At 36.7% G+C, this 230,686-nt stretch carries 170 protein-coding genes, 4 tRNA genes and 3 pseudogenes (2 of these 177 only partly in view); 53 read left to right on the top strand and 124 right to left on the bottom strand.

Going from position 1 to position 230,686, the window contains the following annotated elements:
* From M2265_RS18620 to nagA, 21 genes are all read right to left on the bottom strand, one after another.
* On the bottom strand, window positions 1-2,748 hold the 5' portion of the coding sequence (locus M2265_RS18620; protein ID WP_132769368.1) for a M16 family metallopeptidase. 186 nt of this gene lie to the left of the window's left edge; 2,748 of the gene's 2,934 nt are visible here — the first part of the coding sequence; it begins with the start codon at window positions 2,746-2,748; its stop codon lies beyond the left edge, outside the window.
* A gap of 271 nt (window positions 2,749-3,019) precedes the next feature.
* Window positions 3,020-3,265 (bottom strand): GIY-YIG nuclease family protein, encoded by a 246-nt coding sequence (locus M2265_RS18615; RefSeq protein ID WP_132769370.1) that lies wholly within the window; start codon window positions 3,263-3,265, stop codon window positions 3,020-3,022.
* 46 nt (window positions 3,266-3,311) lie between these two features.
* Window positions 3,312-3,386, bottom strand: a tRNA-Val gene (locus M2265_RS18610).
* A gap of 114 nt (window positions 3,387-3,500) precedes the next feature.
* Window positions 3,501-3,575 (bottom strand) — tRNA-Val (locus tag M2265_RS18605).
* A 30-nt stretch (window positions 3,576-3,605) separates the two neighbouring features.
* Window positions 3,606-3,680, bottom strand: a tRNA-Val gene (locus M2265_RS18600).
* A 186-nt stretch (window positions 3,681-3,866) separates the two neighbouring features.
* Window positions 3,867-5,855: a putative porin gene (locus tag M2265_RS18595; protein ID WP_132769372.1), complete on the bottom strand. Its 1,989-nt coding sequence runs from the start codon at window positions 5,853-5,855 to the stop codon at window positions 3,867-3,869.
* A gap of 28 nt (window positions 5,856-5,883) precedes the next feature.
* Window positions 5,884-6,699 carry a purine-nucleoside phosphorylase gene (locus M2265_RS18590; RefSeq protein WP_132769374.1) on the bottom strand — a complete coding sequence of 272 codons (816 nt, stop codon included), beginning with the start codon at window positions 6,697-6,699 and terminating at the stop codon, window positions 5,884-5,886.
* Between the two features lie 69 nt (window positions 6,700-6,768).
* Window positions 6,769-8,259 (bottom strand): sodium:solute symporter, encoded by a 1,491-nt coding sequence (locus tag M2265_RS18585; protein WP_132769376.1) that lies wholly within the window; start codon window positions 8,257-8,259, stop codon window positions 6,769-6,771.
* 30 nt (window positions 8,260-8,289) lie between these two features.
* Complete coding sequence (murQ, locus tag M2265_RS18580) at window positions 8,290-9,102, bottom strand: N-acetylmuramic acid 6-phosphate etherase (RefSeq protein WP_132769378.1); 813 nt, start codon at window positions 9,100-9,102, stop codon at window positions 8,290-8,292.
* A 25-nt stretch (window positions 9,103-9,127) separates the two neighbouring features.
* The gene (locus M2265_RS18575) at window positions 9,128-9,784 is read right to left on the bottom strand and encodes a polysaccharide deacetylase family protein (RefSeq protein ID WP_237682825.1); all 657 of its coding nucleotides are present in this window, start codon (window positions 9,782-9,784) and stop codon (window positions 9,128-9,130) included.
* Between the two features lie 38 nt (window positions 9,785-9,822).
* Complete coding sequence (locus M2265_RS18570; protein WP_237682826.1) at window positions 9,823-11,649, bottom strand: glycoside hydrolase family 9 protein; 1,827 nt, start codon at window positions 11,647-11,649, stop codon at window positions 9,823-9,825.
* A 20-nt stretch (window positions 11,650-11,669) separates the two neighbouring features.
* Window positions 11,670-13,523: a PQQ-binding-like beta-propeller repeat protein gene (locus M2265_RS18565; protein WP_132769380.1), complete on the bottom strand. Its 1,854-nt coding sequence runs from the start codon at window positions 13,521-13,523 to the stop codon at window positions 11,670-11,672.
* Window positions 13,524-13,693: 170 nt separating this feature from the next.
* A complete protein-coding gene (locus M2265_RS18560; RefSeq protein ID WP_132769382.1) occupies window positions 13,694-15,550 on the bottom strand; it encodes a RagB/SusD family nutrient uptake outer membrane protein in 1,857 nt (618 codons plus the stop codon).
* Between the two features lie 11 nt (window positions 15,551-15,561).
* A complete protein-coding gene (locus M2265_RS18555; protein WP_132769384.1) occupies window positions 15,562-19,020 on the bottom strand; it encodes a SusC/RagA family TonB-linked outer membrane protein in 3,459 nt (1,152 codons plus the stop codon).
* A 57-nt stretch (window positions 19,021-19,077) separates the two neighbouring features.
* Entirely contained in the window at window positions 19,078-20,295 is a 1,218-nt protein-coding gene (locus tag M2265_RS18550) for an exo-beta-N-acetylmuramidase NamZ domain-containing protein (protein ID WP_132769386.1), read from the bottom strand.
* Between the two features lie 483 nt (window positions 20,296-20,778).
* The gene (locus M2265_RS18545; protein ID WP_132769388.1) at window positions 20,779-21,420 is read right to left on the bottom strand and encodes an N-acetylmuramoyl-L-alanine amidase; all 642 of its coding nucleotides are present in this window, start codon (window positions 21,418-21,420) and stop codon (window positions 20,779-20,781) included.
* A gap of 51 nt (window positions 21,421-21,471) precedes the next feature.
* Window positions 21,472-23,103: a SusD/RagB family nutrient-binding outer membrane lipoprotein gene (locus M2265_RS18540; protein WP_021191952.1), complete on the bottom strand. Its 1,632-nt coding sequence runs from the start codon at window positions 23,101-23,103 to the stop codon at window positions 21,472-21,474.
* 4 nt (window positions 23,104-23,107) lie between these two features.
* Complete coding sequence (locus tag M2265_RS18535; protein ID WP_132769390.1) at window positions 23,108-26,191, bottom strand: SusC/RagA family TonB-linked outer membrane protein; 3,084 nt, start codon at window positions 26,189-26,191, stop codon at window positions 23,108-23,110.
* 243 nt (window positions 26,192-26,434) lie between these two features.
* On the bottom strand, window positions 26,435-26,983 hold the full coding sequence (locus tag M2265_RS18530) for an acyl-CoA thioesterase (RefSeq protein WP_132769392.1): 549 nt from the start codon (window positions 26,981-26,983) through the stop codon (window positions 26,435-26,437).
* A 165-nt stretch (window positions 26,984-27,148) separates the two neighbouring features.
* Window positions 27,149-28,756 (bottom strand): glycoside hydrolase family 10 protein, encoded by a 1,608-nt coding sequence (locus tag M2265_RS18525; RefSeq protein WP_132769394.1) that lies wholly within the window; start codon window positions 28,754-28,756, stop codon window positions 27,149-27,151.
* Window positions 28,757-28,825: 69 nt separating this feature from the next.
* Complete coding sequence (gene nagA, locus M2265_RS18520; RefSeq protein ID WP_132769395.1) at window positions 28,826-29,938, bottom strand: N-acetylglucosamine-6-phosphate deacetylase; 1,113 nt, start codon at window positions 29,936-29,938, stop codon at window positions 28,826-28,828.
* 68 nt (window positions 29,939-30,006) lie between these two features.
* Here nagA and M2265_RS26895 point away from each other — a divergent pair, with 68 nt between their 5' ends.
* The 10 genes from M2265_RS26895 to lipB all read left to right on the top strand — a co-directional run bounded on the left by M2265_RS26895 (window position 30,007) and on the right by lipB (window position 42,679).
* Window positions 30,007-30,138: a DUF6728 family protein gene (locus tag M2265_RS26895; RefSeq protein ID WP_317126530.1), complete on the top strand. Its 132-nt coding sequence runs from the start codon at window positions 30,007-30,009 to the stop codon at window positions 30,136-30,138.
* A gap of 10 nt (window positions 30,139-30,148) precedes the next feature.
* A complete protein-coding gene (locus tag M2265_RS18515; protein ID WP_021191956.1) occupies window positions 30,149-30,535 on the top strand; it encodes a RidA family protein in 387 nt (128 codons plus the stop codon).
* Window positions 30,535-31,461, top strand: coding sequence for an EamA family transporter (locus M2265_RS18510; RefSeq protein WP_021191957.1), 927 nt, complete (start codon window positions 30,535-30,537; stop codon window positions 31,459-31,461). The genes M2265_RS18515 and M2265_RS18510 overlap by 1 nt, the downstream gene beginning before the upstream one ends.
* A 65-nt stretch (window positions 31,462-31,526) precedes the next feature.
* Entirely contained in the window at window positions 31,527-32,231 is a 705-nt protein-coding gene (locus M2265_RS18505) for a hypothetical protein (protein ID WP_132769397.1), read from the top strand.
* A gap of 18 nt (window positions 32,232-32,249) precedes the next feature.
* Window positions 32,250-32,771: a hypothetical protein gene (locus M2265_RS18500; RefSeq protein ID WP_132769398.1), complete on the top strand. Its 522-nt coding sequence runs from the start codon at window positions 32,250-32,252 to the stop codon at window positions 32,769-32,771.
* A 642-nt stretch (window positions 32,772-33,413) separates the two neighbouring features.
* Window positions 33,414-36,473, top strand: coding sequence for a SusC/RagA family TonB-linked outer membrane protein (locus M2265_RS18495; RefSeq protein WP_021191960.1), 3,060 nt, complete (start codon window positions 33,414-33,416; stop codon window positions 36,471-36,473).
* Window positions 36,474-36,483: 10 nt separating this feature from the next.
* The gene (locus M2265_RS18490; protein ID WP_132769400.1) at window positions 36,484-38,151 is read left to right on the top strand and encodes a RagB/SusD family nutrient uptake outer membrane protein; all 1,668 of its coding nucleotides are present in this window, start codon (window positions 36,484-36,486) and stop codon (window positions 38,149-38,151) included.
* Window positions 38,152-38,348: 197 nt separating this feature from the next.
* Entirely contained in the window at window positions 38,349-40,454 is a 2,106-nt protein-coding gene (gene recG, locus M2265_RS18485) for an ATP-dependent DNA helicase RecG (RefSeq protein ID WP_132769402.1), read from the top strand.
* Between the two features lie 226 nt (window positions 40,455-40,680).
* Window positions 40,681-41,868: a GTPase HflX gene (gene hflX / locus M2265_RS18480; RefSeq protein ID WP_021191965.1), complete on the top strand. Its 1,188-nt coding sequence runs from the start codon at window positions 40,681-40,683 to the stop codon at window positions 41,866-41,868.
* A gap of 112 nt (window positions 41,869-41,980) precedes the next feature.
* Entirely contained in the window at window positions 41,981-42,679 is a 699-nt protein-coding gene (gene lipB / locus M2265_RS18475; protein WP_021191966.1) for a lipoyl(octanoyl) transferase LipB, read from the top strand.
* A gap of 60 nt (window positions 42,680-42,739) precedes the next feature.
* On the opposite strand, the gene M2265_RS18470 is transcribed toward lipB, so the two are convergent.
* The 3 genes from M2265_RS18470 to M2265_RS18460 all read right to left on the bottom strand — a co-directional run bounded on the left by M2265_RS18470 (window position 42,740) and on the right by M2265_RS18460 (window position 45,127).
* Entirely contained in the window at window positions 42,740-43,960 is a 1,221-nt protein-coding gene (locus tag M2265_RS18470) for a hypothetical protein (RefSeq protein ID WP_132769404.1), read from the bottom strand.
* Between the two features lie 218 nt (window positions 43,961-44,178).
* Window positions 44,179-44,571 carry a hypothetical protein gene (locus tag M2265_RS18465; RefSeq protein WP_021191970.1) on the bottom strand — a complete coding sequence of 131 codons (393 nt, stop codon included), beginning with the start codon at window positions 44,569-44,571 and terminating at the stop codon, window positions 44,179-44,181.
* Window positions 44,572-44,710: 139 nt separating this feature from the next.
* The gene (locus M2265_RS18460; RefSeq protein ID WP_132769405.1) at window positions 44,711-45,127 is read right to left on the bottom strand and encodes a hypothetical protein; all 417 of its coding nucleotides are present in this window, start codon (window positions 45,125-45,127) and stop codon (window positions 44,711-44,713) included.
* 101 nt (window positions 45,128-45,228) lie between these two features.
* On the opposite strand from M2265_RS18460, the gene M2265_RS18455 reads away from it, so the two are divergent.
* Together M2265_RS18455 and M2265_RS18450 are read left to right on the top strand one after the other, a co-directional pair.
* The gene (locus tag M2265_RS18455; protein WP_021191972.1) at window positions 45,229-45,951 is read left to right on the top strand and encodes a hypothetical protein; all 723 of its coding nucleotides are present in this window, start codon (window positions 45,229-45,231) and stop codon (window positions 45,949-45,951) included.
* 497 nt (window positions 45,952-46,448) lie between these two features.
* Window positions 46,449-46,865 carry a hypothetical protein gene (locus M2265_RS18450; protein ID WP_165905863.1) on the top strand — a complete coding sequence of 139 codons (417 nt, stop codon included), beginning with the start codon at window positions 46,449-46,451 and terminating at the stop codon, window positions 46,863-46,865.
* Window positions 46,866-46,957: 92 nt separating this feature from the next.
* On the opposite strand, the gene M2265_RS18445 is transcribed toward M2265_RS18450, so the two are convergent.
* The 9 genes from M2265_RS18445 to M2265_RS18405 all read right to left on the bottom strand — a co-directional run bounded on the left by M2265_RS18445 (window position 46,958) and on the right by M2265_RS18405 (window position 60,498).
* Window positions 46,958-48,508: a sulfatase gene (locus tag M2265_RS18445; RefSeq protein ID WP_132769408.1), complete on the bottom strand. Its 1,551-nt coding sequence runs from the start codon at window positions 48,506-48,508 to the stop codon at window positions 46,958-46,960.
* Between the two features lie 279 nt (window positions 48,509-48,787).
* Window positions 48,788-49,570: a hypothetical protein gene (locus M2265_RS18440; RefSeq protein ID WP_132769416.1), complete on the bottom strand. Its 783-nt coding sequence runs from the start codon at window positions 49,568-49,570 to the stop codon at window positions 48,788-48,790.
* Window positions 49,571-50,007: 437 nt separating this feature from the next.
* Window positions 50,008-51,186, bottom strand: coding sequence for a DUF1343 domain-containing protein (locus M2265_RS18435; RefSeq protein WP_243655409.1), 1,179 nt, complete (start codon window positions 51,184-51,186; stop codon window positions 50,008-50,010).
* 174 nt (window positions 51,187-51,360) lie between these two features.
* Entirely contained in the window at window positions 51,361-52,353 is a 993-nt protein-coding gene (locus tag M2265_RS18430; RefSeq protein ID WP_132769418.1) for a DUF5007 domain-containing protein, read from the bottom strand.
* A gap of 5 nt (window positions 52,354-52,358) precedes the next feature.
* Window positions 52,359-53,045 carry a hypothetical protein gene (locus M2265_RS18425; protein WP_132769420.1) on the bottom strand — a complete coding sequence of 229 codons (687 nt, stop codon included), beginning with the start codon at window positions 53,043-53,045 and terminating at the stop codon, window positions 52,359-52,361.
* Between the two features lie 11 nt (window positions 53,046-53,056).
* Window positions 53,057-54,511 (bottom strand): RagB/SusD family nutrient uptake outer membrane protein, encoded by a 1,455-nt coding sequence (locus M2265_RS18420; RefSeq protein WP_132769422.1) that lies wholly within the window; start codon window positions 54,509-54,511, stop codon window positions 53,057-53,059.
* An 11-nt stretch (window positions 54,512-54,522) separates the two neighbouring features.
* Window positions 54,523-57,675 (bottom strand): SusC/RagA family TonB-linked outer membrane protein, encoded by a 3,153-nt coding sequence (locus tag M2265_RS18415; protein WP_132769424.1) that lies wholly within the window; start codon window positions 57,673-57,675, stop codon window positions 54,523-54,525.
* 497 nt (window positions 57,676-58,172) lie between these two features.
* Entirely contained in the window at window positions 58,173-58,976 is an 804-nt protein-coding gene (locus tag M2265_RS18410) for an MBL fold metallo-hydrolase (protein WP_132769426.1), read from the bottom strand.
* A gap of 94 nt (window positions 58,977-59,070) precedes the next feature.
* The gene (locus M2265_RS18405; RefSeq protein ID WP_021191985.1) at window positions 59,071-60,498 is read right to left on the bottom strand and encodes an L-serine ammonia-lyase; all 1,428 of its coding nucleotides are present in this window, start codon (window positions 60,496-60,498) and stop codon (window positions 59,071-59,073) included.
* A gap of 152 nt (window positions 60,499-60,650) precedes the next feature.
* On the opposite strand from M2265_RS18405, the gene M2265_RS18400 reads away from it, so the two are divergent.
* The gene (locus M2265_RS18400; protein WP_132769428.1) at window positions 60,651-62,237 is read left to right on the top strand and encodes a glycoside hydrolase family 10 protein; all 1,587 of its coding nucleotides are present in this window, start codon (window positions 60,651-60,653) and stop codon (window positions 62,235-62,237) included.
* 69 nt (window positions 62,238-62,306) lie between these two features.
* Here M2265_RS18400 and M2265_RS18395 read toward each other — a convergent pair whose 3' ends face one another.
* From M2265_RS18395 to M2265_RS18375, 5 genes are all read right to left on the bottom strand, one after another.
* Window positions 62,307-62,750, bottom strand: coding sequence for a hypothetical protein (locus M2265_RS18395; protein ID WP_132769430.1), 444 nt, complete (start codon window positions 62,748-62,750; stop codon window positions 62,307-62,309).
* A 72-nt stretch (window positions 62,751-62,822) separates the two neighbouring features.
* Entirely contained in the window at window positions 62,823-63,953 is a 1,131-nt protein-coding gene (locus M2265_RS18390; RefSeq protein ID WP_132769432.1) for a TlpA disulfide reductase family protein, read from the bottom strand.
* Window positions 63,954-63,997: 44 nt separating this feature from the next.
* Window positions 63,998-64,762, bottom strand: a complete 765-nt coding sequence (locus M2265_RS18385; protein ID WP_132770060.1) for a TPM domain-containing protein — start codon at window positions 64,760-64,762, stop codon at window positions 63,998-64,000.
* A gap of 69 nt (window positions 64,763-64,831) precedes the next feature.
* Entirely contained in the window at window positions 64,832-65,263 is a 432-nt protein-coding gene (locus tag M2265_RS18380) for a TPM domain-containing protein (RefSeq protein ID WP_021188861.1), read from the bottom strand.
* Between the two features lie 89 nt (window positions 65,264-65,352).
* Window positions 65,353-65,931 (bottom strand): LemA family protein, encoded by a 579-nt coding sequence (locus M2265_RS18375; protein ID WP_021188860.1) that lies wholly within the window; start codon window positions 65,929-65,931, stop codon window positions 65,353-65,355.
* 176 nt (window positions 65,932-66,107) lie between these two features.
* On the opposite strand from M2265_RS18375, the gene M2265_RS18370 reads away from it, so the two are divergent.
* Both M2265_RS18370 and M2265_RS18365 read left to right on the top strand, forming a co-directional pair.
* Window positions 66,108-67,646 carry an NAD(P)/FAD-dependent oxidoreductase gene (locus tag M2265_RS18370; RefSeq protein WP_021188859.1) on the top strand — a complete coding sequence of 513 codons (1,539 nt, stop codon included), beginning with the start codon at window positions 66,108-66,110 and terminating at the stop codon, window positions 67,644-67,646.
* 64 nt (window positions 67,647-67,710) lie between these two features.
* A tRNA-Gly gene (locus M2265_RS18365) sits at window positions 67,711-67,783 on the top strand.
* Window positions 67,784-67,823: 40 nt separating this feature from the next.
* On the opposite strand, the gene M2265_RS18360 is transcribed toward M2265_RS18365, so the two are convergent.
* Window positions 67,824-69,059, bottom strand: coding sequence for an MFS transporter (locus M2265_RS18360; protein ID WP_132769434.1), 1,236 nt, complete (start codon window positions 69,057-69,059; stop codon window positions 67,824-67,826).
* Between the two features lie 182 nt (window positions 69,060-69,241).
* On the opposite strand from M2265_RS18360, the gene M2265_RS18355 reads away from it, so the two are divergent.
* Window positions 69,242-69,676 (top strand): PH domain-containing protein, encoded by a 435-nt coding sequence (locus M2265_RS18355; RefSeq protein ID WP_132769436.1) that lies wholly within the window; start codon window positions 69,242-69,244, stop codon window positions 69,674-69,676.
* Here the strand turns inward: M2265_RS18355 and M2265_RS18350 are convergent, their stop codons facing one another.
* From M2265_RS18350 to M2265_RS18330, 5 genes are all read right to left on the bottom strand, one after another.
* Window positions 69,677-70,402 carry a LytR/AlgR family response regulator transcription factor gene (locus M2265_RS18350; protein ID WP_132769438.1) on the bottom strand — a complete coding sequence of 242 codons (726 nt, stop codon included), beginning with the start codon at window positions 70,400-70,402 and terminating at the stop codon, window positions 69,677-69,679.
* A 70-nt stretch (window positions 70,403-70,472) separates the two neighbouring features.
* Entirely contained in the window at window positions 70,473-71,792 is a 1,320-nt protein-coding gene (locus M2265_RS18345; protein WP_132769440.1) for a RagB/SusD family nutrient uptake outer membrane protein, read from the bottom strand.
* Window positions 71,793-71,803: 11 nt separating this feature from the next.
* On the bottom strand, window positions 71,804-75,148 hold the full coding sequence (locus M2265_RS18340; RefSeq protein WP_132769441.1) for a SusC/RagA family TonB-linked outer membrane protein: 3,345 nt from the start codon (window positions 75,146-75,148) through the stop codon (window positions 71,804-71,806).
* Window positions 75,149-75,171: 23 nt separating this feature from the next.
* The gene (locus tag M2265_RS18335; protein WP_132769443.1) at window positions 75,172-77,787 is read right to left on the bottom strand and encodes a zinc-dependent metalloprotease; all 2,616 of its coding nucleotides are present in this window, start codon (window positions 77,785-77,787) and stop codon (window positions 75,172-75,174) included.
* Window positions 77,788-77,946: 159 nt separating this feature from the next.
* The gene (locus M2265_RS18330; RefSeq protein ID WP_165905864.1) at window positions 77,947-79,284 is read right to left on the bottom strand and encodes a sensor histidine kinase; all 1,338 of its coding nucleotides are present in this window, start codon (window positions 79,282-79,284) and stop codon (window positions 77,947-77,949) included.
* A gap of 275 nt (window positions 79,285-79,559) precedes the next feature.
* On the opposite strand from M2265_RS18330, the gene M2265_RS18325 reads away from it, so the two are divergent.
* Window positions 79,560-79,976: a PH domain-containing protein gene (locus tag M2265_RS18325; RefSeq protein WP_165905865.1), complete on the top strand. Its 417-nt coding sequence runs from the start codon at window positions 79,560-79,562 to the stop codon at window positions 79,974-79,976.
* A gap of 78 nt (window positions 79,977-80,054) precedes the next feature.
* Here the strand turns inward: M2265_RS18325 and sufD are convergent, their stop codons facing one another.
* From sufD to sufB, 3 genes are all read right to left on the bottom strand, one after another.
* A complete protein-coding gene (gene sufD, locus M2265_RS18320) occupies window positions 80,055-81,356 on the bottom strand; it encodes a Fe-S cluster assembly protein SufD (RefSeq protein WP_021192428.1) in 1,302 nt (433 codons plus the stop codon).
* Window positions 81,357-81,414: 58 nt separating this feature from the next.
* Window positions 81,415-82,173: a Fe-S cluster assembly ATPase SufC gene (gene sufC, locus M2265_RS18315; protein WP_021192429.1), complete on the bottom strand. Its 759-nt coding sequence runs from the start codon at window positions 82,171-82,173 to the stop codon at window positions 81,415-81,417.
* A 70-nt stretch (window positions 82,174-82,243) separates the two neighbouring features.
* Complete coding sequence (gene sufB / locus M2265_RS18310; protein WP_021192430.1) at window positions 82,244-83,695, bottom strand: Fe-S cluster assembly protein SufB; 1,452 nt, start codon at window positions 83,693-83,695, stop codon at window positions 82,244-82,246.
* Between the two features lie 342 nt (window positions 83,696-84,037).
* Between sufB and M2265_RS18305 the strand changes: the two genes are divergently transcribed.
* Both M2265_RS18305 and M2265_RS18300 read left to right on the top strand, forming a co-directional pair.
* Window positions 84,038-84,508 carry an Lrp/AsnC family transcriptional regulator gene (locus tag M2265_RS18305; RefSeq protein WP_021192431.1) on the top strand — a complete coding sequence of 157 codons (471 nt, stop codon included), beginning with the start codon at window positions 84,038-84,040 and terminating at the stop codon, window positions 84,506-84,508.
* A gap of 384 nt (window positions 84,509-84,892) precedes the next feature.
* Window positions 84,893-85,972 carry a DUF6695 family protein gene (locus M2265_RS18300; RefSeq protein ID WP_132769449.1) on the top strand — a complete coding sequence of 360 codons (1,080 nt, stop codon included), beginning with the start codon at window positions 84,893-84,895 and terminating at the stop codon, window positions 85,970-85,972.
* 9 nt (window positions 85,973-85,981) lie between these two features.
* Here M2265_RS18300 and ung read toward each other — a convergent pair whose 3' ends face one another.
* A complete protein-coding gene (ung, locus tag M2265_RS18295; protein WP_132769451.1) occupies window positions 85,982-86,656 on the bottom strand; it encodes a uracil-DNA glycosylase in 675 nt (224 codons plus the stop codon).
* 113 nt (window positions 86,657-86,769) lie between these two features.
* On the opposite strand from ung, the gene M2265_RS18290 reads away from it, so the two are divergent.
* Complete coding sequence (locus tag M2265_RS18290) at window positions 86,770-87,309, top strand: tetratricopeptide repeat protein (RefSeq protein ID WP_132769453.1); 540 nt, start codon at window positions 86,770-86,772, stop codon at window positions 87,307-87,309.
* Between the two features lie 32 nt (window positions 87,310-87,341).
* Here the strand turns inward: M2265_RS18290 and M2265_RS18285 are convergent, their stop codons facing one another.
* Window positions 87,342-87,809 (bottom strand): hypothetical protein, encoded by a 468-nt coding sequence (locus tag M2265_RS18285; RefSeq protein WP_021190064.1) that lies wholly within the window; start codon window positions 87,807-87,809, stop codon window positions 87,342-87,344.
* A gap of 152 nt (window positions 87,810-87,961) precedes the next feature.
* Entirely contained in the window at window positions 87,962-88,441 is a 480-nt protein-coding gene (locus tag M2265_RS18280; RefSeq protein ID WP_021190063.1) for a DUF4293 domain-containing protein, read from the bottom strand.
* Between the two features lie 267 nt (window positions 88,442-88,708).
* Between M2265_RS18280 and M2265_RS18275 the strand changes: the two genes are divergently transcribed.
* The gene (locus tag M2265_RS18275; RefSeq protein WP_021190062.1) at window positions 88,709-89,239 is read left to right on the top strand and encodes a hypothetical protein; all 531 of its coding nucleotides are present in this window, start codon (window positions 88,709-88,711) and stop codon (window positions 89,237-89,239) included.
* Window positions 89,240-89,336: 97 nt separating this feature from the next.
* Here the strand turns inward: M2265_RS18275 and M2265_RS18270 are convergent, their stop codons facing one another.
* Together M2265_RS18270 and truA are read right to left on the bottom strand one after the other, a co-directional pair.
* A complete protein-coding gene (locus tag M2265_RS18270; protein WP_132769454.1) occupies window positions 89,337-91,100 on the bottom strand; it encodes an ABC transporter ATP-binding protein in 1,764 nt (587 codons plus the stop codon).
* Window positions 91,101-91,105: 5 nt separating this feature from the next.
* Entirely contained in the window at window positions 91,106-91,867 is a 762-nt protein-coding gene (gene truA, locus M2265_RS18265; protein ID WP_207902398.1) for a tRNA pseudouridine(38-40) synthase TruA, read from the bottom strand.
* A gap of 220 nt (window positions 91,868-92,087) precedes the next feature.
* Here truA and M2265_RS18260 point away from each other — a divergent pair, with 220 nt between their 5' ends.
* Window positions 92,088-92,612, top strand: coding sequence for a hypothetical protein (locus M2265_RS18260; protein WP_021190060.1), 525 nt, complete (start codon window positions 92,088-92,090; stop codon window positions 92,610-92,612).
* A gap of 209 nt (window positions 92,613-92,821) precedes the next feature.
* On the opposite strand, the gene M2265_RS18255 is transcribed toward M2265_RS18260, so the two are convergent.
* From M2265_RS18255 to M2265_RS18185, 15 genes are all read right to left on the bottom strand, one after another.
* On the bottom strand, window positions 92,822-93,190 hold the full coding sequence (locus tag M2265_RS18255; protein WP_132769458.1) for a hypothetical protein: 369 nt from the start codon (window positions 93,188-93,190) through the stop codon (window positions 92,822-92,824).
* Between the two features lie 433 nt (window positions 93,191-93,623).
* The gene (locus M2265_RS18250; protein ID WP_132769460.1) at window positions 93,624-94,961 is read right to left on the bottom strand and encodes a DUF5125 domain-containing protein; all 1,338 of its coding nucleotides are present in this window, start codon (window positions 94,959-94,961) and stop codon (window positions 93,624-93,626) included.
* A gap of 12 nt (window positions 94,962-94,973) precedes the next feature.
* Window positions 94,974-96,446 (bottom strand): glycoside hydrolase family 30 protein, encoded by a 1,473-nt coding sequence (locus M2265_RS18245; protein WP_132769461.1) that lies wholly within the window; start codon window positions 96,444-96,446, stop codon window positions 94,974-94,976.
* A 39-nt stretch (window positions 96,447-96,485) separates the two neighbouring features.
* Window positions 96,486-98,009, bottom strand: coding sequence for a RagB/SusD family nutrient uptake outer membrane protein (locus M2265_RS18240; RefSeq protein ID WP_132769463.1), 1,524 nt, complete (start codon window positions 98,007-98,009; stop codon window positions 96,486-96,488).
* Between the two features lie 10 nt (window positions 98,010-98,019).
* The gene (locus M2265_RS18235; protein ID WP_243655398.1) at window positions 98,020-100,965 is read right to left on the bottom strand and encodes a SusC/RagA family TonB-linked outer membrane protein; all 2,946 of its coding nucleotides are present in this window, start codon (window positions 100,963-100,965) and stop codon (window positions 98,020-98,022) included.
* Window positions 100,966-101,207: 242 nt separating this feature from the next.
* On the bottom strand, window positions 101,208-102,728 hold the full coding sequence (locus tag M2265_RS18230) for a DUF6377 domain-containing protein (RefSeq protein WP_243655399.1): 1,521 nt from the start codon (window positions 102,726-102,728) through the stop codon (window positions 101,208-101,210).
* A 281-nt stretch (window positions 102,729-103,009) separates the two neighbouring features.
* Complete coding sequence (locus tag M2265_RS18225) at window positions 103,010-105,295, bottom strand: GH92 family glycosyl hydrolase (RefSeq protein WP_132769468.1); 2,286 nt, start codon at window positions 105,293-105,295, stop codon at window positions 103,010-103,012.
* A 190-nt stretch (window positions 105,296-105,485) separates the two neighbouring features.
* Window positions 105,486-107,297 (bottom strand): RagB/SusD family nutrient uptake outer membrane protein, encoded by a 1,812-nt coding sequence (locus tag M2265_RS18220; RefSeq protein ID WP_243655400.1) that lies wholly within the window; start codon window positions 107,295-107,297, stop codon window positions 105,486-105,488.
* Window positions 107,298-107,314: 17 nt separating this feature from the next.
* Window positions 107,315-110,407, bottom strand: a complete 3,093-nt coding sequence (locus tag M2265_RS18215; protein ID WP_132769470.1) for a SusC/RagA family TonB-linked outer membrane protein — start codon at window positions 110,405-110,407, stop codon at window positions 107,315-107,317.
* Between the two features lie 12 nt (window positions 110,408-110,419).
* Complete coding sequence (locus M2265_RS18210) at window positions 110,420-110,995, bottom strand: discoidin domain-containing protein (protein WP_132769472.1); 576 nt, start codon at window positions 110,993-110,995, stop codon at window positions 110,420-110,422.
* A gap of 100 nt (window positions 110,996-111,095) precedes the next feature.
* A complete protein-coding gene (locus tag M2265_RS18205; RefSeq protein WP_132769474.1) occupies window positions 111,096-111,779 on the bottom strand; it encodes a response regulator transcription factor in 684 nt (227 codons plus the stop codon).
* 3 nt (window positions 111,780-111,782) lie between these two features.
* Entirely contained in the window at window positions 111,783-113,183 is a 1,401-nt protein-coding gene (locus tag M2265_RS18200; RefSeq protein WP_165905866.1) for a sensor histidine kinase, read from the bottom strand.
* A 102-nt stretch (window positions 113,184-113,285) separates the two neighbouring features.
* On the bottom strand, window positions 113,286-115,577 hold the full coding sequence (locus M2265_RS18195; RefSeq protein WP_132769478.1) for a GH92 family glycosyl hydrolase: 2,292 nt from the start codon (window positions 115,575-115,577) through the stop codon (window positions 113,286-113,288).
* A 12-nt stretch (window positions 115,578-115,589) separates the two neighbouring features.
* Window positions 115,590-116,303, bottom strand: a complete 714-nt coding sequence (locus tag M2265_RS18190) for a basic secretory protein-like protein (protein ID WP_132769480.1) — start codon at window positions 116,301-116,303, stop codon at window positions 115,590-115,592.
* Window positions 116,304-116,309: 6 nt separating this feature from the next.
* Window positions 116,310-118,640 carry a GH92 family glycosyl hydrolase gene (locus M2265_RS18185; protein ID WP_132769482.1) on the bottom strand — a complete coding sequence of 777 codons (2,331 nt, stop codon included), beginning with the start codon at window positions 118,638-118,640 and terminating at the stop codon, window positions 116,310-116,312.
* 256 nt (window positions 118,641-118,896) lie between these two features.
* Here M2265_RS18185 and M2265_RS18180 point away from each other — a divergent pair, with 256 nt between their 5' ends.
* A complete protein-coding gene (locus tag M2265_RS18180) occupies window positions 118,897-119,088 on the top strand; it encodes a cold-shock protein (protein WP_021190047.1) in 192 nt (63 codons plus the stop codon).
* Window positions 119,089-119,319: 231 nt separating this feature from the next.
* On the opposite strand, the gene M2265_RS18175 is transcribed toward M2265_RS18180, so the two are convergent.
* From M2265_RS18175 to M2265_RS18160, 4 genes are all read right to left on the bottom strand, one after another.
* On the bottom strand, window positions 119,320-120,567 hold the full coding sequence (locus tag M2265_RS18175; protein ID WP_207902400.1) for a glycoside hydrolase family 88 protein: 1,248 nt from the start codon (window positions 120,565-120,567) through the stop codon (window positions 119,320-119,322).
* Window positions 120,568-120,683: 116 nt separating this feature from the next.
* Window positions 120,684-122,591, bottom strand: a complete 1,908-nt coding sequence (locus tag M2265_RS18170; protein WP_132769484.1) for a heparinase II/III family protein — start codon at window positions 122,589-122,591, stop codon at window positions 120,684-120,686.
* Between the two features lie 497 nt (window positions 122,592-123,088).
* Window positions 123,089-124,294: an NO-inducible flavohemoprotein gene (gene hmpA / locus M2265_RS18165; protein WP_132769486.1), complete on the bottom strand. Its 1,206-nt coding sequence runs from the start codon at window positions 124,292-124,294 to the stop codon at window positions 123,089-123,091.
* Between the two features lie 223 nt (window positions 124,295-124,517).
* Window positions 124,518-125,783 carry a chloride channel protein gene (locus M2265_RS18160; protein ID WP_132769487.1) on the bottom strand — a complete coding sequence of 422 codons (1,266 nt, stop codon included), beginning with the start codon at window positions 125,781-125,783 and terminating at the stop codon, window positions 124,518-124,520.
* 634 nt (window positions 125,784-126,417) lie between these two features.
* On the opposite strand from M2265_RS18160, the gene M2265_RS18155 reads away from it, so the two are divergent.
* The 3 genes from M2265_RS18155 (at window position 126,418) to gmd (ending at window position 130,851) form a co-directional block, all read left to right on the top strand.
* On the top strand, window positions 126,418-128,364 hold the full coding sequence (locus M2265_RS18155; RefSeq protein ID WP_132769489.1) for a polysaccharide biosynthesis protein: 1,947 nt from the start codon (window positions 126,418-126,420) through the stop codon (window positions 128,362-128,364).
* Window positions 128,365-128,769: 405 nt separating this feature from the next.
* The gene (locus M2265_RS18150; protein ID WP_132769491.1) at window positions 128,770-129,717 is read left to right on the top strand and encodes a GDP-L-fucose synthase family protein; all 948 of its coding nucleotides are present in this window, start codon (window positions 128,770-128,772) and stop codon (window positions 129,715-129,717) included.
* Window positions 129,718-129,753: 36 nt separating this feature from the next.
* A complete protein-coding gene (gene gmd / locus M2265_RS18145) occupies window positions 129,754-130,851 on the top strand; it encodes a GDP-mannose 4,6-dehydratase (RefSeq protein WP_021190041.1) in 1,098 nt (365 codons plus the stop codon).
* Window positions 130,852-130,975: 124 nt separating this feature from the next.
* Here the strand turns inward: gmd and M2265_RS18140 are convergent, their stop codons facing one another.
* From M2265_RS18140 to M2265_RS18110, 7 genes are all read right to left on the bottom strand, one after another.
* Complete coding sequence (locus M2265_RS18140) at window positions 130,976-133,306, bottom strand: hypothetical protein (protein ID WP_132769493.1); 2,331 nt, start codon at window positions 133,304-133,306, stop codon at window positions 130,976-130,978.
* 376 nt (window positions 133,307-133,682) lie between these two features.
* Window positions 133,683-135,416, bottom strand: a complete 1,734-nt coding sequence (locus M2265_RS18135) for a RagB/SusD family nutrient uptake outer membrane protein (RefSeq protein WP_132769495.1) — start codon at window positions 135,414-135,416, stop codon at window positions 133,683-133,685.
* Window positions 135,417-135,430: 14 nt separating this feature from the next.
* On the bottom strand, window positions 135,431-138,649 hold the full coding sequence (locus M2265_RS18130) for a SusC/RagA family TonB-linked outer membrane protein (RefSeq protein WP_132769497.1): 3,219 nt from the start codon (window positions 138,647-138,649) through the stop codon (window positions 135,431-135,433).
* A gap of 397 nt (window positions 138,650-139,046) precedes the next feature.
* The gene (gene idi / locus M2265_RS18125) at window positions 139,047-139,559 is read right to left on the bottom strand and encodes an isopentenyl-diphosphate Delta-isomerase (protein WP_132769499.1); all 513 of its coding nucleotides are present in this window, start codon (window positions 139,557-139,559) and stop codon (window positions 139,047-139,049) included.
* A gap of 20 nt (window positions 139,560-139,579) precedes the next feature.
* The gene (locus M2265_RS18120) at window positions 139,580-140,869 is read right to left on the bottom strand and encodes a cryptochrome/photolyase family protein (RefSeq protein ID WP_132769501.1); all 1,290 of its coding nucleotides are present in this window, start codon (window positions 140,867-140,869) and stop codon (window positions 139,580-139,582) included.
* 672 nt (window positions 140,870-141,541) lie between these two features.
* A complete protein-coding gene (locus M2265_RS18115) occupies window positions 141,542-142,210 on the bottom strand; it encodes a MarR family winged helix-turn-helix transcriptional regulator (protein ID WP_132769502.1) in 669 nt (222 codons plus the stop codon).
* Between the two features lie 400 nt (window positions 142,211-142,610).
* Window positions 142,611-143,081: a fasciclin domain-containing protein gene (locus M2265_RS18110; protein ID WP_132769504.1), complete on the bottom strand. Its 471-nt coding sequence runs from the start codon at window positions 143,079-143,081 to the stop codon at window positions 142,611-142,613.
* 409 nt (window positions 143,082-143,490) lie between these two features.
* Here M2265_RS18110 and M2265_RS18105 point away from each other — a divergent pair, with 409 nt between their 5' ends.
* Window positions 143,491-144,051 (top strand): RNA polymerase sigma factor, encoded by a 561-nt coding sequence (locus tag M2265_RS18105; protein WP_132769506.1) that lies wholly within the window; start codon window positions 143,491-143,493, stop codon window positions 144,049-144,051.
* A complete protein-coding gene (locus tag M2265_RS18100; protein ID WP_132769508.1) occupies window positions 144,051-144,863 on the top strand; it encodes an anti-sigma factor domain-containing protein in 813 nt (270 codons plus the stop codon). The genes M2265_RS18105 and M2265_RS18100 overlap by 1 nt, the downstream gene beginning before the upstream one ends.
* A gap of 57 nt (window positions 144,864-144,920) precedes the next feature.
* On the opposite strand, the gene M2265_RS18095 is transcribed toward M2265_RS18100, so the two are convergent.
* Both M2265_RS18095 and M2265_RS18090 read right to left on the bottom strand, forming a co-directional pair.
* Window positions 144,921-147,059 (bottom strand): hybrid sensor histidine kinase/response regulator, encoded by a 2,139-nt coding sequence (locus M2265_RS18095; protein WP_132769510.1) that lies wholly within the window; start codon window positions 147,057-147,059, stop codon window positions 144,921-144,923.
* 271 nt (window positions 147,060-147,330) lie between these two features.
* The gene (locus tag M2265_RS18090; RefSeq protein WP_132769512.1) at window positions 147,331-149,322 is read right to left on the bottom strand and encodes a nucleoside-diphosphate sugar epimerase/dehydratase; all 1,992 of its coding nucleotides are present in this window, start codon (window positions 149,320-149,322) and stop codon (window positions 147,331-147,333) included.
* A 443-nt stretch (window positions 149,323-149,765) separates the two neighbouring features.
* On the opposite strand from M2265_RS18090, the gene M2265_RS18085 reads away from it, so the two are divergent.
* Window positions 149,766-150,641: a tyrosine-protein phosphatase gene (locus M2265_RS18085; RefSeq protein ID WP_243655401.1), complete on the top strand. Its 876-nt coding sequence runs from the start codon at window positions 149,766-149,768 to the stop codon at window positions 150,639-150,641.
* A 77-nt stretch (window positions 150,642-150,718) separates the two neighbouring features.
* Here the strand turns inward: M2265_RS18085 and M2265_RS27030 are convergent.
* The 6 genes and pseudogenes from M2265_RS27030 to M2265_RS18050 form a co-directional block, all read right to left on the bottom strand.
* Window positions 150,719-152,137: pseudogene (locus M2265_RS27030) on the bottom strand (acyltransferase family protein); the annotation flags it as partial.
* A 552-nt stretch (window positions 152,138-152,689) separates the two neighbouring features.
* Entirely contained in the window at window positions 152,690-154,255 is a 1,566-nt protein-coding gene (locus M2265_RS18070; protein WP_132769515.1) for a hypothetical protein, read from the bottom strand.
* Window positions 154,256-154,287: 32 nt separating this feature from the next.
* Window positions 154,288-154,446, bottom strand: coding sequence for a hypothetical protein (locus M2265_RS18065; RefSeq protein ID WP_165905867.1), 159 nt, complete (start codon window positions 154,444-154,446; stop codon window positions 154,288-154,290).
* Between the two features lie 496 nt (window positions 154,447-154,942).
* Complete coding sequence (locus tag M2265_RS18060) at window positions 154,943-155,254, bottom strand: hypothetical protein (RefSeq protein WP_132769517.1); 312 nt, start codon at window positions 155,252-155,254, stop codon at window positions 154,943-154,945.
* 47 nt (window positions 155,255-155,301) lie between these two features.
* Window positions 155,302-155,535, bottom strand: coding sequence for a hypothetical protein (locus tag M2265_RS18055; protein WP_132769518.1), 234 nt, complete (start codon window positions 155,533-155,535; stop codon window positions 155,302-155,304).
* Between the two features lie 113 nt (window positions 155,536-155,648).
* On the bottom strand, window positions 155,649-155,915 hold the full coding sequence (locus tag M2265_RS18050; protein ID WP_132769520.1) for a hypothetical protein: 267 nt from the start codon (window positions 155,913-155,915) through the stop codon (window positions 155,649-155,651).
* 1,178 nt (window positions 155,916-157,093) lie between these two features.
* Here M2265_RS18050 and M2265_RS18045 point away from each other — a divergent pair.
* From M2265_RS18045 to M2265_RS18030, 4 genes are all read left to right on the top strand, one after another.
* Entirely contained in the window at window positions 157,094-157,261 is a 168-nt protein-coding gene (locus tag M2265_RS18045) for a hypothetical protein (RefSeq protein WP_165905868.1), read from the top strand.
* A 39-nt stretch (window positions 157,262-157,300) separates the two neighbouring features.
* Entirely contained in the window at window positions 157,301-159,190 is a 1,890-nt protein-coding gene (locus M2265_RS18040) for a hypothetical protein (RefSeq protein ID WP_132769521.1), read from the top strand.
* 185 nt (window positions 159,191-159,375) lie between these two features.
* Window positions 159,376-160,503: an acyltransferase family protein gene (locus tag M2265_RS18035; protein WP_207902401.1), complete on the top strand. Its 1,128-nt coding sequence runs from the start codon at window positions 159,376-159,378 to the stop codon at window positions 160,501-160,503.
* Between the two features lie 10 nt (window positions 160,504-160,513).
* Window positions 160,514-161,698 (top strand): C1 family peptidase, encoded by a 1,185-nt coding sequence (locus M2265_RS18030; protein ID WP_207902402.1) that lies wholly within the window; start codon window positions 160,514-160,516, stop codon window positions 161,696-161,698.
* Window positions 161,699-162,338: 640 nt separating this feature from the next.
* On the opposite strand, the gene M2265_RS18025 is transcribed toward M2265_RS18030, so the two are convergent.
* The 5 genes from M2265_RS18025 to M2265_RS18005 all read right to left on the bottom strand — a co-directional run bounded on the left by M2265_RS18025 (window position 162,339) and on the right by M2265_RS18005 (window position 172,162).
* Window positions 162,339-163,415: a phytase gene (locus M2265_RS18025; RefSeq protein ID WP_132769525.1), complete on the bottom strand. Its 1,077-nt coding sequence runs from the start codon at window positions 163,413-163,415 to the stop codon at window positions 162,339-162,341.
* Between the two features lie 9 nt (window positions 163,416-163,424).
* Window positions 163,425-164,687 carry a right-handed parallel beta-helix repeat-containing protein gene (locus tag M2265_RS18020; protein WP_132769527.1) on the bottom strand — a complete coding sequence of 421 codons (1,263 nt, stop codon included), beginning with the start codon at window positions 164,685-164,687 and terminating at the stop codon, window positions 163,425-163,427.
* Between the two features lie 88 nt (window positions 164,688-164,775).
* Window positions 164,776-167,562: a TonB-dependent receptor gene (locus M2265_RS18015; RefSeq protein ID WP_132769529.1), complete on the bottom strand. Its 2,787-nt coding sequence runs from the start codon at window positions 167,560-167,562 to the stop codon at window positions 164,776-164,778.
* A gap of 206 nt (window positions 167,563-167,768) precedes the next feature.
* Entirely contained in the window at window positions 167,769-169,391 is a 1,623-nt protein-coding gene (locus M2265_RS18010; RefSeq protein WP_132769531.1) for a tetratricopeptide repeat protein, read from the bottom strand.
* A 338-nt stretch (window positions 169,392-169,729) separates the two neighbouring features.
* Entirely contained in the window at window positions 169,730-172,162 is a 2,433-nt protein-coding gene (locus M2265_RS18005; RefSeq protein WP_132769533.1) for a TonB-dependent receptor, read from the bottom strand.
* A gap of 470 nt (window positions 172,163-172,632) precedes the next feature.
* Between M2265_RS18005 and M2265_RS18000 the strand changes: the two genes are divergently transcribed.
* Window positions 172,633-173,883, top strand: coding sequence for a site-specific integrase (locus M2265_RS18000; protein ID WP_132769535.1), 1,251 nt, complete (start codon window positions 172,633-172,635; stop codon window positions 173,881-173,883).
* A 107-nt stretch (window positions 173,884-173,990) separates the two neighbouring features.
* Here M2265_RS18000 and M2265_RS17995 read toward each other — a convergent pair whose 3' ends face one another.
* The 6 genes from M2265_RS17995 to M2265_RS17970 form a co-directional block, all read right to left on the bottom strand.
* The gene (locus M2265_RS17995; RefSeq protein WP_021191501.1) at window positions 173,991-174,272 is read right to left on the bottom strand and encodes a helix-turn-helix domain-containing protein; all 282 of its coding nucleotides are present in this window, start codon (window positions 174,270-174,272) and stop codon (window positions 173,991-173,993) included.
* Window positions 174,269-174,565, bottom strand: coding sequence for a helix-turn-helix domain-containing protein (locus M2265_RS17990; RefSeq protein WP_031504736.1), 297 nt, complete (start codon window positions 174,563-174,565; stop codon window positions 174,269-174,271). Before M2265_RS17990 ends, M2265_RS17995 begins: the two co-directional genes overlap by 4 nt.
* A gap of 100 nt (window positions 174,566-174,665) precedes the next feature.
* Entirely contained in the window at window positions 174,666-175,046 is a 381-nt protein-coding gene (locus M2265_RS17985; RefSeq protein WP_132769537.1) for a hypothetical protein, read from the bottom strand.
* Window positions 175,047-175,728: 682 nt separating this feature from the next.
* Complete coding sequence (locus tag M2265_RS17980) at window positions 175,729-176,046, bottom strand: DUF6922 domain-containing protein (RefSeq protein WP_132769539.1); 318 nt, start codon at window positions 176,044-176,046, stop codon at window positions 175,729-175,731.
* 39 nt (window positions 176,047-176,085) lie between these two features.
* Window positions 176,086-176,760, bottom strand: a complete 675-nt coding sequence (locus tag M2265_RS17975; RefSeq protein ID WP_132769541.1) for a nucleotidyl transferase AbiEii/AbiGii toxin family protein — start codon at window positions 176,758-176,760, stop codon at window positions 176,086-176,088.
* A 143-nt stretch (window positions 176,761-176,903) separates the two neighbouring features.
* Window positions 176,904-177,362 carry a DUF3408 domain-containing protein gene (locus M2265_RS17970; RefSeq protein ID WP_132769543.1) on the bottom strand — a complete coding sequence of 153 codons (459 nt, stop codon included), beginning with the start codon at window positions 177,360-177,362 and terminating at the stop codon, window positions 176,904-176,906.
* Window positions 177,363-177,909: 547 nt separating this feature from the next.
* On the opposite strand from M2265_RS17970, the pseudogene mobA reads away from it, so the two are divergent.
* Together mobA and mobB are read left to right on the top strand one after the other, a co-directional pair.
* Window positions 177,910-178,341: pseudogene (gene mobA, locus M2265_RS17965) on the top strand (conjugal transfer protein MobA); the annotation flags it as partial.
* A gap of 7 nt (window positions 178,342-178,348) precedes the next feature.
* Window positions 178,349-179,605: a conjugal transfer protein MobB gene (mobB, locus tag M2265_RS17960; RefSeq protein ID WP_132769545.1), complete on the top strand. Its 1,257-nt coding sequence runs from the start codon at window positions 178,349-178,351 to the stop codon at window positions 179,603-179,605.
* Here the strand turns inward: mobB and M2265_RS17955 are convergent.
* The gene (locus M2265_RS17955) at window positions 179,600-180,337 is read right to left on the bottom strand and encodes a response regulator transcription factor (RefSeq protein ID WP_207902404.1); all 738 of its coding nucleotides are present in this window, start codon (window positions 180,335-180,337) and stop codon (window positions 179,600-179,602) included. The two genes, mobB and M2265_RS17955, sit on opposite strands and share 6 nt — an antisense overlap.
* 180 nt (window positions 180,338-180,517) lie before the next feature.
* Here M2265_RS17955 and M2265_RS17950 point away from each other — a divergent pair, with 180 nt between their 5' ends.
* The 4 genes from M2265_RS17950 (at window position 180,518) to M2265_RS17935 (ending at window position 184,969) form a co-directional block, all read left to right on the top strand.
* Window positions 180,518-181,894, top strand: coding sequence for a hypothetical protein (locus tag M2265_RS17950; protein ID WP_132769547.1), 1,377 nt, complete (start codon window positions 180,518-180,520; stop codon window positions 181,892-181,894).
* 112 nt (window positions 181,895-182,006) lie between these two features.
* Window positions 182,007-183,263 carry a hypothetical protein gene (locus M2265_RS17945; RefSeq protein WP_132769549.1) on the top strand — a complete coding sequence of 419 codons (1,257 nt, stop codon included), beginning with the start codon at window positions 182,007-182,009 and terminating at the stop codon, window positions 183,261-183,263.
* A 16-nt stretch (window positions 183,264-183,279) separates the two neighbouring features.
* On the top strand, window positions 183,280-184,134 hold the full coding sequence (locus tag M2265_RS17940) for a hypothetical protein (RefSeq protein ID WP_132769551.1): 855 nt from the start codon (window positions 183,280-183,282) through the stop codon (window positions 184,132-184,134).
* Window positions 184,135-184,471: 337 nt separating this feature from the next.
* On the top strand, window positions 184,472-184,969 hold the full coding sequence (locus tag M2265_RS17935; protein WP_132769552.1) for a hypothetical protein: 498 nt from the start codon (window positions 184,472-184,474) through the stop codon (window positions 184,967-184,969).
* A gap of 373 nt (window positions 184,970-185,342) precedes the next feature.
* Here M2265_RS17935 and M2265_RS17930 read toward each other — a convergent pair whose 3' ends face one another.
* Window positions 185,343-186,440, bottom strand: a complete 1,098-nt coding sequence (locus M2265_RS17930) for a mechanosensitive ion channel family protein (protein WP_232789385.1) — start codon at window positions 186,438-186,440, stop codon at window positions 185,343-185,345.
* Between the two features lie 243 nt (window positions 186,441-186,683).
* Window positions 186,684-187,064: a DoxX family protein gene (locus M2265_RS17925; protein WP_132769554.1), complete on the bottom strand. Its 381-nt coding sequence runs from the start codon at window positions 187,062-187,064 to the stop codon at window positions 186,684-186,686.
* A 211-nt stretch (window positions 187,065-187,275) separates the two neighbouring features.
* Between M2265_RS17925 and M2265_RS17920 the strand changes: the two genes are divergently transcribed.
* From M2265_RS17920 to M2265_RS17910, 3 genes are all read left to right on the top strand, one after another.
* Entirely contained in the window at window positions 187,276-188,328 is a 1,053-nt protein-coding gene (locus M2265_RS17920) for a hypothetical protein (protein ID WP_132769556.1), read from the top strand.
* Between the two features lie 338 nt (window positions 188,329-188,666).
* The gene (locus M2265_RS17915) at window positions 188,667-189,218 is read left to right on the top strand and encodes an outer membrane beta-barrel protein (protein WP_165905869.1); all 552 of its coding nucleotides are present in this window, start codon (window positions 188,667-188,669) and stop codon (window positions 189,216-189,218) included.
* A 163-nt stretch (window positions 189,219-189,381) separates the two neighbouring features.
* On the top strand, window positions 189,382-190,125 hold the full coding sequence (locus M2265_RS17910) for a DUF2490 domain-containing protein (protein WP_132769560.1): 744 nt from the start codon (window positions 189,382-189,384) through the stop codon (window positions 190,123-190,125).
* Window positions 190,126-190,195: 70 nt separating this feature from the next.
* Here the strand turns inward: M2265_RS17910 and M2265_RS17905 are convergent, their stop codons facing one another.
* Window positions 190,196-191,179, bottom strand: coding sequence for a DUF6268 family outer membrane beta-barrel protein (locus M2265_RS17905; protein ID WP_132769562.1), 984 nt, complete (start codon window positions 191,177-191,179; stop codon window positions 190,196-190,198).
* 361 nt (window positions 191,180-191,540) lie between these two features.
* Here M2265_RS17905 and M2265_RS17900 point away from each other — a divergent pair, with 361 nt between their 5' ends.
* Together M2265_RS17900 and M2265_RS17895 are read left to right on the top strand one after the other, a co-directional pair.
* Window positions 191,541-192,491: a sensor histidine kinase gene (locus M2265_RS17900; RefSeq protein ID WP_207898447.1), complete on the top strand. Its 951-nt coding sequence runs from the start codon at window positions 191,541-191,543 to the stop codon at window positions 192,489-192,491.
* Window positions 192,488-193,201 carry a LytR/AlgR family response regulator transcription factor gene (locus M2265_RS17895; protein ID WP_132769566.1) on the top strand — a complete coding sequence of 238 codons (714 nt, stop codon included), beginning with the start codon at window positions 192,488-192,490 and terminating at the stop codon, window positions 193,199-193,201. Before M2265_RS17900 ends, M2265_RS17895 begins: the two co-directional genes overlap by 4 nt.
* Before the next feature lie 12 nt (window positions 193,202-193,213).
* On the opposite strand, the gene M2265_RS17890 is transcribed toward M2265_RS17895, so the two are convergent.
* Complete coding sequence (locus M2265_RS17890; protein ID WP_165902355.1) at window positions 193,214-193,387, bottom strand: hypothetical protein; 174 nt, start codon at window positions 193,385-193,387, stop codon at window positions 193,214-193,216.
* Window positions 193,388-193,820: 433 nt separating this feature from the next.
* A complete protein-coding gene (locus M2265_RS17885) occupies window positions 193,821-196,076 on the bottom strand; it encodes a GH92 family glycosyl hydrolase (protein ID WP_132769568.1) in 2,256 nt (751 codons plus the stop codon).
* Window positions 196,077-196,503: 427 nt separating this feature from the next.
* Here M2265_RS17885 and M2265_RS17880 point away from each other — a divergent pair, with 427 nt between their 5' ends.
* From M2265_RS17880 to M2265_RS17870, 3 genes are all read left to right on the top strand, one after another.
* Complete coding sequence (locus tag M2265_RS17880) at window positions 196,504-197,079, top strand: Crp/Fnr family transcriptional regulator (RefSeq protein ID WP_132769570.1); 576 nt, start codon at window positions 196,504-196,506, stop codon at window positions 197,077-197,079.
* 73 nt (window positions 197,080-197,152) lie between these two features.
* Complete coding sequence (locus M2265_RS17875; RefSeq protein WP_132769572.1) at window positions 197,153-197,605, top strand: carboxymuconolactone decarboxylase family protein; 453 nt, start codon at window positions 197,153-197,155, stop codon at window positions 197,603-197,605.
* Between the two features lie 1,283 nt (window positions 197,606-198,888).
* Window positions 198,889-199,524: a TetR/AcrR family transcriptional regulator gene (locus M2265_RS17870; RefSeq protein WP_132769574.1), complete on the top strand. Its 636-nt coding sequence runs from the start codon at window positions 198,889-198,891 to the stop codon at window positions 199,522-199,524.
* Here the strand turns inward: M2265_RS17870 and M2265_RS17865 are convergent.
* Window positions 199,498-199,653 (bottom strand): hypothetical protein, encoded by a 156-nt coding sequence (locus tag M2265_RS17865; RefSeq protein ID WP_165905870.1) that lies wholly within the window; start codon window positions 199,651-199,653, stop codon window positions 199,498-199,500. The two genes, M2265_RS17870 and M2265_RS17865, sit on opposite strands and share 27 nt — an antisense overlap.
* 47 nt (window positions 199,654-199,700) lie before the next feature.
* Here M2265_RS17865 and M2265_RS17860 point away from each other — a divergent pair, with 47 nt between their 5' ends.
* The 3 genes from M2265_RS17860 to M2265_RS17850 are packed head-to-tail and all read left to right on the top strand — an operon-like array spanning window position 199,701 to window position 202,455.
* Window positions 199,701-200,243 (top strand): hypothetical protein, encoded by a 543-nt coding sequence (locus M2265_RS17860; protein ID WP_132769576.1) that lies wholly within the window; start codon window positions 199,701-199,703, stop codon window positions 200,241-200,243.
* A gap of 30 nt (window positions 200,244-200,273) precedes the next feature.
* Window positions 200,274-201,071, top strand: a complete 798-nt coding sequence (locus M2265_RS17855; protein WP_264599359.1) for a hypothetical protein — start codon at window positions 200,274-200,276, stop codon at window positions 201,069-201,071.
* Window positions 201,046-202,455 carry a hypothetical protein gene (locus tag M2265_RS17850; RefSeq protein WP_132769580.1) on the top strand — a complete coding sequence of 470 codons (1,410 nt, stop codon included), beginning with the start codon at window positions 201,046-201,048 and terminating at the stop codon, window positions 202,453-202,455. Before M2265_RS17855 ends, M2265_RS17850 begins: the two co-directional genes overlap by 26 nt.
* On the opposite strand, the gene M2265_RS17845 is transcribed toward M2265_RS17850, so the two are convergent.
* The 19 genes and pseudogenes from M2265_RS17845 to M2265_RS17755 all read right to left on the bottom strand — a co-directional run bounded on the left by M2265_RS17845 (window position 202,452) and on the right by M2265_RS17755 (window position 224,689).
* On the bottom strand, window positions 202,452-205,274 hold the full coding sequence (locus M2265_RS17845; RefSeq protein ID WP_132769581.1) for a collagen binding domain-containing protein: 2,823 nt from the start codon (window positions 205,272-205,274) through the stop codon (window positions 202,452-202,454). The genes M2265_RS17850 and M2265_RS17845 overlap by 4 nt on opposite strands.
* Before the next feature lie 89 nt (window positions 205,275-205,363).
* Entirely contained in the window at window positions 205,364-205,981 is a 618-nt protein-coding gene (locus tag M2265_RS17840) for a LuxR C-terminal-related transcriptional regulator (protein WP_132769583.1), read from the bottom strand.
* A gap of 390 nt (window positions 205,982-206,371) precedes the next feature.
* A complete protein-coding gene (locus M2265_RS17835) occupies window positions 206,372-206,830 on the bottom strand; it encodes an urease accessory protein UreE (RefSeq protein WP_132769585.1) in 459 nt (152 codons plus the stop codon).
* Window positions 206,831-206,911: 81 nt separating this feature from the next.
* Window positions 206,912-207,265, bottom strand: coding sequence for a hydrogenase maturation nickel metallochaperone HypA (locus tag M2265_RS17830; protein WP_132769587.1), 354 nt, complete (start codon window positions 207,263-207,265; stop codon window positions 206,912-206,914).
* Complete coding sequence (locus M2265_RS17825) at window positions 207,258-208,211, bottom strand: urease accessory protein UreD (protein WP_132769589.1); 954 nt, start codon at window positions 208,209-208,211, stop codon at window positions 207,258-207,260. The genes M2265_RS17830 and M2265_RS17825 overlap by 8 nt, the downstream gene beginning before the upstream one ends.
* Before the next feature lie 7 nt (window positions 208,212-208,218).
* On the bottom strand, window positions 208,219-208,833 hold the full coding sequence (ureG, locus tag M2265_RS17820) for an urease accessory protein UreG (protein WP_132769591.1): 615 nt from the start codon (window positions 208,831-208,833) through the stop codon (window positions 208,219-208,221).
* Between the two features lie 4 nt (window positions 208,834-208,837).
* Window positions 208,838-209,524: an urease accessory protein UreF gene (locus M2265_RS17815; RefSeq protein WP_132769593.1), complete on the bottom strand. Its 687-nt coding sequence runs from the start codon at window positions 209,522-209,524 to the stop codon at window positions 208,838-208,840.
* A gap of 7 nt (window positions 209,525-209,531) precedes the next feature.
* Window positions 209,532-210,017, bottom strand: a complete 486-nt coding sequence (locus tag M2265_RS17810; RefSeq protein WP_132769595.1) for an urease accessory protein UreE — start codon at window positions 210,015-210,017, stop codon at window positions 209,532-209,534.
* A gap of 14 nt (window positions 210,018-210,031) precedes the next feature.
* The gene (ureC, locus tag M2265_RS17805; protein WP_132769597.1) at window positions 210,032-211,882 is read right to left on the bottom strand and encodes an urease subunit alpha; all 1,851 of its coding nucleotides are present in this window, start codon (window positions 211,880-211,882) and stop codon (window positions 210,032-210,034) included.
* A gap of 77 nt (window positions 211,883-211,959) precedes the next feature.
* A pseudogene (gene ureB, locus M2265_RS17800) lies at window positions 211,960-212,256 on the bottom strand (urease subunit beta); the annotation flags it as partial.
* An 18-nt stretch (window positions 212,257-212,274) separates the two neighbouring features.
* A complete protein-coding gene (gene ureA, locus M2265_RS17795; RefSeq protein WP_132769601.1) occupies window positions 212,275-212,577 on the bottom strand; it encodes an urease subunit gamma in 303 nt (100 codons plus the stop codon).
* A gap of 115 nt (window positions 212,578-212,692) precedes the next feature.
* A complete protein-coding gene (locus tag M2265_RS17790; RefSeq protein ID WP_132769603.1) occupies window positions 212,693-213,895 on the bottom strand; it encodes a porin in 1,203 nt (400 codons plus the stop codon).
* A 337-nt stretch (window positions 213,896-214,232) separates the two neighbouring features.
* Entirely contained in the window at window positions 214,233-215,195 is a 963-nt protein-coding gene (locus tag M2265_RS17785) for a glycoside hydrolase family 43 protein (protein ID WP_132769605.1), read from the bottom strand.
* Window positions 215,196-215,390: 195 nt separating this feature from the next.
* The gene (locus tag M2265_RS17780; protein WP_132769607.1) at window positions 215,391-216,347 is read right to left on the bottom strand and encodes an ornithine cyclodeaminase family protein; all 957 of its coding nucleotides are present in this window, start codon (window positions 216,345-216,347) and stop codon (window positions 215,391-215,393) included.
* A 226-nt stretch (window positions 216,348-216,573) separates the two neighbouring features.
* Window positions 216,574-217,941 carry a DUF6055 domain-containing protein gene (locus M2265_RS17775; RefSeq protein ID WP_132769609.1) on the bottom strand — a complete coding sequence of 456 codons (1,368 nt, stop codon included), beginning with the start codon at window positions 217,939-217,941 and terminating at the stop codon, window positions 216,574-216,576.
* Between the two features lie 85 nt (window positions 217,942-218,026).
* Window positions 218,027-219,052 carry a DUF5007 domain-containing protein gene (locus M2265_RS17770; protein ID WP_132769611.1) on the bottom strand — a complete coding sequence of 342 codons (1,026 nt, stop codon included), beginning with the start codon at window positions 219,050-219,052 and terminating at the stop codon, window positions 218,027-218,029.
* A gap of 130 nt (window positions 219,053-219,182) precedes the next feature.
* Window positions 219,183-219,890: a hypothetical protein gene (locus M2265_RS17765; protein WP_132769613.1), complete on the bottom strand. Its 708-nt coding sequence runs from the start codon at window positions 219,888-219,890 to the stop codon at window positions 219,183-219,185.
* A gap of 28 nt (window positions 219,891-219,918) precedes the next feature.
* Entirely contained in the window at window positions 219,919-221,541 is a 1,623-nt protein-coding gene (locus M2265_RS17760; RefSeq protein ID WP_132769615.1) for a RagB/SusD family nutrient uptake outer membrane protein, read from the bottom strand.
* A 10-nt stretch (window positions 221,542-221,551) separates the two neighbouring features.
* Window positions 221,552-224,689 carry a SusC/RagA family TonB-linked outer membrane protein gene (locus tag M2265_RS17755; protein WP_132769617.1) on the bottom strand — a complete coding sequence of 1,046 codons (3,138 nt, stop codon included), beginning with the start codon at window positions 224,687-224,689 and terminating at the stop codon, window positions 221,552-221,554.
* 538 nt (window positions 224,690-225,227) lie between these two features.
* On the opposite strand from M2265_RS17755, the gene M2265_RS17750 reads away from it, so the two are divergent.
* Together M2265_RS17750 and M2265_RS17745 are read left to right on the top strand one after the other, a co-directional pair.
* On the top strand, window positions 225,228-228,284 hold the full coding sequence (locus M2265_RS17750; protein WP_132769619.1) for a SusC/RagA family TonB-linked outer membrane protein: 3,057 nt from the start codon (window positions 225,228-225,230) through the stop codon (window positions 228,282-228,284).
* 57 nt (window positions 228,285-228,341) lie between these two features.
* Entirely contained in the window at window positions 228,342-229,985 is a 1,644-nt protein-coding gene (locus tag M2265_RS17745; protein ID WP_132769621.1) for a RagB/SusD family nutrient uptake outer membrane protein, read from the top strand.
* Window positions 229,986-230,064: 79 nt separating this feature from the next.
* On the opposite strand, the gene M2265_RS17740 is transcribed toward M2265_RS17745, so the two are convergent.
* Window positions 230,065-230,686, bottom strand: partial view of a family 43 glycosylhydrolase gene (locus M2265_RS17740; RefSeq protein ID WP_132769623.1) — the final stretch only. 2,774 nt of this gene lie beyond the right edge of the window; only the last 622 of its 3,396 coding nucleotides appear in the window; the start codon falls outside the window, past its right edge; the stop codon is at window positions 230,065-230,067.

Raw genomic sequence — 230,686 nt, 5'->3', positions numbered from 1 at the left:
ACGGATATCTGAAGTAAGTCCCAACCGCTGTGCACTTAGATAATTTGATAAAATATTTGCATTTGTAATTCGGTCACTAGCCAATGATTTTACTAAACTAACTTTAGCAATATCCAAAGCTTTTGGAGCATCAGGTAAATCATTTAATAGTTCATTCATACCGACAACAGCTTCATTAAATTTATCGGCCTGTGTACCGACATATGCGCCTACCGAATAATGATTTTCCTTTTTAACAGGAGAAGCAAAATTAGCATAAGTAGAATAAGCTAAAGCTTTAGATTCTCGAATCGTTTGAAATACGATACTTCCCATACCTCCACCAAAATACATATTAAATAATGCGACAGTAGGACTATATTTTGAATTATACACTTCAGAATTTCTAAACCAGAATACTTCCGCCTGCTTCATATCAAAATTAGTAAACAACACTTGATTTTTAGGGGTAGGCAATTCTTCAAAAGTATTTGCTTTCTGAACTGTAGCAAAATTGGTATTTGAATTTAAAGGTTTAAGAGTAGCAACCAATTGACTGGTGGTCTTAGGCCCGTAATATAATATTTGATGTTTTGTATTTGCCAGCTCGTGTAAAATAGCAACTAAGTCCGATGCTTTGATCGCATCCAACTCTTGATCTGTCAAAACATTATTAAAAGGATTTTTAGCTCCATATTTTGCATATGACCTCAATCCTTCCATGATCAAGTTCTTATTTTCTTTAGCATTTGTTCTTGATTTCTTCAAACGACCGATATAAGCTTCCAATGCTTCTTGATCACCAACACTATTTTTTAATAAATCTTGAATCAGCTCAACTGTTTGTTCAAAATTTTCATTTAATCCTGAAATATTAATACGTGTTTCTTCATTACCTGAAGACACTGAAAAATCTGAGGCCAACTTATAAAACGCCTTGCTGAAATCTTCACTGGTTTTTTCTTTAGTACCTAAGAATTCTAAATAATCTGCGGCAATACTTAATAACTTATTATTCCATTTCCCCATCTCGTAACGATAAGTTAAACTAAACAATGCGTTATCTTTATTTTGCACTGCGATCACATCAAGACCTTTTAAGGTAGTCTTTTGTACATCTTTAGTATAATCTAACCAGACAGGTGCAATTTTGCTTTCAGGCATTGCAGCAATAGTTTTTAGAAAAAGTGATTGATCGTCACGATTTACAACTACAGGCGTAATAGGAGGTTTCTCTACTTTTACAATGCTATCGTCAATGCCCTTACGTTTATAGACCACTACATAATTATTATCATTCAGATATTTTGTAGCAAAATCCATAATATCTTTCTTCGTGATTTTAGTTAAGTTATCTGAATAACTCAATTCTGTCGACCAATCAACTCCAGAAGTAAAGGCATCCATTAACTCCTCAGCACGATTACTATAGCTTTCATTTCGTGAAATTTCTGATTTCTTTTCGTTATTTACAATGGAAGTAATCAGGTCGTCAGAAAAATCACCTTTACGCAGCTTATCCAATTCTCCTAAAATCAAAGATTTCACATCATCTAAAGATTGACCTTGACTTGGATTAGCCTGCATGATCAACATCGAATAATCTTTTAATACATATGGAAAAGCCCCTGCTCCCAATAACTTTTGAGATTTCACTAAATCTAAATCAATTAATCCAGCTGAACCATTTGTAAGCATATTTCCGAGCAAATTTAACATTTGAGCATCTTTTGTAGATGCACCGGGGAAACGGAAACCTAAAAATAGAAATTCCGATTCTGGACCTTTAACCTCTCTTACAATTGGTTGTTTGATGTCTTTTTCAGCATCAAAAGTATAGGCTGGAATTTCTTTCGGTTTCATATAACTGAACGCCTGATCGATTTTCTTTACTACTTCATTTGGATCAAAGTCACCAGACATAATTACCCCCATATTATTAGGGACATAATACGTATTAAAATATTCACGAATCGCTTTCAAAGACGGGTTCTTCAAATGTTCAACCGTACCGATAGTTGTCTGTTTTCCATAATTATTATTTGGAAACATCGCCTCAAACATGGCTTCTACAGATTTACGTCCATCATTATCCAAACCTCTATTCTTCTCTTCGTAAACAGCTTCTAATTCTGTATGAAACAATCTTAATATAGGATTACGAAAACGCTCTGCTTGTACAGCCAGAAACTTATCGATGACATTATTGGGAATATCCTCAGTATAGACAGTCTGTTCAAAAGAAGTGAAGGCATTTGTCCCTTCAGCCCCCATCTCACTCATCAATTTATCGTATTCATTAGCAATAGCATATTTTGCTGCCTCGCCAGAAACCTGATCGATCTGCTTATAAATTTCTTTACGCTTGGCTTCATCCTTAGTGGAGTTATACTGTTCATATAAACCATCGATCTGATCCAGTAATGGTTTTTCCTTTGCCCAATCTTTTGATCCAAACTTATCAGTCCCTTTAAAAAGCATGTGCTCTAAATAATGTGCTAAGCCTGTGTGATCTGAAGGATCAGTTTTACTACCTGCTTTCGTTGCAATATAGGCCTGAATACGAGGTACCTTTTTAGAAGGGCTCAAAATAACTGTAAGACCGTTTTTTAATGTATAAAAACGCGAATTTGTAGGATCATTGGTTACGTAACGATACGTATACCCACCCTCGTTTGCTTCTTTCCAATCATACTTTTTCACCTGTGCAAAAATTGTTACGTGTGATAAGAACACAAAAGCTATTACCGAAATAGATTTTAAATTCATTTCTAATAAGTTTATATAATACAATCAAATATATAAATGTTTATATGAAAACTCATCGTGTTTGAACATCTTTAAAATGACAACACTACTATGAGGTAAATTTCAATTGCGAAAGCAATCAGCTAGATCAATTTAGCTTCGATAAAATATAAAGGAAACATAAAAAGGAGTAAATAAAAAAAGCATCGATAAATCGATGCTTTGATGTGCAGAATACTGGGTTCGAACCAGTGACCACTCCCGATGTATCGGGATGATCTGAACCAGCGTACTAGACACGAATCAATTCTTCGATTTTTAAACGGCTTTTCCAAGATTTAATAAGCGTTTCCCTAATCAAAGCATCATGCTTAGAGCCATATTCTTCCTGGTATACAACCTCCCAATCCTGAGCTCTACCGGTAAAACCTTTTTTATAAACAGCGTTATGCCTGCGAAGTCGCCCCTCAACATCTGAAGAAACACCGATATAATACCGGTCACAGCTTAACGAATATAAAATATATAGGAAATACATAAAAAGGGGTAAATAAAAAAAGCATCGATAAATCGATGCTTTGATGTGGAGAATACTGGGTTCGAACCAGTGACCCTCTGCTTGTAAGGCAGATGCTCTGAACCAGCTGAGCTAATTCTCCTTTTTTCTTTCAATGAACCATCTCATTTGTCAGTGACCACTCCCGATATATAGGGATGCTCTGAACCAGCTGAGCCAATTCACATTTAAGTATTTTGAAACACTTCTGTTTGTGTGGAGAATACTGGGTTCGAACCAGTGACCCTCTGCTTGTAAGGCAGATGCTCTGAACCAGCTGAGCTAATTCTCCATTAAGTATTTTGAAACACTTCTGTTTGTGTGGAGAATACTGGGTTCGAACCAGTGACCCTCTGCTTGTAAGGCAGATGCTCTGAACCAGCTGAGCTAATTCTCCATTTTTTTTCAGACTTTCAATAAATTAGCTGAGCTAATTCTCCGCTTTAGTTCTTGGTATATAATACCTTTCCCTAATTGCGTATGCAAATGTACTGCAAAATTTCGACTCTCAAAATTATTTCAAAAGTTTTTTACGCTTAAAAACGCAATCCACTAGAAGCCACGCATATAATTTTCAATATTTTTAGTCATAGAATTTCCAAGAAACACCAAATCTTATATTCGCATCATTCATCGGATAACGACGAACAGTATAATAGCCTTTTGGCATGCCCAAATATTGGTTTACAAAATTACAACTGATAAAAAGTGTCACGCGTTGTATGTTTGCTGTAGCCCACGCATCAAATATAGGATAAGTCGAAAATTTAATCCCTGCATTATCATTATAAAACTGACTTGCATTAATTGAATAAGATGGTGTTGTAAACGGAGTGTTGAAACGTGCATCAACTCCAATGTTGAAATCAACCACCTTATAAAGCACATTGCTGTAATACAAACTATGCCAGGTATATATTTCAGGAGTTGCAAGTGTTTCCTGCTGATCTGTTTTTTGATATACAATTAAGTTATCCAAGGTAAATTTACTAAACTTGAACTTTTGTCCTACTGAAACCTTTAATAGATTAACAGATCCTAATTGCGCCGGTTCAATTAATTTAGCCAGACGTGGATCATTTTGCGGATTATCAATCTCTTTAAAATAAAGATAGTTATCCATTAAAAAGTATTCAACCTTTCCATTGAACCCAATTTTTGGATTGCTATACTGAAAAGCTAGATTTTGTGTTTTTGTTTTATTAAGATCCCGCTCCCATTGATGGTACGTATAATTCATTCGATTAAACACCATTTCTGGTGATTTATTCTGCGAATAAGCCGAAAGCGTAATTTTACCAACATTAGAACTTAATAAAAAGTCGGCTTTTGCTTCATAAAGATAATCACCAAAATTATGACCCATCACTATCTGATTGACTTTACCTGTCAGATTGACTCGATCTGAGAACTTATACCCCAGCTCCCCCTTTAGCATACCATTTTGATAAAATCTGTTATTGACACCACTATCGGAATACCAATACATATCATGTTGAAAAGCAACATTTAATTTCGCTTCATTTTTAAAAATAGATTTTCCCCTCAAGTAAAAGCTATATTCAAATTCATTTGAAATAGAAGTAATTTCCGTTGTATCCTGCGTTAATCTGGAAGAGCCATAGGGGAAAGCACCATTAGCATCGGTTTCATTTTTAAAAAAATTATATTTCTGAATCCGTACAGAACTATTATGTGCAACACTATTTGTAGGGTAAATCTGCATCGTAGACTTACCTGCATCAACGGTATCAAGATGACCAAGAAACATCGATTGACGAAGGAAGAATGAATTATCACGCCATTCATTTCGAGGTCTATTGTCTCCTTGCCCCTGTAATCTTACGGGGTAACGATCGGACGATTGTTTTTCTTTATCTTTGAATATATTATCTGATAAAATCGAACCATTCTCTGAAGCATCAAGTTTATTAAACACTAAATTTGTCAACAAATTATAGCGGTGATTTTCGGACTCGTACCAAGCAAATAAAGCCGATTTGATATCGGAATACTTCTGATTGGTATAATATCCATCTGCTCTTGTTGCATGAAATTCTCCACCTATATTAAGTCTTGGATTTATATTTTGTGCAAGTCTAGCACGAAACACTTGATCATCAAAGAAAAAACCTACAGCATAAAGTTCCGAAAATCTAGCACGGGCCCTAAAATATTGAATAGAATCCGGTCTGTATAAGGTCCGCTCCAAGCTATGAAATCCACTTTGAAAACCTATCGTTTTACTAGGTTGAAATAATAGGTCACGCGTTGCCAAACCGTAGGAGCCTAAATTGATACTCGGATTCCCTGGTAAATTCTGTTTATTGTAATATTGAAAATTACGATGTGATGTATCTATTTGAACGGTGTAGGTTCCTTTTTTCATCATATCCAATGTTGTATATCGAATATATTTAGCAGACAAAATAACAGAATCCTGTTTTGCATCCTCTTTTGCCCTAGCAGAATCTAAAGCACTACTCCATTCATCATTACTTTGTGCTTGAACTTGATTTACAAAACCAAGAATACAACAAAAAATCGCTAATAAGCGCAGGGTCACCTTCATTAATATTTGAACTAGTATTGTTTAAAAACTATTGCAAAGCTATTAATTCTTTCAAAATTAACGTCATCTTTGGTTCAGCTTTTGCTGCTATATCTACGATATCCTGCAAAGAAACAGGTTGCAGATGATCATGAAAACCCTCATCAGTAATCACAGAGATCGCAAAAACAGGTATATCCATATGATTAGCGACAATAACTTCAGGCACAGTACTCATCCCTACAATATCACCACCAATCAATCTCATGTAACGATACTCGGCTTTAGTTTCCAAATTTGGTCCCGGGGCGGCTACATATACAACCTCATGCGCCCTAATTTCTTTGTGGACAGCAATGTCTAAACCTTGCTTTACCATTTCACGGTTATAGGGTTGACTCATATCAGGAAAACGTGGACCGAATGCGGCTAAGTTTGAACCACGTAGCGGATTATCTGGCAACAAATTAATGTGATCGGAAATAATACCCAAATCACCTTTAAGAATATTAGGGTTTAAAGATCCTGAGGCATTTGAAACAAAGAGCTTCTGAATGCCCAAGACTTTCATGATACGGATTGGAAATGTAATTTCTTTCATATTGTAGCCTTCATAATAATGAAGTCTACCCTGCATCGCTACAACCCTACGACCATTCAGCGTACCGAATATCAATTTACCGGAATGAAATTCAACTGTAGAAATGGGAAAGTTGGGGATATTGGAATACATCAATGAATACTGGACGTCGATCTCATCGACCAACTTACCCAATCCAGTACCTAGTATTATTCCAAATTCAGGCTGAAAATCGCCTATTTTCTTGCGGATAAATCCAGCGGTTTCTTCTATCAATTGATACATACGTGCAAAAAAACTAATTTAATCAAACTTAACTTAATTTTTTTGCACGTACAAATCACTTAACTTTTTTTAATTATGTGAAAGCGCTCTATCGGAGGCTTTACCCGGAGAAGTTAAAATCAACAATAAGAATGTTATAAAACCATTGATAATGATCAAGTCTAAACCGATTACATACGGCGTATAAACTTCTATTACATAAGTTTTCAAAATATACAAAATAGCTGGTGATATAACACAAATGAAAGGCACTAGTTTGTCTTTAACTGCGTATTTTGTAGCAATACCTACAACAAAGAGTCCCAACAATGGACCATATGTGTAACTTGCAGCTGTAAAGATTGCGTTTACGACCGAATCATCATTGATTAATTTGAATACTAAAATCACCAATAACATAACAATAGAAAAGCCAAAATGTACATAATTGCGTTGCTTAACCAATACAGGATCATTTGGATTCTCTTTTTTATTGAAATTTAGGAAATCAATACAATACGAAGTCGTCAAAGCAGTTAATGCTGAGTCAGTAGTTGCAAATGTAGCTGCCGTCAATCCCATCATAAAAATTATTGCCGGAAGAATAGCCAAATGATTTAAAGCAATTTCAGGATATAAATAATCACGAGTAGCGAGCTGACTGATATCAATTCCATTTTTCTCTGCATAGATATAGAGCAGTGCTCCAACTGCTAAAAAGAAAATATTGATCACCACAAATACACTGGTAAAGGTAATCATATTCTTTTGAGCCTCTTTGATTGTTCCCATGGAGAGGTTCTTCTGCATCAGATCCTGGTCTAATCCTGTCATGGCAATGGTTACAAAAATCCCCCCTAGAAATTGTTTCCAAAAATTAGCTTTGCTACCAACAAAATCATCCAAAAAGAATATTTTAGAATAGCTACTTTCTTTAACTGCTTCGAAAGTATCAACAATTCCAAAGTTTAGTCCTTTAGCCATAAAGTAGATGGAAAGAATAACCGCTGTTATCAAAAATGTTGTTTGCAGTGTATCTGTAACAATAATTGTCTTCAACCCGCCTTTATTTGTATAAAGCCAAATTAACAACAGACAGATGACAACTGTAACTACAAAAGGAATATTCCAAGCGTCAAAAATAAAATGTTGCAATACAATAGCAACCAAGTAAAGACGAAAGGCAGAACCAATCGTTCTTGAAATTAAAAAAATAGCTGCTCCTGTTTTATAGGTTGTATGACCAAAACGTTCTTCTAAATAGGTGTAAATAGAAGTTAGGTTCATCCTATAATATAGCGGTAACAAGACATATGCGATGATAATAAAACCAACGGCATTTCCGAGTACAAACTGAAAGTAGCTAAATTCTGAAGCACCAACTGCTCCCGGTACTGAAATAAAAGTCACTCCTGACAATGCAGTACCAATCATTCCAAAGGCAACCATATACCATTTCGAATTGCGATTAGCCACAAAAAAAGTGGAGTTATCTGATGATCCCTTTGAAGTAAAATGCGCTACGGCAAGTAAAACAGCAAAGTAGACCACCAAAAATGATAATAAAATTATTGGTGACATAAGTTTGTTTTATAATAGGTGATTTAGTGTTTAGTGTGTTTCTTGATATGCCTCTATTGCTTGGCGCACATGACCAAATTTTTCCAATAATTCTGTCGCTTCAGCTTCCGTTGCATTCGTTTCATCCATAATAATACGGACCCCGCGAGCCACTAATTTATGATTAGATAATTGCATGTCGACCATTTTATTTCCCTGCACACGTCCCAATTGGATCATAATGGAGGTACTTAGCATATTCAGTACTAATTTTTGAGCAGTCCCTGCTTTCATACGTGTAGAACCTGTAACAAACTCAGGTCCAACCACAACTTCCACAGGTAATTGCGCTTCTTTTGCTATAGGAGAACCACTATTACAAACGATACAGCCTGTTGCTAATCCCGCGGCATTGGCAGCTTGTAAACCTCCAACTACATAAGGAGTCGTTCCTGATGCGGCAATACCGATAACAACATCCGTTTTATTGATACTATATTCAGTCAAGTCCTTCCAGGCCTGTTCTGTATCATCTTCGGCAAATTCAACTGCTTTTCGGATAGCCGTATCTCCTCCTGCAATCATTCCGATAATCCAATCAAATGGAACACCATAAGTTGGAGGACATTCTGATGCATCCAAAACACCTAGTCGTCCACTTGTACCAGCACCGATATAAAAAACACGTCCCCCATTTTTCATCTTAGCCACACACTCATTAACCAACGCCTCTATCTGCGGAATAGCTTTTTCAACAGCCATCGGAACGGTCTTATCTTCGTTATTAATATTCGTCAACAACTCCAAAACAGTCATTTTTTCTAAATCCTGGTAATGCGATTCTTTTTCGGTTGTATTTATCATCCTATCTTCTATATTATCCTTTATTCTATTGTAATAACTCACGAATATCGACAAATTGATATTCCTCTTTCTTTAACTTATCTATTATTTTACCTAAACGGTGATAAAATTTATCTTTTCGACGTGAGTCTGTGCCCATATGTATGAGTATGATAAATCCATTTAATCCGTTTAGCTTTTTATTTTGTTCCCATAGCCCCTTTTCAATATCATCGGAAGATAAATATCGTTTACCCATTTCAGGATAACTATAATCGGCGGCAGTTCGTAATCCAGGAGTATAATTAATGGGAACATATCCCATTTGCTCACTCCAAGTTACAATCTCCTGATTGTACCATTCATACGAAGGAATAAAATATTTGTTATCGGTTCGAAAACCTAATTTTTCTAATTCCCTGAAATTCATCTCCAAATCTTGGATAAATGAATCCTTTGTTACTAATAAACCTTGTCTATTGCCCCAGTCACTAAACAATAAGTGTTTATCAGAATGAGCAGAAAGATAATTTTTATTCCTTTTAATCTCCTTTACAACAGAACGAAATTTGGATGTTCTCAAAAAGTCTCCTGTTAGAAAGAAAGAACCCTTTACATCCTTTTCTTTCAATATTTTTAGCACCGTCAATCCACCATCAGCTAAATCATGTCCTGTAAAAACCAGCGCTAATTGCTTTTGCAAGCTATCTCCTCTCACGATAGCTCCAAAAGAATCTTTGACTACTTTTTTATTTGAGGCTCCTCTAAGGCCTTTTGTTCTTGAGAAGCTAACAAATAGATCAATGAAGCAGTACCATCCATTGTAGGTTCATTTGTACTATAGTCACCATAATCATCATGATAAACAACAAGATCACTTTGAAATGCCGCATACGGATCCTCATTGAGCAATTTAATTCCGATCAGATTACGATATGTCGAAGTCATTATGGGACCATCAACTAACCCACCATCAATTGGAAAATTCTTTAAATGAGTAAAAGCAGAATGCGGATTAACCGGTGTATCGCCCCACGAAGGCAGGCCATAAACCATGCTTGTACCCCAAGGATTTGTACCGAAGATCCAATCTATATTTGCTTGTGCCAATTCATCATATTGTGTATCCTGTGTCAATTCTTTATACCATAAACATTGAATAGCGAAGGATACAGTCAAATTATTACTGCACCAAATAAAAGGAACACCCCTATAAAAGGCATTTGTTTTTGCCCGTTCAAAAACCGACGCTATTCCAGACTTATAATATGAGACAATCTCCTCGCGATCATTGCCTTTTAGCTGTTTTCCCAGTTCATAATGCCCTAGATTAATAAATGGATACCATTGATAATGTGCTGCGGTATCTGTTTCCATCCACGGCGTAATTTTCTCCTGCCGCGCATAAACTATCGATTCATTTAAAAACCGCTTCTTATTTGTTGCTCCATAAAACATTGCTCCAGCAAGTTCCATGTCATCAACCCAATTATCCTCGGCATAAATATAAGGAGACTTCACTGATACTGTTTGTGTTACCCCAGGTTTTATTAATGCAAAGTTATATGCTGTTTTGGCTTTTTTAGCCAAAGTTTTAGCATATTTAATATCATCATTTCGAAACAAAGAACTACCCAGATGAAAAGCACTCGAAAATTTGGCTGCCGTTGAACTTGTACCAGTTGTATTATTCATAAACTTACCTCTTTGTTGCGGTTCTCCATTTATAAAATAAACAGGTCTTTCAAAACCTCTTCCATAAAAAGGATCTTCACCTGGCATTCTCATATTCGTATGATCACGGTCATCTGCAATCTGGTTAAACATTAAGTTTGGCGCAGGATGCATCTTCAGCAACCAATCCAATCCCCATTTTGCTTCGTCCAGCACATCAGCGCGACCATTCTGGCCATCCAATCCATTTGCCTGCTTTTGATCACCAAATACTTTTGGAAAATCTCTATAAGCCGCTAACAAATGATAAGTAGCATTTGCCGAAGTCGTTGAATATTGCAAATAATCGGAAGCATCATGCCAGCCTCCTCCTGCATCAATACGTGAGCTATCTGCAATACCTACCTTATTAGCATGCAATACAAAACCATCGTGTGTATGACAGCTATCTTTCAGATACGGGTTAAAAAGTGTTCTTTGTTGCCGCATATAACGAAGTGCAAAATCAGCAGCTCCTTTATATACATCCTTTCCAATTTTAAAAACTGGTGATTTCACTTTTCCAACTCTTAAATAATAAGAACCCGTATCGCGATATGCTGAAAAATCAAACCTAAAGCTTTGCACAAATGGTCCATAAGTTCCAAAATCTTTACCGATTAGATTCGAAAATACACTTTTCTGCGTTTTCACATCAATCAGTTCAAACCGAGTATAATCAGCCTTTTCCTTTGCTCCAAATACCGCAACTTTAATTCCTGCAGGTGTATACCCTAATTGGTTCACTCTTATCCATGCCTGTTCTTGCGCTTTCGCAAAGTTAAAAACAAAACATGCAAAAACAAGCATAAAAACTCGCTGTAAATGTAATAAGTTTTGTGTAGTTAATTTCATAATTTAGAACTTTTATAAAGTTAAAATTTTAGTTTAACAATTTTACCGTCCATTGTGCTGCAAACTAACCCTTTATTACCCATAATCAATGGCGGATTGACCATACCATTTGATATTTTATATTGCCACATTACAGCTCCTGATGAGGCATTAACAGCTGACAGCAAACCTGAATGACTTGGTACAAAAACAATTTTACTGTTAGCGGTTATCGCTGACGGGGTTAGTTCATATGGAAGTTTCAAATCTGATTTCCATGAGACTTCCATTTTATCAGCTTTGGTGGAAATACCAAGTAAATCACCATCCATTGTTTTCACATAAACATATTTATGATCAGTTGATAAACCCATTGACTCTCTAACTCGTATCGTATCCTTCTTCTCTCGCCAGATAACCGTTCCATCTTTTGCATTTAATGCTGTCATAAACCGATCTGGAGCTACTACATAAATGGCGTTATTCACCGCAACGGGATAACAAGCAGCAGCTGAAAACATCCGATTTGCATGCCCATTATTCCATTCCCACTCTAATTTACCTGACTGCGCATTTAAGGCATAAAAACCATTACCCCATGAACCAAAAATAATTAGATTTTGATAATAAGTTGGAAGCGTAGAAACATACCCCTTTACACCCTTAAAATTCCACCTTTCCTTTCCAGTCAATACATCCAATGCTCTAAAAACTCCATCCGAACCACCGATGTATGCAGTGCCACTCTGAATCAAAGGTGATCCCAAAACAGCTTTTCCTGTTTTTACTTTCCATTTTAACAGTCCACTTTCTGCATCCAATCCATAGATATAATGATCTGAAGAACCGACGATAACAACCCCCTTCCAAGCAGCTGGTGTTGAATAAACTTTACCACCAGTTTTAAATGACCATTTTTTCTGTCCCGTATTATTATCCAAAGCAAAAACATCACCTGAAGTATTTGCTGTAATGATCAAATCTTTATAAAGTGCCATTCCAGAACCGATATCACTCTCATCTTGAAAAACCCAATCCACAGCAACTTTAGAGGCAAATTTTTCATTAACTGCGTAATTTGGTCTTGGATATTTCTTTTTATCTAGTTCAAAATGATGATTTTCTAGCGGGATCACTGCCCAAGGATCCAAGTAAGTTCCATCAACTGTACGTTCTTGACAAGTAGCCTTACCCTGGTCAATCGTCACAATATTATAACCACCATACTCATTCTTGGCGCGCAAATTTGACCTCCCCATGATCCCGGGTATACCCTCCCAGTCGTACACTTTATTTATATGACCATGTCCACAAAAAGCCAATTGCACATTCCTAGATTTCACACGATCCAACGCTTCAAACCAATTATTTAAAGAAGAATCTTGCGGATAATGATTGATATATATGAGAGGGGTATTACGATCAGGATGAGCAATAAACACAGAATCCATCCACACTAGGTTTTCCCTCGGAATCTGACCGGGACTCATCCGCATGTTAGGACCAGAGTTTGTTCCCAAAAATATAAATCCTTTATGTTTAAAGAAGAAGGTTTCACCTCCAAACACACTACGAAATGTATTAGCCCCATTTTCAGACCAGTTACCATCATGATTTCCAGGTATTACATACCAGGGTAATGACAAGCTATCCAGTATCTGCTTGGCCAATTTCAATTCATGATCCGCACCAAACTCTGTAATATCACCCGATAAAATAACAAAATCAATATCTTTTAATGTATTCAGATCTTTTACGGTTCGACGTAAATCTTCTTCTCCAGTTGCACCGCCAACATGCGTATCTGTTACATGAGCAAATTTGAAAGTTTGCGCATGCAAGAAATTGAAGGCAAAAATCATTATGCAAATAAAACTATAGGTTCTTTTTATCATTATAGGAATCAGTTATTAAAGTAAATATACTTAAAAAAATGCACAAACATGCATGTTTGTGCAATAACATAAAATAATAACGCAAACAAAGAATTTTATATATTGATCAATGGAAACAAATAAAAAGAGCCACTTAAATTAAGTGGCTCTAATAACCCAGTAGTCAAAGACTACCAGCCTGCTGTTTGTGTTAATGTATATCCTCTGTCTTTATACTCGTTAACCTGAGCCTGACCAACTGGAGCCATATAAGAGCGATCTGTGAAAGGTTCTCTATGTTGCGCATTTTCAACCATATAAAAACCAACCAATTGATCAGCATTGCTACCATTATATGTAATTGTCGCACCGGTTGCATTCACAACTTTCAATTTACCTTCATTACTCTTATTTAGTAAACTAGGCATATCTGTTTTCACATCTAACCACGGGCCTAAGAAATAGTCTTGATTTTTACTATAATCCATGTAATTAAGTTTTTTCCAGCGCTTAATATCCAACAATCTAAAACCTTCGTACACAAATTCCATTCGGCGTTCACGACGAATTTCCCACATCAAAGGAGAAACATCACCATCACGAGAAGGATCTACCGCAATAGCTCCAAGAATTAAAGGCGCAGTTTTTTTAACTCCTTTTGAAGTTGCAATAGCATCAATTGGACGGTTTCTGATCGCATTAACCGACTTATCCAGATCCGACTGCGTAACTGCAGCTCCACCAAAACCTTCAGCTAAAATCTGTTTCGTCTCGACCCAGTTCAATACAACTTCAGCTAGACGAATGACAGGCGCATCAGTAATATTTGTATTACTAGCCCAAGCCGCAGGATATGTTTTGCCTAAATAAGTAAGAGCCTCACGAGAAGCAAATTTAAAAGCATACAATAAAGTCGCAGAAGAACTTAATGGTTTTTCATAAAATGAAGCCTCAAATCTAGGATCACGCGACACTGCCAAATCTTTTATCTTGAAACTACTTGCATTTGTTGCAGTAGAATTTTGCCAAGGCTTACCATCGTTACAAATAAACGATTTCATCAATACTAAATTGGCTGCTGAATTTTGTCCTTCAGTTCCGTTACTATAAGATCCTACACTATGCGTAACACTTTTACCATTATCGTAGGCTCTATACATGATCACCTCTTTATTGGCGCTTAGATCATCTGAAGAAAACAAACTTTTAAAATCACTCGTAAATGAATACGCGTTCGAATTGATAACAATTTCAGAAGCTTGTTGTGCTAATTCAAGATATTTCTTAGCCCTATTTTTATCCAGGTTATGATAATATTGAAATGATCCTTCAAACAACATTAATCTAGAAATAAAAGATGCGGCAATATATCTATTCAAATACTGTTTACCGTCATTGATTCTCATATTCTCCAAGGCATATTTAAAGTCTTCGTAAACCTTATCCATTACCTCACCGCGTTTATCACGGTCTTTATACATTAATTGGGTATCATTATCCGCGAGTTCACGATCAAAATAAGGAACATCACCAAAAACCTCCACTAAGCGACTATATTCAAACCCTCTAAAAAAGCGCGCAACTGCAGTCCAATGATTATAGGCTTCAGTGGTAATATTTGGTTTAGTTTTAGTATCGATTCTATTGATAAAAATATTTGCCTTTCTTACCCAAGCAAAATTCCATGTTGGGCCAGAATACTGCGTCAACATAGATGGAGCCTCCATAGCAGTAATCGTGCTACCAGAACCTACACGAGATGCAGGAACAGCATTTTCAAAATTTGTCTGAACGTTTCTATTTGTCAAATCATCTGAGAACGTATAACCAGTAACCGGAGCATAATCTGTCCCCCAAGCACTATTATACCCCACAAAGTAATTTTGATAAAACCCATTCGCATATAACCGAAGTCCCAATTCATTTCCCCAACTATTTTCATCTTCCAACTGTGTCAATTGATTTCTATCTAACACTTCCTTATTACATGATGAAAACAAAGCCATTGCCCCAAAAGCAACGTATGCTATTTTCTTTGAATATTTCATTTTCATTGTTATTAAAAATTAACTTGAACACCAAACGATACCGACTTAAAAGTAGGCGTACCAATCCCTGTTCTTCCCGAGTTATAATTCGTGTCATTAAACATTGAATAACCATTTATCACTTCAGGATCGATAGGCAATCCATTTACATGATCTTTTGTAAAGAAATTCTCTAATGACGTATAGACACGTGCTGATTTAATATAAACTTTATTCAGCATCGTAGTTGGCAACGAATAACCCAACGTTATATTTTTAACACGCAGGTATGATAAGTCCAACAGGTATCTCGATTGGATTTGCATATTATTATTCAGATTGTTACCACCATTATTATAAGCTCTAGGATAAAATGCTTCAAGATTATCGGCAGACCAAAAATTATCGGCAATAGTTGAAGGCATTGCACCGTCAGAGGATTGATAGCCAGCAATCGCTAACGAACCATTACCCCACATTTCACGTTTCCCAATACCTTGAACAAACGCAGAAAAATCAAACCCCTTAAAATCAAGACCTAAACGGAAACCATATTCATATCTAGGCGTCTCATTCCCCAAGATTGCTAAATCCCCATGATCATTAACGGTCTTACTTCCATCATTGATAACTCCATCACCGTTTAAATCAGCAAATTTTACATCACCAGGCCCGAAAATAAAGTCACTGCTATTCTGCAAATATCCTTGGTAAGCGCCTTTAGGGTCAGATAATTTATTTACTATTTTACCTTTATCTGTTGTTTTAACTAATGCTCCAGCGGCATCATATTCAAAATCTGAAGCTTGGTACAATCTATCAGTTTTATACCCCCAGATTTCTCCTACTTTTTTACCCACATAATAACTGCTGATCAACTGCGTATCTGTATATTTTAAGATAGTTGATTGTGCATCAGCTAATGTTCCACGCATGTTTAAACCTAAACCATTGCTAAATCTATGATTAAAGTCTACCGCAAACTCCCATCCTTGAGTCTTCATATCACCATAATTCCCTTGTGGTGCTGGCGCTCCAAATGTTGCACTCACATTTCCACTAGGAACAATCATATTTCTCGTATTTCTTCTATACCAATCAAATACAAAACCCAACTTATTATTAAGCACTCTTAAATCAGCTCCTAAATTCAAAGTTTCAATATTTTGCCACGATATATCCGATCGCACAGAAGTTGGTGTACCGATCGCATAAACCCTACTACCATCTGCAGCCAACCAACTCACCTCTCCAACAGTCATAGTTGACGTATATAAACTTGGCTTAATCGTTTGATCACCAATAGAGCCCCATGAACCTCTAAATTTCAATTGGTTCACAACAGGCTTAGACCATTCCATAAAACCTTCTTCCGAAGCAACCCAACCAGCTGAAAAAGATGGAAACCATTTCCATTTCAAGTCTGTCGGAAATTTAGAAGAACCATCATATCTAATGTTACCCTCAAAAAGATACTTATTCTTGTAGGCATAGTTCACACGTCCAAAGTACCCCAACTGAGCTTCCCATTTTGCATCACCCGTAGCTTGTTGTGATGCAGTATTAATTCCAAATCCTAACTGAGGATTATTTAAATCTATTAGATTAAATGTTTGCGAAGAATTTTCAGAATAATCTAATGTTACACGGTTCAATCCTGCAATAAATTTAAAATCGTGATCATCATTTACCCTTAAATTGTAAGTTGTCAATGCATTGATCGTATTATTTCGTTCGTTACCAGCTGTCCTTTTATAATGATCAGGATTACCACCATTAGGCGTATACTGATAATAATTTAGATCGTATGCACGCATGGCACCAGAAACATCTGAAGCTACTAAAGCACCTGTATTATCAACATAAACAGGAACGCCATTTGCATCATTTCTAGCCACACCAGCAACCCATGAATCTGCCCCTGTAAATCGTGTTCCTGGATAAGTATTGATCATCTCATTATTTGCAAATGTGTAATCAATATCAAACTTCCAGTTATCATTAATTTTTACTGTCGCTCCTAGATTTAGATTTAAATAATTATTTTGTAGACTGGCTGTATTTGCCGCAGATGTTTCACTCCAAGGACTTCTGATCGCTCTATCATTTTCATCCAAGCCCATTGGATACAGCGAACTCCATCTATACAAATATAACCAAGGATCTGCAGTTGTTGAGTTAGTCGTATACGGATACTGTTTATTTCTTCTAGAGACCATCGCTCCTGCTCTCACAGTCAAATATTTGTTAAGCTCGGTAGAAATCCGCAACGAAGCATTATAACGCTTAAACTTATCGTTGTCAGTAGTTTTCATCATTCCAGCCTGACTGAGAGTAGCCATACTTAAATTGTAATCTGTTTTTCCTGCAGATCCAGAAAATGAAAGATTATGTTGTGACGAAGGAGCAACATCACGAATCATATAATCTTGAGGATCATAAGTTCGTACACCATATTTTTTTGTTGGTTCAGCTGGATTCACATACCAATCTCTTCCATATACAGTTGGATCATTAACACCTAATTTTCCACCATATAGCTTCTCCCATTCTAAAGCACGGTTATAACTTTCACGATTTACTTTATAAAAAGCCCCAGCTTCGGTTCCTCCAACACGCTCTACAGCTTCCAAAGTATATTTCAAAGCATTTACCCCAGCCATATTATAATCGATTGCCGAGCTTTGAAACGAAAAGTTATTTGAATAATTGATATTTACTTTTTCACCTGATCCACCTTTTTTTGTCGTAATCAAAACAACACCAAAGGCTGCTTTTGCACCATAAATTGATGATGCGGCAGCATCTTTCAATACAGTAATCGATTCCACATCAGCAGGATTAACCAACTGAATACTTGGTATTTCAACATTATCCAACAAAATAAGTGGGTTAGATGTTCCTGCAATAGAACCTATCTGCCCACGTATTTTCATAACCGGATCAGACCCGACCTCGCCACTTGGAATAACCACGGTCAAACCTGGAGTAGTTCCCTGAATACCTCTTCCAACATCAGCAATAGCTCTGCCTTGTAAATTATCTTTTACAGAAATTGACGAAACAGCACCTGTCAAATTTCCTTTTTTCTGCGTACCATAACCAACCACAACGACTTCTTCCAAAGCTTGATTGCTAGATTCTATGGTTACATTAACTGTATTAGAAGTTACTGTCACCTCTTTTGTTGCATAACCCACAGAAGTAAATCTTAATTTACTTCCAATTGGAGCAGCAATTTTGAAATGACCTTGGCTATCAGTTTTTGTAGATGCCGTCCCTCCAACAACTACTACGCTTACCTCAGATATGGGCCCATCTGGTCCAGTCACTACCCCCTGAACTGCATTTTGAAGTACAGATTTGGATGAAGCTAAAAGTGACTGTGTTACTTTAGGATTATTTAGAATACTCTCTTTGCTCACATTACTGAAAGACTTAGAAGGCACACTTAATCCCACTGCAACAGAAAATAGTATAAATTTTCTCATTGTATTGTAGCGTTTTAAAATAAATGATTGCTTATATTGATATTTAGTTTGTTTGTTTTATTTAAAATCTGGGTAGATCAAATATTTTTTACGCATCAATTTATATGCGTCTAAATCCTTAGCCCATGATGCTCTAATTTCTTCTTCCGATTTACCCGCAAGAATCTGCAGTCTTAATTGATCTGTTCCCGCTAGCTTGTCAAAAAAGGCAGGTCGAGCAAAGAAAGTTGACTTATCAGGAGTTTTATTGTAAAAATCCAAGAGATATTTCAGGGTAAACTTGTGCTCTGAAGGAATTATATTTCGCAGATCAACACCATAATTAACAGCGCCTTTACCTTCCACATGTTTTGTCATACCATGGCGATCACCTGGAGTAAAAGTAAATGAACCGTAAACTGGATTGGTATAACCAATAATTTGAAATGGCCAGTCCGTTCCACGTCCCACGGAAATATCAGTCCCCTCAAAAAGACATAATGATAAATACAGCCGAACCGATAACGCATTTGGAAGACTTGGTGAGGGAATAACCGGCAGTTCATACATCATCTTATGATCATATCCTTTTACAGGGACAACCGTAACATCACATTGCTTTCCATTTTCTAACCATTTTTCACCATTAACCATTTTCGCCAATTCACCAATTGTCAACCCGTGAATCATCGCTATTTTGTGCCATGAAACATCAGATTTAAATTTATCATCATGTCTTACTGGACCGTCTACTTGATCTACATTTGGATTAGGTCGATCCAAAACAATCAATTTCTTATTATGTTTTGCACATAATTCCATGACACGATGCAACGAAGTGATATAAGTATAAAATCGAGCACCTACATCCTGAAGATCGAAAATCATAACATCGATAGTGTTTATGATTGAATCCTGTTTCTGATTACCGCCATATAAAGTATATAAAGGCAATCCTGTTTTTGAGTCAACATCATTTCCAAATTTCTCCCCCCTTTCTACATCACCTCTAAATCCATGCTCAGGAGCAAAAGCGAATTTTAAATCCACTTTCTCCCGAAATAATAGATCAACCAAATGTTCCTTTGATCGTCCAACAACAGAAGTTTGATTCCCCATTATCCCAACCTTCTTACCTTTTAGCATTGGTAAATAAATTGCAAGTTGATCTGCTCCAGGTAAGATTTCTGAATTATTAATAACAGAAGAAGTCTTGCTTACAATTGCTGATTTACTAGCACACGAATTGAAAGTAAGAAAACTTGTCAATGCAAGGAATGCAAATAGTCTTTTCATAGTTAAATTAAAATTGATGACAGCATATCTACCATACTGCCAAATAGTTGATAATTCGTCAATAAATGTAAGTAGATGTTTTCGTTTTTTAAATTAAATAACTCATAAAAACGCAAAACAAAGTAAGTGATCACTTTTATTTTATCCATATTCAATTGCTATTTATTTAACATTTTTTAACAGAAAAAATCACTTCAATAACGCAACTAATTAAATAACAACATATTAAACAAAATTTAAAGATGTAAAAGTGGTTCAAATAGTGTAACAGATACACCTTAATGTAACATTACTGATACATATTCAGAATGTAGCATAAAACAGCAAACAACACTTTCTTAAGAAAAAGATAAGAGAAATATCTTTCGGGGATCAAAAGCGACAAAAAAACTCCTCAAATGCAATGAAATCCTCAAAAAAAAATAAATAACAAAAAAAGGAACCCATACGAGCTCCTTTTATTTCATTGATCGATTCGATCTATTATAAAGATAAAAGTTTCAAATCAGTCAGATTTCCCCTCAGCTTTAACATAAAGGCATCCCCTGGATCTGATTTAGACGTAAAATAATCAGGATCAGTCTCTTTCCAATATTTAGTCTTTCGAAAAGCTCTATATTCATGATGGCCAATTACAAAATCAATCGGATACTTACTTTTCAAGTATCTAATCAGCTTCTCATTTGCTTTTAACTGCTTTTCGGTAAGTGGATACTTATCTCCTCCAATATTTTCAATACCGATAGCACAATAGTTTAAACCAATAGTGTGTCTCGCAAACACTGTATCGGGTAAAAACTGATAAATTGTTCCATCTCTGTCAATAACATATTGGGAAGAAACATTTAAAGCACTTGCTTTTCTGAGTTCAGGCCTTCCGGGCAATAGCACTGGATTGAATGTATTAAATGTTGCCTGAACACTGTTATTCGCGGTCCAGTGCACTACTACCATTGTTGGCTTAATAATGGCTTTTTGCTGTACAATACCATGCCTTTTTTTCAAATAATCTAAAGACAATTGCTCACGCTCAGCATTCCAAATAATTGGTTTTTGAATAATTTCAGATGTCTGCGCAAATGAACGAATGGCAAAAAATAAAAATAGAAAATAAAAATATCTCATTTCACTAATATATAAAAGGGTTTACAAAAAAATGTAAACCCTAATTATTTTTTATTTATCCCACCAAATACGTTGATTTTGATATGTTGGCAAATCCGCTTCCGCATTAGCCGCTTTTACTTGAGTTAGGTTATAATTAATTTCATAAGATGGAATTGCAAACCGTCTAGGCCATTCAATTTGCGACGGATAAGCAGTGGCAAATACATGGGACGGCCTTTTAAATCCTTTATAAATACCCGTTGATTCATTGTAATTCCCTGATGCATCCGTACAATAATTCATTCTTCTCAAGTCAGACCATTGCTCAGGGGAGTACGAAAGAGCGATATATTTTTGAATCATGATATGACTTAAAGTTAATTTTCCAGCTTCCTGCACTATGGAAGAACTTGCCATATATGCTGCTACATCAGAAGCCTTAACACCCATTATTTCCATATGCGCCTTGATACCGGCTTGATAAGCGGTTAGCGCAGCTCCCAATTCTCCTTTTTTAAAGCGAACTTCTGCTTCAATGAACTTCATTTCAGAATTAGTTAATAATAATCCTTTACCTCCTTTTTCAGTATACCAAGTTCCTGTTGAAAGTACTCGTCCATTTGCTGCAACCTCCTTACGCATTGAAATATAAACAGAATCTTTATTTGAAAATTTATTTGTCGCGCTGGCATAAACATAAGAAGCAGGGCCTGTTTTTGGCAAATCCGAAGTCATATCTACAAATAAGGTTTGACGATAACTGCCATCTGGATTCTGAGAACTTGGAACTAATAAGTTTAATCGCGGATCAATAACATTAGCATTACCAGAGGGGGCGCCATGATAATTATTGGTAATATAATTATAATATAATTGCGTAATACGGGCTGAAGTCCCAGTATTCCCCCACTGCAAAGAAGCTTTACTCTGATCACTTGTCGTAGCTGTCTCATCGATATATTGTATAATTGTACTCTCATCATTTAAAATTGGAGCTTTCGCCAAAGCGTCTAATACAGCTTGTGAGTTATATGTAGGTAATTTACTATAATGATTTAAAAATCTAGCTTTTAATCCATAAGCTAATTTCAACCAATTCTGTACGTTTCCCTTATTATAAATGTCTCCGGCAGATAATGGAGCTGCTCCAGAAGCTTGTTCTTTAGACAAATCTAAGATAGCCTCATCAATTAAAGCTAAAATTTTGGTGTACACATATTCTCCATCATCAAACTTAGGTGTGAGATTATTAACTTTATCAAACTCGTCATACGGCAACATTCCATATAAATCAGCCATATAACCAAAGCCCCAAGCTTTAATCAGTTTTGCTACTCCAATATAGTGGTAAGCTCCAACTTTAGTTGCACTCTCAATTAATGGATCAATATTTACCGCAGTATTCACATACCATGATTGCCAAGGCCAGCCTGTTGAAGAAGCTGTTGAATTCCACCTGGTTAAATTCCAGTTGTTGTTGTTAGCATTTACAACTGCCAATTGTTGACCTAAAAATGAAGTACGTGTACCTGCAGACTCATATCCATCGATAAACTGAGCCAACATTGATGGCAGTCGTTGTTGAGGTGTAGGTACTGTTGAATTCGCAGAATTAGGATTTTCATTGACATCTAACCATTTACTGCAAGAATTGAGTAGCAATAGTATAGAAGTTGTGGCTATATAAAATATTTTTTTCATTACGTTAGAATTTTAAATTAACACCAAATGTAAATCCAGCAGTTGCAGGAACGCCTGCATAATCAATACCTACCGAACCTGATCCGATAACACCCGCCCCCGCTGCACTTGTCTCCGGATCCATCCCTGAATAATTTGTAAGCAACCACAAGTTTGTTCCGGTTACATTAAAAGAAGCACCTTTGAAAACTTTGGATCTTTTTAAGATAGATGATGGTAAACTATAAGTCAATGAAACCGAGCGTAAACGCAACCAATTAACTTTTTCAACAAAAAAAGGAGTGTTATTTGCATAAATATCTCGATAATATTTTTCTGTAGCAATAACTTCACGCGTTACTGTCTCGTATTCTTTTGTAACTGGATTTAAAGATTTCCCTGTAAAGGTAAGTGTCTGGCCTCTATTTTCTGTTTCTTTACTAAGCCCATAAGTTGTCATCAGATATTCTGTCCCATTCAAGATATCTCCACCTTTACGAAAATCAAATAAGAATGAAAAATCCCAATTTTTATACGTGAAATTATTAGTTAATCCTCCAATAAAATCTGGTTCACGATTGCCAATTGGTGTAGTAGTCAATGTGGATGTCAAAGGATTTCCTGTTTCCCAATCTAATAAAAGATTTCCGTCTGCATCCTTCTGCCATGTTGATCCCGACAGGCCCATAAAATTCCCATTACCAAAAGAAGCAGCTTTACCGTTTCCCACCTGCACATCAGTAACATATAATATTGGGAGTGCCGCAGGAAGCGATTTAACAACACCTTTATTATGTGAAAAATTCAACATCATATCCCAAGTGAAATGATCTCGTTTTATTGGAGTTGCATTTAACGAAATCTCAAAACCTTTATTTTCAATTTCACCCGTATTTACATAACTTAAGATATAACCTGTAGCGTTTGAAACACGAGGTTGTAAGATTTGATCTTTCGAATTATTTTGATAGTATGTAAAATCTAGCCCCAATCTATTTTTTAGGAATTTCAATTCCGTACCAAATTCCATAGAGGTTGTTGTCTCAGGTTTTAATTGATCATTACCTCGTGTCCAGGCATTTCTATAACCTCCACCTATCGTTAATTCAGGACCAAACAAATAAGTATTGGTTTGATATGCCGGAGCATCTTTTCCCACTTGAGCATACGATGCTCGTAATTTTCCAAATGATAACATATCATTCTTTTCCATTAGCTCAGTGAAAATTAAACTTCCTGAAACAGATGGGTAGAAAAATGAACGGTTTTGGATTGGCAAAGTTGAAGACCAATCATTTCTTCCAGTAACACTAAAGAACGCCAAATTTTTATATCCCGCTCTAAATTCACCATAAACACCTAATAAGCGCTTATCCGTGATTACTTGATTTAAATATTTATCTCCATTTTCGGCATTATTGATACTTTGAAAATTTGGAATAGAAAAATTTTCTGCACGTAAAGAATTTGCCTGTATGTGAGTATCTTCAGCAGAAGTCCCTAATAACAAATTTAAATCCCAGTCTTCAGCAATTACTTTATGGAAATTTAACATGAAATTTGAATTCAAATAGGAGTATTGTCTTTTTCCTTCAGAAAGCATACCATTCTGCCAGGCCAATTTGACTGCAGATCCAGGAGAAATTAATGTACTAAAATCCGTAGTATAATTATCGATACCTAGACGATATGTAGCATCTAACCAACTCGTAATTTTAGCAGAGGCATAAGCAGTACCTAAAAAACGATCTGTTTTATCATTTTGTGGATTCTTATTAATCGTCCAATATGGATTATCCGCATTATCTAACAATGGAATATTTGGCAATAATAAATGCTGTGAACCATCAGGATTTATCCAATCTCGCATATTTGAATTTCTCGGCCAAGCAATTATAGATTCCATATAGCCCGAACCAGAACCACCCCATAAACCAGATCCAGTTAAAGTTTTACGAGTTGAGGAACGTGCAAAAGAAGCATTAGCACCAAAGGTAAAGATATCTGTTTTCTGCTCTGCATTAAATCGAAATGTAGTCCGGTCGAAATCTGTTGTTGGCACAACACCGCTCTGTTTAATATTTGAACCCGATAGATAGAAGTTCCCTTTTGCAGATCCGCCAGAAACATTAAATGAATTATCATATGTAGTTGCGGTTTGATAGAAATCTTCCATATTATTATAGATTTTCTCCCCATCTTTAAAAGCATCACCCCAGGATAAGCTAGTTTCAGGAATAAATAAACCATTGTAATATGATCCTTGTTTAAACTTATCCTGTTGCTTTGGCAGACGATTAACCCAATTAGTACCGATACGCGAATTAATACCAATAGAAGTTGCACCTTCTTTACCCTTCTTTGTGGTAATAACCACAGCCCCGGCCGCTGCCCTCAAACCATAAAGCGCAGCAGCAGCCGGGCCTTTTAATACTGAAATAGACTCAATATCTTCGGGATTAATATCTAATGCTCGATTACCATTTGTCGTTGAAATATTTGTATTTCCGTCAAATGCTGAATTATCACCTTGACCAGTCGAATTATCCATGGGCATACCATCAATAACAAACAAAGGTTGATTATCTCTTTCTAAAGATGTGCCACCACGAATAACAATAGATGCCGAACCTCCGGGGGAACCTCCAGAGTTGGTTACATTCACACCTGCAATCTTACCATTCAGAGAATTGATCACATTAGGATTTTTATTCTTCATCAGCTCGTCGGCCTTAATATCCTGAACAGCATAACCTAAAGCTTTTTTCTCCTTCTTTATCCCCATAGCAGTTACAACTACCTCGGTCAATGCTTCTTCACTGTTGGAAAGGGCAATATTGACGGTAGAGCTTGAGCCAACAGTCTGTTGCAATGGTTTGGAACCAATAGTGCTAAAAATAAGCACATCTCCAGGATCTGCTTTAATGGTAAAACTTCCATCTGGATTGGTCTGCGTACTTACTGCTTTGCCTTTGATGCTTACAGTCACATTCGACATTGATGTCCCATCAGATGCATTGGTCACTTTTCCCGAAATAGTTTTCGTTTGTGCCCACAAACTGGTAGATAACATCACTCCCGAACAGAATAAGAGTAATTTTTTATTCATGATAATAATTTAGTTAGTAGCAATTGTTTATATCGGATGTTTCGATCCCGACAGGTTTATACGAATTACTTTACAATAGTATAAAAAGGTTCTAAGCTTTGCAAGATTATGCGTAATTATTTTCAAAAAATGCCATAAAACACACTTGAAAATCATTAAGTTATCATACAATCGATTGATAAACCTTAAAAACAAAAAATACAATATGCAAAAGACCGCACCACTAAATTATTATCACCATCATCACAAATTTATTTTCACATCGTAATGTTGTCTGATATATTCCTGTTGTTCTTGAGAGTCAAATTCCAAATCGAGGGTAGCCCGCTCTCTCTCCTTCTCAATTTCGATTTTAATCACACTTTTATAAAACCGAAAGATCTCCTTTTCACTTTCCAATATAAGTCGCGGAACACGAACAGATTTGCCTTCAGCATTTTTCGCAATCATTGTAAAATATGATGAATTGCAGTGTTTTGTCTCACCAGATTGAATATTCATCGATTCAACACGAATTCCAACTTCCATCGAACTATTTCCTACATAATTGACCGAAGCGATAAGTGTTACCAACTCCCCTACTTCAATAGGCTTTAGAAAGTCCACTTTTCCAACGGACGCTGTCACACAATAATTTCCGGAAAACTTGGAGGCAACTGCAAAAGCAATTTGATCCATCAATGACAAAATATAGCCGCCATGAATCTTTCCGCCAAAGTTGGCGTTAGAGGGTAACATCAACTGAGATATCCGTATAACAGATTCACCAGCTTTTTTATAAGTATCTTCCATATCTAAATATACTTCAGATAAATACGAACTCCAAATCGCTTGTTATCAAGCAATGTAATTAAGACACCGAGACTATAATGTACGCTACCACATCAAAACACGAATTCGCAGAACAAAAAAAAGGGATACCTTTTTGGATATCCCTTTTAATAGATTTATTTTAAATTACTTAATCTTTTCCGCCATATATGGACTCTCATTACTCAGACGGTCCACTGCTTTTACTGCCACATACTGTAACTTTTTACCATTCTTACTTTTTGCAAGTTGCTTGGCAGTAACCGAAGGATCAAAAATCTCATATGACCACTCACCACCATAGTTGCAGTAAAGTATCCAGTGATAAACTTGATCTACTTGTTTATGTTGCCACTTTGCAAAAACAAAATCTTTTTCTGCTGTCAACAACAAAGTTGGCTTCAGCATCGGATTTGCATTCAACCAAGGCGTTCTAGGTATCAATACTTTATTTTGGTAAGGACCTTCAAAAATTGCTCTTGTCATCGTAGGGTTTTTAATTAAACCGGCTAAGCTCCAATGAACAATACCTTTGCTATCTGGCACGATATTACGCATCGCAGCAATTTGATTTACAATTTCAGTTGAATATTCTGCTGTACGTTTCCCGACAGTATTGATACCTGGCCAAAGATGTCTGTGCATTGTATTTTCACTCTCCCACCATTTCAATAAAGTTGTGAAACTTTGCTTAGCAGGCTGTATAGGCCAATACAATTGTGGCGTATAATAATCGACCCAGCCTTTATTAAGCCATAGCTTTGCATCTGCATACAATTGATCATATTGACTAGATCCTTGAATACCTGCCGGATAACCTGGTTTCCAGATCCCAAAAGGACTAATACCAAATTTCACAAAATTCTTTTCAGCTTTTATTTCTTTATAGATCCGTTCAATGAATGTGTTTACACTATTTCTACGCCAATCTGCACGAGCCAATGTACCACCATTCTTTTTGTAATCATTCCAACTGTCATTATCCGGAAAATCCTGCCCTCCATTATATTCCGCATAAGGATAAAAATAATCATCAAAATGTACCCCGTCAATGTTATAACGTTTTACAATATCCATTACTACACGGGCAGCATGGTCTTGAGTAGATTGTTTTGATGGATCAAACCAATACCATCCCTGCTTCAAACGGACAACGGAATTGGGCATCTTTTTAGCCATAGATGCCTCTGTCAACTTACCGCCAGAAGTATGGTGAGCACGATAAGGATTTAACCAAACATGTAATTCAATCCCCCGCTTATGTGCCTCTTCAACCCAAAATTCCAAAGGATCATAATATGGAAAAGGAGCTTTCCCTTGTTCTCCTGTTAAAAAATATGACCAAGGCTCGAGATCACTCTTATACATCGCATCCGACGAGGGGCGAACCTGAAAAATAGCTGCATTGAAATTATTTGCTTTCAAAAATTCTAAAATCTGGATCGCTTCCTGTTTTTGTTCATCCGTAGATAAAAAGTTTTTACTTGGCCAATTTATATTTGCGACAGATGCGATCCATGCAGCACGAAATTCACGTTGCACTTCAGGAAGCTCCACAGCGATTTCTTTTGGTGCTTCAATCTTTTTCTCTTGTATATTAATGTTAACCTTTTCACGTTGCGGTTTATCCTTTTTATCCGGATGCTGTACAATTACAGCAGGTGTGGCTTTTACCTCTTCTGTTTTTCTATTCTTTTTGGAAGAGCATGAAAATAAGAATAAAGCAACTGAAAGTATTAATAAGTGATGTTTCATTAAAAAATGTTAAGGAATTATTTCAAAATAAGTTACAAATGTACGGATTATGGATTTGTATCAAGAGCACTAGCGCGATATTAACTTTCCTTTAACCAGAACATCTTGAAGTTCAAAATTAGAAGTAAAAATGATCACATTAGCTATACTTCCTATATTCAGGTTTCCAATATCTGTACGCTTTAGCAGTCTTGCTGGATAAGTAGTTCCCATCCGTATCGCCTCGTCCAATGGAACACCAACCTGTTGCACTATATTTCTAACCGATTCAAATAAAGAAATGGCTCCTCCCGAAATCGTCCCGTCGGGCAGTGAATAATAACCGTCATTCAACACATGTTGATAGATTCCTTTTGCACAAGCAGCAACTGCATCTGATATCAAAAACAATCGTTCGCCCATTTGTTTTTTAGCCACTTTAACGGCCTCGAAACTGACGTGATGTCCATCTGTAATTATACTCGAACATGCTGTTGGATGATTGAAAATAGCTCCTACCATACCAACCTCCCGATGATGTAAAGAAGACATCGCATTAAATAGGTGGGTACTTGTGGGAATCCCCAAATCAAAACCTTTAGTGCCTTCCTTAAATGTTGCATCACTATGCCCTGCACTTAATAAAAGTTCATACGATTTTAGGTACTCAAGAACATCATCGTCCATACATTCCGGAGCAATGGTCATCATTTTCACAACAGTATTGTGCTCGCCAAGCAAATCCTTAATATTTTCTTTTGTTGCTTTTACAATGAGATCAGCCGGGTGAGCCCCTCTCTTCTTTGCATTCAAGAATGGCCCTTCAAGGTGCAAGCCCAATAATGCATCATGTTTAAAATTGTCAGCAACCTGAATCGCTTCTTGAAAAACTTTAAACGTATTTGTCGCTAAAGTCATCATATATGAAGTCGTTCCTTTTCGAACCAAACGATCAGAAATGCGCTGTAAAGATGCTGAAGTCAAATGCGCCGAAAATAAATCATCACCGTCGCCATATAACTGTAAATCAATGAGACCCGCACAAATATTAGCTCCATTAACAACAATCTGTTCAAAATCAGCTGGAACTTGATTAGGCTCTACTATTGCAGTAATCTTTCCATTTTCAATAAGCAATGTTTTATCTTCAATAAGATTATAATCTGAAAAAATTCTTCCACCAACTAAAGCGAGTTTATTCATTATCTTTTATTTTTGATTGTTTAAAGATAATCATTGCGATTATCAATTTACTAGCGTAACTTAGTTCCATGTACTTTTTTAGAAAAAAAGACCCCAATCGCCCAACGAACGGCAATCTAAAAGCTATGCATATTATTAATGCTATAGCCATCATCGTTTTCATTCTGGCGCTGATTTACAAGTTTTTCTTTGCACCCTAAATACCAGCATATGTCTCAAAAAATTATTTTAAATACCGAAAAAGCACCAGCCGCAATTGGTCCTTACAACCAAGCTATAAAAGCTGACAAAACATTATACGTTTCCGGACAAATTCCTTTAATTCCTGAAACTATGGAATTAATCACAACAGGAGCTGCAGATGAAGCACATCAAGTGTTAAAGAATGTTGATGCCATCTTAAAAAACGCAGGCTATGGATTTGAAGATGTTGTTAAAGCATCTATTTTCTTAAGTAGTATGGATGACTTTGCTACAGTAAATGAAGTCTACGCACAATACTTCACTACAGCACAGCCTGCACGTGAATGTGTTGCTGTAAAGACTCTTCCAAAAAATGTAAATGTAGAAATCTCCGTGATTGCTTGGAAAGATTAATGGCAAACATAGAACAAGATACTGAAGGCCGCGGAAAGTATTTCTTAGCGGCTTTTTTAGGTCCTTTAATCTGGGGGTTTATGGCTGTCCCTATACGCTTATTAAAAAATTGGTCAGCAGAAGATATCCTCCATTACCGCATCATATTAGCCGTTTCACTTCTTTGGCTCTTCAATATCGTTTTCAGAAAGGCCGACATTAGAGCTGATTATAATTATTTTAGGCAACTGCCCAAGAATAACAGAACTAAGATTACCTATCTTACCCTTATTTCGGCTATACTTTTATTTGCAAACTGGTATACGTATATCTACTGCATTAATAGCATCAGTGTACAGGCCGGTGCCTTTGCTTACATCTTATGTCCATTAATCACGACTGCAGCAGGCTATTTAATTTTAAAAGAAAACTTAAATATAGCCCAAAAGGTATCTTTACTTATTGCTATTACTGGTGTATGCATGTTGGCAACCGGATCACTTACAGAAGTATTATGGTCTTTAACCATTGGCTCACTATATGCCTTTTATTTGGTATTACAGCGTATTATACAAGGGTTTGACAAGCTCAATATGCTGGCAATCCAACTTGCCATCTGTACATTATTCATTATACCTCAAATGCTCGTTGATCAAAGTCCAATACCTCAAGACAGCACATTTTGGACTGTTACTTTAACCATAGCACTATTGTTCACAATCATACCGCTCTTCTCGAGCATGTATGCTTTAAAGAGAATATCTTCTTCGACACTGGGGATCATGTTATATATTAATCCCATCATTGCATTCGCACTCGCTGTTACATACTTTCGGGAACAGGTAGATCCTTATAAGTTCTGGGCATATGGCCTTATTTTCATTGCCATTATTATCTTCAATTCTGATAAAATAAAATTTCTCTTTAAAAGGAAAAAACACATGTAGCACAACCTGTTTTAGTTACGTTTACATGGTTAATAAACTAATATTAACCATGTAACCTTAATGCAATGAAAATCTATCGATTTTTTACACTTTCTTTTTTAGTGCTCACGATACTATCGTGTAAAAAAGATCACCTTTCTTATGATGAGCTTTATAAAAAAGCATCAGAGAAATATCAAGAAATGCAATTGTTGACACAAAGTATTTCATGCGGAGACATCAGCAAGTGGTACGTCGATACCTTATTGTTAGATCCAAATACTCGAGGTTACTTACCCGTTTCTCCCACAATAAAAAACAAATATGATCTTCTAAAAAAAGAACATACTAATTTATTAACAAAAGCCATGGACGCTGATGATCGGCCATATCCAAACTTTGTATCTCTACATATGCCTGTACATTTCGGAATCATATGCCAGAATGGATTTGCAAAGGTAAAAACTGTCGAAGATTTCAATACCGAACAGACACGAAAGGCTCTAAACGAAAGAAGTGAAACACTGCAGCATTACTTTAAAGATAAACCATGTACCGCGGCGAATGATTGGATAGTTACTGGCATAAAAAAAGATTGTTCCCAAATATGGATTCCAACCATTGCTAATCAAACATATCGTAATGGATTTTATACAATTCTTACAGAATATAATACCTTATATTTCCATCTAACACAATTAGATAAAGAACTACAAAATTGTACTCCGAATAGTGGCCCCGCCCCCAAATCCGTACGATGTGAAAATAATAAACCGATTTTAGTCTTTTAGACTTTATACTTACTCGATATGAAATTTATAAAACTAGTCAGCTATTTGTTTCTATTTATGTTACTTTTTAGTGCTTGCAAAAAAGACGATTTTACTTCTGAACAATGGTCTGCTAAAGCTGAAGAAAAGAAAGCCGAAATTGATAAACTCATTGCTTCAGAAAAATGTGAAAATTTGAACGACTGGAACATTGAAAAAGTCAGCAACTTTTGGTGTGGGCATGTTTATTTCCCTGTGCATAAACGTTTCAAATCACAATTCAACAAACTATGGGAGGAATATCTAGCACTTAGATCCAACGAAGTCAATGCCGGTATCAAAGAAGGAATTATTTACGAACCCTGTGAGGAGTATATTTTGTTTAATAGTGAACCCACTCAACTTTCCTGCGTAAATGGAAAAGCCAAATTGCTGTACATAAAAGATTTAAGCTTATCAGAAAGTAAAATACGTATTGCCCCTTTAAAAATAAAGATCGACAAATACCTGAATAATCTTACTTGTAGCGGAACCGAAACTGGGGTACGACAATACTCTTAAAAAACTGTGGAGTTGAACATATAGCTTATATTAGAACAGCAGAACGTCCGGAAATCATGAAAGATATTGCACTTTACAATTCCTTAAAAAAGAATATCATAGAACGTGAAAAGCCGAATTGTTCGACAGGAAAATATACATATCCCAAAGGAGTAAAATGCGTCAATAACAAACCCGTTGTTGAGCTCTCAGAATAATAAAACAAACAGCAGTATTTTTAAAATCGGCTAAGCTCTTAAAGTATTGGCCGATTTTTTTTGATCTCCCCCTGTACGTCTGAACATATATTTTATGAGATTAAAACAAATTATGATACAAAACATAATTTCCCTGTAAAAAACATTGAAATAAAACAACCTGATAAATAGCTATTTACAGGAAAAAAATGTTAAAATGTATCACATATGTTATAAAACTCTTTTAAATTTTATAGAACAGTAGTACATTAGATTCCTAGAATAAGAATCCTTCTTATTTTTACCTTGTATTGATATTTATTCACATTTGCGAAATTACGTATCCTACCTATCTTCAATATGAGACATCTACTGACCAATGTGCTAAATTGAATTAGCCATTTACAATAAATCTATTCTTATGAAATGTGTAAAGACATAATTAGATCATAACACATATTACTGAATGAATAGTAAATTACAAACTACATTAAAGATACTGGGTATTGTTCCGACAATGCTTTTTTCAGCATCTTTACTCCATGCCCAAAATAATCAAGTAAAGGGTACTATTGTGGACAGCCAATCTAAAGCCGCAATAGCTGGAGCAACCATTAAAGTTCTAGGTACTTCTAAAGCTAGTTCTACGGATGCTAATGGTGTTTTTCAAATTAACGTTGACGATAAGAATCGTATTTTGAGCATTAGTGTGATTGGTTACGAAACCAAAACTGTTACATTAGGGCCAAATGAGACTACTATCAACGTGAGTCTTGTACCGCAGACACAACAATTAGAAAGTGTAGTCGTTACAGCACTAGGAATTAGCCGTTCTCAAAAATCCTTAACTTATTCGACCCAACAACTCAAAGGTGATGAACTGAATCGCGTAAAAAGCACCAACTTAGCCAATAATCTAAATGGTAAAGTTGCAGGTGTCAATATTGCTTCCAGTTCATCGGGCCCCGGCGGTTCTGCTAAAGTTGTGCTTAGAGGTAATAAATCTGCATCAGGCAACAATCAGGTATTATATGTTGTTGATGGTGTACCTATCAATAATCAGACATTAGGAACACAACCTGATAACGTATTTGGTGGCCAACGCGATCCCGGAGATCCAATTGCTATGATCAATCCAGAAGATGTTGAAAATATCTCTGTACTAAAAGGAGCATCTGCTGCGGCTTTATATGGTAGCCAAGCGGCAAACGGTGTTATTCTGATTACAACAAAGTCTGGAAAAGGAGGACGTACAACCGTCAATTTCTCTTCCAGTGCACAAATCGAACAAGCAACATCTTTACCCGAATTTCAAAATCAATATGGACAAGGATCGGGTGGAAAATCTAGTGCGACAAGTGTATCCAGTTGGGGAGAGAAAAGCGATCAAGCTAATTTTAATAATGTTGACAAGTTCTTAAGAACAGGGAGTAATTTTACAAATTCATTGACATTATCAGGCGGAAACGAGAAAAATCAAACTTATTTTTCTTACGCGAACACCTTAGCAAAAGGAATCACGCCAAATAATGACATGACCCGTCACAATTTCAATCTGAAAGAAAGTGCTAAATTCTTTGATGACAAATTAACGGTTGAAGGAAGTGCCAATTATATTACCCAAAAATTGGATAATGCACCAACATCTGGTTTTTATTATAATCCTCTAGTAGGACTTTATTTATTGCCTCGTAGTATTGATATTTCACCTTACAAAGATTTTGAGAAATTTAATCCAAGCCGTAATCTTTATGATCAGAACTGGTTTACTTTATCCGATGATCCTACAACCCAACAAAACCCATGGTGGATCGTAAACAGAAACCAGAACAGTTCTAAAAGAAACCGTTTATTATTAAATGGAAGTGCCAAATATCAAATTGCACCATGGATTAATGTTCAAGCACGTGGAAGTGTAGATCGTACAAGTGAAGTTTGGGATCGAAAAATATATGCAGGTACTCAAAATATTTTAGCTAGACCAAATGGCGGCTATAATTACACGAATACAACCATCACACAACAATATGGTGATCTAATCGCCAATATGAACTTCAATGTGAACGATAAGCTTCAGATTACCGGTGTCGTGGGAACAAGTATTACAGACTGGAAGACTGAAGGAGTAGATTACACCAGTGGAACAGCAGGTCTGCAATATCCAAATCAGTTTATCATTCAGAATTCGACTACACCTACTCCGACAGGTTTATCAAATAACAGAAGACAACTGCAATCTGTTTTTGCCAGTGCTAATCTATCATACGATCAATGGTTATATCTTGATTTAACTGCTCGTAATGATTGGTCAAGTACACTTGCTTTCACAGAATCAAATTCATTCTTTTATCCATCAGTAGGTTTAGGTGTTGTCTTAAACGACAAATTGAATATGCCTGATTTTGTCAACATGGCCAAAATTAGGGGTTCATATGCTATCGTTGGTAATGATTTACCTCCTTACACCACCTTATTAACCAATAATCTGAATGCTTATGGTGTTATCAACCTCAATGATATTGCTTTTCTTAAGGGTCTTAAACCAGAGAAAACACATTCATTAGAGATTGGTACTGAATGGCGTATGTGGAACAACCGTTTAAACGTAGATGTAACCTACTATAAGACAAATACGAAGAATCAGTTCTTCAAAATTGCTGCCAGTCAAGCATCATTGTATGATCAATATGCCATCAATGCTGGAGATATCCAAAATCAAGGGGTTGAAGCATTAGTGTCATTAGATGCCATTAAGAATGACAATTTTACCTGGACAACAAGTTTAAACTTCACTTATAACAAAAATAAGATTATCAAATTAGATGATCGCATTAAAGAATTTGCATTAACCGGAGATGGACGTAACAATTACGCTTCCAAATTTGAAGTAGGCGGTTCTTTTGGTGACATTTATGGTCAAGATTTTGCTCGTGATGATCAAGGCCGTATTCTAGTCTCGGCAGACGGTACTCCCCAAAAGAATTCCAATTATACCAAATTAGGAAATTCAAATCCTATTTGGCAAATGGGATTGAACAATAGCTTTAGTTACAAAAACTTCAACTTAAGTTTCTTGATCGACGGTAAGTTTGATTACGAAGTGATGTCCATAACACAAGCGCTTCTTGACGGTTATGGTGTTTCAAAAGCAAGTGGAGATGCCCGCGCTAATGGAGGTGTAACAATCAATGGCATTACAGCTGCTGGTGCTGAAGTAACAAATGTTGCAGCAGAGAAATGGTATACAACCGTTGGTGGTATGGGACCTGTAAGCAGTCAATATATTTATGACGGAACAGTTGTTCGACTACGTGAATTAGTGCTAGGCTATGACTTTAATCTTAATGATAGTTTCTTTAAAAAGCTCCGCGTTTCGGCAGTCGGCAGAAATCTATTCTACTTTACTAAGAAAGCACCTTTTGACCCGGAAGTGACCATGTCTACCGGCAATACATTAAGTGGAGTCGATATCTTCATGATGCCTCCAACTCGTAATTATGGTCTTACTTTGAATGCAACTTTTTAATAAAACAACGATGAAATACAATTTCAAAAATATAAGTAAGTTGATGTTAGCTTTTGTGGTACTTGGAAGTGCCATGAGCAGCTGTACAAAAAACTTCGAAGAATATAACAAAAACAACAACGGCCTGACAGATGAAGACCTGGCTGCCGATGGAAAAGATTTAGTACTATTCTTCAAAACAGCACAGATGGCCATCTACAATTTTTCTGGAGGTGGTGATCCAAATTCATATCAACTTCAACAAAATTTGAATGCCGACGTATTCTCTGGTTATTTCATGTCCCCTACACCTTTCAATAGCGGTCAAAATAACCTGAATTACGCTATGGTAAATGGCTGGAATGGTGAACCCTTTAAAGTGCTTTACCTTGATGTGATCAAATCTATTGATAAACTACAAAAAAATGGATTGGATAAAAACTATCCAGCACTTGGCGGAGCCGCAAAAGTAATTAAGGTAGCTGCTGCTAATCGTGTAACTGATATTTACGGACCTATTCCATATAGCAAAGTAGGCACATCTGGAGATATTCCTTATGATAAGCAAGCTGATCTTTACACTGCTTTTTTCAAAGAATTAGATGAAGCGACGGAGGCTTTAAAGTCATTTAATGCCCAAAGTCCAATGACCGACAAAATTGAAGAGATCGATTTAGTATATCCGAATTTGGATAACCAAACACGTTTTAAGAACTGGTTAAAATTAGCTAACTCACTTCGCTTGCGTTTTGCTGTGCGTATTGTAAAAGTTGAACCTCAACTAGCAAAAGCACAAGCAGAGAAAGCGTTAGATCCAGCAAATGGTGGCGTTATTGAAGCGAATAGTGAAAACTTCAAAGTAAAAGTTCCTACAGACGGTACATTCAGCAATCCCCTTTGGTTTATTTCAAAGAATTGGGCAGATACCCGTATGAATGCTTCTTTACAGTCATACATGACAGGTTACGGCGATCCACGTATTTCCAAATATATGGAGCCAGTACCAGTTGACAAACAGACAACCGGCTTCGCGGGCAAATACATTGGTATCCGTACAGGTGCAGCAGGTATTGAAAAAGACAAATACCAGATGTTATCAGCGCTTAATACGGGAGGAAGTACGCCGTCATTCACAGCAACCACTGCCCCAATTTTAATGACTGCTGCTGAAGTCTATTTTTTACGTGCTGAAGGCGCATTGAGAGGTTGGGCAAATGTTGGTGGAACAGCAAAATCACTTTACGAAAAAGGTGTTGAAACCTCTTTTGCACAATGGGGCGTAAGCGGTTTATCGGCCTATTTACAAGACAATACGAGTAAAGCTGCTGCTTACGTTGATCCATTCAATGCAAGCAATAATGCAGCTGCACCAACTAACTTAACTATTCAATGGAATGATGCAGCCTCTAATGAAGAAAAGTTGGAACGTATTATTACACAAAAATGGTTAGCGATCTTCCCAGAAGGACAAGAAGCCTGGAGTGAGTTCCGTAGAACCGGATATCCAAAATTATTCCCTGTTGCGGTGAATAATAGCGCTGGTCTTATTGACACTAAGATTCAGATCCGTCGTTTACCATTTCCACAAAATGAGTACAACACGAATGCAGCTGAGGTACAGAATGCCATTTCATTACTTGGCGGTGCTGATAACGGCGGTACACGTCTATGGTGGGATGTGAATAAAGGAAATTTTTAATCAACATCTTATCCTATTTAAAGGCTGCCTCTTCAATAAAGGGGCAGCCTTTTTTATTAATATGCGAAAAAAATATCTGATACCACATCACCGGACTAAATACTCCTTTTTAATTAACATATACAACAACTTTAGCAATCATCTATACTATTTTGCTAAATTTTTAAGTAAAATCCTTAAATTAGCAAAGTAGAAGAATGGCTGATTTATCTTTAATAACCCCAATAGAATATCTGAAAGGCGTAGGCCCTCAGAAAGCTGATGTAATTAAAAAAGAATTGCAAATTTTCACCATTGGTGATCTGCTTAGTTATTACCCTTTTCGCTATATTGACCGTACCGTATTTCATAAAATAAGACAACTGGATGCCGATATGTATTCGGCCCAAGTATTAGGGAGACTTATTGGGCTTAAAGAAGTTGGTGAAAAAAGAGCAAAACGTTTGGTTGGACAATTCAAAGATGAAACAGGGAGCATCGAACTGGTGTGGTTCCAATCGATCACCTGGTTACAGAAATCATTAAAAGTAGGTTCGGCCTATGTGCTCTATGGCAAACCATCTGTATTTAACGGACAGATATCGATCACACATCCCGAAATGGAACCTTATCAAGCTCAAGTAAAAAACCTGGGTAATATGACTTTGCAACCTGTCTACTCCTCCACTGAGAAACTGAAGAAGTTCAACTTGGACAGTAAAGGGATTCAAAAATTACAGCAGACTGCTTTAGAAACCGTATTTCGTCAACTCACTGAACAGCTACCAGCTTATTTATTGGCCAAGCATCAATTGATGGACCAAGTCAGAGCCACTGTTGCGATTCATTTTCCACAGAGTCAAGAGGAACTGACGCAGGCCATAAAACGTATCAAATTTGAAGAATTATTCTATATTCAGCTCAAATTACTAAAAAATAAACAGCTCAATACTAAAAAATTCAGGGGACAGATTTTCTCTAAAGTCGGCGACAAATTCAATACCTTTTTCAAAGAACGGATTCCTTTTCCGTTGACCAACGCACAGAAACGTGTCGTCAAAGAGATCAGACAGGATACTGTTACCGGCGCACAAATGAATCGTTTGGTGCAGGGCGATGTGGGATCTGGGAAAACAGTGGTTGCACTTTTAACTATGCTTTTGGCCATAGACAACGGTTTTCAAGCTTGCATGATGGCACCAACAGAAATATTAGCAACCCAACATTATACGGGGCTAAAAGAGTTACTGGGAGAGGATATCTGCAATATTAAATTGTTAACAGGCTCTACGAGTACTAAGCAACGCCGTATCATACATGAAGAATTGGAAAATGGTTCGTTGGATATCCTGATAGGAACCCATGCCTTAATTGAAGACAAAGTCAAATTTAAGAATTTAGGTTTTGTTGTTATTGACGAACAACACCGGTTTGGAGTTGAACAGCGCGCTAAACTTTGGCGTAAAAATAGCATTCCACCACATATGCTCGTGATGACCGCTACCCCTATTCCGCGTACTTTGGCAATGACTATGTATGGCGATTTGGACATTTCGGTTATCGACGAACTCCCTGCGGGAAGAAAACCGATTAAGACAGTTCATTTTTTCGAGAGCTCCAGATTGCGCATGTTTGGTCTTATCCGTGAAGAAATAGCAAAGGGGAGACAGGTGTATGTTGTATTTCCACTGATCAAGGAAAGTGAGAAACTAGACTTATTATACTTAGAAGCAGGTCTGGAAAATATCCAACGTGAATTTCCGCTTCCTGAATTTAAGATCAGTATTGTCCATGGCAAGATGCCTGTCAAAGATAAGGATTTTGAGATGCAACGTTTTGTGAAACATGAAACCCAGATTATGGTTGCAACAACCGTAATTGAAGTCGGTGTTAATGTTCCCAATGCTTCTGTCATGATTATTGAAAACTCGGAACGATTTGGTTTATCTCAGCTCCATCAGTTGAGAGGACGGGTTGGCCGTGGTGCAGAGCAATCGTTCTGTATCTTAATGTCAAGTAATAAGTTGAGCAAGGAAGGGAAGTTGCGATTGAATACAATGGTACGAACAAATGATGGATTCGAAATCGCAGAAGTTGATTTAGAACTTCGTGGTCCGGGCGATATTTCAGGTACGCAACAATCTGGTGTACTGGAATTAAAATTGGCCAACCTTGCAACAGACCAACAGCTTCTGTCAGAAGCCCGAAATTCTGTTATTGATATCTTCAAGGAAGATCCAGAAATGACAGAAGAACGTCATGCATCACTCAGACAATACCTCGCTAGAAAAACGGACGGTATTGCATGGGATAAGATCTCATAAAGTACTTATCTCCCTCCTATTCCATTATGCATTAGTCTATAAGCTTCTTTAATAAAATTATAGGATCCGCTTTTGGCATAAAACAATTAAACTAAAAACGATTATCTTTGTATTATTATTGAGTCATCGTGCTATGACGTCACATCATTTTCACGTCTTTTTGCAGTGCCCCTGGGCCTACTCATGCAAAATCTTAATAAGCAATACAAAATTAGAATAGAAAACAATGGCAAAAATCAAAATATACGACACCGCAGTAAGACCCGAAACAGCTTTACTCGTGAGTGTAATTCCTCAGGGATTAAGCGAGGAAAAAGCACACGAGTATCTTGAAGAATTAGAATTTTTAGTTCAAACTGCAGGCGGGATAACAAAAGGTATTATCACGCAAAAATTAACTTATCCAGATCGCTCTACCTATGTAGGGGCAGGAAAATTGGAAGATATTAAAGCTTTTGTTATCGCAGAAGAAATTGATATGGTCGTTTTTGATGATGAATTATCTCCTTCTCAATTACGTAATATCGAACGTGAGCTTCAAGTTAAAATATTAGACAGATCAAATTTAATTTTAGATATTTTTGCAAGCCACGCTAAAAGTGCGCAAGCAAAAACACAAGTTGAATTAGCACAATTACAGTATTTATTACCCAGGTTGACAAGATTATGGACCCACTTGGAACGCCAACGTGGTGGTATTGGTATGCGTGGTCCTGGTGAAAGTCAGATTGAAACTGATAGACGTATTATTTTAAATAAAATAACTGTTTTAAAAGAACGTCTTGATCTGATTGACAAACAGAATGAAACACAACGTAAAAATCGGGGTGAAATGATACGTGTTGCTTTAGTCGGCTATACCAATGTCGGGAAATCAACCATCATGAACATGATTTCAAAATCGGATGTTTTGATTGAAAACAAATTATTTGCAACATTAGATACAACCGTTCGTAAAGTAGTGATTGATAATTTACCATTCTTATTATCCGATACTGTAGGTTTTATCCGTAAACTTCCCCATCATTTAGTTGAATGTTTTAAATCAACATTAGACGAAGTTCGCGAAGCGGATGTATTGATTCATGCGGTTGATATTTCACACCCAAATTTTGAAGATCATATTATCGCTGTTAATGAGACATTGAAAGATATTGGAGCTTTAGATAAACCAATCATTACGGTATTCAATAAAATTGATGCTTATGTACCGACAGTTGAAGAGGGTGAAGAAGGTGAAAAAACAGTAACATTGGAAGATTTTGAAAACAGCTGGATGGCCAAGAATGCTGATCCAGCAATCTTCATTTCAGCTACAAATAAAACAAACTTAGAGGAATTTAAACAAAAATTATACGATATCATTGTGGAAATTCACCGTGAAAGATATCCTTATAATAATTTGCTTTACTAATCCGAATTTATAAGTACTTAAAGTACGCTTGAAAAACAGGTTATATCCAATGTAAAATCAAGCGTGCTTTAATCATTTCAAACTGGGCTAAAACGCATATAGCCACATCACTATGCAAAATAAAAAAGTAACCTTTATCGATTGGGGCTTGGTTGACTATCAAGAAGCCTGGGATAGACAAGAAGAGATTTTTAATAAAACCTTAGCTGTAAAACATGAAAACCGGGTTAACAGCACAGAACTTCCAACGGAAAACTTTTTAATTTTCAACGAGCACCCTCATGTATATACCTTAGGGAAATCTGGGAAACCTGAACATCTTTTATTGGATGAAAAAGCGCTCGAAGAGAAAGAAGCAACCTACTATAAGATCAACCGTGGCGGTGATATTACCTATCATGGTCCTGGTCAGATTGTTGGATACCCAATTCTGGATTTAGATAATTTCTTTACCGATATTCATCTTTATCTACGCACGTTAGAAGAGGCGATCATCCTAACCCTAAATGATTATGGAATTCAGGCAGGAAGATACCCCAGTTTTACAGGTGTATGGATCGATGGGGACAACGAAAAGGCACGGAAAATCTGCGCGATGGGTGTCCGCGCAAGCCGATGGGTAACCATGCATGGATTTGCATTCAATGTAAATGCCGATCTAAGCTATTTTGGAAATATTGTACCCTGTGGTATAGACGACAAAGACGTTACCTCTATGGAGCGAGAACTGGGCTATAAACCCAATATTAACGAGGTAAAAGATAAGCTAAAAGGGCATATCGCCAATCTCTTCGCTATGGAATTGGTTTAAAATAAAAAAGGACTTACAAAAGCTTCAGGTCCTTTTTTATTTTATCTTTAATTGACTTTTCTAACAATAAAACATACATTCATAACGGACGGCTTTTCCATTTTCAAAAGTGATCATAAATAGGCCTGCGTCACCATCGGGGATTCGATAAACATGCGGGGCACCGATCCAGTCGGTCGAAACCAGATGTCCAAAATGTTTCACAAATTCCTTTTCATCATAATTCATATCGATTCGCTCCTCTCCCATCCACAAGGCTAGCTCATTGCTGAGGGTAACCTGATATACGGACCCAAAAACTTTTCCCTTGACATTTTCTTCAAATGCCACGATATTATTATCAGATCGATAATAATATACAGGTTCCCAACCGCATTCGGGCATATCCGGAATAACCGATACTTTTTGCATCTGAAGTTGCTTCATCTGACTTTCTGTTATCTTCCCATCATAAAGAAGCAACCCCTTCCAATCGAAATGCATCCGTAAAGATGTCACCTGCTTCTCCACCACATCGAATGCCGGACGAACTTGAAACCAATCTGCCAGATACAATTCAAAATCAATATCAACTTTCGGGTCCTGTAATCCAGCATTTTCGAATGACTCTTTCCAAAATGTCAATGCCTGTTTTAATTTTTTATCATCGGTCCAGGCAATTTCCCGGAGTCTTCCTACCCATAAAATTTCCTGTTTTTGATCCTTACCTTTTACTTTGAGATATTCTTTTAACACTTTATCATAGGTCAATTCCGCACCTAGAAATTTTGCCTGAATGAATTCTGGTCTCTCATGAAAGTGATCACCCACATATACCCAACCGTCCGTGTAGAGCGGAAAGTAATCGATACAGACCAGCTCATTGAGTCTTGCTCTTCTTACTGCAGTGCTTGAAACATCTGGAGCTTTACGCACCCGTAATTCCGATACCTGAACAAAAAAATGAGGGCACTGGCTTCCTTGTGTACCCCGATAGAAATATTGCGCAGGTTCACCCGCTGATCGCTTACCAAACATTGCCCGTTGGAGAGGTTGCTTCATTATAAACCCAATATCCCCATTACTCACCTGCACCTTATATTGTGTTTTTGTAGAGTCCAAAACATATACAGGAGCTTCCGTCGGAAATATCCCCAGCAGATCCATTTTGTTATTTTCGGTTCGATAGAGATGCCCCCATTCTGAAGTGTAAACAGGACGATCACCGGCCGATTGAGCAACAGTATCAAGTGTTGTAAAACAAAGTAACACAGCAAACAAACGATATAGTCTTCCCAACATAAATATGGTATTATTAATTATTAAAAGATCTTAGCAATAATAATTCTTATATTCGACAGTTCACCTCCATGAGACAAAAATAAACGAAAACCACGGCAATAAAATCACTTGAATCCGTTATTTTTTTAAAATTATAATAACGAAATATTGTACTATACAAATTTTCTTGAGTCAATATTGGCCTAATTTATAGAAATCAGGTGCAATGATACCCGACCCTATTCTTTTTCCAAGAAACCAATTTGCTTTTCAAGGGCAAGAATTGTCTTCTCTTGTGTTCTTATCGTCTGTTCCAAAGCATTGATCACTTTATTCATTGCCTCGTCCATCTTAATTGCATTATCATCTGGGCGCTGCTTGGAATGTTCAAGAGAAACCCTTTCATCACCGTTACTGTTCCTATACATTTCACCTGTACCCATCAGTAACCAGGTTGGACATATATCATTATATTTAGTTAAGATCGCTATCATTGCATCCGAACTAAGTGCTGAAAATTTTTGAACGCCTTTAAAATTAGCATAAGAAAATCCCAAGCCTTCAAAAAAAATAGCTTTGCTTATCCCCTTACTTTCTGCAATTAATAACACACGTTCTTTAACTCCCGACATGATTTCTCTTTTTTAACCTATACTTTATGATGCAACACAGCGCTCTCATCATTATAACCTCTTAACTCGCAATTTCTGCGTGTTATTTTACGCTATTTCAATATTACTTTATCCCTACTTAAATATCACCCCGTATGGGTTACTCCTTTTTTGACGATGTATTTTCCTGTTCGTAAACTGATAATTGTCGCTCCATGAAGGAAATTATCTTTTCCTGGGATTTAATTGTTGCATTTTGAGATGCTATTACTTGATGTAAGGCATTAATTACAGCATTACTAATGCCTTCCTGTTCGGCTGTTAAGTAGGTCTCATTAAATTCTTTAACGATTGATTTAGCACATAACATAGCTCCTTCACCTCTTAGTAACCATTCTGCTGAATAATCGGGATAATTTTCTAACAAGCTGATTAGCCACTTTGATTGAATATCTGTCCCGTTGTTCAGGGCTCTTGTAAAAACGCCTTTACTGGCCCCAATAGTAGCTTCTAAAGCAGAAACACTCATACCTTCCCGATCAGCAACAAGCTTAATTCTCTTCAAATAATCACTCATATGTGCAAATTTAATCTTAAAATAATTTGTTTTGACTTAAAATAATCCCTAAATTAGTTTTATGAAGATAATTAAAACCATTTTAAACCAAAATTTCCATTATGAAAAATACGCAAAAGAAACTAAAAGCGAAACATTTTCGCTATTTAAGTAAAAAGAATATCAAAAATCCCATGATCTACATCCGTGATTTTTTCCAACAGCAAACTGATATCATTAACTGGCAAAAGGATATCAATCTCTTTGTAACAACTGGAGCTTATCCAGCGATGTCGACCGGTGGTTATCCCGAAAATGGCTACAATTGCCATCAAATGATTAAGCAGATGGAAATAGCTTATGTTATTTTTAAACAATGTGGACTACCCAAACATAAGAATCCCTTAACATTATTTGACACAAGAAAAGATTACTTCAATTATTCGTATGGACCTGAATTCACTTGTAATAATAAAAAAAGCCCCTACGATTTGATTCGTAAGTTTTTCTCTTATCAGCCCTTACAAAAATGGTATAAAACCATGGATGGCCTGATGGAACAGCTAACTTTAAAAAGATCTATCGGCGATGAACATTTCGGTGATAAAATTGTCGTTATTCGCGAGTTTCTCATTCGTTTGGCGTACGCACTTTATTATATCTATGAGCATGGGGGTATCACTATTCCTCTACCTCCCTATGTTCATATGGAATCAAGGAAACCACGTGAAGAAGCGGAATCAAATAATGAATCATTAGACGATCCTCATGATATACGAGATGAAGAAAAAATGTCGGAAATAAACTCGACAAAACTGGAAACAGAGAATAAGGCGCAAATATAAAAGAAGGAGCTACACAGAAAATAACAGGACTATATATGGAAGCAACAGATCATCTTGACCCGGTAAACACTTTAAAAGAGAACATGACCTGTATTCAGCCAACCTTACAATCTCTATAATCTTAAAAAAACAGAGCATTTAACGAAAAAAATATGTTATAAAACAAATAAATAATAAGGCGTCTGAATACAATGTTACATTTCATCTCCATTCTCACCAAAAAGATGTGACAAGAAATAACACAAACTAAAATGTAGCAAATGAACACAACATACCCCCCTTGATATAGCCTTTCAGACAGCCTATTTAATGCTACCCAACAGCATAATAATCCAATATTACAATCATGAAAAAAAAAACTAAAATGGAAAGAGTTTAGGTATTTACCTAAATATACCTTTAAGAATTATTCAAACTCTTTAGAGAAATTTGCAAAAAGCAATACGGACTGGAGTAAAAATTTCAACCACCTTGTTAATATTTCTGTCAGTAGCAGGATGCGCTGCCAAGATTTCAACTATGGTTACATTTATATGAATATCGGTTATGCAATCGACCTCGCGTGGTTGATTTTCATCCAATCAGACCTACAAAAATGTAAGAAAAAAGATTTATTCTTAAATCATAAACACGAGATAGCTTGTTCGTGCAATAATAACTTAGGAATCTATCCTCCTGATTTCTTAGCTCGAATGTTTCGTTTCAAAACTCATAGAGAATGGTACGAAATCATGGATGAATTAATAGAAAGTTTTTCCATTACCTCATTAAAAGATTCTTTCATACAAAGTGCGGACAGTATAATTCCCATTGCACAATTTCTCACTAATCTTCCCATTGCTCTGCAGACGATACATGCTGTGGGAGGAATAGAAAAATGTTTGGAGCATAAATTAAACTCAGGAATAAATTAGATAGCTAAAAAAAGTAAAAGCCCTCTAAAATATTATAGAGGGCTTTGTTTTGTTATTTTCATATATCATTTACCAAAATTTATTACGAAGTACTACCGATCAGAAACTACGTCTGGATAAGGAACAGAAGCTTTAGTATTTTTAATAATTGGCATCTGAGCATCTACATGTCTTAAATAGCCTCCCAGCTTATGTGATAACCTTTTTACAATTTTGGGATTATTCATCGCAAGATCTTGCTCTTCTCCGATATCGTTCTTGATATTAAACAGTTCTTTTTTCTGCGTTTTATGCCAATAGATCAGTTTCCAGTCACCGTCTCTCACTGTACTTGTTGCACCTATTCCGGGTCCAGTCTCGCCCCAGCTATTTGGAAAGTGCCAATATATGGCCGATTTACGATTTACCTGCTTATTCGCTTTCAGTACAGAAATAAAATTTTCTCCGTCTATATGTTGCACAGTTTTTGTTTTTTTAACTCCTGCCATGTTCAATACTGTCGGAAATATATCCTCTATTATAACGGGATATTCCGTTACCGAATTTTCTTTAACAACAGCGGGCCACTTAACCAGCATGGGTACTCTTATCCCACCTTCATATGCCGATCCTTTGCCACTTTTTAAAGGTTCATTCCATCTGTGTTTTTTACATGTTCTGCCACGATCCTGTATCGCATAACCACCATTGTCAGAAATAAAGAGGATGATCGTATTATCAGTCAAATGTTTACTTTCCAAAAAATCCATCATATCGCCGAGGCTCTTATCCATACCTTCTACCATTGAAGCATATTGTGCTTCAACATGAGTGGCTCCTTTATCAATATATTTCTGATAGAACCGTTTATCTGCATTAAAAGGTACGTGCACTGCATAATGTGACATATACAAAAAGAAAGGTTTTTGATTTGACAATGAGTCATTCAAAACTTTTAGTGCTTTTTGCGTCAATGCTTCTGTCAAGAATATATCCTGACCGTAATATTCTTCCAAACCCGGTACTCCCCAAGGACTTTTGGGCGTTCCATCTTTATTATTCCCAAAATTTTCTGTTCCCAGAAAGCTACCAGGACCACCCGCTGCATGACCGGCAATATTCACATCAAACCCCAAATTTATAGGATCAGCTCCAGGTGTTCCCACAGCTCCAAAGTGAGCCTTTCCTGCATGAACGGTTAAATATCCGTTTTCCTTTAATAGTTGAGGCAAGGAATTGACAAATACAGATCGCTCTATGGTATCAACGGGTTGCATACCATTTACGTTCCACAAAGGAAAATCCAACTCATCATCTTTAGCATCTACGGAAGCATTTCTGTTTAATGTCCAATTGGTCACCCGATGTCGTGCGGCATTCATGCCACTCATTAAACTTACCCGGCTTGGAGAACAAACACTACTGGCATAAGCCTGTGTAAATTTCATACCTTGGTTCGCCAGACGTTCCATATTCGGTGTCTGATAAAAATTGTTTAACGGAGTTTTTTCTTTCCAAAAAGGAACCGAAGTATCTTCCCATCCCATATCATCTACGATAAATACGATAATATTCGGTCGTTCTTTCGTTTGGGCATGAACTTCGCCACTTCCGAGTGCACAAGAAAATAATAACAGGAAGAAGGTTGATTTTTTAAATAGCATGTTTAGATTTATATGTCCTAATTTACAAAGTATTATTCTTTAATCAAATTTGATTCATAAATTCAAAAGCCCTCTGAGCAGATCAGAGGGCTTCCTGTTACTATTAATTTCCCCTAGTAATGGATATATCTTTTAAAAAATTATTATTTAGCAAAAGCTTCATTTACGGCCTTTCCTCTCCAGGTCGGAGGCTGCTCAAGCTCTAAGAACGATAAATTAAAATGATTCTACGGAAGCACAAGCTCACAAAATATTACTTTATTAAAATTTCAAAACTTATTACACCCAATCTAGTTCTTCATCTGAATCTGGAAATTCCGAAGGACGGTTTTCTTTATTTGTTTCCTCTTCAAACTTGCAGATCTGACCGTTACGAATCAATATGGCATCAAATATTTCTGCAGTCATATATTTTGTGTTTAGGGTCAGAAATTCCTCTTTACGATCTGTAGATAATAGCCACATCCGTACGGTGGCCACACATAATAATAGCACATTGGGTTTATCTTTAATGGAAAAAATGACCGATCGTGATTCGACATCATCACCCTTAACTATAACCAACTCTTTACTTGAACTTATATCAACTGTATTTTCATCATCTATGGACACTTTAATGATATGCATCTTCAGAATAACTTTTCTTACTCTTTCAGGAAGTGTATCTAGTTCACGGGCTAAAATCGGTGGAGTACTTATACATAATTCTTCTTTCTCCGCGTCAAAATTTGTTGTGGGATAATTCATAAAGAAAGTTTGCCAACTGGTCTTTGGTGAAAAACGGAAGTTCTTTAGCGGATTTATGTTCCCGTATCCTAATTTCAATTGTCCTAGATCATGTTGACGATCATTTCGAATGACCATGTAAAGCTTCTTTTTGAGACGTAAGAAGGATTCGTACTTAGCGGAATCATCTTGTATGATTTTCATCTGCTTATAAATCCTGCTGGCTAATGTATTGGAGTATGCGAAATCTGCTCCTGCTAATTTGCTGTTCTCTGACAAATTATAATCTTTTCCTTTTTTTCGATATGGATTCTTAGGTTTTTCGAAATCGAACATGATTTATGCTATACTGGTTTTACTAAAAATAGTTTATTTATTGGATAAATACAATTATTAGCTTTATGAATCAACTAGCTCATATCTCTACATTCAGTAAATTTAAGTGCGTAAAAGTCCATGTAAGTCCGTAGAAGTCCGTGAAAGTCCATACTTTACTCGGGATTGAGTCGGTAGTGCCTTGACATTCATAGGAAACACCTTCGGGACTGGTTCGACTCTCCTTCGCCTATTGTTCGGGAGGGGTTCGGCAAGGAGGCAAACAAACGCCGAACAGAAGGCATACCATCGCCGAACTTGTCTCCTACTTGTCCCGAATGATTCTCAAGTGATTCCCGAACGAGCGTCAAACGACTGCCGATTAATGGCGTGTTTTAATTGGTTTTAATGAAAATGATGTACCACCTGTAGAATAGGTGATTTTCTCCTGTATTACATCAATCTTTATAAAGGACATATTTCTGACGCATCTTTTTATAGCTCTCTAAACCTGCTTTCCAGCTTGCTCTTATTTCTTGATCGCTCACATTGTTCTCTATCTGCTTTCGAAACTCGTCCACCCCAGCCAGCTTTTCTATACTACCGATTTGCTTGGAATAGCTCTGGTCGAAGAATTTATCTTTTTCTGGGGATTTATTGTACATTTCTTTTATCCATGAAAGATTGATCTCTTTGCTGTCAACGAGACTTTGCAAATCATAATCTCTTAAATCTAATCCGTAACAGACTTCATTCATGAACAGTGGTGTTTCACTCATTCCTTTTTTACTAACGGGTGTGAAGGAAAATGTGAAGATTCCTTTATATATCGGACTGCCAACAATGGTGAATGGAAAATCTGTTCCGCGGCCGTGATTCAGTTTGGTTCCTTCAAAGAGACAGGTACTGGGGTATAAAATTATGCTCTGTTCGGTATTGAGATTTGGTGATGGATTTACGGGTAATCTATATAGCATACTATGGTTATACCCTTCTATTGGAATGATCTTCAATTTGCATTTACGGTCTGTTGCCATCCACTTCTCTCCGTTGATCATCTGTGCAAATTCGGCTGTGGTCATACCGTGGGCAATAGGTACCGGGAATTGTCCAATTCCTGATTTATGTTTCATATCGAGTATAGGTCCGTCAATGAGGTAGGCATTGGGATTGGGTCGATCAAGGATAAGTAACTCTTTATCATTTTCGGCACATGCTTCCATTATATCCCGTAAGATATTGATATTGGTATAAAAACGGACGCCCATATCCTGCACATCAAAAATAAAGACATCGACGTCTGCTAAATCTTTTGCTGTTGGTTTTTTCTTATTTCCGTATAGGGAAATTATAGGGATCTGTGTCGCTGGATCTCGTTCGTCCGACACTTCGGCTCCATTACTTGCATTTCCTCTAAAGCCGTGCTCTGGTCCAAAGATCTTGACAATATTGACTCCTCTGCTCAAAAGGCTATCGACCAGATGACGTTCTTTTATTACTGTTGATGGATTGCCTAAGATGGCAACTCGTTTATCTTTTAAATAGGGTAGGTATTTTTCCGTCTGTTCTGCTCCGGTTCGCATCTGATCGTTGCAATAGTTTAATTTTGTCTGTGCTTTACCAATGTTTAGCATCATACAAATGGCTATCGTAAAACTGACTAATTGTTTAGCATTCATCATAATAGGGTTACAAATGTGATCTACATAAAGATAGTGATTTCATTTGTTTGGAGGTGAGAAAAAAATTGGGGTATAAAAAAGACGCTTAACTCATACAGCTAAGCGTCTCGTTTTATATTCAAGAAGAAGTTATGGTTTCACTCTTGTGACTTGAGGTACGATTACATCGATTGTATAATTCCCTTTGTAGTAAGTCCGAAATGAGAATCTCGGATTACAAGAATAGGTATTATATGGAAGTCCTAAGCTATCGTCATATTTCACATACTTTGCTGGAATTCTATAATAGTAGTTATATCCATTTCCTAAAGAATATAATGGGAATGGCATAACCCCATAGGTAAACTCAATGCGGTCATCAAATAATGTAGTTGTCATAGCATAATCTTGCATAGTCTGTAAAAAGCCTCCTGCAGTACCCGAATTAGGTCTTCTTTCAATTTCACCCGACTTTGGATTAAAAGGAATGCCATTTTTATCCAAAAATCGAACAGTTATTTTATTGCCAATCGTATCTAAAGCTGTAACTTTAATATGATCCGCATTACTAGGGATTGTCTTTGTTGTTGTCTCAGCCCCTACTTTCATTGCACTTGTAGATCGAACAGCTGGAACTTCAAAAAAAGGTGCATCTATTATTTTAAATTCACCAATCTTAGAATAAATTCGTGTTCCGGTACTATTTTTAATTTCTAAATCAAATGTGTAGTTTCCTTTCGGTAGATTTATAGTGTGCTTGTTCGTTTCAATAGCGCCAGATAACTTGTTTATGCGCAAAGGTGCCATCACCGTATCTTTCATCTTTGCATAGATTAGCTCTAATGATTTGTCGACTTTGGGATCATGTAAAGAAGTCCAAATTTTTATTGGATATGTTTTTTCAAACATACTAGTTACATCTTTTCCGCTTTCCTTTTCATAAATCTTCAATAATTTATACTCTGTCGGTTTAGAAGAACCTGCAGGATTAATAGCTGTAGAAACTTGCACCCACCCCTTTTTTACTTCTATAGGTAAAATTTCATACCGAACGATATCACTTAAATTTCCCTCAGGCAGCTTTTTGCAACCTGTCGCTATTAGTAATCCTATAGCTAGTGTATATAGTAAACTCTTTTTCATCTTGATTATCTATAAAAGAATAAATTATGGGCGTTGTTCAAAACATGGACGACACCGGTTGTTGTCTGCGCATTAGAAGTCTGAACTAAAATACGGTTACCAATTGGGTCTACAATTTTGGTGACATCAAAATCATTACCAATAGGTTTAAAGAGATAAGTAAAATACACAACTTTAGGAACAACAGATGAATTAGGGTTATACCCTAAATTAGGATCTTCAGTTTCTTCATATGAAACAATGAATTCTCCACCCTTCACATTATTATATTTCTTTCCTTTTGCAATTAAAATATCATTTATTAAGTTTTCTTTTGCAATATAGATATCTAATGAATCTGCAAATTTCTTTAATTCATATTTTATAATTGAATCGACTGTCCATTTTTTATTAGGATCAACATTTTGAATGGCTCTTGTCTTTGCTTGCACATAATTATTCACGACATAATCTGTCGGCGCAAAAAATGTGATACCTGGCGCATTGATCTTTTCCTTAACACCTGCTTTGTCTATTAACATCAATACGGTATCAAATACGCCGTATTTATTACTCTTCATCCAATCGTATGTGGTCATATTAATTTTTGGATTATGCAACTCACCACCTACAAAATAACCATCCTTTTTACACGAGCTTATTGCTACTAAAATTGTTAAAAGGACACAAATATTTACAACTATTTTTTTCATAACTCTTATATTTAATGATTTGCCCAATACAGATTTTGCGTTAACTTTTCATTTTGAGGTAAAAGTGCCCGCATATTTAATGGCCAGTAATAGCCTTGTCCCGCAATACGTTCTGCCGTATAATAGACCGAGTATTCATCAATTTTATCAAACAGATTCATACGAATTAAGTCAAACTGAGTTGTTCCTTCTCCAATTAATTCTCTTCTTCTTTCTCTGAAAATTTCTTCAAAAAGAGGTTCTCCCGATAGTATGGTATCTTTTAACCCGGCTCTATTTCTTATTGTATTTAAATCATTTAAAGCAACAGAACTTTTCCCATTTTTAAAACTTGCTTCCGCCCTAAGTAAAATCATATCTGCTAATCGAATTAATACCAGATTATTATTTACTGCATAATCAGTAGTATTATTGTTATAGAACACTACTCGATCATATTTTTGAAGAACTTTTTGCTTACCATTATTTGGCATTGGAGCAGAAATCGCATCAAAACGAGCTTCTGGAGTTTTAAATTCTGATTCTAAAAATTCAGGATCTATCTCCCAAACAGATGGAATTCCTTTTCCTGGAACATTTGTACTTGTCAAAAAGGCATTAAAGAAATCTTTACTCCATTCTCTGCCTGTTTCTGCGTAAAGCATATTGATTTCAAAAATTGATTCCTGAGAATCACCTTGCCAGATTTTTTTATAATCTTTTATATCCTCTAATGCATAACCGCCTTTTAAAGTTTCTGCGATATACTTTTCTGCATTTACGTAATCATGTTCCCAAGCGTAGACTTGTGCTAATAACGCATTGGCAGCTCCTTTAGATGCAAAACTCTTGTTATCACCTTGATTCAAATTTGCAACAGCAAAAACTAAATCTTCTTTACAAAATGCTAGTGTTTCTGATTGCGGACTTCTAGCCATATCAGGGATATTCTGCGGATCCTTAAATGGTTCCTTTACCAGCAGTACATCTCCCCACACGCGTTGCATATAAAAATAAGTATATGCACGTAAAAATTTCGCATTTGCGATGTATTGATTTTTTTCGTCTTCACCATCTACAAATAAATTTACATCCATAGCCGTTGTATTATCAACGATCAAATTACATTGATTGATGATTTTATAAAAACGGGTCCAGTCCATTACACTACCTTCTAAATATGGTGCATAACTAAATTTATAACCTTTACCTTTAGAAATGTCAGCATAATTCCAATAATCAGCTCCCGTTTTTAGTAAACCTGATGCAATATCTCCAAATATAAAATAAGAACGATCTGCTCGAAGACCATCCCGTAAAAGTGCATAAGCTCCCAAAGTTGCTTTATTTACATTTGCTCCATCTATCCAAAACACCTCATCATAGGTACTTCCCTGAGGAGTCAAATCAAGGTATTTTCCGCAGGAAGATCCTAGCATTAAAGCGCTAGAAATCCCAATAACCGATAATATATATTTAAATTTCATGTTTCAATTTTTTAAAAGTTAACTTCTAAACCAATCGTGTATTTTTTAGGAAGTGGGTAAGCACCACCACTATACTCTCCTTGTGGAGATACCAATTCCGCATCTGGTACAGAGGCTTTCTGAAAAGTGTGTACATTATCTAACATTGCGTAGAAACGAATGATACGTGCTCCAATTCTCATACGATCCACAATCTTCTTGGGAAGAATGTAACCCATTGAAATAGTTTTAATCTTAAAGTATGATCCGTTTTCATTAAACATCGTACTGAACGGTAGGTACTGATAAAAATACCCCCCAAATGGTGCTATGGATGGAAAGCCAGCTTGATAATTGGGGTCTTTCGCTTTCTCTGGTGTCCAATAATCCACACCTTCCAGATCCGGTAAACGATTATTTGTAAACTTATAAATATTTGCTCCAACGGCATCAAATTGATTACTTTTCAAATTGTTGATGATATCTCTACCTAAAGTGAAAGTATTCAAGACACTAAAAGAAAAGCTTTTATAAATAAATTCATTATATAAACCACCAGTAAATTTTGGGTTTGGATTTCCTGTTAGAACTAAATCACCATCCGCAGCTCCCTTATCTTCATCACTCCAAACATCCCAATCTTGATTAACATCATTCCAAATTGGATATCCCGGTTTTACTATTTGTCCACCTTTAAAATAGGTTATAGGCAAACCTGTAAGAGGATTAACTGGAATTTCACCTGGATGAGAATATACACCGTCATATCTCATTTGCGCCCATTGATAAATAGGACTTCCAACTGTATACATCAACTGCTGATTATAATCTCTTGAATCTGCATAAAAGCTACGGTCACCAAATGGTAATGAACCGATACGATTTTTGTTAAACGTTAAATTTAAATTTGTATTCCATTGCAATTTGCTTTCTTTAGAAAGATTATGAGTGGCAATTGTTAAATCAAAACCTTCATTGTAGATCGTCATAGGCACATTAAACGACAATTTCGTATACCCAGTATAATATGGGAAAGGAAATGCCATAATTGGATCTTTCGTGATCTTACGATATGCATCAAATGTAATATTTAGGCGATTATCTAAAGTGAATAGGTCAAATCCAATGTTTGTTTGCTCCGACTTATTCCATGTCAAAGTATTTAAAGTCAAAGGTTTTACAAATGACGGATATGAGAAAGTCTCTCCGTTATACGTATCAGAAGATGAAGTCCAAATATTAAAAGGAGCATAAAAATCTGTCGGTAATGTACCTGACAAACCCCAGCTTCCTCTTAGTTTCAACATATTGATCCATGAGGTGTTTTTTAGAAAATTTTCATCTGAAACTACCCAGGCTGCAGAGACCGCTGGAAAATAACCCCATTTGGTATCTTTACCAAAACGTGATGAAGCATCTGCTCTCCATGATGCATTAACGATGTATTTAGACTTATAATCATATGAAACTTGTCCCATATAAGACAAAAGGCCAGACTCCATAAGATTGGTGTTAGCATAAAGATTCTTTTGCGCTACCCCCTGTATTACTTTAATATCATCTGTTGGTAAATGATAACCTTCAATAGAATGTGACTGTTGCTTATCATATTGGAAAGACTGCATTCCAGTTAAAATGATGCTGTGTGTCTCATTGAAAGTTTTATTGTAGTTTAAGATATTTGCTAAATTATAGGTATAAGCATTTCGTCCAGTTGAACTTGCATAACTCACATCATTATTTAACTCTTTAGGTTGAAACCGATCGCGGTTATCCAGATTTACCTGAGCAGAGGCTTCAAGCGAATATTGCAACCCTTTAATAATATCAACATAAGTTTTTGAAAAAATATTGAGATTATCTGTTTGGTTATCATCTTTCAATTTATCAAACTGACCGTAATAAAAATCATAATCAGCCTTACCCAATCCAACAAATGATGACGGCATCGCACCTTGATTGATAGGAACTACTTCGTTTATTCCTTTTCCTAAACCACGCTTTCTATTAATTCGGGCTGTTGAAAACATTAAATCAGATTTTATGATTGGAGACAACGTAAATCCAAAATTACCTCGTAAGGAATAGCGTTTGAAACCCGTATTGCGAACAACACCGTCTTCATTATAATAACCCGCTGAAACACGATAATTTACGGCTTCATTTCCACCAGAAATACTTGCATCTGCATTATCGATATTTCCTGTCGTGTAAAAGAGATCTTGCCAATCGGTCGCATTATTATAACTTGAATTTAAACTATCTGTCAAAGGCTGTGTAATCCCGCCCATTTGTGAGTAGTTTCCATACTGCGACAAAATATCCATTTTTGTACGACGTTCTGTTGCCCCGGCTAATGTGCGTTGCAATTGAGGACGCTCTGTAACACCTTTATAGTACGAAACACGAACCTGCGGTTTACCCGATCGACCTTGTTTGGTTTTGATCACGATAACACCATTAGCTCCACGAGATCCCCAAACAGCCGTACCTGCCGCATCTTTTTGAATCACAATACTCTCGATATCGTTGACATTGATACCCGCCACGTAGTTTGTTCCTGTAGCACCAGCATTTGCCAAGTCACTAACTGATAATGGCATTCCATCAACAATATACAAAGGCGAGCTCATGGTATTTGCCAAATCAATTTCAGAGTTTAAATCAGGAGAAATGGTTGAGTTACCTCTGATGGTAAATGTGTTACGTGCTCCTGGTTCACCTGTAAAGTTCTGAATGTTTACCCCCGCCACACGGCCTTGTAATAAACTCTCAAAACTTGGCGCAGGTAGATCTTCGATTGTTTTTCCAGAAATAACCTGTACTGCACCTGTTGATTTTTTTGCGGACTGTCTTTGGTATCCTACTACTACAACCTCATCCAATGCCGAATTATCAGTAGCTAGTACAATATTGATCCCTTTTTCAGATTGAACCTGCTGTTCTTTGGACTTAAAGCCAATACCTCTGACCACGATGGTTGTCGGTAATTTATGAACTTTTAGTGTAAATACGCCATCACTCCCGGTGGCGGCCTGGTTGGTGGTTCCTTTCTCGGATACTGTAATCCCAGGTAGTACCCCTCCTTTGTCGTCTTTTATTGTTCCAGTAATATTAGTTACCTGTGCAAACAATAAATTACACGACATCAAAAAGAAGAGAAAAATTGGTAAAATTTTCTTCATAACAATTGATTTGGTTAGTAAATTTTAGGTTAATTTACAGCAATTGAAATGGTAACTCAAATTTTACATTGGCTTAATTTTCATTTTAAACAAAAGAATTAACTTGATTGTATCGCAAACGATTGTTCTATTTTCACGCAAACGTATGCGCAATCTTTACTATTTTTTTCCTCAAACGGGGAAATTTTTACATTTTTTAACATATTAATTACATTGAATTTTTCCCATTTCAAGGAGTATATGGGCATTTGTTGTTTCGTAATAATTCAAACGGTTTTTTTATGAAACAATATATTAATACACTATGCAACTAAATTTTAGTGCTTAAAAATTCCATTTTTCACAAATACTAAACATGAAAACTTTATGAAATTATTTTACCAAATAAATGTTCCTGAATTTTAGCTCGTTAAGGATTTAAACATAAAAAATAAAACCGTTAAAGTTTATAACTTTAGCGGTTTAGATCGTTACATTATGTAATGATAAGATTTTCCCTATCCGAGCTGACTAATGACCTGATTGCTTTCTATATTATGGAGGTCTAAAACATCAAAAATTTCTGTTTCTTCATAGCGTGTGGCAACGGAAAGAAGAATGTCATCACAATGAGCTCTAAATGTTTCATGCACAAGTTCCACGGTGTTATTTTCGCCTGAAAGGTGCGTTAGCATTAAGTGTTTGAGACGAGATGTTCGGTATTTGTTGAATAACTCTAACGCAACTGCATTGGAAAGATGGCCCCAGCCGCTGCTAATTCTATTTTTTAGAAAATAGGAATATCGCCCGTTTCTAAGCATCTCTTCATCGAAATTGGATTCTAGCAATAGTACATCTGCATGTTTGATGACATGCTGCACATTTGAACACGGACGGCCTATATCGGTCAACACACCAATATTATGCGTTCCATCGGAAATCAAAAAACTGCAAGGTTCTTTTGCATCGTGATATTTAGGTATACCATAAATCTTCATCTCTCCGATCTCAGTGACGGCATCTGGGGTAATGATGTGCACCAAATGACCGGGAAGATGCAATCTTGTTCCATCGTAACTGCCTTGAGTAATATACACCGGTATATTATACTTTTTGACAAAAACAGATAAACCCCGAATATGATCCGTATGTTCATGGGTAATAAATACGGCCTTGATCTGAGTTGGAATTATACCTAGATTATACATACGGAGATGAATGTGCTTATTATTAATACCTGCATCTACTAGAATAGCTGTATCGCCTTTCGCGATATAATAACAATTTCCATTACTGCCCGAGGCAATAGCACAATACTTCATATGTATTTCATTTATTCTTTATTGACATTTATATTGCATGATCAGACCTCATTCATGCAACATAAATATTTTTATGACAACGGGTTCTTTAACATTAACATTCCGGTAAACTTAACGGAATCTGTACAGCCAAACCGCCATCTGCCGTTTCTTTATATTTAACGTTCATATCTAACGCGGTCTGCCACATGGTCTTGACAACTGTATCGAGACTGACTTTGGCTTTATCCGGGTTGGATTGCAGGGCCAACTGCGCGGCTGTAATAGCCTTTATTGCACCCATGGTATTCCGCTCAATACACGGTATCTGTACTAAACCTCCAATAGGATCACATGTTAGGCCCAAATGATGTTCCATGGCGATTTCAGCGGCCATAAGCACCTGTCTTTGCGATCCGCCGAGACATTCGGTCAATGCTCCAGCTGCCATTGCTGATGATACTCCAATCTCAGCCTGACATCCGCCCATAGCGGCAGAAATAGTTGCTCCTTTTTTAAATATGGAACCGATTTCGGAAGCGGTTAGAATAAACTGAATAATTTTATCTTCTGAATCTCCATTATGGAAGGTAATAAAATATTGCAATACAGCAGGAATAACACCAGAAGCCCCATTTGTTGGTGCGGTAACGACCCTTCCAAATGAAGCATTTTCTTCATTAACGGCCAAAGCAAAACAACTTACCCAATCCAAAATATATTGAAAATTCTCTCCTCCTGCTTTTATTGCTGCGATCCAGCTTTCATAATCGTGATAGCTTCGGTTTTTAAGCAATCGCTGATTCAGTTTTGCGGCTCTTCTTTCTACATTAAGTCCTCCTGGTAGTGTTCCCGCGGTATGGCAACCACGATATATACATTCGTATATAGTTTTATAGATATTTAATACTCCGGCGCGCGTCTCTTCTTCTTCACGCCAAGCATGTTCATTTTCTAAGACGAGTTCTGAGATTTTCAAACCTGTCTTACGGCACCAGTGCAATAAATCTTGAGCGGTATCTACCGGAAAAGGTAGATCGACCTCTGTTGAGGAACTGCTCTCATCATTTTCCTGAACAACAAATCCACCACCAATTGAATAATAGGTTTCACTAAGAGCTTTTCCATTATTCAAAAATGCCTGAAAAGTAACTGCATTGGGGTGAAAAGGTAAGCTTTCACTATATAAAAAAAGCAAGTCTTCTTTGTATGTAAATGGAATGGTATGTGTACCAGCCAGACGCAACTGATTTACAGATTTGATATGTTCTACTTTTGGTGTTACTTGATTGACATCAAAAGTTACAGGATCATCTCCGCTTAAACCTAACATCACAGCAATATCAGTTCCGTGCCCTGTACCTGTTTTAGCTAAAGATCCATATAATAATATCTTTACAGATTCGACGTTATTAAGTACATCCTTATCCTGCAATACCTTTGTGAATTGCTGTGCAGCACGCCAGGGACCTAAGGTATGTGAACTGGAGGGTCCAATACCTATTTTAAACATATCAAAAACGGAAATTTGCTCTTTGCTCATGCTATACTAATAAAGCGCTATAAAAATAATGTTTTTAGGACAGTCCAAAAACATTGCAATTTACAGAATATAAAACAACCACAAAGTTCTTACAAAGATTTAATACTTTATCAATAAAGCTTAATTATCTTTGTTAACTTATCATTAAACAAATGAGAATTAAACACGTTCTGCACTTACTTGGAGTATTTTTTTTAATAGCATCAACAGCACAACTTTCATTCGCTCAACCTGGTCCCAAAAGAGAAGTCCGTGGTGTTTGGATTGCCACTATAGGTAATATTGACTGGCCAACAGTCGCCACTGGAACCAATGTTGAAAAACAAAAGCAGGAGCTGATACAAATACTTGACCAGCACAAAAAATCGGGTATGAATACTATTCTTTTTCAAATCCGACCGGCGGCAGACGCTTTCTATGGTCGTGGTAGAGAAGGCTGGAGCCGTTATTTAACCGGGAAACAAGGAAAGGCTCCTGAACCTTTTTATGATCCTTTGGATTTCATTATCGCTGAATGCCATAAAAGAGGGATGGAGCTGCATGCCTGGATCAATCCTTACCGTGCTTCCACAACTTTAAATCCGAATCATTTTTCAGAAGATCATATCACGAAAAAGAAACCTGAATGGTTTTTTACCTACGCTGGAAAAAAATTATTTAATCCGGGAATACCGGAGGTACGTCAATATATCATCGATGTCATCATGGATGTCGTCAGTAATTATGATATTGATGGTGTTCATTTTGATGATTATTTTTATCCTTACCCCGACAGCCGCAACACTGCTATTCCGGACCGCCTAACGTTTGGCCAATACAGCAACAACTTTTCAAATATAGAGGATTGGCGCAGAAATAATGTCGATGTGCTTATTCACGATCTGGGCGTTGCGATCAAAGCTAAAAAACCTTATGTAAAATACGGTGTCAGTCCTTTTGGTATCTGGGATAATAAGGATGCAAACCGTGACGGTTCTAATACACATGGTTTAAGTGGTTACCGGACTTTATTTGCGGATGGCGTGAAATGGATCAAAGAGGGTTGGATAGACTACATCAATCCCCAGATTTATTTTCCTTTCCAAAACCGTGCTGCCGCTTATGAAATTCTGGTTGAATGGTGGCAACATCATACTTATGGCCGACACTTTTATATCGGTCATGGTGCTTATCGCGTGAATGAGCAAAAACCTGGATGGACTGACCGAAGCCAAATTCCGCGTCAGATCCGTTTTTTACGAGAACAACAGAATGTACAGGGAAGTATCTTCTTTAGTTCAAAATCTTTAACGGACAATCTTGCCGGTCTTCAGGATTCTTTGCAACGTAATCTATATAAAACATCGGCTTTGCCTCCGACGATGCCGTGGATCGACAGTATCCCGCCTAATGCACCTTTTGGGTTACAGTTGAGGTCTTCAGAAAACACAAAATTAAATCACCTAGTCTGGCAAAAACCTGATCGTGCATCTGATGGTCAATCTGCTTATGGCTATATTGTTTACCGATTTAAAGAGGGGGATCAACCTGATTTGAATAATAGTAAGAATATCATCCATATTTCTTATAATGAGGATGACCTTCAATTTGATGATAGTGACCTGGAAATACATCAACAGTACTATTATATGGTGACGGCACTGGACCGAATGAAAAATGAGAGTGAACCATCTAACATAAGAAGTACCCAAAAAACTCATCTATATAGTACAAATCAAGAAGTAACGCGGCAACAATAAAAAGTTATACAGTACTGGTTTCAAAATATGACAAAAAGAAAGCCGATTAGTATATAATCGGCTTTTTTATTATTTTAATAAAGCATTACGGTATTCATCTGTTATAGCCGGCAATTGGATTTCTTGTCCTTCATTTTTTAAGGAGTCTGCAAATGCATTGGTATTGGCTATTGCTTTCAAATAAGCTGCAACCACAGCATCCGAAACCGCAATTTCTTTTCCTTCTTTGATATTTGCGATATATTGATTGTCGACCAATTTAACTTGTCCAAAAAAACGATAAGCAGCGGCTTTTAATAGTCCTAAATCTTCTTTCGACAATTCTTCAATTCGAGCTCCAGGAGGCAATTTAACCTCTATAAAGGCTTTGCCTTTCGCCAAAGTATCAATGGGATTGTCTAATGGGATTGCCGCTAATGAGGCAAGGTTCAGAACGGGCACTCCCGCTTCTTGTTTGTTTTGGCAACTGACCATTAACACGGTCGCTACGATAAGGGTTAAAAAAGTACGCATGTACAATAGTAAACATAAAAAGGGCTTTTCAACGAATTGAAAAGCCCTTTTTAAGATATCCTTACACTGCTATTACTTTAGTAATTCTGCTAATTTAGCTTCTAAAGCTTCACCTCGTAAATTAGAGGCAACAATCTTTCCTGTCGGATCGATTAAAAAGTTCTGTGGAATACCACGTACTTCATATAAACCTACTGGAGCAGATTTCCATCCTTGCAAATCTGACACTTGTGGCCACTGTCCTAATTGATCGTCTGCAATCGCTTTCAACCAGGCGTCTTTTTTACCTGGATTATCTAAAGAGACTCCAAATACAGTAAAGTTCTTGTCTTTAAATTTATTAAATGCTGCTACAACATTAGGGTTCTCTTGGCGACATGGTCCGCACCAGCTTGCCCAGAAGTCTAATAATACATATTTACCTCTTAAAGAAGAAAGAGAAACCTGATTACCTGCAGTATCAGGCAATGTAAAGTCCGGCGCTACTGCTCCGATTGCTACTGCTTTTAACTTTTCAATTCTTGTTGCTAATTCTTTACCTTTTTTACTGTTTTTTAATTCTGCTGATAACGCTTGATAACTTGGAATAATCAATGAATTGACATTTTCAGCATCTAATTTATCTCCTAATAAATCCAATGTAATGAAACTTGATTTATTATTTTTAATAAACTGCTCGTCCACCAATTCTTGTTTCTCATTAATTTCTCCGGCTTCTTTTTGCAGACCTGCAATAAAAGTCTGGTCATTACGCTGTTCTTCAGCAGCTTCTGAATAACGCTTATTTAATGCCTGAAACCCCTCTGAGAAAGGCTTAACAGCAGTTTGGTATTTTGCAAAATCATTATTGATCGCATTACCCGAAATAACTGCATTTTTCATCTCACCAGTAGATTCTACTTTGATCACTCCAGTTGACAGGTATACTTGTGTCAAATCAGGATTTTGTATTTCTTTGATGCTAGTTCCGTCTGCTGAAAGAATTAAGTACGCTTTAACAGGTCCAGCAACTGTACCGTTAAATTTAAACTGTCCACCTGTTACTGTTGTTGAATCTATTTTGCGCGCATTGTTTTCAGCATATTGCATAAACACTTTTGCTTTATCTGTCGCTCCTTGTATTTTACCTGTTACGGTAAAATTCTCTTGTGCAAAAATTAAAGTCGGGATAAGTCCTAATCCCAATAATATTCCTTTTTTCATCTGTATATAATTTGATATTTATTACTTCATTTACACGGTTTGGATTACCATCTGCCGCTGGCACCGCCACCACCGAAGCCACCGCCACCAAAACCGCCGAAACCACCACTATCTCCACCGCCACCAAAGCCGCCACCTCCGGAACCGCCTCGTCCAAGTGTATTTAAGAGTGTCCACCAAAACAAATCGGAAGTTCCTGTACCATTCATGACTTTACCACCACCATTTCCACCGTTTCCTCCTTTTCTAGAAATCACTGCGATGACAATGATCACAATCACAATCACGATCAACATCTTTGAAGTGCCTCCTTTTCCTTGGGGTTGCTTAGGATCTGCTTTATACTCTCCTTTGGTATAGGAAATCAGAGCATCAGTTGCCTTATTAACTCCTGAAAAATAATCCTGCGCCCGGAAAGCTGGCTTTATTTCGTTTTCAATAATTCGATGTGCGATCGCATCAGGAACAGCGCCTTCTATACCGTACCCTGTCTGAATAGTAACAGCACGATCGCCAATTGCGGCAAGCAACAGAATACCTGTGTTGTACTTTTTATTTCCTACGCCCCACTTTTGAGCTAGTCTTACGGCATAATCACTGATATCATAAGATCCTGTTGAATTCATCAAGACTACCGCAATCTGTATGGAGGTAGAGTCTTCAAAAGCCAGTAGTTTTTGCTCTAACTGCTGTACCTGAGTGGGCGATAATGTGTTTGTATAATCGTTGACCAATCTGTTGGATGTCGCCGGAAAATCGTCCTGTGCAAATACACCTGCAATACTAAATAGTACTGCGACTGCCGTCATGACAACAAAACGTATGGCTGACAATCTAATTTTGGTCAATGACCTATTTTCTTTTCGTTTATCCATTTTTTATTTATCGCCAAAAACAATATCATTCGGTAATTCATTAATATCATCGTCTTCTCGTGGATAAAATTTCGCCAGTTGTTCGCCTGCATGCTCAATGCCTTGGATCAAACCATTCACATATTGTGCATTCCGAAATTCCTGAACCATAATTTCTTTCGTTTTCTCCCAGAAATCGTCCCCTACTTTCTTATGAATTCCCGCATCTCCTATAACGGAAAATTTATGGTCTTCGTGTGCTAAGTAGATTAAAACTCCATTTCTTAAAGCGGTCTTATGCATATCCAACTTTTCAAAATAGTGGGTTGCACGATCGAAAACTTCTCCAGGACAGTGTTTCTCAACAACCACACGGATCTCACCGGAAGTTTTATTTTCCGCAATACTGATCGCATGTACTACTTTTTCCTGCTCTTCTGATGAAAATGTTCCCATTACTAAAGTCTTTTTTAAATAAAAAAAGATGAATGCGTGCACAAATTTCGGCCATCATTCATCTTTTCTAGTAAACTAATACGCTGTATTTAGAAAGATACTGCTGGCGCTTTATCCGCACCTTCTTGTGCTGTGAAAGTTCCTTTTGCTTTAAAGCCAAACATGCCAGCCATCAAATTGTTAGGAAAACTTCTCACAGTTGTATTGAACTGCTGTACCGCTTCATTGTAAGCTCTACGTTCGGTTGAAATTCTATTTTCAGTACCTTCTAATTGCGCTTGCAATTCTAAAAAGTTTTGATTTGCTTTCAAATCTGGGTAAGCTTCTACTGTAGCCATCAACTTACTTAAAGAACCTGAAAACTGGTCCTGTACTTTTTGATATTGTGCAATTGTTTCTTCATTCAAATTGGTAGGATCTACCGTGATAGAAGTCGCCTTGGCACGTGCTTCAACAACAGCTGTTAATGTACTTTCTTCGTGCTTTGCTGCTCCTTTTACGGTATTTACCAAATTCGGAACTAAATCTGCACGTCTCTGATATGCATTTTCAACTTGAGCCCATTTTCCTTTTACATTTTCATCTTGCGATACCATTGTATTGTATCCGCATGAACTGAAAGATAATGCGACCATTAAACCAAAGAATGCGACTAATAATCTTTTCATTTTTTGTTGAATTAATATATTTCAAATTAAATTTTGATAGAAAGCTTACTACAAAGCTCATACCACTCCTACGAATATAAGAATAATTTTAGGCGTTAAGTATTTATAACTAAAAAAATACAGCAGTTATCCTTAACTTTGGGCTGTTTTTGGGATAAAAACCCAGCAAGAAATTTATGCAGAAAGAAATTGAACTGGCTATCGCTCCGGAAAGAATTGAGGACGATAATTATATTCTAATTCAAGGTTCTAAAGCCTTGAAAATAAATGGTGAGCGTATTAAAGGATTTAAAATTCGCAAGCGTTCTATTGATGCCCGTAGCCGACATGTCGTTTTTAGAGCTCGTATTATATTTTTTATCGACGAAGAACCTATTAATGAAGTTTTTGAAACCCACTTTAAATTGGCCCATAACGCACAACCAGTGTTAATTATCGGTGCTGGCCCTGCAGGTTTATTTGCAGCGCTACAATGTTTGGAAAAAGGGCTTAAACCTATTATTGTTGAACGTGGTAAAGCTGTGCAGGATCGCCGCCGTGACCTTGCGAAGTTAAACCGCGAAGGTATTGTTGATGAAGACTCCAATTATTGTTTTGGTGAAGGTGGTGCCGGTACATATTCTGATGGAAAGCTATATACCCGCTCGGATAAACGTGGTGATGTTGAGAAAGTACTTAAACTTTTTGTTGCCCATGGTGCGAATGAAGATATTTTGGTCAATGCGCGCCCTCATATCGGAACGAACAAGTTACCTCATATTATTCAGGACATCCGAGAAACGATTATCGCGCATGGTGGCGAGGTTATTTTTGAACAACGTGTAGTTGATATCAATACGGAAAATAATCAGGTTACAGGTGTCACACTTGCAAGTGGAAAACAATTGAAATCAAATCATGTCATTGTAGCTACAGGACACTCGGCACGTGATATTTTCGAACTCTTCCGTGCTAAAAACTGGTTACTTGAGGCTAAAGCTTTTGCTCTAGGTGTTCGAATTGAGCATCCGCAGGAGATTATTGATCAAGCACAGTATCATTGTGAAGTCCGAAGCGAGCATCTTCCACCGGCTTATTATAGTCTTGTGGAACAGGTAAATGGCCGTGGGGTCTTTTCATTCTGTATGTGTCCAGGTGGGGTTATTGCTCCTTGTTCTACCGCAGACAATGAAATCGTTGTGAATGGCTGGTCGCCATCGAAACGGAATAATCCGCACGCCAATTCTGGTACTGTTATCCAGATCAACCTGGAGGATGTTCCGGGATCGGACAGCAATCCATTTGCGTTGTTGGATTTTCAACGTGAAATCGAAAAACGTGCTTTTGAAGCTGGTGGTGGAAAAATGGTGGCTCCTGCGCAACGGATGATTGATTTTGTTGAGGGGCGGATATCCAAAGATCTTCCGGAAAACTCTTATAAACCGGGTACGGTTTCTGCAGATTTAACTCAGGTGTTACCAAAATTTGTGTACGAAGCATTACGCGGTGCATTGCCTATCTTCGGTAAAAAGATGAAAGGTTACTATACCAATGAAGCTATCCTTGTTGCTGTAGAATCCCGCACTTCTTCACCCGTCCGTATTCCCCGTGATAAGTTATCTTTACAACATCCTGAAATTAAGGGTCTTTACCCTTGTGCTGAAGGGGCTGGTTATGCTGGGGGTATTATTTCCGCTGCTATTGATGGTATGAACTGTGCCAATGCGATCAATTAAATTGATAAAATATTAAATTGGTCTTGCAAAAATTCAAATAAAGCCGTATTTTTGTAAGACCAACGCGAAAGTAGCTCAGTTGGTAGAGCACAACCTTGCCAAGGTTGGGGTCGCGAGTTCGAATCTCGTCTTTCGCTCAAAATAAAAAAGCTTCCAAAATTTGGAAGCTTTTTTATTTTATACTGCTTCGTTATGGGGCACTTTTTTTCCCAGTCGCATGACAGCTGGTGTAAAAAAGGACAATACGCCTACAATCATCATCAATAATCCTGCGATCACAAAAGCGTTGGCTACTCCAATTACATCTGCTATCATACCCGTAAAAAGTAATCCGATGACACTTGGCAGAATAGCAAGACTAAAATAGAGCGAAAATACGCGACCTAACATTTGGGGTGCGACTTCTTCTTGTATGGTCGTCATAAAAGAGGCTGAGAACAGCGACATGGATACACCGCCTATTCCAGTCACGATTACAAAAGGAATGAACCAAGTGGATGGGAACCATCCTGAAAAAGCAAATGTCAATCCCAGTACAATATGCATGGTATTGATCATAATTACTTTCGAAAAATTCACTTTAAATGCTCCCAATAATCCTCCTCCTACTAACATGCCTACTCCCCATATAATTTCAATCACACTCATCTCCCATTTTCCGCCATTAAAATGATCGATTGTCAAAAGTGGAAACATAATAGCGATCGGCATAACACAAAAAGTAGCGATCATCGCGTATAAAAACAATAGGCTCAAGCCACGATTATGGTAGATGGCCTGCATACCTTGTTTCAGATCACCCCATGCCTGTCCAAAGGATAATTTAGATTCAACCTTTAAATGAGGAATGGTGACAAAGAACAACGATACTATTGCAACTGCCGCACCGATAACATCGAGATAAAGCACTTGAGCGATTGAAAAATAAGTAATCGCCAGCGTTCCTAATGCAGGCCCGGCAATACTACTGACGGACTGAAGCATCTGATTTATTCCAGATACACGTAGCAATTTATCTTCCGGAACCATCAGTGGTGCTATTGCCTGCATCGCTGGTGCATGAAAAGCTGCCCCTATGGAACGACAAGTTAGCAACAGATAGATCAGCGATAGCCCTACTGCAGCCTCCTGCAAAACAAAAGTCATCATTAGGGTACATAAAGCAATAAATGCATCGGCAAAAATCATTACCTTTTTCCGGTCCCAGCGATCAATTAAAACACCTACGAAGGGTCCAATAAGTGCCTGTGGCAATAAGCCTGCAATACCTGCCAAAGCCAATACCTCGGCCGACTTATGCGTTAAACTCAACCAGACAATCACAGCAAAATTGACAGCAGAGCTCGTCAACAGTGACACAAATTGTCCAATCCAAATATACATATAGGTTTGAAACCAATTTTTCTTTTCCATAAAATAATAAAGTATTATACAACCTTAAATGATGCGAAATATCATTTATTAAAAAAACTATTTACTTGACTGAGCTAAAATCGTCAAGGAATAAAATAAAACGTTGTATATAAAGCGACTTTCATAACGATGCAAATTTACAAAAATTTGTTAACTTTAAGATTAGCAACATCCTATAAATTATGAAAGTTTTCAGAAGCAGACAAGACCCTTTGATGGATGCCATGATCATTGGCCTTATATTATCCATGATAGTCATGATGATCGTTACACTTCGTACTGAACAAGCTACTTTTATAGAATTTGTGACTATAATAGGTCTTCCGACATTGTTGATAGCCACATTATTATTACCAAGACCGAGGTATACAATAGACACTCCGTATTTTTCTTATCGAACGTGTATCTTTAGAGGAAAGATTGCCATTGACAAAATTCACAAAATAGAGATTGGAAAGACTTTATGGGTGGGTTTTAAACCAGCAGCTGCCCGCAAAGGTTTGATCATACACTATAACAAGTACGAAGAAATATACATTAGCCCAGACGGAAATGATAATTTTGTAAATGAATTACTGCAATACAATCCTGCTATTAAAATCATACGATCAGCTTAATCAGCGGTCCAACCACATCTGAAAATCGGATGATTTATCTTCACTCACGATAACTTCGATACCAGCTGGCAACGCTGGTTGTAATTGGAGCCGTATGCGATTACGAGCTACTTTCAACATATCTATAATGGAATCTATATGGATAATGAATTTGCGATTGACCTGAAAAAAGAATGTTGGATCCAGGCGAGACACAAGACCTGTTATGGTATCGTCGACAATAAATTGATCTCCATCTTTTGTGTAGCCGTACAATATTTTATCTTCAGCCATAAAATAGGCAATTTCTGTTGTCGGTATCGATTTTAACCGCATACCATACCGTACTAGAAAACGAGTTTTGTATTGAATCTCCCTGGTATCCTGGACGATAAACGGCGCGACTTTATTAAGTGCCTGTTGTAACTCGTCGTCGTCATACGGCTTCAACAAATAGGCATAGCCTTGATTCTGAAAAGCTTTTAAGGCGTAATCTTCAAACGCTGTAGTAAAAATAACAGGTGCCTGAACTTTGACCTGGTCAAATATTTCGAAACTCAATCCATCACCGAGTTGCACATCCATAAAAATGAGATCGACTTCATTTTTAAGCAACCAATCGGTAGCTTCACGCACTGTTGTTATAATCGTAGATTGAAATTTCGTAGCAATCAATTGGTCTAATTTCTCCAATAGACTTTCAGAGGCCCAATTTTCATCTTCTACGATTAATATCTTTTTAAACATGTGCTGAATTTAAAAAAAAATCCCCATTCTTTCGAGAATGGGGATCGGAATTTATGAAATTGCTCTAATTTTATAAATCTGGATTATTTGATATCGCTTCTTTAGGATAACGAATGACATAACGTGGATCATTTTGAATTAAAGTATAGTCTTTAGACTGATAGCTATGTACAATTTCAGGTCGTGTTGTACGTTTTAAATCGTACCAACGCAATCCTTCCAAAGCAAGTTCTCGAGCACGCTCATCTAGTATAAACATAATCAGTTCAGCATTAGATAGGGTTGCCAATTTTACTTGAGCTGTTGTAAAAGCACTTGCGGTCAATCTATTTTTTAATAGCGTAGTCAAAGCTGCAATAGCTTGTTCTTTTTGTCCCAATCTCGCTGCTGTTTCCGCTTTAATTAAATATAACTCTGCATTTCTAAACGTGACATTAAAGCGGTTATCTCCCCCTTTTTTAGATACATAGTCACTTCCTAATTTTTGAAAATAACGATTAACACGTAAATCTCCCGCTTTATACTTAGCCATAAAAGATGGACTAATATAAGTTGAGCGAGAAACATTCGTTTTTCCTACCTCTTCCCATGCCTGAATCATCTCTTTGGATTCAAAATCATTTGGTAATTTTGAACCGACTTCGTTTAAATTTTCTAGATTCGCATTAATCGCTAATCCTTTATCGGCAGCTTTGGTTGCAAGTTCCCATTCGCCACGATATAATCTTAAACGTGCTTCAAATGCTTCGTAAGCACGACGGCTGAATCTGTATTTTACGTTGGTCGCCTGATCTTGAACTTGTAATAAAGCAGATGCGTCTTCCATATCCTGCAGAATCTGGGCATATACTTTTTCTACTGTTGCTGGCGCAAACAATTGCTCCAAGTCTACTTTTATCGAAATCGGTACGCCACGATCTGTTGCAGCTGTTGCAGCATTATAATTATCAGCGTAGGTATTTAATAATTCAAAGTGCGCATAAGCACGTAACAAATAGGCTTCTGCACGGATTTGCTTTACAGCATCTGTATCTCCTGCTTTGTCTTTAGCTTCTGCAATGATGTGATTGGCATAGAAAATACTTTTAAAGAGCGTTTCCCAAGCCATGGATTGAGTATTGCGATCAGGATTTTGATCATTCCATAGATAAAGATCTTTCAATGTTGCCAGATCGGTAGAAAATTCATCCAATAACAACTCGTCTGTACGTAAGTTTAAGTATGATTTGTGTTCTGGATAAACTTTATAGCCACTAAACATCAAAGCTCTAAAATCAGCTTCTGTAGTAGGAACAACAGTTCCTACTGGTTGTATATCTAAGTATTTATTGCAAGAAGTGCTTAAAAGCCCACCAACTAACAATCCTATATATAATAAATTCTTTTTCATGGATATCTTAATTAAAATGATGCTGTTAAACCAAAAGCAAATGATTTGGAGATGGGTTGTGCATAGTTATTACCAAACGTTTCCGGATCAAAATATCCATCATAATTATTACCAAAAACAAACAGGTTACGTCCTTCTATATTAAATCGGATATTAGATGCCTGAATTTTATTTGCTACTGATTTTGGCAAAGTATAACCTAAACGGATGCTATTGACACGTAAATAACTCATCTTTTTAGACCAGATATCTAAATATTTAAAAGCATTTGATGGATCGTTACCATCCATCCAGCTGTAGGCCATCCAGCGATCACTCGCTTCAGCGCTTGTCGAACCTATTGCAATAAAATCTTTTGAGCCTGGAGTCAATGCCTGCAGTACATCTTTTGTATAATTGGATCCGCGATCTACAATGGCTGGATTATAAGTTGGACTACGTCTCATCCATTGGTCAATATTAAATACAACTGAAACAGCTAGATCAAAATTAGCATATCGGAACCTGTTTGTCATACCACCAACAAATTTAGGGTCCATACTACCTTTGTATTTATATTTATTCTGATAGTCATTGTTATTCATCGATGAATTTACAAAAAGACCCGGCGCCATATCTGCATAAGGATCAAACAATTGAAAGTAATCTTCATAAGATACGACAGCTCCTTGATCGTTGTAGAACTGAGGCAAACCATCAGCATCCAAACCAGCTGTCTCAATCTCATACATCGCATTGATCGGATTACCTGCACGCGCATCTACATTGTAAGCTGTCGGATCTGCCATCACACGTTTCAACTTATTACGGTTATGTGCAATATTAAAATCTGTCGACCAAGAGAAACGATCACGCACGATATTTTGGCTATTAACTGAGAATTCAATACCATCATTGCTAACAGATGCCCAGTTGCGTGATACATTCGGGAATCCATTTTCTAATGGCAATTGACTTGTACCAATTAGATCTGTCGATAAACGATTATAATAATCAACCGTAAACTGTACTCTATTTTTTAGAATTCCGAAATCAAAACCTGCATTCCAGGACTGTGTACGCTCCCAACGTAATTTATCATTAGCAGGCATGTCAACAACAATGCTTTCTTCGTTATTTCCAGGCAACATAGATCCATTACTATATGTACCGATAATAAATGGATATGAATTACGATCAATATTACCTTGTATACCGTAAGAACCACGAAATTTCAGATTCGAGATCCATTCCTGATCTTTCAAGAAATCTTCTTCTTTTGCATTCCATGATCCCGATAGTGACCAGATGGGTAAGAATCTATATTTAGGATCTACCCCAAACATATTGGAGCCATCGTAACGGATACTACCATATATATTATATTTACGATCATAACTATATGAAGCATTTGCATAAAATGATGCATAAGAAGATTCACCTATTGTTTTAACATATTGCTGATATTTTTTATCAGTCGCATAATTACTAGATGGGAACAAAATAGGCTGAGTTGTCAATGTTTTTGGATTGTAACCAAAACCGCGTGTCATTATACCCGTATTTTTAGATCTTCTCAACTCCGTACCTGCCATGATTTCAATATCATGGTGATCATCGAATTTCAAGTTGTATTGTGCAAAAGATTTCCAGTTGTATTGAAAAATACTGTTCTTATCATTCTGGATTTGCCCGCCATCAGGCAAAAAATACTTATTTGTTTTTGAAGCACTATCATAATAACGTGTTTGTGCCCTTAACTTTCTTGTATTATAACTTTCCTTGTCAGCGAAACGCTCTGTGCCTGACTCTTCAAATTGCAAACCCAGTTCAGTACGTAAAGATAACGATGGCAAAATCTGATAGGTTAAATTTGCAATCGCTTTTAAGCTTTTGTTATTCAAATTATAATTTGTGTTTGCACGTTCTTCTAGAGCATTGAAAGGAATATAGGTATCTCTTTCGTAGCCTACGATATCTTGGTCATACACATAATTACCCTGTACGTCTCTTGGCGTCAAATATGGGTTAACTGTCCGTGCATAGGTATTGGGGTTTGTAAATGCATCACGATCCTGAATGAAATTATTACGATCTGTAGATGATCCCAATAAATTGATACCAGCCTTTAGCTTATTACTGATCTTAAAGTTATTATTTAAAGTCAATGAATAACGACGCATTCCGACCCCTTTGGTTGCTGCTTGCTCATCATAGAATCCACCTGATAAATAAAAATCATGTCCATCAGATCCTCCAGATATTGCAGCTGTATATTGTTGATTCAAAGCTGTACGGTACAGTTCATCACCCCAATTATGATTCTGACTGCGTAATTGACTAATAGCAGCTTGGGTTGTTGTCGACAAACCACTCAAACCAAACTGACGATAAGTATCCAATTCATTATTCGCACTCAATAAACGCGCAATCGCACCTTGATTAGTACGATATGTCAAATCCGAACGATTGGCCATTCCTAATTCAAAATCAACCTTTTCTGATGCGTTCATCAGGTTGAGTTTTGTAAAATCAGGTTTCTGCGTAACGAAACTATTTGCGGATACGGAAACCTGCGTAGGTCCTTTCTTACCTTTTTTGGTTGTAATGACGATAACACCATTAGCTGCTCTAGCCCCATAAATTGAAGTTGCTGCGGCATCTTTTAATACGGTGATATCCGCAATATCATCTGGATTGATCCCTGCAATCGGTAAATTCGACAGATTATTCAAATTATCTTTATCAAAAGTATTTGGCAATGCTGTTCCTTCAATCGGTAAACCATCGATTACCCATAAAGGATCCTGTGTTCCGTTTAAAGATACAGTACCACGGATACGAATCTTTGGAGCACTGTTCGGCCCCCCGTTCAGGTTACTTAATTGTAAACCCGCTACCTGTCCTTCCAATAATTGATCAATACTAGACACACCTGTTTGCTTGATATCGTCTAATTTCACCTTGTTATAAGCTGTCGTGTTCTTGACCTTACTGATATTGGTATACCCTGTTACGATCACTTCTTCCAAAGCCTTATCTGCAGCTTCCAAAAAGATCGTATTGTATACCTTTGCTACCTGAACTTGCTTATTTTGGTATCCAACAAAGGATACTGTAAAATATTTAACGTCCGTCGGTACAGTTAGCGTAAAATTACCAGCGTTGTCAGTCACTGCTCCCAATGCAGATTGTTGTATTTGACCAACTACGCCCGTAGATTCCCCTACTGCTGTGCTTTCAATAAAAACGGTAGCACCTAATATCGGTGTTTGCGTTTTGCTATCCAACACTTTTCCCTTTAGGGTTATCGTTTCCTGTGCAAACGAAGTCAGTTGCACGCAAGAAAAGACGACAAAGAGTAAGAATTTGTTCATTTGTTTTTATATATAGATTTTTGTTAATTATTCACATTTAACGAACTATTGATCCGCATTAACAGGTCCTGATAATGTGCCTGAGTGGTGAAATCTCCTGAAGACTGCGCTGTTTTTAACAACTTCTGAATCTGGATTAATTCCGCTCGCTTCACGGTCAGCATTTCAGATGTTCTGCTCATACCTGAAACATGGACATTGCGTAAATCATGTTCATCAGAATTAGTATGTGCTGTTGCATGTACCGGACAGAACGCTGGTTTAGCCGCTTTCATAAATTGATCTACAAAAGACAATTTTTTCGTATTCAACTTATCCATACTTTTATTATTGGTTACCAATAATATATCGATATAGTTCTGTTGCAACATACGGGCATCAATATCTAAATTTTGCTTTTTTAAAGTTTTTGCAAAGATCTCCTGACGTAATGTTTTCAGAAATTCTTCTACGCTCCATGCTTGAGCACGTCCGAAAAGTAGTTCCATCTCGGTCATGCGCAATAAGCGCTGATCTTGAAGTAAATTATATAATAAGCTGTATTGAAATTCTCTTTTTAATGTATAAGGAGCATATTCGAAAGAACCTACTGGACTATCTTTTAATGGGAATGTTTTTGTCATCAATTCTTTTCGGAACAACCATTCTGGCAAAGTAAAAACATTTTCTTTTAAGTAAGCTAATGCTTCTATTTGTTTCTGGCGCGGCACTGGTGCATATGCGTCTTTACCGTCACCTAAAACAGGGTTATTGAGATAGATACCACCGATATTATTGGAAACATGATCTGCATAAGCATACCATTGACCAATAACAGCCATATATAATTTACCTGCTTTATAGTAATCCTGACCTGAAGTAGTTGTCCAGTTAATGATCTGAGGCATGATACGTTTCAAATTTTTCAAACCATATGTGCCAGCAAGCATGGCATTGTCTCCTAAATCTTCTGACTGCGATCTTGGATCAACTGTATTTTTAGGGTCCTGTTGCTCTCCGTACCAATAGTAAGGATTGTCCTGCTTCGACTCAATCTCTTTTTTTAGCAATGGAAGTTCTTCCCATGCTGTCTTGTTCGGGTACCATCGGTAAGCCCAGGCAATTGCATATTTATCATATAGACCAATCACTGGTGTAATAGCCTGTACCTGATCTTCTGGTTGAGCCACATAATTAAAACGGGCATAATCCATGATGGACGTTGCTGTCCCCCCCATCTTTTGTGTAAAGGAAGCTGAACGCAATGAATCTACAGGGAAACTAAAAGACGATCCCATATTATGCTTCAATCCTAATGTATGACCAATCTCGTGTGATGATACAAAGCGGATGGCATGTGCCATTTTCTCATCAGAGAATATGTTACCGCGAACAGATGGATCGATCGTGCCTGTCTGTACACGCATCCAGGTATTTAAAGCAGTCATCACATTATGCCACCAGATTACATCTGCTTCTAAGATTTCGCCGGTGCGTGGATCTACAACTGATGGTCCCATCGCATTGGCTTGTGGAGAAGCTGCATAAGTGATGGCTGATGTATTTGCATCATCGATATCAAAGTCCATTCCTTTTGGAACTTCTTTTGCAATGATGGCATCTTTAAAGCCGGCCTCTTCAAAGGCTTTTTGCCAATCGTGTACTCCTTCAATAATTTGTTTACGCCATTGTTGTGGAGTAGCTGGATCAATATAGAAAACTATTGGTTTCTTTGGGACAACCAGTTCGCCCGCTAAATAACGTTCCACATCTTCTTCGCGTGGCTCTAACCGCCAGCGTGTTACCAGTTCTCTTTTCTCCATTTCTTGCTGCTTATCTGAAAAATACCAGCGTGGAGTAGTAAAATAACCTACCCTAGGATCTGAGAAACGTGGCTTCATTGCATCTTTAGGCAATTCTAATATATTACTAGTGATGGTTAAACTGATTGGAATGGATTCATTTCCTTCGGTGACACGTGTAGATAATATGGAGCGAATTACAATGTTGTTATCAAATGATTTCATCTGATCGATCAATGATAATGCTGTTTTAGGAGCAGTACCTAATCCAATATTGGTAAATACATCGTTGAAACTTTTTTCAGTTCCATCAAATACTTTATTTATCTTGATAATTACTGACGATGAATCTTTATTATAGCCTTCAATTTTGAATGATTCAATAAACGATGCTGTAAAATTATCGGCGACTGAGCGTGCTATCGCATCTTCTTTAGGTACTTCTACCTGAGGTTTAATTTCACTTGCCCAAATCTCTTTACGTGCTTTTTTTAGGGAGAAACGTATTACTTTATTTTCATAATTCATGCCTTTATTTAAGCCAGCTTCATTCAAAGCTAAAGGCACAGAAGAGATTTTATTGATCAACAAAAAGTCTTTGTCCAGTTTCTCAACCGGTATTTCGAAAAAGAAATCTTTCTCTTTATTAATCACATTAAAAATTCCGCTATCAATTTTGGCATTTTTTAGAAACTTGTCGTAAACTAAAGCAGAATCCTTTTTTGTGGAATCAGCGACAACATCTTTCTTTTTACCTAAGCCTAGAGGACTGAGCAGCTGACAAGAATTGAGAATGAAAATAGAAAAGAAACCAAAGCTTGCTAATGCTGAATTTCTTTTGAAAGGCAGATTATTCATTTGTTTAAATTAAAATAGGACTCATAGATATAGGGTGGTGAAGATGCCAATATATTATGGTTCCAAAAAGCGAATCCGAGTGAAGGCGTGAATTTCAGGAGTGAATCCGCAGTTTTACTGGAAGAAATAGTCCAGTGCTCTAAAATTATTATTTTATCTTTATCGACTGTCAATATGGATGAATGGTAGATATACAATAAAATCAGCATCATGATACTGGATTTCAAACCCTTGTACCTGGTAAAAATCGTAAACATGTGCTATCATTTTGGTTCCATAACCTGCGGCGTCCATATCCGGGTTTTTGAACAATACAGTATTACGAACGACCAATCTTCCTTCCTGCTCTTCAATCGTAATTGATAATGGCTGCTCCTTACGAAGTTCATTGTGTTTGATGGCATTTTCAATTAAAATCTGCAAACTGAATTTCGGAATAAATAAAGATATGACCTCTGGAGTGACGTTGATTTTCAATGGACTTAAGGTATCTCCAAAACGTATTTTTTGCATGAAAAAATATTCCTCTGCAAGTGCCAATTCTTCTCTTATCGTTGCTAGACCTGACTCATCACCACTTAAAAACTTCCGGTATACTTTTGCCATCTTCCCAACAAAAACTTTTGCTTGAGCCGGATCTTTGCCAATTAATTGCTGTAGGGATCCCAAAGCATTAAACAGAAAATGTGGATCTACTTTCCGTTTCAAATTTTCAAAGCGAAGCAAAGCATCTTCTTTTTGATATTCCAGATTTTTTAGCCGCAATCGCTTCGCTTTTCTATTTTGAATGTCAAGCAAAAACATAAAAAATAACATGGTAGCAATACCTATAGCACCTAGAAGGAATGTCTTGTTACTAATATCACGTACATCATCTTCTGTCAGCATCAATAGCACATTCACAAATAATCGATTATTTTCAAATGTTCCTTTGAATTTATATTCATCCAACAGAACTTCCATCAGAATATAGTCTGACATGACCAGATTATTTTTCACAGGATATTGCTTCCAGCTCTTTATTCTTTTTTTTCCTATTTGTTTTTCATCAGGATAAATCAAACATATTCCATTGGCATCATATACTTCAAAATATGCCCGGGTTCCTGGATTTCCAGCCCAAAAATAAGCGTTCAGTTTATGCAGATCTAGTGTCAGCTGAAGAATTCCCTCATCGGTTGGGACATAAACATGTAAATACATCCCTTTTTCACTTTTAATAAATTTTGTTTTTCTGAAATCTTCTGGTAATGCTGTACTCTTAATCACGGGATCTACGGCCTTCGGATCGGCATACCATTCCAGACTTTTTGAAAAATTAAGACCATCAGATCTCCAATATGTGTAGGCAATGAGAAACTGTCGCACACTGTCTTGATCAATCAGTTTATTCATAAATTTTTGCTGTCCTTCATCAGCAGCAAGCCCCATCAAATGGAAAACACAATCAAAATCATCGAATTCTTTTTGGACTAATTGTGATTTCTCAAATGACATCTCTTTTAAAATCCTCTTGTTTAAAGTGTGTAACCTATGGTCAATGACTCGAAACATCAAGACGTAGATCGAAACTATCACAAATAGCGATAACCCTAAGATTATAAATCGATTACGTTTAAAATAAAATGAAGTTATATATTTATTCATCAACAAAGAGCCTAAAAACTTACAAAGTTTAAAATTATATATTAAGCATCAAGCGCAATACTAATACTTGTAGAAAAGTGAAAAAATCACTATATTAAAGGAATTAAAGCCAAAAAACAATGATTATGAAAAGTTATCACCCTAAAATTGGTAAAGGAACTTATGTCTGGTTACTTATTATCCTTACCTTATTTGTTTTCAATTCCTACGGAAGTATTAATAAAGGACTTTTTCTGGGAGCACTATTATCAACTTCATTGCTTGGATTTATCTGGTATGCTATGTTTATATCTCCAAAATATCATATTACAAATGAATTTCTTCAGCTAAACAATTTTTTAGAAAAAAAAACAATCCCCATTAGTACAATTAGAAAAATAGAGCGAAATCAAATCAGAGGAATCTACCCTTTTTTAAATCCTTACCAGAAGGGTTTAGTAATACATTTCAATAAATATGATGATGTTTTTGTAAATCCTCGTTCTGAGGATTCATTTATACAAGAATTACTAAAAGTAAATCCAGATCTTGAAATTATTTAGAAATAAAAGCGTTTGAATTAGAGCTCAAACGCTTTTATTTTATTGCACCTAGTATTTTATTGCACCTAGGAAGTTAACCTATTTACTAGTTAAGTTTTCTTCAACTAATTCTTCGACATATTGACGAACAACCTCATTCGAGAAACGAGTCGTTACATCAAATGCAAATGCATGTACCAATAAGATACGAGCAGCTTCTTCACCAATACCTCTAGCTCTTAAATAAAATAGGGCATCGTTATCAAATTGTCCAATTGTACAACCGTGTGAACACTTCACATCATCAGCAAAAATTTCAAGCTGAGGCTTCGTATAAACTGCAGATTTATCTGAGATCAACAAGTTATTATTTTGCTGAAATGCATTTGTTTTTTGAGCATCCTCACGTACGAAAATCTTACCATTAAAAACAGCTGCAGATTCTCCCTGCGTAATATTTTTATACCATTCGTAAGATTCACAATGTGGTTTCATATGATCCACTTCTGTGTGGTTATCGACCAACTGTTTATCATCTGTCAAGTTGATACCGTATAAGTGGCTTTCCACATTTTCAGCGTCAAGACGTACGTTGATATTATTTCTTATAAAAGCTGCTCCAGGAAAATTACAGTTATAGTTATTGTATAAGCTATATTTCTCTTGATATACTTCCGTATGATTGAAATAATTACTCGCAGATTCCGCTACTTGCAAATAGTAGTGTTGCATTTTAGCGTTTTCTTTGACAATGATCTCTGACACTTTATTTTGAATATTTTTAGCGGCACCAGCAACAGTCATATAAGACTCGATAATCTCTGCTTCAGCATTTGCTTCCAGCACGATTAAATTACGTGTCTGTGAAAAGAAATCTTCTGTACCTGTCGCAACATGGATAATATGGATCGGCTTAGCTAATATGGTATTTTTTGCAAGTGCAATAAAAACACCATTGGTATAACCAGCTGTATTTAATGCTACGAAAGGATTACTAGTTTTGTCTGCATGTTGTGCAAAATGTGCTTGAAAAGCAGGTTCTTCTACAGCATCCTCCATCGTTTTCACGATGAGGCCTTTTTCTTCTTCTAAAGAAGAGAATGACAGCATATATTGACCATTAACCAACACGATGCGGTGTGCATCCAGATTTGGAATTTCACCGGCACTAAAATCTAATCCTTCAATATCCACATCCGAATTCAATACATATGATTGATCGATAAGCTTATGAATATTGGTATATTTCCATTCTTCGTCTTTCACCGTTGGAAAGCCAACTGCTGAGAAGCGATCAAAAGCTTGCTGACGTATTGCCGACAAAAAAGCAGGCTCTGCTACTTGCTCTTGAAAATTGCTCAACACTTGTTGAAGTAATGATTCTGAAACTAATGTATTCATTTTATATTTTAATCAAATCGCTAATTAACACCTCTATTCTTTCACAAGATTTGTGTAATTATGCGTTTTGTGCGTCTAATTCTTTTAACCAATCGTAACCTTTTTCTTCTAATTCTAAAGCTAATTCTTTAGGACCAGATTTTACAATACGTCCGTTGTATAATACGTGAACAACATCTGGCACGATATAATCTAAAAGACGTTGGTAATGCGTGATAACTACAAAAGCATTATCTTTAGAACGCAATTGATTAACACCATTTGCTACGATACGTAAAGCATCGATATCCAAACCTGAATCTGTTTCATCCAAAATAGATAATTTAGGATTTAACATGGCCAGCTGGAAGATCTCATTTCTTTTTTTCTCACCACCTGAGAATCCTTCATTCAATGAACGGTTAGCCAAGTTCGCAGAGAATTCTACCAACTGTTGCTTTTCTTTCACTGTTTTTAAGAATTCTTTTGCTTCCATCGGAGGAAGACCTTTATATGCACGAATATCGTTAACTGCTGTTTTCAAGAAGTTAATGTTCGATACCCCTGGTATTTCAATTGGATATTGGAAAGCTAAGAACAGCCCTTCACGAGCACGATCTTCTGGAGATAAATCCAATAGATCAACGTTGTCCAATAAAGCTTCACCTTCTGTCACTTCGTACGCATCACGACCAGCTAAAACATTTCCTAAAGTACTTTTACCAGCACCATTGGGACCCATGATTGCATGAATCTCACCTGCTTTTACTTCAAGATTTAAACCTTTTAAAATTTGTTTGCCGTCTACAGACGCGTGTAAATTTTTTATACTTAACATTTCTTTATTAGTATTGTGTATTGCGTATGGTACTTTCAACAAGTACTCCGGTTGCAACTATTTTTTTTATCTATCCTACTGAACCTTCTAACGAAATCGCCAACAACTTCTGTGCTTCAACAGCAAATTCCATCGGTAACTGGTTTAATACTTCCTTTGCGTAACCATTGACAATTAACCCTACTGCCTTCTCCGAATCGATACCACGTTGATTGAGGTAAAAGACTTGATCTTCTCCGATTTTCGAAGTAGTAGCCTCATGTTCTAAAGTTGCTGTATTATTACGATTTTCAATATAAGGGAACGTATGTGCACCACAACGGTCTCCGATTAGTAAGGAGTCACACTGTGTAAAGTTTCTTGCATTATCTGCATTTGGTCCGATTTTCACCAAACCTCTGTAACTGTTGTGGCTTTTGCCTGCAGAAATACCTTTAGAAATAATCTTTGATTTGGTGTTTTTTCCGATGTGGATCATCTTAGTACCTGTATCTGCGACTTGCATATTACGTGTCATTGCTACCGAATAAAATTCACCAACTGAATTATCGCCTTTTAAGATGACACCTGGATATTTCCATGTAATTGCTGACCCAGTTTCTACTTGTGTCCAGGAAATTTTACTATTATCACCTTTACAAATACCACGTTTTGTAACGAAGTTGAAGATACCACCTTTACCGTCTTTATCACCAGGGTACCAGTTTTGAACGGTAGAATATTTTATTTCAGCGTCTTTTTCTGCAATTAATTCGACTACTGCTGCGTGCAATTGATTTTCATCGCGCATAGGAGCTGTACAACCTTCTAAATAGGAGACATAAGCGCCTTCTTCAGCAACAATTAACGTACGCTCAAATTGACCTGTATTTTGTGCATTGATACGGAAATAAGTAGACAATTCCATTGGGCAACGAACACCTTTTGGAATGTACACGAAAGACCCATCAGAGAATACCGCTGAATTTAATGCTGCATAAATATTATCTGTTTGAGGAACAACTGATCCTAAATATTTTTTAACCAGTTCAGGATGCTCTTGAACAGCTTCTCCAAAAGAACAAAAGATAACACCTTGTTCTTTTAATTTTTCACGGAAAGTTGTTTTCACAGATACTGAATCAAATACAGCATCTACGGCCACTACACCTGCCAAAATTTTCTGCTCGTCCAAAGGAATTCCGAGCTTAGCGAATGTAGACAATAACTCAGGGTCTACTTCATCTAAACTGTTTAATTGCGGTTTTGCCTTTGGCGCCGCATAATAGGAAATGCCTTGAAAATCAACCTCTGGTGTTTCGAAATTTTGCCATTTCGGCATTTTTAAGGTCTGAAAATGACGGAATGCTTTTAATCTCCATTCCAATAACCATTCAGGCTCGTTTTTCTTAGCTGAAATAAAACGCACGGTGTCTTCTGTAAGACCAATCGGCGCAAATTCCATTTCGATGTCTGTTGTGAACCCGTATTTATATTCTTCGAGCTCCAGCTCTTTTAGTAAATCGTCGTCTTTAGTACTCATAGTTCGCTCTCACGGTTTAAAAAATTGCATTCAGGTAAAACCCACAATCTTCTGAACGACAAAGTTACGATTTACATGCCAATAAAACGTTACTTTTAGTAGTTTAAGCGCCCATTTTGATAAAAAAAGTGACGAATGTCACTTTTTACGCACTCTAAGCTTAACAGGCACCTCTTTTTTTACAAACAAATGATTTACCATAACAAAAATCTATATCATATTACTGAAAATATTGTTTTTGATTATACAAAAAATTAAAAATCAAAAACACACTACAACACCAAATTAAATTTGGAACAATTGTGTATATTTACAGAATATCACCAATAAAAATAGTTGAATATGCCATTTTTGCCAGATAAAACAGATTTAAAAATCCTAAAATTATTACAGGAGAACGGACGTATCACCAACCTGCAACTAGCTTCAAGCATCGGACTTTCGCCCGCTCCAACATTGGAACGAGTACGAAAACTTGAAAATTCGGGATTTATAAAGAGCTACCACGCATTTGTTGATGAAGAAAAATTAGGATTAGGAATTAAATCTTTCATACAAATATCGTTGGATTTTCATACACACAATGCTATCCCAGAATTTGTAGCAGCAGTTAAAATGATTCCCGAAGTAACTGAATGTCACCACGTAACAGGAAGCTGTGATTTCATGCTTAAAGTATATGTTAAGGATATTAAAGCATATGAAGCTGTAATTATGGAAAAAATAGCTAAGATTCCGTTTGTAAAAACTTTCCAGACCATGATGATAATGTCCACAAGTAAAAAAGAACCTATTATTCCTTTGGAATATTAATGAATAAATAGATTGTCCATTTTGCTTCCTGCTGATGGGCAATGTTCTTCATCGTATATATACATCCCTATTTTGGATTACTTCCTTTATGATCTGCCTTAGGGATTTTCACTTTAGCGAAAAATCTGATGTCGCACTTAAAAATCGGCTCGATTTTAGCACCAGTTATTTTGCTTTCCATTCATTACTTGACAACTACTATAATTGACATAACATATTCTTTCTAATATACTTGACTGATAAAAGTAGATTAAGGTTACGTGTTGATAATGAATTTATCATAAATAAAACTGTGAAAAAATAGTTATTCATAATTACTATTTTTCGCATGTGGTAGCATTAGAGAAGGCAATAAATTATATTTATTATCTTTACAATACAGTTATGACAGATAGTATTACACCATATCCTGATTTTGCACTTATTCTTTCTTGGCCAGATGCCACAATAAGAGGTGATGAAAAATGGATGATGTTTTTCAAAAAAATAGGGATCGTTAAGAATTTAAATTTTAAGGTTGGACATACTGGTGTTGTTATCATTTCCTCAAAAACAGGCGATTTGTTTTATTATGATTTTGGCAGATATATCTCTCCACGAGGTTATGGACGAACAAGATCAAAAGAGTCAGACCCTCTTTTATCAATCAGTATCAAAGCGACGTTCAAAAATGGGGAGATTTCAAACTTAGAGGCTATCGTTGCTCATTTTGAAAATATGAAACCTGCTATGCAGGGAAGTGGTGAACTTTTCTTCTCTATCGTCAAAGGACTTAACTTTGACCATGCAAAAGCATTTGCAGATAAATGGGTACAAAAAGGTTCCTATCCTTACGGAGCAGTAGCAAAAGGAAACAATAACTGCTCTCGTTTCATTACACGGCTACTGTTTGCTTCTTCACGCCAATTTTGCTGGTCCCATCCGATTAATTTTCCGGAAACTATTAAAGCTAGTCCGATCAGCAATATTGTCAATTCTGCTGAGAACAAAATGATTTACCGTTATTCTCCAGAATATGGATTGCAGAATTTCAGAATGTCTCGCGTTCAATCACTCTTATTCTTAATTAAAAAGCTAAGTGAAAACGTATACAGCAAACAGGCTGCTTTACTCCCTGAAGACATCAGTATCGGAAGCATGTTATCTAAACATAAACCGCTTCATATCCCTGAGAGTTCTCAATATCTCGGTGGCGTTGGTGAAGGAGCTTGGTTTGATCTATCGTTGCTTAGAAACAATCAGTTGCTCATACAGCGGTTTACCATAATCGGCACTTTTGAATATGCGATTATCGGTGAGATTGAAGAAAGAATAACGTGTTTGCAAGATCTAAAAATAACTTATGACAGCCATCTTCAAATGACACATGTGCTTTATAAGCAGCGAAAAATCAAAATAAATCATCTCCATCATATTTCTACTCAAGAACTGCAATCGTTACTAGCGGAAGTTATGACTGCTTGAGATGGATAACTAGATCAATTTCCAGTCAATCGATTTTTCTCCAAGTTGCTGTAAGAAGACATTTGTCTGAGAAAAATGCCTGCATCCGAAAAACCCACGATAAACAGATAAAGGTGATGGATGTACTGCTGTCAAAACCAAATGTTTCTGAGCGTTTATTAGGGTCGCTTTTTTCTGTGCATATGCACCCCACAATAAAAAGACTACAGCTTCTTTATTTTCTGAAATTGCCTGAATAACCTGATCCGTAAACTTTTCCCAACCTTTTTTCTGATGTGACCCTGCTTGATGTGCATTGACTGTAAGAGTAGCATTCAATAATAAAACTCCCTGTTTGGCCCAATACGATAAATCTCCTGATTTCGGAATTTTAAAGTCTAAAATATCTGTTTCCAATTCTTTAAAAATATTCTTTAAGGATGGCGGTAATGCAATGCCCTCTGGAACCGAAAATGCCAGACCGTGAGCTTGACCATCGTTATGATAAGGATCCTGACCCAAAATCACTACTTTAAGCGAATCAAAAGTTGTTAATCGAAATGCATTGAATACTAGATCTTGCGGAGGAAATACTTGTCCATTATCTCTTGCTTGTTGCACAAAAAAAGATAGATCAACCATATAAGACTGACCTAAAAGTGGGCCTAAAATCGGTTCCCAAGATTTATCAAAACGTTTTCCCATATTCTAAATATACAATTTTACAAAATAACAACTAAAACAAGTTGCTTTAGCGCACAATTTAACGGATATTTGCAAAATTAAACTCGGTATACATTTACATTAAATATAGACTTATGTCAAATCTTGTAAGAATTATTATTAGCAGTGTGCTATTAATCGGAACAGTTGCTTTATTTTGGATTGGCCAATGGGGATGGGGTATTTTAGGAATATTCTTAACAATAATCGGATTTGTAACAGTGTTCTTCCATGAATATATGTTATTGGCCCAATGGTTTCTTCGCAAGCAAGATATGCCAAAAGCTGAAAAATGGTTAAATAAAATCACAAACTATGAAAAGCAGTTAATTCCGGCTCAATATGGCTATTATAATATGTTAATCGGCCTGATCGAATCGCAACGTGCTCCTTTGCAAGCTGAGAAATATTTCAAAAAGGCATTGACATTAGGTCTTCATATGGATCACAATATTGCACTAGCAAAACTTAGTTTAGCAGGTATTGCAATGGCAAAACGTAATAAGCGTGAGGCAGAGAAATATTTACAGGAAGCTAAAAAAGCAGATAAGAGTAAATTATTGGCCGATCAAATCAAAATGATGAAAGATCAAATGGGTATGATGGATCGCCAACAAATTCGATACAGCAGATAAGTTATTAAATTTATATAGAAACGGCTGTTCAATTATAATTGAACAGCCGTTTCTATATAGTGACCTTCTTCTTCACTGTCTTCAAAGACAAGGATCAATTCTTTTGGTTTTTCTTTTCCCCAGTTTGCAACTTTTAGGGTCAACAATACAGGTTCATCCATTTTCATTAAATAGTTAATGTAGTTTTGCTTGTCCTCTAATTTTACCAGAATTTTCCCTAGACTTAGCGTTCCGAACAGATATTTTTTACCTTTTACATCAACCAATTGCGTACCATAAGTGTTTAATTTAAGTTCGCGTTCATTTCTGTTGTAAGAGGTAAGAAAAAGTTCAACGGTTGCAGTTTTTAATTTAGCGTCAATTTGAACGCTTTTAACGTCAATTTGAATTTCATCTACTACTAAGGGCTCCTTTTCTATCTTATCGGACTGTGCATACACAAATTGTCCAAATAATAGAAACAGGCATACGATAACGAAGTTTTTTATTATTATTTTCATTGAATACAATCTGTTTTTAACTGTAATCAAACTAACATGAGCATATTCACTACTATTTGCAAAGGATATGTAGATGCTGGTTTCATTTTTAAAAATTAAAAAAAGCTATGTACTGAATACATAGCTTTCTATATTAAATCTTGTTTTTCTTATTAACGTAATCGATCTGCAGACTTGATCAATTTTTCATCTTTACGAATTGCTCCTAATGCTAAGGATAGAAAAATAATTGATATCGGCAATAAAAAGAAGCCAACACCAATTGTCCCTGCTCCTAAAAACTGGTTTACCGTTACCAAATGACCACTTGCACTTGCATATAACCATATGCCTAATAAAATGATCAATACAATATTCAGAAGAATCAATTTTATCTGAGTTTTGCGATTCTTAAATTTGAAGATGGTATATAGGGGTAACAGGCCCACTATTACCGTTGCAATGATCTGTAAGATATAATAAAAACCAGTTTCATGTGTTGGCAAACCAGCCGACGTTCCATAAATACCTGTTACTTTTACATCTTTTCCAAGGCCTACAAGATCATTATAATGAACATATGGAAACAGAAATAAGCCAAACAAAACAAGTCCGGCTACCAGCAAATAAATGGTTTGAATACGTTGAATCATTTTTTATATAAATTGATTGATGACAAACTTAGATAAATTTGATTGCAAACACAATATATTTCCGATACAAACACCCTTTCGTAGCTGGAGATAAGATTGAAAATTGTCTTTGTTTGGGTTACAATCAAATGTGTTGCAATGTGATTATACTAGACTTACCGGTCACTTGTCTTATTATATTCGCGAACTGCTAATTTAAAAATAACACATTACATAACAATAACAATTAATTCCAGCTTTTGATTTGGTATTTTTTACTTTTGCGAGATGTTATATATTTATGGCGCTACAGCACACGCTAAAGTTGCTGTCGAAACTGCAGAAGAGCTTAAATTGGATATTGCAGGTCTTATTGATAAATCATTGCTTATTACTGATGTCTTTGATTATCCGGTTGAACTTCACCAAGAGATAAATCAGGAAAAAGATATGGTATTTGTAGCTGTTCTCGATTCGGGATTACGACAAAGAATTGTTTCCGAAAACTGTTTTTGGAAATACTGTTCACTGATACATCCTAAAGCACATGTCTCTAAAAGAGCGGATATCGGTAAAGGTACTTTTATTTTACCTGGAGCATCCATTGCTCCTGATGTTCAAATTGGTAACCATTGTGTTATTGGTAGCAATGCAGTGATTGCCAGCAATACTATTGTTGAAGATTTTGTTACAATTGGCCCTAATAGCAGTATTGGAAGTAATGTTTTAATTGGAAGTGGTTCTGAAATAAGTGCTAATATACATATCAGTGCGGAAGAGACAATCGAAAAAAACAGTTATATAATGTCTGTACAATAAGTGTCTTCTTTTGGTGATTTTTACACGAGGACGCAAAGCATCTATTACACAATAAGACCAAAGTCAGGAAAGCTTCCCTGACTTTAGTCTTACTTTTTTAAATTCCTGCAGAATGGAATTGCAGATCATACAATTTTTTATAATAGCCATCGATATTTAGTAATTCATGGTGTGTACCCACTTCCATGATCTCACCTTTTTCTAAGACAATAATCTTATTTGCTTTTTGAATTGTCGATAATCGATGCGCAATCACAATTGCTGTTCTTCCCACCATCAAATTATCAATAGCATGTTGAATAAGTTCTTCTGTTTCCGTATCGACAGATGAAGTTGCTTCATCCAATACCAAAATTCGTGGATCATGTACTAAAGCTCTTATAAAAGAAATCAGTTGTGCTTGTCCTGACGATAGTGTAGCCCCTCTTTCCTGCACTTGATAATCGTACCCACCTGGTAATCTCATAATAAAATCATGTGCCCCGACTTGTTTCGCTGCAGAAATGATGGATTCGCGTGTGATATGTTGGTCATGCAAATCTATATTATGTAAGATAGAATCTGAAAATAAGAAAACATCCTGAAGCACTGTTGCAATTGTTTTCCGTAGAAAATTCAATTCATACTCCCTAATATCAATACCATCGAGTAAAATCTGACCTTTATTGATTTCATAGAATCGGCTCAGAATATTAATAGTAGATGATTTTCCTGCTCCTGTAGCTCCAACTAATGCTAAAGTTTCTCCAGGTGCTACTTTAAAACTAACATCACGTAATACCCAATTTTCATCGTTATAAGCGAACCATACATTTTTAAATTCGATTTCTCCATGGATGTGATTTGGTGTTAAATTTCCGTCATTAGGTGTATGTTCGTCTGTATCTAGGACTTCAAAAATACGTTCCGCACTCACCATACCCATCTGTAGGGTATTGAATTTATCGATTAGCTCGCGAATTGGGCGAAAGATCATATTGATATACATGATAAAAGCCACCACTACCCCCGCAGAGATGACATCACCTAAAATCTGCTTGGCTCCAAACCACACCAATAAACCCAAAGAAATAGCCATGATAATCTCCAAAACTGGAAAAAATATTGAAAAATACCAGTTGGCACGAATATGAGCATTCCGATGGTGACCATTGATATCTTTAAATTTATTCATCTCCTGTTCTTCACGGGCAAAGTACTTGATAATGCCCATTCCAGAGATATGCTCCTGTAGAAAGGTATTTAAATTGGAAACCCACTTCCGAACATCCTGAAAAGCAGATTTCATAGCCTCTTTAAATATATAGGTGGCAGCTATCATCAGTGGCATCGGCACGAGAACAATCAAGGTCAATTTCCAGTCGGTATAAAACATGACCCCGAGTATAACTACGAGCTGCAATAGATCACCAATAATTTGGATCAACCCTTCAGAAAAAATATTGGAGATGGTTTCCAGATCTGAAATGGTTCGTGTTATCAACTTTCCTAATGGCGTCTGATCGAAATATTTTAATCTAAGTTTGGTGATATGATTAAAAACTTCAATACGGATGTCACGAATTACCGATTGTCCAAGCGTATTGGTCATAAGGGTATGGTAGTAGCGGACCAATGTTTGTACAATAAGCAATACAATCATCAGAATAAACATCAAACTGAGTCCCGATGTATTAAACTGTAATATATATTTATCCAGAGTATATTGGATTAATATAGGCAGTGCTGGCGCAACCGCTGCTAATAAGATGGTCAATACCACGGAGATCCAGAATATGTTTCCGTAAGGTTTCATATACTTAACCATCCGACGTAACAGATTGACGTCATATGTTTTTCCTACTATTTTCTCTTGACTCACTTTTTCTATTTTACAGGGTAAGGGTAGGCCACTTCAGTCAAATACAAACCCTGACCCGGTACAGATGTACCAGCCATTGAACGATTTTGACTAGCAATGACTTCTTCCATAAATGAAATTGGTTTACCTTTTATTCCGATCTCTAACAGGGTCCCAACAACAGCTCGTACCATATTACGTAAGAATCGATCTGCTGTAATGTGAAAAACAAGTTTCCCTTCACTTTCCCATATCCATTCGGCTCTCGATACCGTGCAGATATTGGTAAAAACTTGTGTATTAGATTTGCTAAAACAACTAAAATCTTGTTTTCCTAACAAAAATTCAGCCGCTTTATTCATCTTTTCTACATCGGGAATATCTCTTAAAAATGAAGAGTATGCATATATAAAAGGATCTTTTTCGAAATGAAGATGATATTCATAAGAGCGACGCACCGCATCAAAACGGGCATGGGCATCTTGATGAACAGGTAAAACAGATTTAACTGCAATATCATGAGGTAATAAACCATTCAAAGCATGTAGAAAACGATCTGGATTTGCTAATATTCCAGTGGAATCTGCATCAAAATGAACAAATAATTGTTTGGCATGAACACCGGTATCAGTTCTACCTGCTCCAATCGTTTCTGTTGGCACACGCAATAGAATTGCTAAAGCCTCATTCAATCGCTCTTGAACAGAAATTGCATTATTTTGAACCTGCCAGCCATGGTAATTTTTCCCAAAATAAGCTACTTCTATAAAAAATCTACTTTTCTCCATTTTCAAGGACAAAGGTATGAATTAGCAAGAAGATACAAGAATAATGATACGATAGAACTGTCTGAATAAATTCATAAAAGTAATGGCAGTTTACAATTTAAGACGAAAATGGGCTTCCTATATATCAAGGTTTTAAAAGAAATAAAAAAAAGTGTAACGTTTATAATTTTCTCTTACTTACTGTATAATAATTAAACAATTACAATTTAAAACCAAAAATATGGAAACGTCAAGCATCATTCAATCTATCAAATCAAAAATGAAAATGGAATTTACGGCACAAGTTCTGGCTATGTTCTTACTTGCTTTTTTGCCGACTTATTTTGGATTTACTAAAGAACTAGCATTGATATACTATTTCTTTTATAGTGTTTTGTTCATTTTTACCAGCTATTACTTCAGCCGGTTTTATTTTTTTTATAAAATGTGTAATACCATCAATGTTCAAAATATTCAAGATGTAAGATCGTTCTATCATGAGCTACGATTAGAGCTAGCAAATTATAAAAGCTTTCATTACATCACTACATTTATCGCATCGGGATTCGGCATTTTATATTGTTATTTTAATAAAATAAACATTATTCCAGCCCTAAATAAAATGGAGTTATTATTCCCTGGTCAAGTAAACTTATTTATCGTTTGTATTGTTTTTGTATTAATTTTATTTATTCTGACAGAATATGCTGTTAGTTGGTCATACCGCAAACAATTGAAAGACCTAAAGTCCTATATCACGGCATAAAAATGTTCTTCTTCTCACAAAATATGAACTCGAATAAATAGAAATCGGAATTTACATCAGTAAATACGAGAACAACTTAGGAAATAAGATTGGGAATGCATTCTATCACATTCCCAATTTTTAGTATATCTTTAAATCAATCCAAAGTATTTAGTCAATGCAACCCGTAAAGCATCTGATTATTCCTCTCTATTATTAAATAGTAGATTTTACCTGTATGCCATTGCTTTTTGTGCTGCATAAACTTTTTTTAGATCCAGAGGAAATTTTCTATATAAATCCTCCCATTGTGGCGGTGTACAGCTTTTTTTCATACTGTCAAAAGAACGCACAAATAAGTTTTCAATAATAAACCGCACATAATCATTTCCACGTTTATGAAGCCAGCCCATCACTCTTATACGGTCACCTATTTTTTGTATTTGTCCATTTGTTAGTTGTGACTTTAAAAAATTCACGACTGCCTGAAGAATCCCTGCGAAATTTTTATGATTGGACAACTGACGTATTTCATTATTTATTTCTTTGTAATGAGCAGTTATATAATCTGTAGCTATATTTTCATTAATTGTATCCATTCCTTTTTTATTTATATCTTCTTGTTAAATTTCTTAAAAAATCACCTTGTCAACATATAAAAAACGATCAAAACCCCCAGAATATTGATCAGTTTCTGCATATTCTTGTCACTGTTTTGTTATATGATTCCAACAATCACTTTCAAAGCAATAATTATCTAACCAAAACTTCTTATTCACTAAAACCACTTTCTCTTTTTGCTATTGATACACGAAATTTGTGCCAAATAATCGTAACAGACCGAACAAACAATAAAACAACAGTTTAAGTGAATTATAAAAAAATCAAAAGACTGTATATCAATATCAAAATGATCGGCTACTATCAAAATGATCGGTTTTTTTACCCTATCGTGATTTTTAACTTACCTATTCAATAAAAAAGCCTTTACTCAATTATGAGTAAAGGCCTACATATACTTCTTTAATTTGTTTATTTTTTCACGACTGTCAGAATAGCTTTGCTATTACCCTGACTCAAATCTACCGTCAAAATATAGCTAGTTCCTAAAGCAAGAGATTTACCAGAAACTATGCCTAAATTACCCGAATCCCTGCCATTGTTGCCGTCACCAATAAAAATCATATCATTATCTGTACTGATACTTGTTGTTCCAAACTCGCCCCCCCAATCCTTTTGATGGAAAAATTTGAAGTTGATATTACTTGCATGAATGGACTCTCCGGCCTTTAAGGTAATCTGATATTTTTTGTTTCCGATCGGCATCATGCACAAAGCCTTCTCTGGGCTCCAACCGACTTGGTTAGTTGCAATGCCCGGCTTACCAATACCTTCTCCAATAATCCAGACAGCTCCTGTACCATCGGCTTTCAGTGATGCCAGATTTGCTCCATCCATGGCTTCTACAAGAAAATACTTCAATTTAAAATCTACCGTTATACGATACTTTCCATTAATACCGTTAAAATTGATAGATCCATCTGACTTTTGTGCGAAATAATCCGGATCGATCCACCAGTTTTTTACATCGTCAATACCATCAAATGTAACCTGTTCACCATTTTTCAGCTCCAACTCTCCTTTAAAATGATCATCATCCATGCGACTTAATAAATTACCATTCAAATAAATATTTATGAATGGCGATGCTTCATAACTCAAGGTATTAAACTTTATGCTATATACACCGGAAGTTAAATTGGTAAAAGGAATTTCGGTCGTAGATCCAATTTCAACAGTATTGTTGACCCAACCAAAATTCATTGGATTTCCTTGCTCACCTACTTTTGGAGCCTGAATATAACCCTTTACTGAAGATGGAAAACTTTCTGTAACCGCATATTCATTCGTTCCTATTTTCTCCATCTTATAGGATTTAGACTCTGTTACCAAATTCAAATAAGGAAAATCTGGTCTAGTCAAATCAATTTCATAAGACTGTTCAGTCATTTTCTGACTTATATTCTGTAGAATGAATTTTAACGTTGCCTTACCATTTGGCACATTCTTATAAAAGGGTATAAAGATCTTTCCAGAATAGTCTCCGTTTTCCTTTGTTCGTATAGTGGTTTCCGACACTTGGTCATCTGTAAAAAACAACTGTACTTTTACAGTCGATAAAGCAATCTCTTGATCCGACGCATGCACTTGAAATACTAAACTGTCTCCAAAGTGAGCTGCTGAAATATCTGATTTCACTTCCAATTTGGGCTCACCTATTTGATATACATATTTTTCATCCTTTTTACAGGAGTACAGCGCCGCAACGGCGACAGTTCCTAATAGGAAATTTAAAATAGGTCTTTTCATGTTTTTTAGATTTTAATTGGCCCAACGATAAGAAACTACTGATTTAGCTGGCACCTCATAGCTAAAATGATTTTTTGAATCACTTATTGTAATCTTTCTATTTTCTTCGGCATCATTCAGCAATACAATTGCATAAGACCCATCTTTATTTTGAAATGCAGTGTACACTAGCCCCTCTGCTGTATATCCTTTCGCTCCAATACGAACTGCACCAGATTTTACGACTGACGAAAGGTGTCCTACAATGTAGTAGTGCGAATTGCGTGTGATATTCTTAAAATTAGATTTACTGATATCAACAGCACCATAACAGGTCTGGCATCCCCCTTCACGATTTGGTCCTTTATCGGTGTCTAACATCAGATTCCAAACTATAACTGCCCGGCTCCAATTATTGACCGTTCCTAACGCTACTTCACGCATATCTTCCATTAATCTCTTTTCAAGATTTCGACCTTCATTCCACTCTCCGATAGATGTTTCTGTAAAGACCAGTTCTTTATCTGGACGTTGGTTATGAATATCCAATAATTCAGCTTTGTCACCGCCATAATTGTGAAATGCGGCTCCAGCTATATAAGAAGCGGCACCTGCATCGTTATAAATTTTCACAGGATAGTCATTTTGATCAGCAATATTATCATAGTTGTAATTATGATCGAAGGCATAGATTTTAGTTTCTAACGCAGCTGCTTTCAATTGCGGACCTAATGCTTGTTTAATAAAAGCCTGTTGTTCTTGCCAGGTCATGTATAACGAAGCCGAATTACCACGGTTTAACGGTTCGTTTTGAACTGTAATCGAAGATACCGTGATACCTTCTTTTTTCATTGCCTGCAACCACTGCACAAAATACCATCCATAGTCTTGGTAATGCTTAGGGTTTAATTGACCACTCGTCCAAGAATCGAAAGGTTTCAAATCTGTCAAATTATTTACTTTCATCCATTTGGGCGGTGTCCATGGAGAACCCATAATTTTGATTGATGGATTGATTGCCAGTATTTCTTTTAGCACAGGTAGGATATATTGCTTCTCTTCGAATTGCAAAGCAAAATTTTCTTTCCCTTCTTTATCCCAACAAGTATACTCGCTTAAAGAGAAATCAGAACATCCAATAGCGATTCTAATATAGTTCATTCCCATACCTTTTTCATCTGAAAAAGTTTCTGTTAAAAACTTGGTACGATCTTCCTTGCTCATCTTCATCAAATTATAACAAGTAGATCCTGTAATAGCGGCACCAAAACCGTCCATCGTTTGAAACTTTTGGTTCGGATCTAATGTGATCGTGTTTGGTGACATATTAAATTTCGTACTGAAATCTATATATCCTTTTGTAAAATCTTGGGAACGTGTATTGGTTGTTGTATAAATCGTTACATCGCCTTTGTCTTTTATGTTATCTGAAGCTGAAGGCTTATAGCTATCTCGGTTACATGATGTTGCCGTAATTAAACAGGACAACAGTAGTGTATATATCATAGTGTTATTATTTTTGCGTTTCATAAAATTTTCAATTAATTAGTACCCTAGATTTTGCACTAAATTTGGATTCTGATCGATCTTTGCTTGTGGAATCGGCAGGCGGTATGAATACTGATTAAATGGATAGACCTGAGATTTGCGTCCTGAATCTTTCGCATATACCGCATTCATTACAGCCTCGACTCGATCTAATCTTACTAAATCAAACCAACGCTGTCCTTCAAAAGCTAATTCTAAACGTCGCTCTTTCAATAATGCATCCAACATACGATCTTTACCTGCACGTATGGAATTATCTAATTTCGGAAGTTTTACTCTTTCACGAACACGATCAATGATGTCTGCAGCAGCACTCAAATTAGGGCTAGACTGCATAATTAGAGCTTCGGCTTTTAGTAATAATAAATCGGCGTATCTTAGTTTAACCATACTACTCATAGACGATCTCAATTTGAACATAAAGGGGTAATGGGATGCCGGATAGTAATTACTCCATTTGGCTACATAATACACAATTGACTGATCCATCCTTATTTTATCACCTTCATTTTGATAGGTCTGAATCAAATCTCGAGATGGTGTGATCCACTTAGCCCATGTAAAGCTATTTTCATAATTAGAAAGATCACGACCAAACATCCAAGTTGCCCAGTTACCAGCCCCCGGCATAAATTGTGCTTCTAAAATTGATTCACGTGTATTACGCTGTACTAAATCCGTATTCCCTGCATTCATTGCATAGATATCGGCATAATTGGTATTCAATTCGAAACCATCAGCTGTAAGTGCATCTACATATTGGATTACTTTCGCATAGTCTCGAATCGGTTTTTCAGCATAAATTTTAGCTAACATAGCTTTGGCAACAGATTTTGTAAACCTTGTTTTATCAGTCCCAGATCCATTAGGTGCATCAGCTAATGCTTCCACTAAATCTTTTTCAATCTGACGATATGCTTCTTCTTCTGTGCTTTGAAATGGGAAATACTGCGGATACACTTCTTCAATATTTTCAGCTGTAATATCTGCAGCTTGCGTCGTGATAACGGGAATGGATCCGAAAATTCTTACCATATCAAACATTGCTAATGCTCGGAAGATCTTGGCTTGTGCTTTATATGATTTAATATCCGTATCATTTACAGATTTATCTGCTACGCTATCGATATTAATAATTAAACGGTTAGCACGTGCTATATCTTCTAAATAACGACCCCAATCCCGATCGACAACAGAGTTGGACCCTTCAATGGAATTGTTCTCAAAGGGTAATACTTCTGCTCCTGTTGTACCTGCATATGCATTGTCGGCATGCGATTCGGAGATGAGTAATAAGTCAACATACCAATGTTCTTGTCTGTCACGCATCTGTTGATAAATACCCGTTAAAAAATTGTCCACTTCACTCTTGTTCTTAAAAACAATCTGAGTTCCTGATTCGGTTTTTCCCTGACTATCATCCGAATAACCGTCCAATGGGTCCCTGTTCAAAGAACAAGAAGTGGCTAAAATAGATATGATAACCAAGTTGAAAAATATTTTTATAGCTATTGTTTTCATGATTATTCCATTAAAATTCGACATTTACTCCAACTACAAATGATCTACTTTGCGGATAAGTTCCCCAATCTATTCCCTGTACACGTCCTGAGTTTCCGTATTGGTTTACTTCAGGATCCATACCAGAATATTTGGTCCAAGTCAACAAATTACTAGCAGATAAATAAGGTTGTATTTTTTGAATACCAATTCTTTTCAATCGCTCTGGAGCAATGGAATAACCAAATGAAATATTTTTCAATCTCAAATAACTTCCATCTTCCACAAAATATGTTGAATTTTTCATATCAAATCCCGCTTTAGGTACATCTGTAATCTGTCCTGGTACACGCCAACGGTCTAATACCACTGTGGATTGATTACGACCATCATACATCCCCTCTGTTTCCATACGGCTTGCATTAAAGATATCATTGCCATATGTCCCTTGAATAAATATGCTTAGATCAAAGTTTTTCCAAGAAAAACTATTGGTCATACCGTAAGTAAATTTGGGATTTGGATCGCCAATATATGTTCTATCTGAAGATGATATTTTTTGATCACCATTCAAATCACGATACATCAATTGACCGGTCTCTGGATTAACTCCATCGCTGATATAACCGAAGAAACCTCCCAAAGCACGTCCGGGTTGGTTTCGAACTGCATAATCATGCACATTGTCGTTGGTCATTGCATCGTTATAAAGCTGACTTAACACGAGTTTATCCAGACGATTTTTATTAAATGAGATATTAAAATCTGTACCCCAGGTAAAAGCTCCAATTAAATTTTTCGAACCTACAGCAATTTCTACTCCTTTATTGGTCATTTCGCCTTCATTACGCTTGATCACGTTTGCTGCTGCCGAACCTGCTGGAAGGGAAACTTCCATCAACATATTTGTTGTTTTCTTATGATAATAATCTAAGGTCAATGTTATCCTATTCTGAAAGGCCGCAACATCCAAGCCTATGTTGGATTGTGTAGTCGTTTCCCAAGTTAAATCCGTTGCTCTTAATGTATTCGATTGGGTAATATTAGGTACTGCATGTTCTTGTCCGACCTTAAACCATTCTATCCGCTCTATTCCGTTGAATGCGAGATAAGAATAATCACCAAGACCTGACTGGTTTCCCGTTTGTCCCCAGCCTCCTCTAACCTTTAAGTCATTGATCCATTCCACATCTTTTAAGAAATTTTCTGATGAAAGTCTCCATGCTGCTGATAAAGAAGGAAAATAACCCCAACGATCGTTTGGATTTAATTTGGAAGATCCATCAGCACGCATATTGGCAGTTAACAGGTATTTACCGTCATAGTTATACATTGCTCTTGCGAAATAAGACATTATCCCCCAATTCGATGCTCCAGAACCTGTACCATTCCAAGAAATTTTGTTTGCTGCATTCAAAGTCTGGATAAGACCATTTGCGTAATTTGATCCATTGATATAGCTATTGGTATACTTTGAATCGGTCCAAGACGAACCGCCCATTGCTTCTATATTATGCTTTCCAAATCTTTTATTATAGGTCAAAACATTATCCCATGTCAACACCGTATTCATATTACGGATATCTGATGCTTCACCGTATTGATTTCTACCCCATGTTGTTGTTAACGGATCTAGAAAAGTTGTCAATAAACCGTTTCTTCTATCTAAAGTGAATGAAGATTTAAAATTCAGATCAGGATTAAAGGTGATTAAGGCACTTCCTGATGCTAATATTCTATTTTCGCGATTGTTGTTATATTTTGTTCTCGCTAGGTTCTCAATCGGACTGGTAATATTATTGATTCCATAGAAATTGTTATAATAGCGATCTGGATCTGTTGGATCCCATATTGGAGCATATGTTGGTGTTGTAATCACAGCTGTAACGACTCCGCCTCTATTGGAACCTAAGCCTGAAGTAATACCATTATCATTATAGTCAGAATAGGTGATATTTGCATTAACTTTTAACCATTTACGGACTTGATTATCGATATTTGCTTTAAAATTATATCGTTTGAAAAACGAACCTTTTAATGTTCCTTTATCATCTGTAAATCCTCCAGAAAGATAATATCTTAATTTTTCTGTACCGTCTGAAATTGTCAGTTGATAGTTCTGTTGAACCCCTGTTTTATAGGTTTCCTTAAACCAATCTGTTTGATCTGTCAATCCAGCAGGTAAATTAACCATTCCAATTTCATTCTGAAGATCTCGATATTGCGCGGTGCTTAGCACATTGACGGTGTTATTCACAATATTGGATGTAAGTTGCGCACCAAATGTAATTTTTCCTTCGCCAACTTTCCCGGTTTTAGTCGTTATTAAAACTACACCATTAGCGGCTCTTGAACCATAAATAGCCGCAGAAGATGCATCTTTCAGAATCTGAATATCGGTCACATCATTGGGCGACAGAAATTTGATATTATCTACCGGTACACCGTCGACAACATAAAGCGGATCATTACTCCCATTGAAAGAAGTTGTTCCTCGCACACGAATGTTCATCTGACCTCCTGGTGCGCCATTCGGCTGTATTACCGCAACTCCTGCAGCTTTTCCTTGAATTGCTTGACCGACATTTACAATTGGTCTTTTTTCAAGATCTTTTGTTGATACCGATGAGATTGCTGTGGTTACATCTTTTCGTTTTACGCTACCGTACCCAATCACAACCACATCTTCCAGTACATTGGCAGAAGAGCTTAATTGTACTGTCAGGTTGTTGGAATTGACCACCACTTCCTTTCTATCATAACCAACGTAGGTAAATAACAAAGTTGTTCCGGATGGAACCGAGATTTGAAAGCGTCCATCTTCTTGAGAAGATACGCCATTGACTGTTCCTTTTTGAACAATTGTAACACCTCCTAGTGGCTTCTGATCTTGGACATCAAGTACACGTCCACTGATCTGTATTTTATCCTGAGCGACGGATGTACCGACTATCGCAAAGAAATAAATTACCCACATAAAAAGAGTTGCTTTCTTAGTAAAGAAAATCATAAGCATTTATAAAATGGTTTCAATAATTTAGTTTGAGAACTACTCAAATAGCCATAGAATTCCCCAGCTCTATGACAAAAACAAAGCTACTAGAACGCTGAGCGGGATAAAAGGGTCTAAATATAAAAAGTACTGATCATATTTTCTAAACACCTTAAAACAAGATGGTTAAATAAAATTTAGGGAGTTAAAAAGTACTAGATTGACCTTTAAGAGCGATCAATTACTGCAATTTGTCGGACTTGATCTTCAAAATCATCTCGATTTCCAACGGCTTTATTGCGGACTTTGGTCCGATAGTTATAGACTGTGCGAAGGGAGTAGCGTAAGAAACTCGCGATCTTAACACTGTCTGAAATGCCCAGACGAATCAAGGCAAAAATACGGAGCTCAGTATTTAGAAACTCACCTTTCTTGGGTAGGATTTGCTCATCTGGAGCAAGCAGTTTATTGAAATCTGCAACAAATGAAGGATATAGATTTAAGAAAATGCGGTCAAAATTAATATATAACTGCTGCACTTCCCGTTCGACCATCTGTGTGGATTTCAGTTGATCTTTGATCGCATCCCATTGCTGGGTACTGGCTTTTTTAAGAAGTGCTTTCCGTATGTCTTCCATCTTATCAATATAATTGGAACAGAGATCAAAAAATTGGGCGATATATTCTTCTTTGATGTGATTTGATTCAAAGAGCTGCATGTTTTTATCATTGACCTCTTCATTCAGTTTACGTAAATTGCTATTGGTCATCGAAAGTTCTTCACGTGTTAACCTTAGTCGTTGTACCTGCCTAAAGATAAATACCAAACCGATAATCAAGATCAATGATAAAAAGCTAATGACAATTAACATCACTTGTAACTGTCTATTCTGGGTATTGATTTTCTTCTGATAAGCGGCGTTAATAATCGGATAAAAAGATGTGCCTTCTACTATACGATAACGAACATTACAACCCATTGCGTCATCGATCGCTTTTTCGATAAATTTAAATGCATGATCAAAGTCGCGGAGCTCATAATAAGTCAATGCCAGATCTTGCAAAGAGGCATTGTCACGATTAGCAATTTCAATATCAGCAATTGCTGACTGCGCAAAATAATAACGCTGTGCGATTATATTTTTTTCCTGCTTATAGATTAGTCCTATGAAATAGGCAATAAGTGCTCTTTGTTCTAAATCTTCTTTGTTTTCCTTCCACATGGCTTTAAATAAGGTCTTAGCCTCTTCTCGCTGTCCTTGAAATAGGATTTTAATCGCTGTTGCACTTTTAAACTGAGAAGACTGTGGATCAAGAACCATTAACAAGGAGTCTCGGTAACGCTCACTTGCCTGGTAGTATTTTTCATGATTATTGCTTTGGCCATAATGACTGTAAAAAGCGCTATAAGTTTCATAATATTGCGGTAATAATGTACTTGATAGTGTCGTGGGATTTAACTGTTGCAATACATGTTCTGCCTCAATGTACCTACCTATTGAAGAATATATCCAAGCCAGATCTAGACTTACAGCTATTGATGACGAATCTGAATTTTTTAAAGTTAATTGTCGACATAGTCTAATATAATGCAATGCTGAGTCGGATTGAAACTTTTTATAGTTTTTAAATATTTCGTAATTTTTCTTTAGATAGTCATGTTCATCTTTTTTTACCAAAGAGGCTTCCTGTTTAAGTTTAGCAATATGATCTTCTCTTTTTTTCACATAGAGTTCTTGATTTTCCATAACATAATCAAGCTTGCGATATAGACTTATACTATCGCTCAAATCTTGCGCAAAGACTGTTAAAATGAAAAAATAGAATAAAAAAAGAGTAATAAAACGTTTCGTCATTATTTAAATTCCCCAATGGTTGAAGATAAATATATCATATTTTAGCTATAAAAAACAAACAGGGGGCAGACAAAAAATTGTCGCCCCCTGTTTAATAGCCTAATAACAACCATTGTTGGCATTAAAGATCTCTTTTAAAAATTTTCGTTAGTACATTCAAAATTGATTTATTGCTACAATTTCATTTTACTGAATGAATAGGGTGCATCAGTATCTTTAATTCCTCTTTTTTTGTTCGGTTTATCAGCCATATCAAATTGCAACTCCCCCCCTTTCATTAGCTCCTTATATTGAAAGAAATTCTTGGTATACATTTTCCCATTAACCTTTACTTCATTGACGTATACGTTATCTTTATTTTGATTAGTCGCGTCGATCTTCAGTGTTTTCCCATTCTGTAGATTTAATTTGACGGATTGAAATTGTGGTGATCCCAATACATATTCGCCCGAAGCTGGAGCTACGGGATAGAAACCCAAAGCTGAGAAAACATACCAAGCAGATGTTTGTCCATTATCTTCATCACCACAATAACCATCGGGAGTTGGCAGATAAAGCTTATCCATGATTTGTCGCACCCAATATTGTGCTTTCCAAGGCTCAGCAGCATAATTATAGAGATATGGCATGTGCTGAATTGGCTGATTACCATGTGCATATTGGCCCATGTTCATGATTTGCATTTCTCTCATTTCGTGGATCATACTTCTGCTCTTCATGCCCTCGTAGCTAGGTATCACAAATACGGTATCAAGCATTGCATTGAAAGCCTTTTTACTACCCATTAAATCAATCAAACCTTGCGGATCATGGAAGACACAAAAACTCCAGTGCCACGCATTTCCTTCAGTATACTCTTTAGACCAGGCACTTGGATCAAAAGGTGTAATAAAAGTACCATCAGATTTTTTTCCACGCATCAATTTTGTCTCAGCATCATAAATATTTTTATAATTCATGGCACGCTTTGCATAAATTGAAATTTCTGAATTTGGTTTTCCTAAGGCTTTTCCAAATTGATAGATACTCCAATCATTATAGGCATATTCCAAAGTTCTGGCGACATTTTGATTGATATTCTTATCAATTGGTATAAACCCTAATGTATTATACACCTCATGACCGAACCTTCCCGTTGCTGAAATTTTAGGATGAGCGTTATTTGCCCCATGCACGACAGCGTCCCATAATAGATCAGCATCATATCCTTTTCTTCCTGTTGCAAAAGCATCTGCCACCACTGAGGCCGAATTATTACCGATCATTGACTCGCGATGCCCTGGGGAAGCCCATTCCGGTAAAAATCCACTTTCCTTATATGCATTTACCAGTCCAGCCTGCATACGATCATTCATTTCAGGGTAGATGAGATTCAATAAGGGAAATAAGCTTCTAAATGTATCCCAAAATCCGGTATCTGTAAACATTTCCCCGGGTAGAACCTGTCCGTTATAAGGACTATAATGCACCCTTTTTCCTTGTGCATCTATTTCTGAGAAATCTCGCGGAAATAAAGTCGAACGATACAAACAGGAATAAAAAGTTTTTAAACGATCAATATCTGGATCTTTCACCTCAACACGTCCCAATACTTCATTCCATTTCACTTTTCCTACCGCAACTATCTCATCAAACGTTTTGCCTTTAACTTCTTTAAGGTTTAGCTCCGCTTGTTCAAAACTGATGAATGATGATGCAACACGAGCGATAACCTGCTCACCTCGTTTCAAATTTTTAAATCCTACGATAGCACCTGCATGGTTATCCTTCATTTCTAATACATTATTTTTGATATCGCCACTCTTTACAGCTGCTTTAAAATCAAATGAACGATCAAAAACGATGACAAAATAGTTTTTAAAGTTATCAGGCACGCCACCACTATTCCGGGTGTTATACCCGATTATCTTATTTTCTTCTGGAATTACTTTAATGTATGATCCTTTATCGAAAGCATCAATAACCACCTGAGCTGCTTCAGTTTTTGGAAAGGTAAAACGAAATATTGCCCCTCGCTCCGATGGTGTTAATTCTGTAGTCACATCATGATCTGCAAGATATACACTATAGTAATACGGTTTTACGACTTCTGCTTTATGGGAAAACCAGCTCGCACGCTTTTCTTGGTCAAAGACTGGTTCTCCAATTGTTGGCATAATAGAAAACTGTCCATAATCATTATTCCAAGGACTTGGCTGATGGGTTTGTTTAAAACCTTTGATTTTATCGGCCGTATAGGTATAGACCCAGCCATCACCCATACTCCCTGTTTGTGGTGTCCAGAAATTCATGCCCCATGGCATTGCAATAGCTGGATAGGTATTCCCATTTGACAATTCGTACTTAGACTGTGTCCCGATCAATGGGTTGACATAATCGACAGGACTAAATGACTGTGCTTTGCTCAACTGAACAGAGAGCAATAAAACTAATGCTCCTAAAATTTTTTTAAAATTCATTATTGTATTTTTCATTTTGATTGAAACCGCAGGAAGCAAAGTTTCAATCTTAATATTTAAATTTTGTTAAATTTACGTATCCCTGCATTAACTTAATATATAATACTGTTATAATTACAAAAATTTTAGGTTAAATGGCATAAAACAAATCAAGGTCTTAAAAAGACCTCGATTTGATTACAAACAAACACTACCAACCTACATTTTGAATTAGTTTCTCATTTTTCAGTACTTCATTATTCGGAATTGGAAATAGATAATCCCGCTTTTTAAAAATTCTTGTTTCGATTACCGTTCTCTTAAAGAAATCATTTCCATCGGCATTCAGATTCATTCCATAGACTGGTCCTCCACTGACATTTTCAGCAATTTTCCAACGACGAGTATCAAAATAACGGACATTTTCAAAAGCAAGTTCTACTTGACGCTCTTTTCTAATTGCCTCGCGCATTGCCGCCTGCCCTGCAGGAATAGCAATATCTCCTTCGCCATATCCTGGTACACCAGCGCGTTTTCGGATCAAATTGACATATTTTAAAATATCTGCATTTCCTGGAGAAGATTCATTCAATGCTTCTGCATAGTTCAAATAAATATTCGCTAGTCTTAACAATAAAGCTCCTCGATTATTCCCGTTTGTTCCAACGTTCTTTCTCACTGTATAACCAGTAGGCGTTACATCTGATGTGCTTTGTGATCGGCCTGAATTCCCACTATAATTGAACCATGATATGACAGGTGTACTGCTATTTGCTTGATTAAGCCAATAACTACCACTATAAGTTATTCCTACATAAAAACGTGGTTCACGGTTTACATACATTTTAAATGTTGTACGATCTGCGACATCATAAGGAGCTTTATAGTTAACAAATCCTACTTCAGAATATTCAGATTTTGAATCGTTAATCGGTAATCCATTTTTCATAAAATAGGCATCTACCATTGCCTGCGTTGCTCCAAGAGCTCCTCCGCCTTGTGCTGCTGATGGAAAACCGACATGTTTTGGTGTACGGTCATACTGTGCATTATTTCCACTATTAGATCGGGCAAATATCCACTCCTTATTCCAATCTATTGTCATTACATTGCGGCATGATAAATATGCTGCAACGAAAGGGTCTGCATTTGTTTCCTGATAGAGATCATAATAAGTTGGTACAAATTCATCTATAAACTCTTTGGAAGCCGTTGCGGCAATCTGCCACTTCTGCTTATCTTCTGTCGCACTAAATAAAGCTGTTCCATCTGGATTTTTCAGTGATGCAAAGTCTGTATTTCCATTGTATAAAGGACTTGCCTTTAATAAGAGTGCTTCTGATTTATATGCCTTTACGACTCCCTTTGTAATCCTTCCGTATTCATTATTATTAGGACGATATGGTAATTCTTTATATGCTTCATCTAGTTCGTCAACGATATAATCAATACAGGCATCAAACGGAGTTCTTGCAAGTTTAAGGTCAGAAAGAGGTGCATTGATATCGAGTATCTCTTCACCAATCAACGGTACAGCACCATATGTTTTTACTAAATAATAATAATAAAGTGCCCGAAGTGCTCGTGCCTCTGCTTTGTAAGTTGATTTCATGACTGATGTCACTTCAACAGGGTTTGCATTATCAATATTTTGAATAAAATATGATGCATTTCGAATACCTTCATAGTAGCTATTCCAAAATCCAGCAACAACACCGTCGGTATTGCTCCATACACTTGAGATCATGTTATTTGCATAATTAAAATCCCAGGTATATTTGGCTTCATCGGAGGCTGCGGTCCACGGGCCTGCATTACCCGAATTTGTGAATCGTTGTACCAGTTCGTTAGGAATAACACTGTATATATTGGCTAGAAACTTATCTGTATTCGTTTTGGATTTGAAAATATCCTCTACGGTAATCACATCATCAGGTACTTGATCCAAATAATTTTTACAACCATTGAAAGATGTCAAAGCTAAAGCTGCAATTACCATCCAGCTAAATTTATTTATTTTCATTTTTGTAAGATTAAAAGTTAAAATGTTGCTTGTATTCCCATTGAGATTGTTCTAACATTCGGATAACGTGTGCCATTTCCGGTATTCAATTCAGGATCCCAAAGCTTAAATTTGCTCCAGTAAAGTAAATTAACACCTTGTACATAGATACGGGCATTTTTCACATTGATCCTTTCCAAAAAGTCCTTTTTAAAATTATAGCCAACATCCATTGTTTTTAAGCGAAGAAAATCTACATCTTTGACCCACCATGTTGAAGCTGCTGAATTATTCTTATTAGCGGCATTGCCATAAGCCAGTCGTGGGTAGAATGGGTTTTCCAATGGATTTTCTTCTGTCCAGCGATCTTCTGCAATGGCATAAAGATTGCTTCTTTCGGCACCGGTACTGTTATTAAAAGGAATAATACCATCTCCACCTATTAGGCGTTGAGCTCCAGAAGTACCTTGAAAAAATGCTCCAAAGTAAAACTGTTTATAGGAAACATTAACTCCAAAACCAAAGACAGAATTGGGTACATCTCCATGACCTATCCAGCTCACATCATTAGCATCAACCAGACCATCACCATTTAAATCTTTATAACGAATATCTCCTACACGCTGTGCTCCTAATGCACTTTGATCTGCATGATTTTTGATTTCATCTTCCGACTGAAATAAACCGTCGGCCTGATATCCATATATTCCCAATACGTTGTTACCTCTTCTTTCCATGTATGGAAAAGGTTGTCTCGGTTGATCATTTTCTAGGATCTTGTCTTTATTATAAGTGAATGTAGCACGTAGATCCACATGAACATTCCCAACTGGAAATGGTGCTAATTCTAATGTTCCATCAATACCTTTATTTTCAATAATTCCCAAGTTAGCCCAAGGATTATTGGTCAATCCAACATAGTCAGGAAGCGAGGCTCTCTGTAAAAATACACCTGTTCTTTTTTCTTTAAAAAAATCAACTGTTAATGATAGTTTACTTTTTAGTGTTTTTATTTCTAAACCTAGATTTTGTTTATGAGATTCCGCCCATTGTACATTTGTTCCATAGTCTGAAATCGCTGTCCCTCCATACCCCGTATTACTAAGACCGTTACCAAAAGTATAACCTCCCGCATCCGTATTGACTAAAGTCAGATAACCAAAACGACGAGTACCACCATTACTGCCATCTCCAACTTTACCATCCGAATAACGTAATTTTAAAAAGTTAATTCCATTTTTCACTGGTTCAAAAAATCTCTCATTCGAAACTACCCAGCCGACCCCAAAAGAAGGGAAGAAACCAAACTTCATTCCAGGAGCAAAGTTTTCAGAACCATTATATCCAAAATTACCTTCCACAAAGTACTTATCATCATAAGAATAGGTTAAACGTCCAGCTGTTCCCATGTTACGAAAAGGCAATGACGATGTGACATTATCTGCAAATGCTTCTACAATTTCACGTTGATTATACAATAACATAGCTGAGATTTGATGCTTGTCTGCAATCACAGTATTATAATTTAAAGCAGCTTCGGTATAAAACTGTCTATTGGCATTATTTGATTTAGAGAATGCCAGATCATCAGCACCCTGCGAAATAATATTTAAAATGGGATTACCTTGATCGTCATATGGAAACAAACGATTTATCAAATAAGTACTCCGATTTCGGGTACGATTGATGGTATGTTCATTCCAGATATCAAATGAATATAAAGCTGAAAAATTCAGTCCTTTTAACCAAAAAGACAAATCTTGTGTCAGTCTAGCATTTGACATCACTCGATTGTTAAAAATATTTTGGTAACCTGTTTGCGTTATTTGTCCATATGGATTTGGTTGTGCACCTGCTGAACTAACGCCAGGAACGAAGTTACCTGGATACATGGCTGGATATAAGACTGGATTAGTCTGCATAACATTGCCAAAAGCTTCCTCGGGTTTTACTCCGGGATAATTGATATTTCCAATATTTCCCTGTACTCCCAATTCGAATTTTGTTGTTGTCGTCCAATTCATCGAAATATTTGACGTAAAATTGTAACGTTTAAATCTGGTTGTAGCATCATACTTTTGTAGCGCATCAGTTCTAAGCAAACTGGATTCATCATAATAAGCTCCAGAAACATAATAACTTGCGAATTCTGACCCACCCCGGGCGCTAAAGTTTGCACGACGATTGCTTGCTGAATTCTTAAAAAGTTGATCCATCCAGTTCACATTTGGGTATAGATAAGGGTCTTGTCCTAAGATGGTATTGTTGATATAATTATTTGAATATTCCTTTTGCATTCCTGTAGCTAATCGTGCTTCATTACGCAATAACATATAGGTTACTCCATCTGTTAATTCAGGTCTTTTTGTAAATGATGTAAAACCTTGATTGTAATTAAACATTAAAGATGGCTTTCCTGTAATTCCTTTTTTTGTACTGATTAAGATCACACCGTTGGCTCCAGCAACACCGTATACAGCAGTAGCCGAAGCATCTTTCAAAATAGTCAGTGAGGAAATATCTTCTGGATCAAGACCGTTAATATCACGCCCTTGTACTCCATCAACAACTACTAATGGTCCTGTATTTCCAGACATGCTTGAGATACCTCTAATCCACAAGTCGGCTCCATCTGCACCCGGAAGCCCTGAACGCTGTACTCCAACCAGTCCCGAAATTCTTCCTGCCAACATGGTACTTAGGTTAGCTACTGGAAGTTTAAGGTCTTCAACATTTACACTTGATTGGGCACCAACTACTGAAATTTTCTTTTGTTGACCGTAGCCCACCACCACAACTTCATTGATACCATTACTTGTTGCTTTTAAAATAACATTTAAGGTAATTGCATTATTGATAACTGTGCGGAAAGTTTCATAACCGATATTGGTTATGGTCAAAGAATCTCCTCGACTTGCAAGTATTTCAAATTGTCCATTTTCTTTGGTTGCAGCAGAGTTTTTTGTCATTAAATTGGTCACTGTTACTCCTGCCAGATTTACATTCATCTCATCGCGCACAATTCCTTTTACAAGAACCTGCCCTGCTTGCTGTGCAAAAGTTTCATTGCCCCAAAAGCAACTACAAAAAGCTATAAGAACAAATATTGTTCTGATTATTTTTTTCATCATCTGATAGGTTTATTATTGATTAGCACTTTTTTGAGGATCTGAGATCAATCGCCATTCTGCCATTTGAAACAGACCTGTTCCTCCAGCAATTTCCTTGATATTCAGTCTGTAAAACTTATATTTGGTTGTATTGGAGATGTCAAAACGCACCTTATAATTTCTATCTGGGAAAGTGTACCCGCTCTTACTTTCCAATGTCGTCCAGGTTTCTCCATCGTTGGAGCCAACTAGATCCCAATTTTTAGGGTCTCGTCCAGGAGCATCATTGGCAGAGGCTAATACATAAGAAGTTACGGCAATTCCGCCGGGAAAAGTTAATTGTAAAAAAAGATCATTCACATAGGGATTAATTAGAAATTTGGTTGAATAGTCGTCATCGACCACTTTGGGAGAGCCCTCACCAGCGCCTGAACCGCCACTATTTTCATGGTTAACAGTGAGTTTACCATAAATCGTGATGTCCATTTCTGGCTCAGTTTCTGGGGGTAATAATTCATAATGCTTGACTTCTGTTTTTTGACAAGCACTAAAAGACAACAGCATGCCCACGAAAAGCAATAGTCGCCTAGATCTGGTTAGTTTGTTCATAATAGGCTTAATTAGTTATACTAAAACGAATTAGTACTCTAATATAGAGAAGCCTATTTCAAAAACTTGTTAATCAATTGTTAACATCATTCTTTTTCTATTAATTCCTGATCAAACGGGTGATAAAGCCAACTTTGTAGATTGTTTCAATTTTTAATTGATTAGAATTTAAGAGCACTTTCCGTATTCTAGAAATAAAGACATCTAGACTGCGTCCCATAAAATAGTCACTTTCCCCCCATAGTTTATTGAGTATTTCTTCTCTGGTCAGTACGCGATCTAAATTTTGCAATAGATATTTCCACACTTCAAATTCACGTGCAGTCAAACGTAATGTTTTCCCTCCATTAACACGTACTTCCATAGCACTGCAATACAAAACAACATCTGCAATTTGTAGTTCTTCTATCTTTTTCTCTTTGCCACGCGCTAAAATATTGTTCATGCGCCATAAGAGCTCTTCCGTATCAAATGGTTTGGTGACGTAATCTTCTGCTCCTAGCTTGAGTCCTGCAATACAGCTTTCCTTTGCATTGCGTGCTGTTAAAAACAAGAAACGAAATTCAGGTTTCAAAACCTTTATCCGCTTCACCAATTCAAAACCATCAAATGATGGCAGTTGAACATCGACTAGCAATAAATCGAAATTTTGTTTTTTACTCAACATTAAAGCTTTATCCCCATCATCGACTAGCTGTACATGAAACCCACTTCTTTCCAGATACCATTGTACCTCTACTCCAAGATCTGCATCATCTTCTATAAGTAATATTTTTCCTTCCATATCCTATTTACTAATTGGAATTATTATTCTAAAAATAGTCCCCTGATCTTGAAAAGTCTCCAGGTCGAGTTTCCATTTATGTACCGCAACAATATTATAAACAAAATATAAACCCAAGCCTAATCCTGTTGAGGATCTGATCTGCCGACCTCTTTGGAACTTATTAAATATGCGACTTCGATCCTGTTTATCAATTCCAAATCCATTGTCGCCAATTTCAATCATTAACGATTTTGGGGAAATATATAAAACATTTACTTGCACTCTCTTGTGTTCGCTTACGTTGTATTTCAATCCATTTTCAACTAAATTAGTGATTAAAGTGGTTAACATAAAATGATCGTAATAAACATATAAATCAACTGTATGAGGTTCAAAATTCAATACTACAGTTGCTTCTTTTTTCCATTTAATTTGACTATCAAGAATAATATCATTGAGATCTTTTACTAAAAGATGTTTTTGAAATTGTGCAGCCTGTGGATCAAAAGCTGACACCTCCAATGCTTGATTGATCAGTTTATCTAATCTTTGGGTCTGCCTAGTGATGACATCCACACTTCTGTAACCACCTTCCCATTTTTTATCTTCCAGGTCTGCTTTTAAATTTTTGACAGAGACCTGTATGGTTGTTAAGGGTGTCTTAAATTCATGCGTCACATGATTAAAAAAATCGGCTGAAATCTCATTCAATTTTTTTTGTCTTACCCAATTCCTCATGGTGATGAAAAATAAAAAAACAATAACGACAATACTACTGCTAGACAAAAGTAGCAATGGAGCAATAGCCAAAACTATATTTTTTACCTGATTGTGCTTACTAGCATATAACTTAAAGGCAATTAAGCTAGAATTATTGGAAGGAAGTGTAACCGTAATGGCAGATACAATATTTTGAGGACGAACGACATCAAAATTTCCATCGATTAATCCATCTTGATCTGTCGAATTAACTTCAAACAATGAGTAATAGATTTTACCGTCAAACGTTAGCGCAAGCTTATCCAAATACAAAGCATAATCATACTCAGTCAAGTCCAGTTTTAGATTTCGAATGATATTGTGAAACTGAACCTCAAAATCTGCTTTCTTTTTTAATTCTACCAAAATTTCATTTCCCAGATCTTGTAATTTACGGCGAAAAAGCTTTGGGTCTTCATGATACAGCTTTAGTAATGTTTCATACTGTGGTACCAAGATCGAATCAATAATTGCCTGCCCCCCTGGATACAACTTGTCATTGATGATAGATTCCTCATATGCTAATTTGATCTCTGCCTTTTCATTTTTCAAGAACTCAAGCTGTTCAATTTTATAAACGCTCGATATCAGTCTCAATTGAAGTAAAATTAAGACCACAAAGCTGGTAATGGCTACTGCTTGAATGATCTTAATTTTACTCATCTTCTTATTCATAAACTTTATCATTGACAGGTCCACAATAAACGATCTGATCTATGCTTTTATGAAACTTGATTTATTTATATGATAGGTCAATATGAAAATCTATTTCCCTGGCTTATTAGTCATCTCAAATTGCAGTGCCCCTCCATTCATAATGGCAGCATAAGAAAGTTTCAAATCAGCTAAAGGTTGACCATTTAAGCTTACTTTTTTTACATAGACATTTTTTTCGGATTGATTTTTCACATCTATTGTAATCGTTTTCCCATTTTCTAGGTTAATCTTTGCCGATTTGACCAATGGACTCCCTATCCAGTAAGCATCATCTCCAGGTGCAACTGGATAAAAGCCCAAAGCAGTAAATAGATACCATGCAGACATCTGCCCACAGTCATCATTTCCACCTAAGCCTGCATGTCCATTATGATATTGATTCCGGATGATCTGACGTACACGAGCTTGTGTTTTCCAAGGGCTAGCGGTTTGATTATATAAATATGCGACATGGTGCGATGGTTCATTACCATGTACATAGTTACCAATAATTCCATCGCGAGTGATATCTTCTGTATGTTCGAAATATTTATCTGGTAATTCCATTGTAAACAAGGAATCCAGATAGTTTTCTAATTTTTTGGGTCCCCCCATCATTTCCATCATAGCCACTGGCTGATGTGGTACATATAAACTGTAATTCCAAGTATTACCCTCTATGAATCCTTGACCATGGGTCTCCAAAGCATCGAATTTAGATCTAAATATTCCTTTTGCATCTTTAGGTCTCATAAAGCCGATAGAATGATCATAAACATTTTTCCAATTTGATGCTCTTTTAATAAAATCTTTGTAGATTTCGTCTTTACCTAATTTTTTAGCAAGTTGCGCGATACACCAATCATCATAAGCATACTCCAGTGTATTGGAAACTGAAGTCCCAGAAATTTCATCTGGTACATATCCTAAATCGATATAGGATCCTATTCCTTCATATTTACGTGCATTTGCTGTTTGAACGCATGCAGCCAACGCGGCTTCAGCATCTCCTTTGTAAACTCCTTTCAAAATTGCATCTACTACCACCGAGACTGAATGATACCCACTCATGCACCAATTATCATTGGCATAATGCGACCAAATAGGCAACATTTTCAAGACACTTTGATCATAGTGTGCCATCATGGATGATACCATATCGGCATTGCGCGTAGGATTGATTAAATTCATTAATGGATGGAATGCCCTAAAAGTATCCCATAACGAAAAAGAGGTGTAATTGGTAAATCCTTTTGCCTGATGCACTTCTTGATCCAAACCTTTGTATTCTCCATTCACATCCATATACACTGTCGGCATCAGACTGGCATGGTACATGGCGGTGTAGAAATTAATCAGATCTTCTTTGTTCAGCATATCCACCTGTACTTTGTTCAGTTCCTGCTCCCACGATTTTTGACCCGCTTTCACATAATTTTCAAAGTTCCAATCTGGTGCTTCGTGTTCCATATTCGCAAGCGCATTCTTCATACTTACGGGACTTAGTGCTACCTTCATCAAAACCTCCTCACCATCCTTCGTGTCAAAATCCAGATTCATTTTGATCTGATGCGCGGCTAAATCTGGAAAATTATTTTTTTGATCAAATTTTCGCCAAAAACCCGCATAAACCTGTTTTGCATCTTCATACTTAGCTCCATAATTTTTAAATGCTTTCGAAGTTTTAATCGCAAAATAAACTGTCCTTGTTCGAGCCCACCCATTAGTTTGACGGTAACCTACGATCGTCGAGTCATTCAAAACACGGACTACAGTCCAAACATTTTTAGCTTCGTAATTATAAATACCGGCGGTTAAATCTAAGATCAAGTGTGAAGCATCAGATTTTGGAAATGTATACCGATGTATGCCCACACGACTTGTGGTCGTCATCTCGGCTTTAATCTGATGTTTGTCTAAGAGTACCTTATAATAATTTGCTTCTGCAACCTCATTACTGTGTGAATATGGTGAACGATATCCATCCTGTGGTCTATCGGCAGTACCTGGATTCAACTGAACTTTACCCTGTGTGGGCATAACTAAGATGTCACCCAGATCTGAATGTCCTGTGCCACTAAAATGAGTATGGCTGAACCCAACGATGGTCGGATCATCATATTGGTATCCTGCACAATACTTGTAGACATCACCATTATATTTACCATTCATAGCATATGGAATGGTGTCTGTATCAGGACTTAGCTGTACGGCCCCAAATGGTACTGTTGCTCCTGGAAATGTATGCCCCATGCGGGCTGTACCAATTAAAGGTTTTACGTATTGTATTAAATTGGACTGCGCCTGTAGCAGGTTAGGAAACAGGAACAATCCTAAATATAGGAGTTGTTTACTTTTCATAAGTTTAGATTTTTAAAGACTTGGAGCCTGGCTATAGTTTTTCCATAACTCATCTAGTGTCTTTCCGGTTTGCTTTTCCCAAAATCCATCTGTAAAGGTTTTATTCCGCATTGCCAAATCTAGATTTTTAACAAATCCTTTTTTTACCTTTTTCTCTATCCAAAAGAAAAAACGGGCGGTTACACGATAAGAGTCTGTATACTTTTGGCTTGCATTCCATTCTGGTAATTTCCAATTTGCACCAGCATTGTCTATACCATCGGCAAAACGGACATAATCAGCGATTCCTTCTGTAATCCACCAAGGTCCAGAGCCATCGGGGTAGTCTTGCACGATATGCATCACTTCATGGGTTACGACATCTATATCCCCTGGGTTTTTCGCAAACCATTCAGGACTATACCTTACTATTCCACCGGCTGTGGCGGCTACTCCTTTATAATCGGGATCGATCACAAAAGATACTTTTTTCATTGTCTTTTTGTTATACGTTTTTGCCAACTTCGGGTAATTGACAAAAAAAGTATGGATCAATTTTTCTTTCAAAACAGGGCTGAAATCTTTATCCTTATTTATCCAAATCAATGTGTAACCATTCTTTGTAATACTATCCGTATCAACTGCTACCTTACGATCATGTTCTGTATGGTTCCAGTTATCTTGAGCAAGGGCTGATTGACCAGCAATCAACCCTATTACACAACCAACTATCTGACTAAATTTCATTTGTCATTATTTTTTAAAAACTGTCTTTAATTCTGTACTCATCGAATAAGGGGCTGCGTCTAATGTAGCTCCGCGGTTGTAGTTTGGTTTAGAAGTCATATCAAAGGAGAGTGTTCCACCTTTCACTAATTCTTGGTGGCTCAACCAATTCTTAGTGTAGGATTTTCCATTAACTTTTAAGTCATTGACATAGAAATTCTGTGCACTAGCTTGATTTCCGATGATCTCTACTGTTTTACCATTTTCCAGTTTTAATGTTGTTTTTGCGAAAAGTGGTGCCCCCAATACGTATTCATCGGTAGCAGGACAAACCGGATAAAATCCAAGTGAAGAGAAAACATACCAAGCCGAAGTTTGACCATTATCTTCGTCTCCACAATAACCATCGGGAGTAGCTTGATACATACGATCTAAGACCTGACGAACCCAATATTGTGTTTTCCAAGGTTGGGCACTATAATTATACAAGTAGATCATGTGTTGGATGGGTTGATTACCATGCGCATACTGTCCCATATTCGCGATCTGCATTTCACGAATTTCATGGATAGTACCCCCATAATAACTATCATCGAAAGCTGGTGGCTGTGTAAATACACTATCTAACATCGTATTAAATTGTTTATTACCCCCCATCAAACCGATTAATCCTTCTATATCGTGAAAAACACTCCACGAGTAATGCCAGCTATTGCCTTCGGTAAATGCATCACCCCATTTCAATGGATTGAATGGGCTCTGAAATTTGCCATCTTTATTCTTTCCGCGCATTAAGTTTGTTGAAGAATCAAATAGATGACGATAATTTTGTGCTCTTTTTGCGTACAGTTCAATATCTGCTTTCGGTTTTTTTAATGCTTTGGCTAATTGATAAATTGTAAAATCATCATATGCATACTCCAGTGTACGTGCTGCGTTTTCATTGATTCCTACATCATAGGGCACATAACCTAATTTGTTATAGTACTCAACTCCTTTACGGCCTACTGCAGTCATTGGTCCCTCATTGTTAGCCCCATGCTTCAAAGCCTCATAAAGTGTATTGATATCATATCCTCTCAATCCTTTAATATAGGCATCAGCCACTACAGAAGCAGAGTTATTACCGACCATGATATCTGCAAAACCCGGACTACTCCACTCTGGAAGAAATCCACCTTCTAAATATGCGTTTTTCAATCCTTCTTGCATTTCAACATTGATGGATGGATACATGAGATTCAGGAATGGATATAGCGCTCTGAACGTATCCCAAAAACCTGTACCACCATATAAATATCCTGGTAATATTTTTCCATTATAAGGACTGTAATGTACCTTTTCTCCAGAGGCATTGATTTCATATAATTTATTTGGAAAGAATAACGTACGGTATAAGGTCGAATAGAAAGTACGCATCTGATCGATATTATCACCTTCTACAGCTAATCGACCTAGCTTTTCATTCCAGATCGCTCTTCCATCAGCCTTTACTTGATCAAAAGTACGGTTACCTAATTCATTGAGATTGAGCAGTGCCTGCTCTGCACTAATAAATGAAGAAGCTACACGAACTTGAACAGGTTTAGATTTATCTTTTACTTTAAAGCCTAAAATTGCTCCGGTCTGATCTGCAGTGGATTTTAATTTACCTTTAAAACGTTCCTTACCTTCCCAAGTTGAGTAATTGTCAAAAGGTTGATCAAATATTAAGACAAAATAATTCTTAAAATTTGTCAATTTTCCACGAGAGTATCGTGTAGAATAACCGATAACCATATTCTTTTCAGGAATAATCTGTACTTCAGATCCCTTATCGAATGCATCAAGGACAACAAATGCTGAATCTGTCTTATTAAAAGAAAATTTAAAATAAGCGGCACGCTCTGTCGGTGTTAATTCTGCCGTTACATCATGATCCGCTAAATACACGGAATAATAGTAAGGAGTTGCTTTTTCAGCTTTATGTGAAAACCAACTGGCTCTTTCTTCTTGATCAAAAGCGGCTTTACCGGTTACTGGCATTAAAGAAAACTGTCCATAGTCATTCATCCATGGAGACGGCTGATGCGTCTGCTTCAATCCTCTTATTTTATCTGCGGCATAGGTATATTGCCAGCCATCGCCATTTTTCCCGGTCTGAGGAGTCCACATGTTCATACCCCATGGTAATCCGATTGCAGGATATGTATTTCCGTTTGACAGCGAAGGTTTTGAATCTGTTCCCATAAGCGGGTTGACCAAATCAACAGGATCAACAGCTTTGCCATTTAATTTCTGGGCAGAAACAGTATTCGTACAAAATAAGGATAGGCTTAAACTCCATGCTATCCCCCATTTTAGGGTTTTAAAAATCATATGTGGTAAGTTAAATTGACATAAATTGGGTATTTCAACATCATAGCGAAGAAATAATTGATTTAACGAGATTAAAGATAAAACCTTTTAGCAATAAATAAAAATAAAATTAACAGCAATTCGCAATTCCTATCTTCTTTATTACAAAGGAGGTATAACAAAAAATAGAAATGTCATCTGAAAGTCTTTTTTACTCACCTTTGGGAAATTATCACATATTTAGCCTATCCTTGTATCAATATAATTTTTAAATAAAATGAATAAAGGAACTGTAAAGTTTTTCAATGAAACTAAAGGATTTGGTTTTATTACCCCTGAAAATGGTGGAGACGATGTATTTGTACACATTTCAGGCTTAAAAGACCAAGTTAGAGAAGGCGATAGCGTTAGCTACGAAATTGAAAACGGAAAAAAAGGCTTAAATGCTGTTAATGTAAGAATAAACTAATTACTATTATATTTTCTTGCAAAAGCAGCTTCCTAACAGGAAGCTGCTTTTTTTTTGTTACAAACAGCAAAAACTCAAATCCAGATATACGATCTTTTAACTCTAGCATAAAAGATTCTTTAACGGTTCTTTTCAACCGTTAAAAAAATGATAACATAAATATGCTCAAGAACACTTAAATACTTGAGCATAACTATACGATATAAAATATATTTTCCTTTACAGATTTTCTTATTTCAATTCGGACAATCTTGTCAAACCTTCCAAATAATAATAATCTGCATAAGCCAGTGGCACATCAATCTCCGAGTTGTGAGGAATACTTCCAACACTATGTTTTAATAAAAAACCTCCATTTGTCCCATAGTCAGCAAAATAAGCTGGTCCAGATAATGTTTTTAGAGTTGACTTAGCAAAGTCTAAATAAGAGCTACTCTCTTTTCCTGTAGTAAAAGTAGATAGATCCACCAATGCTGATGCAACAACCGCCGCCGCCGAAGCATCTCTCGGTATATAATCAAGCTTCAAGTAGGCAAAGTCAAGATCTGACTTATACCCTTCCTGCTGTGCATTAAAATCCCAGTAAGGAATCTTATCCTTAGGTAAATTCTTATGATTCATATAAAAACTTGCCGCAGCTTTAGCTGTCTCCAGAAACTCTTTCTTTTTGGTTTCTTTATACATCATCGTAAAACCATAGATTGCCCATGCCTGGCCTCTCGCCCAAGTCGAATTATCAGCATAGCCTTGATTTGTTTGTCTATGGATGGCTTTTCCATTTTCATCATAATCCACAACATGGTAGGTACTGTGATCCGGACGGAAATGATTCTGCATTGTTTTGGTTGCATGGCTGATCGCGACATTTCTAAATTTAGGATCTCCTGTAATATTCGAAAAATAACACAACATCTCCAAATTCAGCATATTATCAATAATAACAGGATACTGCCAAGTTGTTTTGCCATCCCATGACTTCTTTTTATTCCACGATTTAATCAATCCTACTTTTGGATTATAACGTTTTAAAGCCGTATTAGCTGCGTGAATGATAATATCTTTATAAGCTTCTACCTTTTTTGGATCTTTGAGATATTTGATCGCATTACCATAAGAACAGTACATCACAAAACCAATATCATGGTGCTGGTCAAGGTTTTTCGCTTTCTCTAAAGCCTCGGTCCACTTTATCGCCTCGTTCTTTATTTCTTCGTCACCTGTTTTGTTGTATATATACCAAAGCGATCCAGGGAAAAAACCTCCTGTCCAATCCCACTCACTCGTCACGACCAACTCTCCTTTCTTATTTATTGTTCTTGGAAAATTTCTCAATTTATCAGCTTCTTTTGCTAAATATGTATATTGCTTTTCCGAAGCTTCAAAACTTTTCTTGATAAATGGCAATTTTATAGGTATAAAACTTAGCGTTAAACCTGCCACTGTAAGCCCCAATAAAGGAATCAACATTTTTCTTTTCATAAGAATCTTCATAATATAAATAGTAAACACATAAAATCTCTTAATTAAATAGCATCTCAATATAATCTGTGCTATCTATTCTTTAGAATAACACAAAGGATACTAGTCATTCAAAATTATTTGACGGTAAATATATAAGTACCTTTCTCTTTTATTTTTTTCGCTTTCAATGATAATCTAAAGATAGCATCACCCCAGACCTGACTTAGTCTGATATCAGACTGAGGAATAGCTTCAACTTCAGCATCAAATTCAGCAACATTATATTCTAGATGATATTTCCCTCCGTTCAACGCAATCTTTCCGCCAGAAATAACAGGTTTTCCTGCCAATAAAAAATGAATTACATTAGATACTGTAGGTGTTTTAAGATCAAATTTATCTATTATTTCCAGCACACCTTTTTTTAATTGATAACTACGATTCCATGAATTGATCGCGGCCTGACTTGAATAAGCTCCTGCAATATTCAGTTTAAACAACTTTTTCTTCGGATCAAATGATACATCTTGCGCCTTATATGAAGCTCCGAATACTTGATCATGACCATTGATCTGTGGCAGGTTGTGATAACCACTTTGCATGGACCAGATGTCGTAACGTTCACTGCTAAAGGTCTTTTTATTATATGTACCAACACCGGCATCGATAAAAATAGGTTTTTCAGCACGATATAGAATAAATGTTCCGATGTCATTATGATTATGACTTTCATTATTATAACCGCCTTTCGCAGCAAAAAATAAATCCTCATCTTTCATGTATAAGAATTCTGTTTGCGGATACCACTTGTAGCTATTTGTTGGAAGTTTTCCCGACCCATTTTTAATTTCGTTCAAACTCAATAGATCTTCGAGACTTCTGAAGATATCACGATCTGATTTAAAAGAAGGTTTTCTTTTGTTTTGCAGATAACGTGCAAAATCGATCATTTCTCTACTGTTGACAGCTTTTCCATAACGGTATATCAAATACGGGTCACCACCGCCTTTTGCAGAAGCATCGGCAAAATTTACAACCCAATTATCTCCGCCTATATATGACTGCGCAATATACTCTCCCATATTTCGAACCACGGGTTGATTGAAAATATTAATTTTATTACCTGTTGCATCTGCCAAGATCTTGAGGTAATCGTAGAGCTTACCTGCCGCATGTCCCCAATAAGAAGGCCCTTCTTCACAAGCTCCATCTGCTTTGACATAGTTCATAAACATATCGACAGATTGCATCGTTTTATATATCCCGGCGCGCTGTTTCTCGACATCATCTTCGATGAGTAATAAACAGGTCAGTACATTAAAATTACACCAAGGATTCCAATTATTGACCATCTGATTCGGTTTTCCCGCAAGTGCCTGCCACCACATATCATTACGTTCTAGGTAGGGTGTAATAACCCGATCTTGAATTGATTTTTTCAGACGCTTACTAATCTCTGGATTAATCTTATCCATTTCAGGATGCAGGTAATAGTAGATCCAAGAAAGCATGGATCCCATATCGCCTGCTACTAGATCTACGACATGCGTACCTTCTTGTGGTAGTGTACGTTTTGAAGATTGAAAAGCGGGTAGATGTGCAGATAATGACCAAGTACTCATCTCGGTAAAATACCAGATGCCATTGATAATCTGATCTAAGTAACGTCCTTTTCCTTCAGCCAATTCGGCTAAAAACAAGTTGCTCAATGCGATCGCATTTTCATTCATCGGCTTCTCCATGATTATACGGGATCCTGTACGTTCATAGGCCAGATAATCTGATGCTTTCACAACCTGCCATTGATAATCTAGATCACTATTTCCTTTATTTAATAAAGTACCAGCTACTGTTTTCGTCAACTCAGACCAAGCTGCTCGATCCTGATATTCTGGGAATGGAACCCATTGCTGAGTCGGAAGCAGATCACGCTGGAGATCTGCTAGATTAAATTTTCCGCTTAATAAATTTAATTCATCTGCCTTTACCATTGCAAAAAAACAAATTGGTAAAAGCAATAAGCACATCAATAATTTTTTCATGAGATCTATGTTGATATAAATTTGGAAATAACCGTATTCATGTATTTAATCTATTTAACTCCTCTAGTGGTTGGCCACCAGCATTAAAATACTGTATTCACTTTTCTTGATAAAAAAGAGTCATCATAGCTATTGATGCCAAATTTGAAATTAAAAAGTGTACCATCATAACAATAAGATTTAAACGGAATATTCTGTATTAACCATAATTTGAAACAATATTAAAGATATCCTTGAGTGGGATTTACCTGCTTTTAAATTTCTAAGGTAAGGTATTTCAACATTAAAAATGTTGAAATTATCGCAATCGATTTCGATAAAATATAAAAGGGATCATGATGAGCAATAAGCTAGTGGGAGATATCACCTTTAATATAATAGGTTAAATTATGGTGAATAGAAAAGACCAAGCTTAATATTGAAACTTGGTCTTTTTTAATATCGATTATTATCTTTTTGATTTGGAAAGAATCACTGATGTAATAAATATTTTTTGATTAATTCAACTGTAATGATGCTGGTCCAAATTCTTCAAAATAAATGGCTGACTTCTCAACTCCATGTTCCAATAAAAAATGATAATGTTTTGAAATGAAGGGAGCCGGACCACAAATAAAATATTCTGCTTCCGGTTGCAATACCACATTTTTTATTTGCGCAAGCTCTACCCTGCCTTTATACTCAAATGCTGCTGTTTCCTCAATATGATCATAAAAAATATGGCGATCGATCTTATTATCCCTAGCGATTTCTGCAAGCCTATCCTTGAATGCATGCACCGACTCATTTCTACAACCGTGTATCCAGGTAATTGGAATAGGTGATTCTACTTTATCTTTTACCAATTCTTCAAGCATCGCCATCAAAGGAGTTTGTCCGACTCCGCCACTTATAAATACTTTTGGGTTTTGATTTTCTGGTTGGAGCACAAATGTTCCCGCCGGCGCAGATAAATCGACCAAGTCACCTATTTCCACATGATTATGAAGATGGTTACTGATCATCCCGTCAGGATGTTTAGTTCCGATTTCTCGTTTCACAGAAATACGGTAGTATTTTCCATTTGGGGCACATGAAATACTATACTGTCGCGGTTGCAACAGATCCAATTCTGGTAAGAATAAACGTAGGCTTATATACTGGCCTGCCAGAAAATCAGCCACTGGTCCGCGATCACTAGGATAAAGATAAAATGAGGTAATCTCTTCCGATTCTTTAATTTTTTGCTTTACAACAAAAGGTCTCCAACCAGACCAGCCTCCGACTTTGGCAGTTTGCTTACTATAGAGTGACTGCTCGTGATCAGACATCAGAGAAGCAAGTTGCCCATAAGCCAGAGTCCAAGCCTCTAACAGTTCCACTGAAGCAGCATCGCCTAGAACCTCAGCAATGGATGCAATTAAGTGATTGCCCACAATCATGTAATGTTCCGGACGGATAGATAAACTGGTATGCTTATGACCGATACCATTGACAACAGGCATCAATACACCTGGGCTTTCGATATGCTCTGCGTATGCCAGTACGGCCATTGCTAGCGCTGTCTGCTGTTTATTATTCTGCTGGTTGCCCATATTGAACACATGTTTCAATTCAGGGTTATGCTCAAACATACGTTTATAAAAATGTGTTGTCAATAACACACCATGCTCTTTTAAAATTGGCACAGTAGCCTTAACTAATTGTTTTTGATCTGCTGTCATGTTATATTAATAAAAATAAAAGATAATTACATCTTTTATTGTTGTAAAAAAATGCTTTATGAAACAAAGTACTAGAAACGTGGCTAATTGCTATATTTAATCATTTTTATATGATAAACTTAAAATAAATAAACTCATCTCTAAGTCTCACAAAGATAAAAACAATAAAAGACTTTTCCATCTTTTATTTAAAAACTTATAACACAAGCAAGAAATACAGCCACTACTTTGCTATTTCAGGATACGTATAGACATTATAAGGGTTTATCTTTTTTGCTACTGCATAAGCGATCAATACTGCAATTGCTACTGGAAATAGTAGGATATATGCACCCGGAGCCATACTGCAGATCAAGAACAAGGCAGTGAAACGACCATGAATAGCAGCTGCTAATGTCGAAGCGGCACCTACCAAGGCAAAATTTAAAATCAATAAATCTAAACCAAAAATCATATTGCAAAACAATGCCACTGCCATACCCAAAAAAGCCCCAGCAACAATACTTGGCGCAAATACTCCACCATCACCACCGGCGCCCAAAGTAAGGGATGCGACCAAGGGTTTCAACATGACCAGAATCAGTAATGATATCGGAATCATCACTGCTCCCTGTGATGCTGTAGATAATTTGATCATTTGCTGAAGACCGTGATAACTATCTCCGTACAAGGCTGGAAAGAACAAAATAAAACTTCCAACGGTAAGTGCACCAATATTAACTCTCAAAAAATTACTATTTATTCGAGCAAAAAGTTTTTTAGAAGTCAAGACCAGTTTCATAAAATAAGTAGCCAATACTGCTCCGAATACAGCGACCAACATCATAAACGGCAGTCCATACCAATGCCACTCCACAACTGGAAAGGATAACAATGGTTCTTTTTCAAAAAAATGTATCCCTACATAAGCGATAATTCCAGCTATTGTACAGCTCAATAAAACAGTTTTCTTTAATCCTCGAGCGATCACCTCAATAGCAAAAAACCAACCGCCTAAAACAGTTCCAAACAACACGGCGACACCCGCTGTCACGCCAGCACAAATTAGTTCACGCTTATATTTCATCGGTGCCCAGCCTTTTTTACTCATCTGGTTGCCCAATGTAGCGGTAGCGACAACTGTAGAAACCTCTATACCCGTGGATCCTCCAAAAATAACCGTAAGAAAGCCGTTAATAAAATGTGATGGAATTTTATAAAACGGAAGATGATCTTGACGTGTATCCAGAGAACGGTAAATTTCACGAATTCCTTTATTCTTCTTATTTCGAAATACGTATTTCCGCAAAAAATAAATGATAGTAATACCTATGGACGGAAAGATAATATAGAGATAATGATTTATTTGCGACACATGCTCGAACAGATAATCTTGCCAATGGATAGTGAGGTGTTTGAGCGTATACGCCAAAAGTCCAGATAGCACAGCGACAATAATACTGCCTATCATGAGCTTAAAATAACTGTACAGTTGTATTTTATTTTTCATGATCGATTTCCTATTCTGGCGCAAAGCTACCATAAAAAAATGCAGTTATTCAAGCATTTGCAAGAAAAAATGAGCAAATTTCAGGTTATTATTATTGTTAATCTATGAATATAAAACTGTACATACAAACAGAAAATCAAAGTACACCTCAGTAACATATAAATTGTTTACTAAAATACTGAACCCTTTAAATCAGTATAATGAATTATTTTTCAGTTATTCCTCGAATATTTAACAAAAATTATCCCTTGAAAGAGAAAAAAAATGATTGTAACAATTAAATTTATGTAGATTTGTAGCTACAAGCCATTGGACAATGAATATATCATTTTACAATAAATGATGAAAGAAAAGAACTCGAATAAATTGGAACAGATTAGTTTTTAATATCGATTATTCATTTTAATAAATTATTAGACCAAAGGCGGAATTAGTTTTAGTCAGTATCTCATTACAAATCATATTTTATGATCGCGAATATCTTGGCACGATTTTTACTTCATGATGGGAAATTTGAATAGGGTACTACTGAATAACAAAAGCCAACAATTTTTAAAGCTGGGTAGTTGTTTCAACATCTATCTTATGTCAAAGTATATTGTAATAAAATCACCTACTATTTGAAACATGTTTCATGATTAACCTTACGCTGCTAAAGAGAAAATTTCGAAAAGACAATCCAAGATGGGTTATTCTTTTAATTGATTTGTTTATCGTATTTGTCTGTTATGCTATTTCTAATTTCATTTTTAACAGCATGCATGAACAATATTCGACAGCCATGATGCTGAAGAAAAGTATTCTTATTTTATTGGTATATAGCTTTGCTTTTTCGATAATGGGGACCTATAAAGGCATTATTCGTCAAACTGGTATTCAAGATGCTATAAAGATATTTAAAACGGTGTGGTTGGCCTTTATGTTGTTAGCAATACCAACGATTGCTATTCGTTACTATATTCCAAAAGGAACAATTGCTGGCGATTTCTTACGTCTCTCTTACATCATACTTTTTATGCACAGCTTTTTCACGATGGTGATGCTGGTTGCGGCTCGTGTGACTTATCGGAGTATTTATGACATGCTTTTTCTTCCCAATCGGAAAAATCGAAATGTATTAATTTTTGGAGCTTCCAGACCAGGATTAGTAGCTTACTCACTTTTACGTGAAGACCGCCGTATCAAAAATCATGTTGTTGCGTTTGTCGAAGATAAAGTTTCACGTGTAGGTAAACGTATTACGGGATTACGTATACTCTATCTGGAAAAAATAGATCAAGCTTTCATTGACCAATTCAATATCTCAGAGGTTATTATTGCAGTGGAAAATAATGATCCCGAAAGATTAGTACAAGTAACAGACCATTTTCAACAACTGAATCTTGAACTGAAGATCATGCCCAATTCACGGGTTATGTTAAATTCTGGTGCTAAACGTGAGATTCGTCCACTAAAGATTGAGGATTTATTAGGAAGAAAAGCGATTAAGATTGAAAATCCGGGAATTGATGCAGAATTGGACAATAAAGTAATTTTGATAACTGGTGCTGCCGGTTCGATCGGAGGAGAATTATCCCGTCAGATTTCACAACGCAATTACCGTCACCTTATTTTATTGGATCAAGCCGAATCACCACTTTACGATCTTCAACAATCGCTAAAAGCTTCTCATCCCGATCGCGTTAAGTGTATTGTTGGTGACGTTCGTGATAAGCTATTTTTGGAACGGATCTTTAAACGTTATCGCCCACAGATGATTTTTCATGCGGCGGCGTATAAACATGTTCCTTTAATGGAACAAAACCCATATGAAGCTATCTGGACCAATTTAATTGGCAGTAAAAATATGGCGGATTTGGCTGTCGCATATGGTATCCATAAGTTTGTCATGGTATCTACAGATAAAGCTGTCAACCCAACTAATGTCATGGGAGCAACAAAGCGGGCGGCTGAGATATATGTCAACAGCTGTAGCACATTAGGAAAAACCAATTTCATTGTTACCCGATTTGGGAATGTATTAGGATCAAATGGCTCCGTTATCCCATTGTTTGAAAAACAAATGGAGCAGGGAGGCCCATTAACACTGACACATGAAGACATCACACGATATTTTATGACTATACCAGAAGCTTGTCTATTAGTTCAAGAAGCTGGTGTTATGGGCAATGGTGGAGAAATCTTTGTTTTTGATATGGGTAAATCTGTCAAAATTATAGATTTGGCCAAGCGCATGATCAAGCTGAAAGGTTACCGTTATCCTGAAGATATTGATATTAAGATAGTAGGCTTAAGACCAGGCGAGAAAATATTTGAGGAATTATTGGCGAATGATGAGAATACACAAAAAACGCATCATCCTAAAATTATGATCGCTCAAGTAAATCGAGAAGACATAGCTGAGAAATGTCATCTAATTGAGCAGTTGAGCCGTGACATTACTTCGTTTGACAAAAGTGATATCAATGACATGCAACTAGTGCTACAGCTTAAGAAAATTGTTCCAGAATTTAAGTCACAGAATTCGATATTTAAAGATTTGGACGACCATCTTGAAGAAAAAGTTATTTTAAACACTTAATATGCGATAAATAAATATCGTTACAAAACAATAAATAACCCGCTTAACTACATATAGGTGGGTTATTTTTTTTGAGTTTTATATCTGTGAATAAAAGCTGCACAGTCGTTGTCTTAATCTCCTGTTTGTTTCACATTGAATTTACCCATCTCTAAAGGCTCTCTTCAAATATTTTAATACATTTATTTCTCATACAATTCCAATTATTCTTTCGTAATTTGCCATCGAATTCTTCATCGGGTTGCTATTTATAAAAAATAAATTCATTCGATTCAAGTATTTTGGATGAGAATCCGGTAGTCAAATTTATATGTACTCAAAGAGTTCAATATAATGAGCCATTATTTAGCAATACTGATTTCCTTTTTCATATCATCCAGTCTGTAAATAAGAGTAAGAACAAAGATGAAAGACAAATATATATATATAGCAGGTCATCGTGGTATGGTTGGTTCAGCAGTCAAAAGAAATTTAGAGAACTTAGGTTACCATAATTTCGTTTTACGAAGTTCTGCTGAACTGGATTTAAGAAACCAGTCCGAAGTACAGGAATTTTTCAGGAATGAAAAGCCAGCCATTGTAATTGATGCTGCTGCAAAAGTAGGAGGTATATTAGCCAATAACAATTATCCTTATCAGTTCTTGATGGATAACATGCAAATTCAAAACAACCTTATAAACGAGTCATTACAAAACGATGTTGAAAAGTTTATTTTCCTAGGTTCTTCTTGTATTTATCCCAAATTTGCACCTCAGCCTTTACAAGAATCCAGTTTATTGACGGATAGTCTAGAGCCAACAAACGAATGGTATGCCTTGGCAAAGATTGCGGGGGTTAAAGCATGTCAGGCGATACGTAATCAATTTGGAAAAGATTATGTTAGCCTTATGCCTACAAATTTATATGGCACACATGACAATTTTGATCTCACAAGTTCACATGTACTGCCAGCGATGATTCGAAAATTTCACGAAGCGAAATTAGAAGGACATACCACAGTCAACTTATGGGGATCTGGAAGTCCGATGCGCGAATTTTTATTTGTGGATGATTTAGCGCGAGCTGTTGCATTTGCGTTAGAAAATAAGCTTCCTGAGTACCTATATAATGTCGGTACAGGAATAGATCTTAGTATCAAAGATTTAGCCACTCTCATTCAATCTATTGTCGGTCACCAAGGAGAAATTAACTGGGACAGCAGTAAACCCGATGGAACTCCACGCAAACTTATGGACGTAAGTAAGATGCATGAATTGGGATGGAAACATCAAATTGAATTAAAGGATGGTATTCAGACTACCTATCAATGGTTTTTAGAAAATCAGGATAACTACAAAGAAGTAAAATTATAAGTATTCAATACTACTTAAATTAAGCATATAATTAAGATGAAAATTGCATTAATCACTGGTGTAACCGGACAGGATGGCTCATATTTAGCAGAACTATTATTAGAAAAAGGCTATATGGTACATGGTATCAAACGTAGAGCATCCTCTTTCAACACACAGCGTATTGACCATATTTATATGGACCAACATGAAAACCATGTCAATTTTAAGTTGCATTATGGAGATTTGACCGATTCAACTAATATCATCCGTATCATTCAAGAAGTACAACCTGATGAAATTTACAATCTGGGGGCCATGTCACATGTTAAAGTATCTTTTGATTCACCAGAATATGTAGCGAATGTCGACGGTATCGGAACATTACGTATTCTTGAAGCTGTACGCATCTTAGGTCTAGAGAAAAAAACACGGATTTATCAAGCATCTACTTCCGAATTATACGGTTTGGTTCAAGAAGTTCCTCAGAAAGAAACTACACCATTTTATCCGAGATCACCTTATGGAGTCGCAAAGATCTATGGTTTTTGGATTACGAAAAACTATCGTGAAGCATATAAGATGTATGCTTGCAATGGTATTCTTTTCAACCACGAATCGCCACGAAGAGGTGAAACTTTTGTTACTCGCAAAATTACGATGGCTACAGCTGCCATTGCACACGGCAAACAAGAATGCTTATACTTAGGTAATCTCAATGCACAGCGCGATTGGGGGCATGCAAAAGACTATGTGGAAGCCATGTGGCTTATCTTGCAACAAGATGTAGCCGAAGATTTTGTCATCGCAACAGGGGTAACCACTTCTGTTCGTGAGTTTGTACGTATGGCATTTGCTGAAATAGGTATAGAACTCGAATTTGAAGGCAGTGAAGCTGCTGAAGTTGCAAAAGTAAAAGCCTGTAATCACCCCGATTATCAATTAGAAATCGGGAAAGTTGTTGTAAAAGTTGATCCACAATATTACAGACCGACTGAAGTCGATTTATTGGTAGGTGACCCAACTAAATCAAACACACAATTAGGGTGGAAGCCGAAATACGATCTTGCAGGTTTAGTAAAAGAAATGATGGAATGTGATGTTGCTTTAGTCAAAAGAGATTTCTTACTAGCCAATCATTCACAGGTTAAATAGATACGACCTCTCATAACGTTCAAAAATAAATTAGGGTAGTGCATCAACTCATTGCAATGCACTACCCTATTTTATTTTGAAGACAAATTTTCAAACGTTCTCCTATTAGTCTTTACTTATCCATCTACATTACTTTTTGAAAATACACGAGTTTTCCCGATTTTGTGATACCTTGGATAGTTACCTGTACCTTTCCTGCTCGATTATTATTTAAAAATTCGATCTCTTTTGCTGCAACGTTCTTATAGTAAACCAGTATGGGATTCCAGTACAATGTAATACGATCTCCAAAACCGCTTAAATTTAAATTTTCATTTACACTCTGAAAAGGGCGGAGTGATGTATATCCTTTAACTTTCTGCAAATCAACTAACCTTCCTCTATCTCGTACCACTTCAGAGGACGGGAGCGTATAAACGGCGACCACAGGTCCACGACTAACCGTTGGCGTAGGTCCTTCAATTACCTTCACATAAGCAATTTCATTCATAGCCAGGTAGCTTACTTCCTCCGCAGTTGTTTCGATCTCATTGATATAATATGCGACAACATCACTTTTAAATTTCACTATTGGCACATTTGTCATGGGTTGACTAATAATCTGTAATCCCGCAATCTTACCCAGCTGTAGATAAGTAAACAGGTTAAAACTACCTTTGGCCTCTTTGTCGCCCTGAATATCTATGCCCCTTCCATCTTTTGAAAATAGTCCACTTTTAGCATATTTATTATTCAAATCTTTTACCCTTTGTTCATTTACTATTTTGCCGCTAATCTTTACTGTATCAAGTTTGGTTATATCCCTTTTCAACAAAGTCGCCATATACCGAGTTCTAAAATTATCAAGTAACGGATTTTTTTCTACTTCCGGGTTTATCCATAACGATCCTGCATATGGTATATTTCTCAAAGTATCTACCTTGGACATATCATAAAAAGTATAATTCACTTTAAAAGGTATGAACCTCATTTTATCCTCCACCTGCGTGACACGTAACTGTACGGTATCAAATGGAACATAGTCCGTTATTTTAAAACTATTCTCGCCATCAAAAGGTACTTCCATATAACGCATAACCGGGTCCAGTTCACCTTGATACCCAAATGAAATACCACGCTTCGCTTTTCCATCCTCAGCTAAGTTGTCTAAAGTCTTTTCTATTTTTTTCTTACCCTTTTCTTTTAATTCCATTTTACCATGTAATAGTAATATATCATCTGGTTTCCTTTTACCATTATCTGGTATAATAAATTCATCTTTGGATAATGCTGCAATGTATCGCTCATCTTTAGTAATGTCTTGAACAAATTGATTTTCAAATGGCTTTTTTGCTATATTTTTAAATAAGAGATCTGATATCATCGTAGCAGTGCTATCTAATGGAAAAATTCCATCAATAATAGAAACTGAAACATTCGCCAGCTCACCTTCTGGCAATTGAACACGTAACAAATTTTTCCCCAATGGTTCCGAAGAACGATTGACAAAGCTAACATCTGGCGTTATAAAAGTTTCTTGACTTTTAGTGATCAAACCTTCTTTTTGTAATAGATTTCCATTTATATCGTACAACAAAAATTGGAGAACACCATTTACTAATCCATCCTTTGGCAATACAAGTGTTTTTACATCTTGCCCATCCTTTATAATTACTTTTTCATCAAATAATTTCTGGTGATCGAGATAAGCTTGAACAATAACTTCATCGTTTATTTTTCCAACTTTAGAAACCGTCAGTTTATATTTATCTGCACTTTCTCCTACAGTTATCTTATAACCATGATCAACAACGTTAGGTAATACTGTTTTAATTTTTTCACCACCTACCATCTGCCATTCCAAAATATATTCGTTGGCCTCAGGAGTTAGGAATACATTGACTTCTCCATTTTTATCGCTTTCAAATTCTTCTACCACTTTTCCATCGGCTGTTTTGATTTGTCCCTTAAAAAAAATATTTACTGGATTTTTAAAGAGGAATCCAACTGGTTCATGGAGCAGCATATGTTTTATTTTCGGATACATTATCAATTCGGGTATTTGACTCATTCCGCCATTCAATACAATTTTCTCCTCTTTTTGATAAATTGCAATACTTTTATCATAAATCAGATTAGGAAAATCAACCGTGTTTTTTGTAAAAGCATTCAATAAAATCCGATGTTCTGTATAGTTTTTAGGCACCAAATACTGAGCTGCAAAAACTCCATCAACCACAACATAAACATTATTTTCCAGTACCGCCCCCTCTCCATCAGCCCAATCAATATAGACATTTCGTATAGCACTATCCAAAACACCATCTGTCACTACATATCCCTTAAACAAGATTGTATCCCCAGGAAAATACTCGGTTCGATCCAAGTGAATCGCTATTTTGGAGATTGATTGTGCCTGTGTAAAAAGACTAAGAGAAATTAAATTAAAAAAGGTAATGAAGCGCAGTAGTTTCATGTATTTATTATGGCTTTGGTTTATAAAATTGAATGGTTAGCAATTCCCATCTAAAATAATAATAAATCATAACACTTAAGTATTAAATTTTCAAGGAGTTAAAAAAGTTCTACTTGAATTTTCAACTCATTTTCAGAGGTTACTTTACGATAAAGGTTTTAGCAATCCAACTTATGCAGGTTCTATCTTTTTTGAGAATAACACAGAATAAAATACCATTAATGAAAAACACCTTTACATGAGAAACTGTATGATATATGATATCTTCATCCTATCATTTCTATGAAACGTGACAGATTTTACTCTATTAAGAATAAAAATGTGTATTACTAAAGGTAAAAAAGCACGGAATTAAATCCCGTGCTTTTTTTCAATACTACCAGTTAGGGTTCTGTTCTAACTTTACATTTTTAGCGAGTTCAGAAGTTGGCAATGGCCATAGATAATCTCGATCCTTATCAAATCTACGTAATGTAGCAGGTTGCAAAATTATATAATTCTGATCGTTTACTAGAGTCTTATCCGACCATTTGTCACCTGTAGCTGTTAGATATTCTGTAAATAAATAACTACCTAACAATGCTTTTGGCAACTCAATTTCTGCTATTTTCCATCGAATCAAATCCCAATATCCATGCCCTTCAAAGGCCAGCTCAACTTTTCTTTCACGTCGAATTTCCGTCCTCATATTTAGTCCATTACTATTTACAAAAGCATTGGTTAATTTAGGCATTGCAACATAATTTGGTGCAGCATCTGTACCAATATTCACTTGTGGCAATCTGCCTCGAAGTGCATTGATCGTTTGATCCAATACCATATCACTGATTGTTCCATCCAACTCATACACAGCCTCAGCATAATTTAAAAGGACTTCAGCATAACGAATGACAGGTCGGTCTATATAAGATGCTTGAAGTGTCCAAAAATCTTTTTTAGCATATTTTCGTATACCGTATCCACTTCTTTGATAACTAGGATTCGGTATCGTGTAATTACTACTGGAAATAAACTCATCTCCCCTTTTAAAGATACTGAAACTCATACGCGGATCTTTTTTACTGAAATATTGAGCGTGAGTCATTGATTTATCAGGTTTCTGATATAATGGTGATTTTTCAATTGGTAAGCCATCTGCCATCAAATAGTTATCAACAAAATTTTGAGTTGGGACTACAGAATTTCCTTCATAATAGCGTTGTACAGGAGTAGAAATCACACTATTATCACGATTAATCCCATATGTCTTTACTATTATATTTTCTTTATTCGATCGGCCTTCACCAGCCTCTTGGAATAAATTAAAATAAGCATTATTAATAACTTCACCGTGACTTCCTACAGCCGATGCAGTAAACAAAGCATGTGCGCTAGAATTAATAACAGCTTCGGCAGCCTCCTTGGCGATGGTTAAATGTTTCTTTTGCTCACCATAATTATGAAACTTTTCTCGCGTTCCTTCGAACAGAGCTACTCTAGATTTAAATGCTAGCGCTGCAGTTTTAGAAATTCTGCCATATTCTTTTGTGGTATTTAGTTCATCTGCAGATCGTAAAACAGATATTGCATAGTCCAGGTCATCCAAGATGAATTGAAAAAGTTCTTCCCTTGAAGCGCGTACTTTAAAAATATCAGGATCATCTACAGTCATCGTTTTTGTGATCAATGGTACTCCTCCAAAACGTTTAAACATTTCAAAATAATACCAAGCCCTAAAAAACCTTGCCTCACCCACATACCAATTTATTTGCGTCAGATCACCACCCTTTTTAATAACCTCTTCAGATTTTTCAATTAGTTTATTAGCTTGAAAAATACCATTATAATTATAATCTGTACTAGTGGCCGGGGTTGCACGAGAACCATCGCTTATATTATTTGATGAAGTATTCGGGTAAGCATCTGTTGACCAATTATCTACAGTTACATCTGCTAATGTTAGTCCTGGTATTGTAGAATAAAAATAATTAGCCGCCAACCTGATATCTGCCACCGTATTCCAGAAGTTAGCATCACTCATTGTTGTCTCTGGCACTTCATTGATATCACAAGAAATAAAAGAGCTAAAAGAGACCGATGCTAATAATAGATATAAAATTCTTTTTTTCATAATCATTGTTCTTATTATAAATCAATATTTAAACCGAAAGAGATAGAAGTTGCGAATGGATATGGAGATACTTTACCATCTTCAGGCTTCATCTCTGGATCGATCACTCCTTTATAAATTCCCAATCTAGAAATTGTCAATAAATCTTCTCCAGAAACATACATACGTACACGAGAAAATGGTAATTTCTTAACTGTTTCCCGCGTCAAAGAATAACCAATCTGGATATTTTTCAATCGTGCATATGCACCACTCATAAACCATTTATCCGAATTTTGAAAGTTTTGAGTTCCTTCTAAATAAGGGCGCGGATAAGCTGCATCTCTGTTCTCAGGAGTCCAATAATCCATATGAAAATTCATTGGCAGATAATACGAATATAATTGAGGTTGAATTAATTCATTACTTGGTTTAAACTTACGCTTACCAATCCCTTGAACAAACATACTGAAATCTAAGTTTTTATACCCAAAATTAAAGTTGAACCCATACTGATAGCGTGGATTAATATCTCCCAGATACTGCAAATCACCAGCATCACCAACGATATTTTTTCCTGGCGAAATTTCACCATTTCCATCTAGATCTACATAACGAATATCACCTAACCCAGGTACGCCCGCTTTATTTATCAACTTAGCATAGCTTGGTGCATTTTTTAGATCCTCTTCTGTCTGAAAATAACCGTTGGTTTTATACGCCCAAATTGAATTAAGCGCATACCCTTCTACCAAATTATTAACACCAGAATAAATAATATTATCCGCGCCACCATATTTCACAAGCTTATTTTGATTATCTGCAAGATTGAATGATGCTCCAAAAGTAATATCGTCACCGATCTTATCTTGATATCCTAAAGCCAGTTCCCATCCCCAGGTCTTCATTTTTCCAACATTAGATTTGGGAACATCAATCCCGATCGTTGCGGGCAAACTTACTCTTACAAGCATATTGTTATTATATTTATTATAATAATCAAATGATCCTTTCAGCTTTCTATTCAAAAAGCTAAAATCCAAACCAAAGTTTTGTGTCTCTATTGTTTCCCATGAAAGGTTAACAGCAGGAATCATACTTTGATATAAATATGTCTGTCTACTATCACCTAATAAGACATTAGACCCTGTTTGTAATTGCGCTATAAAATCATAATATCCAATTCCTACCTTCGAGCCAACTTTACCCCAAGAAATACGTGGTTTTAGCTCATTAACAACAGTGGAAATACCATCAAACCAAGATTCTTTAGACATATTCCATCCTGCAGAAAATGATGGAAATACCTTCACTCGTTGTCCAGGAGTTAATCGAGAGCTTTCATCACTTCTTATCGTTGCTTCAAATAAGTATTTCTCTTTATAATTATAGTTGAAACGACCGAAGTATGATTGCATCTTCTCTGTTAAAGCTGATTGTGAATTTGACTTATTCACTGGATCTGAAGTAAAATTCAAACTCGGATTATCATTAACATATAGATTTTTGGTTGTTGCTCCCAAAGTTTGATAGTCATATGAGTACAACTGATATCCTCCCATGATATGGAAATTATGATCTGAACCAAGTTTAAAATCATAATCTGCTACAGCCTGATAATTCTGACTCAGGGTTTTATAGTCCATTATTGAATAATTATTTGGATTATTCAATTGACTGACAGTATTAGCTTCAGGTCCAGAATAGAAGGTTACGGTACGTCTGAAGTTTCGATTTTGCTTAGTAATATCCTCTCGACTATACATTAATTTGACTTCAAGTCCTTTTACTAACTTGTGTATCGTTGCAGTTGCATTGTTAAAATAAGTACTGCTACGATCTCGGTTAAATCCTCCGTCTTTCAACAAAGCATAACCAAAAGCTGATGAAGTACCGCTACGATAATATGTTCCGTCTTCATTAAAAATAGGGAACCGCATTCGTGAAGAAAAAAATTGACGTAGTATTCCATTTCCACCCCCATCTAAGCCATATCCACCATCCTGCGGATTATCTGTAGCTTGATCGATAAATGCACTACCAATATCTAACTTGATATATTCGTTTACTTTTGCAGAAATATTTGCACGTGCATTCCATCTCGTAAAATGATCTTCTCCAATCTTAAACATACCTGCCTGGCTCATATTTCCCAATGACGCCATATAAGTTACGTTTTCATTTCCTCCGGAAAACTGCAGATTCGTATTATTCATTGTATAAGACTTTTTAACCACCTTATCAATCAAATTTTCCTGATTGTATGTTCTCCACTGACCGTTAGAGCCTAAAACAAACGTAGGACCATTGATAGCATAATTCAGATCTTCTTCATTATACTCTGGCGCTAATCCAGCATTTGCTCTTGCTGTATTAACATAGTTCATTTCATCGATCAAAGACAGTCTTTCAGGAATATTAGCAGGCATTTGCCAGGCCATATTACTCATCAATGAAATTCGTGATTTACCCTTTTCACCCTTTTTCGTGGTAACCAAGAGAACTCCTCCTGCAGATTGTGCTCCATAGATAGCTGTAGCTCCACCATCTTTCAGAATACTAATATTCTCAATATCATTAGGATTTAAAGCCATGAATGTACCTTCAGAACTTATAACTCCATCGATAACAACCAAAGGCGCAACGCCACCATTCGCTGAAGTAGCTCCACGAACTTCCATATTTAAACCTTGGGCACCTGGTCTTCCCGAGTTTCGGCTAATTACTAAACCAGGAGCTGCACCCTGAAGCATATTGACTACAGTAGGTGATGGTCTATCTTTTAATACTTTTGCATCGACCTGTGACACTGCACTTGTTAAATTGGTTTTCTTTTGATTACCGTATCCAACTACCACAACCTCATCAAGAACATCTTCAGTTTGCTTTAAAATTACTTTTGCAGCACCAGAAGCTAGTACTTCTTGGCCAATATAACCAATTGAACTAAAAACCAAAATAGGGTCGTGAGTACTTACAGCTAAATTATAATTCCCATTAATATCTGTTGAAGTCGAGTTTTTACCACCTTTTTCTCTTACTGTAACGCCGCTGACAGCTTTACCAGTTGCATCAACCACTTTACCAGAAATGTTTTGTTGCGTTCGTAATTTAGCATACACCAGGCTTTCCGGGAAAAGTATACTTGCTATTGCCTGATTAGGCAATACACTAAGTGAAAGTGGTGTTAAAAGTGCAAGATGACAGTATAATTGTGACCAGCCTTTCTTCTTTAAGTAATTGTTTTTAACCATATTCAATGTATTAGGTTTTTATTCGTGTAACTTTTGGTTATAGTGAAACAAGTCTAAACAAAAAAAAACACGTATACTATCGCTCAAATCAAGCAATCGATTGCACTGCATACGAAAACGATGTAGAAAAGATATGGGTCAAATATATTTTGCACGAACATGCAAAACAAATGCGGTATAATCTCAATATTATACCGCACAAGGGAAAATTATTCAATGAGAATCTTAAGTGAAAAAGGTAATATTACACATCAAAATGTTAGATATCTAAATAAATTAGTAATCACAACATCTAATAGTTACTTATAATTTAACTCTCGTATATTAAAACAGTATTTATTCGTAAATAAACTTGTAGTAAGCGTTTTACTTTCAAAAAAATGACAATGAGATCCAATTATATTTGTCCGATAAGCTGAGGTAAAGCCATTCTAAACCAATACGTAAAAATATCTGGTTGATCATTTATCTTTTGGAGCAATTCTAACTTATCAATCCATTTAAAGGCCTGTACCTCATTAGTATTCAGCACAGGCTGTTGATCGGTATATCCTACTAATACATGGTCATATTCGTGTTCGATAAGTTCATTTTCAACAGGTGTATGGTAAATAAATGCAAATACTCTTTTTAGATCACATTGCAGACCCATTTCAAATTGTAAGCGCTGTTCGGCACTCTCTTTAATATCTTCATCTAATTGTGGATGCGAGCAACATGCATTCGTCCACAATCCGCCACCATGATATTTTTCATTCGCTCGTTGATGAATTAGCATCTGTCCTTTGCTGTTAAAAATGAAAATAGAAAATGCGCGATGCAAAATTCCTTTTTCATGCGCCTCCATTTTGTCCATTTCACCTACTACGTGATCCTGTTCATCTACCAATATTACTTTATTTCTTTTCATATTTTTTACAGACAATAAATTTACAATGCTTGCTTATATACTCTCAGTGCTCTTTCACGTGCTTCCTCGTGCGACACTATCGGTATCTGAATATTTTTTTCATAATCCGGATTCCAAGTCTTGATATAAGTCAAATCAGCATCAAATTTTAAAGTTTGCGCTGTGGGATTAAAAATACGGAAATATGGGGCTGCATCACAACCACATCCAGCCACCCACTGCCAGTTGCCATTATTGGCAGCCAGATCATAATCTAATAATTTTTGCGCAAAATAAGCCTCACCCCACCGCCAGTCAATTAGTAAATGTTTACAAAGAAAACTAGCTGTAATCATCCGAACCCTATTATGCATAAACCCTGTTTCATTAAGTTGCCTCATTCCTGCATCGACAATTGGATAACCCGTTTTCCCGGAACACCAAAGCTGAAATTCAGCTTCATTATTTCGCCATACGATCGAATCATATTTTGGTTTAAAACTATGTGTGACTACGCGTGGATAGTGATACAGTATTTGCATAAAAAATTCCCTCCAGATCAATTCAGAAAGCCATGTCTCATTATATTTCAAAGCAAACGCTACACACGATCTGATTGAGATTGTGCCAAATCTCAGGGCAATACCTAAGTGTGTTGTATGATCTAATGCAGGAAAATCACGCTTTTTATCATAATCGCTTATAATCTCCAGTTCTAAATTAGGCTTTTCAAATATTATATCCGTTTTCTGAAAGCCCAATACCTCTAGCTCTTTAATTTTCAATGGATTAGTTTTATAAAAATGTTCTGCAGAAACTACTACAGAGGCATAATTCTGAGGAACCAATAGGCTTTTCCATTTTCTCGAATAGGGAGTGTATACACTGTAGGGGTTGCCATCATCTTTAACAATATCCGACTTTTCAAATATAACCTGGTCTTTGTAAGTATTAAATTGAATGTCTCGCTCTCTCAGGTACGATTCTATCAGCTTATCTCTTTTTATTGCCTGTGGTTCATAATCTCTATTACAGTATATACCTTGTACGTCATAAATTTTAGTAATAATCTCAAAAATCTCAAGTGGTTTACCGTGATAAGTCTGCAACGTTGATCCATAATTATGCAAAGTACTATTTAGTGAATTCAAAGCTTGGTGAATATAATCCACTCGTCGATCTTTGTCAGTTTCCAACTTTTGAAGTATAGTCGTATCAAAAATAAATATAGGGAGCACAGGGTAACCCGATGCAACAGCCTGCTGTAATCCCACATTATCTTCTAAACGTAGGTCACGTCTGAACCAAAATATAACAACCTTATCCTTCATATTTCTTGTTTTTTCACCGTACATACGATTAATATATAGCTTGCGATTAATTATTTTTTTTGAAATCGTTAAAAAGAATAATTATTGAGCATAAACTGCCTATAACCATAAATCGCATCTTATACTTAATGTTCAATCTGCGAACATTGAGTATTTGATCCATAATCACTATAGGAGATTCCCATCCAGTTGCGGCGAGTACACCATTTACCTTAAAAAACATTCATTAAGAAAAGATAAACAAAGGCACTTTTCCACTCCCGTTCACTTTGGCTATAAAGTGCAATATAGTCCAGTTCCAGTAGTTATCAATGCCTTAATAATTTGATATATTTTCTGTTCAAGTGATGAATTTATTTGACCAATTAAGATTAAAAAATTTGTCGAGACAGAAATAGTTAAAAATACATGCAAATAGTATATATAAAAAATAACCATTCTTCAATTGGCAAACTAAATAATTGAAAAGGCATGGTATAAGCTGTACTTAAACTTACCAAACACTCATTTTAGTTAACTGTATATTCCATTAAATGAAAAGAGCCGAAACTATAATACTTGTTCTTAAAAATGCTCGAAAATATTTATTAAAATGGCTTTGACGATCAAAAAGCAACCCCAAGCAACGATCTTAACACTCTTATTTACCTAAGCAATTTTCTGCTAACGGATCTAATTCTTTGACAAAGGATAGTTTTCAGCAACAGAAGTAAGTAAATCTGCAACGTCAATATTTTGATCATATATCGGTTGATGAAATTTCTCCAATTTTTGTAATAAACGTATTAATTCCATTTTTTCAGGACGGGTCAGATCTCCTGTGACAATTAGACTGGCTTTACGAATTTTATCCATCTGATTCTCAAGAACGCGCAGTCCCTCATCTGTAATTGAAATGACTTTACTCCTTTTATCATCCTCTGAGTCGACCTGACCTACCCATTTTTGGTGAATCAACCGATTAATGATCTGCATACCAAAAGGTTTATCATGGATATTACGTTTTATAAGTTCCATTTTTATCATTGGCCCAAAAACCTTCAGGTTAATTAAATAAATAAAATCTTCCTGCGTAGAAAAATCTGACTCATGTATAGCCGCTTTAGAGTAAGTTTTTGCAAACCTGTTCATCTGCACAATTAACGTATTGATGACACTATCAGGATTTCGACCGTTTTGCTTTCCTTCCCAGTCCGGTTCTATAGTAGCTACACTTTTGTAATTATCGACTATAAATTGTTGAAAGCCTTCACTATCTTCGCTATACCCTCCATTTTCTTGCTTATATTTTTCAAAATTTTCGAGTAGTTCAATAGTATCTCTTAATAAATTGTAATTCATGATTTGTCAATAGAATAAATAAATAGAATAGAAACATTCTATTTATTTTCATAAATTTACATTTTTAAAATTTAATATTAAAATATAGTTCATTATTACTCTAAATATTTTTTTGATATTGTTTAAATTCTCAGATAATATGTTTTAAAACTTTACCGTATCAAAGTTGTTTCAAGGAATAATTTTTCAAAGATTAATTCCCTTTTAAAACCAATAGTACAAAATTGGTCCTCAATAAAAAAAACTGTAAAACTACTACTAAAATAGATTTACAGTTTGTTATTTAGAAACACATTTTTTAAAATGATATTCAAAAGTCTCAAGATCACCGAAAAAGCATAAGTTTTATTTTCAGAAAAGACTTAAGATTACAAAAACATTTAGCAACCTAAAACAGTACCTAAGGCATCAATACATGGTCAATAACATGAATTACACCATTTGATTGGACAACATCCGCAATCGTCACCTTAGCATCTTTTCCTTTAGCATCACGTACATAAAGATCCTTACCCTTCGTCCAAAAAGTAATCTTCCCACCTTCTACTGTAGTCATTTCAGTCTTCCCTCCCATTTCCTTAACAGATTTTAAGATCGCTACGGAATCAAATTTTCCAGCCAATACATGATAGGTCAACACCTTCGTTAACATACCTTTATTTTCTGGCTTTAATAATTTTTCAACCGTGCCCTTCGGCAATAAATTAAACGCTTCATTTGTTGGAGCTAATAGAGTAAAAGGTCCTTTAGAAGACAATGTCTCGACTAAACCTGCGGCTTTCACTGCCGCGACCAAAGTGGTATGATCCTTTGAGTTAACCGCATTCTCAATAATATTTTTAGTTGGATACATTGCAGCTCCACCTACCATTACAGTTTTATTTGCATGTTACGCTGCAACATTTCCGCAAAAGAGTACACCCATCAATAATAGACCGAGTGTCATAAAAGTGAATTTCGTTTTCATTTCTTATTTTTTAGTGGTTATCATTTTCTTTATTCTATTTCTATCACTTACGAAATAATGTTTCAATTGGATTGCGTTTTGAAATTAAAAATATCTCACCGTCATTTTATGATGTATCATTAAAAAAAACGTGGAGCTGATTTAATCAAAATATTTAAAAAGCTCTAGTCACCTCAACTTTATGTCAAGAGCACTCATTTTAAGACATAAATAATTTGTTCTAATGCAATTTTCTCAATCAATACATTAAAATTCAAATAAATACAAAACTTATTAATCTTATTATATATCTTTGAACTCAAAGACTAATTAATTGAGCCCGATACACCACTTAGAAGAAGATACATTAATTTCCTTATTACAGAAAAAGGATCAGCGCGCCTTTAATTATCTTTATGATCATTATGCGGGAGCACTGTATGGTCTAGTTCTTCGTATCGTTACACTCAAGGAATATGCTGACGAAGTACTTCAAAATGTTTTTATCAAAATATGGAAACATATTGATTCATTCGATGCTTCTCGAGGCAAACTGTACACTTGGATCATTAATATAGCCCGTAATGCTGCATTTGATTACATCAAATCAAAAGGCGTCCAAAATGAACAAAAAAACCAATCTCTTCCAGATATCGTAGATGCTAAAGAAAAACATAACTTTAGTGTTTCTACACAGGTAGATCATATTGGTTTTAAAAACGTATTGAATGAACTTCGTGCAGAATGGAAAGAGCTTATTGAAATGGCCTACTATGAAGGATACACACAACAGGAAATTGCAGAAAAACTAAATATTCCTTTAGGTACAGTAAAAACTCGTACACGAGGAGCACTTTTAGAATTAAAAAAAATACTTAAAGAATACCAATACTAGTGGATATTAAAGAATACATATCGTCAGGAATTATCGAAGCTTATGTGCTAAATCTCGCCAGCGAAGAAGAGGTGAGTGTTTTGATGTGCATAAGTAAGCATAACACTGAAGTACAGCAAGCGATTCTAGAGGCACAAGAAACTTTAGAAGATTTTGCTACTGTCCAAGCTATGTCTCCTCCTGTCGAACTTAAATCAGTGATCTGGGGCAAAATATCCGATCAGACTACTCATCCCGTATTACCACCACCTGTTGAAAAGACAGTTCAGTTGATTGCAGAGCCACCTTTAGCATCATCTGTACGCAACTTAAAGATGCGTAACTGGAGTATAGCCGCTTCTATATTATTAGCGTTAAGTATCGGTACCAATATTTACTATCACAATAAAAAATCTGTTAATCAAAATCTTCTTGCACAATCAGAATCAAAACAAGAATCTACTCAAAAAGCATTGCTGAGTTTGGAGGAAAAATGGGCCATGTTGCAAGATCCTGCAATCAAAACGATCACTTTAGCCGGAGTAGAGCAACATCCAAAACTCAAAGCACATGTTTTTTGGAACACCAATACAACAGATGTTTATCTAAGTCTAGAAAATTTACCTCCTGCTCCAGAAGGTATGCAGTACCAACTTTGGGCAATCGTTGATGGTAAACCAGTAGATGCTGGTGTATTTCCTTTGGATCATACTGACCGAATCACCAGCATGAATCAAATACCTAAAGCACAAGCTTTTGCTATAACCCTAGAGACAAAAGGAGGAAATCCGACACCAAATTTATCACAACTTTATGTGATGGGAAATACATAAGCTTTCGTTATATTTTAATTCAGAAGTTACCGGCCACACTAATTGCAGTCGCATTAGTTATCCCATCGACCTCTTAATAGAGGAAATTAGGTCGTGAGCATCCAATGGTTTTTTCAATTTTGCATCAAAAAGATTTACCTGCTTTTGTTCAGCAACTTCCAGATACATACTGTCTGCCGTAAAAACAAATACCCTAACTAGTTCCCATTCTTTTTTTGCTCGTATCTTATTTAAAATTCCCCAACCGTCAAGATCAGCCATCCTTAAATCTGTGATTACGACATCAACTTCATTTTCATCCATATATACAAGTGCAACATGACCTTGTTCAAAGATATGTACATTTGGAAAATCTTTAAAATAGTGATTCAAGTAAAGAACATTAATCCTGTTATCATCAATGATCACAATCTTCATTTCTTGAGGAAGATCTTCCAATGTATACTGTACAGCGGTGGTTTCCACTATTTTCGTTTTTTCGACAGGAAGTACCAAAGTAAATGTAGATCCTTTTCCTAATGTGCTGACCAAATCAATATTGCCCTCCATTTGTTGGGCAAATAATTTCGATATATATAACCCCAGCCCAAAACTACTTGTTTGCTTCTTCGCTCCGGCCATATAGTACTGACGAAATACCAGCGCCTGTTCTTCTTCTAGAATACCAATACCACTATCCTGAACAGCCACAAACAGCGTTGTTTTTCCATTTTTCAGTTTCAGATAAGCAGTGATACTGACTTCTCCTTGAGAAGTATATTTAATGGCATTACTGATCAGATTAGAAACGATCTGCTTCATTCTAAACTCACTGCTATAAATTAATAATGTAGGGTCTATTTCTATTTTTTTAACAATAGTAATATTTTTATTTTGGGCTTGATGATTGTGTAAATTAAGGATATTTAGTAATAATTGGTGCGGTGCAAAATAATCATATTGCACATCCATTGCCCCTGCTTCCAGTTTACTCAGATTTAATATGTCATTTACAGTACTATTGATTACATCTATTTCGTGCGAAGCAGAGTTAAGATATTCAGGATGGATCACATTACCACCGTTATTCTTTCTTAATATATTAATTATTCCCTGCAATGCATTGATTGGCGATCGTACCTCATGACTTACACTAGCTAAAATAGTCGTTTTCTCAGCCGCTACCTGTGATGCATAATCCTTCTCCTCCTGCAATTTACGTTCATAAGAAACGGCATTTGACTGATAGAAGAAAATGAGGATAATTGACAGTCCAATTATGATAAAAGATCCAATAAGCTGATTTCTAAAATTATGTGTACTTTCTTTGTATAATGCCAAGTCTTTTTTTTCTGCTTTTCGTAGTAGCGCTAACTCGTGACTTTTAATAACATCAATTCCCTTCCTCAGATTATCCAGTAAGCTTCTATTTGCCAGCACCAGTTGTTTTTCTTTATCTTGAAGAGCAACAAACTTTTCTTGGAGGTTCTTTAAATTTTGACGGTAAACTTTTTTATTTTGCTGTATTAGGTAGGCTATATTACGGGAAATTACATCTTTTTGCAACGTATTAAAATCCTGTGTAATCGTCCTAGCGACAAGCGTATCATTTTTAGCTTTAAAAATACGTTTAAAGAGATTTTCTTTTTTTCGGATTGTCGTATCTTTCTTTAATGTATTAAAGGAGGTGTCACTCATTATCCTCTTTACAATCGAATCGACCTGCTCAAACTTAGGATCCCTTAATAATGTTTTATTGGACGAAGATAAAACAGACAAGGAGTCCTTTGTAAAGAATATGAGTTGATCTACCGTCTGCTTTAATGTCGCAAATTCTTGTGAAAGCACCTTCTTTTGCTCCATATCTTCTGCACTCACCTGCATTAAATTTTCCTTCAAAGGCAATTTCGACAATGAGTCTACAGAATACCTAATCGTATCCAATTTATTTTTGTAAGCTGAAAAAGTAGGCTTATCAAAATTCACGGTATACAACCTGAAGAGGTTTTCGGCTTCACTATATACGGAAAATAATCGATCAAGTCCAGAAGATTGTTTATATGAAGATGCATATGCAGCATCAAGACGTTCTTTTACCTTTTGCTGTTCATAATACTGGTAAATAAAAATAACACCTAAGTATATAAAAGAAGCAATAAGTGCTCCGATCAATAAAGCTCGAAGGAGAAATGTTTTTTTCTTTTTTAGTGTTGACAAGAGTTCAGTATATTTTCTTCAGATGTATGGCAAGCGCAGGCATCGATACTCCATGCAGCATATTTTGCTGACATCAAATTATGTGAGCATTAAAATAGTAACAATAATAACTATTATAACTGTACACCTATGAAGATCGTTGGATAAAAAATAGATTGTTTATAAATTTGTAGCTACCCCACTACATCAATCTATATTTCGAATGATAATTTTCTAATTAAAGAATATAATACTCCTAAACAAGGAAATTATTTATTAAGGAAATATCCTGTTAAGCATTTCTAGCGATAGGATAGATCGGTACTTCAGAAACTATTTTATCCATAATTTCCATGTCCAAAACTTCATTATCCAGTATTTCGAATTCTGAATTCTGCGACTTAAATTCAGGAACTATTTTTTTCATATGTCTCACGAGATTCATAAAATCGGGTAAAATAGCATGCGGACCTACTATATGTTGACACAAATAATTAATTCGTTCTACTTTTTGAAGCAAATCGTCGTGATTTACCTTCGCTATCATTATTTTGGGATGGTGAGTCTTTATTGTATTCTCATTATTCGCAAGAAGCTCTTCATAGATCTTCTCTCCAGGGCGTAACCCAACGATTTTGATATCAATATCTTCTGGATAACGATAACCTTTCAAATTAATCATACGTTTTGCCAGATCGATGATACGAATTGACTTACCCATATCAAACACAAAAATCTCTCCCCCTTTTCCCATTACTCCAGCTTCTTGGACCAATTGACAAGCTTCTGGAATTGTCATAAAAAATCGGGTGATATCAGGATGAGTCAATGTCAATGGCCCGCCTTGCTCCATCTGTTTCTCAAAAAGTGGGATTACCGATCCATTAGAACCTAGCACATTACCAAATCGGGTAATGATAAATTGAGTATCGGATTTTCCACTGCAACTGCTCACATATATTTCAGCCATGCGCTTTGTTGCTCCCATAATATTAGTCGGGTTAACCGCTTTATCCGTGGATACCATGACCATTTTTTTAACCCCATATTTCATCGAGAGGTCTACAACATTTTTACTTCCTAGCACATTTGTCTGTATTGATTCGTATGGATTAGCCTCCATTAAGGGCACATGTTTATAGGCCGCCGCATGAAATACCAAATCCGGATGATACTCTGCAAATATCTTTTGCATGAAAAAATAATTACGCACATCTCCAACAACACAATGTAAATGTTCAGGATAGCTGCATTTTATTGATTGTTGTATATCATACAAAGGAGATTCAGCTTGATCTAATAAAATCAATTTTTTATAAGAACGTCGGGCAATTTGCCGAGCAAGCTCTGAGCCAATTGATCCTGCTGCACCTGTCACCAAAATTACTTTACCTTCCATCTCGGCTTCTATCTCATGGTGATCCAGTTTGATAGGCTTACGTCCCAATAAATCATCAATTTCTAAAGGTCTGATCTCACGATTCACTCTTGAATTAGGTAGAATACGCGCAGGAGACATGATTTTAAGTTCAAGACCAAGCTGATGGAACCAATCCGAAACATATTGCAAACGTTCCGGATCATTATTTTCTACAGCAATAATCACATCCGTTATACGGTTTCTTTTAATAAAATCTGATGTAATTTCAGTTATATCCAGAATTTTTAAACCCGCAAGCCGTTTACCCACTCGATTTAACTGATCCTCTACGAATGCAATTACATGATATTTCACTTGAGGGTCTTCTTTCAAAAGAGAGTAAGTTGAGAGTCCGGGACGAGAAGCACCAAAAATCAAGACGTTTTCCAACTTTCTGGCAGATAATGAGAGATATTCAAATACCGTACGATATACCACACGAGAACCGATCATGAATACCAGTAACATACAGAACTGCATGGTCAATAGTCCATAAGGTAATCTTAGGAAATCGGAGACCACACTTCCCCTTGTCACCACAGATTTAACGACTATCATAAATAGCATGAGCACAATATAAGCAGTTACTGTAGTTTTGAATATTTTAATTGCATCTTGAATACCCGTCTGGCGCACGATTCCTTTAAATGTACTGTTGCAAACAAAAAATATGCAATATACGGGAAGAGTAACGATTAACTTTTTCATCGCCATGCAAATATCAGTAAAGCCCTTAATATCATAAAGTACATAAATAGACAGTACATAACTGACAAATACAATAAACATATCGATTATCAAAATAATCCAACGCGGATGGTCTCGATATAAATGTCTTTTTAAATCTCCAAAAAAACTTATCATAATCTTATTGCTAACAGTTCACTCTTATTAATAGGATATGGTTAGTAAAGGGTATTTAGATGACCCTTAAATGGCTCCTATTCAATATTATAATTCACAACACCAATTTACTTAAAAATTGGCAATCCCAGCATATAAATTTTCATATATTTATTAATTATTAATAAAACCGGTTCACTTTTAATATGCTTTCTAGCGAAGTGGCAGGGTTAATAACAAAAATCTTACAAAAAGGTTTTTGATTTAAAAACTTTACTAAATAAAATTCTAAAAAATTTCTTTATCAAGGCTTTAACTGTTTAAACAGTTATATTATCATCCTTTCAAACACATTTCCTCACAAGTAATGTTGGCACACTAATTGAGAACATTTATTTACAATAAATTGGGGAAAATAACGTTGTGAAAACAGGCTTTAAGCTCATATTTCAATTTTGCTTAATATGCGAATATTTGTCAGATCGCAACGTACTTTAATCTATACTATCGAAAAACAATTATTACTAAAATCACAGATGTCTTTTTTTAGCAATCTATTCACAAAAAATAAAAATGCCGCTTCGGTTCGATCCATATCACAATTGGATTTTCTTGAAGTTGACATGCATAATCATTTACTACCGGGCATTGATGACGGTAGCACATCAGTACAGCAATCATTAGGCTATATTAAGGAATTAAGCAGCCTTGGTTTCAAAAAATTTATTTGTACTCCACATATCATGGAGGGTGTACATCCTAATACTAAATTTAGCATTGGACAAGCCCACCATGCACTAAGCGAAGGATTAAAAAATTCAGGAAGCGATGTGGAGATTTTTGCTGCCGCAGAACACATGATCGACGACGGTCTTCATGCACTGGTTGAGAGCAATGATTTGTGCTTAATGCCTGGCGGATATGTTTTGATTGAAATGTCATACCTTTCCGAATCGAAGGCTTTATTTCAAACGATATTGAATATTCAAAAATTAGGATACAAACCTATTTTAGCACATCCCGAACGGTATAACTATTACCATAGCAATTTCAACATTTACAAACAGATAAAAGATGCTGGATGTTATTTACAATTAAACCTTTTATCTCTGAGCAGATATTATGGTGTTGATGTAAAAGCCATTGCCATGACACTTGTTAAATCGGGAATGTACGATTTTGTCGGAACAGACCTGCACCATGATAAGCATCTCCGCTCATTAAAAGATATTGTTGAAAAATATCCTGTCCGGGAAATGCTAAAAACCTGTACAATTTTAAACCCGACCCTACTTGATCATTTCAATGCAGGCAAAGGGCAACATATTATCGCTGGATAAATAATCGGAATAGCAGATAAAAAAGGAGCTTTATACTAACATGTATAAAGCTCCTTTCATTAACAGCGTATATGCGATCACAGATATTCCTTACGTAGCAGATAATCTACAACCTGACTAGCCCCAAATGCACTAAGATGATGTTTATCAAACATGTAAGACATCCCCATTTCCTGAGAATTGTGCTCTATTTCTCCATGTTTATAAATATCAATATAATGTTGCTCCGGGATAATTCGTTTCAGAAATTCATTAACTTGTTGCCCTTCGTCTAGAATAAATTGCTGCTCATCTAGAACAGGGTTAAACATTTTCTTTAATGCAACCTGTCGGTAAGGAACCTGATAAAGTTCGGTTTGTCCGATGAAATAATACTGTAGCCCATAACTATCAAAGAGCGCAGTCATCTGACTTAAACCTTGCTTTATTTCTTTAGGTGTATAGTTCATTTCCTCATATGTATTCATTAACCAATGAACAGAAATAAACACCTTATTGATTTTATTCTCATTTTTAGGCAGGAACTCGGTATAAAAATAGTTCCATAACTGAACTGACTTATCATAACCTTTTGGATCTGGAAAAGGAAAAGTTAGGCTTAAACTCATCTCAAGCAGATGCTGATCTTCTTTCAAGGCATTTCTAAAAGCCGTAGAAAGCTGCGCCGCATGGCTGTCCCCGATCAATAAGATATTTTCTTTTCCCACATCGATTTTCAAACATTCTTCTTTATCATAGGTGTTATAATTCGGGCTTCTTGTGATATAGCAATTACATGGGTTCAAATGCTGATGCTCATCCTGTTGAAAATAATGGACATATTGATTATCAACGAGGCGAATTTTATCCCATAATGTATGATTAGGAAATACAAAGAGCATTGTTGCAAGTAAAGCAACTACACATCCAGAAATTGTTAAAATCTTAGCGCCAAATATATTTTTCTTTCGCTCAAACAGATAAAAAGATAGGATAGCAAAAATAAAAGAAAGAAAAAAAGGAATAAGAATACTATAACGCCATTGCATCAAAAACTCAAATTTTCGATAGAGCACATAAAATGGCCAATGCCACAGGTACAAAGAGTAAGAAATTTTTCCTAAAAATTGAATTCCGCTATTTTGAAACCATACCAATTGATGATCTATAGTCAATAAAACAGCAGTTGCCAAAACAGGAATTACAACTAATATTGGAGACCATGTATGATTTGCGCGAATAAATAGAGCGGAAACAAACATTAGTACTAAGCTCATAATGGTTAGTGCTGTTAAGAATGGTTTCAACCTAACTTTTAATTCTTGACTGTACAAAAAAGCCAAACCCCCAATTAAAAATTCCCAAATCCGCGTCGGCATCAAATAAAAAGCCCAACTGCTACGACTTCCCATACCAAGAGAAAGAGATATTACCGTTAAAACAATTAAAATAAAGCGAAATTGTTTTAAATGATGTAAGTACCGATCCTTAATTGTCCATAAAGCAAGAGGATATACTAAATAAAATTGCTATTCAACAGCTAGGGACCAGCTATGTAAAAAAAGATTGTCCTGAGCATCTGGCGAAAAATAATCACTAGATAAGCTACCGTAATATATTAGATATAAAAGATAGGCTTAATGCAATATACTTAGCATTAAGTTTCAGATCTACATCAAAATAGAGAAGAGGTTATATAATTAGCATTAGTGCCGTAACACCTAAAAGAGCTAGAACAATGCGTTTCATTCTTCTTTCAATAAATGAGAAATAAGAAAATCGATTCCCTTTAATCTCTGTTAAAATAATTTTAGTAATCAAAAAACTTAATATCACAAAAAATATGTCAACCCCTATATATCCGCCCTCAAAAAATGGAAAATTATAATGATAGAGTAAAACAAACAACAATTGCCCTTAAGAGACCAATATCATAACGAAACGTCATTAAGGCTAGAATTCAATGTGATGGATGTTATAAATCTATGAAAATTAGAAGAGTAAAAAAAGAGCGCTTTCAATAGAAAGCGCTCTTAAAATAGATATATTAAAACTTTTATTTACTTACATTACTTAACACAACGGATCTGCATAGCAGTTGTCGAAGAAGCAGGCGCTGCATTGTTTATATCCCAAGGGCCACTTGCCCCCATACGAAAGAATTTCTCACCTGCCAATAAATAGTAACCTTGAGAGCCAAATAAACCACCACCATCAGCATTATTATGGTATGCACCTCCATAAGGTAAATATAAATAACCATGTCGATCGACAGGATTGATCTGAGTACCAAAGAACATACCTACATTAGTCGCTTTAGTACCATCATAGCTATCTATCCAACGGGCAGGCTGATAAATATTAGGACCATGATTATCTATTCCATTAGGATTAGTATTACTTATCAATTTATCGAATTCTGTTGCGGTAGGCAGTCTCCAGGTATTCAAAGGTAATACCAAAGAACAAGGATCTGCAGAATTCCCGTTAATAGCTGTCGAAGGTCCTTGATTGTAATTCGTACCATCGATTACTTTCGGTTTTTGAAAACCTGGAAACCAATAGTTACCATAAGTATCATTAGTCTTAGCAAAGCCATATACACCATTGCTATATGTTAAGTTACCCAATGCCCATACTTGACCACCGATATTTACACTGATGGGTGATCTTAACTTATATTCAAGCACATACTTAACACCAGGCCTAAGAGTCCAGTCGCTTTTACTGATATTTCTTGGCGCACTCCCATTAATAGAAACCCCAGATAACGCTATAGTTCCGTTTGATGTGGCGGCAGTCGTAATAAAAGCATTATCAGATAAAATTACTTTTCCAGTCTTTACTGGTAAATTAAAAGGAACAGTTTTACTTCCTGTACTATAAGTTAATGCACCATTTGCTAATGTCACATTCACGTTTTCATTTGAAGGCGTAATTGTAGCCCCTGCAATGGTGGTAGCACCCGTTAATTCAGAAGTATCAAATTTTAATGCAACCTGTGTAAACAGATGCTCCAATTTAGCCGTTAATACATTTTGACCAGCTTTTACTTCAAACTCAACCTGATCCAACATAAAATCCTGATCAGCTTGAAGACCTGTAAAATTAACAGTGCTTAGTGTTGCACCCGCCGTTATTGTAGGCAATGCTTTATTTGTTCCAGAAGCATAGATCAGAAAGGTATAATTACCTTTAGCAATGGCAAAATCTGCAGAATTGCTACCTTGTGTAAAATTCTTTGTTTCTTTATAATTACCAGCAGCATCAAAAATTGCGACATAGTATACAGTACCTTGTTTCAATTCATTTTCTTCATTACCTGTATTCACTGCCGCCGCACGGTTTGCCGCTTTTAAGCCACTTGCAGCATTTGATGAACTTACCGGTGTCAAAGTCGCTACCAAAGTATATTCATTGTCAAAAGGAATTTCAGCCGTTTGTATCGCCGATGCATAGCTGCGTCCTACAGAAGCAGCCTTGACAGGTTCGTCTTTAGCATAAGTCTGACCAATTTGTAAGCTTACCGTAGAATTACCGTTAATTACTTCATTAGTATCTTTATTACAAGAAGAAATAAAAAGTGCTAACGCTAAAGTAGTAGCTAAGCCCAGTTTAATTGTATTTTTTTTCATTATATTTAAATTATCATTGAAAATGTAGGTAATTATGACCACTCTTGATCCTGTGCTTGCGTCTCAGTTTTCCAAGATTCATTGATAGAGTTATTCATTGCGGAAGCCGCTGCAATGCTATGTTCAAGTTCTACTTGAAGCATACCAACACGAGGAGACTCATAACTTAATTGGCCTGTAGAGTTAGCCAAAAATACTTTGTTAGTTTTCATTTTTATTTTCTTTATTTTTAAATATTTAATCCTAACCTGAAAATCACACCCCGAACTATCACACTGTCTATAAAGGAATTACAAACTTACTTTCAGATTTTAAGTTGAGCAAACCTAGATAATATTCGCTTGTATAAATACAATTTTACTCTAAATAATTGCATCTGTAGATGATCAACTACAAGTGCTAAACCTTTTGTAGCTAGCCATCTACAACCAAAGCTCAAACTTTCAATTCTGTCATCAACAGAAAGTTTTTGAGAAAAAAGATAGTTCCCCATTTGCGATCGGGAACTATCAAATTATTCAGACACTATTAACAATCTAGGGTACGGGAATCATTGAGACCATCAGTCCATTCCTGTTGTACCGTACCGCTAACATCTCACACTTGAGCAGTTTCAACTCGCGGACTTAGAAATGTCTTTTTCAATTTCCTTTTAATTTTATCAACTCTATATTTATTGAAGATTAATTACTTTGCCCGTTTACAGAAAACTTTTTTAACACCGCTACCTCCCCCTATTATGAAAGTTTCATCACCAATCGTCATACTTCTAAATTTTAATATCCTAGCAAAATCATTAGGATATATCATAATTGTTGGAAGGATTGTCACTTCACGCAAACCTTTCCCGAAAGCAGGAAATACGACATTGACACCCGCTTTATTTAAGCTTTTATAGATCAAACTACCATCTGCAAGCTTCAGGTTTGCACTTACATGAGTTTCATTTATTATCGGAGTAACAATACTTGTGATCGCTCCAGTTGTATTCGGTCTCATTTTAATACAGGTGATAATCTGGCTATATTGATGCTTTATGATTACATTCAAATTATTCTCACCGGCTGAAAGGGCATTTTCCCTGAAAAATACATCAGACCACTATCAATTCCTTTTAAACTTGCTCCGCTCAGTTTACTTCCATCCACTACAGCAGGAACTGACGTTGTACTATTAAACGAATTGGTCTTTCCTGCATCTAAAGTGACACCACCTTGATAACCGACTTCGTTGGTATAGAGCTTTTCTGTTACAGAATCACCATCCGCATTATATACCAATACTTTATATTTATTATTTTAATTCAGCGGAGTGCGATCAGTCATTGTTGCATTGCGATTTGAAGTTGACAACTGCAACTCATTTGACACAGCCTAAGAAGCAGTGCTTAACGTTATCTCAAATGAACTACTGCTAGAAAAAGTTCTGTACCCACTTGTACATTATAAGAAGCCTCATGGCCTAATTTCCCTTTTTTGGAAGCGACATTATCCTTACTGAAAACATGATTAGCTACGCCAAGAAGATTTACTTTTACAACAGTTTCGCCATTCGTGACACTATCTTGAGTTTCTTTCCAGGAATAAGCGGTCATACATAGGAAAGCGACAATCGCTAGAAGAACCTTACTGCTTGATTTTTGATATATTTTCGAAATCATAACATTAAAACTGTTAAAAAACGATATGCTATAAGTTTTTCTTTTAGCGCAGTATTTCATGTCTTTCCCAAAACATCACGATAGTATGCTACACAACATAATGACAACGAAGATATAGCTAACCAAAGCAATAATGAATTAATTGAGTCTCAATATTTATTTTTGTATACAGGTCATTACATCACCCTCTCGCTTCGTTTTTAGTTTATGAAAGCATCTATGAGACCATGTTAAATCAGTGCAATTAAGTATTCAAATTTAAAATAATCGTTCACTGGCTGTGGCATAAAATTTAATGCTTCATTATCAAAATATAGCACCTCGTAACAAAAAATAAAATCGCGATCCTTACAGGAAGAAAAAAATATAAATATTTATTTTGAAAGAGGTCTTTTTCTAATAACACTAAACTCATCAGAGACATTAATAAGTAATTTCTATATATATGAAAGAAGATGAAACACATTCGTCCCTAAAAAATGAACGCAATGTTTAGTTAAAATAAACTCAAAAAACCCATTACAATACAGGCATTAAGTTAACAGGTAAATTTTCATCAATATTATTAAAGCTCTTTAAAACAATTTTCCTAAAATTTTTGTTAATAGGAATAAGCTAATTATATAACCGTCAAAAAACAATAAAATTAAAACACAAAAACTAATTGTTAAATAGCTATAATTTCGAAATATTGATGTAGGAATTAGATTACAAAAATCTGTATTTTTCCTAAAACAAAAATCAACACAATAGAATTGTTGATTAACAATAAAAGATAGTTACTAAAAAACTTAAAAAGAAAATTAGATAAACAACTATTTCATAATAAAAAACAAAAACCAATGTTATAACAAATAATAAGGTAATTGATTTTCTCGATTCAAAACATGGTTAAAAATAATTTTTGAATATTTATTTTGCCAAAGTTGATATTAATTCCTATTATTACATTTTGAAAAGAAAATTTATTACCAACAACACATGTTTAAACATATTAATTAACTAAAATTTATCATACTGACTTAAAAAACTGATTAACAATGATATGTGTAAATTTACAAACACTCCTTTGTATTCAAATCCATGTTACAACATAATAAATAAAAAAATTACTTAATCGTGTAAATAATTTAAAAGCTAAACTGGAGACAGTATGGTATTATAAAATAAATAACATTATGAACAAGAACAACAAAAAAATGTACATGGCTCCAACTATTGAGGAGCTGGTAATCGAATTAGAACAAGGAATTGCAGCTGGATCGGGAGCATCACCTCAAGCAACTCCACAAGCAACTGGCTGGGGAGCCGGAGATGATGACACAATTAACGGTGACGCATCCTAGGAAGTATATCTATTCTTAATAACAACAAAAAGGAAAAAAATGAAATTTATACAAAAAAAAGGAGCTAGCTGGATTGTTGCAATGGCAATACTTGCAATTCCAGGCACGTTAATAACGAGCTGCTCAAAAGATAACAACTCAGCAATTGTAGACTCCAAAAACAATAAGTTAACATTCTCCGTAAATGGTATCAAAAATAATGACACTGATGGGGCTGTTAAACGTATGGGACTTACATCATCAAATAAAAAAACGAATACGAACAAAATTTATTCTTTCTCCGATGTAGACATGGGAGTGTCTACCGACAACACCTTACCTGTAAAAACTACTAGTAACATCGCTGGTACAGCACGCTCAAATGGTTTAGCCGCTGATGCTGCTCCTGGTGTTACAGAAGATATGGTTGAGGGGGCCAAATATATCGTGTATATCTACTCCGGAACTACATTGGTTACCGCTAAAGAATTAACGGCAGGAACAGCTGGTACTATTGAGGGGCTTGATCCTGCAGCTTCTTACACTTGGGTAGCGCTTTCATACAATACAAAAGATACCGAGCAACCTTCGTTAGCACCATCAAGTGGATCAATTGCACTTCACCAGAATAAAGATGTACTATACGCGACAGGTACTGTTAATTTAGCGGAAAGCTCTAACATTGCTGTGCTTTTCGACCACATGTTTTCACGTATTGGTATCGAATTAAACACTATCGGTGTTTTTGGAGAAATCACAGGTACACCAACTGTAAGTGTATCAGGTTTGAACCTAGCAACAGGAAGTATTGATTTGCTTAATGGTGGTGCCGTGACTGCTGATTTAGCCAATCCCTATACACCTACCCTCAGCTATGCAAGCTTTAACAGAGTGGATACATTATACAACGACGCAAAAATTGCTTATGTGTACACGGCATCAACAACAGCAAATCAGGCTATCAGTGTATCATTACAAAATTTAGCTATTAATCACGTGGATGGCAATGTAGCACGTACATATTTTACGACTGCCACACCTTTTAATTTCTCAGTTACGCCAGAATTGGGCAAGAGCCACCACTTACTACTAAACGTCATTGAATCACCATTGACAACAGTCTCTGAAGGTACTACTGTAAAGTGGGGACGTTCGAATTTATACGATCGAAACAATAATGACGCACTTCGTGGCTATGCATTCTATGCATCAAATGAACAAAGAAGTAAAGCAAATGGTTATTTCCCTTATCAAGGACTTAAAGCGTCTCAGTTTTCGAATACCCTAGCAACAAAAGGTGACCCTTGTACAAGGGTATATCCTGCAGGAACTTGGAAACAGCCGAGCGTTGCGCAGGTTAACTCATTAACTTCTACAGATGGATTATTAACTAATATTCTAGGCGCTTTAGGTAATTTATTAGTCGCTGATCCAGCTCCAACATCTTCTGTTGGAACAGTAGGTGGCAACCATGCGCAATACACATCGACAGGAGGAACTACTACAACCAATGCATTTGGCACTAGCACATCCAATTCAAACAATATGCGTATTTTCTATAACGGACAGATTACAAATACCACAATTCTTACTGCTATTGGTCAAAATGGGAACGGACTATTGGGTCTTGGACTTTCAAATCTTAGTGCAGATTTGCTCGGTTTAAATGTTTTATCGACAAATATTCCTGTACTTGGTACAAGTTATAATGCGGCTGCTGCATTTTGGACAGATTCTCCAATACTTAGTGGCCCTCTTTTAACTGCATTAGGTACAAGAGTTGGTTACTACGGATATTATGCCCGCACAACGACAACAACAGCGGATATATTTAATACGAATCCTTTCATTAAAGCTACCTCTACACTTGAAGCATTAAATGTCGAATTATTAGGCCTAGATCTTTTACAGACATCATTCAAAAACGTACGTTGTGTACGTGCGATCTAGAATAAACTGATCATTTTAGAACATATCCACAAGGGGCTTGATTCGATCAAGCCCCTTTTTTTTATATAGGCTGGAGATTAACAGACATTGAAATGTTATTCATTGCATTAATTATAACATTTTAATGGTTAATTGTCAATAAATGCTTAATTTAACAGGTACTAAACAATAGTTCAATCTGATTAATGGACAAGGCCAATCATTTTAAAATATCTGGAGAAGAACTGCAATCGAAGACCATCGATTTTCTTCGATTGCCACTTATAGTAGGAGTAATATTTATACATACCGATTTTTCAAATATCATCCTACCAGGAGTAACGCAAATAAACTTTGTTAACTATCCAATTTTTTCGCATGTTTTTATCTTGTTTTCCAAAATTATCTTTGCAACCTGTGTACCCCTATTCTTTCTTATCTCGGGATTCCTATTTTTCTATAAAACAGATGTTTTTACTATAAAGGTTTATCTCCAAAAACTAAAAAATCGTGTCCGCACACTTTTGATTCCCTATATCTTTTGGAACTTATTTGTCATCCTATTTCTTTTCCTTGCTCAGACTTACCTATCGGGCGGTTTGGTTTCTGGAAATAATAAATTGATCATCGATTACAGTGTCCAGGACTGGTTCAGGGCATTTTGGGATACCTCCATGATCAATCCTACTTTAGACAAGTCCTTACCTATCAATTCTCCTTTTTGGTTTATTCGCGATTTGATAGTCGTCATCCTTTTATCTCCCCTGATTTGTTTTGCCATCAAAAAAATCGGCGTTTATGTGGTCATCGCATTGGGCTTGCTTTGGATTTTTAATCCTTGGTTCTATGAGCCGGGACTTAGTACGGTCTCTTTCTTTTTCTTTTCCGCGGGGGCTTATTTTAGTATGTACCAGAAAAACTTCGCCACCAGCATGAAGCAAATGTTACCGCTTGTTGCACCGCTTTATATACTTATCGTTATTGCAACACTCTATTTTCTTGGTCAGAGCTGGTGGAGCTATTTATATTGCGGAGGCATTATGGTCGGTCTTATCCTTGCCGTTGGACTTTCCGCTCATTTCATCGAAAAAGGGAGCTGGCACACCAACACCTTTTTAGCCAATAGCAGCTTTTTCATTTTTGCTTACCATCGATTACCGCTCGTATTTGTGATCAAATTTTTATTTAAATTACTTCATCCACAATCTGAGGCAGTATTGCTCCTCTTATATCTGGCATGTCCTACAATAATAATTATATTAGGTCTGCTTGGCTATCATTTATTGCGGCAATATTACCCCAAATTTACAGCTGTCATCAGTGGAGGACGATAATAAAATGTATATGAAAAAATATAAATGGCTCTTAGCTATAGCTATCGTACTTTTTATAAGTGTATTCCTCATCAGATATGGGCTCCAGATCTTTAAAAAAAATAAGGATGTCAGGATGAAAACCGAGTATGTATTTACTGAAGTGATCAATCTTGGTTGCACTTCTGTTAAACATCAGGGCATTTCAAATACCTGCTGGTCTTACACAGGAAATTCTTTTTTAGAGTCGGAGATGATCCGCATGGGCAAAAAGCCCGTTCCAATTTCGCCAATTTTCACTGCTCGCCAGGCGTATCTGGATAGAGCACAAAATTATGTACAGCTACATGGAGGATTATCCCTAGGCGAAGGTGGTCAGCTACACGATGTATTGAATGTACTCCGTAAATATGGAGCAATGCCCAGAACCGCTTATTCTGGACTGCACGATAATCATACTTACAATGACTTCAAGAAAATGACACCTATGCTGAATGCATTGTTAAAATCTTTGGTAAAAAGTAAACCATTACCTCCCCATTGGACCCAGCTCTATACTGCTGCACTGGACTGGCATTTGGGTAAAGTACCAGACACGTTTGCTTTTAATGGCAAGATCTATACAGCGCGTTCTTTTGCTGATCAAGTGATTGGGATCAATCCGGATGATTATAGCCGCATTGCCTCTGTTATGACCCAACCCTATTATAAGCCTTTCGTCCTTCTAGTTCCAGACAACTGGTCTTTTGACAGTTTTTATAATGTGCCCATGCAAGATCTCACCCGTATTATTGACAGCGCACTGTACAAAGGATATACCGTAGCTTGGACCACAGATATATCAGATAAAGGATTTTCATGGCCATATGGTATTGCTTATGTACCCGACAAATCGTTTGATGAAATGTCTCATACCGAACAGCAAAACATGTTTAAAAAACCAATGTCCGAAAAGAAAATCACGGCAACAGAAAGACAACAAGCGCTCGACAATTGGAACACGACAGACGATCATGCGATGCATATTGTGGGGCTTGCAAAAGATCAAAATGGCAAACCCTATTATCTGGTTAAAAATTCATGGGGAAGAGCAAATGAATATAAAGGTTACATGTATGTGACCAGAGAATTTGTTCGCTATAAAACTATTACTTTAATGCTACACAAAGACGGCCTAACCTCTGACTTCAGATCTAACCTAAATATTATGGAGTGACTATGATATAATTATTCGAATAAGTTTTTAATATATTCTCTAAAACTATCATTCATAGAAAAACGCATATCATCTATAGCTCCACTTTTCCTGAGACAATCGCCGACTTATTTATCCGTATTCATCTACATGCTACCACAAACAAGTGCTATCTTGATTTGACCAAGAAAAGAACTATTTTTTAATGTAGTTCCGACCATTACATTTACAAAGACATCCCAGACCACGCCTATTGCCTGTCGAGCAAATAGATCAAACGAAAAGAGAACAATAAGGATTAAAAAACTATTTTTTGCATAGTTAATTAATTTGGTAAGTTAATATTAGTTGCTAATAGATAGATGTTCGATGGTAAAATAGATTTCGATATATATTCAACAAGAATTTAACCACTAGCATTTGGACTGTGACCAAAAAATAAGATGGAAGAGAATACTTAAGGGGTATTTCACTTTTTGTGAAATACCCCTAAGTTCTAAATTAATGGTTTCCATGTAAAAACCGGATGAAAAAGGATGTTTTAAGGTCATATCAACTCACCCTTTCATTCCAATCGTTGTCCATAAGCTTTTCTATGATGTATCGTAAGAGCATATCCCACTGGTTCAAAAACCTGCCTCATTACCCCAAAACCAACCAGCTATTTTATTTTCAAATCTGTACCTGCAATATCTTCCCAGCGATAATAATGGAAAGTTTTATCATCACTCATCGCAACAAAAAGACCATGTTTAAATGTATCATTTAATTTAACCGATACAACTTCCGAACCATCACTTTGTGTAGCCATGACCGGCACCGTTTTCAAGTGCTTATGTTCAAATGGATTTGTCTTAGTTCCTTCACGGCTAAAAATCTGAAAACGATTTGCCCCCTGATCCGAAACCAATATATATCCCGTACTATCGGTCAATTTATAAATAGAAATACCTTCATGATCTTCTTTAAAACCTTCAGTTGCAAATAAAGCCAGTTGCTCATTTCCTTTTGCAGGATCTGCATAATATTGCTTTACTCCCACCTGTTCATCCGAATAGTAGATATATCCAAGTTCATTATCCACCGCTATTGCCTCGATCTCCTTCTTTCCGCTAAAAGAACCAAATTTGCGCACAAAAGTTGCCTTTATAGCACCCGAACCGTTATCCTCTAATAAATATTGCCACAGATAGCCATCTTTAGGACCATTTTTCCGCCCCACAATAGCATAAATCTGTCCTTTGGATGAAGTATACAGCGCAATGCCCATGAGATCCCTAAAATCAGGCGCTGTTTCACCTGCAAACATATCCAATCCGCCCTGATCAATAGGCTTCATATCAGGGAGCGAAAATATCCGCAATTTATGCGTCATACGTTCTGTTGTTACAGCAATATCAACAGGCTTCCCATTCAAGATCAACCCATAAGCTACATCCACATTATTCGGGCGCTTCAAATTGCGCACGACCTTATCCTTTGCAATTTTACCTGCTAGGTCGTAGACAAAAAGCGCTCCGTCAGCATCTTTATCCGTTGCGATCACTAAACTCTTACTTGGATCAGATTTATTGATCCAGATCGCAGGATCATCGGAATCATAACGCACCGCATCGGTCACGAAAATGGGCTTAATGGTATCTGTAGCGACAGTATTAGTTTGTGGATTATTGCAAGCCACCTGAAATATCGCTGATACGACCAAAGAAATAGATAGTGTTGTTTTTAAAGTTATCATGTTGAATAATTAAAATTTTGTTCCAAAAGCACCTGCATAAACTGCGGGTGCAGGTGAGTTATAGGTTAATCCATTTGACATGACCAATCCGGTAATGAAATGTGGTTTAAAAGATAAAGTTCCCGATTTTAGGGCTGGAGAATTCCCTTGAAGGTTAAAGTCCCAAGCCGAATCAAACACATAGTTATTAACCGAAGTCTCCAAAGGATAAGTTACAAATTTCGGATTGTTCTCTCCCGCTAGTTTACCTCTAACATCATTTGATCCTGCTACAATATCATTCTTTCCAACCTGAAACTGATCTACAGTTAATTGATCTTGACCAAAGTACCAGTTATTACTAAATATTGAACGATTATCTTCCGGTTTTTTAGGATCCCGCTTGACGCCAAATCGGGTATTGGCAAAAAGATTATTATAGATCTCCACTCTTACGGATGCCTCTATCCATATTGAACCACCTTTGGCAGTAGGTCTGCGCCATCCCGTATTAAGCATTGTATTATTATACACCATAATGTATGCTTGGGGAGTCTTGTCACCCGAATTGGACAGCTTTAAAGCATTCGTATTCACACTGTAAACCAGATTGTAGGCGACATCGGCAATAGAACCAGATTTAAAGTTCATCGCTTCACCACCTGTCACACCATTTGAGAAAAAGCGATTATTAGCAAAGATAATTTTCCCTCCTTCAATATATGTACAGTCTTCATGAAAATGACTGATCGTACTATTCTGGACCACTAATTTCCCATCAGCATTGGAAAACCAAAGCGCAGGTAGTGCCTCTCCCGATACTTTCTTATACAAACCCATCTTCACAGAAGTTGAAGCATCTGATGTAATCGCACCGCCATATTCCAGAACGGTATGATCTAAAACCAGCTCTTGACAACTCGGAGCCGCTAAAATTCCACCCCAAAGTTTTCCAAATTCATTTGTTTTAGTTTTATACTGTTCTTCTACGGTAAACCTGATTGGATTATCATCTGTTCCGAGTGCATACAAATTGCCCAAGACCACAATTTCGGGTTTATTCTCTGTATCCATCAAAACTGTAACCCCCTCTTCGATGGTCAATGTTTTGCCTTCGGGGATAATAATATCTCCTTTTATATGTTGCACACTGCCTTTACTCCATACTCCGGATACTTCGCCGATCGCACTGCCATCAGCCTCGCTCGTATCGACGTCAATATTCGCTTTTTCACATGCCGTTAGCATTAGAAAAAAACACGCTAGACACGATAAAATCATGTTATTTTTCATTGTAACAAATTGTTTAATTGTCATAATTGATTTGTTTTCTAACCACGATTAGGTCAAGATTGTTAAATAAAATATTGATGCTATCCGATTATTTATTAAATGAGTAACGCAAACCAAGGATATAATTTTGACCGTAAAGATCTTTTCTGATAAGCGTATTACCACCTTCCGTTAGCTTCTCCGCAATCTTTTCATTTTCAGGATTCACTCCCTTTACATACAGTTCCATCGGAGTATTCAAAATATTGTTGGCTTTGGCAAAAATAGCCCAACCCGCCTTAAATTTCTTTTCAATAGAAGCATCCAGCTGCACAAATCCTTTTTGCCATAGATCATCATTCAAAAACTGCGATACAGTATTGATGCGATCACCAGTGTAAGAACCCGCCAATTGTCCCTCCCAGCCTTTATTCGCATCCTTATACAGTAAAGATAGATTGGCTATGTGTGCCGCCTGCCCGTATAATGGACGCGTTTGGTCAACAATAATAGGTTCTGGATCTTGTGTCGTTTCGTTTATTCTACGTGACATTTTCGCAGTAGTAATACGCGAGTGTGTATAGGTATAATTCGCTTTTATCCCGAACTTTTGGATGTACTTGATGTAATCCACTTCGATTCCAAAATTATTTGCATTACCAAAGTTACCCGGTGTGTAATACACATCCTGCTTGCGGACTTCATCTGGCTGAAACGTATACTCGATCGGGTTTTTAATCTTTTTGTAGAACATGCCAACAAAAAATTGTGACGAAGCCTCCGGAAACAATTCATAACGTAAATCAAAATTATCCGCAAGCGCATGTTTTAGATCTGGATTTCCTCTTTCTAAGAACTCTTCATTCACGACAGAGGAAGGAACGATTTCATAAAAACCGGGACGATTCAACGCGCGATAATAAGCGGCATGAAGTTGCTGTTTCTCATTCAAATGATACTTGACGGTCAAACTTGGCAACCATTCCGTATAGACTTGAGATCCTTCTGGTCTCTTTTCCCCTGCAGGAAACAGTAATTTATAATCTTGATTGGTATGTTCCATACGGATCCCTCCAATCATTTGGAGTTTGTCACTTTCATAATTGAACATCCCGTACACTGCTGTAGTTTTCTCATTGGCATCATAAGTCAACGGATTAGCAACGGCACCTGTCGGATTGGTCACGGTCAAATTCAGGTCCGTATAATTTTGAAAATCTACACCATATCTATACTTTGCCTCTTCCGCAGATGCAGGAGAAAGGTTATAATTGTTATAGAAACTACTTCGTTGTTTATCACGATATAGCCCACCTGTAGATAACTCCAATTTGCGATCTGCCATAGGCACTTTATAAGCCACATCCCAGTAACCCGCATAATCATTGTCGGTATTCCTTTCCCAACGGTAGGTAACAGGCGATTTATTAACAAGAGAAGTGCGCTTACGCTCAAAATTCTCTTGAATACCGTCTAAACTTATCGTGGTATTTTGAGGCAATTGATTACTAGCAGAGGACAGCGCACCCGACCACCTTACATTCAGTCTATTGTCCATAAAACGATGATCACCCTGCAAAGTTCCGTTATAGATCTGTTGCTGTGTCTTTCGACTTCGCGTTACATAGGTCAATTCTGCCTTTCCAATATTAGGATCATATTGACCATTATAGATGGTATTGACCGCATCACGAAGTTGCGTATTATTCAGATTCACATACATTTGATAGAAGCTCAAACGATGGTTTGGATTAAAACGATAGTCGATTTTATTATGTAGACCTAAGCGTTGCTGCTGTTCATCATACTGACGATCTTGTTGCTCAGTAATAACTGCATTCGGATTTACGCCGACCACAGCAGATTTATAAAAAATAGAGCGGCTTCCGCGGTGCAGATTTTGATAACTTGCCCCCAAGATTATACCCAGCTTATCATCCAGATAGCGGTTCCCGAAAGTTAAATTACCAACGACATCTGGCGAAGGTTTTTTATAGGTATAGTCTAATACCCCTTTATTAAAATCTGCTGCTGTCGCATTGTAATTTTTACCATGAAGTTCATAAGGTGATTTGGATGAAGTTCCACCGGCCGCGAAACTTCCGAAGTCCTGATTAAAATAACGTTGACTATATCCCGTCGCCAAATTAGCCTGTAGTAATAATTTGCTTGGCGCAGCTTTCATAACCATATTCACAACACCGCCAACAGCATCTGCCTCCATATTTGGTGTAAGTGATTTGTATACTTCCAGACGTTCTAACATATCTGAAGGAAACAAATCCAAAGGTACGTAGCGATACTTATTATCTGGACTTGGTACTTTTACACCATTGACCAAGGTTGTGTTATAACGCTTATCCATACCTCTTAAAATGGCATACTGCCCTTCTCCATTAGAATTCCGTTCTATAGAAACCCCCGATACGCGTTGCACAACGTTTGCGACCGTGATATCTGGAGAAATCTCAATAGCTCTAGCCGAAACAACATTCATGATCTGCGATGCGTTCTTTTCCAGCCGTCTCGCACTGGGATCATCATCACCGCCGTTTCGTTGTCCTTTGATCGTTACCTCCATCAATTTTTGATCTGTAGAAGTAAGTTGAAAAATAAAATGGGGAGTATCTTCTTTTTTAATTTCGATTTCCTGGGTAAATTCGGCATAGGCCATATGTCTAATATGTACTTTGACCTTTCCTGCGGACAATCCCTTTAATTCAAATGAACCATCCAATTGTGTTTTGGTAGATAGTCCGCTTTGTTCCAAAAAAACAGTGGCTCCAGCTATGGCTTCACCGGTTTGACCATCCAATACTTTACCTTTGATCTTGGTAGCATATGCTGCACTGACCGAAATGCTGGAGGCAAGTAATACCGTTAAAAAATTTTTCATTTTGCTTAGATTATATATGAATCTTTGATCGTTGAGCAAATATGACATCCAATTTCAGTTTCACAAAATAGCAAGCGTTACAACAAGGAAACAAGGAGATTTACGGACTATACAACAAGGAAACAAAACCAATCAACAAGCTATTAATCAAACGTTTAATAGGAAAATAAACGCCATTACCATTCCGTTATCGTTATGTTAAGAAATTATGAAATACTGAGTATGTAACCTGTAAGATCTTCACCTTGTTCCAATTTTAACTTTTTTCTCAGGCGATGTCTAGCCACACGAAGGCTATCTTGTGATATCCCCAAAAGCACAGCAATATCCGTGTTGTTCAAATTTATTTTAAGCAATGCGATCAAGCGCATATCGGCAGCAGTTAAATCTGAAAACCGTTGTATTAGTTTTTCAAAAAAACTATGATGTACTCTTTCAAAAGTCACCATAAATTCTTTCCAATGAATACCCTGTGTAATATTTTCATTGATCTGCAAAACCAGATCGTGCATTTGCTTTTTTTGATCCCGTCGTTCATCCTTAACCATTACTTTTAACTCATCTCGGAGCTGTTCCAAAAATTGGTTATTACGGATTAAATTCAAAGTATGCGACGTCAACTCCTTCTCTTTGAGCGTCAGCTCCTGCTTAAGCTGTTTATCTTCGAGCAACTGATTTTTAAGTGCAATTTCTGCTAATTCCCTTTCCGCTTCTTGCTTTCGCGACTCGGTCATCTGATTATTGATTTTTATTTTTTGACGACTATACAGCACATACGATAAAATAATTAACAAGATCAAAAAAACAATAGTTCCCAGCAACAAAATGGAGTTGATCTTTTTAGTGACCTGCAATTGTTCAATTTCTTCTGTTTTTTGATTCATATCATAAAGTGCCTGAAAAAAAGCAGTATGCCTAGCCCCATCTACACTATATAACTCCAGCACAAGCTTCCGACTTCGCTCTGCATAAACATAAGCACTATCCATTTGTCCGCTTAATGCATATGTTTTGCTTAGATCTTTAGTCGTTGCCGACATCTGATACACATCTCCCAATTTCTCTGCCATATCAAAAGCCCACTTTGTAAATTGTATACTTTCCGAAAACTTGCCGGTCTTCCTGAAAATATCACCCATATTATTCACCACTACAATCTTTCCGTAGTTGTCTTGCGTTTCATCATATAAGTCACGTGCTTTTTCAAAATGATCAAATGCCCGATCATACTGTTCCAAATCTTCATAAATACTACCCAGATTCTCATGAATCTTAGCTTCGCCATTTTTATTTCCTTCTTCGTTATAAATCGCTAAGGCCCGCATTTGGTATACGAATGCCGAATCATAATCAGCGACCTTTTCAAATAGATGACCAATATTACCCAATACACTAGCTTCACCATTTTTATCTTTCTCGGCTCTGAAAGAATGGAGCGCTTTATTAAAGTAATTTTTAGCTAGATCATGCTGTTTATTAAAAATATTGAGTTCACCTATATCACTCCAATTAGATGCGAGTAATTGTTTCGCATTTAACTGGGTGTAGATACGGTCCGCTTGGAAATAATAATCTTGCGCCTGTCCATAATGCCCTTGATTAACACATAACCACCCTATTGCCTGTAAACAATTGGCTTGTAATAACAAGTCTTTATCACCAACCGCCTCAGCATACCGCTTTTTGACTAGCGTAATCGCAGAATCAGGATAGTTTTGACTTAACACCCGAATATCTTTAAACGATTCTACCTGTGCATTTGCGGTGTCAACGATAAATGCCTGTGCTATAAATAGTATTAAAAATATAATTTTATCAGAAATCCTCATATTCAAGTAACTAATTGATGTTGATGTGCAAATGTACACGAAGCATGTTAACAGAATATTAAATCACATTACATGCACGACCACTTAACATCATAGAACAAAAAAGATCGATTATCACATCGTGTAAAATGTGTTAAAGCATATTACAAGACACCAGGGAACTATCTCTAAACAGAACATATATGCCTTTAAATAATAACAACACCACATCCCCATAGAAGAACTGGTTTAAATGATTCATATAGTTAAAGGATTTTACAGATTGGATTACAAAATGGAAATTACTTTGATGGCATAAAAATTGTTCAATTTAAATAGGGATCTCTTCAAAGTAAATTCTATTGTATTCTTCCACTTTCGTTCTCAAGTGCTGATTTTCGCGTACGTTGCGCTTTCGTTGTTCCACTACTAAAACGGTAGCTAAAACTTAACCGTACCTGCCTCGACTCGTAATACCCATAACTGTTAGACACAAAGCCAGGAAAATTTTGAGTGTACTTACTCTGGTTGCCTTTATAGATATCATTAATAGCAAACCGAATTGTTGCTTTATCGTTTAAAAGGATTTTTTGAAAAGCAACGTCCACCTGACTGATCTCCCTGCTTATCGTATTTGCTCCACTCAGGCGATTTGAATTATAAACCGCCGTTACTTCTGCTCTCATTTTAAGAGGTAAACGAAAGGACTGCACCAAACTGACACGTCCTGCCGCTTGTTGTAAGTTCAGATTTCTATACTGATCAAAAGAAACATCATTTTGAATATAATATAGAAGACCATTAAAAGTAAGATCCCACCAGGATTTAGGTGTTAAATTCTGTGTCAGGGATAAAGACCAGTGCTTTTGTATTCCTACATTTCTACTGATCATAACTATTTTATCATTGTCCAGCGTATCGGTCACCTTCGCGTTAAGCTGGTCAGTATAAGCAAAATTAAACGAAACTACCGTTGCGCTTCTTAATGAATACAGAACAGTTAAGCGGTGGGTTAAAGAGGGACTTAAAAAGGGGTTTCCTTGCCAAAAAGATAATTCGTCAAGCATATAAATAAATGGATTCAGATCCTGATAGGCTGGTCTCTCAATACGCTTGGCATAAGATAAAGAAACAGTTTGGTTTTCCCCTAACGGTCTCGTAGCAGAAAAAAAGGGGAATAAATTGGTGAAATTTCTTTTGATATCATCATCCAGTTCTGCCCCATTCTCGTTATAAAAAAGCGTTCCTTTAGAGTTCGAATTCTCTATACGTACTCCACCCTGTAGTGACCATTTTCCTAACATTCTTTTATAATCGAGATAGGCACTTGTCGTGTGCTCGTCAAAATGAAAATCATTGGTACGTCGGTTATCGAGGCTATCTGGTCCTTTATCAACATGGAAAAACCTAGCATTATTCTTGGAACCTACATTTGAATACTTAAACCCCGTTTCCAATTTCCCCTGCCATAAGTTCATCCCATAGTCTAACTTTATACCTTTTAAATCAATATTTATCCCATTGAGCGTACGGTACAGATTTTCCTGAAGGATATTTTGCTGATGATCACGGTAAATATTGGATTGTAGGTTTTTATTCCATTTATCAAAAAAACCATAGTCAGCATCAAAATTTAAACTTCGTCCTAACGTATCTTCATATTTGTAGTTGAAATTAAAATTGTATCTGGCAGTGCGCTGTCCATAATAATCGTTAATCGCATCCAGCGACTCTTCCATTAATAAGGATGGCAACGTGCTAATCTCCGTTCTGGTATCAGTGATACCTCCACCAAAAATAAAATTACCATTAGCCAGAAAACCGATTGTATTTTTATCATTCAGATAATAATCGATTCCAACCTGACTGGACATCTTCTGACGTTTGTCAACATCCTTGGTATGGCTATTGTAAGCTTTACCATTTTGTTGCCTGTTTGTACCATACAGGTAATGATAATTACCCAATGTATGACTATAGTTCGCGAATATATTTAATTTATCCACCCGATAATTAAGCGTCGCGTTCTGAAGTTGTTTTGCACTGATACCATAGGTAACAGCAGTGCTGACATTACCATTTAACCCTCTTACCTGATTTTTCTTTGTATTGATATTGATGATTCCCGCAGCCCCAGTTGCCTCATATTTTGCCGTTGGACTATTGATAATTTCAATAGATTTGAGGTTGTTGGAAGATAGAGATTTTAAAAGATCTGTCAGCTCTTTTCCTGAAAGAAACGTCTGCCGACCATCCAATAAAATCTGTACACCACTTTTTCCATTGAGTGTAATATCGCTTTCATTTTCCACAAACACCCCGGGAGCTCTTTTCAGTGCTTCCAAAACAGAAACATCCTGTCCACCCAGTGTATTTTCGACATTATAAATAAGTGTTCCACTTTCAACCTGAACCGTTTTTTTCCTACCTTCAACAGTGGCTTCCTCCAGGATATTCTCCAATGGCAGAAGCTTTAAAGTTCCTAAATTAACATCAATTAATTCAAAAATTGCAGATTGATAATCTTTGTCGCCAACATGGCTCACTTTAACAAAATATTTCCCCTTTACTCCAAATCTTAAATTAAATTGTCCGACACTATCAGTCGAGGTGCTTAAAATGAGCTTATCGTTCCGGTCATGTAAGCTTACCGTCGCTAACGGTATTGGTGACATATTACGATCGACCACTTTTCCAGTAATGTATTTATCATTAACCTGTGAGTAGAGCGTTATACCAGTTAAAATAAGTATTCCTATTAATACAATTCTTAAAAATTGAGGTGATACCATTGGTTTATTCAGTGATTATAACTTACAGCAAGAGTAACAATTTAAATCAAAATACGCAATAAAATGCATATAATTTCAAAGAAAACTTGTATTTCAATAATAAAAACATCTACCTACACCATAATAATGCAAGAAAATGCAATTCACATTTCTTTCATTTAAGAATGAAAAATCCTAGTTGGATTTCTATGAGTCCATTAAATTTAAAATAAATTTTCAGTAAAAATACATCAAAGATTAATAACAGGCAAAACGGTTGTAAATAAAGACTTTACAGCCGTTTTATGATTTTTTGGTAATGAGGTAAAAAGCAGTAAAAAGCGATGTTTGGCAAAAGTAAGGTTACTAAAACGTTACTTTCAAACATTACAAACAATCGTTTTAAGATACTGTATTTCAGCTTTCTGCGTGATTTTTCATATTGTTCCGTAGCTCACATAGGTTTAATTTTATCATTAAGAATTGTGAGTATGGAAACGACAAAAAAATCAACATTTAAGGTATTGTTTTACCTTAAAAAGAATGCACCGAAGAAAAACGGAAAAGTTTCGATTATGTGCAGGATTACCGTAAACGGCAAACAGTCTGCATTTAGTACCAAGTTGGATATTTCCACAACAAATTGGGATTTGAAGTATGGTAGGGTTCTGGGCAAGAGCCGAGAAGCCCAAGAGGTAAACGGAAAGCTTGATAAAATCCGTTTGGGTATCGAAGAATGCTATTCCAAAATACTGAAGAACGAGGGGGCTGTAAACAGTGCTAAACTTAAAAATGCCGTTCTTGGGATGGAAAGCGGAGAACTGACCTTTTTCAAATTCTATGAACAGTTCCTGTCCGACTATGAGAAAAAGGTTAATAGTGGACTTCGGGTAAATGGCACACACAGTAAGTACAAAATACTTTTGAAACATCTTCAAAATTTTACACTTACAAAATACGGCTATTCTGATGTGCCCTTTAATGACCTTACACCTGATTTTGTGCAGAACTTTGATTACTATCTCCGTGACGACAAAAGTTTGACACATAACACCATTTGGCTGTATATGATTGGATTTACTACCCTGTGCCGATTGGCAATGAGCAGAAAGCACCTTGCTTTCAATCCGTTCAGCGAGTACAAGAATACCAAAAAGGATAAAGACCGTGGTTATCTATTGCGTAATGAATTGGAAAAGCTCGTAACGTTCAACTGCGAGAAAAAGAAAGATGAATTGGTTAAAGACTTGTTTGTTTTCAGTTGTTTTACAGGTCTTTCCTATTCAGATATGAAAGGACTTAGAAACAGCAATATTCAGGATTTTTTTGACGGTAACCAGTGGATTATTGTGAGAAGAAAGAAAACAGCTACATCATCAAACGTGATGCTCTTGGATATTCCAAAAATGATTATCGAAAAATATGCAGGATTGTCAAAGGACGGAAAGGTATTTCCTGTACCATCAAATACGATTTGTAATGACAGCTTAAAGAGCATATCTCAACTGATTGACTGCCTTGTAGAAAAGAAAGTAACCTTTCATTTGGCACGTCATACGTTTGCTACGCTATTTTTAAGCGAGGGTGTTCCGTTGGAGAGTTTGAGCAAGATGTTAGGACATAAAAACATTGCCACTACTCAGATTTATGCTAAGATACTCAACGAGAAAGTTGGTAAGGATATGCAAAAGGTATCACATAAATTTAAGGGTATGGAGGAGTCCTTTGTTTCAAGCCTATAACATTATGTCACAATTTTTTAAAACAACACAGCCCACCGCTTTAAGCAGTGGGCTGTTTCTTTAATTGACCGATACAGGTTACAGTTTCAAAGCATTCATTTAATGGACTAACGCTGATAGTTATCTTCCAATACTTTTACAATATCGCTTTCACGGAACAAGATTTTCCGTTCGAGCTTGATAAAAGGTATCAGTCCGTCATCCCTGTACTGTTGCAATGTCCGTTTGCTTATGTGTAACATCTCGCAAACCTGTTCGCCTGACAGGTAGATTTCCCCTTTTAGTAATGGATGGAAATATTCTCTGATATACAACAGTTCATTTTTGATGCCTACCACAGCTTCGAGCAAGGCAAGCATATCTTCGTTTGAATTTCCAATCTGTTTCATTTCTTTTGCTTTTTTAATGGTCGCTCTCCCTGCATAAGTAACTCCACTTCGGATAATCTGAAATACGTTTTCCGATTAATTTGAGTTGCTCCAAGAATGCCTTTTGCCCTATACGTCTGCAACGTTCTTTTACTGATGTTGAGCAATTGGCAGGCTTCCTGTTGGTCGAGCCATTTAGTTGCCTGTTGCAGTGCTTTGTAGGGTGTAGTCATTTCCGCTATCAAATTGGAAACTTCCTTAACTTCCCTATGCAATGCTTTCAAAATCTGAATGTCTAAAACTGTTATTTCCATATCTGCATCATTTAAACCTCTAAAATAAAAGCTATTCAAATAGGTCATTTTAATGTTGCATCCGATGGCGGTATTTGGCGTACAGTTGCCAAATACTAGGCTATAATCTTAACTTTGGTTTCTTACTTTTAGGGCGAGCCTGTTGTATTTTGTTTGTATTGTCCATTTTTAAAACAGGCTTTTTATTGGTGTGTACGGTCTGATTGTTTTCGGCATTTTTATAATCCGAACGCATAACCGTTTTGGTAGCGCCTATGATGCTTTCAAGTTCGGCAGTCTGCTTTGGCGGTTCAACACGCTTGCCCCCGAACAGCCTGCCCAGACCTAAACCCTTTGTGTCTTTGAATTGGCGTTTAAAGTTGGCGATGAAATTGGAAATCGGGTCGCTGTTCTTATCGACCTGCATAAAAGGGGTTTTCTTTTTTTGCTCGGATTGTTCTTTCTCTTTACGCTCTTTGTTGGTATTTACTTTTTGTGCCATAAGTTCAAAATTTGCCCCCAATATAGAACACAAGAAAATGTATTGTTTTCATTTGGCTTTATGTGGCAGTATTTGGCTTATATTGGCACAATAGGAAAGAAAGTAATCCTTAAAACACTTTAAATTTTCCTCGCCAAGCCCTCACAGATTTAAAGAGTTTTCTACGGATAAAGGAAAGCATACCAAAAACAGCCTATCCTTATCCCTTACGTGTTTTTTGTACCCTTTCTTTGATTGGAATGGATTAAAAAAGAATAAAAAGGTCGCAAAGATAAAGCGGACAGCCACCGCACCACCCAACCAAAAGCTTACGGCATAATGGCAGGGCAAAAAGGTGGCTTCGCCTGGTTAATCTGTTGCCCTGCCACCCTTCGGGACTTATTCCGTTTCCTTTTGGTTTTTCGCCTGTCCGCCTTGTTAAAATGGCTTTCTTTTTTTTCTGTTTTTTTCTTTTGAAAATATTTTTTGAGAGAGAGATTCAGAACTATAATCAGCATATACAGGATACCCCTTGTATCTATGGTTCGGGATAGCCCAATTTCTTTTTCTTGACAAGTTGCGGAGCAAGAAAAGGAAGCAAAAAGAACTTCGCTATTGGGGTTGGAACTATTAGGCTAAAAGTCGTTGGATGAAAAAAAAAGACAGGCTGATTTCTCAACCTATCCCTCTATAAGATTTTAATTTATATCCAATGGTAAGGCTTATCCTTACGGTTCAGGTAGCAGTACATTTCTTCCTTTTTAAGTTCTGGGAAGAACCTCAATGCCCTATCAATTGCATAGTTGGGTAAGAAGTAAATTTCGTCACGGATTGCTTTGATAACCCTGCTATGACCATAGAAACGGACAAGCTCATCAATTTCATATTGACCGCCACGTTCTATGATACGGGCTATAATAGTCTTGTAGGCTTTCTTAAAGTCCATTGCTTCGATGTCGAAATCCCAAAAAAACACTCGGTCAAGATTTGGAATGTCGTTATTTTTTTCTCTTAATTCCATATAGTAAAGATACGATTTTTTTAGTTGTTCATTGATTTTTCAACGCCTAAAGCCTCTACCTTTTTTCGGCAGATCGGGTATTTGTCCAAATTTTAAAGACGGACTAAGAACCGCCTTGTTTAAGCGTTCATTAATTTTTTCCATATCGGTCTCTTTACCTTTTAACAACTTAACTTTTGCTTCGTGGTCGATATTCTTGTGATACAATAATGCGTATGTAGCCATTGCAGGATTACCGCCATATTTATTTTGATATGCTTCTAAATAGGTTCTTAACGGATGGTGTTCTAATAGAAAATGCATATCTATAAAATCCTTAATCCGTGTACCATTTTGGAAGATGGCGTGGAGTTTCATTGCCCCTATGTCCTCTAAGGATGCTAATCGTATCCCATCTTTTGTTTCAATTGGCTTTTGCCATGGATATTGATGCGAAAGAATATCAACTTTAATCTTATCTATATCAAGTAAGATTGTATTATTAAACATATCGTTTATCAATACCCGAGGATATTGAGTGACTAAATGTTTTAATAGCTTCTGTTCATCAAAGCCTTTGGTTGTAAAAAGGTCAATATCAATACTCAATCGGTGACCAATCTGTAGACTTAATGCAGTTCCCCCTACAAGGTTAAAATCTTTCAGCATTTCATCTTTCATTAGTGTCTGGAGAAGTTTCCACATCTCACTGCTGACTGTTTCTTTGTGTAGCATGATTTTTCGTTTTTCGGGAATTTAATCCCGAAAACGAAGCCTTTGCCCAAAGTGGTAGTCAGTGGCACTGTTTGGCGTTCATGGGCACAATGAGCGATGAATATCCAAAAGATTATATTGTTCTTTGCCTACACAAACCGTTATCAGAACAACGGCTTGTGCTTATCGTTATAGATTTCCTTAATCAGCTCTCCGAACTCCTGAAAGTGGTATTCGATAATATTATCCAGATAAGCATAAATTGTCAGCTTGTCAATTCCCATAATGTTGGTAAGCCTGTTAAATGTTTCGTGATGTTCCTGTCGTACATAGACCGATTTGCCTTTGCTTGCATTTCTTTTAGGGATTCTAAAGAACGTTACGCAATAATCCTCTTTCGTCAGCTTCTTTGGTTTTGAAACGGTTCTTTTGGTATTGCCTGCAATCGGTTTTGTTTCTTCTGTTTCTACAGATTTTTCGCTTGTTTCGATGACAGTAAGGTCATCGCTATGCAGTAAAGTGTTCTGTTCTTGTTCAGGTTCTTTCTTTTCATCAGTTAGGAAATTTTCAATAGAAAAACTCTCTTTTTCAGGTTGCTGATTTTTGTTTTCTTCGTGTATCATATCTATCATTTTTAATATTATATCCAATTAGCTGTTTGGTTAACTAAGCAATCAGCTGTATATACTGTTGTATCTATGTAACTACCTATCTACCTAAGCACCTGCAGACCCTTAATTGGTTAGTTCATTAACTCAAAAATCTGCAATTCGTCTGCATTCAATCACCCAGATTTGCTGTCGGGATTTATGCTGTTTAGTTACTTCATTAAGGATATAACCAATCAGCTAGCTAGCCATATACAAAGGAAATAAAAGCAGTCCCAATCTGCTTTAAGGTGGTATTCAGTGGCATCATTTGGCGTTCATTGTCATTGTTGTAAATAGCTGTTATTCAAATAGTCTTACCGAAATTTGTAATGGAAGCTATGGGTTTTCCCTGCTAACTACAATCCGTTTGCAAAACGGATTTTTCTGAACCCTTGTTCAGAGCAAGTTATCTTTTGAGGTACTCGAAATGAATTTCGGCACCTCAAAAGCACTTGCCCTTGCAGGGGGCTGGAAACGGCTCCGAAGTCGCACGTTTATTAAAAATTAAAAATGGATTATTATGGAAGAGAATAACAAAAAACAGATTAGGAAAACAGGAAGAAAACCAAAGAATGACCCTGCCGTCAATCGGTATTCCATTAACCTGAATGCAGAGGACAATGCCAAATTTCTTGCCCTTTTTGACCAATCAGAAATGAAAGTAATCGCTCATTTTATTACAGCTTGCATCTTTCAAAAGACGGTTAAGACCGTTAAAATTGATATGAATGCAATAGAATATCACGAAAAATTGACTCGATTTTTTAGCCAATTTAGAGCAATCGGAACAAATTATAATCAGATTGTGAAGATATTGTACCGCAATTTTTCAGATAAAAAAGCAGGAACATACCTTTTTAAATTGGAAAAGGAAACCATAGAATTGGTAAAAGTCACGAAAGAAGTCATCCGTTTGACACAGGAATTTGAAGAGAAGTATCTAAGAAAAGAGCAAAGTTATGATTGCAAAAATTGGGAAGGGAAGCAATATGTACGGAGCGATTTTGTACAATCAGCAGAAAGTGGACGGAGAAAATGGGACAGTTTTATTACTGAACAAGATACCCGACACGGTGGACGGCAGGTATTCCGTAGCCTATTTTAATAAGTGTTTTGAGCTATATTTATCGGCAAACATCAAAACGGAAAAGACAGTACGGCATATATCGCTGAACCCAGATCCTGCGGATAAAGTCAGCGATGAACAGTTTATGGAAATGACTCGAGTGTATATGGAGCGTATGGGCTACGGCAATCAGCCGTATATTGTTTTCAAACATACGGATATTGACCGAACGCATATCCATATCGTTTCGACTTGTGTAGGCATTGACGGTAAAAAAATACCCGATGATTACGACCATCCACGTTCAATGGCAATTTGTCGGGATCTGGAAGAGAAACACAACCTGAAAAAAGCCACCAAGCAGGAGCAGAAACAAGTCAACAAAGTTTTTAAGCCTGTAAATTATAAAAATGGAGACATCAAAAGTCAGATTGCTTCGGTAGTACGGCATCTACCAAAGTATTATAGCTATTCTACTATGGGTAGTTTCAATGCGTTACTTTCCCTTTTCAATATCACAGCGGAAGAAGTCAAAGGCGAGCGAAATGGTCAGACCATAAACGGATTGGTCTATGTGGCATTGGACGAGAACGGAAATAAGGTAAGCAATCCGTTCAAAGCATCGCTTTTCGGAAAAGATGCTGGCGTAGCACAACTGCAAAAACACTTTGAACAGTCCAAAGAGAAAATGAAAACCAACCCTGCAAGGTCTGTTCTGAAAAATACCATGGAGCTTGCCATACATACCTCAAGCAACGAAACAGATTTTAGAAAGCAATTGTCCGAGCAAGGTATCAATACAATTGTCCGCAGGAACGACAGCGGACGGATTTACGGCATGACCTTTATAGACCACGAAAGCCGTAGTGTTTGGAACGGTTCGGCTTTAGATAGAAACTTGTCGGCAAATGTTTTTAACGATTGGTGGAACAACGGAAATAAACCCGAATTGAAAATACAGGAAAATTCTGCTTTCATAACTAAAACAATAGGCAGCATACCGACAAAAGACCATTTTGAGTTTATCTCACATGAACATTCGCCTAATACCGATATAGGATTGTTCAGCTTGTTACCCGAAGCACTGGGTGAGAATTACGAGGAAGAACAGTTTGCTAATCGGATGAAGAAGAAAGGCAGAAAATTATAATAACTCAAAAGCGATGGCAAATTTAAGCAAGGCTGCAAATGAATTACATCCTATCTTATTAATAATATTTTTTCGATGCGTATTTATAGTATGAATAGAGATAAACAATTCATCAGCCATTTCCTTGGATGACTTGCCATTAGCAATCATAGTAATTATTGTTTTTTCGCGTTTGGTCAGCGAAGCAAATATCCTGTAATTATTTTTAATGTAAATATCTTCATCAAGCACTTTGTTTACTCTTGAAATCATAAGATCAATTCCTTCTACAGGACTGGCGAGCATAATCATTGTATCCTTAATTCGATCGTCTGTCTTTATTTTAATCAGTTTGCAAACCGAGTAGAACCATTTATAATCCGTTTCCTGATATAATTTCACCCGTTGAAAAAAATTATATTGTTTGTCAAAATCAGCCTGTTGCAAATATTTCCCAACACCTTCGAATATAGCTTTTGATTCTTCTTTTATAAAATACTTACTGTAATATGCTTCGCCCAAAGCGTTGATCTCATCAACAGAGATGCCCAAGCGCTCACACCCCCAATTGTTCATATAACTCACGCATAAAGGCTGTAGCCCTTGCATATCGTGCATCATCACCGAAGCAGGAAGGATACTACCTAGATCGTTGATGGGGTACGCACCATCTTTCAGGTTTTTCTGCACACCGTGCAATTGCTGATCCAGCTTTAGTTTTGTGAGATGAAATGAAGGACTATTCAAGGACATAGTGTCAATATATTGGTTATATGCAAGATAATTAAAAAATTATTAACAACCAATCTTGCTTTCCTTTCTCCAGTCTTTTGCAAAAAAAAGTAAAATTCACACTTAAAAATACCTAGTGCTAGCGATTTTATTGTGTTTGAATTTGTAGTTAGTTTGTATTACATATTTTATAAAAAAGTTATGAAAACAATTACAAGAATCATAACGGGTATTTTTTGGGTGATGATGTTGCTAACTACAACAAGCGCAATGGCGCAATGGACTCATGTAATAGCTCCTGTAAATGAATCAGACATAAGCAAAGTTACTAAACAATCTTACCAAAATTACAAAGGTTTAACTGCAGCTACCTTTGAAGTTATAGGCTCGGTCGAAGCTATTAAGGAAAAAGGTATAGTCAAGTTTAAACTTCATACTCAATCCATTAATATGGTTAAATATAATACATATTCTTATCGACCTGCACCAAAATTAAAAAACTGCATAAACAACAAACTATTAGAAAACGAAACAAACAATTATTTTTCTGCTAATCAAATTGGTGAAGCTTCTTTTGAGCAGGCGATGCATTCGGCAAGTGCAACCTTCGATCTTGAAATAACATTCATCGTTAAAGATCGTAAATATGGCATTTCGGGAGCTGGCAATGAAAAAGGATGGGGCTATCGGGCAACTCGCATTTTCAAAAACGTAAAAGCAAACGGTGTTTTTTGGGCAGACGAGCCTATTGAGACTACCTTTCCTATTGAAGAAATAAAAATTTTGAATAATCCTAAGTTAGTTTCTTTTCAAATAAATGATTCGGGCATACAAACAGCCATATTAGATTTTGTAAAAAAGAGAAACCAAGAGGCAGAAGACGAATGCAAAGGAAAAACTAAAGAAAATGAAGCCGACAACAAGAAAAAAGACGAAGAGACTCAAAAAAATAAGGCCAATGCCAAGGAAATTGAGGCAATGAAAAATAAGCTACAAAACCAAAGCAGTATGGCAATAGAGAGCTCAACAAAAGCAGATGACTTTTGGAGTGGAGGAGCAGATAAAAGCACTTCTTCTACTGGGAAAGATAATGACGATTTTTGGAGTGGTCATGAAGAAAAACAAGAAAATATAAGCGACAAAATGAGTACTACTAAAAAGAAGGGCTCTGCATTTGTTTATTTATGTTTTATGGATAGGGGCAGAAATGAAAGACATGATTATCTGTCGGAAATATTTGAAATTGAGGAAGGGTGTAATGATTACGTATTAAAATTTTACAATAAAATATTAACTGAATACGGGAAAGGTCGTTATGATGTTAATTTTACTGATCCTTACTCACATATGATCGAAGTTGTAAAGACACTGAATGAACCATATTTTTTTGACAGATTTACAAAAGAAATATATGGGAAAACGCATCTGGCGGATAAAAAGGTAACTATGGATAGATTAAAGGAAATGAGAGATAAAATAATTGCAATTAGAAATGATTCAGCTAATCATAGAACAGTTGGTGGTGGCTTTATTATCTTAAAAGAAATTAATGATTTCAAACCCTGTTCGTACAAATAAATTTAACAATTATGATTTTGCTATTTGATTGCCATAGTTGAAAAAAGGTATTCCTTATGATTCTCATAATAGCAAAGAAATTAAATAATTAATAAATGAAATTCTTAAAATTATGAGAGCATACATTTTAACACTTTTCACCTTGATGGTCTCGGGCGGAGTGTGGGGGCAAGAATATATTATAGAGATAAACCCATTTGGAAAAAATGAATACCCAAAAGGTTTTAAAGTGAAATATAATTCAACTATCAGGGTTAAGATTAATAATATCAATCCTTTTTTGGGAAAAGGAAGTGTAGATGTGGTTACTTCTAATCATGATTTTAATGATTTAAAAAATACTCTTGATGCTCTCAAGGGGAATATAGAGAATCAAACAGCTGAAATGATTGTAACAGATTCAATGGCAATAATAGGAAATCCTCCTCCTCAAGAAAAAATTGATAGAGATTTCCCTCATTATTATAACAATTTTTTTGAAGCTTACTCTAATCTTACTAATTTACTTTTACTAAAAGAAAGGCAGGATAATTATATAAGTAGTGTTCTTCTGATAAAAGATATAGATGTTTTTAAAAATCAAATAGGGCAATTTGTAATAAAAGAAGGAGAAATTAAACGTAATTATCAGGAATTAGAAAACTCATACAGATCTTTAAGAGATGCTAACGCCACGACTAAAGAATATTATGCTAAAGAATGGAAAGATGCTCAATTAAAAAAAGAAAACGTTCATAGTGATGAATTTATAAAGAGCATAAACAATGTTAAACAATATGTAGAACAGCAAGCAAGTTTTGCTCAACATACAGAGTTTTCTTATCTCGATGATGCAAGACAAATCCGTGATGATAAAGTCGTCATAACGCCTAAGATTTATGATAAAACAGGACTAAATGTATTGCGCAAATTTCCTGATTTTACAATTACCCCAACCCATAAGCTTCGTGTTAATTTCAGTGCAGGGTATTTACTGTCGTTTATTGGCAATGAAGAATATGGAATCCGCTATGAAAATGATAAAGCAAAAGGAGTAACAAAATTAGAGGAAAATAAATTTTCTCACGCTTTAGGTGCACTAACACATGCTTTTTACGATTTTGGAACTTCTTTGGATTATGGTATTACGGCAGGAATAAGTCTTAATACAGAAGCAAAAATGAATTTTTATGGAGGTTTATCAGTTGCATTCACGAAAGAAAATAGATTGGTTTTAACGAGCGGAATATCCTTTGTCAATGTAAATCGGCTTAATCCGTCTAATTTAGACAATGAACTGGATTTTGCATCGTCCAATGTTGAAGTAAATTACATTGAGAGATATAAACCAGCATTTTTTGTTGGGCTTACTTACAACTTAAAGAAATAATAATTAATCGAGTATCATGAAAAAATTAATACACATTTTTATGTTGCTTTTTGCCTTTACAATAGCACAAGCACAAACTGTCGATGACAAAGCAAAAGCTTACTATCAGGAAGCCCAAAAAGCTTTTGAAAGGAGAAACTACAAACAGACCATAGATTACTGCAAGCAGGTAACCGATTTACTAAAAAACACTAATGCTAGAATTGAGCTTTTGCGTATCAAAAGCTACTATGAATTGGGCGAATATGCTAAAGTAAAAGCTTCAATAAAGACTTTTACTAATTTGCAAGCAAGTGCCGAGCTAAAAAATGAAACTTTGGAATATCTGGTAAAAGTCGAAAAAGCAGAAAAGGCAGCTGAAGACAAGCGCTTAGCCGAACAGCGTAAACTGGAACAGGAACGTATTGCGAAAGAACAAAAGATTGCCGAAGAAAAACGTCAAAAAGAACAAGTTGAAAGAGAACGTTTAGACCATGAAAGAAGCCTTAAAGCAGAAGAACAGCGAAGAGAAGAAAGTGGACTTTTATTGGCGGGAAAATGGAAAGGAGTAAACAAAGCCTACTCAACTCGTGGGACTATAGAAAGGGAATACGAAGATATACATACAATAATAATTGGAGAAAAAGGAAATATAATTAATCTGAGTAATATTGAAGGTTATGTATTTCCTTATGGTGGTATTGAAGCGAAATTAGTTTCGGAACAAGATGATAAAAAGATATATACAGGTTCTAAAAGGGTAAGATATGAAGGAAAATACTCCATAGAATGTACTTATAACAAGAAGGATAAAACATTAAAGTATGTATTAACAAAGAAAAATGGCTCCAGTGTTTTAGAGCATTATGGGACTTTCAAAATACAGTATTAAAATATGAAAAAAATAATACACACTTTTTTTTTTAATTCTTTAGTCTGAGAATATTAAATACACAAACGGGCATATAAAATGAGTTTAATGATTACTATAAGACTTATTTTAGGTAAACAATAATAATGACTTCAGAACACAACAATCAACCCTTAGAAAAAAGAAAAGAATTACAACTTCGTATTCAGTTTAACGAATTTGTAAAAGCGAATGTTATGCCTTTTTACAGAAGTTTTAAATGAGCTAAATATAGCCTTATTAGAATATTGATTGAAACACTGGGACTTTCAGCTTAGTGCGATTGAGCAGAAAAAAGTAAAGATTTATAACTTAGCAAATGCCACAATCAGCCTATACACTTCGTAACGAAGATTTTATAAACACCGTTTACGTTGTCTGTCTAAAATGCAATGCACAAGCTTTGGTTTTAGGCGGGCAACCTTATAAAACGATTGCCGAGTATGAAATGGAAGTTCGTTTTTCCTGTACGTCATGTGGTTTTTCCGTCAAATATATTAATACACCAAAATTCACAGCATATATTAATAATAAAGGGCAGGCAGTGACGTCTCGCTTATTAATCCAAAATGCGCCCTGTGACCCTTTTTTTGGATTTGATGTATGGTATCAAGTCGAAACGAAGCATGGTCTCTTGTGGGCATATAATCTGGAACACCTTACGGTGATCGAAAGTTATATAGCAGATACACATCGAACTCGAAACGGTTTGCCCTATAAAAACAATAGTATCGGCAGCCGTCTCCCTCAGTGGATAAAGAATGCTAAGAATAGAATATACTTATTAAAAATCATTGCCAGGTTAAAGAAGTTTTAACGGAATCTAATACAAAAAATAATTAACACATCAAATTATCAAATCTGATATAGCTTTATAAATTTATAGCTTTCGTTATTCAACTATGATTATAGGAGACTAATTGTGGTATGACATTATAATTTTTTATATTTGCTGTGAGCGAACGGAAATGTATCGAAAAGCAAAGCAATAAGAACCGTTACTAAATCGTTACCTGACTTCTTTGATTATCTCTATAAAAGCTTATTATTCAACTGATACAGCTTTTTCCTGAAAACTTTAAAATAAATAAGGGCAATAAACGATCGTTTATTGCCCCTTGATAACTTCATTTTTCAGAATTATCCATAGTCTACTTACACGAAAGAGAATAGATTAGAAAATGAAACTGCTACATTCCTCTTAGTTCACTTCTATTAACTTCAGCGCCATAATCAATTCTCGATTTAGAAAGACAATCTGGGAAATTTGTCCTTATATAACTCATCATCTCTTCTCTTACATAGCAGCGAAGATCAAAAGCCTGTCCCGAGTTTCGGCAACTCATTAAGCAACGAATCTCCATCGTTCGCTCTTTCAGATCAGTGACCTGCAGGACATTGACCTTACCGTCCCACAAAGGATGATGCATAAGCAATGATCCTAATTTTTCTCGTAATTGTTGGACAGGAATCGCGAAATCAACATAAATAAAAACAGTTCCTAATATCTCTGCCGTAGTTCTCGTCCAATTCTGAAAAGGTTTTTCGATGAAATAGGTAATCGGCAGCACCAGACGGCGCTTATCCCAGATATTAACCACGACATAAGTCAGATTGATTTCTTCGACCTTACCCCACTCGCCCTCAACGACCAGCACATCATCCATCCGAATGGGCTGTGTAAAAGCAATCTGAAAACCTGCTAATAAATTTCCAAGAGATTTCTGAGCGGCAAAACCAATGATTATACCACCAACTCCGACACCCGTCAGCAGTCCTGCACCTATCTTCTGCATACTTTCGAAGCTTAGCAAAATAATGGCAAAAGACACAACGATGATAATAGTAATGAAGACCTTTCGAATAAAAACAATCTGTGTCCTAATTTTTCTTTCACGCAGGTTATTCTCTTTATTGATATCAAAACGATGATATAAATAATCTTCAAAAACTTTTATGGCCTGAATCAGAACAACAGCAAAAAAGCTGATCAGTAAGATTTCATTTATTTTACCGACAATATGCAATGTGGCGGTATTGAAACGCGTAAAAGGTAACAAACTGTTAAAAACAACCAAGGGAATAAAAAGACTCAAAATCTTATTAAATCGCCGTATAAAAGACCGAAAGAGGGAATAAGATGACTGTGCAATCGCCTGATAACGCAAAATCGGGATAAATAAAATTTTAATGAGGATCCCGAGTGCAAAGGAAAACAGTATAAATGCAGTATTCCATATCCAAGCCGGAAATTTTTGTGAAAGTTGAATTAATTCTTCGTTCATCATTATTTTTCTTTTTTTATGCTACCATTATTATGTACTATAAGTATAACGGTATGCTTGGCCTAACGTTTGTTTTATTTTAAAAAAGGAACAAAACCAACTGATTTAGAGACCGCAACGAATATATTCAATTCACCGAAAAGCATTAACCGACAATAATAAATAAGCCGATTACTTGAATCGGCTTATCTACTATTGAAGAAAATACAGTTCTCACTTATTATTGACATCGTGTAATAAGATTTATCACCTTACTACAAGACCATACGTCTTGTTGCCATATGCATAAGAAATAATAAGTATAGCAAGTATAACAAGTGGCAACAGCATAAATCCAATATTTTTATCGACCATTGCATGGCTAATAAAAGCAAAAATTAGGTTAAATGTTAATCCGGCATAGGCCCACTCTTTCAATTTACTTGGAGTTTTAGGATAAGAAATGGCTATTACTCCGAGCACTTTGCAGATAATAAGTGCATAAGCGAAGTAGTCTGGATATCCTAACGGTTTAGTTCCAGCATTAACATACTGTGGCGCAAATAAAAGCGTACCAAGAGGCATGATACCCTCCCAGATAATAAGGATCGCTGTAGCTATCCAAAAGATTAATTTATTCTTTTTCATGTTTTTGAAGATTTATGAATTATTTATATTGCAAAATTGTTTATATTGATATGACAAAGATGCAAGGGTCTGCTTAAATTAACAGATTACAAAAACGACATTATAAGGGGTGAATTGCGACAGCGGGAACAACGAATTTACAAAACCAAAAAATTCTTTTCTACCATTGGCTTCATTTTAAATGACCGGTATAATGATTAAATTAAATCACATGAATAAAACAACCCTTTTCACTTCAATTTTAAGCACGACGATCCTTTTCATATCCAGTTTAACTTCCTGCGATGGAATTATAGAGCGGAACAACGAACCCTTAGATGCGGCATATGCTAATTTTGAAGAAATTAACGAAAAGTATCATTCCGATATTTTCGAAGTGAAACTGTTCTGTGAAACTGAAGTCACTCGTTCCAGTTCACCTAATCCCATTCGCATCTTTCCATCTGTGAATGACCAACTGATCGTATCCTGCGATGCAGAAAAAAATGATGAGACCCAAGGTGATATGCTTTATTATAAAATAAATAGTAAAGGAATTACAGAAGATACATTACACTTGTCCCAAAATAAATATTGGCCAGAATTTATTGATGATTTCATCATTTTCACCAATGACGAAAAAGCCTATTACACCACTTGGCCACAAGATGGCGATACCACCACACATGCTTTTAAAGTTTTAAATGAAGATTTGAGTTGGACTGGAGAAAAAATAAATCAAAAAATTGCAAGCGCGAAAAAAGATGGCAAATATTGGTTTTTAAAAAATGTAACTAGAAATGATCATTACTACATGCAGTTTTTCTTTTACCAGGATGAACAATGGCAGATGCTATGGCAAGAAATACCAGCATACAGAAGCATTGATAGCAGTGAAGATGCCGGTCGTTACCGTGACGATGTTTTTTGGACCGGCGAACAAGATCCTTACTTACCTGAAAACGTTACTTTTTTACATTTTCACCCTGAGGAAAAATTAAAATACAGCCACAATATCGGTGGTGGAAGCCCGGGATATAGTGTTAAAAACTGGCGCGGGAAAGCTTTCTTTAAAACAAAGATTGGAGATCGTGATTTTAATTTTTTTGAGCCCCATATCGCTGTAGAGAAAGAAAGATTTGACGATTACAAAAATCGATTCTATACGGTGTTAGAAGCAAATTATTCAGCACTACATTTTAAACCAACATTTTATATTTCACCCCATGGGTTCGCATTCTATTCTTCCAATAGTCAGAGTATGTATTTAATACGAAAGAAATAAACAATACTAATTATTGAAATTAAATAAGGATGAGCACATAATTGGAAAGTTTAAACATGATCTGGTCTCCTATTGACAAAAGTGATACCTATCAATAAGACTATATTGATTATAAGGGAAGTAAATTAATGCCTAAAGCGCCAACAATTATCCAAAGTCATCCAGTTGTTTTTCCATGTGACTAAACTGGTATTCCTGTCGTTTTATTAACTGTAAAAAATGAAAATAACCTATTAAAAACCCAACTTATTGACCAAATCTTTACAAAAGTCAGTAAGCTGAGCTATCTAGAAAAGGTACTTTTGTATATGTGTAAAAATATACGATTAACTTTACTAGTGCTTCTATTAATACTTTTAGTACCTACTGAGAAGGTTTTTTCCCAAATTGGAGCAGGAATAAAATTAGGTGGAAATTTATCTCATGCAGATGGACTATCATTCCGTTCAGCAAATCGGATAGGTTTTCAAGTCGGAGGCATACTAAGTTATCATTTTAGACCTAACATGGCTATCCAAGTAGAGCCCACGTATAATGTAACACGTGTCAGAACAAATGCTGAAACTGTGGATCAGGTTAACGGTATTGCAAAAGGAAACAAGGCCCTCCAGTTCTTTGATTTCCCTGTATTATTTAAGTTAGACCTGACATCAAATTTTGCATTATTAGGTGGCCTCGAATTCAATAAACTATTGAATGAAGATAAATATCTACTGAATAATGGAGAAGAGGCATTTAATAGAGGCTCCCGAATGGGTTACACTTTTGGATTAGAATTGGGAAAATTGTATTTCCGATATCGAAATGTAGAAAGAAAAACCGGTGTATACCACAACTGGAATACGAGTATTTCGCAATATCAAATAGGCGTTAAATGGAACCTTTTCTAGAAGCCTTATAAAAAGAAGTGTCTAAATTCTCGGTTAAAGTTCATCTAAATGTGATTGTTTTCAATCGGATGTAAAATAAATTTGTTTATTTTTCCATTCAGGATAAGGATACTTAACAGATTTAAATATTAAACTTAATAAACCAATTCAAACTTTTATAATAATGCTATCTAAATTATTTCTTCTTCAGAGTTGCATGATCTTCCTGTTCATATTTAGTGTTCCTTTAAAAGCACAGACACAGCAGACATTTACAGGTTGGAGTGCCGCATTTTTCACTTACAAAATAAATCCCATGTTCAGCATACATTTTGATGGACAAGCTCGAAGTACAGATCAACTCAAAGACATACAATCCTTTATTATCCGACCGGGATTGAATTATCATATCAAGAACAATATGATTGCCACTTTAGGGTATGCCTACATCGGAAACCAAAGAAATATTAGCGCTACCCATGGCTGGGTACCAGAACACCGCATATGGGAGCAATTTATTATAAACCAAAAATTTACCGTTCTAAATCGACCTTCCACACTGCAGCACCGTTTTAGATTAGAACAGCGCTTTATGGGCCAACCTACTGTTGAGCAAAACGAGCTGGTTACGGACCGTTACGATTTTGCCCAAAGACTGCGCTATTTCACCCGTGCCATTGTCCCTGTTTCCGAAACCACTAGTTTTACTGATGGTCCTTTCATTGCACTGCAAAATGAAATTTTTGCACATATTCAAAATTCCACCAATGGTAAGTTATTTGACCAAAACAGAGCTTACCTAGCATTAGGATGGCGGGTAAATCCAAAATTTGATATAGAAGCAGGTTACATGAATCAATATAGCCTAGGAAGAAATAATAAGACTGTAAATAATATCATACAGGTCGCAGCTTACCTCAGATTATAAACGATAGCGCTCTTTGATTTAAAAAGGCAGCATATGATGCTCCATTTATATCATTCACGGATTATCCGCGTTAATTAACGCGTTTTTTTGCAAAAGGATTAAACGATAAACCAGCATTAAAATAAAAAGATGGATCCGTAGATGCTTCATAAATAAAATCGTTCTGAGATTTGTTTTTCTCTGATATTCGAGATCTTAACGAATTTCTCATCCCGGTTTTGACCATAGCTATAAAAGAACGTCCCAGATTGTGTTCATAAAGCAACCCTGAATTCAAGTTCATCTGATTGAAGATCTGGACGCTCGATAATCCAGCAAAATCATAGATATAGAAGGTGTTATTATCAAGCTCCGATCCAAAAGATGCACGTCCATTACCCAAAATAGTTTTACGAAGATAAACCGCTTTCGGCAACACGACATCGACCACCCAGCCCTGTTGATACTGTCTCTTATATGTAAAAGTAGGTATCACAGGTACAAGGGCACTTGGATCCAATAAACCGACCACACCTAAGGTCATCTGCACCTCACGGGTAGCTTTTAGAACCAAGTTTCCCATCAGCATACCACGAACACGTTCAAAGCCTTTCTCACTTCCATCAGTCATCAAACTCGCGCTATAAATAGCCATTTTTCCAAATAATCTTGAGTAGTAAGTAAAATTTAATGATTCATGGTGATAGTGATAATCTTGCTTCTCTTGATATATTTGCCGCGTACTCAAATCAGGTTGCAGCAGCTCTACAGAAAAATGCCGATACCCCACAAGCGTTCCTAAAGTCCAATTTTTTCTCTTCATCAAGTTGACATTCATACTGGCATTCGCTTGATGCATATTTTGAACCTCTCCCTTAGGAAGTGGATTCTTTAAATACTTTGAAGCATATTTAAACCCACCAACAATTTCGTACTCCAGATTCAGTACGCGGATCGCCGGAAATTTATCCGCAATAATAGCACGGACTTTGTCTGGGATACTGTCTTTTGTCTGGGCTTTGGTAATAAAAGTGTAAATGCCTATTCCAAATATGAGCAAAATCTTTTTTAACATATAACAATGGATAAATGGTTGATAAAACGGTACAAGAATATCCTAAATGTGGATATGAAAAATACATTTTAGACGAAACGCCCTTTATTTTATACAAAAGATCCTTTCTTAGAATAATATAGAACGCACACCATACTACTTCAATTACTTTGGTATAAAAAAAAGCACTCTTGGTATAAAAGAAATTAGAGTAGGCTCAAAAAAAATTACTTTTGTTCCTATACAGTAACATTATTACTAAGAACTGATGCAAGATTTTAAAAATGGAATAATCATACGTTACTTGACCGAAAAAAAATATAGGGTCCTCCGCCACAGCGTATTTATAGTGGGACTCCTTTTGCTTTTTTTCAATTCAGACATGAAGACAGAGCTATCTGATCCATATAAAACCTATCTACATTTATCAGTATGGATCGTTTTTGTATGTATGTTCTACATCAATATGTATCTGCTGATACCACGTTTTTTTTTCAAGGGAAGGTATGAGATCTATATAATATTATTAATCTTATTGGTTATTGGAAGTTTACTGATCGTCATGTATGTTTCCAATTATATGCATGTTATAACGGCTGCAAATTTAAAAGTTGATAAGCGGCAAAACATGAATTTTTTCAACGGGATCTTAGTCAGTATTCCCATTATTTTGACAACCACAACATTGAAACTTTTTAATCGTTGGATCAAAGACAATAAGAGAATATCTGAACTCAAAAATCTGGCCCTAACAACTGAGTTAACTTCCTTAAGAAACCAGATACAGCCACACTTTTTGTTTAATATGTTGAATAATGTCAAAGCACTGATACGTAAAGATCCTGAAATGGCAACGGAAGTCATTATCAAACTATCGGATTTTTTAAGATACCAGCTTTACGAAAATGATAACGATAAAACACTTTTAACTGGAGAAATAAACTTTATAACCAATTTTCTAAAATTGGAAGAAATAAGAAGAGATCACTTGAAAACGACCATACAATGTGAACCTGAACTCGTTAAAAAAAATATTTTCTTACCTCCGCATATTTTTACGGCCTTTATCGAAAATGCTATAAAATACAGTTTAAGTGCGACAGAAGGAACGTCCTTTATTCATATTTCCTTTATGGCAAGTGATGGGCAGCTTCACTTTGAATGCCGCAATTCCAAAGATCCAAAACTTGCCCTCAATCCTAACAAAAAATATAGTGGACTGGGCCTCACCAATACTAAACGTAGGTTAGCATTGTTATATCAAGACGATTATCAGTTAAATATTACTGTTCAAGAAACGGAATATAGCGTAAAATTAACGATCCCAATATGAAGTGTATTATAGTTGATGATGAACCTCTCGCTCGTGAAGAAATGAGCAATCTGGTACAAGAAATTTCAGCCCTTGAGATTGTAGGGGAATTTTCCAGCGCTATTGGGGCAATGGAATTTTTAAAAAATAATGCTGTTGATCTGCTATTTCTGGATATTGAAATGCCGACCATCAATGGTCTTGATTTTGCACAGTCATTGCCTACAGATAAATTAGTGATTTTAACGACAGCATATAGTCAGTATGCATTGCAGGGGTATGAACTTGACGCAATTGACTATCTCTTAAAACCGATCAAAAAGGAGCGACTAGCAAAAGCGATAACGAAAGCAATCGCTTACCAAAAACTGTTGACATTTCATGAACAGAAAAACACATTTGAAGCCAGCAATGACAATTCTATACTGATAAAATCAGATCGAAAATATTATAAAATCACCTTTGATGAAATCAAATTCATTGAAGCCCTAAAAGATTATGTCGTGATCTATACTCGCAACAACAAACTGATCACAGCCATGAACTTAAAAACAATCCATCAAAAACTGAACTCCGAACTCATTATCCGGGTAAGTAAATCTTACCTGATCAATATGTCATTTATCGATTCTTTTGATAGTCATACCATTTACATAGACGACGCAGAGATACCAATAGGAGAAATCTATCGCAACGATTTTTTCCAAAAATATACAAGCGGTCTTTTATAAGAGTTCATTCGATTAGGCAACATCAAAGCGTTCCAATAAATCAACTCGAATATTATGGCTGTCCAACAAATTGGTTAACCGGTCAATAGAACAGCCAGCTGTTTCTACTCGAAAAATCGAATCTTCATCGTCAAGATCTACTGTAGGGGAAAACACTTCCGGCATATTCAATTGCAATAATTGCATCAAAAAAATTTTGCTCTCTACTGTTTTTATTGAACTCTTAAAAATTAATACCTGCTTAACCATGTTCTTTGAATTAGTTTTAACCAAATTATTCTGACTCTATCAAACCGGAATAGAGCATTGTTAAACAAATCTACTCGATATGGACTTACCAGATTTGAATTTTATACCGAAAGGTTAGATTATTATACGAAAATAGTCATATCAGCAGAATAACCGCAATATACTCCAGTACCTGCTCCAGCTAGCTTTAAGAGTATTAGATTTAATACTGAGTATAAATATAATTTGACAAGCACCCCAATATCAGATATCAGCCTGAAATAAGATGGAAGCAGTTTTTGTTAGATACAATTAGTACCAGAAAAGCACTGCATAAATGACCACGCTTTCTTGTACTAATTGTATGCAGAAAATATTTAAATTTGATGATTTAGTTACCCCAGTTTTTATTGGCTTTATCACCCATAACAAATTCAAGTATCCCCCCTTTAAGAATATCCGCATGATCTAATTGTGGTGTATTCAAAGGTTGGCCATTCAATTTGGCCGACTGAATATATTTATTTTTTTCCGAAGCATTTTTTCCGATAATAACAAAAGACTTGCCATTGGGAAGTTGTATACTCACTTTTGAGAAGAATGGAGAACCTATGCTATAAGAAGTAAGTCCAGGAGTTACCGGATAGAATCCCATCTGTGAAAAAACAACAAACGCTGACATACCCCCTCCGTCCTCATCTCCAGGTACTCCCATCAAATCGTTTCTAAACCATTCTCCTACCAATTTGTGAATCCGTTTTTGTGTCATCCAAGGCTGTCCCGCATAGTTGTATAGATATGGAATATGGAGCGAAGGTTCATTGGCCATAGAGAATTGTCCTACATTTCCGGTATGGTCAGGAAGTTGCGCATAAAAATCAAATTTAGATCTGCCCAAAGGTTGCTGGAACATATCGTCTAAATATTGAATAAACAGTTCATTACCACCCATCAATTTAATAAGATCCGGAATATTATGCTGTACATCCCAGCGGTATATCCAGGCATTATTTTCGCCATAGTATTCACGCGCCCCCTGTCCTCCTGAAAACACATAATCAAAAGGCATAATAAATTTACCTTTATCGTCCTTTGGATGGAAAAATTTAGTTTGCTCATTGAATAGATTCCTATAGTTGAATGACTGTTTCATAAACAGTTCATAATCCGCTTTCATACCAAGCTCGTTGGCTAATTGAGCCAAACACCAAAGATCATAGGAAGTACCCAAAGTAACTGCCACAGGTTGTCTTTTTTCAAAACTGTTCACCTCAGGTATTGTCTCTTTCTCATTAGGATACAGTGCCGGTATATAGCCATTTTCCTTAAAAAAAACATCCAATTTTCCGGCAGGTTTACCTGACCATGGTGCTAAAGTCTTTTCAGTTATAGCACCTTTCGCCGCCAGATAAGCTTTCTTAATATCGAAATTACGTATTCCTTTTCGGTAAGCATCTAGCAATGTGGCCACGCCATGATTGGAATTCATGCGTCTGCTATCACCGGTTATTTCAGGGAAAGTCGGCAACCATGGTTCCTTCATCTGTTCAGACATCCGAACGAAGGAATTCAAAATCAAGGCTTCATTATCCGAATCGAGCAATACCCGAAGCGGATGATGCGCCCTGTACGAGTCCCATATCCAATCATCTGTAAAAAATGCTTTCCCTTGATCATCATGTACTTTTCCGTCAAATGCACTGTAGTAGCGATTATCCTCAGAAATATTAACAGGACGCTCATAAGTTCTATATAAAGAGGTATAAAACACCTTTTTATCCGATTCATTTTCACCTTCTACAGCAATTTTCCCTAAAGCCTCATTCCAGATCTTTCGTCCATTGGCTGCTAATTTTTCTTGGTTAAAATCCGTAATCTCACGTTTCAGATTGGCTTTTGCCTGTGCAACGTCGATAAAAGAAATACCGTACTTCATCCGTAAGGCTGATCCAGATTGGTCAAATTGCAATACGATACAGGCATTTTTACCTGCAACTTCAGTGCTTTTTTCCAATTTCGAGCCTTTCAAAAGACTCACTGTTATCGGTTTTGATTCGGGAACAGCATAAATATAGACACGGGTGCCATTCCCGATATCCTGGGAACCGGAAAGCCCCTGACCATCCCACTGCAATTTTCCTTCATGTGAATTGAACTGCAGATACTTGTTTGATTTGGTAGGAAAAGTAAAGGTGTACATACCCGACTGATGTGATACCGCATAATCTACTTTGATATCCTCCTGATCCAACTGTACCGAATAAGAATAGGGATTTATTTCTTCTTGATCATAACTGTACAGTTGCACAGGTTTCAGATCGGATGGTAATTTTATCATCGGACTCAAGTTAAAAGCCGATTTTCCACGGTGACTCGTAACAATAAGCGGAAGACCAAATAAGCGATCTGAAGTGAAGTCCGCTCGCTCAGGATAAACCCGCAACATACTATTTGGTAGATGAACGGTCGGGTAAGTCGGCACCAATAAATGACTGATGTTTCCCATATAAGGATTGACATAATCCACATATTCTTTGGGGCCTTGGGTCTGAGAAAAACCTTTTAGCATAAAAATCGAAAGAAAAGAACAGCAATATATTGTGCGTAATAATGTATTCGATTTATGTTTAATAATCTTTTTTAACATGGTAAACAATTAAGGAATCAACGGTTTAAGGAAAAATAACATTTAAGATCTTAAAGATAATTTATTTTAACAATATAGGCTCTATTTATAGCAGTATTATTTTGAAACTGTGATCAGTCCCGTTTGTTTTACTTTTTTAAACTGCCGTCCTTATATATTCCAGCTTATCCATAGCTATTCATCGTAACCAATTATTAAATTCGCTAACTTTCAGAGTATGGTACGGTCAATCAATCTTCATCTTGTCCAGAAACATACCTACCATAGAATCGCTGTAACTTCCTCAATAAAAACGCAAATGAGTTTAACATTTTCATGATTGTTAAAAGAACCACTAGCGTATAACATCATAATATATTCATTTCTATCGGGGAGCAAGAGTACATATTTAAATTCCTAACTTTAGTATAAAATCTATAAGCATACCATGTCGGAGTTATTCAGAAAACATTTAGAAAAATTCGTCACGATTGATGATGAGACATTTCATGAAATATTGAAGTATTTTAACACAAAACAGGTCGCCAAAAAAGAAAATTTACTGCAGGAAGGACAAGTTTGCAAGCATCATTATTTTGTTGTTCATGGTTTACTCCGTAAATTCTTTATCAATGAAAAAGGTACCGAACAAACAACAGAATTTGCTATCGAAACCTGGTGGCTCACCGATAATATTGCATATGAACATAAACAACCGACGTCCTGTTACATTCAAGCAGTAGAAAAAACGCAAGTGCTATATATAGATCAGGAATGTCAAGAAAAACTTTTAGCTGCATTTCCGGTTATGGAACGCTATTTTCGATTTATCTATCAAAGAGCATATGCCGCCGCACAGTTGCGCGTACACTATCTTTTTTCATTATCTAAAGAGGAGTTTTATTTAAGTTTGGCGCATAAACACCCTGAATTTGTACAAAGAGTACCTCAATATCTTATTGCCTCTTTTCTTGGTTTTACGCCAGAATATTTAAGTGAAATCCGGAAGAAAAGTGTTTCTTAAACCAGTTTAACTTTTTAAAATTTTACAATACCCATTTTTGTACTGTTAACAATAAATATTAAAAAATAAAACTATGCAAAATCGTATTAATATCGGTTCGGTAGAACCCAATGCATTAAAGGCAATGATGGGCCTTGAAACGTATATCTCTCAAGCTCCGATTTCAAAATCGCTAAAAGAGCTTATTAAAATTCGTGCTTCTCAAATTAATGGATGTGCTTATTGCATCGATATGCACACCAAGGATGCGTTGAAAAACGGAGAAACAAACCAACGTATTTTTCTGCTAAGTGCATGGCATGAAACACATGATATTTTTACCAAAGAGGAAAAGGTAGTGCTAAAAATTACAGAAGAAGTAACACTAATCCATAAAAACGGATTAACTGACGAAACCTACGACAAAGCTTTAAAGTTCTTTTCCGATAATCAGATCGCTCAAATCATCATGGCAGTTGTAGTGATTAATGCCTGGAACAGAATTGCAATCAGTGGCCATCTAAAAATCGAAGAAGCCCACGGATAAAGCTCTTTAAAAGAAACCGTATATTTTCTTATCTACGGTTTCTTTCCAACTCACTTACCTTCTCAACTATTAACATCTTAACTTGCTAACCTCTTAGCAAGTGACACAATAATCCAGCGACGTAGTAAATTGTTAAAACCTACTCACCACATATGTTTCTAACATTTAAACAAGTATACAGTCTCCTTCGAAACACTTATTCACACATTTCAACACGTTTTCCACATTTTGTTAACAACACAGAAAGACAAAATGGAAATTTGCACTAAAACAACCTCAAAAAACCGCTTTACACAGTTTTACTGACAATATGTGGAGAAAGTAATTAACATTGTTAGCTCAATAATGTTAATTAACAAAAATTCAATTTCTATCAACAAGATATGCACTTATGAACATAAAACGCAGATAAAAGACGAGATTCAAACTATTTACACCGAACACCAAACTTCAATTTATTGAGTTATCAACATGTTATCCACACATTAACGATATTTAATTACTGAAAAATTTGAATTCGTCAAAAATATGCGCAAATAACACTAAAATCGAACATTGTGAATATCATGTGGAAAAAGTAATCCACACCTATTCAACATCTAATTTCATTCACACAAAAACAACTATTACTCACAATATGTGGATATCTTGGTATTTATCATTTACAATTAAAGGTTCTCAAAATTATTTATCACCTGTATCGTACAATTTTTCCACTTATATTAACATGTTATCCACATTTTATAAACATCCTTTATAAAACAAAAATAACGGTATTCAAAAAAATGAAAATTAGGGGTCAATTAACCATTTTGTGAACAGCATGTGGAAAAAGTAATTAACATTACTAAATAGTGTATTCTGCCCAGCTATAAGATGTATAAAATTTAAAAAAGAAATTTTCAACTAATAGCAACGTATACCCGATATAAGGTTAGTATAATCCAAAAATAAAATCGAATGCATTTTTTTTAAAGCATGATGATCGGGATAAAATAAGCAATCACTAAAAAAACAGGTCGGTAAAAAGAATTTATTGTGCTTATGGATCGGGGTCGACAATCGAAATTATCTCAAATAAAGGATAATTCTGATTGAATTACAATAATTTTTAAAAACATCAAGATTCATGTTGCCACATATAAACCGCCTTATTTATGCCAACAGACGCTTTTACGAGAATTTAAACGCTTTAAGTCAAAAAAAATTAGCCATTGGTTAACTTTTCTACAGATAAAATACTTATATTGCATAGCTATATGTTGATGACCTAAGATATTTCAATGGCTAGAAAAACTTACCAAGGAGAAAAAAACAACAAAAGTAGAACGATGAATAAGCTGATTCAAGCTGTTGGAATTGTTCTGAAACAAAAAGGATATACTGGATTAACCGTGAGCAACATTACGGCCGAAGCTGGTGTAGATAGAAAACTCGTCTCTGTTTATTTTGGTTCCGTAAACAATCTCATTGAAACCTATATTAAAGGAAAAAATTATTGGGATACCATTAACGAAAGTGCGATAAACCTTTTAACTACTGCTTCTGAAACAAGTACACGCCTCATTCTTGAAAATCTATTATTGACTCAACTTGAACATTTCACGAACGACGAAGAAATGCAAAAAGTTGTGCTCTGGCAGATTAGTGAAAATACAGAGCTCATGGCTCACGTAACAGCAAACAGAGAGGAAATTTACCCCTTGCTTTTTCCCAAAGCCGATCAGGAACTAAAAGATCAACAAGTAGATCTAAGAGCGATTTCCAGTATCTTGGTTGCCGGCATTTATTATCTTGTCCTGCATACCAAAACAACTAATAGCACATTTTGCGAAATAGACCTCACAACAGACCAAGGAATGGGAAGAATTAAAACAACAATTAAAAAAATATTAGAAGATACCTATAGCATAGTTTAGCGTGGCCAAGTCACGAAGTGACGGAGCAGAACCCGAACTTTCCAACCTACTCACGCTCCAACGACCTAACAGTATCACGTTCTTTATAACATCATTATGTGACTTCATTACATTGGATATACCTCTCATAATCACTAATTTTAATCAGTGTTAAGCATATAATAATTATGAGAATTATGAAAAAGAACCTAATATTATCTTTATTTGCCCTGGTCGCGCTATGTCTGGGACAACAAGCCAAAGCTCAAGTATCAGTTAGTACTGCCCCTGTAACGGTCAACATTGATTTGCAGGCAGCCGTCCTGTCCATTGCTTTAGATGCAGCACCAACGGTCAACTTTGTTTATGGAACAGCAGCAGAATATACGGCTTCCAAAACAGTTACAAAACCAGGACATCTCACGGTGATCAGTAATAAACCTTATGATTTAGCAGTAAGTGCCGACGGGCTATTTACCTCTTCAAACTCAACTAATACCACAAATCTTCCTGCGCTGGGCATAGTGGGCATAACCGTTGATGCCGCAACCCTACATGGAGGAACTCTGACTCCCATAACGGCACTAACACAGGTTGATCAAGAATTTATATCGGCGGCCAATGCAGAAATAAATGCAGTTTATAATATCAGCTATACTATAGCAGATCCAAGTTCATTAATTTCTTTACCTTTAGAGGTTTATACCACAACGGTAACGTATACCGCAACACAATTGTAAACAAATCAGTAGCACACTTTATCTTAATCTGTGAAATTTTATTTAACGCTAGTTTTTCTATACCTAAATACCCTGACCTATGCTCAGGGTATTTCTGTTTCGCCTTCCCGTATTTTTTTTAAGGGAGAGCCTGGGCAGACAGTCAGTCAAACCATTTCCTTTAGCAACACCTCAACATCCGAATTCTATTTTGTAGCAAATATGAAAGACTGGGATCGTGATTCCTTAGGTGTCAAAAAATATTACCCTATAGGCCAGCGCAAGCAATCCAATGCCACATGGTTATTGCTATCGGAAAACTCTTTCCGATTAGCACCGGGCGAGACTAAAAATATCAATCTCAACATGACCATTCCGCATGAAGCCCCCTCGCTTGTATTAACCAATAGCATGCTATTTTTCACACAGGTAAAAGAACAGAAAGGTGAACTTCAAAAGGGCGTGAACATGAACGTCCTCCTTGAAATGGGCATCCAGATTTATCATGTCCCTACTGGCCTGCCAACTGGAGATCTGGAATTTTTAGCTTTTGAAGATAAAGGTCTCATCACGCCGGAAGGCGGCAATAGCGTCCGGAAAATGCTTGTTAAAGTGAAAAACACGGGTCAGATCAATAAAGATGCTTACGTTCGTTTCGAACTGACCAATATCGAGACTGGAGAAGAGGTCCCGGTCAAATCAATTGCAATAGCAATGTTACCCGAGGCAGAACAATGGATTCAACTGGATTTACCAGCAACACTCAAAGGACGCTACCTCGCTGTAGCTATCCTAGATGCCGGAACTCAATATGACTTGAAAATTGCAGAAAAAGAAATTACATATTAAGAGCGCCCTCACACTAGCAGCAAGCCTGTACACCATACATGTACAGGCTCAAATCAATGTGAATCTACCAGCAGCAAATATCACCGCAAGAACAGATTATCAACAAAATTTCACATCCGGCACCTATACATCTGCACTCGGCCTATTACCTACAATCGGTGTCAAGTCCAATACCGCTAATTTCAGTAATACGCTTGGAGGTAATGGTCCTGCTCCACTCAATTTGGCACATATCAAGCTGGTCTCTATTAATAATCTCACGGTTCTGGGTACTTTTACAGAAATTGCACTTTCCACGACCAATCAAAATATATTTGCAGCAGTTGCCAGTGTTGCTTCCGGCACTGTCCTCAACAACTTACGCTTGGCCACAGCTGGCTTCACTTGGGTGGCAGGAACATATACTGCTGAGCTGTTTTTTTTAGCTCCCGGTCTTTTAGGAGGGAATGTGATCACTCCAGCAACGCATACGATGAATATTATTGTTCCTTCTTTTATAACGCCATTAACCACCGCAGGAACGACCAGCATTTTAGTTAACAATTTGAGTTTTTATCGTACACCCGCAGGTATTAGTTCAAGTAAAGCCATTAATCTTACAAACACCGTAAATTATAGACCAAGTTTACAGACAGGTAATTCAAATTTCAGTTTTAGCACCACATTGCCGTACAATAGCCTGCCGGTCACTCCTGTTTCTTCAGTGGCAACCACTCTAACGGCAATCCCTACAGCAACGCCTATAACACTATCAACCACAGTTCAGGGATTAACTCCTGCTGCTGGACTTGCTGTACCTACGAATAATTCGCAGACACTGAATTACGCATTCTCAATTGATGCGACAAAACTTAAAGCGGGATTTTTACAGGCAGGAACCTATTCAGTACCGATCACTTACACCTGGAACAAGCCAACTGCTACCTATCCTACAGGAACTTTACAAGCGCAGGGTGTTGGCAGTCTGGAGGTTGTGGTCAGCGATCTAAGTGAAATAATAGCAAACCAATCAACAGTTAACTTAACCTTTTCAACAGCTAGTCATTACCAGAACGGTGTTAACCAAGATATGCCAGCGCACTTAAAATTGAGTAAAACCACGCCTTATAACGTGTATGTAAGAGCCACTTCGGCAAACTTTGCCTCTGGAGTTAATAGCGTTCCACTAAATGTCATGCGGATAGGGCCGATGCCAGGTCAAACCGGTATGCAGACCGTAACCTTGTCTGCCACCGCGCAGCAACTTATTAATGGAGCTGACCCTGTAATCGACAGATCCTTAAATATCAGATACAGCATTCCTGCATCAGAAACTTCAAAATTGCTCAACAAACCGGCAGGAACATATACAACGAATATCATCTTTAGTTTTGTGGCTCCTTAAAAACGTTTAATACCCACTTTTCTACGCTCATCTTTATAATTAAAATCTTGGAGATAAACGGTTCCTTTTTCACTTAGATCAATTTCCTGATTCGGATTTTCAATCGAAAAGGGCATACCTGCCGTCGGTATTGTTACATTGTAATTCCCCAATGGCAGGAAAAAGGTAAAGTTGCCATCAGCATCACTCAATGTCGTGAACGTATTACTTTCCTTATCGACTGCATTAATCCGAATACCGGATAGCTCCGGATTTGTTTGCAGGTATTTACCTGCTATAGGCTTAATCCTACCTTTTAAAATTCGTGTTTTCACCAAAGGAATAGCTAGCCGTTGATTTTTTGTTAGAACAATACTGATGGGTCCCTGAGCTACCCAGCCTTGATTATTTTCAACAAGGACAGCATATGAACCCTTAGCCATATTTAAAAATTTCACCCGTCCTTTTCCATCGGTACTCGCTACATCTTCGGCAATTTTAACCACAACTGCTTCGGGAGTTGCTTCATCAGGATCTTTAACGCCATTTTTATTCTTGTCGTCAAAAAAAGACAACTGCAACATATGTCCTTTCGCACTATTAAATTTGGAAAATTTCTTTTCAATACCTACTCGAAACTGTCGATTATTAAACGATATGGTTTCTACAGCATTTGCCTCAGATAGATAATTGAGAGGAAGGCGGTTGCGCATAAAATTATAAAAGATGTCAGCAGTGAGACTCCAGTTCCCTTTTAAATGCCATTTGGCATTTCCGTTAACCGATAAATTATTACTTCGGGAAAATCCATAATAGCTGTACATACCCGCGACCTGTGCCTGCAGCGTTCCCTTAAAACTATTGATCTGCATATTGGGTCCAAAAGAATAAATTCTAAAATTTGCATCCGATGCCGTAGCAAGCAAATCGTTTAAGTAGTAAGGATTTATTTGGATATAGGTATTAAAACCGATAAACCGATATCCATAGGTACCCGTCACACGTAACGAATGAAAGGGAGAAAGCGGCTTATTGGAAGTATTCTTATACGTATAGCCATAATCTGTGCGCAGGGAAAACCGATGTCCCGTACTAAAAAAATTGATATCACCAATTCCTCTAATGGCATTTGATTTCCAATTTGCAGGACCGATACCTGGAATTCCAAAGCCTTGATAATCCACTTCCTGAAAAATAAAATAAGGCCTAAAATCCAGTTGAAATTTGCCCAGACCAGTATGATAACCAAGCTCATAAATCTGGATCCGACTAGGATTATTAATGTAATAATCTTTATACCTTTCCTGAAATTCGGGATTATTATCCAGATAACTGATCCGGGCAGCGATACTTTGATTATTTTCTAACACCTTACTGATCCGGGTATCACTCTGTATTAAACCCCTCCGCAAACCGGTATAATAGGGAGAGCTGTAATAATTCATACTCATTATCTGATACTGTTCTGTGCTATAGTTATAATTAATGCCCATGGCAAAAGCATGCTTGCTTCCATTATAATCTGTACGCTCCAAACTGTACCCTCCTTCCAGCCCCAATTGTTGCTGTGCATTGAACCGGACTGCAGTCTTTCCGCTTACCTGATCGCTCTTGATCTCACGATAACTGTGTTCACGATGTAAATAGGTGAGGTAACTTTCCTGATTATCCTCCGATAGAACAGCATAATTAGCTCCGATAATTTTCGCTCCAGGAATCAAATTATGCAGCTGACTGAATAGCATATAATTATTTTCGACTCCATAGAGACTGATCGAGCGATTTTTACTAAATTTATAACTCGCTTTAACTCCTCTTCCACTAATCGTCTGATCCAGATTTTCATAAATATTCCCGACTTTAATGCCCCAGTCTTTATCTTGATAATCGATATAGGTGTCATAAGCATTTAACGCCTTTTGTTCCTGATAATAATCGATATTCAGTCTGTAGTTCAGATTTTTGTTTTCTTCGAGCTCCAGATCTCCATAAGCCTGAAACTGATAAATAGAATTTCCTTGTCCCAAACTGAGGTACTGCAAGGCGACCGTATTGTTATTAAAATCATTTTCAAGATTGTTAATAGCTCCAAACCGCTTAACACTTCCAACCCGCATAATTCGGACACGACTAGCCGCTAAGATTCGACCCTCTTCATCAATCCCTTGCATGACAAAGTCAAAATCCTGAAAACTACTTTTATACCGCATAGTAGCCGTCAAAGGAAGTAGTGTCTGCCCTCCGGGCTGTAAGGTAACCTGCATAACGTCTCCGGTAATGGTAAAGCCTTGAGGATAGCCTGAAAAAAGAAGCTTAAATGTAATCGGTACAAGTCCAAAATTTGATGCCTGCACGAGCAACTGTACCTGATTGGTGGAAAGATCCAAATAATACGCTGGCTGTTCCGTTTGTAACACAAGTGTTTTTTCATCATTCAATTTGATGAAAAAAGATACCGGTTTGGGTAAACGGATGGATTGATCATCACTAGAAAAACCGATTGAAAAAGATTGATGATTACTTTTTAAGATATTCCGATCACCCATATACTTTAATGGGTAGCTTTTTTGCTCCCGAGCTTGTAATATAATTCGCTGCGGCAGCTTTATTAATCCCGATAAAGACATCGTCTCAACAGCTGAAGGGATCAGTTCGATGGTTTTATCCGTTAAATTACAGATACTGATTTTATTAGAAAATGTCTGACCTCCTGTTACGCTTACTGTATCCTGATCAAAGCTTATGGCCACATCAGCAACCTGTTGACTTTTCGCTTCGGATAAGAAAACACATGAGCAACACATCAGAAACAAGAAACTCCACAGACATTTTATGCGCATATCAGGAAATTCAAATTATAACAAAAATCAGTCTTAATTCGGTCAGTGAGAAATATATAAAGTCACATCTTCATGTTACGAAATAATCTCTACATCGACAATTGCGCAATCAGTTCGCCTTTACTGTTGATATTTAATTTTCGATATACACGTTTGATATAAATACGTACCGTATCTAATGATATTTTATATTCTTCAGCAATCAGCTTATAACTCAATCCTTCAACGATACCATTGGCTACTTGAAGCTCACGCGCCGTGAGCAGATCTTCGTATTTTTTTGAACTAAAAGCCTGGTTGATCAGTGCCCTATTGATAGTAGGACTGATAAAAGAACCTTGATTAAGCGTAATAAGTATGGCATGCACAAGATCCTGCATACACGTACCCTTCAGCAGATAACTGACGGCTCCGTTTCGAAAACATTTACGAACAATTTTTACATCCGTTAGATTAGTCAATATGATCACCTCAGACATTGGAAAAAGCTTTTTTACTTTTTCCATGATCAAGGTATCTTGGTGTTCAATATCGAGCAGCAACACATCAGGAACTGGAGATTTTTCCTCCCGGGTTAAATTGCAGTATTCCAAATCAAAAAGAATTGTTATAGGAATAGCGGTGCCACCCAACGTGTGTGTCACAAGAATACGCTTAATAGCCTCTCGAGTATGTGCGTTGTTATCAATAATTCCCACTTTAATCATAATACAGTTGTACTTAAAATTTAGGTGATCGGTTTATAAAAATATTCAAAACTTAAACTTGTTATTGAACATCTATACTATTGATTAAAGATAACTTTTTATAAGGATAAAATAGTTCATTTTTTTCAATATTAAGTATAAATACTGCTGTCATATCAGTATTTCCGCAAACTAATTCTTCAGAAGTAAAGAATTACTTAACTTATAATCAGTAAATATCAATCATTTGCCTGAGCAACAAATGAAAACTTTAAACGGAAAGAATCTTAACTATTAACTTTCTATTTTCCAACCTCACATAAAGTGACCTGATACGAAAGTAACGGCTGGGGATGGTAAGCGGAGGGAGAGCTTAACATCATGTAGATAGCAGTCAGGCCATTTGACCTTCTAACTTAATAACCATGATGCGCCAAACGCCTGTAAAGTAGAGGCTGGTGAAAGTGTGCGCGTTTCTATAACAACATTGTTGCCATATTGCCCTTTTAATGCTGGATAGAGCTGTCCATCATACGCAAGTGCTAGCCCATCATCAAACCAAAATAGAGGTAAATGCCGATTGCCAACATCAAAACAAAAATGACCGATAGCATTAAGATCTGTAGATTTAAGAACGATACAAGCACATGGTTTGATATATATCTGTATGGCGACCTCTGGAGAAGAATACACAAACTCTCCATCATCAAGAGCAGTACCGCCTGTCCGATGGAGGCGCACAAATCGGCCATCCCTTGTCTCACGACTCAAAACAGTCTTGTTGACTTCATACCAGTCAATCGCCAGTAGGTCTATGACCAAAGGATCAATTTCAGATGGAGTGATTAAATTTCTTTCTATAACAAGCATATCATATCGGATAAACAGATCGCAATTTTTAAGATTTTTCCCTTAATCAAGACGGACATCTATTTTTTATATCATTGATTTTTAATGACCAGTTTTATTATTAAACAGCACCTTACTGATGCGCAGTTCCTCCCCCTGTATAATCTGGTCAGAGGGCTGTCCACAAGTACATACAAACCGGTGATAATGTACTTCAAAATTCATTGCACATACTTTGCAGTAAGCAATGATGGGTAATAATTTAACCTCGAGCTCCAGATCCTGAAACAACGCTTCATCAAGCACGTAGGCTTCAAAAGCATTCTGAATCAGGATAGGCTGAATATTACATAACAATCCAGCCTCTATCTCCACTTTGATAATATCTTGCATCCGCCCCGGATAAGCTTCCTCCAAGGTGCTAAAGATATCCCTTACGATCGATAGCTCATGCATCCACAACCTCCTTTTTTTTCGTCTTAGGACGAGCCTTAACCGCATTCGTTTTTTTAAGAGCAGGTCGTTTTTTCACCTCTTTAACAACCGGTACTGGAGCAACTTCCTTAGTACTTTCCTCAAGTTGATCTTCAGCAATACCTGCAAGTCTAGACTCTTCCTTGATATGTTGTGTAAAATCCCAGCACAATTGTCCGAGCATACCCATAAAATCGTAAAGCAGCTCGCCATCATTTCCTAAAGCCCGCAACATGACAATATCATCCGCAGCTTTTGTGAAACCGTATGTAATATCACTGTAATCCAAAGTCATAATTTCATCCAGCTCTTCCTTCAGTTCTTTCGCAAATAGGGCTGAAAAAATAAAAGTTGCCTGATGCGTATATCCTTCAAAGAATAACAGGCCTGTTATCGGTTGTTTTGCAGGTGACAGGAACTGGTTGTCCATCAGGATCAGCTTGTTGTTGCGGTATATCTTCGTCGTACTGTGTAGGCTGTTGAACAAAAAAGCCTCATTCATGTGTATACGCCCAGCACCGACAACATCCGCCCAGATCAAAACTGCATTACCTTCAAGATAGACACTGTTTTCATTTTTAAATATCGAATCCTTAAAAGGAGTAACTGGATGTGGAATATAATGAAAGACCGCGTCGTGTGCGATACGTGCAACAGTTGTCTGTCGGGCTCCGCGTTTCATCGGATGAAGTTTATTGAAAGACTGTGTAAAAAGCTTCAATTGCGTGTCAGCTTTCATATTGATCTCAATATCCAAAGTATCATCATCCATAATACCGGGAGAAGCACTCATGATAATCATTTCCAGATGCTCCTGTAGCTTTGGGGCACCATAATGTGTGAGCTTATAAGGAGCATTGTGACAGCTTTCTTTCAATACACTATAGGTTCCCTCTTTAGCTACGTTTAGCTGAATTACACTTTCCATCTTATTCTTATTGCTCTAACAATGCATATTTTTTCAACCAGCCTTTTACATCTTCCAATCCTTCCAAGGTCATGAGGTTTGTAAAAATAAAAGGTCTTTCGCCACGCATGCGTAAGGTATCCTGACGCATCACTTCCAGATCGGCATGTACATAAGGAGCCAGATCGATTTTATTAATGATCAATAAGTCGGAACGTGTAATACCCGGACCGCCTTTACGGGGCATTTTTTCTCCTTCACCTACATCGATGACGAAAATACTGACATCAGCAAGATCTGGGCTAAAAGTAGAAGTCAGATTATCACCTCCACTCTCCACAAAGATCAGTTCCGTATCCGGAAAACGGGTGGCCAGTTCCTCCACTGCTTCAATATTCATCGATGCATCTTCACGGATCGCGGTATGCGGACAACCGCCTGTTTCCACTCCGATAATACGTTCTGCCGGAAGAGCCGAATTTTTTTGAAGAAATTGCGCATCTTCACGCGTATAGATGTCATTTGTCACAACACATATGCTGTAATTAGTAGACATCGATCTTACCAGTCGTTCAATCAAGGCAGTTTTACCAGACCCTACAGGTCCGCCTACGCCTACCTTGACGTAGTTTCTTGTTTCCATATGATTATGAAATATAAATTCGTGTATATAATTTTTCGTGCTGCATACAGCGTATATCTTGCGCCACGCAGCAATTACCGATAAGCCCCTCATCCATATTCGGTTGCTCAGCAACCAAACGGTTAATTAAAGGCTGAAGTTTAAAAAGAATCTGTTGTGCATCCATCTGACTGATCGGAACAAGTTTCGCACAGTTGGTCATCATGCCGTTAAGTGCATTATAGTAAAATGCACTGAGCGCATCCTGATAGCTTATTTTTAACGCATGCGCATACATGGCGAATGCTAACGCATAATGACCATGCAGCTCATTGCTGCTGATCGACTGCAGGTAATTAGAACAGCGTTTTACAGGATGTAGTTTTTCCGTCAATTTCAAAAAGCGAATTCCAAGTTTCTTACTGGCTTCCCTTATTTCATAAGGCGCTTTTAGCACCGTAACCAGTTCATCAAGCGCTGCGATTTTCTGCTTAGAAGCACGCTTCACGCAGAGTGTCCAGGCCTTTGAAAAAAAAGCGGCGTCATTATAATAAAAATTATGCTCCAACATGGTTCTTGCATATTCTTCGGCAGATTTGCTATCCTTTACAATATCTTTTGTAATGTAGGTTTCCAATCCATATGAATGCGTAAATCCTCCAATAGGAAATACCGAGTCATTGATCTGCAACAGCGTTAATAATGGATTCATATGCTTGTTATAGTCCTAGTTTTATTTTCATTCTTCCTGAAGTATACTGATGGATCACCAGAGTACTCGTTTTTTCTATCACCCGCGTTTCGATCGTCGGCTCTAGCCCCCTACGGCAGAGCAGATCAAACAAAGGTTTTTCAAATGCTGTTATGACTTCTTGCCGATCGTTGATAAAAACGGGAACATGTCGATTTCCGATTTCAAAACAAGCGTAGGCCATCTGCTTTGGGCCATTTGCTCGAAATACAAGACAAGAACAGGGCAATATCTTGACCGCAATACAAAAACCAGCCTTTTCATCACGGTAGAGTACATCACCATCCGACAGTTGCCGGGAGGATAAATTTTTGAAACCGATTTCACGTCCCCCTACTGTAATTGCCCGAATGATTTTTTTTGTGGTGTCGAACCATTCCAACTGAAGGAAGTCCACCTCCAGTTGGAAGGATCCGCTAGCGATATTGCCCAAGATTGTTCTTGCCAGTAGCATAAATCCGATTTTCTTTAAAATAAGAAGAAACGTTGTGCCATTGGCACTTCATGTAGAGGTTCGCAGATGGCCAAAACACCATCTACCGACACTTCGTAAGTTTCTGGATTCACCTCGATATTTGGTGTTGCATCATTATGCACCATATCTTTTTTACGTACTGTACGGCAACCTTCTACCGGTAGACTCACACGTGACAAGTTTAATTTCGCGATGTTGCCATTTTCCAAAGAAACTTTGGAAACAAAGTTGAAACACAACTTCTGTAATGCTTTACCGTGCACTCCAAACATCGGGCGGTATAAAACGGGTTGCGGTGTAGGGATAGACGCATTGATATCACCCATTTTAGCACCCACAATCATACCCCCTTTAATGATCATTTCTGGCTTCACACCAAACATTGCAGGTTTCCATAATATCAAATCGGCAATCTTACCCGGTTCAACAGAACCGATGTATTGATCGATACCATGCGCTTTAGCAGGATTGATCGTATATTTAGAAACGTAACGCTTCACACGGAAGTTATCATTGTCTTTTCCTTTATCTTCCGCTAATGCACCACGCTGAATTTTCATCTTGTGTGCCGTCTGGAAAGTACGTGAAATTACCTCACCTACACGTCCCATCGCCTGGCTATCTGAACTCATAATCGAGAACACCCCCATATCCTGCAAAATATCTTCTGCCGCAATACTCTGTGGACGGATACGTGAATCGGCAAACGCCACATCTTCCTTCACGTTTTTATCCAAGTGATGACAAACCATCAACATATCCAAATGTTCTTCTACCGTATTTACTGTAAAAGGTTTTGTTGGATTGGTCGATGCTGGTAAAATATTAGGATACATCGCAATTTTGATGATATCCGGCGCGTGACCACCGCCCGCTCCTTCCGTGTGGAACGTATGGATCACACGGCCATCAATAGCCGCAACTGTATCTTCTAAGAATCCCGCCTCGTTCAGCGTATCCGTATGGATGGCAACTTGTACATCGTATTTATCCGCAACAGTAAGCGCGGCATCAATTGTCGCTGGAGTAGCACCCCAATCTTCGTGGATTTTCACCCCCAGTGCACCCGCTTCAATTTGCTCAATAATAGGTCCAGTAGTCGATATATTTCCTTTACCAAAAAAACCTACGTTGATCGGCAAGTTTTCAAAAGCTTCAAACATACGCTCCATATACCATTTACCAGAAGTCACCGTGGTCGCATTGGTACCATCAGCAGGACCGGTTCCACCACCAATAAAAGTGGTGACACCACTATAAAGTGCTGTTTCTACCTGTTGTGGCGAAATAAAATGGATGTGTGTATCAATACCACCTGCAGTTAAGATATGTCCCGCACCTCCATGCACCTCTGTAGACCCTCCGATCACCATGCCTTTCGTAATACCATCTTGAACATCCGGGTTACCCGCTTTACCTATACCCACGATCTTACCATCTTTAATACCGATATCACCTTTCACAATACCCCAGTGATCGATGATAATTACATTGGTGATACAGAAATCCAGTACATCTTCATCGCGCATCGCACGGGCAGATTGGCCCATACCATCACGGATTGTTTTACCGCCACCAAATTTATTTTCTTCACCATAAACACCAAAATCTTTCTCGATTTCAATGAAAAGCTCTGTATCTGCCAAACGCACCTTATCGCCCGTCGTTGGACCAAATAATGCAGCATATTTATCACGAGGGATATAAAGCTCCCCATCTATATACTTAACCGACGATTTATCTAAACCCAGTTTATCTAAACCAAGAGCGTCAAGTCCTACAATCGAACCTAAAGTACCCATTCCGACTACTTTAATCCACTCTCTTCTATTCCAACCTGCCATAACTATTTCGAATCTTTAAATTCCAATTTTTTCGCTTTCTCCAATGCGGCTTTCTTAACCTTTGGATCGGTATATTTACCGTTGGTCAAGCCATTAAACCCGTGGATCTCTTTATTACCTCCCATTTCGACCAAGATCACTTTCTTTTGTTCTCCGGGCTCAAAACGTACCGCTGTACTCGCAGGGATATTTAAACGCATTCCAAAACTTTCCTCACGGTCAAAAGACAACATTTTATTCACTTCAAAAAAATGATAATGAGAGCCAACCTGAATCGGGCGGTCACCTACATTTTTCACGGTAACACTTGTCGTTTTATAGCCGACATTCGCTTTTATTTCTCCTTTTTTAAGGATATATTCTCCTGGTATCATATCGTATACGCTATTAAATTAACGGATTGGGTTGTGAACCGTAACCAATTTCGTTCCGTCCGGAAAGGTTACTTCAATTTGTACATCGTGAATCATTTCCGGAACACCTTCCATCACCTGGGAACGCTTCAATAATGTCGTACCATACTGCATCAGTGATGCCACAGACTTACCGTCACGTGCTTCTTCCATAATCTGTCCGCTGATGTAAGCGATACATTCCGGATAGTTTAATTTTACCCCTCTTTTTAATCGCTTGGCAGCAAGTTCCCCTGCCAAGTGGAGCAAGAGCTTCTCTGTTTCTCTCGGTGTTAAATGCATATTGATTGATTTAAATTCAAAGCTTTTTATTAATAAAAACATCTTGGATATGTTCAATTACAGTAAGCATAGCATTACCTATCACCTGAACCCACCCTATCGATGTGTAAAAAATTTATAGTGCCGGTATCGTAAAATAAGTTCCTAATGTAAGGCGGTTAAACTGTTGTTGAGCGCGATCAAACTGACGATCAAAAGATACCGTATTGCCGACGTAACCCAGATAAAACCGTAAATCCTGTTTTTTAAACGGTTTATGCTGTAAAGCCGCAAAATAGGTCCAGTTTTGACGGAAATTAGCATCAATGTTTGCATCCTTATCCATTCCAGCTGTTTCATATGCTCCTTTCAGAGCAAGCTCCCATTTATCCGTAAGCATTCTATCGTAACGGACCACAATAGACTTGTAAGTCACATCCTGAGCCAGTACACGATCGGAATTCGTACGCGCATAAAAATCATTCATCGCAGCAGATGCGATCAAAGCATGATCTACCGCTAGATAACTATACTGCAGATCCACATACAGCATGTCTTTATCTGTTTTAAATTTATTAGCCAAAGAGATCCCGTGATTGGTTTTATTTTGAGCAAACTGCGAAATATTATAAGACCACTTTGTACTGATCTTTTTATTCCAGAACGATCCGATCCAGGTAGCATAAGCTCCAATTGGTGTCTTAGATGCTTTCAAGTCACCCATTGCATAACCGTTTTTGGTATGCAGATCCACAAAACTGTCGTTGATTGTATTATAAACCTGTACGTTTAGCGAGTGGTCAGGATTAGGCTCATACGAAAGCGTTCCCCCTACCACAAAAAGATTAAGAATACGGTCCACATAATCCGTGAACATAAATTCATAGATCGGATTATTTTCAAACTCGTAACTTCCGACCAAAGCACTTTGCTTTCCGGCAGTAACAGACCATTTATAATCCTTTCCAAATTTATATTTGATGTAAGCCATATCCAATGCCCGCGAAGCATTGTCCTGACTTGTAGGTGTAAACGGACGGTTTAAACGAAAACGAACACGATAAGAGAGTTGGTCATTATAATCACCGTGAAGCAAAATACGGGCTTCATCCAAATTAACTTTATTACTGCGCTCATTGTCGCCCATGGACTCAACATTTAATCCTGCGCGTAAAAGCACATCCAGTTTAAAAAGATCTGCACGGGCAGGTTCCTTGCTTTTCAAGGAGTCAGCCTCTTGTTCTATAAGCAATGCCGCAGGCCTCTCCTGTGCTGTGACCAGTAACGAGATAGCAGGGAAAAAAAATAACGTCGTCGCGATTAATGCTTTTATGTTCATGAGAATAACTTGTTTTTCAATAACAATGAAGATGCATGAGCATATGAAATGCTGCAGGATAACAGCGCACTCATGACATGTTCATTATCTGTACATTCGCACAAGTATATCACAAAGAGATAAAAATGTGATAAGAGCGAAATTAGAGCGAGATTAGAAAACTTAATCAATCTTTCCATTCGCTGTCTATACCCTCATTTTTCGACTATTTATTTGATTAAGAGCACAAATTGTTACAAAAAAGAGACAAAAATGTCTATAAATGCAGAATCCCGATAGCGTTGTTAGGCACTACCGGGATTCTATATTAGAAATTTCTTAATGAGGTTGCTTGAACTTACTTCAATTTATGCTTCACACCTTCGAAAGTCATTTTTACGGGATTAATATGACCATTCGCATCAAATGTCATCACATCGATACAAGTTTCTCTTTCATTCGCGCCCGTTTTTCCCAATGGTCTGCGGTGATAAACGATATAATATTGATCTTTATTTGGAATTTTAATTACCGAATGATGTCCCGCCCCAGTTGCGATTGTAGGATCCTGTTCCAAAATGGTACCGATTCGTTTAAAGGGACCAAAAGGAGAATCCGCAATAGCGTAGGCTACCTTATAATTCGGAAGACCCCAACCTCCCTCAGACCACATAAAGTAGTATTTATTATTGCGAATAAACATAAACGGACCTTCTACATAATTTTCAGGAGTTACCTCCTTATAGATCGTTCCATCATCAAAAGGAACTAAACTTTTAAAATCAGGGCTTAATTTGACCACATTACAATGTTGCCAGCCACCATAGAACATATAATATTGTCCATCTTTATCTTTAAAAACAAATTGATCAATAGGTTGTGCCCCATTCACAATATCATTAATTAACGGTTTCCCAAGCAGATCTTTATAAGGACCTTGTGGTTTGTCACCAACAGCTACGCCGATACCGCCAATTTCGCCTTTGTGTACATCATTCGCACCAAAAAATAAATAGTATTTCTTGTCTTTCTGAAAAACACTTGGTGCCCACATCGCTTTTTTAGCCCATTTTACTTCAGCCGTATCAATGATACGGTGATGTTTTTTCCAGGTGACAAAATCTTTTGATGAAAACGCATCAAAGAATATCTGATCTTCGTATCGCGCAGAATAGGTCGGAAAAACCCAATACTCATTGTTATATATAATACCTTCAGGATCGGCATACCAACCTGGAAATACAGGATTTTGTTGCGCATAGACAGGTTGTGAAATGTAGAGGACGAAGCCTGCAAGGAAATAAAAAAATATTTTCATCATTAAAAGGTTTTAGTAACCTTGAAAGTAGGAAATATAACTTAATATTCCAATTTATGGTCATACAAAATCTATCTAAAGAACTCATAATTTCGACAGAAATCCAAATCAACCTACTATGCTTCCCAAAGAATCAAAAAAGATTCTTTGCGGTATGATGACTGACTAAGTCCTACTCTTTTTCATTTTCTGAAATGATCAAACCGATGTCGTCTCCTTTCCCACATTCCTATACACGAGCAAAGCTGCCGCCAAATCTTCAATTGCCAATCCCGCCGATTTAAATAAAGTGATTTCATCTGATGATGATCTTCCCATAATTTCACCACAACAAAGTTCTTTGATATCACCTTTTATACTTGCAGGATCCAGTACACCTGTTGCAATGGGGATCGCAAGTTCTCCCGTCTCGTGGAGCGCTCCCGCGCGCGAATCCACAAAAATGCTACTTTTAAGAATGGCGCTATCATCTACTTCACGCGTTTTAGGCGTATGTGATCCAATCAGATCCAAGTGTGTTCCAGCCTTAATCCATTCCCCGTTTATCAAAGGTTCATGACTAAGCGTCGCACAGGAGATCACATCTGCCCTACGCACAGCCTCTTCCAGCTTATCGGCATACGCAACATTACGAAATCCCGCCTGCTGTAAGTTCAATACCAGATCTCCACCTTTCGATTCATTTCTTGTCCAGATCAAAATTTGGTCATACGCACGCACAGCCGAATGCGCTTGCACAAGATGTTGCGCAACTTTCCCTCCTCCGACAATCAGTAAGATTTTTGAATCATCTCGAGCTAAATAAGAAGCCGCTAAAGCAGAAGTACAGGCTGTTCTTCGGGAAGTCAACCCTGCCGCATCCATCTGTGCCAAAGGTTTTCCAGTGACTGCATCCAACAACGTATACAAGGCATGAATAGCCGGGAGGTTTTTTCTATGATTCTCGGGTGCAACAACAACCTGCTTGATTCCGATATAATTATCCGTCCACGAAGGCATCAAAATAAGCGTATTTTCAATTCCATCAGCATTTTGATAAAAATGATGATGCCGAACAGGCATCGTAAATGACGATTGAAAAATCTCGCGCAGCGCTTCGATCAATTTATCATATTTAAGTATAGCATCAATCGTTTCTTTATCAATAATTTTCATATGTTCAACAGCATTTGGTAAAACCATAAACATAACTAAAAATAAGGAAGTCCTATCCTTATAAACTACCCATTCATCACCGTTTTTTACCCAAAGTGTCGCATGTGTTAACCAGACACATGCGACACTTTGGATATATATCCAATCTTCATATTTTCTTTCATCTTAAATAAAGGAGATGATCGGACCATATAATGCCCCCAAGAAGCCATCACGAACAGCATAGCTACAGCATCTTTGCATCAACTGTCGCACCCTTTAACTTAATCGCATAAGGCCACTGCTCATCATTTTCATCTTTTCCATCCACAATATGAACCCTATGTTCCTCTGGAGCACCTGTCACAACTAGCCAGAGATTTGTGGTATTTTCAGGAACTGTAAAAGTAGATTTTCCGATTTTGGCACTAAGAACATCTCCATATATGCGCGTTCCATCTGCTTGATGAGCAACAAAACCATAGCGCCAACCTGCATTTTGAACATTTATAGCTCTATAACCAGCTGCACCAGCTATTCCTTTAAAATCTAACTCAACAGGCTTACCGGGTAAAAAAGAAGTTAGTTTGATACCATTATACCCATAATTTTGTGGAGCATGACTGGTGGCAATTTGTACCCATCCATCATCTGCAGCTACTAATTTCGTGATATGTTGATTGGCGTAGGGCTTGGCCACTTGAGCTATACGAGGCAAATCCCAGGTAATAAATTTTCTACTTGCATCAAAAATTTCATCATTGAATACTTTTTGATCAGTATGAGTCAACCTTTTATATGCTCTCACCGGATCTTCACCAGGAACTGCTTCACGCCATAGCCGTCCCATAAAGTCTGTTCCTCTTTTCGATGACCAATATTCTAGTACCTGAGCGGCATGATACATATTGGTCTCATGTAAAAATGCATAATGAGTTTTATCCATATAACTCTTTAAATGGTAATTTTCAAAGGTCATCCATTCAGGATATACTTGCCACAATAAATATTGCGCAGTCATTTCAAAAATGGAATGTCCTTGACTCCCTTCTACTGGTGAGGAGAAGGCCCAATTGCCATCGCATTTGGCCAAATATTGGAAACAATGTCCCATTTCATGGGCAACGGCACCAAAAGGCTTATATTGAAGACGAAGAGAAGAGGCCCACATGACACCAACTGAATCGGCTGCCCCACCGCCAAAAGCTGTTCCCTCGTCACCTCCAATGACAAAGAAAAGCAGCTTATATTGGTCTGATAATGAATTACCTCGTTGCACCATTTTGGTTACATCAAGGTAGTGGCCATAAAAACGCTCGCACTCCTGCAAAATAGCCTCAGGATCAAACCGCTTGGACGCTAGCGCGTGTTCTTGTGGACGCTCTCCGTATTCCTTAGCCCAAAATATAGCAATATTATCCGACTCTACTTTTCGGAAATGACTAAATTCACTCTCTTTATTATTATAATCGTTGTTTTCCGGTACTCGATATATTTGGGCAGGGAGATAAAGTTGCTTTCCCTTTTGTACCGGATCATGGGGGTAAGAACAAGCCTGATGTGCAAAAAGTAAGCTCCCCATCAATACGATGTAAAAAATTAATTTTGATTGCATTATGTATCTTATATTAATATACTTTTTTAACCGATCCAGTTGCCAAAGCAACTGGATTTTTGGCAATAAATTTTCTAACACTTATTTACAATCCTGTCGTAGGTGGTCCGGACGAGTTAATTGCCGTCACATTTGTAAGCTTTACTTCCACCTCAAATGTTCCTTCCATCAGGATACGAAAACCAAAAACAGGATTGATATTATGGTTAGGATGACCATCCATCGCAGCAAAACGCATTGGAATACGGTAATAAATATTGTAATCCCAATTTGTCTTACCATCATTGAATTTTGTCAGTGGAAAAGGAGCCACTTCATAATCACACAACAATGATGTATTTGTTGCAACTACCGGATTGAAGCGAACATGGGATTCAAACGTTGGACGATCGCCCCGTTTGATCACCTGACCTGCACTTGGATCCCATGCGCGACCATTTTTATCAACAACTTTTAAGATCACACGCGCGCCATCATCGGAAACTTTGGTACAGGTCAATTTGATATTACTATTATAAGCAGGAGTAAAAGTCTCCGAAGCATTTGATCCTGTCATTGCGGCATAAGTCAACTCGAAAACATCCTCCAAAAACGGTTCAATGACATGAATTTCTGCAAATGATTTGTAAACTTTAGTACCCTTACGATTTGTTGCCTGCAAATCAAACGTATAGATCCCTAGAGGTAGATTTGCAGATGCACGGTTAAAACTAATCTGTCCACTGATCGAATTAAACTCCATGGGTGTCACCTGCTTCAACTCCCGCTTAGCTTTTAAAAGCGCAACGGTTGTATCTGTTGCAGCATTAAAAGTCATACCTTCTTTAAAAACTTCAATTTCGTACAATTTGGTAAATTCTGCAGGTGCAGGTTCACCCGTCAGCTTATTGCGTAGATTTAACATTTTAAATTCAAATGGTGGAGTCGATCCATCTGCATTGATCCGATCTGAAAGTGTGAGCGACATCCCTCGCTTACAGTAGATCACACTGTCACGATATCGAATGGTATCACTTAAAAATCCTTCCTCTATTTTTGAACAGGAGGAGAGAACAATACCGATCATTATTCCAAATAGGATCGTGTACGTGGTTATATTATATATTTTCATTAGAATATATTTTGTATCGGAAATGAATCGATTATCAGCACTAATCGCCACAATTTTTTCTAAGATTTTGCTGATAATCGATTCATAAACACGCAATTTTTAATTATTAATCTTGATGAATAGCTCACAATTAGTTAGAAGCCATTTTTTCTTTATTAAAAAATAAACGATGGCCACCGTGCAATACGTGTATGATACCCGTTGTGGTAATAATTCCTGAAGTCTGTACATCTATTCGCTCATCACGCCCTGCTTCCGGTATTGCATTTTGATTTGGTTCCTCCGAATCCAGTGTTCCATTTACCTTTGTGTAATATAAATAATCAACATAATCGACATAAGAACTATAATCTCTAGTTCGCCTCAAGCCCAACTGAAATCGCACACCACTGATAGGTCCAAATAAATTGGTAAAGTATGCACCATTCACATCCAGCTTGTCGCGCTCGACCTTTCCTTTAAACATATATATCTTCAATGAATCCAATCGTTTTGGATCAATATCATCAATAGTAAAAGAAATATTTTCATCGCCAACCTCTGCAATACGCTGTTGTTTTTTAGCGCTTACATATTCCGCAACTCCCCAATTTGTTGTTGCATAGAACGTGATATCACTGTTTACCAGCTCTTTTAAATTTGCACGGTCAATGATCCGTACCAAAGAATCAAATTTTGGATGCGATGCCAGAAAATCATAGGTTGTCATATTCACTTTCGCTTGGTGAATGCCTCCATCGTTGATATAATCATCTTTCGTACATGAGGTCAATAGGTGAAAAAACAACAGGCAAAATAATAGATATGCACAGGTTTTTTTTATTATTTTAGTCATCATTTTAAAATTTAAATTTCTAAATATGTCATTAAATCTTTCCACGCCAGTACTCCGTCTGTACCAAAAGTCTATTCTCACTAAATAAGCGGGGATCTACTGGCCAGAAAAAACCACCCTGTTTAAAGCGAGCCTCTGTCAGCCAAGTGATATGGTCCGAGTAGGTCCGTGTGCGAATCATATCAAAAAATAAATGACCTTCTAAATACAGCTCTTTCCCTCGTTCGATCATATATTCTTTCATCACTTCCGTTGTTGCCAGACCTGGTTTTAATAAGCTTGATGGATCACCTCCAAAACGTGTTCTTGATGCATTGATGATCGTAATGGCACGACTCGGATTATTTTGATAGAGCGCTATTTCCGCCTGCAACAATTTGATATCGCTCAACCGAAACAAAATCAAATTATTACTATTGTAGGGCTCAAGTTGCTGTCCTGGATTTCTAAAAACAATATTGCTGTATTTAATACATACGGGTACATCCGTTGTATAATTGACAAAATTATTTTTGAAGCGTACATCCAATGTATCAAGCCCACGAGATTGTACAGTCTCCCAGACCCATTGCCCTATATCTTGATGCCAGACCCAATCTTCTTTCTCTTCGATCTTGTAAAAATGACTACTTAAATAAGCTGGTTTAGTGAAAAAATCGGCAACAGAGGCATAAGTCGGTATAAAACTATTGTTTAAAAATTTCATACCAATATGTGCGCTTGATCCTTCTAATGTATTTTCACTGACATTTAATTCAAAAATACCCTCGCTCGATCTACCTTTAAACACCTCTCCATATTTCGCAGTATCAGCAAGTGCATACCCGCCCTGCGCAAGCAATGTATTGATGGTGGTATCAGCGCTTTGTACATCGCTCAAAATAGGATTGTTAGATGCAAGATCGGTTGTCGTCGCCCTCCATAAATATAAATGTGCAAGCAAAGCATAGGCCGACCCTCTATTTGCGGTAACAGCACGTTCCGCAACTGTTTTATAACCCCAGCTCAAAGATTTAATAGCTTGATGACAATCTTCCTCAATATGCTTCATCACTTCAATGCGGGAGGTACGTCCCAGATGGGGCGCACTGATGGGATCATCATATGCCTCCGTCACTAAGGGCACATCGCCCCAAATTTTGGTCAACATGAAATAAGAAAAAGCACGTATAAAATAAGCTTGTCCCATAATTTTTTTTCGAAAAGCTTCTGGATCTGCCTGCTCTAAAATTAAAATATCATTCGATACCAAAGGCATCTCTTTGAGAATGATATTGGACATCGCTATCGTTTTATAAAATACAGTCCAATTACCATAAGACTGAGCAAAATAATTACTTGTCCAATTTCCTCGCCCAATTTCTGGGTGACTGTAACTATCCCGAGTGATACCGATGTAAATATCCGGAGTCATATCACCATAGATATAATACCGGTTTCCAACTCCATAAAAACCATCCATCAAGGCATTTCTCAGCAGCGCATAATTACCCGCAATAGCACTTTCTCCTGCTTTTGGATCTTTCCAGTAGACTTCCTTATAGGTGGAATTTCGAGGTTCCTCTTCCAAAAACTTATTGCACGACGTGGAGCTCAAGCCGATAGCTACAAGAAGTGCCCATTTCCAATAATTGATTATAAATAATGTTTTCATGACGCTCTGATTAAAATTGTAACTCTACACCAAACGTGAATTTTCTAGGGATCGGGTAACCATTACCCTCATATTCACCATAATAATTTACAGCCTCGGCATCCGGTAATCTTTTCGAACGCTGGAACATCATTAAATTATCGACGATACCATACATCCGGATACTTTTCATTCCCCATCCCGATACTAAACGATTAGGCAGACTGTACGAAAGACTCACACTTTTCACTCTGAAATAATCACCTTTATCCATGAAAAATGTTTGACCAGCAACGGTATAATAACGCCAAGACCCTAAAGGATAAGCCGGGTAATCTGCACGATCGCCTGGTTGGCGCCAGATATTGATCTTACTAAAATCTGGTGTCGCATACTGCGCAAAACCACTGGTTGAATTGGTTGCTGCACCATTCTCAAACAGATCCGATTGATACAGATTGAGCACATCCCTATCGAATAAAAAGGTAAAGAGCACACCAACATTAAAATTCTTCCAGGTCACATTATTTGTCCAACCACCCGTGAATTTGGGATTTGGATCGCCGAGCGGAAGTTTGTCCGGGTTTATACCATCATTAAAAGGATCGGTCATATAGTCTCCATCCACATCTCTAATCCACATATCACCCGGAGCATAGGGGCTTCCTCCAGCATTATAACGGTCACCCGTAAGTGGATTGATTGGAATATCATTAAGTGTCGAATAGATTCCTAAAGTTTGGTACAGGTAAAATGTGTTGATCGGACTACCAACCGAAAGAATATGCGTTTTATCAAATCGAGAACCCGATACCACTAGATCCCTGCCCGAATTAGGGAGATTCATAATTTTATTTCTCACATACGAAACATTCAATCTACTAAACCACTGAACAGGACTAGTTCTTGGAAGCGGATTGGCCATTAAGACCACCTCGGCTCCGTAATTGCGTACACCAACCGAATTGGTTAATGCCCGGTCATAGCCAGTAGTCACGGGTAGTGCCACATCAAATAATGATTGTTTATTTTCCTTATTAAAAACGTCCAATGCAAAAGAAAAACGACCATTGGAAATTTCACCGTCCAAACCTATATTCCATTGCACAGAGCGCTCCCAGCTGATATTAGGTTGTGCTACTCCATCGACCAAATTGGGGGTTATGGCTGTAACTCCATTATAAGAAGTTGCATTATTATTCCCCCAAAAATTTCCAGCATTGACGCGATAAAGATTATACTGTAGATAATTATTTCCGGGCAATCCACCTGTTGTACCTAAACTAGCACGGAGTTTTAACATTGAAAATGGTGACTCTTCATCTTTCATAAAAGATTCTTCCGAAACGAGCCATGCTACCGAAGCAGAAGGAAAGTATCCCCACTTATTGCCCATCCCAAATCGAGATGATCCATCACCACGTATACTGGCCGATAGTAAATAGCGGGAATCATAGTCATACGCTAACCGCGAATAAAAAGAAGCCATACTATAAGCTTGATAATCAGAAGAAGCCGTTAAATAACGTTGCTGAAAACCTTGTATGACTTTAATTTGGTCTGAAGCTCCATTCGAAGCACCTGCACCTACTGAGCGGTATTGATTATATTCCAGATCACTTCCCAAGATCATACTCAGGCTATGTTTATTAAACTCTTTATTATAACTAAAATAATTAGACGCCAATACATTGACTTGGTTGTCAGAAAATACATCTTGTCTATTTCCTGTAAAATTGGCCACAGAAGATGGAGTACTTACATCACGTCTACTATTAGAGTAGATATAAGAAGTTTGGGATGTAAATTTCAACGCCTTTGAAAAATCATACCCTAGATTTAGGTTAAATGTAAATTGATTACCTGTATTGACATCCGAATCATCATTATACATCCCCAAAAGATAATTTTTTCGCGTCTCACTAAGGTTAAAATAAGATGCAGGCGTATATCTAGCTGTCACACCAACTCCGCCACCCCCAGCTCGGGTACGCTCTGTCCGCGAATAAGCAACAATAGGATTAATCATCAAACGTTCATTCAGAGCTTTTGACATTAAATTCAAACGTGTGGAATAACGCTTAAATCCCGTAGCTTTGACAATCCCCTTCTCGTCATATAATCCAGCACTGAAACGATAATTAGATCCTCCGGCTCCGCCACCACTCAAACTCAGATCAGCATTATTCACCATTCCCTTACGATAATACATATCTTGCCAATCGGTGGCACCGTTAAAAGCTGGATTTAAACTATCTGTAAGCAAGAAAGATATGTTTCGATTATCAATCTCAGGTCGATATTGCTGTAATTCTTGCAAAATGCGCATTTTTTGCCGTCTCTCTTCCGCTCCTATCGCAACATCTCGCAACTCTGGTCGTTGTGTCAATCCTGAATATGCAGAAACCATCACCTGTGGCTCACGACTAACACCTTTTTTAGTCGTGATCAAGATTACACCACTGGATGCCCTTGACCCATAGATTGCTGCAGCTGAGGCATCTTTCAGTACATCAATACTTTCAATATCTTGTGGATTTATTCCAGCGATAAAATTTGTACCTGTTCCCGTAACTGGAGAAGTATATTGTTGCGGCGGTTGAGGTACTCCATCAACGACATACAATGGCGCATTTCCGACACTAAATTCGTCATACTCTCTATTCAGACTGGTATTTCCACGCACTTGAACAGTGGGAGATGCCCCTGGTTCTCCGGTGAAATTCTGCACATTGACACCAGATAAACGTCCCTGAAGTAATTGGTCAAAACTTGCGGCTGGCAGATTAGCCAATTCTTTTCCTGAGATACTAGAAATTGCGGCAGTAGATTTCTTTCGGGAGACTTTCTGATAACCGATCACTACGGTTTCATCTAAAGTGGAAAATGTCGTATTCAATTCAAAATTGAGTGGAGATTCCGATCCGACTTTTAGCCTCTTGGATTCATATCCAAGCAAGCTCGCCTCGATAACGTCTCCTGGTTTTGCTACCATCGTAAACTCCCCTTTGTTATTCGTTTGAGCACTTATCTGCGTAGACAAATTTCTCAGAGTAGCCCCTACCATTACACTTCCCGAAACATCACGAACTACACCGGTTATCTGTTGCGCAAATAAATCAAATGAAAGGAGAACTACGAGGACTATTAAAAGACCTGCATTTTTCATAAGTGATTAATTTGGTTAATTGATATTAGTTGTTAATTGATATTCGAAGGTAAAGTAGAATCAGATTCAAATTCAACCCGAATTTAACCAATCGCACTCTGATTGTGACCAAAAGTTTAGATTTCACTCAAATTTTAAAGTTAAACTCTACATGGAAATATAATATATTTCCATTTTTACAGCTCATATAATCAAAAACATGTCAAAGGCAACACCAATACTTATATAACGTCAATATACAAGCACAATACAGTGAAATCGCAAAAAATTGAATAACATAAACATATTTTGAAAGCCTAAATATATCCTATTCAGGACAATTTTAAACTTATCCAATTTATTGAAGGAGAATAATAGCTAAAACCGTTTCGAAATATCAAAATCCGAGTACGTCTTGTTAAAATATGCTCCAATAATACTATAGCAAGAGATTATTTTTGTGTAAACAAACCGTTACAAACAGATTATCACTCCCTTAAATGATCAAAACCACAATCATTTAATACTGAAATCAAAATTATCACCAAAAAAAAATATTATGAAATTTCTAAAAGTATGGCTCAGTTGCTGTCTTGTGTTATTGGGTCTGGCAGGGACTGCACAACAAAACAAAACCCTTAATGCTATTGTCCTTACGGATAACGGAAGTCCAATAGCGGGAGCTTCTATTCTGTTAAAAAAAACGGGGAAAGGTACCTCGACTAATCAAGACGGTAAATTTACCATTAGCTATAGCGCAAGTGATACTTTGATAGTTTCAAGTCTTAATTATACTTCAAAACAAGTGCACCTACATGGGCAAACCAATTTGCAGATCACTTTACAAGAAAAATCTCAACAAGTGGATGAAGTTGTTGTCGTTGGTTATGGTACACAGCGAAAAGCTACACTAACGGGCTCAGTCACACAGATTAATGCTGACGAAATTAACGAGAGTAAATCTCCTAATATTGCCAATTCATTGGCAGGACGTATGCCTGGACTTGTGGTCAATAACCGTAGTGGTGAACCAGGTGCTGATGGATCTTCTATTCTAATAAGAGGATCAGGTACTACCGGAAATAATGCTCCTCTAATCGTGATCGACGGAGTGGCCAACAGAGGCGGCTTTGAACGATTAAATCCAACAGATATAGAAAGTATCACGGTTTTAAAAGATGCTTCGGCTGCTATATACGGAGCGCAAGCGGCTAATGGTGTCATTCTTGTCACGACAAAAAGAGGAAGTACAGGAAAACCTACCATAAATTACGCTGGGTCTTTTGGTCTTTCTGAACCAACACGTGTCCCTAAATTGGTCAATTCCTACGATTATGCCTTATTTAGAAATGAAAAAGATATCCGTCAAGGTCAGGGGAATGTGACTTATACACCGGAACAAATTCAAAAATTCAAAGACCAATCCGATCCCATCAGTTATCCAAATACGGATTGGTATAGCGAAGTGCTAAAACCATTGACTCCGCAAACCCAACATTCACTTTCCATTTCGGGAGGGTCAGAAAAAATAAAATATTTCGTATCGGGAGCATACCTCTATCAAGATGCATTTTATAAGAAAAGTGCAACAAATTATAATCAGTACAATCTGCGTTCTAATATTGACGCACAGATCACCGACAATTTCAAATTAGGTTTAGATATCGTTGGCCGAAAAGAAGATCGCAATAATCCACCCACTGGAGCGGATGGAATTTTCCTATCCATATTAGGGTCCTATCCTGGATTAGCACCATTTTATCCCAACGGACTTCCTGTTGCAGGTATCGAAGGCCCTAATCCATTACAAATGGCACAAGGATACAATGGATACTTAAGAAAAAGAAATAATAGCATACAGACGACAATCAACGGAGAGCTTAAGCTTCCTTATGTTACCAAAGGTCTTTCGTTACTGGGGTTTGCTGCATTTGACTTTACATTTTACAATGAAAAATCATTTACCAAACCTTTTGACCTATACCGATACAACAGCACAACAGACACGTACAATAATGTAAGAAGCTTGTTATTGGGCGATCCTAGTATATCACAAAGTTATGGCGATAGTAATTTAAAAACCTTTCACCTACGACTCAATTATAACCGTCAATTTGGTCAGCATGACGTAAGTGCATTTGTGGCTGCTGAACAAAGTGATTACTACAATGAGGGTATTTTTGCTAACAGACAAGGCTTAGTGAGTAGTCAAATCGATCAACTTTTTGCTTTTTTCTATGATGTGACCAGACAAAGCAATGGAAGCACCGCCGATCAAAATGCACGACGCAATTACTTCGGTCGCCTCAATTATGCTTACGCAAATAAATACCTAGCAGAGCTTGTCTTCCGCCGTGATGGATCTTTTAATTTTCCTCCAGGAAGACAATATGGTAATTTCCCAGGCCTTTCCGTAGGATGGCGTTTAAGTGAAGAAAAATTCATCAAAGACAATTTCTCTTTTGTCAATGAACTCAAATTGAGAGCATCCATAAGCCGTTTAGGAAATGACCGCATCAATCAATACCAATTTTTAACCCGCTATACGGTAGCACAGGATCACAACCGCTATTATCTCGGTGATGGTGAAAATCCAGGATATGCACCAGGACTTATGCCTGGCGTAGCTCCTAATCCAAATATTACGTGGGAAGTGGAGGAAATGAAAAATGTGGCATTGGAAGGTTCTTTATTCAATAATAAACTTGATTTCTCTGCAGAATACTTTTGGGCAAAAAGAGATCACTTACTGGCTAAAAGAAATGTATCTGTACCTCATACCACAGGACTTCAATTACCTGATGAAAATATCGGACGGGTAGACCGAAAAGGAATCGAACTTACCTTAGGAACAAAAGGATCGATTCAAGATTTCAAATATTTTGTTAACGCAAACATGACGCGTACTTGGAGTAAAATCGTTTTTATCGATGAATCACCAAATGTATTAGAATGGCAAAAACAACAGGGATATCAATTGGGATCTTGGTTGGTATACCGTACAGACGGTTTATTTCGTACGCAGGAAGAACTCGATAATACCACCGCCAAACTCCCAGGAAGCCAAGTTGGAGACATCCGATACCTGGATATCAACAATGATGGTGTCATCAATGCGAATGATCAGGAACGAATCTACGAGTCCCCTACACCATTATTGGTTTATGGATTACGGATGGGCGGAAGCTATAAAAACCTAAGCTTTAGCATGCTATGGCAAGGACAGGCCAAAGCCAAGCAGATCATCCTGCCTCAAGCCAACAATGGCGAGTTTATCCCGCCTCAATGGTTATACGAAGATCGTTGGACACCCGAAAATCCCAATGCGAAATATCCGGGAGCTTTTGATCGGACATATAATATCAATAACAGAGCTTCCGATTTTTGGTTACAGGACATGTCCTTTTTCAAACTTAAAACAGTAGAAGTTGGCTATACCTTTTCAGGAGAAAAGCTGGAGAAATCTGGCATTAAAAATCTTCGCTTATACCTCAATGGTTTTAACATGTTTAGTTTTGATAAGGTGAAGCACTATGACCCAGAAACAGTTTCTTACACCGGTGCTTATTATCCACAAACAAGAATTTATACCGTCGGTGTCAATCTGAGCTTTTAGGCCAGTATTATGATCACTTAAAAACAGCACAATTCTTTAAAAATAGAGCTTTATATTATGAAAAAAATATTTCCACTTCTTATACTTGCTGGGCTAGCATTTACGCAGGTTTCTTGCGAAAAAGATTTCCTAGATAAAAAACCGTTAGACTCCTACTCCGACGCGGATGTATGGCAAGATTTGAATCTTGTCGAAGCTTATGTTAATAGTCGCTATACCTTATTACCATTTCTAGAGGCACAGGGCGTACAAAAAGCATACTTTATGTCGGGAGCATCGGATGAAGGTAATTCAAAACATTCCTATGGCAATGAACGTGCACTGGAGCTCGGACAAATGGATCCTGATAACCCAGTGTACAGTTTTTGGCAACAAAACTATCAGGAAATTAGAAATCTGAATATTTTTTTAAGCCGTATCGCGGCTGTTCCTGCAGAAGGATCAGCTGCTGAGGCACAGAAAAACCGCTTAATAGGAGAGGTACATTTCTTACGCGCATATGCTTATTTTGACTTAGCAAGACATTATGGCGGCGTACCCCTTATCGAAAAAGTATATGGCCTCAATGAAGAGTCTTTTGAGGTCAAAAGAAATACGTTTGATGAATGCGTCACCTTTATCTTGACCGATATTGAAAAAGCAATTGCCTTACTTCCGGCAACCTATAAGGAGGAAACCAAAAGTATTGGCAGGGCCACTTCAACTGCGGCCTATGCATTGAAAGCTAGAACACTCTTATATGCAGCAAGCCCATTACACAATACCAGTAATGACAAAGGAAAATGGACTACGGCTTCAATAGCGACAAAAGAAGCAATCGATTTTGCCGAAAACAATGGATTTGCATTATATCAGAACAGCGACTACAAAAAGGTTTTTACAGACAAAAGAAATAGCGAAGTGCTATTTGATTACAACTTTAGCAATGTCCCAGGTGCAGGTTTAGATATTGTCTGCCAACCCAACAGCTATGGCGGATGGAGTGTTTATACCCCATCTCAAACCATGGTAAATGCATTTGAATTAACAAACGGGAAATTACCTGAAGATCCGACTTCTGGATACGACAGTCAGAATCCTTATGTAAACCGTGACCCTAGATTCTATGCCAACATCCTTTATAATGGCGCTTCTTTTCGAGGGACCGCCGTTGAAATATTTGCTGGAGGAAAAGACAGCCAACAAGGCGATCAAGGTTGGAATGCTACGGAAACTGGATACCACTGGCGAAAGTATATGAGTGAAACGATCCGATTTGGATCTGAGGGCAGTAATCAAAACTGGATTATCTTTAGATTAGCTGAACTATACCTTAATTATGCGGAAACATTACAAGAATTAGGACAAGATGATTTGGCAAGACAATACATCAATAAAATAAGAAATCGTCAAAGCGTCAAAATGCCCAATCTCACAGAATCTGGAGAAGCCTTAAAAAAACGTATACGAGGTGAAAGACAGGTAGAACTTTGTTTTGAAAGCCATCGAATATATGATGTACGAAGATGGAAGATCGCCATGGAAACTGAAAATAAACCGTTGATGGGTGTGAACGTGGTTAAAAATAATGACGGTAGTTTTACCTACACGCCAAAACTAGTCCGCAACAGAGTGTTTAAAGAAGCTTATTATTTATTCCCAATCTCTAGAGCTGAGACTAATAGAAATCCATTATTAATACAAAACCAAGGATATAATTAATCTTTATTGGATGATAATCAAATAAAAAAAGCCGTGATCTCAATTGATCACGGCTTTTTTACTGCATCATTTTTAGCTATTACTGCCAAATCTTAACATGTTCAAATAAACCATATCCTTCTTGATTGTTGGTTGCAATCTGATATAGTCCTACGCGTAGTTTTTGTCCTTTCCAATCTGAACGCAGAAATGGGGTATTGGGAAGATCAATCCAGGTAATACCATCCTGAGAACTGCGAAGAAAGAAATAATCATCTATTTTTTGTATTTGGATATAAGGAAAAAATTGTAACCCTGTCCCATTATTTCCTTCTTGATGAGTTTGATAGCCTATACTTCGCGCTAAATTACCCAAATTCCAGCCCGTTAATACCGTATTATTGATATAAGAATTAAATTGTTCGCCTGCCTGTATCATGATACCAGCTTCACTGGAAGTGCGGCTTTTTTCGGCTAGTCCAGCGACATCTTTTACATGAACTTGAATGGTGAAATCTCCTTCCAATTCTCTATATACAAATGGAGGTAATAGTTTTGCATCGCCCCATTTAGTATGCTTAGAGCCTAACGTCCATTGTCCGTCAACTCCACTGATGCGAACTTGTGTACTATCTGGATAAGTACCGACTTGACAACCATCCCAATAGGGAATTTCTTTTTGTCCCAAATCAAATGTTTGGGTAACAGATGGAGCAATCAAC

Source organism: Sphingobacterium kitahiroshimense (assembly GCF_025961315.1).
Taxonomy (GTDB): domain Bacteria; phylum Bacteroidota; class Bacteroidia; order Sphingobacteriales; family Sphingobacteriaceae; genus Sphingobacterium; species Sphingobacterium anhuiense.
Note: the sequence above shows the minus strand (reverse complement) of the source record. Positions and strands in the feature narration are given on the sequence as shown.

What these genes read in the sequence shown, in the direction of transcription:
- M2265_RS17775 (WP_132769609.1), bottom strand. Translation starts at nt 217,941, where the DNA reads ATGCAATCAAAATTAATTTTTTACATCGTATTGATGGGGAGCTTACTT.
- M2265_RS18200 (WP_165905866.1), bottom strand. Translation starts at nt 113,183, where the DNA reads ATGAGTAAAATTAAGATCATTCAAGCAGTAGCCATTACCAGCTTTGTG.
- M2265_RS18135 (WP_132769495.1), bottom strand. Translation starts at nt 135,416, where the DNA reads ATGAAAAAAAGAATTTTATATCTATTATTAGCATCGGTCTCTTTTAGC.
- M2265_RS18415 (WP_132769424.1), bottom strand. Translation starts at nt 57,675, where the DNA reads ATGAAGAAAATTTTACCAATTTTTCTCTTCTTTTTGATGTCGTGTAAT.
- M2265_RS17940 (WP_132769551.1), top strand. Translation starts at nt 183,280, where the DNA reads ATGAAAAAATTAATACACATTTTTATGTTGCTTTTTGCCTTTACAATA.
- M2265_RS17845 (WP_132769581.1), bottom strand. Translation starts at nt 205,274, where the DNA reads ATGCGCATAAAATGTCTGTGGAGTTTCTTGTTTCTGATGTGTTGCTCA.
- M2265_RS18260 (WP_021190060.1), top strand. Translation starts at nt 92,088, where the DNA reads ATGGAAACGTCAAGCATCATTCAATCTATCAAATCAAAAATGAAAATG.
- truA (WP_207902398.1), bottom strand. Translation starts at nt 91,867, where the DNA reads ATGGAGAAAAGTAGATTTTTTATAGAAGTAGCTTATTTTGGGAAAAAT.
- M2265_RS18140 (WP_132769493.1), bottom strand. Translation starts at nt 133,306, where the DNA reads ATGAAACTACTGCGCTTCATTACCTTTTTTAATTTAATTTCTCTTAGT.
- M2265_RS18195 (WP_132769478.1), bottom strand. Translation starts at nt 115,577, where the DNA reads ATGAAAAGTAAACAACTCCTATATTTAGGATTGTTCCTGTTTCCTAAC.
- M2265_RS18445 (WP_132769408.1), bottom strand. Translation starts at nt 48,508, where the DNA reads ATGCTATTTAAAAAATCAACCTTCTTCCTGTTATTATTTTCTTGTGCA.
- recG (WP_132769402.1), top strand. Translation starts at nt 38,349, where the DNA reads ATGGCTGATTTATCTTTAATAACCCCAATAGAATATCTGAAAGGCGTA.
- M2265_RS18070 (WP_132769515.1), bottom strand. Translation starts at nt 154,255, where the DNA reads ATGAAAAAAAATACAATTAAACTGGGCTTAGCTACTACTTTAGCGTTA.
- murQ (WP_132769378.1), bottom strand. Translation starts at nt 9,102, where the DNA reads ATGATAAATACAACCGAAAAAGAATCGCATTACCAGGATTTAGAAAAA.
- M2265_RS18395 (WP_132769430.1), bottom strand. Translation starts at nt 62,750, where the DNA reads ATGCGTACTTTTTTAACCCTTATCGTAGCGACCGTGTTAATGGTCAGT.
- M2265_RS18045 (WP_165905868.1), top strand. Translation starts at nt 157,094, where the DNA reads ATGAACAAGAACAACAAAAAAATGTACATGGCTCCAACTATTGAGGAG.
- M2265_RS18025 (WP_132769525.1), bottom strand. Translation starts at nt 163,415, where the DNA reads ATGATAACTTTAAAAACAACACTATCTATTTCTTTGGTCGTATCAGCG.
- sufC (WP_021192429.1), bottom strand. Translation starts at nt 82,173, where the DNA reads ATGTTAAGTATAAAAAATTTACACGCGTCTGTAGACGGCAAACAAATT.
- M2265_RS18565 (WP_132769380.1), bottom strand. Translation starts at nt 13,523, where the DNA reads ATGATAAAAAGAACCTATAGTTTTATTTGCATAATGATTTTTGCCTTC.
- M2265_RS17755 (WP_132769617.1), bottom strand. Translation starts at nt 224,689, where the DNA reads ATGAAAAATGCAGGTCTTTTAATAGTCCTCGTAGTTCTCCTTTCATTT.
- M2265_RS18245 (WP_132769461.1), bottom strand. Translation starts at nt 96,446, where the DNA reads ATGATATATACACTACTGTTGTCCTGTTTAATTACGGCAACATCATGT.
- M2265_RS17760 (WP_132769615.1), bottom strand. Translation starts at nt 221,541, where the DNA reads ATGAAAACATTATTTATAATCAATTATTGGAAATGGGCACTTCTTGTA.
- M2265_RS18180 (WP_021190047.1), top strand. Translation starts at nt 118,897, where the DNA reads ATGAATAAAGGAACTGTAAAGTTTTTCAATGAAACTAAAGGATTTGGT.
- M2265_RS17765 (WP_132769613.1), bottom strand. Translation starts at nt 219,890, where the DNA reads ATGATGACTAAAATAATAAAAAAAACCTGTGCATATCTATTATTTTGC.
- M2265_RS17925 (WP_132769554.1), bottom strand. Translation starts at nt 187,064, where the DNA reads ATGAAAAAGAATAAATTAATCTTTTGGATAGCTACAGCGATCCTTATT.
- M2265_RS18290 (WP_132769453.1), top strand. Translation starts at nt 86,770, where the DNA reads ATGTCAAATCTTGTAAGAATTATTATTAGCAGTGTGCTATTAATCGGA.
- M2265_RS18585 (WP_132769376.1), bottom strand. Translation starts at nt 8,259, where the DNA reads ATGTCACCAATAATTTTATTATCATTTTTGGTGGTCTACTTTGCTGTT.
- M2265_RS18390 (WP_132769432.1), bottom strand. Translation starts at nt 63,953, where the DNA reads ATGAAAAAAGGAATATTATTGGGATTAGGACTTATCCCGACTTTAATT.
- M2265_RS18275 (WP_021190062.1), top strand. Translation starts at nt 88,709, where the DNA reads ATGTTATATATTTATGGCGCTACAGCACACGCTAAAGTTGCTGTCGAA.
- M2265_RS18345 (WP_132769440.1), bottom strand. Translation starts at nt 71,792, where the DNA reads ATGAAAAAGAATTTATTATATATAGGATTGTTAGTTGGTGGGCTTTTA.
- M2265_RS18215 (WP_132769470.1), bottom strand. Translation starts at nt 110,407, where the DNA reads ATGATGAAAAAAATAATCAGAACAATATTTGTTCTTATAGCTTTTTGT.
- M2265_RS18220 (WP_243655400.1), bottom strand. Translation starts at nt 107,297, where the DNA reads ATGAAAATAAATAAATTTAGCTGGATGGTAATTGCAGCTTTAGCTTTG.
- M2265_RS17870 (WP_132769574.1), top strand. Translation starts at nt 198,889, where the DNA reads ATGGCTAGAAAAACTTACCAAGGAGAAAAAAACAACAAAAGTAGAACG.
- M2265_RS18405 (WP_021191985.1), bottom strand. Translation starts at nt 60,498, where the DNA reads ATGAGCAAAGAGCAAATTTCCGTTTTTGATATGTTTAAAATAGGTATT.
- M2265_RS18255 (WP_132769458.1), bottom strand. Translation starts at nt 93,190, where the DNA reads ATGGATACAATTAATGAAAATATAGCTACAGATTATATAACTGCTCAT.
- M2265_RS17930 (WP_232789385.1), bottom strand. Translation starts at nt 186,440, where the DNA reads ATGATGAACGAAGAATTAATTCAACTTTCACAAAAATTTCCGGCTTGG.
- M2265_RS18225 (WP_132769468.1), bottom strand. Translation starts at nt 105,295, where the DNA reads ATGAATTTTAAAAAAATTTTAGGAGCATTAGTTTTATTGCTCTCTGTT.
- M2265_RS18005 (WP_132769533.1), bottom strand. Translation starts at nt 172,162, where the DNA reads ATGGTATCACCTCAATTTTTAAGAATTGTATTAATAGGAATACTTATT.
- M2265_RS17830 (WP_132769587.1), bottom strand. Translation starts at nt 207,265, where the DNA reads ATGCATGAGCTATCGATCGTAAGGGATATCTTTAGCACCTTGGAGGAA.
- M2265_RS18155 (WP_132769489.1), top strand. Translation starts at nt 126,418, where the DNA reads ATGATTAACCTTACGCTGCTAAAGAGAAAATTTCGAAAAGACAATCCA.
- M2265_RS18030 (WP_207902402.1), top strand. Translation starts at nt 160,514, where the DNA reads ATGAAAAAATATAAATGGCTCTTAGCTATAGCTATCGTACTTTTTATA.
- M2265_RS17825 (WP_132769589.1), bottom strand. Translation starts at nt 208,211, where the DNA reads ATGGAAAGTGTAATTCAGCTAAACGTAGCTAAAGAGGGAACCTATAGT.
- M2265_RS17905 (WP_132769562.1), bottom strand. Translation starts at nt 191,179, where the DNA reads ATGTTAAAAAAGATTTTGCTCATATTTGGAATAGGCATTTACACTTTT.
- M2265_RS18335 (WP_132769443.1), bottom strand. Translation starts at nt 77,787, where the DNA reads ATGAATAATCTGCCTTTCAAAAGAAATTCAGCATTAGCAAGCTTTGGT.
- M2265_RS18040 (WP_132769521.1), top strand. Translation starts at nt 157,301, where the DNA reads ATGAAATTTATACAAAAAAAAGGAGCTAGCTGGATTGTTGCAATGGCA.
- M2265_RS17955 (WP_207902404.1), bottom strand. Translation starts at nt 180,337, where the DNA reads ATGTCCTTGAATAGTCCTTCATTTCATCTCACAAAACTAAAGCTGGAT.
- M2265_RS18430 (WP_132769418.1), bottom strand. Translation starts at nt 52,353, where the DNA reads ATGAAAAAGAGTTTACTATATACACTAGCTATAGGATTACTAATAGCG.
- M2265_RS18420 (WP_132769422.1), bottom strand. Translation starts at nt 54,511, where the DNA reads ATGAAATTTAAATATATATTATCGGTTATTGGGATTTCTAGCGCTTTA.
- M2265_RS17750 (WP_132769619.1), top strand. Translation starts at nt 225,228, where the DNA reads ATGAAATTTCTAAAAGTATGGCTCAGTTGCTGTCTTGTGTTATTGGGT.
- sufD (WP_021192428.1), bottom strand. Translation starts at nt 81,356, where the DNA reads ATGAATACATTAGTTTCAGAATCATTACTTCAACAAGTGTTGAGCAAT.
- M2265_RS17995 (WP_021191501.1), bottom strand. Translation starts at nt 174,272, where the DNA reads ATGAAACAGATTGGAAATTCAAACGAAGATATGCTTGCCTTGCTCGAA.
- M2265_RS18325 (WP_165905865.1), top strand. Translation starts at nt 79,560, where the DNA reads ATGAAAAGTTATCACCCTAAAATTGGTAAAGGAACTTATGTCTGGTTA.
- M2265_RS18205 (WP_132769474.1), bottom strand. Translation starts at nt 111,779, where the DNA reads ATGGAAGGAAAAATATTACTTATAGAAGATGATGCAGATCTTGGAGTA.
- M2265_RS17865 (WP_165905870.1), bottom strand. Translation starts at nt 199,653, where the DNA reads ATGAGAGGTATATCCAATGTAATGAAGTCACATAATGATGTTATAAAG.
- M2265_RS18465 (WP_021191970.1), bottom strand. Translation starts at nt 44,571, where the DNA reads ATGTCGGGAGTTAAAGAACGTGTGTTATTAATTGCAGAAAGTAAGGGG.
- M2265_RS18350 (WP_132769438.1), bottom strand. Translation starts at nt 70,402, where the DNA reads ATGTTTAAAAAGATATTAATCGTAGAAGATGAAAATTGGGCCTCTGAA.
- ureC (WP_132769597.1), bottom strand. Translation starts at nt 211,882, where the DNA reads ATGGCAGGTTGGAATAGAAGAGAGTGGATTAAAGTAGTCGGAATGGGT.
- M2265_RS18470 (WP_132769404.1), bottom strand. Translation starts at nt 43,960, where the DNA reads ATGTTGGGAAGACTATATCGTTTGTTTGCTGTGTTACTTTGTTTTACA.
- M2265_RS17985 (WP_132769537.1), bottom strand. Translation starts at nt 175,046, where the DNA reads ATGGCACAAAAAGTAAATACCAACAAAGAGCGTAAAGAGAAAGAACAA.
- M2265_RS18150 (WP_132769491.1), top strand. Translation starts at nt 128,770, where the DNA reads ATGAAAGACAAATATATATATATAGCAGGTCATCGTGGTATGGTTGGT.
- M2265_RS18340 (WP_132769441.1), bottom strand. Translation starts at nt 75,148, where the DNA reads ATGAACAAATTCTTACTCTTTGTCGTCTTTTCTTGCGTGCAACTGACT.
- M2265_RS18495 (WP_021191960.1), top strand. Translation starts at nt 33,414, where the DNA reads ATGAATAGTAAATTACAAACTACATTAAAGATACTGGGTATTGTTCCG.
- M2265_RS18400 (WP_132769428.1), top strand. Translation starts at nt 60,651, where the DNA reads ATGAGAATTAAACACGTTCTGCACTTACTTGGAGTATTTTTTTTAATA.
- M2265_RS18190 (WP_132769480.1), bottom strand. Translation starts at nt 116,303, where the DNA reads ATGAAATTTAGTCAGATAGTTGGTTGTGTAATAGGGTTGATTGCTGGT.
- M2265_RS18060 (WP_132769517.1), bottom strand. Translation starts at nt 155,254, where the DNA reads ATGAGACCGAATACAACTGGAGCGATCACAAGTATTGTTACTCCGATA.
- M2265_RS18530 (WP_132769392.1), bottom strand. Translation starts at nt 26,983, where the DNA reads ATGGAAGATACTTATAAAAAAGCTGGTGAATCTGTTATACGGATATCT.
- M2265_RS18160 (WP_132769487.1), bottom strand. Translation starts at nt 125,783, where the DNA reads ATGAAAAATAAAATACAACTGTACAGTTATTTTAAGCTCATGATAGGC.
- M2265_RS18010 (WP_132769531.1), bottom strand. Translation starts at nt 169,391, where the DNA reads ATGAGGATTTCTGATAAAATTATATTTTTAATACTATTTATAGCACAG.
- M2265_RS18000 (WP_132769535.1), top strand. Translation starts at nt 172,633, where the DNA reads ATGGAAACGACAAAAAAATCAACATTTAAGGTATTGTTTTACCTTAAA.
- M2265_RS18240 (WP_132769463.1), bottom strand. Translation starts at nt 98,009, where the DNA reads ATGAAAACAATAGCTATAAAAATATTTTTCAACTTGGTTATCATATCT.
- M2265_RS18515 (WP_021191956.1), top strand. Translation starts at nt 30,149, where the DNA reads ATGTCTCAAAAAATTATTTTAAATACCGAAAAAGCACCAGCCGCAATT.
- M2265_RS18490 (WP_132769400.1), top strand. Translation starts at nt 36,484, where the DNA reads ATGAAATACAATTTCAAAAATATAAGTAAGTTGATGTTAGCTTTTGTG.
- M2265_RS18570 (WP_237682826.1), bottom strand. Translation starts at nt 11,649, where the DNA reads ATGAAATTAACTACACAAAACTTATTACATTTACAGCGAGTTTTTATG.
- M2265_RS17910 (WP_132769560.1), top strand. Translation starts at nt 189,382, where the DNA reads ATGCTATCTAAATTATTTCTTCTTCAGAGTTGCATGATCTTCCTGTTC.
- M2265_RS18280 (WP_021190063.1), bottom strand. Translation starts at nt 88,441, where the DNA reads ATGATTCAACGTATTCAAACCATTTATTTGCTGGTAGCCGGACTTGTT.
- M2265_RS18175 (WP_207902400.1), bottom strand. Translation starts at nt 120,567, where the DNA reads ATGAAAAGAAAAATGTTGATTCCTTTATTGGGGCTTACAGTGGCAGGT.
- M2265_RS17900 (WP_207898447.1), top strand. Translation starts at nt 191,541, where the DNA reads ATGAAGACAGAGCTATCTGATCCATATAAAACCTATCTACATTTATCA.
- M2265_RS18250 (WP_132769460.1), bottom strand. Translation starts at nt 94,961, where the DNA reads ATGAAAAGACCTATTTTAAATTTCCTATTAGGAACTGTCGCCGTTGCG.
- M2265_RS18505 (WP_132769397.1), top strand. Translation starts at nt 31,527, where the DNA reads ATGAAAATCTATCGATTTTTTACACTTTCTTTTTTAGTGCTCACGATA.
- M2265_RS18535 (WP_132769390.1), bottom strand. Translation starts at nt 26,191, where the DNA reads ATGAATAAAAAATTACTCTTATTCTGTTCGGGAGTGATGTTATCTACC.
- gmd (WP_021190041.1), top strand. Translation starts at nt 129,754, where the DNA reads ATGAAAATTGCATTAATCACTGGTGTAACCGGACAGGATGGCTCATAT.
- M2265_RS17835 (WP_132769585.1), bottom strand. Translation starts at nt 206,830, where the DNA reads ATGCTTGTTATAGAAAGAAATTTAATCACTCCATCTGAAATTGATCCT.
- hflX (WP_021191965.1), top strand. Translation starts at nt 40,681, where the DNA reads ATGGCAAAAATCAAAATATACGACACCGCAGTAAGACCCGAAACAGCT.
- M2265_RS18615 (WP_132769370.1), bottom strand. Translation starts at nt 3,265, where the DNA reads ATGTATTTCCTATATATTTTATATTCGTTAAGCTGTGACCGGTATTAT.
- ung (WP_132769451.1), bottom strand. Translation starts at nt 86,656, where the DNA reads ATGGGAAAACGTTTTGATAAATCTTGGGAACCGATTTTAGGCCCACTT.
- M2265_RS18020 (WP_132769527.1), bottom strand. Translation starts at nt 164,687, where the DNA reads ATGAAAAATAACATGATTTTATCGTGTCTAGCGTGTTTTTTTCTAATG.
- M2265_RS18595 (WP_132769372.1), bottom strand. Translation starts at nt 5,855, where the DNA reads ATGAAGGTGACCCTGCGCTTATTAGCGATTTTTTGTTGTATTCTTGGT.
- mobB (WP_132769545.1), top strand. Translation starts at nt 178,349, where the DNA reads ATGATTGCAAAAATTGGGAAGGGAAGCAATATGTACGGAGCGATTTTG.
- M2265_RS17840 (WP_132769583.1), bottom strand. Translation starts at nt 205,981, where the DNA reads ATGATTAAAGTGGGAATTATTGATAACAACGCACATACTCGAGAGGCT.
- lipB (WP_021191966.1), top strand. Translation starts at nt 41,981, where the DNA reads ATGCAAAATAAAAAAGTAACCTTTATCGATTGGGGCTTGGTTGACTAT.
- M2265_RS18435 (WP_243655409.1), bottom strand. Translation starts at nt 51,186, where the DNA reads ATGATGCTAAACATTGGTAAAGCACAGACAAAATTAAACTATTGCAAC.
- M2265_RS18385 (WP_132770060.1), bottom strand. Translation starts at nt 64,762, where the DNA reads ATGACGGCAGTCGCAGTACTATTTAGTATTGCAGGTGTATTTGCACAG.
- M2265_RS18185 (WP_132769482.1), bottom strand. Translation starts at nt 118,640, where the DNA reads ATGATTTTTAAAACCCTAAAATGGGGGATAGCATGGAGTTTAAGCCTA.
- M2265_RS17815 (WP_132769593.1), bottom strand. Translation starts at nt 209,524, where the DNA reads ATGAATCCATTATTAACGCTGTTGCAGATCAATGACTCGGTATTTCCT.
- M2265_RS17990 (WP_031504736.1), bottom strand. Translation starts at nt 174,565, where the DNA reads ATGGAAATAACAGTTTTAGACATTCAGATTTTGAAAGCATTGCATAGG.
- M2265_RS18560 (WP_132769382.1), bottom strand. Translation starts at nt 15,550, where the DNA reads ATGAAATATTCAAAGAAAATAGCATACGTTGCTTTTGGGGCAATGGCT.
- ureG (WP_132769591.1), bottom strand. Translation starts at nt 208,833, where the DNA reads ATGGAAACAAGAAACTACGTCAAGGTAGGCGTAGGCGGACCTGTAGGG.
- ureA (WP_132769601.1), bottom strand. Translation starts at nt 212,577, where the DNA reads ATGCATTTAACACCGAGAGAAACAGAGAAGCTCTTGCTCCACTTGGCA.
- M2265_RS18285 (WP_021190064.1), bottom strand. Translation starts at nt 87,809, where the DNA reads ATGAAAATAATAATAAAAAACTTCGTTATCGTATGCCTGTTTCTATTA.
- M2265_RS18440 (WP_132769416.1), bottom strand. Translation starts at nt 49,570, where the DNA reads ATGTTCGATTTCGAAAAACCTAAGAATCCATATCGAAAAAAAGGAAAA.
- M2265_RS18425 (WP_132769420.1), bottom strand. Translation starts at nt 53,045, where the DNA reads ATGAAAAAAATAGTTGTAAATATTTGTGTCCTTTTAACAATTTTAGTA.
- M2265_RS18035 (WP_207902401.1), top strand. Translation starts at nt 159,376, where the DNA reads ATGGACAAGGCCAATCATTTTAAAATATCTGGAGAAGAACTGCAATCG.
- M2265_RS18355 (WP_132769436.1), top strand. Translation starts at nt 69,242, where the DNA reads ATGAAAGTTTTCAGAAGCAGACAAGACCCTTTGATGGATGCCATGATC.
- M2265_RS18130 (WP_132769497.1), bottom strand. Translation starts at nt 138,649, where the DNA reads ATGGTTAAAAACAATTACTTAAAGAAGAAAGGCTGGTCACAATTATAC.
- M2265_RS17935 (WP_132769552.1), top strand. Translation starts at nt 184,472, where the DNA reads ATGCCACAATCAGCCTATACACTTCGTAACGAAGATTTTATAAACACC.
- M2265_RS18110 (WP_132769504.1), bottom strand. Translation starts at nt 143,081, where the DNA reads ATGGTAGGTGGAGCTGCAATGTATCCAACTAAAAATATTATTGAGAAT.
- M2265_RS17970 (WP_132769543.1), bottom strand. Translation starts at nt 177,362, where the DNA reads ATGATACACGAAGAAAACAAAAATCAGCAACCTGAAAAAGAGAGTTTT.
- M2265_RS17860 (WP_132769576.1), top strand. Translation starts at nt 199,701, where the DNA reads ATGAAAAAGAACCTAATATTATCTTTATTTGCCCTGGTCGCGCTATGT.
- M2265_RS18540 (WP_021191952.1), bottom strand. Translation starts at nt 23,103, where the DNA reads ATGAAAAAAATATTTTATATAGCCACAACTTCTATACTATTGCTACTC.
- M2265_RS17875 (WP_132769572.1), top strand. Translation starts at nt 197,153, where the DNA reads ATGCAAAATCGTATTAATATCGGTTCGGTAGAACCCAATGCATTAAAG.
- M2265_RS18375 (WP_021188860.1), bottom strand. Translation starts at nt 65,931, where the DNA reads ATGAAAAGATTATTAGTCGCATTCTTTGGTTTAATGGTCGCATTATCT.
- M2265_RS18510 (WP_021191957.1), top strand. Translation starts at nt 30,535, where the DNA reads ATGGCAAACATAGAACAAGATACTGAAGGCCGCGGAAAGTATTTCTTA.
- M2265_RS17770 (WP_132769611.1), bottom strand. Translation starts at nt 219,052, where the DNA reads ATGAAAATATATAATATAACCACGTACACGATCCTATTTGGAATAATG.
- M2265_RS18410 (WP_132769426.1), bottom strand. Translation starts at nt 58,976, where the DNA reads ATGAAGTATTGTGCTATTGCCTCGGGCAGTAATGGAAATTGTTATTAT.
- sufB (WP_021192430.1), bottom strand. Translation starts at nt 83,695, where the DNA reads ATGAGTACTAAAGACGACGATTTACTAAAAGAGCTGGAGCTCGAAGAA.
- M2265_RS18545 (WP_132769388.1), bottom strand. Translation starts at nt 21,420, where the DNA reads ATGAGATATTTTTATTTTCTATTTTTATTTTTTGCCATTCGTTCATTT.
- M2265_RS18305 (WP_021192431.1), top strand. Translation starts at nt 84,038, where the DNA reads ATGCCATTTTTGCCAGATAAAACAGATTTAAAAATCCTAAAATTATTA.
- M2265_RS17950 (WP_132769547.1), top strand. Translation starts at nt 180,518, where the DNA reads ATGAAAACAATTACAAGAATCATAACGGGTATTTTTTGGGTGATGATG.
- M2265_RS17880 (WP_132769570.1), top strand. Translation starts at nt 196,504, where the DNA reads ATGTCGGAGTTATTCAGAAAACATTTAGAAAAATTCGTCACGATTGAT.
- M2265_RS18300 (WP_132769449.1), top strand. Translation starts at nt 84,893, where the DNA reads ATGACAGATAGTATTACACCATATCCTGATTTTGCACTTATTCTTTCT.
- M2265_RS18455 (WP_021191972.1), top strand. Translation starts at nt 45,229, where the DNA reads ATGAAAAATACGCAAAAGAAACTAAAAGCGAAACATTTTCGCTATTTA.
- M2265_RS17785 (WP_132769605.1), bottom strand. Translation starts at nt 215,195, where the DNA reads ATGATGAAAATATTTTTTTATTTCCTTGCAGGCTTCGTCCTCTACATT.
- M2265_RS18500 (WP_132769398.1), top strand. Translation starts at nt 32,250, where the DNA reads ATGAAATTTATAAAACTAGTCAGCTATTTGTTTCTATTTATGTTACTT.
- M2265_RS18015 (WP_132769529.1), bottom strand. Translation starts at nt 167,562, where the DNA reads ATGAAAAATTTTTTAACGGTATTACTTGCCTCCAGCATTTCGGTCAGT.
- M2265_RS18120 (WP_132769501.1), bottom strand. Translation starts at nt 140,869, where the DNA reads ATGAAGGATAAGGTTGTTATATTTTGGTTCAGACGTGACCTACGTTTA.
- M2265_RS17780 (WP_132769607.1), bottom strand. Translation starts at nt 216,347, where the DNA reads ATGAAAATTATTGATAAAGAAACGATTGATGCTATACTTAAATATGAT.
- M2265_RS18590 (WP_132769374.1), bottom strand. Translation starts at nt 6,699, where the DNA reads ATGTATCAATTGATAGAAGAAACCGCTGGATTTATCCGCAAGAAAATA.
- M2265_RS17975 (WP_132769541.1), bottom strand. Translation starts at nt 176,760, where the DNA reads ATGCTACACAAAGAAACAGTCAGCAGTGAGATGTGGAAACTTCTCCAG.
- M2265_RS17885 (WP_132769568.1), bottom strand. Translation starts at nt 196,076, where the DNA reads ATGTTAAAAAAGATTATTAAACATAAATCGAATACATTATTACGCACA.
- nagA (WP_132769395.1), bottom strand. Translation starts at nt 29,938, where the DNA reads ATGAATAAACTCGCTTTAGTTGGTGGAAGAATTTTTTCAGATTATAAT.
- M2265_RS17790 (WP_132769603.1), bottom strand. Translation starts at nt 213,895, where the DNA reads ATGAACATAAAAGCATTAATCGCGACGACGTTATTTTTTTTCCCTGCT.
- M2265_RS18525 (WP_132769394.1), bottom strand. Translation starts at nt 28,756, where the DNA reads ATGAAACATCACTTATTAATACTTTCAGTTGCTTTATTCTTATTTTCA.
- M2265_RS17945 (WP_132769549.1), top strand. Translation starts at nt 182,007, where the DNA reads ATGAGAGCATACATTTTAACACTTTTCACCTTGATGGTCTCGGGCGGA.
- M2265_RS18460 (WP_132769405.1), bottom strand. Translation starts at nt 45,127, where the DNA reads ATGAGTGATTATTTGAAGAGAATTAAGCTTGTTGCTGATCGGGAAGGT.
- M2265_RS18555 (WP_132769384.1), bottom strand. Translation starts at nt 19,020, where the DNA reads ATGAGAAAATTTATACTATTTTCTGTTGCAGTGGGATTAAGTGTGCCT.
- M2265_RS18360 (WP_132769434.1), bottom strand. Translation starts at nt 69,059, where the DNA reads ATGGAAAAGAAAAATTGGTTTCAAACCTATATGTATATTTGGATTGGA.
- M2265_RS18210 (WP_132769472.1), bottom strand. Translation starts at nt 110,995, where the DNA reads ATGAACAAACTAACCAGATCTAGGCGACTATTGCTTTTCGTGGGCATG.
- M2265_RS18330 (WP_165905864.1), bottom strand. Translation starts at nt 79,284, where the DNA reads ATGTCATTTGAGAAATCACAATTAGTCCAAAAAGAATTCGATGATTTT.
- M2265_RS26895 (WP_317126530.1), top strand. Translation starts at nt 30,007, where the DNA reads ATGTACTTTTTTAGAAAAAAAGACCCCAATCGCCCAACGAACGGCAAT.
- M2265_RS18550 (WP_132769386.1), bottom strand. Translation starts at nt 20,295, where the DNA reads ATGAAAAGACTATTTGCATTCCTTGCATTGACAAGTTTTCTTACTTTC.
- M2265_RS18170 (WP_132769484.1), bottom strand. Translation starts at nt 122,591, where the DNA reads ATGAAAAAATTATTGATGTGCTTATTGCTTTTACCAATTTGTTTTTTT.
- M2265_RS18370 (WP_021188859.1), top strand. Translation starts at nt 66,108, where the DNA reads ATGCAGAAAGAAATTGAACTGGCTATCGCTCCGGAAAGAATTGAGGAC.
- M2265_RS17810 (WP_132769595.1), bottom strand. Translation starts at nt 210,017, where the DNA reads ATGCTACTGGCAAGAACAATCTTGGGCAATATCGCTAGCGGATCCTTC.
- M2265_RS18380 (WP_021188861.1), bottom strand. Translation starts at nt 65,263, where the DNA reads ATGGGAACATTTTCATCAGAAGAGCAGGAAAAAGTAGTACATGCGATC.
- M2265_RS18090 (WP_132769512.1), bottom strand. Translation starts at nt 149,322, where the DNA reads ATGATAAGTTTTTTTGGAGATTTAAAAAGACATTTATATCGAGACCAT.
- M2265_RS18050 (WP_132769520.1), bottom strand. Translation starts at nt 155,915, where the DNA reads ATGATTTCGAAAATATATCAAAAATCAAGCAGTAAGGTTCTTCTAGCG.
- hmpA (WP_132769486.1), bottom strand. Translation starts at nt 124,294, where the DNA reads ATGACAGCAGATCAAAAACAATTAGTTAAGGCTACTGTGCCAATTTTA.
- M2265_RS18230 (WP_243655399.1), bottom strand. Translation starts at nt 102,728, where the DNA reads ATGGAAAATCAAGAACTCTATGTGAAAAAAAGAGAAGATCATATTGCT.
- M2265_RS18085 (WP_243655401.1), top strand. Translation starts at nt 149,766, where the DNA reads ATGCGAATATTTGTCAGATCGCAACGTACTTTAATCTATACTATCGAA.
- M2265_RS17745 (WP_132769621.1), top strand. Translation starts at nt 228,342, where the DNA reads ATGAAAAAAATATTTCCACTTCTTATACTTGCTGGGCTAGCATTTACG.
- M2265_RS17895 (WP_132769566.1), top strand. Translation starts at nt 192,488, where the DNA reads ATGAAGTGTATTATAGTTGATGATGAACCTCTCGCTCGTGAAGAAATG.
- idi (WP_132769499.1), bottom strand. Translation starts at nt 139,559, where the DNA reads ATGAAAAGAAATAAAGTAATATTGGTAGATGAACAGGATCACGTAGTA.
- M2265_RS18115 (WP_132769502.1), bottom strand. Translation starts at nt 142,210, where the DNA reads ATGAATTACAATTTATTAAGAGATACTATTGAACTACTCGAAAATTTT.
- M2265_RS18450 (WP_165905863.1), top strand. Translation starts at nt 46,449, where the DNA reads ATGCGCTGCCAAGATTTCAACTATGGTTACATTTATATGAATATCGGT.
- M2265_RS17920 (WP_132769556.1), top strand. Translation starts at nt 187,276, where the DNA reads ATGAATAAAACAACCCTTTTCACTTCAATTTTAAGCACGACGATCCTT.
- M2265_RS17890 (WP_165902355.1), bottom strand. Translation starts at nt 193,387, where the DNA reads ATGCAATTATTGCAATTGAATATGCCGGAAGTGTTTTCCCCTACAGTA.
- M2265_RS18235 (WP_243655398.1), bottom strand. Translation starts at nt 100,965, where the DNA reads ATGTGGGTAATTTATTTCTTTGCGATAGTCGGTACATCCGTCGCTCAG.
- M2265_RS17980 (WP_132769539.1), bottom strand. Translation starts at nt 176,046, where the DNA reads ATGGAATTAAGAGAAAAAAATAACGACATTCCAAATCTTGACCGAGTG.